Below are 188,300 nucleotides of genomic sequence, written 5' to 3'. Positions count from 1 at the left end.
CAAACTCGACCCCCCTCGGACGAAAGACTGCTTTAACAATATGATTTCAACTTATCAACAGTTGACCTCGTTGATGCAATGTGATTTATTTCTACTTCACTTAATTGGCATGTGCCGATTATATTTGCAAATATATTGTATGTGACGTATCTACGTCGTAGTTTAAACAGGGGTATTTTATGAGTAAACGTACTTATCAACCAAGCAATCGCCGTCGTAAAAAAACACACGGATTCCGTTCTAAAACCGCTACAGCTGCGGGTCGCAAACTATTAAATCGTCGTCGCGCTAAAGGCAGAAAAAAACTTACAGTTACTTCTGGTGGGAAGTAAGCCTTATCCACTTAAAAGATCTTCGATTTTCAAAGAAGTCGCCACAAAAGGGACCAGAAAGCGGCTATCTGCATGGTTAACATTGCAGATGTTGCCGTCTGTTGACGCCAAAAACTATTTTGGTGTCACGGTTTCTCGTAAAGTGGCGAACTCAGTTATTCGAAATAAACTCAAAAGATGGGTAAGAAACTGTGTTAGCACTGAAAAATGGCCTGAAAAATACGAATCATACACATTCGTGTTTGTGTTCAAACCACAAGCAGATGCTAAATTTTTTACACAGAAGAAATACTCTGACTTCAAAGACCTCTACAAAAATATCAAATAAGGTCGCTCGCTTTTTTATCCTATTTTACCAAGCTACTTTTTCATACTTTTTGGGTGGAAATTGCCGCTACTATCCTTCGTGCTCTCACTATGCGCACGAGGCCTATACAAAACACAGTGTTGGATATGCTTCTTGGCTTGTGTTTAAAAGGTTGATGAGTTGCCATCCGTTCAGTAAAAAAAGCTTTTATGATCCAGTTCCATTAACACCAGCAGAAATAGAAATGAGTCTGTATGAACAATCAAAACGAATCTCCGTTCGGTAATCCAAAATTCATCGCCTCGATCATTGTTGTTTTCCTGATGCTTTGGGGATGGCAATACTACATGAACAAAACCTATCCTCCTGCTCCGGCGAAACCCGCAGCGACAGAGGTAGCAGGCAGCACAGCAAATGGCTCTGCGAATGGAACAGTTTCTGCGGAAGTGGGAACGGGAGCTTCAGCAGCTACTATCGGTTCTAACGGGACAGCAAATTTAGCTCAGCAGGCAGCGGAAACGGCGACTGAAAAGACGTTCTCTTATGAAGACGAAAATGTAAAATGGAGTCTTTCATCTTTCGGGATGGGTCTAAACTCTTTAGAACTTAAAAAATACACGAACAAACAAAAGCAGCCGATAGTTTTTAACTCGAGTGAAAAGCTTTTTGCCAATACAGTAGAGAACCAAAATGTTTTCTATAAATTAGAGCAAACAAGTGCCACTGAGTTTGTGGGAACAGCGACAGTAAACGGGAAAAATATTCGCCGTACTGTAGTTTATCATCCAGAAACGATGAGCTTCACTTCAGAAGTTTCTTTCGATACGACTCCAAGCACAGTTACTTTTTCAACAGCTGAACCTAAATTGGTGATCTCGAGCGGTAACTTCTTCTTACCTTCTTTTGAAAGACAGGATTTCCTTTTCCAAGATGCTGAAAAAGTTAAGACAGAACATGTTTCTGGTTTAAAAGACGAAGAGACTCTTTCTAAATCTGCATCGAATATACGCCTAGCTTCGATTGGTTCGCAGTACTTCACTCAAAGTTACATCGATAAGTCTGATGTTTTGCCATCATTGAATATGAATGTGGCGAACAAAACGGCGAAAATGGATGTGGTTTATGACCTGAAAGACGCGAAAGTTTCACGTCTAAGCAACATTATCTTTATCGGCCCAAAAGTTCCAGAAAACCTTAATAAAATCGATCCTTTACTTCCTGAGGTAATGGACTATGGTATCTTCGGTTTTATCTCGAAACCGCTTCTTTCATTGATGAAATTCATGTTCGGTATCTTCGGAAACTGGGGTCTGGCGATTATCGCCCTGACTATCGTGGTTCGTTTTGTGATGTTGCCGTTTAACATCGTTTCTTTCAAATCAGCGCGTGCTATGCAGAAGATCCAACCGGAACTTCAAGCTGTCCGTGAAAAATACAAAAACGATCCAATGGCCGTGAACCGCGAAACAATGGCCTTGATGAAACAGCACAATGCGAATCCATTAAGTAGCTGTTTACCTATGTTGATCCAAATCCCGATCTTCTTCGCTTTATGGAGAACTATCGGATCTAGTATTGAAATCTATCAACAGCCGTTCTTTGGTTGGATTACAGATTTAAGCTCGCACGATAAGTTTTTTGTTTTGCCAGTTTTGATGGGTGTCACGATGTTCTTCCAACAGAAGTTGACTCCGACGACTATGGATCCGATGCAAGCTAAGATCTTAAACTTTATGCCGATTCTATTTTCGTTATTCATGTTGAGCTTACCAAGCGGTCTGACACTTTATAACTTTGTCAGTGCCCTGTTCGGTGTGGGTCAACAGTACTTCCTTATGAAGGACAGAAAAACGGATAAAAAAGCAGATGACGCCGTTGGCGCTCTGGCAAAAAAAGTAAGTTTAAAAGCTAAGAAATAATAATCGTAAAAGCTATAGAAGTAGAAGTTAAAGAAGGAGTAAAAAATGGCTGGATTTTTCAGTAAATTATTCGGTGGTGGAGCTAAAAAAGATAATAATCTGGAATCAGTTGTAGAAGCGACTCTGAACGGTATTCTTGAAAAAGGTAACTTTGACCTTTCTTATGAATTGAATCTATCTAAGAAAGACGATGTTACAGAAATCAAAATTGATTTTTCTGGAAACGATGAAGCTCTTTTAAAAGACTATAAAGGTCAGTTATTAGATGCGATTCAGTTGATCATCAAACGTGTGACTCAGCACCATTTCGCAGACATTCAAACAAATGTGTTAGTGGACTGCGGTGGTTACCGTGAAGAATCAGAAGCGGCGTTGATCGAGCGCGCTGAGCACTTAAAAACAATCGCTATTGAGCAAGGTAAATCTGTTTATTACCGCGCGTTGCCTCCGAAAGAGCGCAAAGTGGTTCATCAGTACTTGGCGCAAGACGGCCGTGTTAAAAGCCGCTCTTTAGGTGATGGTCTTTACAAAAAAATCAAAATCTACCCAGCAACAAAAAGCGGTAACGGACAAGGTGGCCAAGCAAATGGTGCCGACACTGTTGCAGGCGAAAACTAGTCTTTAAGTTATGATGTGGAATCGAAATGAACAGACTATTTGTGCCATTTCGACTCCTCACGGAGTCGGCGGAATCGCCGTTATCCGTGTCAGTGGGCCGCAGGCGTTAAGCATCAGCGGCCGTATTTGCAAGCGATTATCAAAATCTCTTTCAAACGAGGAAACTCTTCAGTCTCATTTTCAATCCCATCGTGCCTATTTTTCTGAAATTCATGATTTAAAAGGGCAAAAGATCGACGAAGCCGTGGTGACTTACTTTGCCCATGGCAAATCGTTTACCGGTGAAGAGGTGATCGAGATCTCGTGTCATGGAAGTCCTTATATTACAGGACAGATTTTAGATCAGTTGGTTCAAGCCGGCGCTAAAATCGCCGAACCTGGTGAGTTCACTTACCGCGCCTTTATGAATAACAAACTGGATCTGGTGCAAGCTGAATCTGTTTTGTCGTTGATCGAAAGTCGTAACAAATCCGCAGCCAAGGTGGCACTTCGTCAACTGGAAGGCCATGTCTCGAAAGAAGTGGAAGAGCTGATTTCGGACCTAACGTGGTGTTTGGCCCATATCGAAGCGTCGATTGATTTTATCGAGCAAGGCATTGAAGTGGTTGACACCAGCGAGTTGATTCACAAGCTTGAAAAAATCAACGGCACCTTAGAAAAACTTCTTCAGTCCTATGAATCTGGTCGTCTGATCAAAGATGGTATTAAAGTTGCCCTGTTAGGCGAGCCGAACGTGGGTAAATCCAGCTTACTGAATTTATTACTTCAAAATGACAAAGCGATTGTCACACCGATTGCGGGAACAACTCGCGATGTGATTGATGGCGAAATTATCTTTGATGGCATGAAGTACATCATCAGTGATACGGCAGGCCTGCGCGAAACTCAGGACGAAGTGGAAATTATCGGTATCGATCGCTCGCGCCAAGAAGCTGAAAAGGCGGACCTGCTTTGTTTTGTTTTCGATGCTACTGAAAAAGAGTGGCAGCGCTCGCTGCAAATGGCGACTGAAATTCAAAACAGCAAAAAGATATTCTTATTAAACAAATCCGATACTGTTTCAGCCGATGAGCTGTACCGCATACAGGACGAGATCTCGATGAGCCTTGGTCTTTCCGGCGCTCAAGAGATTTTAGCCACATCGGCCCGTGAAGCCACCAGCCGCAGCCATATCTTTGCGGCGATCAAGTCAGCGGTGGGGCAGTTCGACTATCTAGATGAGGCGGTGATTTCGTCGTCTCGTCAATTCGAGCAGGCTCAGTACTCTTTTGAAATGATTTCAAAGTCCGTGGATGAACTCAAAAATAAGACCGGAGCAGAGTTCGTGGCCCTCTATCTGAAAGAGGCCTTGCTGTCCCTTCAAAAAATTCTTGGACAAGTCTATGACGATCAGATTATGGATAGGGTCTTTAAAGAGTTTTGCTTAGGAAAATAACGTGAGTCAGAAGACAGTTGATTATGACATTATCGTCGTCGGTGCCGGCCATGCTGGTATTGAAGCCTGTTTGGCGTCAGCTCGTCTTGGCGTTAAGACCTTGTTAGTGACCACCAATTTAGATCGTATCGGCTACATGTCCTGCAATCCGTCCATCGGGGGGCTGGCAAAAGGCCATATGGTGCGCGAGCTGGACATCCTAGGCGGTCAAATGGGTATAGCTGCTGATCAGTCCTGCATTCAGTTTAAACGCCTGAATTCCAGCCGTGGACCTGCCGTCAGGGGTTCCCGTGCCCAATGTGATAAACATGTCTATTCGGACCTGCAAAAAGCGGTTTTAAGCTCGCAGCCGAATCTAAGCCTGCTTGAAGGCGAAGTGAAACGATTGATCTTAGATCAAAATCAATGTCAGGGAGTTGTCCTGCAGGATGGCTCGGAAATCCGCGCGCAGGCGGTGATCATCACAACCGGTACGTTTATGAACGGAGTCATGCACTTCGGTCTTAAACAAATTGCCGGAGGTCGTATCGGCGATCAGGCCTCTGTGGGCTTATCAGACCAGTTGGCTGCTTTCGGTTTTGAAGTGAAGCGCTTGAAAACAGGAACTCCGGCGCGGTTACATAAAGACAGCATCGACTGGTCAAAAACTGAAGAACAATACGGAGACGAAAAATTCTATCCGTTTTCACACACCTCAGAAAAGAAATTCTATCTGCCGCAAGTGGCGTGTTATCTGTCGAATACCACCGAGCAGACTCACGAGATTATTCGCAACAACTTAGACAAGTCGCCGATGTACTGCGGAGTCATTGAAGGCACAGGTCCGCGCTACTGTCCGAGTATTGAAGACAAGATCATGCGCTTTGCAGATCGCAACTCGCATCAGACATTCCTAGAGCCAGAAGGTCTGAATACGGATCTGATTTATTTGCAGGGCATTTCGACTTCGTTACCAGAAGAAATACAAGATCAATTCTTAAGAACTATCGCGGGCCTAGAGAACGTCAAAGTCGTGCGCTATGGCTATGCCGTAGAATACGATTATATCGAACCGACTCAGATTTATCATCGTCTTGAAACTCGCCCTGTCGAGAATTTATTTTTAGCAGGGCAGATCAATGGTACCAGTGGTTACGAAGAGGCGGCTTCACAGGGCTTTATTGCCGGAGTGAATGCGGCCCACAAGATTTTAGGACGCGAAGAGTTTATCTTGGGCCGTGATGTGGCGTATTCAGGAGTGTTGGTCGATGATCTTGTGACGAAGGGCACGCGTGAGCCATATCGTATGTTCACGTCCCGTGCGGAACATCGCTTAGTTCTGCGCGAAGACAATACGGCTGATCGCCTTTCAGAAGTTTCTCGTAAATTGGGAATCGTTCCACAGGCAAATCTTGATCGCTTAGAAGAGCTGAAGCTGCGCCGTCGTGCGATGCTACAGACTCTGGAAGAGACATTCGTTTATCCAAAACCAGAAGTGAATTTACTTGTGGAAAGTTTGGGAACAAAAGCCTTAGGAAAACCTCTGCGCCTAGCGGAATTATTGCGTCGTCCAGAAGTGGGATTTGATGCTTTAGAAAAATTAGGCGAAAAATTGGGATATCAATTTGATAATGATTCCGAAGTGACGGATGCTGTTGAAATCGAAATTAAATACTCTGGATATATCAAAAAGCAGAATGAAGTTATTGCGCAAGCTAAGCGATTTGAAGAGGCATTAATCCCCGCTCAAACGGATTTCTCTTTAATCAAAGGCCTATCTGCAGAGGAAGTCAGTAAACTCAAGTCCGTTAAACCTCGCACTTTGGGACAGGCTCAGCGTATTAGCGGAGTGAATCCTTCGGGGTTACAGGCAATTATGATATACTTAAAGGCTCGTAAAGAATTAGAGCTATAGTCGATAAAAAATTAATCCGATAAATGTCTGTAGCGGCACACATGGAATGTGAAAAGGAGTGTTGAATTGAGCGCACCTGAAATCAAGCACGACAACTCAGACAAAGCAGCACCTAATTGGCGTTTGAAGAATTGGTTTCCTGAACTGGATGAAACAGTTTATAGGAACCTCGAGCTTTATTTTACAGAGCTTCAAAAGTTCAATAAGGTCATCAATTTAGTTTCAGCGAAGACGTTGATTAACGCTGATGCCACCCATTTCGCAGATTCTGTCTACGCCTCAAGAATTGTTCGAGAAAAACTGAATGTTAACAAAGTGTTATATGACTTTGGTAGCGGCAATGGTTTTCCGGGTTTGGTCTATGGAATCCTTTATCCAGATCAAAGAGTAGCTCTGACAGACTCTGATGAGCGCAAATGTGAATTTTTAAAACATGTTATTCAGCGAGCTGGATTAACGAATGTTCAAGTAATCAATAAGCAGATTGAGCTTCTTGCCAAGGACCCGATCGAGCAGGTGATCAGTCGCGGATTTTCTCAGATTCCGAAAATGCTTTTAACTCTTAGAAAGATGATGCCGAAAGGCTCGCTTGTTTTTCACATGAAAGGTGAAGAATGGGCTATCGAAATTTCCCAAATCCCCATACAGCTCTGCTCGGCATGGCAACCCACTTTAGCAGGAGAATACGTTCTACCTGTCACGAACGCGAAGATGTTTGTGGTGGAAACCCTGAAGTTGGACTAGCTTTCGCCTTTTACTCGGTCACGGAATGAAGATAATCTTTTTAGCCTTTAAAGCCTCGGACAGCTGTTAGAAAACTTGCGACCCTTTCTTCGTAATCGGCGTTGATCGTTGTTTTCTAACAGAACTCGTTTTAAAGGCTAAAAAGATTATCTTCACGCGAGAGTAAAAGACTATAGCTGTAGTGGGTGGGGTGTCTTTGTTGATAGCTTCTTTATCCAGACGAGGCTCCAGTCCTGCTCAGGACTAGATCTAAGTGTGAACAGGACCAATGCAACCAATCTTTCGCCAGAATTTCCCCTTCTAATGTCCTAGTCATCGTTATTTCAATAGTACTTATGCGCTTTAAAACGAGTTCCGCCCTTCGGCGGCTGTCCGAGGCTTTAAAGCGCATAAGTACTATTGAAAAAGGACTCCCGACTAGGACGCTAGTGTTTAGAAGGGGAAGGCGCCGAAGCAGGCTCGGTTGTTCCACGTGGAACATATTTTCTCATGCCTTGGACCTTGTCGTAGGCGATTTTTTCCCGTTGGATCTTGATAATAGCGCGATAGTCCGCAATTTCGGCTTCGTCGGGCCATGGGCGACCGCCTTCAGTGAGGCTTTCTTCGTAGCGCTCGGCTACTAGATGTTTTCGCGTTTCAAGGCTAATTTCAAAGAATTGTTTCTGCTGTTTCAGGCGATCGATTTTCGCTAGGGAATCTTCCACCTTTTTGAGGGCGTATTTAACTTGTCCAGTCTGAGGAACAACAGCGTCTTTTTCCTTCTGTAGACTAGCCAAATTCTTGGTTTCTTCCTCAAGGGCCTTGTCAGCAATAGATAATTCCTCTTGAAGATCCATATAAATAGCGTCGGAAAGCTCCGGATTCGGATTTTTCTTCGTACACGAGGCTAAAATAAGCGCAAAAGCTATAAAAAGTAGAGGTTTCATGTAATGTTCCACGTAGAACATCGGCTAAAAGGTCCTAAAACTGAAATTTTTCTTGCTCAGGACTCGACAAAAAGCCAATATGACTGCGCAACTATAAGGAGACACCATGATTAAGACGATTTGCATATCCAATCAAAAGGGCGGAGTAGGAAAAACCACTACTACTGTCAATTTATCTGCGGCTTTGGCCCAGCAAGGATATCGTGTTTTGGTGGTTGATATGGACCCTCAGGGTAATGCTTCGAGTGGTTTGGGTATCAAAAAGCACGAAGTTCAGGACTCGAATATCTATCATGTGTTGATTGGCGAACAAAACCTTCAAGATGCTGTATTCAAAAGCCCTAAAGACGGCGTTTGGGTAGCCACGGCTAACCCAGACCTTGTGGGAGCTGAAATTGAGTTAGTGGATATGCCTCAACGTGAATACCGCTTGAAAAATGCTTTAGCTACAGTTGCAGATCAATATGACTATGTCTTGATTGATTGTCCCCCTTCATTGGGACTTTTAACTCTGAATTCATTGGCCGCAGCGAACAGTTTCTTAGTGCCACTTCAATGTGAGTACTATGCCCTAGAGGGATTAAGTCAGTTGCTGAATACAGCGGGCTTAGTGAAGAAAAGCATCAATCCAAATCTACATATCGAAGGCATCTTGCTGACGATGTTTGATAAGAGAAATAACTTGGGTCACCAAGTTGTAGAAGAGATTCGTTCACACTTTAAAGACAAAGTTTTCAATGCTGTGATTCCACGAAATGTTCGTCTGAGCGAGGCGCCGAGCCATGGTGTTTCGATCTTCGGATATGATCCAAAATCCATCGGTGCTTTGATGTACGCTGAGCTGGCAAAAGAGCTTTTGGCGCGCACAGCCAACACTCAAGTTTCTGAAAACAAAAGCTTTGACTTATAGGGTATAATATATGGAAATCAATAAAGATAATTTGAACAAAAAAAGACTTGGTAGAGGATTAGGATCGTTGTTAAGCGGACCTGCCACTGAGGCCACTGAAGATACATTTGTTGCGGCACCCATCGCCCCTCCCCAAAGCGCAAAGGCAGCAGCAAATGTAGAATCTCAAGTTCCACCTGAAAGCCGTGTTTGGACGATTGCCATCGACAAATTAGTTCCAGGTGTTTACCAACCTCGTAAAAATTTTGAAAAAGAAAGTCTTGCTGAATTAGCCAGTTCTATTAAAGAGAACGGCATCATCCAACCTATTACTGTTAGAAAACGTAAAGAGGGTGGCTTTGAAATTCTAGCCGGTGAACGTCGCTGGAGAGCGGCTCAGATGGCGGGTCTTCACGAAGTTCCTGCAATCATTAAAACTCTGACAGATCGTGAAGCTCTACAAGTGGCTTTGATCGAAAATATTCAACGTGAAGATTTAGATCCCATCGAAGAAGCTGAAAGTTATCAGCGCTTGATTCAAGAGTTTGCGTTGTCTCAGCAAGAGGCCGCAGAAAAAGTAGGTAAGGAAAGATCGTCAGTTGCCAATGCTCTACGTCTATTAAGTCTTCCTTCTGAAATTCGTGAAATGTTAACGGCGAAGCAAATCAGCGTCGGACATGCAAAAGCGATCCTTTCGTTGACGGATAAAGCGCGTCAGATAGGTCTAGCTAAAAAAGTTTCTGAAAATGGGATGTCTGTTCGTTCTTTAGAGAATGAAATCAAAGGCTTACAAAAACCGACAGCAGATAAAGTTGAGACTGATAACGCCACTGCATTGACGAAAGTGGATCTAGCTGGAAAACTAGCGGCTGAGCTAGCGGATCAATTGCAGAAAGCCTTGGGCACGAAAGTGGAAATTACCTATAAAAAAGGTAAAGGACAGGTTCAGGTTCACTTCTACAGCGATGACCAACTGACTCAGATTTACGAAAAATTAAAAGACTAATATATAGAGAGAGCCTAACAAGAACATGGCATCAGCTGAAAAAGAACTTTATGTTTCAACACTAATAGAAGAGGGCAGCGCTTTCGAGGGCCGCCTTTCTTTCAGTGGAACAGCTAAGATTGCCGGACAGTTCAAAGGCGAGATTTACACTAAAGATCATGTGGTGATTACAGAAACAGCACAGGTGCATGCCGAAATCGAAGCGGGCTACGTGACCATCATGGGCGCGCTCGAGGGCAACATCGTTGCTAGTAAAAAGGTCACCATGATGCCACCTGCAACCTTCCGAGGCACAGTAACAACTCCTAGTTTAAAAATTGAAGAGGGAGTTGTCTTCGAAGGTGCTTCTTACGTTCCCAAAGTCTAAGCATTTAATATCATTTCGTATTCGATTAAAAGTCCTACAGACCCGTGCTTTTTATAGTCTTGACGCTCAAAAGCAATGAGTGCTATCTGAAAAGGTTCAAAAAACAAGGGATCAGTATGGAAATCTTATTACAGCTTGGCGCGAACAAGAGTGCATTCATACAGTTTATACTGTTTGTGGTTTCAATAACGTTTTTAACTGTCTATGTATATGGTCCGTTCTACCGTGCCTATGATCAGCGTTTAAAACAAACTAAAGGTGCAGATCAAGTTGCAGCCGAAACACAAGATGAAGCAAAAAAATTGGAAGCTGTATTTCAAGTGCGCGCACGTGAAATCAATGGTCGCATCCAAAACATTTTTGAAAACGAAAAAAAGCAAGCTAGCGAATCTTCAGCGATTATTTTAAATAAAGCACGCGAAGAAGTTTCTGCTACTACAGAAAAAGCTCGCCAAGATATCGAAGCGCAAAAATCAAATGCAGCTCGTGATATCCAAAACGTTTCTCAAAGCGTAGCTGACGAAATTTCTAAAAAATTAACGGGAGCTGTTTAATGAGCCGCTCAATCAAAGCCGCTATCTTATTAGTATCACTTTCTTCAAGCGCAGCTTTCGCAGCTGGTGGTCACCATGATGATCACATTCCTTTTGATAAAATCGCGTTTCAAGCGATTAACCTAGGAATCCTTTTAATCGGTATTTTCTTTTTCATCCGCAAATCTATTGTTGAAGCGTTCAAAAATCGTCGTGAAGATTTCTTAGCTAAATCTGAACAGACAAAAAGCGCGTTGAAAGAAGCGGAAGCCGCTTTGTCTGGGATCAAAGACAAATTGTCGAACCTTGAAGCTGGCGAAAAGAAATCTTTAGAGAACGCACAACACGAAGCGAATGTGTTGAAAGCTAACATTATTAAAGATGCTGAACACAGCGCTGAGAAAATGAAAAAAGATGCTCAATTGATTATTGCTAACGAACTTTCAAAAGCTCGTGCAGAAATCAATGCGGCTATCTTGGATCAAGCTTTAGCGTCAGCAACACAAAAACTTTCATCAAACGCGCAGTCAGGCACAGCTCAAGAGGCGGCGTTTGTTAAACAATTAGATCAGGTGAAAGCATGAGTGCAGATGTATTAGTAACAAAATATGCGCAGTCATTGTTTGAGGCGACTGAAGCCAATAAAACAACGGCAACCGTGGCGGCAGAACTTCAACAAGTAGTTCAAATTTTTACTCAAGCCGATGCGGTGACTTTCTTTAGCAGCCCATTTAACAGCTTAGACACTCGTTTAATGGTGGCGAAATCAGCTTTAGAAGGAAAATGCTCTCCGGAAACATTTAACTTTATGATCACAGTTGTAGAGAAAGAGCGCGTGGCGTTCTTAGCTCAAATCAACGAAGCTTTCCAAACTTTGGTTCGCGCACAAGGTGGCGAAACAGAGGGAACTCTTGTTGTGGCTTCAGATATTTCTGAAGGTTTCAAGTCACAAGTAGAAGCGAAAGTTTCTGGCGTATTAAATAAAAAAGTAAAATTAAAAGTCGAAAAAGACAGTTCGTTATTGTCTGGCTATAAAGTTATGGTCGGCGGATGGACTTTGGATGATTCGGCACAATTTCATTTAAACAAGATTAAAGAAGACATTTCAAAGAGAGGTATATAGATGGAAGCTCAAATCAGAGCCGACGAAATCGGACGCGTTCTTAAAGAACAAATCGCTAAATACAACAAAAACGTTGAAGTGGCCGAAACTGGTAGCGTGTTATCAGTAGGTGACGGTGTTGCTCGCGTTTATGGTCTTGAAAACGTAATGGCCGGTGAAATGGTTGAGTTTTCGAATGGCGTTCAAGGTATGGCCCTGAATCTTGAGTCATCTCAAGTGGGTGTGGTTATCTTCGGTGAAGACCGCAACATCAAAGAAGGCGACGTTGTTAAAAGAACAAAAACAATCGTTTCTGTTCCTGTAGGTGAAGCTTTATTGGGTCGCGTAGTCGATGCTTTAGGTCAACCTATCGATGGTATGGGCGCAATCAATACACCTCACTCTCGTCAAGTTGAGTTAAAAGCTCCGGGTATCGTTTATCGTAAATCGGTACATGAGCCATTACAAACTGGTTTGAAAGCAATCGATGCTTTGATTCCAATCGGACGCGGACAACGTGAGTTGATCATCGGTGACCGTCAAACTGGTAAAACTGCGATTGCGATCGATACGATCATCAATCAAAAAGGTCAAAACGTTCACTGCTTTTACGTAGCTATCGGACAAAAACAATCTACAGTATCTGTGGTTGTTCAAAAATTACGTGAAGCTGGCGCTTTAGAATATACAACTATCATTTCAACTGGTGCCTCTGATCCAGCCCCAATGCAATACTTGGCAGCGTACACAGGTACAGCTATGGCGGAATACTTCCGTGATACAGGCAAACATGCTTTGATCATCTATGATGATTTAACAAAGCAAGCTCAAGCTTACCGTCAAATGTCTTTATTATTGCGTCGTCCTCCAGGACGTGAAGCGTATCCAGGAGACGTTTTCTATTTACACAGCCGTCTATTAGAGCGTGCTGCTAAGTTGTCTGATGATAAAGGTGCTGGTTCATTAACAGCTCTTCCAATCATCGAAACTCAAGCGGGCGATATCTCGGCATATATCCCAACGAACGTGATTTCGATCACTGACGGACAGATCTTCCTTGAGTCTGACTTATTCTATAAAGGTATTCGCCCAGCGGTATCAGTAGGTAAATCAGTATCGCGCGTGGGTGGTTCGGCTCAGATTAAGGCGATGAAACAAGTTGCCGGTTCAATCAAACTTGAACTAGCTCAGTTCCGTGCTTTAGAGGCTTTCGCAGCTTTCGCATCTGATCTAGATAAAGCGTCTCAACAACAATTAGCGCGTGGTCGTAAATTAGTTGAGTTGTTGAAACAAGGTCAGTACCAACCTTTCCGCGTTGAAGATCAAATCGTTGCTATTTATGCAGCTACTAACGGCTACATGGACAGCTTGCAAGATGCAGACGTAAATCGTTTCGAAAAAGAATTGTTACAGTTCTTGAAACAAAAATACTCGAACATCTTGAAAACAATCGAAGAGAAAAAACAAATCTCTGATGACGTTAAAGCAGAATTAGTAGCGGCTTTGAAAGAATTCGCTGCGGTTTTTCAACCAACTAAATAGTTGAAGAAAGCTGAAAGATGGCAAGCTTAAAAGACATACGCCTACGAATTGAGTCGACAAAGAATACTCAGCAAATCACGAAAGCGATGAAGCTGGTTTCTGCGGCGAAACTTCGTAAAGCGCAACACAACATCACCAATATGCGCCCGTACGCAATCACGCTTAAAGGCGTTATTGCGAACATCGCGGCGACACAAAAGGTGAGCCATCCGCTAATGACTAAAAAAGAAAGCGTGCGTAACGTTTTACTTGTGGTCCTAACTTCGGATCGCGGTCTTTGCGGTGGTTTCAACAGTAATATCAATAAATTTGCTGATCGTTACTTGGCTGACAATAAACACAAGTACGAAAAAATCGACTTTATTTTTATCGGTAAACGCGGCGCTGACTTCTTTGCTCGTAAAAAAGTTACGGGTATCGAAAACATCACGAAGTTAGATAAAGATATTTCTTACGATATGGCAAAAGGCATCGCTGAAAACCTAATTGCTCACTACCAAGATGGCAATTATGACGAAATTCGTTTGATTTATAATGAATTCAAATCAGCGATCTCGCAAAAGGTGGTTTGTGAAACATTGTTACCTGTGGAATTAGAGAAATCTTCTTTCGAAGGTACAAACTTCGCACCGGACATGATCTTTGATCCGTCTCCGGAAGCGATCATTGAAGAACTACTTAAAAAGAATTTTAACTTACAAGTTTACAGAGCTATGTCTGAATCGGTTGCGTCTGAGCATGGAGCTCGTATGACGGCGATGGAAAATGCATCTAACAACGCGCGCGACATGATCAACAAGCTGACGTTAACTTACAATAAGTTAAGACAAGAAAAAATTACGACAGAGCTTACTGAGATCGTCAGTGGTGCTGAGTCCTTAAAAGGTTAAGGTCCTGCCGAAGGCGGGCTGAGTTTTAAAATTAAAGTTTTTTAAAGATATAGAGGTAAAAAATGGCTAACGGAAAAATCAAACAGGTATTGGGTCCCGTAGTTGACGTTGAGTTCGCAGGAGAACTTCCTCCGATCAACACAGCATTAAGAGTTACTAACAAAGTTATTTCTGACAAAGAATTCAACTTAGTTTTAGAAGTTGCACAGCACTTAGGTGATGGCGTTGTAAGAACTATCTCAATGGACTCTACTGAAGGTTTAGTTCGTGGTACTGAAGTGAAAAACACTGGTAACATGATCACAACTCCAGTTGGTCGTGAAGTTTTAGGTCGTATCGTGAACGTGGTTGGTGAGCCCATCGACGAAATGGGCGATGTTAAAACTAAAGAACAATGGCCTATCCACAGAACAGCTCCAAAGTTTGAAGAGTTAGCAACGTCTCAAGAGATGTTAATGACTGGTATCAAAGTTGTGGATCTTTTAGCTCCTTACTCTAAAGGTGGTAAAATCGGTCTTTTCGGTGGTGCCGGCGTTGGTAAAACAGTTTTGATTCAAGAATTAATCCGTAACATCGCAACTGAGCACGGTGGTTTCTCTGTGTTCGCGGGTGTGGGTGAAAGAACTCGTGAAGGTAATGACTTATGGCACGAGATGAAAGATTCAGGCGTTATCGCGAAGACAGCTCTTGTTTTCGGTCAGATGAATGAACCTCCTGGAGCACGTGCGCGTGTTGCCTTAACAGGTTTAACTATCGCTGAATACTTCCGTGATATCGAAAAACAAGACGTTCTTTTCTTCGTTGATAATATCTTCCGTTTCACTCAAGCGGGTGCGGAAGTGTCGGCGTTATTGGGTCGTATCCCATCTGCCGTTGGTTACCAACCGACATTGGCAACTGAAATGGGCGCGATGCAAGAGCGTATTACATCAACTAAGCAAGGTTCTATTACTTCAGTTCAAGCGGTATACGTACCTGCCGATGACTATACGGATCCAGCTCCTGCAACTACATTTACTCACTTAGATGCGACGACGAACTTAGATCGTGATATCGCAGCTATGGGTATCTTCCCAGCGGTTCATCCGTTGACGTCAACGTCTCGTATCTTGGATCCACAAGTTGTGGGTGACGAGCACTATAAAACGGCTCGTGATGTTCAAGCGTTGTTACAACGTTACAAAGAGTTACAAGATATCATCGCGATCTTGGGTATGGACGAGTTATCTGAAGACGATAAATTGGTTGTTGCGCGTTCTCGTAAAATCCAACGTTTCTTGTCTCAGCCGTTCTTCGTTGCTGAGCAGTTCACTGGTTTATCTGGTAAGTATGTTGACATCAAAGACACTGTTAAAGGTTTCCGTGAAATCTTGAATGGTAAACATGATGATTTACCAGAACAAGCGTTCTACTTAGTTGGAACAATTGAAGACGCTCAAGAAAAAGCTAAAAAATTACAGCAGGCTTAATAATGTTTAAACTGAATGTTTTAACTCCTGAAAGAAAAGCGGTGTTTGATCAAGAGATCACAGAAGTGAGCGTACCAGCTCACTCTGGCGAAATGACGATCTTGCCAGGCCACGCTCCGATGATCACAACTTTGGGCACAGGTATCCTGCGCTACAAAGCTAAAAATCAAGAAAAGGCGTTTAAAGCGGTTATCAGCTGGGGGTACTGTGAAGTGTCTCCGGAAGGCGTGAATGTTCTAGCTGAGTTCTTGCAAACTCCAGAAGAAACAAGTGCGGAAGCAGCTCAGGCAGCATTACAAACTGTCGAGAAAAAGCTAACCACAGAAGTTCTTTCTGATTCAGAGTATGAAACGGCTATGAATGAGGCAGAAAAAGCCCGTGCCGCAATTGCGCTAGTAAAAATCTAAGAAATCATCCTACACTCATAATGTGAGTGATCCAAAAGAGCCGTCAATAAAACCATCAGCTTTGCCCCCAAACTCAAACTTGTACCAAGTTGGGGCAGAGCAAATGCGTGACCGCCTGAATGCCATCAGCCCCAGTCTTTGTGTGGCTAAATGGAAGATGCTGACGTTGCATTTAACAACCGGAAACACTCACAGTTGCCATCACCCTGTGGCCCATCCGATACCGCTAGAAAGTCTTTCTGAATATCCCAGCCGACTTCACAACACCGATCATAAAATTCAAGAGCGCAAACAGATGCGCGATGGTGAGCGCCCCTCCGGCTGTCAGTACTGCTGGAATGTGGAAGACGCTGCGCCCTTATCGGGGTCCTCATCTGTGCCCTCATCAGATAGCAAGCCTCATTTGTCCGATCGGCATTTTCGCAGCAGCGAGTGGTGGGCAAAGGGCGAACTAGAAAAAATTTCATCTGGCGATGCTGTTGAAAAACAAATTTACGATCAAAAAGTCATTCCTTCGCACGTCGAAGTGAATTTCAATCAGGCCTGCAACCTGAAGTGTATCTACTGCAGTCCGCACCTCAGCACCGAGTGGCAGCGTGAAGTGGAAAAGTTCGGCCCGTTCAATCTTGAAGGCCACTTACATCATGATTTTGAAACCCTAAAACAAATGTCACTATTTCCATTGCAGGTTCCGACCAGTGAAAATCCCTACGTGCAGACATTCTGGAAGTGGTGGCCCGAGCTTTATCCCGAATTAAAAATCTTCCGCATGACCGGAGGCGAACCTCTTCTGGATGCGAACACATGGAAAGTGATGGATTACATATTGGCCCATCCCAATCCGTCTTTAGAGCTTTCTATCACCAGTAATTTATGTCCGCCCAAACCCGAAATTCTTCAACGCTTTATTCAATATCTACAGCGTCTAGAAAATGAAAAGGCGATCAAAAGTTTTTCTTTGTATGTCAGTTGTGACAGTGTAGGCGAACAGGCCGAGTACATTCGTAGTGGAATGAACTTTAATCTGTTAAAGAAAAATATCCACGAAGTGATGCGAAATACGAAAACAGTTTCTATTGGACTTATCAATACAGTCACGGCGTTAAGCCTACCGAAGCTGACGGAATATTTAAAGTGGGTCTTAGAGCTGCGCCAAACCTATAGCTCAGGTGCTGTGGAAAATGTGCGAAATATCTGGTTAGATTTTCCGTTATTGGTGTATCCAACATGGCTGAATGCACGCCTGCTTTCAAATTCAAAATGGGAAAACACAATCGCCGAGGCAATTGATTTTATGCAGTTACACCCTCAAAAAACAGAGGGCGACAGGATGGTCGCTGGGTTTCGAGCGCATGAAGTGACGAAACTAAAGCGGGATTTGGGCGTTATCCAAAAACCTTTTGATCCTGAAACACAAATGCTGAATCAGAAAAAATTCCGACAATACGTGGACGAGTTAGATCGCCGTCGCGGAACTGATTTCAGAACCACATTCCCTGAGCTAGAAGATTTTTACAGCAAACCAGACTAAAGGGCGGGGACAGACGTAGGGAATCTCAGTAAGATGGGTCATGGTCGGCAGCATGTCCTCAAAGATTTTCATCCAAATTCAACGACAGTTTGTATTAAGCACTCTTTTTGCCGCGACACTTTTTACGTCCACAGCACAAGCTCTGGTTATGGGCGCACTTGATACCACGACCGCTTATCCTGAAGGAAATGTCATTCTAGAAAGACCGCGTGACCTCAGCAAAAACTACCGCGAACGCCGAGGCCCCCATGGATTTATCTTTGGACTGGGAGCCGAAAGATTTTATCCCACCAGTTACCGCTCGATTTTGGAAGACGCCTACTTTGATGATATTGTGGGTTCTACGCGCGTGAATCTTTACAATGTGACGATTGGTTATAAATACAATTTCAGCGCGGGAAGTATTGGCCTTATGGGAAATTATGCCTACGGCAGTATTGAAGGAGCCGTAGCGAATGTGGACCGCAAAGTGACCATTTCACGCGTGGGTATCGGTGTGAATTATGCTATGGATGCCTTATTTGATGAGCCGTGGATTGTGCCCTTTATTCAGGGTGGAGTTCATCAGTTTTCGGTCAGCGAAGCCGACGCGGCTCAAAGTGCCTCGGCAACAGCCTCGATGGCGATGAACTATCGCGCAGGTTTGATGTTTCAATTGGATTGGCTAGAGAACATGTTTGATGATTCGGCTCGCGCACAAAGACTGACATCATCAGGCTTACAGAATACCTTTATTGAAATTTATTTTTCTGAGCACTTAGCATCAAGTCGCGCCATCGACCCCGCAGACCCCAGCAATGAAGGCGATCCGAATATGTACTCAACAGGTGAAATCGGATTGGGACTGAAAGTCGAATTCTAGACACACGCACCAGAACGGATACTGAGAATTAATACCTAAAACACTTAAATCAACGTCAGTAAGTAATTCAGCTCTTCGTACACATTCGACCAAGTGATGTTATTCATGCGGATATTCAGGCGCTGATCCGGAGTGATCGAATACTTTTTGTTTTCACGCATAGCAAGCTGAATGGCTGTTTCTGGTTTTAACTTTGTTTTTTCAGTGAAGATAAGCGAGATATTTTTAGCTCCGGCGCTGATATCGCGCACACCTAAATCTTTACACTGTTTACGAATCAGCATCAAACCCATCAGGTTCACAACCGGCTCAGGAATTGGTCCGAACTGATCTTTTAGCTCTTCTTCAATGCGATCTAATTCTTCATGGGATGAAATTTCAGACAAAGCTTTGTAATAACTTAAGCGAATGCGGATATCTGAAATATAGGCGTCTGGAATCAGAGCTGGTACACGCAAGTTAATTTCCGGATCTAAATCGCGATCTGCCAAAGGCTCACCTTTAGCTTCAGCTAAGGCTTCATTAAGTAAATCCATATAAAGTTCATAGCCGACTGAGTTCACATGTCCGGACTGATCGTCACCTAAAATATTTCCGGCTCCGCGCAGTTCTAAGTCGTATTGGGCAATGCGGATACCTGACCCCAAAGCTGAGTTTTCCTGAATCACTTTCAGGCGCTCTTGCGCATCTTTTTCGATACGTTTGTCTTTTGGTAAAAGCAGATAACAGAAGGCGCGAGCTTTACTGCGTCCCACGCGACCACGCAGTTGATAAAGCTGTGACAGGCCGTACATGTGGGCCTGATCAATAAACATGGTATTCGCACGTGGAACATCCATGCCGGATTCCACAATGGTCGTACAAATTAATACATCTATTTCATGATTGAAGAAAGCGAGCATTGCGGACTCTAACTCTTCTTCACCCATTTGTCCGTGAGCCACACGCATGCGAGCATCAGGTACGATTTTGCGAAGCTCGTCTGCTAGGCCGTAAATGCTTTGTACGCGGTTGTGGATAAAATAAACCTGCCCACCACGTGCGATTTCTGACTGAATGCCTTTGCGGATTAATTCCGTATCGAACTTGGAAATAAAAGTACGCGTAGGAACGCGATCGACGGGAGCCGTGTTAATGATCGAAAGATCGCGCATACCCGTGAAGCTCATATTCAATGTTCGCGGAATCGGAGTCGCGGATAAAGTTAACGTGTCGACTTCGGTCTTCATCTTTTTAATTTTTTCTTTATGAATTACTCCGAACTTTTGCTCTTCGTCGATAATCAAAAGGCCAAGGTTACGGAAAGCGACATCTTTGCTTAACAGACGATGGGTGCCGATCAGAATATCAACTTTTCCCTCTTTTAAATCAGCAAGGGTTTTCTTTTGGTCAGCAGTGCTAACGAAGCGATTGAGTGAGCGGATTTCAAAGTTCCATCCGGCAAAACGTTTGCGGAACGTTTCTAAGTGCTGAAAGGTTAAAACTGTCGTCGGAGCCAGCACCGCCACTTGCTTGCGGTTGTGAACAGCCTGAAAGGCCGCGCGCATAGAAACTTCGGTTTTACCAAAGCCCACATCACCGCACACCAAGCGATCCATAGGTTTACCCGAGGTGAAGTCTTTTTGAATATCGGTAATAGCGCGCAGTTGATCGTCGGTTTCTTCGTAGGGGAAACCTTTTTCAAACTGGTTGTAAGCGATTTCATCTACGGGCAGCGGCGGTCGAGTCAGCTCGCTACGTTTAGCATAAAGCTGTAACAACTCAGCGGCGATATCACGCAAATGAGCTTTAACTTTGATTTTAGTTTTTTCCCAAGCGGTGCCGCCCAGCTTATCAAGTAAACCGGTCTGTGCTGCTGAGCCTGAAAATTTTTGGAGCTGGCCCACGCGGTAGACTGGCAGATACAACTTGTCTTTATCTTTGTAGGCGATCTGAATAAATTCGGATTCGACTCCGCCGATATTCATGATTTTTAAGCCTTCGTATAGGCCGATGCCGTGCTTGACGTGCACGACCATGTCGTTCGGTTTTAAATCACCGAAAGCCAGACTTTTCGCTTTAGAAGAAAACTGCTCGTAGGCATTGGCAGATGTAGTGGCGCGCTGTTTTTTTCCGAAGAAATCATCACTGCGTAAAACAACTAACTTTTCTTCTGACAGTAGGCATGTTTCTGAAAACAGGCGGGGAACAACCGTGATAGTAGTTTTGTTTTCAATCCATGTGTCCCAAAGATATTCATCTTCGGTGGCCAGATCGAAGTTAAGCTCCATTTTTTGCAATAGAGTTTTCAGGCGATCAATCTGCGTGTGATTTTTGGCGGCAATAAAAATTTTAAAACCAGAATTCAACCATGTGGTGATTTTTGGTTTAGCTGCATTAATCCATGCGTCTGAAGCCGGAGTCAAATTCTGCGCTAGCAAGGAAAACTCAGTTAAAGGTAAAGACGAATAGGTGATGCGCTCTTCGTCGGCCCGCTCGTCTTCAACAAAAGCTAAGTTTGAAAAATTAAAAAAGCGTGAGTCAGAAGACCACGGAATTTTTTCGTAACTTTGAACAATGCGTTCTGGCTCTGGGCAAAATAGAACGGAGGGATTGTTTAAGTTGTTACGATAATCGCTTTCGATTTCCTGTTGGAACTCATCCGCCGCGCGGGAAACTTCAGAGGGATCTAAAATAAAAACATTTAAGTCCGAACTGAAATGATCCAGCACAGAAGACAAGGACTTATAGCAATAAGGCAAAAGAAGTTCACAGCCAGCGAAATAGTTTTTCAAAGAAATAGAACGAACAGCCTCTTCGGCTTCGGTCGGTGTGACTTCACGGCGCTTAAAGTCGGCGCGTAAGTTTTTAATGATATCTTCGATGTTTTCGTCAGAAAGCTCGAACTCGTAAGTGGGAACTAGATGCAGCTCTTTGGTTTCATTTAAACTGCGCTGATCCACCACCGAGAAATAGCGCAGTGATTCGATCTGATCTCCGAAAAGCTCTAAGCGAACGGGCTGCTTTTCTGCTGGTGAGTAAATATCCACGATGCCACCGCGAATACTGTACTGCCCGACATCTTCTACAATTGGAGCCGACTGATAACCTAAGGAGTTGAGGTATTGTGCTAGATCTGTAGGCAGCTCGTCACCTGCAATCAGTTTACGGCAGCGCTGATTGAAATTATAAAACGGAGCCGTTAGCTGCATTAAGGCGGCAATAGGGACAATAAAAATGTCGTTTTTTTGAGCTTTGGCGCTCCAATACAGAAAGCTCGCGCGTGAACGCCGAACTTCCGGAGATGGAAAAAGCCCAGAAAAAGGCGAAATATCCCAAGGATACAGGATGTGTGTACGCAGTTGATCCGAAAAGAACATCAATTCCTGCTGAAAAGCTAAGGCCTGTGATAAACCAGAAACAACAACAACTTGCGGCAAGCCCTTAATTTCTTTAGATAAAGATTGAGACAAAAAATAAGAAGCAGCAACGCCTGAAGAAGCGCCCAAAATGTTGAACAGTCTTTTGTTTTTTTCAAGTCCACGTTGAATGAAGTCTTCAAGTCGCGTGGAACTTACTTGCCACTTATTTGCCATTTTTTCAGAGTAATTCCGCATCCTTCTGAGTAACGATTTTTCATTGGTTTTTACAGTTTAGCTTTGTATAACTATATAGTTGAAAATTAAATGAAAAAAACGAAAAGATCTGGCGCAAATGTCTGCGTTACGATCTTGAACAACAGGAGGGCTCATGCCACTTGGTGGAGTCATATTCATCACGATCTTTATCGCCGTTTTCGGATTTATTCTGATTCGCTTAGCGCGTTTGACCGGTGGTCGCGCGAAAAAAACAAGTCAGGCTAAATTTGATATCTACGAATGTGGTATCCCAGGCGAAGAAAAGAAAGACACAAAAATCTCGGTAAAGTTCTACCTAACTGCGATTCTTTTTATTCTTTTCGATATCGAAATTATCTTCATGTACCCATGGGCAGTTAATTTCAAAAACTTCATCGCCTCTGGTGCTGGTCCTTTCGTGTTTATTTCTATGTTTGTGTTTCTTGCCATTTTCATTTTCGGTCTTTGGTGGGAGATCAAATCAAAAGCTTTGGAGTGGGACTAGTTTATGATGTCAATGGGTAGCACAACTTTTGAAATTACAATCAATGTAATCAAAACACTTTTAGTGTTCTTGATGATGGTACAAGCGGTACCTATATTGGTTTGGCTTGAGCGCCGAGGTTCAGGCTTTATTCAAAATCGTTTCGGTCCAAATCGTGTTGGTCCTTTGGGATTGATGCAGTTGTTGGCCGATGCGGTGAAATTCTTAACAAAAGAAGATTTCTTTCCTGAAAAAGGCAATCGCTTCATGTTCTATGCAGCTCCGGTTTTTGCATTAATTCCGGGTGCTATTGCGTACATGGCGATTCCAATGTCAGTGCCGCTAAAACTGGAAAACTACACGTTCCTGATTCAAGGCTTTGAAATCAACGTGGGTATCGTTTTCATTTTGGGTATCTCGTCTTTGGCGGCATACACGATTTTAATGGCGGGCTGGGGCTCTGGCAGTAAGTTCTCGTTAATGGGTGCGATGCGTGCGTCGGCTCAGATCATTTCTTACGAATTAGCTTTGGGTCTTTCTGTTGTGGGCGTGATCTTGATGTATGGTACTTTCAACCTAGGCGATATGATTGCGGCTCAGCACGGGCCTTTAACATTCGCAGCGTTTGGTTACACCATTACCGCTTCTGCACTGATTCCCAACTGGGGCGTTTTCTTCCAACCCGTAGGGATGATTTTGTTTTTTGCAGCAACATTTGCTGAATCAAATCGTCTTCCATTCGACTTAGCAGAGGGTGAAGCCGAGCTAGTTGCGGGTTTCCACACGGAGTACGGCGGATTCAAAATGTTGATGTTCTTCATCGGTGAGTACGCTCACATGATGATCGCAGCAGGTTTGATGACGACATTCTTCTTCGGTGGATACAGCATTTGGAGTTTAACTCCGGATCAAGTGTACCAATGGTTCTATGGCCTAACAGGCTCTGAACAGACGGCGAACATCTTGAACACAGTGGCTCACTTTCTATCGTACAATGTTAAATTTGCAATTTTCTTGTGGATCTTCATCCATGTTCGTTGGACGTTGCCTCGTTTCCGCTATGACCAACTGATGGATCTAGGCTGGAAGACAATGCTTCCATGGGCGTTAGCGAACACGATGATCACAGCGATTGTGATTTTTGTTACAGCGTATTTTGTATTTTAATTTGAGCGGTAAATTAATTGGAGAAATAAAATGACGGCAGATGTTTTTATATTTTGGTTTCTAGCCTTTATCACCGTGGTCAGCGCGCTTTCAGTCGTGATTATGACCAATCCGGTTTATTGCGCTCTTAGCCTTGTGATGACGATGGTCAGTATCGCAGGACTTTTTGTAACACTACAGGCGTACTTCTTGGCAGGCGTTCAGTTGATTGTTTACGCCGGAGCCGTGATGGTTCTGTTTGTGATGGTTCTGATGCTTTTCGACTTAAAACACGAACTACAGGCCTTTTCTAGAGGTCGTTTAACTGGTGGGATTAAATTGGCTGCGGTCGGCATCCTTTCTGGCTTGATCGTGGGAGCTGTTGGAACAGCGGCGGTTTACCTAGAAAACAACGCAACACCGATCAAACAAACTGTGACTTCAACTGAGGCGACAAAACCTCTAGCTGAACATTTATTCTTAACTCACGTCTTCAGCTTTGAAGCCTTGGGTGTGTTGTTGCTAGTTATCGCGGTCGGAGCGGTAGCTCTTTCAAGAAGTAAAGGTGGAACACATGTTGGAAACTAATATCTTCACCACTATCACAGCCAATCACTATTTGATTCTATCCGCGATTCTTTTCAGCATCGGTATGGCCGGGGTCTTGTTAAGAAGAAATCTAATCGTTCTTTTTATGTCGATTGAGCTAATGCTAAACGCAGTTAATATCAGCTTCGTAACCTTTTCCTATCAATCAGGCCAAGTGGACGGGCAAGTGATGGTTTTCTTTGTGATGACGATTGCTGCTGCTGAAGCGGCGGTTGGTTTGGCGCTAGCAGTTGCGGTCTTCAAGCGCTTTAAAGAAGTTAACATCCGTTTCTTTGAACATCTTAAGGGGTAATCCATGAGTCACGAAATACTAATAGCTGTTTTACTTCTAAGCCCACTTGTGGGTTTTATTCTGAATGGTGTTCGCTTTCGTAGTACGAACTATTTACTAGCTGGAAGCATTGCGACCGGAGCCGTAGTTATTTCTTTTGCTTGTGCCATTGCGCTTTTCACTCAGTTGTTGGGTTTACAACCTGATCAAAGAAAATTAGCGGTGACATTCTTTGAATGGATGGCCGTAGATAAGTTTAAGATCAATATGGGCTTTGTTGTCGATCAGATCAGCTCGATCATGATTTTGATCATCACAGGTGTCGGTTCTTTGATTCACTTGTTTTCGATTGGTTACATGCACCACGATAAAGGTGTTACCAAATACTTCGCTTACCTGAATCTTTTCTTGTTCAACATGTTGATCCTTGTTTTAGGGGATTCATTGTTGACGATGTTCGTAGGTTGGGAAGGCGTGGGTCTTTGCAGTTACTTGTTAATCGGTTTCTGGTTCAATGACTCAGCTAAAGCAGCCGCGGGCATGAAAGCCTTCATCACGAATCGTGTCGGGGATGCGGCATTCATTATCGGTATGTTCATCCTTTTCACCACATTCGGCACATTGAATTTGTACGAATTAAACGCGCTGGCTCCGACAACAATGGAAGCTAGCTGGTTGGGAATGGTAACGCTGGGAACGTTGATGTTGTTTATCGGAGCGACTGGTAAATCGGCACAGATTCCACTTTATGTTTGGTTACCAGATGCGATGGCAGGTCCGACTCCGGTTTCAGCGTTGATCCATGCGGCGACGATGGTAACAGCTGGTGTTTACATGATCGTGCGTTTGAATCCGCTTTTTGTTGCGGCTCCGAACACGATGATGGTGATTGCGATTGTCGGTGCGGCAACTGCGGTTATGGCGGCAACAATAGGTTTAACTCAAACCGATATCAAAAAAGTTTTGGCTTATTCAACAGTATCTCAACTGGGCTACATGTTCTTAGCTGTGGGCGTAGGAGCTTTCGGTGCGGGGATGTTCCACTTGATGACTCACGCTTTCTTTAAAGCGTTGATGTTCTTGGGTTCTGGCTCTGTTATCCATGCTATGCACGAAGAGCAAGACATCCGTAAAATGGGTGGTTTGCGTAAGTACATGCCGATCACACACTTCACATTCTTCTTAGGATGGTTGGCGATTATCGGGATGCCGCCATTTGCAGGGTTTTTCTCGAAAGATGAAATTTTATATTATGCCTTTTCGTCTCCGCGCGGACACATTCTATTGTGGTTAGCTGGAGCCATTGGTGCGACGTTAACAGCGTTCTATATGACTCGTTTGATGGCGTTGACGTTCTGGGGAAAATCTCGTGTGGACAAAAGCGTTCATCCTCATGAAAGCCCATTGGTGATGACAATTCCACTGATGGTTTTAGGTCTATTATCCGTGATTGGTGGATGGATCGGTATTCCTCACGTTATTGGACACTACTTAGGACACCTTCCGAACTTCTGGGCTGAGTGGTTGTCTCCGTTAATCAAAACTCTTCCTGAAGCAGAGGGCATCGTGCACTCAGCAACTGAAGAGTGGATCTTGATGGGCGTGTCAGTGACCTTGGCTTCTGTTTCCGCTTTAGTGGCCTTTATCATGTACACACGTAAAACAGGTGCAGCAGATAAAGTCGCAACAGCGATTGCTCCGGTTTACAATGTTGTGAATAACAAATACTACGTAGATGAAGCTTACTTCGGTGGGATCATCAATCCGCTAGTAAATGCGAGCCGCAACTTGTGGCAATACGTGGATGTAAACGTAATTGATAAAGCAACGTACAAAGCTACGGATTTAGTTCGTGGTGGCGGCGCGATTGTGAAGTCATTACAAAACGGCAATATGCAGACATACGCGATGTATGTCGTTATCGGTGTTGTCATCGCTTTATCTTATATGTTGATGGGTTAATGAGGTTGTTATGATATTGTCGCTTTTAATATTTTTACCAGTACTGTTCGCGGCCCTAGTAATGATTTGGCCGCAAAAAAGCACGGTTCGCCACTTGGCTCTAGGTTTAGCCTTAGTTGAGTTCGCGCTGTCTCTTGTGTTGTTACAAAAATTCGACACAGGCACTGCGGCTCTGCAAATGGTTGAAAAAACCGCGTGGATCGAACGCTTCGGAATTTCTTACTTCCTTGGCGTCGATGGTATTTCGCTAATGCTCGTGGTTCTAACAACGTTCTTGATTCCGGTGATTGTACTGGCGTCTTGGAACTCGATTGATAATCGTGTTCGTGGCTTTCATGCGGCGCTATTTGTATTGCAAACCGCAATGCTCGGTTCGTTCTTAGCTTTAGATGCGATTCTGTTCTATGTGTTCTGGGAGCTTTCACTGGTTCCAATGTACTTCATGGTCGGTATCTGGGGTGGCGCGCGCCGTATCTACGCCACCGTTAAGTTCTTCATCTACACGATGGCGGGTTCGGTTTTGATGTTGTTAGCGATCATCTACATGATGCGCTTAACACCAGAAGTAACAGGCGGCACGATGAGCGCCAGCCTTTTAGACTTCTATAAATTACACATTCCATTCGTGGGCGGTGATTTCTTTACAGCTCAGACGTTGTTGTTCTTCGCTTTTGCTTTGGCCTTCGCGATTAAAGTTCCAATGTTCCCACTTCACACATGGTTACCAGATGCCCACGTGGAAGCACCGACGCCAGGTTCTGTGGTTCTTGCGGGTGTGATGTTAAAGATGGGTACATACTGTTTCATCCGTTGGGTGATTCCGATGTTCCCTGAAGCAACTGAGCACTACGGCTGGATTTTCGTGGCTGCAGGTGTGATTGGTATTATCTATGGTGCTTTGGTGGCGATGGTACAGCCAGATGTGAAAAAACTTGTAGCGTACTCTTCAGTGTCGCACATGGGTTACATCGTGGTGGGATTGTTCGCGATGAATACATACGGCTTAAACGGCGCTTTATACCAAATGTTGAATCATGGTATTTCAACAGGAGCTCTGTTCATCTTGATCGGTATGATCTACGAAAGAACACACTCGCGTGATATTGCAAAATACGGCGGATTGGCCGGAGTTCTTCCGATCTACACGATAGCTTTTATTATCGTGACGATGTCGTCTATCGCGGTTCCGTTAACGAACGGCTTCGTCGGCGAATTCTTAATTTTGTTGGGCTCGTACTATTATTCTCCGGCAGTGGCTGTTTTTGCGGTCAGCGGTGTGATCTTGGGTGCGGCTTATATGTTGTGGATGGTGAAACGAGTTTTCTTCGGTCCTAAAGGTGAGTTGGTATTAGCTGGTGAAAAAGATGCTGAGCATCCGCTACATGACTTAAGTGCGCGTGAAATCGCTGTGCTAGTTCCTTTGGTTGTGTTGATCTTCTGGATGGGTATCTTCCCGAATCACTTCATGCAGTATTCAAAAGTCAGCGTGGATCACTTGATTGCAAACAAAAGTAATTATTCGTTTCCAGTAAGTGGTTCGCAACACGCACAGGTTGAGGAGAAGTAAAAAATGTCTTCTATTAATAATATCGTAACCGTCGGTCTTTCTGATGTATTACTGATCTCTCCGATGATCGTGTTGTTTTTGTTCAGCTTGTTGCCAATCGCCATCAAAGTGTTGCGCGGCAATCGCGAACAAAACCCTGTAGCCACAATCATTGAGGCTCTTATCGGTTTAACTTTGACGGCGGGACTTTTAATGGTCTTCGGCGGCGAAGGAGCTTCGGGCGCCCCAACGGCATTTAATGGCCAGTTGATCTTTGACGGATTAACACAGTGGTTAGGTGTTGTGGCTGTTGTGATCGCGGGTGGCGCAATGGTGATGATGTACGAAAACCCATCGACTCGTGGTAAACAGTTTTCAGAATTGTTGTTTTTAGCAATGAACTCGCTATTAGGTGCGCTGATCTTGATTTCAGCGGTGAACCTGATCACGGTTTTCATTGGATTAGAGTTGATGTCATTATCACTTTACTTAATGATCGCGATGTCACATGAACAGCGCATTTCAAAAGAAGCGGCGATCAAATACTTCGTATTGGGATCATTTGCTTCTGCGATTTTCTTGTATGGCGTTTCGTTTATCTACGGAACAACAGGAACAGTCAGCACATTGGCTTTAATTCAAAACGCTGACATGCTTTTGAAAAGCAGTAACTACCTATTTATTTTTGGTTTTGCGTTCATCGTTCTGGGCTTCTGCTTTAAAGTTTCGATTGCTCCCTTCCATGCATGGACACCGGATGTTTATCAGGGATCACCGACTCCGATCACTTCTTTTATGGCGACAGCGATTAAGGCCGCTTCATTTGCAGCGTTCTTAAGAATTGTGGCCTCTAAAGGCCTAGTGGGTTCCGAGAACTTACTGATGATCTTGCAATGGTTTGCCGTTATCACGATGACAGCAGGTAACGTGGCTGCATTAATTCAAAACAACTTGAAGCGTACACTGGCGTATTCGTCAGTAGCTCACTCGGGTTATGTTTTGGTGGGTGTGATCACCGCGGGTATCAGTGAAAACTCAGCTTATGGTGCTTCTAGCGTCGTGTTTTACATTATGACGTACGCTCTTATGACAATGGGTGCGTTTGCGGTGTTAAGCATGATTGAAAAAGATGAAAATCACTTTGTTCAAACAGAAGACCTTGCTGGATTCGCAAAGCAAAAACCAGTTTTAGCTTTATGCTTTACGATCTTCTTGTTGTCTTTAGCGGGTATTCCACCAGCTTTAGGTTTCTTCGGTAAGCTGTACTTATTCAGTGCGGCGGTTAACGAAGGACTTCTGTGGTTAGCTTTCTGGGGTGTTGTGAACTCGGTTCTAGGTGCGTACTACTATTTACGTCCAATCGTGGTCATGTACATGAAAGAAGGAAATTGTACGACAAAAGAAGAAGGTCACTACGGAACAACAGTTGTTGTGGTGATTTCAGCATTGTTGATTTTAGCTTTAGGTTTGATCTCGGGTCCGATCTTCAGCATGATCGAAAAAAGCTTAGGCTAATCTGAATTTTTCTAACAACAGAGCTAACTTTTCGTTAGCTCTGTCATCAATTTAAAAAACCACTCTTCTTGATGTCCTTGAATCGCCAGTAAAGCTTCGGGGCTTAGACTCTGAATTTCCTCAAGAATTTTTTGCACATCTTCTTTTTTTCCTAAAGTCACTTCGGCGTGTCCACCATTTTCTAGATATAATTTTTTTAAAGACTCACCATGTGGCCCAACATAGTAAATTTTCTTCAAAGGTAATTCAGCCCACCGCTGGGCTGCAGTCTTGATAAAGGCCAGCTCGTGTACAGGATCGAAATCGACAAAGCCAGAGATCAAAGCAAAAGATGTTGGCGGTTTCTGCTGAGCTAACAAGGTAGAAAAAATCTTACGGAAGTTTTCTAAACTTTCCGGTGTTGTCACGCGCCCATCCAACAAAGCCAGTTGGCCATTTCGTGTGTGCATTTGCGACAAGCTAAAAGGAAGCTTTGGCCAAAATGAAAACTCTGGCATCGGGGTCGCACCAAGAAAGTCTGTTATTGCATCGACAGCGGCATAAGCTTGCGCTTCATGGGGGCCAGACAAGCCTAACTCAGACGAAACTTTTTCAGGATGATAAAATATAAAAGTCTTATCTGGAAACTGATCGGGAAGTGGACTTTGTAGGGGATCAAGAGCATTTAAAAAAACAGTTTCTACAGAAGAAACCTGTAACAGCTCTGTTTTTAGGGCGAAGACATTCTGTAAATTCTTAAGATATTTTAAATGCGAGTGCTGAATGTTGGTCAGCACGACGTTTTGTGGCTGAAGAATTTCACCTAAGGCAGAAAGCTCTCCGAGTTGACGGGCACCTAATTCGACGACAAGCTTTTGTGTGCTTCGACGAATATGCAGAAGCAACTCACACAGTCCGAAAAAACTATTGCGATTGCCATCGTTAAACTGAGTTTTAAAATGAAAATCTAAAGCGTATTGCAGCCACGTGCCGAGTTGGCTTTTTCCGGTGCTTCCCGTGATGGCAATGACGTCTCCATCAAACTCTTGACGGGATTCATGGGCCATAGAGGCTAAAAAGGCGCGGTGACTTTCGACAAGATAGACGTCGACATTGTTGGGAATTAAGGCCGCTAAGTGTTCGTGGGAGGTTTCTAGAACGACTCCGGCCACACCAGCTTCAAGCGCTGTCTTTAGATAATCGTATCCGGACCAATCGTAGTGAGTGATAGCGACAAACAAACTGCCGCGCATTTCGTGGCGGGGAAAAAAAGCAACGCGCTCATAGCGAGGCCTTTGACTACGAATCTTAATTTGAGCCAACTTGAGAACAGCGGATTTGAAATCTAGAATATAAGTCGGGTTCACTCTATATAACTCTAGTCTTTTTTTACTGAGTCAGCCAAGATATTAAAGAAACCCGTGATAAAGCGAACTTTAAATTCTCTATTTGATATAGATCTACGCTCTTTGGTGGCTTTTCGTATTGCCGCGGGACTGCTAGCACTTTACGACGCCCTAATTAAGTTTCCCCATATTCGTTGGCTGTACAGCACAGATGGCTATCGTGATTTTTCAGCCGAGTTCTTCAGTCGCTCATTGTGGATTCATCAACTGATTGCTAATTTGAGTTTACAGCAATGGCAGATGTTAATCGGCCTTCAGGCGATTGCGGGAATTTTTCTTATAATCGGTTGGCGCCCGAAAGTTTGGCTGGTTGTTTGGTTGATTATTTTACGCCTAACGATGCGAAGGAATGATCTAGCCGCACACATCGGTGATTTAGTTTTTACGTTTTTTTGTTATTGGATTCTATTCCTACCATTAAAGTTTTCTTCTACAGGAAGCTTTTTAAAGCAAACCGAAGTGGTGAAGTCGTCATGGTCATGGCCTGTGACTTTGCCGTATTTCGTACAGCTTTTCAGTCTTTACTTTTTTGCCGGTTTCACGAAGTTAGCGCACGACAGTTGGCAGCAGGGATTATTTTTTGTTAGAAATATTCAGTCTGAAGGTGTGTTTGAAAGCTATGGGTTTGTGGCGCAGTTTCCGTGGCTCTTGCAAGGAATCAGTTATGCACTTCCTCTGTTACAGATTTTATTGAGTCTGTTGCTATTGGCTCCGTGGAAAAAAGCGTGGATTCATGGAGGAATTTTTGCTTTTTGGGCCTTTTTTCATTTCATTGGTTATTTATTAGTTTCAGATGCCACGATGTACTGGTTTTTAATGGTGCCACTGATGGTGTTGATTCCAAAAGAGTTTTGGAATGCCCTTGGTCGTTGGCGCTACGCCAGCTTTTCCGAAGAGGAAAAGACAGTGGAAGATCCGTCAAAAAACCCAAAAGCCTCTGCTGTCAAAAAAACCTACGGAAAGGTGAAAGCCACTTTAGCTATCTTGGCTTGTCTTGTGATCGTGTCTAGTAACTATCTTTCGCTTTACCATGATGAAAACCCAAAGATGCAAAAATATTTTGAAATCCTCAGTCGGACTTTTTTGTATCAGTTTTGGTTTGTCTTTTCAGATTTTTCCCCACAGCACAACAACTACTTCTTTTATGTAAAAGAGCACAAGGACGACACCGAACTATTTCTGTTGCCACGGGTGGATCGAGCCGATTCCTTAATTGCGGGCCGCTTTCACGTGATGAAACGGGCCATACACAACACCTATGAAAAAGAAAGATGGGTGGCCGCACTTTGTCTGGATCATAGTGAAAAAAGAAAAGTTGAAATTTACAGCATCGTGGTTAAGCGATACATCCGAAAGTTTTCAGATGAACCACCACTAAAGCCAACCATTACCTACGCCGACGAACAAGAATATATCTGTCACGACTTGATCGCACGACATATGGGCCGTTACAATTAAATCACGATGACACTATTCTATCCCGCATCTCATCTTTCGCATTACTCGATTTCAGAACCTAAAGAAGGTCATCAGCTCACACACTTTAAACTCTTTAATTCGCGTCCGCAGTTGCCATTTGTGGAAGCGCAGCGCGCGTGCCAGTTGATATACGAAAAATATAAGACTCCGTTGATGATTTGCTTTAGCGGCGGAATTGATAGCGAATGCGTAGCGCAGGCAGCGTTGGCCGCCAAAGTCCCTTTTGAGCTGGTGATCATGCGACTTCAACCTGAGTTTAATGATCATGATACAATCTATGCTTTGGAGTTCTGTGAAAAGATTGGTAAAAAACCAATCTTTATCGATTTAAGTATTGTCCGTTTTTATGAGTCCGGTGAATACCTTGAATACGCATTAAAATACCGAACAAATTCGCCACAATTTGCAACGCATCTTTGGCTGGCACAGCAGATTCAAGGTCTTCCTGTCTTTGCAGGAAGCTTTCCCTATATCAACTACTTCGACCGCGAGGGCAACGAGTTAGAGGAAAGCTATTTATATACATCAGAAGACAAAGAATACGGCGTGGATCGCTTTTTCCAACAGACAGGAAAAAGTGGAGTCGGCCATTTTTTTCAATATACACCCGAACTCTACTTCTCTTTTTTAACTCATACCATTGCTGGCTCTTCGAAAAAGAAGCGTATGGAATTAAAACTCGCTACTCACTATGACATGAAAGAATATGCCTTTGACCAAGGCGGCTTCGACACGAAAATCGTAACAGGACGATCTCAAAAGTACACAGGCTTTGAAAAAGTAAAAGAGTACTATGCCAACAGATATGGAATTGGTGATGCTTACGAAAAACTATTCCGCGAGCCACTACAACGAATCTTTCCATTAAAAACATCTGTTAGAACACTATTACCAAAAACAGCGGAAGAAAATTTTTTCTATCATTCAGAGGCAGAAAGTTAATCCATGCGGCAACTGCGTGTTCTCGTTCTATCTAAACCCTCAAGTGCCATTGCGGAAAAGCAACTGACAGAGTTTTGGTCCACATGGAAGCAAGACAAACTGTCGTTATATCGCACCTCAGATAGCCGTTTAAGCGAAGTGGTTCTTGGACCCTATGAACAGCTTGTTTGCGAACGACTTTTTAAAAAAGCAGATGGTGCTGAGTGGTCAGAGGCTCAAAAAATATGGAAGGACGAATTTGCTGTGGTGATTTGCGAAGGAACCTCAACAGCACTTTTTGAAAACTTTAAGTATCAAGATACAGTTTTGGTGGACTCTTTCGATAAGGCGGAAGCCTATCTTAAGAAATTGAGTTTACAGCCTTAAAATACTCTAAATAAAAAGCCGAAGGTTGACGCGGAAAAAGAGCTGCAAAATAGCGGGCTTTTCGCGGGTTATCTTTGTCCGTTTGAAATAAAACTTGCAGGCGAGGATGCGGCGATAAAAGCCAGCTATTCCATCCAAGGCGTAGCTCGTCTTGATTTTCGGGAACGACGCTGCCATAGCTCAGAAGTATGCCATGGCCATCCCGTAATGTTTGATAAAAGCGATCCAAAGCATTTTCCCCTGAGGCTCCGGCTAAAGAGCTAGTGGCTTCAGACAGAGACAGCTTCTTAAGTAAAGAAAAACAAATCAATTCTCGCAAAGCGGTTAGGCGCGCATAAAAATCCGCGGTAGAATCGATAACAATATCATGCTCACGGAAGGTAGACAGATCAAAATCGATCTGATGTTGTTGAGTGAATTTTTTAAGTTCCTCTGCAATGCCCTCAGAAAAAATATCATTAAAGCTCAGAGTGGGAATTGAATCGCCGTCCTGAGAGTTGCCCTTGCAGAAAGATAAAAAGCCATCGCGAACGCACTTTTCATGTTGTCCGAAGTCGCGCAAGAAAAGACGATACCAGCTACCAATGGCTAAAAGACTTTTTGGCCCCTGTTCGTCGCTAGCAAAACCCATTTCATTACAGAGCCCTAGCGGAGCACGCTGGCGGGTGACGATCGCTTCTGCATCAAAGGGTTTTAACAACGCCTGTGCGACCGGATCTTCCAAGACATCATAGAAGTCTTGAACAAATAACGATTCCGTTTGCGCTTGCCGCAAAAGCACAGTGAGGTTTTGCTGATGTAATTCAAAGTGAATTCCGTATTTAAAAAAGGAATCAAAAATCACACGCATTAACGGCCGCGCCACATTCTGTTTGAACCAAGCTAGATAATCAGTCGAAGACTGAGCGCTAGAAACAGTAGCACCAAAGATCAACTTTTCTAAAGCCGTCTGGCGCAGTTGCTGCGAGTAGATAGCAAAGATCGGCAAATACAGATCTTGTCCGTCTAACTGCATTTGTTCAAAGGGAAGTTGACGTTGCAGCTGATAGAAAAAAGTATTCTCGTCTGGCAAATCAAAAGTGGTGCCGCTATGTTCGTTTAAAAAAACAGGATTATCTTTTAACAGATGCGACATTTCGATATTCGCTAAAAAAATTCCTTTTCTAACGGCGGGACTCAAATCGCGCGCTTCATCTTTTTGATAATGGGAAAACTTCAGTAAGGTCGGGTCACAGAAAACTCCTTTGTTGGAGCCTCTCGGTGCATCTTCAGCAAAAGCACAGATGGTCCGAAGGTTCACAAGGACTTCTTGTGTTAAAAACCCATCCGCGGGCCCGAAGGTTTTTTCTAGCAAACGTAAAGCGCTGCGATCCCAAAGATGGGCGCTCAAATAGGGAAAGGGATTGTCGACAACACTTGATACCGCTGGATGTTTTAATCTTTGCGGAGTCAGTTGCCAATAGGGAGTCTTTCCGTGCAGCCCTTTTTGGGCGGCTAAGGTTTTCTTTAAAGGCAGGAATCCATTTTCAACAAAAGAGTTTTTCTGTACACGGGCACCCGTCACATCATTTTGAAAATCATTTAAGGCCACAGAGCGCGAAGACATTGAATTGAGCTCTTGCTGAGCCATCACAAAGGTCTTCGCGATTTGTTTTTTGAGTTCAGCCTGTTGGCGGACGTTCTTCATGTGTCAACGTCCTTAGTTTGGAATAAAAAGTGTTTGTGGTTCGTAGGTATTCAAAGCTAAACGCGTTTTTCCATCCACAACTTCTAAAAGGCGCTCTTGGCTTTTAATTAAAAGACCAAGGCGAATTTTATCTAGTTCTAGTTTGGTAAACTGTGAAAACTCAAACGTCGAAATATACTGTGTCCAAAACCAATACTTGTCTTCGTTCCATTCCATGTGGCTCAGTTCGGCTTGAAGCTGTTCTTCCGTGAGGGAGTTGACATTGGTGTACATGTAGTGATTTTTATGGCTTTGCCAGCGCGTTTCTTCTTGAAGTGGATCAGTATGAGAGTCTAACTGAAAATCTAATTGTGGCTCTAAATCCAAAATATAATTCCACAATAAATTAGCTAGGCGCAAGGTCAGATCTTTTTTCCAGTCTTCACGAAAAGAAACGGGTGCTTTTAAAGATTCAGCCATTTCGGACAGATGAAAGTTATCCGGCATCTTAGAAAAAGAAGAAATAATCCGACGTGAATAAAGTCGTTGGGAATGAGAATAGCTGACTTCGTGAAAAATCGTATGGGAGACCATGGGGCTTTCTTTGATCTTAAGTAAATCAAAGCCTGCAAAATCACCACGGCAGTAGTTGCTCGTCAAATAAGACAGGAAGTCTTTATGAAAGGGATTGAAGTCAGGATTAAATTTGCGGAACTCGCCAAGTTCACTGGATTGATAAGAAACAGCAAAAGAATTTGTTCTGGTGCCAATCGGGCAAAGATCGTTAATTTTGTTTTGACTCCAATACCAGTAGTCGGCTCCGGCAACGGCGGCGGCCTCTGTTAACAAATGGCAGAACACCATGTCTTCAAAATTTTCAGAGGTGATTTCTGCGCAGCCAAAGTTGAGGTCTGGACGCAGTTGGCGTACCGCCAGAATAGACCAGCAGTGAATGTAGTCATGCACCACCAGCAAAAGTTTTTTAATCAGAGCATCGTCTTCGTTAAAAGGGCGAGCCGATTGCGCTGGATTTTTTAGCCAATCAAAAACAACGCTGTTGAAGGGCAAGTAGATCTTCATGCTGTAGGGATTAAATCCCGTAGCTGCAGGCAAGCTAGCCTCGCTTTGCCAGCGATGATCGATCGCGCGCGGACTTAATTGAATCAAAGGATCAGTTAAAGCTTTGCGTATCAAAGGAATACGCATCGGACTTTCTAAGCTGATGTCTTGATTGATCAATTTCGTTTGCATAAAATTACCTGCTTTACGTAGTATATAGCCATGACAAAGAACGATACCAGTTTTTTAGAGCTGACGCCCCCCGCAAGACAAGAGAGCTCTTTGTATCCTGACTCCTCTGCGTGGCCAGCATGGAGAAAAAATTGGGCCCGATTTCGTGTCTCATCCCGAGAAAAATTTCCTCACAATTTTGTTGATAGAAAAATAACAGAATCCACAAGCAAACCTCAGACGTCGGCAACTATGGCAGCTGTTGCAAAACCACCGACAGCGATCGTGTTGTTTGATGGTGTGGTAGAAACTCAGCATTCTGAATTACAAGGCTGCACACAATTGCTTTTCAATCCTGAAACAGAAGAGCGCATGGCCACTGTGGATCATGCAACGGCGATGGCTTCGATTGCGGTGGGAAAAACCACCGGCTTTTGCTCGGCAGAGCTGTTTTCTGCTCCGGTCATTTCTTCGAATAAAAATCAATTTGAGAAAAATCTACAGCACGCTTTTGAATTCCTACCGGATCTTGTTAAAAAATATCAAGGACGTGTCGTCTTTGTCGGTACATTTCTGGCCGAGGCTTCAACCTTTGTAGATAAAAAGATAGAAGAGCTTTTGGGTTATGGCGCTCCGGTTATTTGGGCTGCTGGAAACCAAGGTCGCCCTATTAGCGAGTTTTCGCCGACACGCAATTCAGACGTGATCACCGTGGGCGGCACCTCTTTTTCGGATTCATTTCTGTGGGAAGAAAAACTGAGAAGCAATTATGGGGAAGGTCTGACTCTATTAGCGCCAGCGAAATACATTCACGCGGCATGGAATACAGAAAAGGACTACAACCTCTGCAGTGGAACCAGCACCGCAGCCATGATTGTGGCGTCCGCGTGCGCCAACAAAATTCAAAAGGGCAGCGCAAACCAACAAACGCACAGTCAGACGCATAGTCAAACACATAGCGAGCTGAAGAAAATGTTGATTGCAGAATCGACAAAAGACATTTTGTTATTTCCTCAAGAGGTATTGGCCCCCAATCGCTTACTTTTTTATGAAGAGGCGACTCTTGATCAAAACATGATAAACTCTGTGGAGATTTATGTTGATAAGTCAGAAGTGTAAAATACTAGTAACGACGACGCTTGTTTTCTTGCTGTTTCTGGCGGTGCTAGATCCTGTCGTTTTAGCGTTGACCGAGGAGCCACTCCTCACACCCGCACAAATCAAAGCCGAATCGTTAGAGTACGAGCCTAGCGCCTTTTCAAGACAGCGAATCAAGCGTGAAAAACGACTGATACATAAAGATGAAGGGTTATGGGTTCAAATCAATAGCTATGGCTATCGCGGGGCTGAAATTGAGGAACCCAAAAAGAAATTTCGTCTGGTGATCTACGGCGGGTCCACCGTTTTTGATCCCTTAGTCGCGGTCAGCTGGCCCGAGCAACTGCAAAAAGAGTTAGAAGCAAAAGGTCTTCCTATCGAAGTGATCAATGCAGGAATCCCTGGGGCCTCAAGTGCAGAAATCACCGCCAGATTCCTTTCAGAGGTAGAGTTTTTAAAGCCAGATGCGGTTCTGCTTTATGAAGCGTGGAATGACATTCGGTTTTTCAATAAAAGCGCGCCACAACTTCCGTTTATTCCCTCTTTTCAGGAACAAAGAAATGTCTACATTTATCCCGCAAACAAAGTGGACGAGTTTCTTTCAGAGCACTCTTATTTATACTTACTGGCACGCTATAAGTTCCTCGATATTTATTTTTCAGAAGACAACAAAAACGCCATAGAAAATCGCCGTGCGAACTATGGCAACGACGAAATGTACGGCGCAGAAATAAAAGAAGATTTCAAAAATCAAATTAAAATCAACTATGAAGCTTTTGTCCAGATAGCTAAAAGCGCAGGGGTAACGCCCATTTTAGCAACGCAGGCGATGTTGCCCGTAAAACATCTAAAAGACGAAGATAGAAAAAAAGTGAACTATCGTTTTGTCGAGCTGAATTTTGACGGAATATTAAAAGCCTCGCAATTAATTCAAAATGAAATCCGACAGGTCGCTAAGTCACGACAATTGATTCTGGTTGATGCGGACAAAGATCTTTCGGGAAGAACAGAGATTTTTTATGATCATGTGCACTTCAACGGAAAAGGCTCAGAAGATTTTGCTCACTATATGGGAACACAATTAGAAAAGCCGCTTAGGAATCTTTCAAAAAGCGTTCGTTTAAAGTGATGATCTGGTCGACTATAGGATTAGACAAATGGTTTTCTAGCTGCCAACTGGAAATAGTCTTTTCATAGTTTTCGGCTAAACCTAACGAGGTAAAGTAACGCGTATTTGAGCCAATGCGGAAGCCATTTCCTAAATCCTGACTGCGCTTACAAACTCTCCATGCCAGCGGAGAGTCGGCTAAATCTTCGCAAATCAAATTCACTTCACCTTGTTCAAGGAGGTTCTTTCCTGGAAGAAGATTTGCGCTTAGAAAACCCCGCGCTAAAAGTCGATAAAGACGAGTCATACCGAAGGCACTTGCTGCTTCAAGAAGAACTTGATAATCACTCGGATGTTGGGCCACCTGATGACAAGAAAAATGGGTGATGTAGGTGTTTTCATAGGTTGGCGGAACGATGGTCGACATCAGCTCTAAAGCCAACACAGTTCCTTCGGTCGCTAAGTGACGTAAAAGCCAGTCGTGTTTTTCTTTTAAAGAAAAGTCTGAATTATAAAAGTAGGTCTCTTTTTTAAAAATTTGATCAAAAGTCAGCAAGTGAATCGACTCGTGAAGCAATTTGTTTTCTGTCTGACCAGACTGTAAAGGAAGAACAAGGCGCACATCGAGATCTTTTAATGTCGGGAATTTTTCACATAAAAAAGAAAAACTATCGACATTGTTTTTATAAAAAAGCTCACGCTGTTCATATTGCAACGGCAATACAAACAAGTGGCTTTGATACAAAATATCTTTTTCAAGGCCATCTCGTAACTCAACTAAAGAAAACGTAGAATCTAAAAATTCACGGCGCACTCTGCGGGCAATTGGTGACAGGTGTAAAAATGCTCCATCTAGTAAAGACTTAGACAGAGCCATTTCTTCATTTGCAAACTGAGTATGAAGATCAAAAATTTTTTGAAACGAAATAGAATCTGTTTTCACCAGTAGAGCTCCCAGCCATTAACTTCATGGTAAAGCCCATGTCCTTGCAAGGTGATTCGTGTTTCGCCATCCCGCAAGATATTGGTAGGACCCGCTTGATGTAAAAGACCGCCAATCGTCAGATAAAGGTGTCCGGATTGATAGGGTAAAAAGTGGCGCTCTTGTGTTTTTAAAAAATTATAGAACTGTAAGTCCGACATCTTCTTTGAATCAAAACCCCATTCGCGCGCGCCGTCGAGGTCTGTACTGGGCTCAGTTTTTTCTAAAGAAGAAATTAAATCTTTAAAAGGAGTGGACCAGTAGTAAAGACCACTGCCAGCAGAAGGAACATCAATAGCCAAAGTAAATGTGATAATGCGATTTAGATCGGAACCTTCACGCCATGACTTTGGAACCCGCCGTGCCTGAAAATCAAAGTGAGGTTTTGATAAGGGAGCATTGCTTTTATAAAGCAAAAAGCCAGGCGGAGCTAACTTTGAATGGTAATGGACATTTGAGTACGATAAAAATTGCTGCAGTGAATTTTGTACTCTGGAATATAGCCAATCCAGTGCGGCAAAATGAGTTTGTCGAAACATCTGTGCTTCTTGTAAATAAAATTGCAGTGCATTTTCATCAGCAGAATTTTTATAAAGGGGCTGGCCGATGGTGTACACGTCTGACTTTTCTACAGAGACGTTTTGAGAAAGATACTTTTTAACAGCAGAAAGCTCGTCGGCCGAAAGAAATGGCGTTTCCCAAATTTGTCCCGCAACTCCACGGAAGACAGAGGAGAAACCTTGTTTGTTTAGTCCAGAGGCAGAAAAAGACGCGGAAGAGTGTGACACGTAATTTAGGGTAACAGACCCCCCAGTTTGTGTAAACTGACCATTCTGAGACACAGTGATCTTCCCCAACTTACCCCAATAAAACTCTTTGCGAAATGTGTAGGGTTCTTCTAAAATATACAGAAAGATACAAAAAATCGTGAGTGGCCTAAAGGGGGTTGTATGCAGTGGTCAAAACCGCAAAATCGCAGATCAGCAGTACGAAATGTCTTCAGTATTTTCGCCGGCGTCGCGGGATTGAGTTTTTCATCTTCTGCGAAAGCATTTGACCTTGAAACAGCTTTTGATCTTTCGAAAGCCGATATTGAGCGTTTTGGTGAACACGCAGAGCTTTTTCGCGCGTTCCGTAAAGACTTCGGCCATCAGCTAACAGAGGGAATGGCTCACCACGCACAAAAATCAACTCAACCAGAAGTTTGCTTGCAGGCACTTCAAGCTAAATATGTTCCTGCCGCACAAGAAATTTTAAAATCTATCGAAACCGAGTTTGCAGAAAACACAATTGCGAGTCTGACAGATTCAGAAAAAAAGCTTTTAACAAAAATCCTTAAAGATCACGGTCCTGAAGTGGGCTCTTTAATGGGTAAAGTCTTCAAAGCACGCAGTACGGCCATGACGCAAATGTTCCACCGCTTAGATAGCGAGATGTCGACATTTGCAATTAACTTTTCAGGTGCGGGTGAAAATGAAAAAAAACCAAGTTAACAAAAACGTCGATCCAAAATCGGAACAGACGGAAGCAGATCTTTACAAACAGGCTCAGCGATCTATGATCGAAAAAGAGTGGGACGAGATTTTTAAAAACCTTAAGGTTGATGAAGAGGAATATAAAGTCTTCTTAAGTTTCGGTGACAAAATGGATGATTCGCGCCCACGCGGTCCCGGCAGCATTCGTTACAACAAAAAATAATTCTTTAAAAAACTGATGAGGCGATTATCTGTGGAAACCTTCATGCTGGCATAGCAGTTGGGACCATAGCGAAAACCCTCGTGAGTAAATTCTGAATCTTGTGTAAATCCAAAACTAGCGTAGGTCGCCCAACTGCTTTGGCGCGGAGTCGTCCACAACAGCGTGGCCTTTTGCTTTTTGGCTTCAGCTAAAATTAAATTGAACAGCTGTCTTGAAATTCCCTGTCCGCGATAATCGGGATCGACGTAAAGACCGCGCGCGCGAAAGTGCTCTGGCGAAGTCAAATGACCACTGTAAACACCAACGATTTTGCCTTCATCTTCTGCCACGAAAAAAACAGCAGAATATTTTTTAGGAATATCAATGTCATAACCAGACGGATAGATCATGCAACTGGTGGATTGAAAATCATATTCTGCACTCCAGAGCTTTTCCCTCCAGACAGGAGCTACTTCGGAAAAGTCTGAGGGGCGATATTTAATCATAACCGTTTTATCCTTCACCCCGCGATGGCAAGGTCGTCTATATATATTCGCGAAGAACGTGTAAGCCCGACTTGAAGCCAACGCGCAGAATTTTTTCTAAAATCTGTGGGTTCAGCGAAAAGTGATCTGCAAAAAACATTTCGTAATTTTGCGGACGGGGAGAAATATATATATAATCAACATCTGGTTGATGCGAGAGTTTTTCACGTGCGACACCGAGAATCTGTTCTGTCATGCTCGCATTTAGATTAAGTTCGGCACATGTTTTTTTCAGTGCAAGATAAGTGTCTTTTTTCTCTTTTTGATTTTGTATATGGCGTGCGACTTTTTGCTCCAGAACTTGATACAAAGCCTGATTCACAATCGCGGGCATACCAAATGTATGAAGCGAGCCCACTTCCGAGTTAAAATGATAGGGCTGCATGGAATAAGAGGCGATGATTAAATCTGCACCATGATCGGAAGCCACATGGGAACTTAGCGTGTCGCGGATTTCGCCATCATAGTGATAGATGATCTTGCCGTTTGGCTTTTTTACCGGATAAGGTGCATAAACCGGAGGCAAAGATGTTGATGCGGCAACCGCTTCGGAAATCTTAGAATAACCGATATATTTCGTCGTCGAATTCTTTGAGCTTTCTAAATAGGGTCCAAAGATGCTTTTTCGTGAGTGATTTAACTGAGTGGCAATGACATAAAGCTCGACACCTAAGCGTGAAAACTCATTTTCATCCAAAATATATTTGCGTAAATAACGTTCAACTCCGTTGGTGTTGAATAAACCATTTAATTTAAAACCGCGCTTTAAAAACACTTCAAGTCCGCCAGTAATCAGCGACTTTTGCATCAAGCTTTCAGGCATCCAACTGAGGATTCGTTTTGAGTTGAGATTAAACAGATGGCGATAACCGATGGGTTTAATACGCTCATCGTGGGGAACACTGTAAAACGGAGAGTTACCAAACCCCACTTGAAAGGCTGTCACTAAAGATTCCAACGATTTTCCAGAGGCCAAAACAGAAGCAACAAAAGCTCCTGCACTGGAGCCCACATAAAGGCGAATTGTGGGTTTGTTTGAGTTCTGAGCATCACCATTTGGATAGCGTTGAAGAACAAGTTCCTTAGAGCCTCCGGCAAAGACGAAGCCTTTTTCTTGGAGCGCCATGCAGACGCCAATATGATAGGCAGCGGCTTTGATCCCGCCTCCACTCAATACTAAAGCTATCTTCTTTTTACCTTGGATATTCATCTGAAGGGCTAGTTAACCACGAAAAAACAGCGAAATAAACCCATTTATTAAGACTAAAGTCTGACTACTCACGACCTTGGTCGGCCTAGTCAGCACTTTGAATATCTATATAAAAATCAATCTCATAAGGCGATTGACACGACTTTCATGTATGTTAGGCTTTTGATTAGTCGAGGTGAAACAGATGACCACTGCCGGTTGGTTACCATTAGCTGAATACTCAATTAAACATCAAGTGAGTATATCTACGTTAAGACGTAGAATTAAAGCCGATGACATTAAGTTTCGCTTTCAGGATGGCAAATACTTCCTGTACGACCAAACCATGAGACAGGCGTCTCAACATGATTTGAAACAAGAGGCTATTAAATCAGCCCCTCCCGCAATGGCCCATCGCCCCTCCCTAAGAAGCGAAATCCAAAGTGTAGTTTCAAATACAGTTGCGTCGTCACCGATGATGACGGGATCTCTCCTGGCGACTTCTTCTGCGCCAGCTCCAGTAAAAATGGAAGCAACAGCAAGAACCGAAGCTCCTGCCGGAGCCACTTCGGGTTTAGAACCAGGTGAATCTGTGATCTCGGCAGCGAACAAGCTGTTAACCGATCTGAAAAAAGCCTACACACAAGTTCTTCAAGAAAAAGAAGAGCAAATCCTGCAACTTCGCGAAGAAGTCGTGGACCTGAAAACACTCATCAAAGTTCTAGAATCAGAAAACTCAAGACTGCGCGATTTAAGGTAGGCCGTACCTTATCCGGAAATATACGCGATCTGAGATATTAACGGAGCGGACGTCTTTTCCACAGACCTGACACTCTATAAGATAAAAATACTTTTATTGATCTTCTGTCTTAAAAATAAGCGACGACTATTTTTTTGAGGACAAAGAGTTCCGTTTTACACTTGGTTCAAGGCGAGTATAAAAACACTCAAGTGCTTTATATTTCCGGATAAGGTACGGCCTACCTCAAAAAAAAAGCACCGGCCATGACTCGACCGGTGCTTAGGAAACATAGGAAACAGGTTTGTTGTTAGTAATTAAGCTGCAGCTGTTGAGGCTTTAGCTTTCTTTTCTTGTCTTTTAGTACCTAATTTTTTCATAAACTTTTCTGACTTTTCGAAGGCTACCGCGAACACTTCGTCTAAGTTTTCAGCCAAGATAAAGTTCATTTTTTCTTTGAACTGCGTCGGAATGTCTTCTAAATCCTTCGCGTTCGCCATTGGGATGATCACGTTTGTAATACCTAAGTTCAAAGCCGCTAAGCATTTTTCGCGGATTCCACCTACAGGTAACACACGTCCTTGCAGAGTCACTTCACCAGTCATTGCGATATCGTTACGAACCGCGGTTCCTGTCAACAAGCTCACTAAAGCTGTTGTTAGAGTGATACCAGCAGAAGGACCATCTTTAGGGATCGCACCTGCAGGCAAGTGAACGTGAACATCAAATTTTTCAAACATTTCTTGGTCGATACCAAGTTCGTCCATGTGGGCGCGGGCGTAAGACATCGCTGCATGAGCCGACTCTTTCATCACATCGCCTAGTTGACCAGTCAACATCAAGTGACCTTTACCTTTCATTTTCAAGGCTTCGATCAACAGAACTTCTCCACCAGCTTGTGTCCAAGCTAAACCTTGAACCACACCGACATTTGATTCCAACATTTTGTCATCACGAGTGAAGCGAGGAGGACCTAATAACTCAGGAACTGTTTTCGCATTTACTTCGATGAAGTTAGTTTCATTCATTACCACTTGTTTTGCTACTTTACGGCAAACAGAACCCACTTCGCGCTCTAAGTTACGAAGACCAGCTTCGCGAGTGTAACCAGCGATCAAGAACTTCAAACCTTCATCAGTGAAACGGATGTTTTCTGATGTGATGCCATTCGCTTCCATTTGTCTTTCGATCAAATGTTTTTTCGTGATCAAAAGCTTATCGTTTTCTGTGTAACCTGGGATGTAGATCATTTCCATACGATCACGAAGTGCCGCAGGGATATTTTCTACTACGTTTGCTGTCGCGATGAATAATACATTCGACAAGTCAAAGTCCACGTTCAAGTAGTTATCACGGAAAGAAGCATTTTGTTCTGGATCCAACACCTCTAACATTGCTGATGACGGATCACCTTTAAAGTCAGAAGCCATTTTATCGATTTCATCTAACACGATAACTGGGTTGCGTGTTTTAGCTTGGCGTAATGCTTGGATGATTTTACCCGGCATTGCTCCAACATAAGTTCTTCTGTGACCGCGGATTTCAGCTTCGTCTTTTACGCCGCCTAATGCGATACGGAAGTACTCACGGCCCATTGATTTAGCGATTGAACGACCAAGAGAAGTTTTACCTACACCTGGAGGACCGCTGAAGCAAAGGATTGGACCTTTGATAGTTGATTTCAATTTACGAACAGCTAAGAACTCTAATACGCGATCTTTAGCTTTTTGTAAGTCGTAGTGATCTTCATCCAAGATAGCTTTCGCACGTTGGATATCTAAGATATCTTCAGATTGTTTGCCCCAAGGAAGATCAACCATCCAGTCTAAGTATGTGCGAACCATAGTCGCTTCACTTGCGTCTGGGTGCATTCTTTCTAAACGAGACAATTGTTTTAAAGATTCAGTTTGAACAGCTTCTGGCATACCAGCAGTAAGGATTTTGTTTTTCAACTCGTCCATTTCTTCTGATTTAGAGTCGCCTTGTTCTCCCAACTCATTTTTGATGGCCTTCATTTGTTCACGTAAGAAGTTTTCACGTTGACCGCGTTGAGCATCGTTCGGGTTGTGACCACGAGTTTTTGCTTGCGCTGTAAGCGTTTCCACTTCTTCTTGTAATAATTGGCAAACTAAAGACAATCTTTCTTTAGTATCAGTTGTTTCTAATACTCTTTGAGCATCAGCTACTTTTAAGCCCATGTTGCTAGCGATTAAGTCAGCGATACGACCTGGCTCAGTAACATCATCTAATACTAATAAGATGTCCGGAGATAACGCTTTACCTAAAGCGATTGTTTTTTCGATATGAGATTTAGCTGTTTTAACTAAACCTTGTACTTCTTCAGCATGTTCTGCTTTTACAGTGTCTTCAATTTTTTCAACTGAAACTTCAAATGAACCTGAAGTTTTAGTGAAAGATTTGATACGACCTTTAGCTTCACCTTGGATTAAAATTTTAACACGGCCATCAGATAATTTGCGCATGCGCATGATCTTAGCCACTGTACCAGTCTCATAGATGCCGGCTGGATTTGGGTTTTCTTCTGTGATGTCTTTTTGCGACGCCAAGAAGATAAGGCGGTTTTTCGAAAGCGCATCTTCCACTGAACGGATAGAGGCTTCGCGACCAACAAATAAAGGAATGATCATGTATGGAAATACAACGATGTCCCTTACTGGTAACATTGGTAGTGTTTGAGGAATTTCTACTGCTTGATTATCAAATGTCATTTTCTGCTCCTGTTTCCTGCAGAATTATTCGGTGCATTCTGAGATTCTCTAAATCCACTCTTAGTCCTGTTTTGAACTATTTTGGGACCAGTTCTTCATTTCTTTTTGGGGTTTTCCAAAGCCTCAGACAGCTGCGGGATAGAAAGACTCTACGTCGGTCTGGGGATTTGATGTAATAAGGAATATAGAGTCTTTCTATCCGCAGAACTCGTTTTGGAAAACCCCAAAAAGAAATGAAGAAACTAGATTTAAATAGTTAAACAGCAGAGTAATTTAGATTTGAACTAGAAAAGCTAGACTTAGGTTCGAAGTCTTTTTTCTTTTGAGAGTTGTCGTAGATTTATTTTTATAGCCTTTAAAACGAGTTCCGCCCTTCGGCGGCTGTTTGAGGCTTTAAAGGCTATAAAAATAAATCCTAACGTGAGTCTAAAAAGAAGACTCACATCCATGTAAGTAACACTCATCCACTGAGCCTTAACAGAGCCTTAAAGGAGTCGTATAAAGGATAAACTGCTATTGAAGAATATTGCGGCCGGCGGAAGAGTTGGCGCTTTCGTTTTCTTCCATGCAGGCGATACATAAAGTGGCTAGTGGGCGAGCTTGTAAGCGGCGTAAAGAGATCATCTCTTCACAGGCTTCACATTTGCCATAGCTACCTTCAGAAAATTTAGAAAGAGCTTTGTCGATCAAAATCAAAGAATGACGATCGCGCTCGTGCAATTGGATGTTTAAATTGTCTTGTAAATTTTGAACAACAGCATCGGCTTCGTCAGCTGCTTTCGCCGAAGCGGTTTGCAAGCTTTTGAACTCTTTGTGTTTGTTAAGAATATCGCTCTTTTGCATGAGCAAAGACTTTTTAATCAAATCAAAATCAGATGTTAAAACAGAGTCGTTTTCGGCGCTCTTCATATCTAATTCCCCCCTAGATAAAAGTTTCCGAAATTTCTAAGGGATAATTACCTATAAGGGTAAAACGATGTCACCAAGAAAGTTTAGATTGTGGGGTGACGAATCATCGCGCAATTGATGAAGTTATTTTAAGGGCTTAGTAAGCATATCTTTTTTGAGCAGATTCGCGGATTTCTGCACCTTCAATGCTCAGTCTAGTCCAAGGTATGGCTAATAGTCGATCAGCCTCGATTTTTTCTTCGGTTTCTTCGCAGATTCCGTAAGTTCCATTTTCGATTCGGGCTAAGGCAAATTCAACCTCAACCAGCTGAGTTTTGATGCGATTTTGATTTACCAAGAACGAATGCTCTTCTTGGTGTGCAGAGGATTGGTCAATTTCGTCTCCGGCAGCTTTGTCGATTTGATTGAAATCAGAAGCGGCCTGTTTTGAACGATTTAGTAAATCAGATTTTAGTTTTAAAAGTTTTTTGCGACATTCTGAAACTAAACTATCAGTTGAACTTTCAGCTGAATTTTCAGTGGAATTGCTAGAACGATTTGAACCATTTACTAAATCCATAAGACCTCCTGTCCTTAAATTAACGAGGTCCTTACAGTGTCTTCACTGTTGAGGACCGCCGTTTTGTTGGTTATTAAGACAGGGGGGAATAGAGGGAAGGTTAAAAATTACTCAACTTTTTTAATAATACCGGCATCTAGGCTTAAAATATGTAAAGGGCGCTGTAATTCCCGCTGGTTAGACATGCGCAGTTCACCTGTAACCCCATTAGAACGCCCTAAATAACGCAATCTAGAGGCCAAGTTTTCACGGCTGCTCACCCCAGAATCCAGTTGGGACTTCAATATACTAGCGGCTTCATAGGCCTGAATTTCCACGATCGTCGGAGACTCACTGAACTGAGCGCTGTAGTCCTTAATAAAAGGGCTTTCGTGCTGAGTAGATCCCTGCGAAACATCCAACGCTTCAACAAAATAAAGATCGGCATTTTCATCAGCCACACGCTTCGGAAGATCCGGAGAATTCCAAATATTCGTGCCGATGTAATTCATTTGGCGAACATCGTAGTATTTCATGAACGCTAAAATTTGTCCTAAAGCACGGCTGCTATCGGGTACGAAAACCACATCGAAATCCACAATCGGCGGCAAGATATTGTCATCGGCCCAGTGATCACGTGTGCTCTTTTGTTTTTTCTTTCGCGCTTTTTGTTGAGCCAGTCTTTGCTTGTATTCTTCGGCGCGGGCTTCAATGTGATAAGTTCCCAAAAGTTTTTGCGCCACTTCAGAAAAGTCTGTTTCTTTTGGATCGTAGGTCTGAGCTGCAGTGACTTCTCCGCCGCGAGCTAAGACGTGATCCCAAAAGATATTACTGAATTCAACTCCGTAAGAGTCATTAGGGAAAACGATAGCAAACTTGCGCGCACCTAGTTTTTCAAAAGCAAACTGAGTGAGTTTATCGACTTGCATTTCCGGAGTCAGAGCATTGCGGAAGACATAGTCGCCGATATTCGTTAAACCAGTTTTTTGTGAAAAGGCGATAAAAGGAACATTGAACAGTTCCGCTTGATGACCTATAGCTGTCGCCTCTGTCGCTGTGAAGCCACCTAAAATCGCAATGGCTTTATCTTCTTTGATCAGCTTATCAACGCCTTTTGCGGCCATCTCGGCATTGCTTTGCGAATCAAACAGAGCCAAGCGGTATTTCGCTTCAGGCTTGTTGAGTTCAAGTCCCATACGAATTGCATTCAAAGCATGTTGACCAATGCTCGACATGCGGCCTGTCAGCGGCAATACGGCGCCAATCACGCGCGCATCCACCGAATAAGACGCTTGGATACTTCCCAGTAAAGCCGTGGCTTGCGTGCCCTGTGGCGTGTTGGGATATAAAGAGCTTACCGCGCGGTAGTACTCGGCGGCTTTCGTTGAGTTGCGATTTTTATGATTGAGTTTACCCAGCTTCAAAAGAACCTGTGGCTTAACAGAGTCAAAAGACGGGGTGGCCGCTGCGATAGCAAGCTCATCTTCAGAAAGTTTATTTTCAATGAGGTCTTCTGCAATTTTTTTGTTGGGAAGATTTTTTCTAAGCTCAGTTAGATTGTTCGTCGTTTCTGTAGGACGGGTGGTATTTAGTGGCGGCAACATCGGCGCTGGATTTTGGGTGACAGGTAAAGATGTTGAACCGGAAGCTCCCGCTGTATTTCCTGAAACAGCTCCTGAAACATTTCCTTGCGCACTTCCTGACGGAGAGGCTTGACCACTTTGTACTGCGCCCTGTGAGCCTGTGGTGCCTGTTTGGTTTTGGGCTGGTCGTTGTTGTTGTCTAGAAGGGTGGTAAACCACTCGTTTGCTCGCGCAGCCAAAAATAAAAAATCCCGCCAGCAATAAAAGCGCGGGTTTTACAGAGGATCTTTTAACAGACTGAAATGTCATTCACGGCTCCTTGTATCAGTTTCAATGTGTCATAAGCAGACAGCATGTGCTGCTGCTTATTTGCGGCCTTTAAGAACCGTTTGTAGTTTGTCATTGTAGTTTTTCACCAGAGGGGTGTCTTCGTTGTAACGAGACAACTCTTCTAAGAGCTCTTTTTGTCGGGGGTTGGCTTTTGCCGGAGTATCCACAATCACACGCACGAGCATATCACCAGAGCCTGTGGCGCCAATGCGCGGAAAGCCTTTGCCTTTAAGGCGGAAGTTTTGACCCGAATGCGTTCCCGCAGGAATTTTAATTTCGGCTTTGCCAAACAAAGTAGGAATTTCTACGGTTTTTCCTAAGATCGCGTCGGTGTAAGCCACAGGAAGATCTAGGATCACATCGTTTTCTTCACGGCGGAACAAAAGGTGCTCTTGTAAATCAATAATGACGTAAAGGTCGCCAGCGGCCCCTGTAGAGGGCTTGTCGCCTTCTTTGGCTAACTTCAAGCGCTGCCCCTGTTTTACGCCAGCAGGGACGGTTACAGAGAGTTTCGCGCGCTCTTCCTTCGAGCCCACTTGGCGCATAAAACTCAAAAGCTTTTCGCAGCCGACGGCGGCCTCTTCAAGAGTAATAGAAAGAGTGTATTTTAAATCAGAACCTTTATTCGGTTGCTGCGAGCGCTGTCCACCGAATCCACCAAAGGGATTTCCGCCGAAGCCTCCACCGGCACCGCCAGCACCACCTGCGCGGCCACCTTTGCCTGTTTGGTTGAAAATATCGCCGAACATATCCCCGAAGATATCACTGAAAGGGTCCGGTCCGCCCGAGCCCGCTCCACCAAATCCGCCACCAGCGCCTCCGCGTGGACGTTGTCCGCCGAAGCCTCCACCACCGAAGGGGTTGCCACCGCCAAAAGGGTTTCCGTTAATTCCGGCCGCGCCGAACTGATCGTAGTTCTTACGTTTCGTCGTATCGCTAAGGACGTCGTAGGCTTCCGAGATCTCTTTGAACTTATCTTCTGCCTTTTTGTCACCGGGATTTTTATCGGGATGGTATTGCATCGCCAATTTCCGATAGGCTTTTTTAATTTCGTCCGCAGAGGCTGATCTTGAAACGCCTAAAAGTTGATAAAAATCTTTAGCGGCCACACAGATCCTTTACTTTTGCGGAGTCGTGGCTACGACCACTTGACCCATGCGGATGATTTTGTCGTGCAATTTGTAAGGTTTTTTAAAAACGCGCGCCACGTGTCCATCAGGAAACTCAGTTGTGGGTTCAGAACTGATCGCCTCGTGATGTTGAGGGTTAAACATTTGACCTGCACTTGGAATCTCTTGAATTCCATGACGATTTAACATGTCTTTCAGTTCTTTCGCTGTCATCTCCATGCCGACTTTAAATGTCTGCGCGGTTTCAGGAGTCACGCCCAATTCAAGGGCGCGATCAAAATTATCCACAACTTCTAATAGATCACGAGCAATACGCTCAGAGCCAAACTTCAACAAATCAGAACGCTCTTTCAAAGCGTTGCGTTTGTAGTTTTCGAATTCGGCTTTTAAATACAGAAAATCATTTTTCCATTTAGCGGCTTCTTCAATAGCAATTTCTAATTCCGTTTTTTGAGTTCCGTCTGTAGCTCCGTTTTCTTGAGCCTCTTCAGACGCGACCTTTTTTTCATTATTTTCTGACATAGCATTACCCTCTAAATTATCTTCTCTGGATATCTTTAAAACATTGAGTCTACTACAGAAAATGTCAATGCGCCTCAGGCAATAAACCAAGCCGTAAAGCGAGTAAAATAGGCTTATAAGTCGTCTTCTGAAAAACTGAATTTTTCAAAGATTTGATTGCTGATTAAAACCCCATTTTCTGTCAGGCGATAATGGCCTTCCGAGTTCTGTAAAAGGGATCTGTTTACTAGATCTTCAGCCAGTGTGATAACCGCGTCTTTCGTCTTGCTTCCGTACTTTTCCCCGAGCTTATCCACAGACAGACCTCGGTCTAGACGTAGGGAGGTGTAGCAGTAATCAGAAAGGGATTCATGCTTCTGTAAGTGTTCGATTTGACGGGGAATATAGTGATCAAGCCCCGCCAATTCCGACTCACTTTCCATTTGCTGTAAATAAAGCTCGAACGAATTGATATTCCAAAAACGCGAACCCCACTGTTGTGGCTTCATATCGTGCTGCGCTGATCGCGCATACGAGTGGGCGCTGAGTCCTAGACCCCAAAAGTCCTTATCTGTCCAGTACAATAAATTGTGCTGCGATTCAAATCCAGACAAAGCGTAATTGGAAATCTCGTAGCGATGAAATTTTTTAGCCGTCAGTTCACGATGGATGATTTGAAACATTTCAATCTGTTCATCATCTAGCGGGCGATTTTTAGACAGAGGATGACCCTCAGGAACGGTTAGACAATAGGGCGAAATGTGACGGGAACCCATCTCGGTGGCGACTTTGATGTCGTAGGTGAGTTCTTTAACAGTCTGTGTTGGCAGAGCAAACAGAACATCGAAAGAGAAATTAAGATCATACTTTTTCAGCAGCTCTAGTGTCTGTATGGTCTGGGCCGAGTTGTGCTCGCGATTCACCATTTTAAGCAGACGATCTGAAAAACTCTGAGCGCCCACACTGAAGCGGTTTACTCCGGCAGCTAAATAGGTTTCTAATTTTTTTTCATCTACAGTGGCTGGATTGATTTCAATCGTGATCTCGGTGTTTGGTCCAGTTCTGTATCCGAACTTGGCGAGTTCTGAAATCAGTTCTACAATCAAATGAGCCGGAATCAGACTTGGAGTTCCGCCGCCAAAATAAAGTGTGTCGATGGGTTTGTCCTGTTGATGCCTAAATAGATTTTTCTTATTGGAAATTTCTTTTTTAACAGCGGCCACGTAAACTTCAGGAGGACGAATTTCGGAATGCACGTAGGTCGCAAAGTCGCAATAGGTGCACCTTTGCAGACAGTACGGAATGTGAATATAAATCCCAAATTGCTTAGACAGCTCAGACATAAGGAACTTATAAATGAAGCAGACAAAATATCAACTTAAAAACAAAATGAAAGTCCTCTTAATCGAAAGCAAGAAGTCCCCTGTGGTCAGCGTGCAGATGTGGGTTAAAACTGGCAGTGCCGACGAAAAAAAATCAGAAGAGGGCATCAGTCACTTTATCGAACATTTGGTCTTTAAAGGCACAGATAAGTTCAAAGTCGGCGAAATCGCCAACACAGTAGAGGCGTCGGGGGGCGAACTAAACGCCTATACCTCTTTCGATCAAACAGTTTTCTATGTCACGATTTCTAAAACATTCAGCGATGTGGCCCTAGATGTGGTCAGTCAAATGATGGGTTATCCAACATTCGATCCGGCCGAGATCGACAGCGAACGTGAAGTGGTTTGTGAAGAGATCAAGATGGGTCAGGATTCTCCGGGCCGCAGATCCTCGCAGTTGTTGTTCTCTTCTGCGTTTAAAAAACACGCCTATGGTATTCCCGTAATTGGTTACGAAAAAAATGTGCGTGGCTGGTCTGCGAAAAAAATTAAACAGTTCTATCAGTCCCGTTATGTACCATCGAACATGTTCCTAGTGGTTAGCGGAGACTTTGAAACGCCAGAAATGAAAAAGAAAGTTCTTGAGTATTTCGGCGGATTCAAACCCTACAAACTTCGTAAAGTGACCCGCGCCAAAGAACCTGTACAGAAAAAATTTCAGTACAAAGTACAGCAGTACAAAATTCAGGATCGCCATTTGCATTTGGCGTTTAAGGCACCGAACGTGCGCCACAAAGATATTCCGGCGCTTGATGTGCTGGCGATGGTTTTGGGTCAAGGGGACAGCTCGGTGTTAGTCAAAAAACTTCGCCTAGAAAAACCAGTGGTCAGTTCGATTTCAGCTTTCAGCTACAATCCGCAGGATCAAGGTCTTTTTGCTGTTTCGGCTCACTATCAAGGAAACAAGATGGACGAAGTGGTGAAAGAGGTCTTCCAACAAATTCATCACTTGCAAGAAAACGAACCGGATTGGAATGAAATCAAAAGGGCCCGTGTCGCCATTTCTTCCGAGCAATTTTACTCGGTTGAAACAGTTGATGGCTTAGCCAATAAGGCAGGATCGCAAGAGTTCTATTTCGGCGATCAGAATGCTCAAAAGAAATATTTAAAAGCTTTAAGTAAAGTCACGCCGAAAGACGTTCAAGCGGTGGCTAAAAAATATTTGAAAATTGAAACGCTAAGCGCGGCCTTTTTAGGTGATATCGACGAAAAACAGTCAGGCCCACATCTGGCAAAAATTCCAGCCATGTGGAAGGCCGAATTAGAAGCCAGAAAAGCGGCTAAAGCCGCTGCAAAAAAAGAAGCAGCCCTAGCCGCTAAAGGTGCGAAAAAATCAAAGGCTCAGAAGTCAGCGAAAAAAGCGAAAAAGCCGCAGATTCCAAACTTGGTGTTAAAAAACACGACAACATCAGCTCAGAAAAAAGTGGAAACAGTAACTTTAGATTCAGGAATAAAAGTTTTATTTAAAGAATCAAAAGACACACCGACTGTTTCGGCAAAATTAGTTTATCGCGGTGGCGCTCGTTTAGAAGAGCCAAACACAATGGGTTTATCTGAACTGACGTCACGCGTATGGGTTAGCGGCACAGAAACACGTAGCGAACAGCAAGTTCTACAAGAGCTAGAAGAGTCTGCCATTGGTTTTTCGGCCTTTTCTGGAAAAAACACCAATGGATTTTCTTTAGATTATTTGTCTGCTTTTGAAGACAAGGCTTTAGAGATCGCGGTGGATTCCATTTTAAATTCAACATTTGATGAGCAGATCATTCAGCGTGAAAAAGAAGTGATCGAGCAAATCATTCGCTCGCGTGAAGATCATCCTTCGAGCTTGTGTGTGCGCCAGTTCTTAAAAGAAATTTTCGGGGATCATCCACTCTCTTACGAGGCTGTAGGAACAGCGCTGACTTTGCCGAATCTGACACGCGAACGCATTCTGCAATTAAAAGATAATACTTTAAATAATCGGGATCTAACGGTTGTGGTTGTGGGTGATTACAATAAAAAACAATGGCTGTCGGCGTTGAAGAAAATCGAAAAAAACATTCAAGGTCACGGCTCTGGTAAGCGCGAACACAAAATGGCCGCGCTTACAGAAAATAAAAAGCGCTTCCTTGAAAAAGACAAAGAGCAATCCCATGTGATCGTCGGCTGGCGCGGATTAACTTTAACGGATCCAGATCGCTACACACTACAGGCGATTGAAGCGGTATTGGCAGGGCAGGGTGGACGATTGTTCTTTGAACTTCGCGATAAAAACTCTTTGGCTTACTCGGTGTCTCCGCTAAAAATGGAATCACTAGAGACTGGTTACTTCGGCGGTTACATTGCGTGCTCGCCTGAAAAAGTCGACAAGTCGATTGAAATGTTCCATGCGGAATTCAACAAGCTCAGAAAAGAAAAAGTCAGTGAAGACGAAATCAGTCGCGCTAAAAAATACTTAATTGGTCAGCACGACATCGGTCTTCAGAAAAAATCGGCGTTATGTAATTTAATCGCCTTTGACGAAGTTTATGGCAATGACTACGAACAAAGCCTGAACATCGCCGAAGAGTACAACAAAATCACCGCCGACAAAATCCTAGAACTATCCGAGCGCCTCTTCAGCCAACCCCACGTGGTGAGCATTGTGGGGAAAGAGAAAATGTAGGCCGTACCTTATCCGGAAATATACGCGCTTACAGATAGAGCGTGTTCGTTTTAAGCTCTGTTTTTATTGTTAAAAGCAGAGCTGAGTCTTCAAAAAATCCTTATAAAGAAGAAATAAAAAATTGTTTCCATTCATAAATAGCTAAGATCACTTAATATTTTATGTATTCTCAAATAAAGACGCTTTAGATCCCGTAGGGGCACTCCGAAAATATATCGCTGTTTGAAGGAGTACGTAAGATTGAGATTTTCCCAAATTTCGAGTTCATTGAAAGTCGACTTCAAAAGAGTGGGAATTGTTATATTACTTACAATCGTCGTATTTTTAGCAGTCTTTGTTTCTCTGAAATACAAATCCTTCGCTTTCAGTGTTTACGAACGAAGTTCGGCGAAACATATTATGGAAATGTTTAAAGTCTCTCAGGACTCTTTCAAAAAAGAATTTGAAAAATATAATTTTAACACGGAAGAAAACAATAGATATTTGAATATGGGTAGTGAGGTAAAGGGCTACAGTTACTTTCGAGACATACCCTCGGATTACTCAGATAAGATCGAAGAACGCTACAGACCATTTTTAAATGAGTCCAATTATCGGATAATTGTGATTGTGGAAAGCTTTAGATACAAAAAATATTCTATATGGACATTTGATCATCAGGGAAATCTTGAAAAAATATATGAGGAGTCTCTTTAAAGAAGGTTCATATGAACAAAAAGAAATTCATTCAAATGCTCTATATCGCCGGATACGGTACGGCCTACCTTTTTCGTCAACTGTCTCACTTTAAGACAGTTGTAATGCATTATAACAGTTATAAGGGTGGTTTTGAGTTTGCTTTTGGAAAACACGGTTGGAATTAATTTTTTAAAGGAGTTCACGTGTTTTCTATTCAAAAAGGCCGTAAGGCGCTGATTTTGTCTGTTATTATCGCGGCTCAATCCCAAGCTGCTTTCGCTGGAGAGCTGGTTTTTGCTGTGGCCTCTCCGGCAGGGGTGACGGCGAGTGGAACTGTTGAAGCGTCTGGAACGTCAGATGTATCCAGCCAATTGGCGTCAACTCAAATGGAAATCGAAGCTCTACGCGAAATGCTGATCGAGCGCACTGTCGGTAATAATGAACTCTATAATCGTGTGATTTCTCCGGCGAAGTCCTTAGATAAAAATCAAAGTGAGTCCGAGCGCACGATGCAAGCCAACGAAAATATTTTAAATGATGTTGAGCGCGTGTTGACGGCGTTTAATTCAAGCTCAGAGGCTGACAAGTTGAATGCTGTTTTGGCCGCGATCAACCAAATTGACTCCAACATTATAAAGAATAAAGGAGTGAACATTCAGTTCACTAACGGCGAACCGAGTGCGGCTGTTAACCGCAATTTTTTGATGATCTATAAAAGTGCCGACAAGGCCAATCTGACGGCGGAAAGTTTATTGAACACACTCAGTTCCTATCGTCGTTCGGCCCGTCCAAGCGATCACGCCTATGAGTACTCGATGGTTGATAACTTACAACAATCGGACATTCGTTACACGCGTGGTAATGACGATACGTGGAAGCCACCACAGGCACCTGCGTCTATTGAAATCGGCACCGACATGGCGATTAAGAAATGCCGTCAAATCTTGGGTTGGAGATGCGCTACAGCTCTTTACAGTGCCGGCGAAGTTCTTAGCGGGGAACAAAATGTGAAGTACTTCTACACGGGCAGTTACAACATCAAAGCGACTGGTGACCACGCCGAGTTTGCAAAAGATGGCCGTTCAAAAAATCAAGTGGCGGGAAGCACGGGCTTGGTTGTGATTAAAGAAAGTGCTGAGTGGATTTTACTTTTCGGAACAGACAGCCAATGGAGCCACGATAAAATCTCATTTGGATCGATGATTCAAGACTCGGCCGAAAAAGATTTCAAGCGCTTCAAAGAAAGAATCATGATGGATCTAACTATCGGGGCATCGAATATCCGCTAGTTCGATTTTAGATTAATTCGCTAATTTAATTTACTGATTTAATTTGTTAAGGGCCTTTAAAGATATTTTAAGAGGCCTTCTTCGTTACAGTAGGATTTGTAGAGGTCGGAGGCTTCGTAAAATGCGAAGCGGGCAGTAGGGTCTTTTCGCGGTTGATTTTATCAAGACTGCGCGGGACATAACCTACAGACGCCAGTTCTCCGTTTCTATTTCTTTCATAAATAGGCGATCTGGAAATCACTTCGCCTTCCATTCCTGTTAGCTCGATAATTTCACTGACTTCGCGTTTTCCATCTGCACGTCGTCGGATTTGAATGACCAGATCAATTCCTTTCGACATTTGCATTCGCAGATGACGAATCGGCAAATCAATTCCAGAAAATTGTACCAGACTTTCCAAGCGCAGCAGAGCCTCAGACGGAGTATTGCCATGAACTGTGGTCATAGAGCCATCATGCCCAGTGTTCATCGCTTGCAACATATCGAAAGTTTCATCTTTACGGCACTCGCCCACAATAATGCGATCAGGTCGCATGCGCAGAGCATTCACCAAACAATCGCGCGGAGTCACCGAGCGCGTTTCGCCCAGTACATCTTGCCGCACAGCTTGTAGGGGTAACCAGTTAGGATGGTTCAGGCGCAGCTCGGCCACGTCTTCAATGCTGACGATGCGTTCGCTCTGCGGAATCATCGAGCCTAAAGTGTTGAGGAACGATGTTTTTCCGCTACCAGTTCCACCTGAAATAATAATGCTTAAACGACTTTGTACGGCAAAGTGTAGAAACTGCGCCGCCGAGCCACTGATAAAATCAGACTTTATTAAATCCTGTAACGTAAAGTTTTTTACGTTGAATTTACGAATAGTTAAACTCGGTCCACGAGGCGACATCGGAGGAAACGTAATGTTGTAGCGATAACCATAGGGATGAATCACGCCATCAAAGAAGAGCCCCTGTTGCGGATCTTTTTTGTCTGCGGCTAAGATGGAATGAAGTAATTCTTCAAACTGACGGGCATCAATAAATTTGGCGCTTGTTGCAATCAAAAGCCCTTTGTGTTCCGCGTAAATTTTGCTCCATGCATTGATCATCACTTCTGAAATATCGCTGGAATCCATTAAGCTTTTGATAGGACCGAAATCTATAGCCATAGGGTCCTATCGGATTCTGTTTGACTGGCCTTAAGTCGAAAACTCGGGTGTTGTGTCTTAAACTTTAAGCGGTCTAAAGAAAATGCCGATAAAATAGTAACAGGTACAAAGGAGTTGTCTCAGAATGAAATCTTTTGTGTTTTTAACGCCGGAAGCCCACTTTTCAGAAGCTGTAAAAGAGGCCTGCGAAAACAGAAAAGTAAAAACCCCGCCCCATGTTGAAGTTTATCTGGTGCAGTTACTTCAATATTACCTCGACTCGCGCAATTTTCATCGCCCTGTGAACGAAGGCAATGGTGAAAAACCACTGGAAACCTTCGCCGAAATCTATCTTCAGGCCATGAACTCAGAAGCGAATAAGAAAAAAGAATTGATGAAGATCGTCGGTGATCGAGCGTTGTATCTGACAGGTTTTTTTTCGGACTCTTTACAACGTAAGCTAGTCGATGTGGATTACTATGTGGAAATTGGCTCTGCGGCCTATTCGAATCTTTCGGTTTGGACAAAAGAAGACTCTCTGTCTTTAGTGTTTCAGACCTTTTCTAAACGCTTTTTGGATTTTGTTGAAGTTCTGAATTATATCAGTGAAAAATCTCAGGTGCAGGCCGATCAAAACGTGCTTCGCCTCTATGATCGCTATTTGCGCACTGGCTCAGATTTGGCCCGTGAAAAGCTAACAGAGCTGGGAGTGGCTCTACCTGCGACATCGTCAAAAGAACGATTGAAACTGTCTAAAGCCTAATAGATACTGAGATCATCAAAGTGAACAGGGATACTTATGAGTTTTTCTCACATGCTAATACTGATCATCATTGCTGTGATCGTGATACCACCGGATAAGCTTCCAGAAGTGGCTCGTCAGTTTGCACGTTTCGTGAATGATCTGAAACGCCATACGGGTGGAATCTGGGACGACATCAAGCGCGACGCGATGTTAAAACCAGAAGATCTTTTTAAATATAATCCGAATAAGTCTCCGGACTCCTATCAACAGCAGAATGCCCAAATGAGCCAACCGCAACCACCTTCAACTCAGCCATCGAATGGACATGAGCCATTTATTGAAGAGTCAACGACTACAGCACAAGCAGATAAAGCGGACAAAAAAGATGAACCATCTTGATAATCAAAATGAATCTCAAGACAGAAATATGTCGCTGATCGATCATCTTTCAGAACTGCGCGTTCGCATGACACGCTCTGCGTATGCAATTTTTATTGGGATGTTGATCTGCTGGGGATTCAGCGAACAGGTTTTTGATTTTATTAGAACTCCGATCCAACAGTACTTGCCTACGGGTGGATTGGTTTTCACCGCACCGATGGATAAGTTCATGGCTCACATCAAAATTTCTTTTGTCGTGGGTTTGCTATTGTCGGCGCCATTTTGGTTATATCAAATTTGGAGCTTCGTCGCGCCAGCTTTATACCGCCGCGAAAAGCGTTTAGCGACAGGATTTATTTTCTTCGGGACGCTTCAGTTTGTGATGGGTCTTGCTTTCAGTTACTACATCGTATTTCCAATGGCCTTCAAGTTCTTGATGGGTTTTGGTGGAAGCATCGATAAACCGATGATCACCATCGAGCACTATTTAGGATTTGTGACTCGTACCGCGATTGTTTTTGGTCTTTGCTTTCAACTTCCGGTTTTAATTTCATTCTTGGGAATGTTGGGTTTAGTCAGTCAGCGCTTCCTAAAAGAAAAGCGCCGTTTTGCTGTCGTGGGGATTGCCGCCGTTTCGGCAATAGCGGCACCGCCGGATGCTCTGAGTATGATTTTACTTCTTGTGCCGATGTGGGCACTTTATGAGGTTTCGATTGTTGTGGTTGGAATCTTCGAAAGAAAGAAAGCCGCAGAAGAAGCTGAAAACGCTGAAAAATCTTTGGTCCCAAAAGCCTAAACGCGAATCTACAGTAGAACTCAGCTTTAAAAATAAAAACGCCCCTTAAAAAAGAGGCGCTTTTCGTTTGTTAACGATTTAGGAAGTTATCCCAATTATTTTTTTCTGATGATTCTGTCTAAAGAGTATTTGCCGGCACCAGCGAAGAACAATAACACGCATGATGCTAAGTAAAGGAAGGCAAGTTCTTTCACGCGGAATGGATCTGCACTGTGAGCTACAAAACCCGCAGTCGCCATAGTGAAACCTAAGAATAAGGCTGAATGACGAGTGAAAAGACCTACAGCGATTAAAAGACCGCCGGCGAATTCACTTAAACCTGCCAACCATGCAAAAACACCAGCTGCAGGGAAGCCCATAGAAGCTACGCCTTGAACTAATTGTTCTGGTGGAGGTAATTTACCCAAACCATGAGCGAAAGCCATGCTTAAGCCGACGAATAGGCGGAAGATAAGTTTACCCAAATCTGGGTTGTTGATTAATTTCTTGATGCTGTCCATGATGTCTCCTTGTTAAAATTTCTGTGTTGTTAAGCTTTCTTTTCAAATTTAATTAGAACCGCACCTGATTCAACCGAGTCGCCCTGTTTCACACAGATTTCTTTAATGACGACATCGTTCGCGGCGCGCATTTCATTTTCCATTTTCATGGCTTCCATAATTAATAATGGCTTGCCGGCTTTTACTTCGTCACCCTCTTTTACAAAGATTTCGATAATTTTTCCTGGCATGCCGGACTTCAATTGGTCGTCTCCGCCGAAGCCTCCGCCTTTTTTCAAAGATTCATGTAATAACATTTCATCGTTGAAAATTTTAATCATACGGAATGAGTTACGAGTAAATACAGTATATTCAGTATCTTGTCCCAAGACATCAATCAGATAAGATTTGCCTTCAAACAAAAAGCTGATGTATTCCTCGGCGTTACGGAAGTCTTTTTTAGGAATATCATAGTGTTTCCACTCTTGACCTTCCTGCTGTAAAGACACCTTCCAATTGTGACGGCCTTCGATCACATCGACTTTATATTTTCTACCTCTAAGTTCGGCTTCAAAGTACATGGTGAATTCCTATTCTTTCATGAGCACTATATTAGGTGCGCAATTGCATCTTGCGACCAATACGGCGCCAGTTCGAGGCTACATTTAAACGTCTTACATCTTTTGACTGACGATCTTGATAAGCGGTGATCGCCGCCGAAATTAAGAATAACGGATCTTCGATCTCTTTAAAGATTTCTGGTTCTAACACTTCAAAGTTTTTTTCAATAAACTGAGTCGTGTAGCTGCCATCTAAAAATTTCGGATGTTGCAAGATAGTTTTATGTAAAACGATATTGGTTTTAATTCCTGTTAACACAAACTCAGATAAAGCGCGCTCCATACGATCAATGGCTTCTTCGCGGGTGTCTCCCCATGTGATCACTTTCGCAATCATTGGATCGTAATAAATAGGAACTTCATAGCCAGGGTAGGCATAAGAGTCCATACGCAAGAACGGCCCTTGAGGATGGCGGCAGGCGCGGATGACGCCGGGGTGTGGCTGATAGGTCTCTGGATCTTCGGCGCAAATACGCGCTTCGATGGCATGACCTGTCTGTTTCACTTCATCCTGAGTGAAACTTAAAGGATTGCCTTTTGCCACCCAGATTTGTTCTTTCACCAGATCGTGTCCCGTGACCTGTTCCGTGATTGGATGTTCCACTTGCAGGCGAGTGTTCATCTCCATGAAGAAAAATTCTTTGGTTTTGTTATCGAAAATAAATTCAATAGTTCCTGCGCCGATGTAGTTGATCGACTTCGCCGCTTTGACAGAAGCATCACCCATTTTTAAACGAACATCGTTCGGCACACTTGGTGACGGAGACTCTTCAATAATCTTTTGATGACGACGCTGCACAGAACATTCGCGCTCAAAAAGATGAACCACGTTTCCATGAGTATCGCCGAAAACTTGAATTTCAATGTGTTTCGGATCGTTGATAAAGCGTTCAATGTAAACGGCAGGATTAGCAAAATAATTCAGACCTTCCGAGCGGCAGGCGCGGAACGCACTTTCCAATTCGTGATCAGCACGGACCACACGCATCCCTTTACCGCCACCGCCAGCTGACGCTTTGATGATAATCGGATAGCCGATTTTTTTGACGACTTCCTGAGCCTCTTCGATAGTTTCAATCGCGCCATCGCTCCCTGGAACTAGAGGAACTCCGGCCTTTTTCATCTGCGCTTTGGCTGAAAGTTTATCGCCCATGGCCTCCATATTTTCTGGAGTCGGCCCAATAAACACAATACCAGCTTCTTTGCAGGCACGTGCAAATGTTGGATTTTCCGAAAGAAATCCGTAACCCGGATGAATTGCATCGGCTCCGGACTGCTTCGCCACGTCTAAGATCTTACGATAGTTCAGATAGCTCTCTTTCGACGGAGACGGCCCGATATGGTAGGCCTCATCGGCCAAAAACACATGCAGGCTGTCGCGGTCAGCGTCACTGAAAACAGCAACGGAACCGATGCCCAGCTCGCGGCAAGCGCGTGTGATGCGGATCGCGATTTCACCGCGATTGGCAATCAGAATTTTTTTAAATGGAGGAGTAATCATAATATCACGTCCTTCGCTTATAGCGGAATGTTGCCGTGTTTTTTCGGCGGAATGATGTCGCGTTTGTTTTTTAACATCTCAAGCGAATCAATAATGCGCTTACGAGTTAACGCCGGCTCGATCACTTCATCGGTATAACCCAATTCTGCGGATACATACGGATTGCTGAACATCTCTTCGTACTCAGCCGTTAGGCGAGCGCGTTCAGTCGCTGGATCTTTGGCTTTGGCAATCGCTTCACGTTGAATGATGTTCACGGCGCCTTCGGCTCCCATCACGGCGATTTCCGCTGACGGGTAAGCTAAGTTCACATCACTTCTAAGAAGCTTCGAACCCATGACGATGTAAGCTCCGCCGTAGGCTTTGCGTGTGATCAGCGTTACTTTTGGAACAGAAGCTTCGGCGTAAGCGTACAACAACTTAGCCCCGTGAGTGATAATACCATTCCACTCTTGATCTTTACCCGGAAGGAATCCCGGAACATCTACGAAGCTGACAATTGGAATATTGAAAGCATCACAGAAACGGATAAAGCGCGCCGCTTTACGTGAGGCTTCGATATTTAAACACCCTGCCAGCACCTGTGGTTGGTTCGCCACGATGCCCACAGGACGTCCGTTGAAGCGCGCGTAACCGACAATGATGTTCTGTGCGAAGTGTTTGTGAATTTCTAAGAAATAACCTTCGTCGACCACTTCAGAAATCAACTGAAGCATGTCGTAAGGCTTTTTTGGATTATCCGGAATTAAGGCATTCAACGAATCTACAATGCGGTCTGGACGATCTTTTGTCGCCAGTGCTGCTGAGTCATCTAAATTATTTGACGGAAGAAAGCCCATCAATTCGCGAATTAATAACAGGCAGTGCTTGTCGTCTTTCGCGGTGAAGTGAGCCACACCTGATTTTTGCGAGTGGGTGGCGGCTCCGCCCAGTTGTTCTTTTGTCACTTCTTCGTGAGTCACGGCTTTGATCACATCTGGTCCGGTCACAAACATGTAACTGGTATTTTCGACCATGAAAACAAAATCAGTAATGGACGGAGAATAAACCGCTCCACCAGCACATGGCCCCATGATCGCGGTGATCTGTGGAATCACGCCAGAACCCATCACGTTGCGAGTGAAGATGTCAGCGTAACCACCCAAAGATTCGATACCCTCTTGGATGCGAGCTCCGCCGGAGTCATTGATAGAAATAAAAGGCGCACCGTTTTTGATCGCCAAGTCCATGACCTTGCAGATCTTGTTCGCCTGTGTACGCGACATCGAACCACCAGTGACAGTGAAATCTTGCGACGACACGTAAACCAACTTGCCGTTGATGCGTCCGTATCCCGTGATGATGCCATCGCCGTAAGGTTTGTTTTTTTCCATGCCGAAGTTCGTGCAGCGATGGGTGACGAAACGATCCATCTCGACAAAACTTCCCGGATCAAGAAGAACATCCAGACGTTCGCGGGCCGTTAAGCGTCCGCCTTGTTTGTGTTTGGCTTTTTTCTCTGGACCGCCGCCAGCCATAGCCAGCTCGTTGCGTTTTTCCAGCTCAGCGATCTTTTTTTGCATCATTTCCGTCATGGGAATTCCTTTTTGAGGTAGGCCGTACCTTATCCGGCGTTATATTACCGGATAAGGTACGGCCTACATTTTTATGGGTAAGCGCGACCGTACAATCTTGGGAACGATCCTGTTTCACGCACGTGCGGAAGACCGCAGATCCATGTGACAGCACGCTCAAGACCTAATCCGAATCCAGAACTCGGAACACTTCCGTAGCGACGGATGTCCAAGTACCATTCGAAATCTTTTTGATCTAAACCATGTTCTTTGATTCTTTGGATCAGAACTTCAACGCTCTCTTCACGTTGTCCGCCGCCGATCACTTCGCCGTAACCTTCAGTTGCAAGCATGTCGCAACCCATAGCATATCCCGGCTCTTTTGGATCTTCTTTCATGTAGAAAGCTTTGATCGCCTGAGGATAGTGATGCACGAACACCGGTTTGTCGAACTGTGACGAGATAATCGTTTCATCCGGCGCACCGAAATCGTCGCCGATGATAAACTCAGGATTTTCTTTTTTGATAATTTCACAGGCCTCTTTGTAGTGAAGGCGAGGGAAAGGTCCTTTGATCGGTTCTAGTTTTGTTATGTCACGCTCAAGAACACGCAATTCTTCGGCGCGGTTTTTCAAAACACGTTGAACGATGTACTCAGTGAATTGTTCAGCCAAGTCCATGTTGTCGTACATGTCGTTGAACGCCACTTCAGGTTCGACCATCCAGAACTCAATCAAGTGACGACGAGTTTTAGATTTCTCTGCGCGGAATGTTGGGCCGAAGCAGTACACTTTACCGAACGCGCGGGCTGTGGCTTCCATGTAAAGCTGACCAGATTGCGACAAGTACATTTTGTCGTCGAAGTATTTTGTTTCAAATAAATTTGAAGTCCCTTCGCAGGCCGCAGGAGTGAAGATCGGCGCATCGGTCAACGTGAAGCCGCGTCCATCAAAGAAATCGCGGATGGCCATCACGATTTCGTGACGTACACGTAAAACCGCGTGTTGGCGTTTTGAGCGAATCCAAAGGTGGCGGTTTTCCATCAAGAAGTCTGTGCCGTGTTCTTTCGGAGTGATCGGGTAGTTTTCTGATTTGCCGATGATTTCAAAATGCTTCACGGCGATTTCGTAAACATTGGCGTGCTTCGGATGCTGGCGAACTTCGCCTGTTACTTTTAATGAAGACTCTTGAGTGATTTGTTCGAAGTTGTTGAAATTTTCTTCTCCGCAATCTGCTGGGAAGAAAACGCAAGAAACGATTCCGGTTCCATCACGTAGTTCTAGGAATTTTACTTTTTTTGATGCGCGAGTTTGGTAAGCCCATCCTTTAAGTTCAATGGTCTGACCGACATGATCTTTCAAGTCGCTGATATAGATTCTCATAAGCTCCTGCTGTCTGTATTTGTTCCGCCTGAGCGCGGTTACAATTTATTAGACTTTTTATTCTACTCTGGCAGGGCTATTCAACAAGAACAGAGGAAGAAATTGACTCGTTTTGTTAAGGTGTCGCTTAAAGAATCTACTGCTTACGAAGTGATGAGCGCGGCGATGCTGGCTGTGACTATTGCGAGGTCAACGATTTCAGCTCAGACAGCGCGCGGTAAACATTGATGATGCCACCGCTGTAAACTTTTAGCGGAGATGGAGGCAGCTCCACCGAGCTAATTAAAGCCTGTTTGATCTGAGCCGCGGTAGCTGAGGGGATGGCGCTCCATAACAAAGCAGCAGCGCCGGAAACCATCGGGGCGGCCATGCTGGTACCACTCATGGTTTCAATTTGGTTATTCGGAGTTGTCGAGTAGATTCCTCCACCCGGAGCCGCCACATGCACGTTTTTAACGCCATAGTTAGAAAAGCTCAGTAAGGCACTTTGGCGACTAGACGCGGCCACATTGATCTGATTGGTGAAGTTGTAAGCCGATGGATACGCCGGAGACACATCCATATTCACACCGAAACCATTAGAGTCGCCGTTACCAGAAGCGGTTACCAGTAAAATCCCACGATCATTCAGTTGTTTTAAGGTCGCCTGTAAGTTTGGCACTTGTACACAAGAGCCCAAGCCCCAGCTCATGTTGATGATTTTAGCACCGCGACTGGCCACATAATTTAAGGCGATGATGGCGTCACCGATCGAGCCACTGCCGTCGTTACCAATAAATTGAGCAGGGACTACTTTTGCACGGGGAGCCACTCCAGAAACTGGACCAAAGTCAGGGTCGGCAGAGACGATCCCCGCCACGTGAGTTCCGTGTCGGTTTAATGCGGGGCTGTTTACTCCGGCATTCACTTTAATGCCTTTGTAGTCATCGACAAAACCATTGCCGTCATCGTCGATGCCATTATCAGGGATTTCGTTTGTGTTGATATAGATATTATCAGCTAATTGATTGTGTCCGACATCGACCATGCCATCGACAACGCCAACTAAGACACCATCGCCAAGGACGCCGTCATTCCACACGCTATCCGCTTGGATGCTATAAGGTCCCCAGTTTAAAGAGGACAACATATCCACGTTACCACTATCAGCTTCAGAAGCTGTATCATTACCGCTTTCAGAAGCGTCTTCAGAGGCAACAGTGCGGATTTGCACGCGGTAGTCGTGATCCACGTGTTTGATGTAAGCCAGATTTTTTCTGACGAAGCCGCTGCGGAACTCATCTGCTGATGAGGCATTTTCTATAGTGAAGGAACCATCTTCCCATTGAACGATGAAGCGATCTTCAAGGCGATTTTCGCTGGCGCCTTGTCCACACATTCCAGCGGCCTGAGTCGGAAATACTGTTTCGGTCGTTTTCGCACCACAAGCTGCTAGCAGCATACTGATTGTGATGATTGAAAATATCCGAAACTCCGATTTCAAATTAACTCCTTTAAAGATAATTCGCTGTTACGGGATAGCCGTATAACTGTGACATCTATCATCTCACAGGATGGTTAACTCTTCGGTGCAGAAATAAGTGCGAACTAGTCGAGAAAAGGTCCAGCTATTTGAATTGAGCTAGGTATAAAAACAAATGCTAATGGAAGGAATAAAACTATCTATTTTACCGAGACATTTACGAGACAAAACACCTCGAAATGTGGAAAGAAAATGAAAATTTTTTAATATGAATTTAAGAGCGTATTCGAGCGCAGCAGAGAGTGTGTAGTAGTAGAGCGCGTGCGCGACGTGAATTAAATTACGAAAAGTAATTCGATTTCAAGTCGCATATATTTCCGGATAAGGTACGGCCTACCTTAAATCTTCGTCACGAACTCAGTCAAAAACGCGCAGAACTTTTGTTCTACTTTTTTTGCTGTCTCGGTTACTTCGTCGTGAGTTAATTTCTTTTCAGAAACACCTGCAGCTAAGTTCGTAATACATGAAATCGCTGCGACACGAAGTCCGAAGTGGTTCGCCGCGATCACTTCAGGAACAGTCGACATACCGACGGCTTTTCCTCCGATAGCTTTGAACATTTTGATTTCAGAAGGAGTTTCGTAAGTTGGCCCTGTGACGCCAACGTAGATGCCTTTGTGGAAGAATGTTTTTTGTGAGCGGAAAATACGCTCGGCTGTTTCAATCAACTCAGGATCATAAGCTTGAGTCATATCTGGGAAACGAGGACCTAACTCTTTAATGTTCGGACCCATCAATGGATTGTTGCCCATCAAGTTGATGTGATCTTCGATGATCATAAAGTCACCGGCCTTCATGCCGTCACCATAACCACCGGCAGAGTTGGTCACCACTAGAATTTCAATTCCTAAAAGAGCCATCACACGCGCCGGAAAGACCACTGTTTCCATCGAATGACCTTCGTAGTAGTGCAGACGTCCTTGTAAAACAACAAGGTCAATTCCTTCGATTTTACCAAAGATCAAATTGCCCGAGTGGCCTTCAACTGTCGGAGGGATAAAGTTGGGAATGTCACCAAAAGGCAAGGCCACTTCGATTTGCATGTGCTGTACAAAATGTCCTAAGCCCGAGCCTAAGATCACACCGATGCGAGGTTTGTTTTTAATACGAGACTTTAGAAAACCAACGGTTTCAGTGAGTTTTTCGATAACCATAAAAGCTCCCTCGTGATGCAAATAAACTAAGTAATGATATTTTCAATCAAAACGTGATCAGCCGGTTTTTGCAAGTGGATTTCAAAGGATTCTGTTAAGGTTTTGTGAGCATTATCAAACAGTTCCGGCTCATCACCCAGAATTGTGTAAATCACATCGCCCTCTTTGACTTGGTCTCCGATTTTGACGTGAAACTCAATCCCAGAAGTGGGATTGACGGTGTCTTCCGCTTTACGGCGACCTGCGTGTAATAAAATTCCTGCAATGCCGACTTTTTCCACATTGAAAGACGAGATGTATCCACTTTTGGGCGCAAGAACATCACGTTTTTGTTTTGGTAAGACAAGCCCGTTAAGGTCTCCGCCTTGTTCGCGGCACATTTTTTTGAACACTTCCAAGGCTTTGCCAGACACCAGCATTTCTTTTGCTAAAGTGTAGGCTTCTTCTAAAGAGTTTGTTTTTCCAGAAAGATGAATCATGTGGGCAGAAAGTTGTAACGACAATTCACGCGTGTCTTCGTACAGGTCGCGACCAAAGCGATCCAGCGAGGTTTTGTTTTGCATGATCTCAACACATTCCACGACTTCTAAAACATTTCCGGCGTAACGACCGAGCGGTTGATTCATCGACGTGATCAAGGCGGTAATTTTTTTACCATAACTTTTTGCAATGTGAATTAGATCTTTTGCCAAGAGTTCTGCATCATGTGCACTTTTCATAAATGCGCCAGTGCCGTATTTGACATCCAAAACTAAACCATCAATGCCTTCGGCGATTTTTTTCGACATGATGCTGGCGCAGATTAAAGGAAAGCTTTCAACGGTGGCCGTCACATCACGAAGAGCATAGATTTTTTTATCAGCGGGACAGATGTCTTTTGTTTGTCCGATGAAGCACGTACCGATTTTTTTTGTGATCTCGATAAATTTTTCAAGGCTTTGTTGAGTGTTAAAACCGGGAATACTTTCTAACTTATCCAGCGTTCCGCCGGTGTGTCCTAAGCCACGACCTGAAATCATAGGAACATAAACACCAGCTGCTGCGACCACAGGGCCCAGAATCAAACTGGTTTTGTCACCGACGCCACCCGTGGAATGTTTGTCGACCTTAAAGCCAGGGATCGAACTGGTATCTACAGTAATTCCTGAGTGCAACATGGTGCTGGTTAAAGCCACGCTTTCTTCGGGACTCATTCCGTTAAAGTATATCGCCATCAGCAATGCTGACATTTGATAGTCAGGAATTTTGCCTTGGGTGTAAGAGTTGATAAAGAATTCAATCTCTTCTGAAGTCAGAACAAGATTGTTGCGTTTTTTTTTGATAATTTCTGCAGGAAGTAGCATCTCTCAGAGATAGCACCGTTAAGACTAAAACTCAATCAATGTAAGTCTGGGCGCTATCAAGGACTAGCTTCTGGGACTAGTTTAAAAAGTAGTTAGATTTAATAGGCGGCTTTGTTTGCGGCTTCTTGGCCTTTAACTAAAAGCACTCCAGAGCTTGTTCCTAAACGAGTGGCACCAGCTTCAATCATTTTTGCGGCAGTGGCCAAATCACGGATACCACCACTGGCCTTTACTTGTGCTTTGCCATTAACAGTCGCTTTCATTAAAAGCACATCCTCAACAGTGGCTCCACCTGTACTAAAACCCGTTGAGGTTTTAACGAAATGGGCTCCGGCGGTCACACTGATTTCGCAGGCTTTTTTCTTTTCTTCTTCCGTTAACAAGCACGTTTCTAGAATCACTTTAACGATTTTTCCCTCTGCTGCGCGCACAACAGACTGAATTTCTTTTTCAACGTAAGAGTACTCTTGTGCTTTCAAGGCACCGATATTTAAAACCATATCGACTTCATGTGCACCAAGGTTCAAGGCGCGCCCTGTTTCGAAAGCCTTTACAGAGGACTCTGCTGTTCCTAAAGGAAAGCCAACAACGCTACAGATATTTACTTTTGAATTTTTTAAAACTTCACGGCAAGTGGTGATCATCCACGAATTTACACAGACCGAAAAGAAGTGATGGGTAAGAGCCTCTTCGCAAAGAACACGAACCTGATGTTTAGTGGCTTCGGGTTTAAGAAGAGTGTGGTCAATATAAGTCGCGATCGACTGAGGCTTGCTAAAATCAAAAGTTACCATAGTGTTAAAAAATAACACTATGGCTTTTAAAACTCAACAGAAGTCAAAGGGCCGGATGGGCGATTTTTAAGCCGCGTCTTTTCCTAAGAAAGTTTTGGCATCGGCTAATGTGATAAGACCCTTTTTAACAAGGTCGTCCACGTATTTTTCATAAAGCACCATGCCATGGGCAGCGCTGGTTTGAATAATAGATGGGATTTGGTGAATCTTACCTTCACGGATTAAGTTCCCAATGGCTTTGGTTCCCTTCATGATTTCAAAAGCAGCAACACGGCCCTGTCCGTCAGCACGAGTAAACAAAGATTGAGCTACTATCCCGCGGATAGACTCCGATAACATCGTACGGATCTGACCTTGTTGGCCCTGTGGGAAAACGTCGATAATACGATCCACGGTTTTCGCCGCCGAGCTGGTATGAAGTGTTCCGAAAACTAAGTGTCCCGTTTCGGCTGCGGTCAACGCCAGTGAAATTGTTTCTAAGTCACGAAGCTCACCCACCAGAATGATATCTGGATCTTCACGAAGTGCGGCTTTTAAAGCGTTGGCAAAAGTTTTTGTATGCGAGCCAACTTCACGTTGATTCACTAATGATTTTAAATTTGGATGCACGAACTCGATAGGATCTTCTACCGTCAGAATATGTGCTTCGCGAGTGGCGTTGATATGTTGAATCATCGCAGCCAGCGTTGTCGACTTACCTGAACCTGTTGGACCTGTAACCAAAATCAAACCGCGATCCGCATCGACTAAATCGATAATAGCCGGAGGCAAATTTAACTCTTGTGCGGTTTTAATTTTTTCAGGAATCGTTCTGAAAACGGCTCCTAAACCTTTACGTTGCATGAAGACGTTACAGCGGAATCGCCCGAGCCCTTCGACAACGTAGGCGAAATCGAGCTCCCATTTTTCAACGAAGGCTTTCTTTTGCTTTTCAGTTAGGATTTCGAAAATAAGACCTTGAACATCTTGATTGCTTAATTGGCGGTAATTCAGCGGTGACATGTTGCCGTGTAAACGCAGAAACGGAGGAGCGCCACTTGTTAAGTGTAAATCTGATGCTTTTTGTTCGACCATTAATCTAAAAAGATCATCGATAGTAGCCATTTGCTATTCTCCAGTTTGCTTATCACTCTTTTATTCGGTACAAATGGAGATATTTTTAACAGGCCCTAGGTCTAAAACGCCCAGAGTGGCAAAAGCTAGGTCCTCAGCTCAAAAAATACGCATCCATGGCCAAACTCATGGGCGTTATGAGCGAAAGCAGAACCAAGACAGAAAAGAGGTCCAAATGTCTGCTGAGATTTTGATTAACGTCCGCCCCCTAGAAACTCGGGTTGCCTATGTTGAAGCGGGCACCTTGATGGATTTAAAGATCGAACGTAAAACTTCACCGACTTTGGTCGGGACCATTCACCGCGGAATCATCACTCGCGTATTACCTGGCATGCAGGCGGCCTTTGTCGACATCGGTTTAGATAAAGCGGCGTTTTTGTATGTGGGGGATATTCTTACGGATGGAAAAGATTTTTTTGAAGATGAAGATCACCATCACGAAGGCGCGGCGGATGAAACAGAAGACAGCCGTCCTTCGCGTGAAATTAAAACTCCGATTCAAGATCTGATCAAAGAAGGTCAGCATTTGATGGTGCAAGTGGCGAAAGATCCATTGGGCACGAAAGGGGCGCGCATCACGACTCATATCTCTTTGCCGGGTCGGGGTGTGGTTTACATGCCTTACGTGAAGCACACAGGTATTTCGCGCAAGATTGAAGATGAAGAAGAAAAAGAGCGCCTTAAAAAATTAGTACAAAAAATTAATCCTTCTGGTGGAGTGATTGTCAGAACTGCCGCCGAAGGCGCTAGCGAAGAGTCTCTGCGCACGGACATCGAGTATCTTGATCGTCTTAGTAAAGAGATTCAAAAGAACTATGAAAAAAGAAAAACCGCAGGACAAGTACACGCCGAGCTTGATGTCGAGCTACGCGCCCTTCGCGACATGATGAACGAAAACGTCACAACGGTTTGGGTAGATAATGTTGAGGTTTACAAAAAAGTTACGAAGTTCGTAACTCAGTTGATGCCGAAGTATCGCCAGAACATTATCTTATATGAAGAAAAGAAACCGCTTTTCGATTTGTATGACATTGATCTTGAAATTTCACGGGCGATGGAGCGAAAAGTTTGGTTGAAGTCCGGCGGCTACATTGTTTTAGATGAAGCGGAAGCGCTGGTGGTGATTGACATCAATACAGGTCGCTACGTCGGTAAAAAAGATCTAGAAGACACGATTTTAAAAACTAACTTAGAAGCAGTAAAAGAAATCGCTCACCAGCTGCGTGTGCGCAATGTCGGTGGAATTATCATCATCGACTTTATTGATATGGAAAAACAAGTGCACCGTGAACAGGTGATGCAGGCTCTGGAAGAAGAGTTACGCAAAGACCGCAGTCGCACCAATATCATATCTATGTCTGAGCTGGGCTTAGTCGAGATGACGCGTAAACGCACGCGTCCAAGTTTAATCAAACGCCTATGTCAGCCCTGTTCTTACTGTGATGGCAAAGGCTACATCAAACGCACGAACACCATCGCGGGCGAAATCTTCCGTGAATTGGAAAGACAAATCAGCTTGGTCGATCCGAACCGCAAATTAGGTGTGATCGTTCACTGCCATGCCGAGATCGTGGATTGGGTTTACGAAAGTGAATCAGAAACATTGGACTCTTTAGAAAAAAGATTGGGCCGCTCGATCGCTTTCAAAATCGAACCGAGCTACCACACAGAGCAGTACGAAATTTTTACGGAGTAGAAAAAGGTGCCAGGCCCTGTTTACGGACGCAGCGCAAAAGCGGCATGAAAGGATAAGATATGAAGCTTATTTTGAATATTTTAATAGTGATGGCATTCCCACTCTGTGCGAATGCTTTGCCGAGCTACAATGAGCCCGAAATATTGGCGCGTGCTAATGGCTACGATACGTATAATTTGCCACAGCCCAGTTACCTGAACAGCACGTCTGTGGCGATCAGTGATCGTGGGGATGTGGCTTTTAAGCTGATGAGTTTTTCTGAGCGTGGCAATCAGGGCTATTGGTTTAAGACCGCCGCAGAAAAAGCGGGACGCGTGGTGTATGAAGCGCCAGAGAACGAATACCTAAGTGATCCACGTTTGAACAGTAACGGACAACTTTCATTTTCTGTTTTCAATGAAGTGAAAAGCTTGGGTGTTTTTGTCTACGATGCCAATACGCAGACGACAGAACATGTTTTAAAGCCATCGGCTACTTTGAAACTGAATTACTTTGGTGATCCACAACTGACAACTCAAGGAGAACTGTTCTTCCGTGGTGTCGATGCAGATAATAATCGTCAGTTCTATAAACTTGCAAATGGACAAGTGACTCGTCTGATTGCAGAGGGTGAAAAGCCATCGTTATCAGATGCATTGCCGTTTTCTTTCCTATTTCGTGCGACGCCGAATACCGCGGGAAAGATCGCATTCAAAACACGTCTTGGCCCTGCGGGCGAGTGGTCAGAGTCGGCTCCGGACGCCGTTGTGGTATTAGATACCAACAATCCGTTGGCTCAACCTGAAATCATTGCGGCTGATCGCGATCTGGATGCGAACTCTGCTTATGAATGGTTTGGCAACGTGGTGTCTTTGTCTGAAAACGGAAAACACATCTTGTTCGTAACACGCATTCAAAATAAGAAAGCGATTGTTAAAGTGACAGATGGTGTACACACGATATTGGCAAAAGAGGGCGAAGCGGGCATCAGTGTTATCGAGCCATTCAATCCGAAGATCAACAACAACGGAGTTGCCGTCTTCAGAGCCTTCGATCAGAAAAAATTACGCGGAATTTATGTTGCCGATGAGTCAGGGTTAAATCGTCTGACAGGTGAAGGCGATATGTTGATTTCTGACCTAGGAAAATCATTTGTATTAGCAGAGCCAAGTTTCCCAGGTTTGGCTGGAGATGTGGATATCAACAATAGCAATGAAGTGGTTTTCGCCTGTGTGCTAAAGTCTGCGTATACAGAACGTGAAATATGGGGCTCTGCCGTTTACCGAATTGCACCTGTAAAATAGTAAGTAAAACAAAACAGCAAAACACGAGTCGATAAAATAAAATCACAAGGAGGCCAAATGCAAACAACGAATTTAGATCACATCCCAGGAAAAAAAATCACAGCACATCATGGTTTAGTTATGGGTAACACAGTTCGCACGAAACACATTGGTCGCGATTTTTTTGCAGGACTTAAAAACATCGTTGGTGGTGAGCTTAAAGGCTACACCGAGCTGATGGTAGAAAGCCGTGAAGAAGCTTTATCCCGTTTGATCGAAAGCGCCCGCAAACTTGGTGCGAACGCCGTTGTGAACATTCGTTTTAGCACCAGTGATGTGGCTCCGACAGCAGCAGAAGTGTTGGCCTACGGCACAGCTGTTACGATCGAATAATATTTAATCGAGTCATATTTAAAACGTAATTGTTTCTATAGAAGAACTCTGCAAATCGCGCAGGGTTCTAACACACTGAAATTGGATTTGAGCATCGGGATTCTGTTTAAGATAAAGAATCTTTTGAAATGACAGCGGATCAACAACCGAAGGCACAACCTGCACAAAAACATCAGAAACTTGAAATTCATTTTTAAAGGCGGCGCGCTTGTTGATCTGCTTTAAAGAGTTGGCAGCAAAGGGACCTTGTCGTGAAACAAAAATAAAATCTAGAGGTTTGTTACACACTTTCAGTTGATGGGGCAATATGTAGTCAGAGCCTAAAAACTGAAACCGCTGTGGGGTGCGAATTTGCGGATTGTAATAGGTACGGTTTAACAGGCGATAGCTATTTTGCGGCCAGGCTGTTCGGCGATAGATGCCCGCACAGGAAATAAAAGTATCATTTTGATCATACAGGGCGTGAAACATCAGATGATGATCGATGTCTAAGCTTTGCGGTGAGTAGTTGTTCGAAAGTCTATCTTGCGAGGTTAAGACATTTTGGAAGTCCACTGTAAACTTCTGGTAGGCTTCTGGATTTAATAAATCGTTTTCCACGATATTCAGAAGGCGATAGTTCTTATCAATTTCGGACCACATAAAAAAATTATCGGATTCTTTTTAAGCTAAAACAAGTGTATATTAAAGTTTCAAGCTTTGTTGTTAAGGGAGCAAAATGTTCACAGAATCATTCGAAGACTTCTTTTCATTGCAGTTGCCAACGATTGACATTAATACCGAGCAGCTCACATGGCACCGCTACAACCCTAGAAAAGAGATCGCTCGCTGGGGCTCAAGTATTACCTCTTTAGATGGTAAAAACACAGGTGTTCCTGATTTAGATAGCATTTACGAGTATAATAAAGAGTACAAGACATCTTATAAAGAGACAGACTTTCGCACCTTGACTGAAGCTGGTAAGGCCTTTGAATTCCTTTTGCCAGATTTCGATTTAGGTCGCTCGCACTTTATCAAGTTAGGCTCTGGTGGCCACTTTCCCTTCCATCGCGATTTGGGTATGGACTCTTTTCGCCTTATTTACTGTATACAAGGCTGTCATCCGACTAATTTCGTTTGGATTCAAAATGGGCGCACGCTGCCTTTACAAGATCGCCGTTGGTATTACGTGAACACGAAGATGCCACATGCAACTTTTGCTTTTAATCCCTGCGTTTTTGCCGTCTTCAATGTGGTGAACAACGAAAAATCATTTAATAGTTTAAAACGCCATCTAGAAATAAAATAGATGAAATAAAACCTAAGTTGTCTGTGTCTGCACGGCGGGTGCGGGCTTTGCTGGAGCGCCCGATTTTTTGCGCAGTTTGATTGGCCAAATCATCAGACGAGTTAAATCTAGCTCCCACCATTTTTCTGAGTAGTAGTGCGTGTAAGGCCTATTGTGATGGTTGTTGTGCCAGCCTTGTCCAAAGCCGAAGTAGCCGAGCCACCAAATATTAGTGGAGTTGTCGTTGATATCATAATTGCGATAGCCCAGATTTCTTTTATGACAGAAAAGATCCACACAGTTTTCCGTGTGCATCGAAATAAAAGAAGGCAGTACAAAGCCGAAGAGGCCTAAGCGCCAGTCGATAAGAGTTGCCAGAACAATCACAGTCCAGAAAATCTTGTTGTAGTGCTTGTGTAAGAAGACCTGATAGGGATCTTGTAAAAGATCACGGCACTGTTTGAATGTGACCTTAGATGGATTTAAGTACATCTGCCAACCGACATAGGCCATGAAGTTTCCATGAATAGGACTGTGCAGATCTTTTTCGGTATCGGCATAGGGGTGATGTAATCCGCGATGGACAGCAACCCAAAATAAACTAGAGCCCTGTCCTGCAAAAAGACCAAAGAAAGTCAGCACTCTTTCAACCCACTTCGGAGTTAAAAAAGCTTTGTGTGATAAAAGCCGATGGTAACCAACGGCAATACCATATCCACCGATGCAGAGCCACCCGATGATCAAGATCAAAAGGTTCATCCAACTGAAATTCGCAATAAAAAGATAAAGAGCAAATGGTGCTAGCAAATTAATTGGCAGAAAGATTTTTAGAAAGTGAGGAGCTAGTGGGGGTGTTCGTGGCTGATGGTTTTGTTCACTCATGTCAGGCCGCCGATAGAGCCACGTGCTTGAATTTGTGAATAGCTATTTCCAGCGCGGTCGACTCCTGAAATCAAGTAGCTCTCGCGTCCGTCCAAAGGAGTATCTGTTATTTTCACGCTGGATTGAAGATAGCGCAAGGTGATGCCAATGCGGGGTTTGGTGCTGCGATTTGGTCCCGAGCGATGGGGAACATGGCTAGCAAAACCGCAGAGTTCATTTTCTTTCATCTGAATCAAATGAGGTTTGCGGCCGCCGAACTCTTTTTCAGAAATTTCATGTTCGAAGAAAAAGTGATCTTTATCGCGTTTAACATGTTCGTAGTATTTCGGATCATTTAAGTGCGGAATGATTTCTAATCCACCATTTTCTTCAGTCATCTCGGTCAGTGAAAAAAATAAAATCAAAGCATCAGGAGGGAAAAGAACTTCGTTGCGCATCCAAAAGTGGGAATCAATATGCCAACCCACTTGATAGTCGGACATCGGGGGTTTGTAACAGACGCCAATAGACCAAAAAACTAAATCTTCACCTAGAATGGGTTGCACCACATCCATGAGTTCACGGCGATCTACCCAATCTGCGATGGCAGGGCGAAAACGAATATCATTGGCAAAATTTAAATAGCGTTGAGGTTCTGGAACGCTTTCAGCTAGATTTAAAAAGTAAGACTGAATTTTTTTGAAGTTGGATTCAGAAAACAAAGGACCATCTTTTTTAAAGAAAAAGTCCTTTTGGAATTGCGAAGATAGGTTTTGATTCAGCATATTTTAGATAAAACTTTATAAAATCGCTTATAAAACCAAAGAGGCACGAACAAATCTCTTAAACAGATTTCTTGTTGTTGAGCACATCCTCAATTTTATTTGAAACGAATGTTTTCGCTTCTTCTAAAGCGAGTTGATTAAATTTCTTCCATTTTCTTTCTGCTGGCTGAGACAGATGGCGGGCCATCTCTTCAATGTCTGCAGGAGAAAAGTGGTTGGCTGCCAGATCGCGGAAGACCTGCTGAATTTGCTCAGCACCTTCAGTGGTTAAAGCATTCCACTGTTCTTCTGTCAGGTTAGCATGTTTTGGATTTCTTCTAATAACCGAATCCAAAAGGCGATCTGCTTGCGTGGACAGATCAGACTTTAACAACACTGTATCAATGTCTGAAGTATTGCTAGAAGTGAGTTTTGTACGCGTTAGCAAAGAAACCAAAAAGGCTCCGCCAGCCGCAAAAAATAAGCTACGACGATTTGTATTCTGTCCCATATAATAAAATGATACAGGTAAGCCATTTCAAATAACAAGCAAAACATCTAAATTCCCCTGAATTCTGAGTGAAATTCTCAGATTGTGTCGAAATTGTATCCAGTCTTGAAAAGGGCTGATACAATTCAGAAAAGCCCCTACACTGAAAAGATAAAATTATTCGGGAGCACCTTTGTACTCTAAAAAGGACGCAGCACAATCCATGAATAGCTCTGCTGAGATAGCCCTAGATGAGGTCCAGTCCTCGTCTCCTATGCTATCGACGTCTTTGCCGGCATCTTTATCGACGGCTCATCGAAAAATATCTTTGCCGACGATGGCTCTTTTCTTTTTTGCAGTCTTAGGGTTATGCGATATCTTCTTTCCGTTTGCTATGACTCCGGCGCAGCGGCTCTTTTTAGATTTTGCAGCCCTTTATGGCTTTGCCTCTGCGGTCCATGTGATTTTTCCAATTTGGCTGATGGAGCGCAGTGGGGACTTTCGTGAACTGGTCGAAACGAATGTGGGACCGATCCAAACTGTACGTTTCAAATTGCTTTTAATCTTCTTGGCTTTTTGCGGAAGTATTTTTGCCGTTTGTTATTATGGCTCGCCTTTTTGGGTGAAGACGGTCTTATTGGCGCAGGCCATTTGGGGTGTTTGGCATTACCTGACTCAAACTCGGGGTTTGTATCACGCCACAGTTCTGCGCCAGCCGCGTTCCGTGTATCAACACACGTTGAATGTTTTAAAGGTTTTCGTTCTGGTTATTTTTGGCTGTCGAATGCTGCGTATGGGAGTTTTGGCTTACGAACTTCAAAATGAGAAAGTCTTGTACTACATCGGGATATCTTTGTATTGGGTGGCGGCTCTACTTTTAGGGTATATCTTGATTCGTACAGCATTGATTCGCACCAGTGAGGGGCGGCAATTTTGGGTGTTATCGCGATTTTTTATGTGGTTGATGACAGCTTTCACTCCGATTTCTGCCTATGGGGTGAATGCCATTCACGGAGCTGAATATTACGAGCTGACCCGAAAGATAGAAGACCGCAGTTTACAGAAAAGAACGAATCATATCTTTGCTGTTGGTTTTTTAAGTTTTCTTTTTCTGTTTGGTCTTTTAGGGATTTTTGAAATCACCCGTTTTTTTGAAGAGTATCGCCTTTTAAGTGCGGCTATTCTGGCTTTTTCACTCTCCGTTTCGAATACTCATTTCGTTTTGGATGGTTGGATTTATAAAATGAAAAACGAGCAATCACGAGTTCTGATGAAAAGGTTTTTGCAATGACAAATCCCTATCGCAGACCCGAAGTGGGGAGAAGCTGGCTTCAGCACATGCAGGAAAAACCAGACAGTTATCATATCCGCTTTAACCAAAATCTGATCGGAAAGTGGTTGCAACAAAGCGGACCCTTTCAAACTGTTCTTGAGGTTGGTTGCGGGGATGGTTTCCTAAGCCAGTTGCCACAATTGCAAAAATCCATCTACACCGGAATTGATGATTCCGCGGTGTTTATTGAGCATGCTCAGCAAAATCTAAAGCGCCCCAACATCCACTTTCAACAGGCCGACTTGCTGTCGATGGATCTGCAACACAAGTACGACCGCATTTTTTCGGTGATGGTGTGGTCAGAACTGGAAAACATACAGGTCGCATTTACACAATTAAAGAAGCATTTGTCAGATAAGGGCCAAGCTCTGGTGGTGGTGCCTAGTCTTAAAAACCCCGAAATTTGGTATTCACGAGGGCAATTATCAGCGCCAAAAACTTTAGAAATTCCCTACGGACATGAGAAGTTCGGATTTAGCTCTGTAAGGATTTTCCTGCACAGTGAACGCGAACTCAAAGAAGCGAGCCTTGCTGCGGGATTGAAGTTTCGCTTGTACGATGACATTGAGCCGCTATTGGCTCCGGATGGATCAAGTCCTTATTCGGCCATTGAACTCTTAAAAATCTGACGGGCGATAGAGTCATTTTCATCAATCAAAAAAAACTGGTTCAGATCATAAACTGGCAGTGGGCCATAGATATGGCGATACTGTTGGTTGTAAGATTCGGTCGAGCCACCTTGGTTGTCGAAAGAAATTTTCAACTGCTCATAGCCATGCCATTTTTGCTGTCGAGCGGGACGGTCCACAATAGAAAAACCAGCCTCGCGATAAATTTGTAATTTATTCTGATAGAACTCAGAGTGTTTTGCTGTCCAATTCGTTTGATAAAACTCTTTTTTAGAAACAGATGTGTGAGCCATAAAAGAAAATGTCAGCTCAGGAGTATAATAGTGAAAGTAGGGAATGCCTTTTCTTTGTGTAGCCAAAAAGTAGCGCCAATAACTAAAATCGCGATCTTTTGGACACGCTAGTTCGACGTGATCCTGTGGGGATTCAAAGCGCAGAATTTCACCGCCCAGCACGGGTTCACCCTTCACCTGACTTAGAAAGTGAATGTACAGCGCGCGTTCCGCAGACAGAGTCCGATACTTTGAAGACAAAGAAAGATGCTGTTCTTGTTTTAGAAACTCTACGGGATCGATTTCAATTTTCTGCAAAGGGACATTGTGTTCGCTACAAAAATCAAGGGCGTGTTGAATGTCGTAAAGATTCAGATCATTTGAAAAAACCATGATCGCAGCTCGAAAGGGCACCTTCGCTGCCAAAAAAGCTAAAGCCATGGCTTCACTGTCTAAGCCACCGCTTAGACACAAAACGGGATCGCGAAGTCTTTCACCAATGAGCTGAGCTGCACGGACAGCTTCATCAAAAGGCTTTTCTGGAAAGCGTTCTAGCTTGCCGATTTGGATTTTATGATGATGAGGGTGAAGCTCATCAGGCTCAAGAACCGATTTTAAGTGGTTTTTATAAAAGTATTCAAAATCGATCACAGGATGAATTTACGGGATGAACTTAACCGCGCTCACTTTGTAAGCCACAAAGCCTTCGCAGTTTAAAGCAACTAAATGAGAAGCTTTTTGTTTGTCTTCCAGTTTTGCTTTTCTAGATTTCTTTTGCGGAGTTGAGTCAGGAGGTGCCCACGCCGTTGTTGTTGTCGCTACCGCTGACGATTTTATGTCAACAAGGTCTTGAGCAAAGGCCGCATGGTTTTTAGATAATGTTCTCATGGTGAACTCCCTAACTAAGAAAGATTATCTCATAACATTTTCGTCTGTGCAAACTGGACCAAATTGAGATGGCTAATGGAATTGGCAATAGGAGCTTTTGATTAATGGTAAGAGTACGTGCAAGAGTACAGAAGCTGAAAATAAAAAAGGCCCCCATTTGGGAGCCCGAGTAAAGGGAGGCTGCGGTGGGAACGCTTAAGGTCTGATACAGTCCTGCACGCTGGGAGGGCAAACAATCCGGCCAGCAGAACCATTCGAGCCTTGAGCAGGGGTTTTGTCGACAAGGACTAAACCTCCGCAGTCTTTAATCTTAATTGTACGATCGGAAATCAAGCGACCTTCGTCTTTTTCACTGTAGTGAACATTACGAGTCGACTTCACGACTAAAAGCACTTCGCGTTCTACACACTGGGATGTATCCACCTGCACCGTTGTTTCGGTAGACTCTGTCGTGGTTGTTTGAGCCTTGGCAACAACAGCTCCCAGCAGCACAGCAAAGACGCCAGCCATTAAAACGGAATTTTTCATACGCATAAAATCCTCTTTCTATCTTTAAGTTCTGAACGAGTTGTTTCGTTGCCTCTGTGACCCAAACGGCTGCACAGAAGACTATGGGATTCAGTCAAAGCAAAGACCGCTCCACTGTTAGAACGAACCAGAATCAATTAAAAAGGATTTAAAGTGTCTTAAAATAAGACAGTGGCCGCAAAAGGGCTGAGGGAAGCTCTTTCGAGATCGTTTATGTATCTAAAAAAAAAGAAGCCTCTGATGTTTAGACAACAATGATGTTTTTACAACAATACAATGGAAAACAAAAAATACTCGAGAGACTCATAAAAATACTTTATGTTGGGCTTCTGCAAAAGGAGTCCACATGCGCCAAGCATTTATTCTGACACTTATGGGCCTTATTTTTTCTCAAACACTTCTGGCTCAAGCGGGCTACTCTACCTTGGGTGTTGCCAACGGTCTTTACGAAGGACAGGGTAAACTCATTTCTAAAACCGCGTTTGTACCTAATTTGAATTTTAAATCTGTACGTCGTCTTGAGGCGGGCATTATCCAAGCTCATACAAAAGCATATCTGTTAGGACATGTTATTGCCGAGGCAAAAGCCTCATTAAAAGTTCGTCCGTTGGATGATACGCGGTTCGAACTTTTAGACTTGAACAATCAGCAGAGGGTGTGCGGCCAAGGCGTCTGTACTAACGGGAACTGCACCTTTACAGCGACAGTTATGAACGGTGAACTCACTTTAACCGAAACATGGGTTTCCTCTGCAACTGGCTTTGCTGTCATCAACGCCTCACAAATTTTTAAAGGCACAAAAGCCCAATACGAAGGTAAATTTTCAGTTCAAAGATAAATTAACGCTGCTAAAACAACGCAAAAAGAATTAATGGTTAAAGTAGACAAAACGGTTGAGTGGAATTTTTCTGTACCAGAATATAAGAAATAAAAATTTTAAAAAATGTGTGTTGTTGAGATAAGTATATCTTCGTGGAAAAGTTGAATTTGATCTATATTTGAAGAGGCGGGGAAAATAACCGTAAACGAGGCGTTGAGATCATTAGTATTTAAATTATATGCCGACTGCGACGATAAAGGTGCGGGCGTAGCAGATGTCTTAATATTTCTTGCGGCAACAACTTTCTGGTTTTTATCGACAGCAATTACTTTGTAGGTAATGTAATTAAATTTTTCGCATAAGGATGGTGTAGAGTCACAATGACCTTCTTTAAGGCTCTGAAGAAACTTTTTGGTGGCTGAAAACTTTAAGTGTGTATATCGAGGAGACAAAATCTCTGAGCCTTGTAAAAAAGATGGCGTCATTTCTATATAAATGTCTGCGGTGACAAGAATACTAGAGATATTAGATGCCGGCGATAGAGGTAGAGTTTTTATAAAAAAGAAAAGAAAAGCTACAAACGCAATAAAGGGCAGCGAAAACCAAAGTTTATTTTTTAAAACTCGTTTTGCGAAAAAACTCTTCATTATCTAAAGATAGCATGAGCAGGACGACTCAATAAATCGCAAATGTGTTTTATAGAAATAATTAAAAAAATTCGTTAAATTTTTTTAACAAAACTAACATCAATCCGTGGATATAGAATATTTCAGGCAGCGTATATTAAGGCGCATGATTCTGAGACTGATCCAGAAAAAAAGCTGATCTATGGTACAATGTAGAAAGATCCGAGGAAAAAATAAATAAACTTAAGATAATGTTAGATAATATGTTAAAAGCAGTGGGAAATGTCGTAGAGGTAAAAGTTCAAAAATGATGCCTTTTTTTATAGTTGTAGTGTTGTTGTATGCATTAAGCCCATATAGATCTGGAGATAGTTCGAGATCATATGGCACAATGCCCTGTGCTGTTGCAGAAAGTATTAATTCTGAAATAAGCATATTTTTTTCAATTTTATTCGCTGAAAAAATATGTCATGTCACTTATAAGATTCAAGGCAGAAGCGAAGAGAAGAAAAAGTTATCTACCGCGTGCCCTGTGGCACATAAGCCAAAACAAATATTCATAAAAAACATAGAAGCTGCAGAACCACCTTTTAGACAACGGCTGGTAGATATAGATGCTATCAATGATTTGCGTTGTGTTTTGCCGGGACCGTACCAGATTCATGGCGGGGTTAGTTTTATCCCATATGAATATACAGATATGAATGTTGGATTCTTTTTTGATATGTTAAAAGAAGATGAAAAAACCGTTGAACATCTTGAACAACAAAGCTTTCGACTAATAAAAACAGAAGGTAATGTGTGGTCATTTCATCTTTATCCGGCCATAGAAGTTAACGTTGAAGTGGATGAACGTACAAAAAGAATAATTCGACTGATAAATACTGAGAGATTATTTCTTGTTGAGAATGATGCTGGAGAGATTATCTCTTTAAAAAAACCAACAAGTATAAAAGATATTAAGATATTTGGAATTTTTTAGACTAATTTATCTGTAGCTGTCAGGATTTACCTCACCTCAAACAACAAACTCTCCCCATTAAACACCACACCCGCCTTCAGCGCGCGAGCCCGCAGCTCCGCCGCTTTGCCAGCATCTCCATACAAACCTTCGCCCGCAAGAGGAGGGCTTAAGAAAACCATTTGTGCGCGACTAACTCTATAGGTGCCGCCCAGCACGTAATCCCCTGGGATTTTCGAGTTCGCCCGTGGGTACATGGTGCGACCCAGTGAAAATAACGTTCCCATGTTTTCATTTTTCTTTAAGAACAAAAACTTCCAATAGCCACGATACATATTGCCGCAGCGATCGCGATAGATATCCGACATAATCACGAAATAAGCCACGTCGGGACGTAGACAGGCGAACTGTCCGTTGCTGCCTTTATATTTCGACGACATCGCGCAGGCTTCGTCGTCGCCTTTTAGTTTTGTATTATCGTATCCGCCCCAGTCGAAGCGGTGATAGATCTTGCTGTCCTGTTGCGGATGTGTCGGGTATAAACTATCTGGATCTACAGGGCAGTTGATTTCAACGCGGTCCAGAGTGGCTAAATTCACAGACGAGTCGGCGTAGCCTTCAACAGGCTGCCACCCACGAAAGGCGTTAGCATTCGGAGGCGTTGACGGCATTAAGTCTGTCGGTGTGCGTATTTGCGCGCGCACCACTAAAGCCGTTAGAACAAGACACCAGATAAAAAAAACTCTTAATGCCAACGTCGCCATAGGATAGTCCTTCTTATTATCGAGGTTTAGGGATCACAGCTGGTGGAGGTGTCGGTTGTGGTTTTACTGGTGTGGGCTGTGCGCCGACTCCACATTGAGGATTACCAATTTGTAAACATGGGTTTTCATGCCCCGCATCTGGCGGTAAGTTCACCTGTACTGTGGCGCGCCCAAAGGTCGTTTCGATAGAGTCCGCATACAATCCACCTGTGATTTTCATATCGACAGCGGTCACTAAAGCCACAGGAGCCACAACATAACCTTGTAATCCCGCGCTGCCATCTTGCTTGTCTAAGTAATTAGAGTTAGCTCCGCCCACATTTCCTAAGCGCAACTCGAAAGTATTGGGAAAGTTCCAAATGATATTGCGGATTTTTAAACCGATCACATTGATCTTCGCATATTGAATAGCAACAGACTGGCTGGTGAAGTTCAAAACTAAAATCTGATCGGCGCGTCCTGAAAGAATGATCTCGCGATTAGAAAGATCCGCGTCTGAAATAAAAATGCTATTTAAAGTTTGGTTGCCAGTGACTGTCAGATATAAATTTCCGAAAGAGTCCTGACGAGTCACCGTGCGAGTTTCGGCCTGAGCCAAGTTCTGTGACAAATTCAAAAGACCATTTGAAACATAATTTAAATCCAAGTTCGGCTGTACTTTTAGATTTGGTAAAGAAAAACTGGGATAGGGATTGCGCTCGACATTCAAGCGAACTTGGCGAGTCGGCGATGTGATAAACTGATAAGCTTTGCCACTCGCTCCATAAAATGAGTTTCCAATCACCAATGATGGACAGGTATTTCCACGCAATTTTTCGCCGAACGCAAAGTTGCGGGCATGAAGTTGATTCACAACTGCGGTCATGCCTTCAAAGTCCGAAGACTGCACCTGAGCATTATTGCGCACAAAAACAGAATAATCAGTCAAGCGATAAAGATCACAATTTGTTTGTACAGTTGTATTGCCCGCAAAAGAGCTAACAGCAAATACGTTCAACGCACAGAACACCACTAACAAAGATAAGCAGAATAGTTTTTTCATGGGGTCTGTATAGACCTAACGCGAAGACTTGGGTATCTGAAACAGCCTGCTAAAAAGAACCTATGAATATATTACTAGAGTTTAAGCTCTGCGCCTTAAAAATTCTTCATTCTTAGCTGAAGAGCTGTGATTGTTTCTTGAATCTGTTGCCTATTTAAAACAGCTCCAGATAAGGCATCTAAAAATGCAGAAGTGTTTAAAAGTCGCTTAAATTCGTTTCTGAGGTATTCAATCAATTCCTCAGAGCAATCTGTGCGTTTGTCTTCCAGCATGCGGCTGGGTGAAACCTCTAAAACTGTAATGATATCTTCCATATCCGAACTGCCAAGATAGTCCGAATTTCCACGGCCTTTAAAGGCTTCGATTTTCGAGGCGATAAAGTAAGGTAAGCTAAAAATCTTAACTTGTACGGGATCATCGATGACGACAATCGCTTTTTCAATGCCCTCTTTATACCATCGATTTGTAAAGCCAAAGGTTGCAATATTTGAACTCATTATATCAACGATAAACCCATTGTAAATCCATCGACAAACAGGGGCGCCTTGGCTGGTGTCATTGCGAAAGCCTTTTTGGCGTAAAATATCTTCATTAATCGAATTTGCATGACGGCCCAAAATCTCCATAACAACATCAATATCTTCAGTGGGACGAACTTGATGTTGATAAGCTTCAGGAACATAAAATGGGACAGTGGCCCCACCCACAAAGACTGCGTTCTCATTAAGTTCACCCAATGCTTTTGCAATAACCTTAATCATTTCCGCAGTAACTAAGTTTAAACTCATAATTTTTTGATCTTGCTTTCCAAATACCTTTCGGCCAACTTTCTTTCCCGTGCTCTTCCGACCCGCAGAATTTCGATGGCTGACATAAGACCGTAAAATTCAGAATCATCTAGTGCGGCCAAAGGAAGTTCAGGATAGAAAGGCTTAATCATCTGTCCGCGTATTTTTCCATGTAGTGAGGGCCAAACATAACGATCTTCATCACTATGGATCACCATATTGTTATGTATTGTGGATGATAGCGCTGTAGGGACTCCTACGGCTAAAGCGCCGACTTCTGCCGGAAAAGAATATTTCACACCATGAAGAATAAACTCAAGGGCTGCCGAACAGTTTACTCGTTTATTTTGTACTAACTGAGCTTTTGAAAGACGTACTAAAGATTTTGCAACTTCGCTTTGGCTAAGTCCCATAGCTTTGGCTAAGTCCACTTGCTTCCACTGGTCAGTTTGCAAGGCTAAAAGCTTTACTAGTACGGCCACATCTTGAGGTTTTAAACTGAGCTGCTGTCGCATACGATAAGTATATGCCAGATTTTCAAAATATTCAATATTCAATATTCCAATATGGAATATAATAGTAATATCAATAAGATAAAAACTATGCTTTGATCAAATTTGCTAAGCTGTAACTGACCGAGCGGCCCTTTTTGTTGCCTATTTGTAACAGTCCGAGTTTCACGAGTTCAGCCAAATCCCGTTTAGCCGATTCGCGACTGGTTTCACACAGTTCTACGTAGCGACGATTTGTCATTTCGCTTTCACCTAGAAGCATCGAGTTTAAGATCTGACGTTGGCGTGCATTCAAATTCAATTCGGAATGGCGGGCCCAGAAGCGTTCCACGGAAAAATCTTTGTCGGCAATTGCAAAGGAAGCCTGTACGGCTTCCAGATAAAGCTGTAAATAAAACTGCATCCATGTGGTGATGTCGCCGTTTTCTTGATGGGAAGCTTGCATTAAGCGTTCGATCTCGTCGCGATTTTCTTCTAACTGAATGGCGATATCGTAATATCGAAGCGAAGTCTTTTCATTTTCTTGTAAACTCAGCTCTGCCAGCGCGGCGGCGATTTCTAAATTGCCCGCTTCAAACGGGGACAACAGATAGAACCAAAAGAAAGCAAGGCCCGAACGCAAGACGGGGTCAAGGGCCGCAGGTGCTTCTTTCCACCATGTCAGATATTTAGGGATTTCCTCTTTTAAAAGCTCGGGCGGTAAAAATTCGGTTTTTAAGTTCAAAAGATTCTGATCGCGAAACTCGCCCACACGCACTTTGCGAACTCCAGCATAGCCCGTAGGATAAAGCGAGGCTTGCCAGCCGCGCAGCCGCTCGTCGGTTAAGGCCGTGGCATCTGCGCTCGATGCAGTCAGCAGGTCTTCATAAAGGTGTTTTTTCGTGTCGGACATTTCATAAGAGTGAACAAACGAGGAGGGAAGAGCCAACAGTTGCCCCTGTATAAAGCGGGTCTGAACCAGCAGCTCGGTCAGGGCCGAGTTGCTCCAGTAAAATGAGGGCCATTCGGGCCTTTTCCATAAAAAATCAGTTAAATGGGTCATAATGTGACCCATTTATAAGAAATAATCGGGTCAAAAACAAGACTTTTTACTCTGAATCTGAGTAAAAAAAGAAATGGTATTGACAGTCGGCCTAGCAAAATGGCACAAACGTCTTTCTCGCATATAAGTTAAAACGAAAGAGGATGACTATGTACGCAATCATTAAAACCGGCGGCAAACAATACAAAGTTCAAGCTGGTGATGTATTACAAATCGAAAAAGTAGAACAAGAATTGGGTTCTGAGTTCAAAATCAGCGACATCTTGATGATCGGTGGTGAAAAAGCTCATGTTGGAACTCCACTTGTTAAGAACGCTACAGTGACGGCTGTTGTAACAAAACAAGCACGCACTAAAAAAGTGATCGTTTTCAAAAAGAAACGTCGTCAAGGTTACAGAAAATTCGCAACTCACAAACAAGATTTCACAGAGATCTTCGTTAAGGCGATCACGTCTCCAGACGGACAAACTTCTAAATCTGACGAAACTCCAGTTGTAAAAGACATGGCTAAGTTACGTGAAGAAAGAATCCAACAGAAAGTCGCTGATCACAAAGCTCGCGTTTCTGTAAGATCTGCAGATGTTGAAGCGGCTCCAGCTTCTAAAAAGCCAGCTAAAAAAGCGGCTACTAAGAAGAAAGCTACAAAAAAAGCAGCAGCTAAAAAAGCTCCTTCTAAGCGTTCAGTGAAAACTGCAGCTAAGAAAGCTACAAAAAAGACTGCTAAGAAAACTAAATAATAACTTTTAACGAATTTAAATTTTTGAAACGGAGTAAATAATGGCAAGTAAAAAAGCTGGTGGTAGTACCAAGAACGGCCGGGATTCACAGTCGAAGAGATTAGGCGTAAAAAGATTCGGTGGCCAATTAGTAAAATCAGGAACTATTATCGTTCGTCAACGTGGAACTAAATTCCACACTGGGAACAATGTGAAAATCGGACGTGATCACACGATCTATGCAGTGATCGAAGGTCATGTTAAATTTGAAAGATTTTCTAAAGATAGATTCAAAGTTAGCGTTTACCCTAAAGCGGCGTAAAACAGCTTTGCAACTGAGCTAAAATCATCTAAAAAGGGGCCTTAACGGGCTCCTTTTTTTTGGTGCCAGGCCTTATTTCCGGACACGATGCGTCCGTAAACACGGCCTGGCACCCTAGGAAAACTATGAAATTTGTTGATGAAGTTAAAATTACAATTGCCTCTGGTCATGGTGGTCCCGGTGCGGTGAGCTTTCGCCGTGAATCTTTTGCTCCTCGTGGTGGCCCTGATGGTGGTGATGGTGGTAAAGGCGGCGATGTTATCTTCAGAACGTCTCGTCACATCAACTCATTAGTCGATTATAGAAATTTAAAGACATATGCAGCACAGAATGGACAGCCAGGGGGCAAAGCGAATTGCTCGGGGCCAAATGGGGAAGACATGATTATGATCGTTCCCGAGGGCTCTGTGATTCGTAGCCAAGATGGTGAAGTTCTTTATGACTTAACAGGTATTGAAGAAGTGACGGTTCTAAAAGGCGGCCGTGGTGGTAAAGGAAATACATTCTTTAAAACCAGCGTGAACCAAGCGCCTGAACATGCTCAACCGGGCGAAGAGGGCGAAAGCCTTGATATCATACTTGAATTAAAACTGATCGCTGACGTGGGTATTATCGGTTTTCCGAATGCGGGTAAATCGACATTGATTTCGCGTATCTCGGCAGCGAAACCGAAAATTGCAGACTATCCGTTTACGACATTAACTCCGCAATTAGGTGTGGTTAAAGTTGGGGATTACAGTAACTTCGTTGTTGCCGATATTCCGGGCTTGATCAAAGGGGCGCATCAAGGTGTGGGTTTGGGAATTATGTTCTTAAAACATATCGAGCGCACCAGTTTGTTTTTACACTTAGTCGATGTTTCGGGCATGAGTGGCCGCGATCCATTGCAGGATTACGAAGATATCCAATTTGAATTACAAAAGTATGATGAAATGAACCAAGATAAAGACGGGTTCTTTCCATTAAGTTCGCGCGAGCAGATCTTAGTTTTAAATAAAACAGATCTGTTACCAAAAGATCAGATAGAAAAAATAAAACAGCAATTTAAGAAAAAATTCGGTGTGGATGGCTACGCGATTTCAGCTGTTACCGGAAAACAGACTCAGGATTTATTAGTGGCAGTGGCAGATAAAGTTCTGAAGTCGAAAGAAGAAATGTAAAGGCAATAAAGGTAAAGATATGAAAGTTGGAATATTCGGCGGCAGTTTTAATCCTCCACATAACGGACACGTCAACAGTCTGACAACTGTACAAAAGAAAATGGGTTTCGACTTAGTTCACATCATTCCGAACAGTCAGAATCCACTTAAGATTCCAATGGATGGCCCATCGGGTGATCATCGTCTGGAAATGGCCCGTTTAGCCTTTAGCACCTACGGGGATGCTTTCCGTGTTAATGATATCGAATTAAAACGTGGTGGCAAAAGCTACACTATCGACACCGTGAAAGAGCTTTTGAAAGAGTACAAATCAAAAGAGCTGTTCCTGATTATCGGCGCTGATAACTTCGAAACTTTTTCTGATTGGAAGGACTACAAAGAACTTCTAGAGCTAGTGAATATCGTGGTAACGACTCGCCCTGGGTATCAAATTCCTGAAGGTGAAGACGAGTGGCCAGATTATTTAACTCCGCTAGTGGCTGAAAGTGATTTCGGTACGTTAGAGCTAACAACAGGCCGTTCAGTTGAATTTATCACTTTAGATGATTTAGACATTTCGTCTTCTGAGCTTCGTAAAAAATTACGCGTAGGTCGCCCTGCTGAAAAGTTTTTACCATTAGCAGTTGAAAGCTACATCAAGCAAAATGGTCTGTATAAAAGTGGCAGCCAGAAGATTTCTAATTTTAAAAACTTTACGGAATTCTGTGCTCAGACTTTATTCGACAAAAAAGCGATTGCAGTAAAAGCATTTGATATTCAGTCGGTTTCGTCTAGCAGTGACTACACGCTGATTGCCTCTGGTACAAGTACTCGTCATGCCAGCTCTATGGCTGAAAACCTAGTGCGTGCGGTTAAAGATGAATTCAACGTCTACCCACTGAGTGTCGAGGGTGTCGATGAAGGTCGTTGGGTTGTTGTGGATTACGGAGCTTTGATTGTTCACCTTTTCTACGATTTTGTTCGTCAAGAATATCGCCTAGAAGATCTTTGGAAAAACGGGACCGAGTTAAAGCTGCAAGACAAAACGGCCGCGGCAGCAGCCAGCGCAGCTCCGAAAGCCTAAGAACTACAAAAGGAATCTTGCATGAAATGGACTCTGTACGACTTCAAAACAGCCAAGGAGCCTTGGTTTGATGAAGCCGAACAGGTCTATCTTAAAAAGATCAAACCATTTGCGACCTTTGATGTTCAGCATTTAAAAACTCTGAAAACAGATCGTGACGAAGCCACTTTAAAAAAGAATTACGAAGCCAAAGTGCTGTTAGAAAAACTTTCTAGCGATGATTTTGTTATTTTACTGGATGAAAAAGGCAAAAAACTGGATTCGATAGAATTTTCTAAGTTGGTTAATGCCGCTCGTGAGTCAGGGAAAAAGCGTGGCGTGTTCATTATCGGTGGTGCTTTTGGTGTCAGCGAGGAAATCAAAAAACGCGCCGAACGCTCTGTGTGTTTAAGTGATATGGTGATGAATCACTTGGTTGCGGAAGTGGTGCTGTTAGAGCAATTCTATCGTGCCCAGACAATTCTAAACCGAATTCCGTACCACAATATCTAAAAAACTAAGTTAAAATCCTTTGGGATAGCCGTCATGTGGGCAGAGCTTTTGCTTAATCCTTGGTGATGAGTCACTTTATGAGTCAGTCACTTCCTTCGAAAGTTTTATTCCAATCTTTTTTGCAATACCTGTTTTCTCCGAACTGTGTTCACTGCGGATCATTTTTTGTGGAAGACACCCTTCTGTGTGATGAGTGTTTTCGTTCGCGTCTTTATCCTCGACTTCAGCAGCAATTGCAGCATCCGTTGGTGTCAGTGATACCTCGACATTACTATCTTTTTGCATGGAACCCGCAAGAAAGTGATTTGCTCAGTGAAATGATTTATCGCTTAAAGGGTAATCGTGCATGGCCAGCGTGGGAATACTATGGAAAGTTGCTCTATTACTATGTCAGTGATTATCTTGACTGGGGGGAGTTTCAAGCGCTCGTGCCACTAGCGGGCTCTAAGCCGTCCTCTGTGCATGCGCAGATTTTAGCGACAGTTTTGTCAAAACACTCGGGCCTTCCGGTCTGGGATGTGTTGCAAAAAAGGACCTTGCAGCAGCAGAAAAAACTTTCGGCTGTAGACAGAAAACACCAGTCACAGATCGGTTTGAAAGGGCAGCTCCCTGAACATTTTACAAAACTGATATTTGTGGATGACGTTTTAACAACAGGACAAAGCTACGAACAGTCGCGAAAAGCACTTAATGCAAACTCAGAAGACGTAATTTTGACCCTATTCTACAGATCAAGGCGCAGGTAGAGTTTCGTCTGAGCGAAAGGGCTTCAACATAGCTTCCTGCTTGTTGTTTGTGCTATGATTTGCTATATACCTCGAATGAATTTTTTAATTGGAATTTCTTTATTTTTTATGGCGACGATGGGTGCGGTGACGGGCACGTCAGTGGGCGTGCAGGCTGCACAAGCACAGACGTTGCAAAAGACTCTCGAAAAGTATTCGCAGATGCCGTCGATTCAATTCGAAATCAAAAAAACAGATGAAAAAGTCATTTTGGGAACAACGACAGAATCCACAGGGATTTTGAAGTATCAAAAAAGTCGCCTTTACATTTCACAAAATGGATCTAAAAAAACAGAATTGTTTTATGCCGATAAAGTATTAACTTTGGTTGAGCATCCAGATACAGATTTTGGCGATGACGGAAAACGCAAAGTGACGGTGATCAAAAAAAATATCCCACCACTGGTCACCAGCTTATTAAATCTATTTTCTAACCCAAAGAATTTCACTAAAGAATTTTCTGTGGTGAGCCAATCCGAGTCTGAAGGCGTCTATGTGGCGACACTAAAACCCAAATCAGCGACGATCAAAAACCTAAGTCTAAAAGTAAATACATCGGATCTTTCTTTAACCGAGATGTCTTTCGTCGACGACGTAGATACAAAAACGACATTGAGCTTTAGCAACTTGAAAACCAATAAAAAAATGAATCGCTCTGAATTTCAATACAAGCCTTCAAAAACAGATGAGGTCCTAAACCAATGAAAACTTCCACTTCTAACACTCCAAAAAAAGTTCATTTCATTAGCTTAGGTTGCCCTAAGAATCTTGTAGACAGTGAAATCATGGCGGGAACGCTGATGAAAGACGGCTACAACGTTGTAGCTGACGCCGAAGAGGCCGATACCGTTGTGGTCAATACCTGCGGTTTTATCGAAGACTCTAAAAAAGAATCGATTCAAAGAATTCTAGACATGGCCGCTTTGAAAGAAGAAGGCAAAATCAAAAAAATCGTAGTGGCGGGGTGCTTAACTCAGCGCTATAAAACGGATTTAGTGGAAGGACTTCCTGAGGCCGATCTATTTGTGGGCTCGGGCGAATTCCAGAACATCGCTAAAATTTTAAAAAACCACGATGAAGGCGAAAAGAAAAAAACATTCTTTAATCTTCCGACGTATTTACAAGAAGACAGCACTCCACGTGTGAACTCACAGCCGGGTCATCGTGCCTATTTAAAAATTTCTGAAGGTTGCATGAAGCGTTGTGCGTTCTGTGCTATCCCGTTAATTCGTGGAAACTTACAGTCGCGTAAAATGGACAACATCGTGAATGAAGCCAAGCTATTAGCGGCGAGCGGTGTGAAAGAATTGATTATCATCAGCCATGACTTTACAGATTACGGCTGGGATGTCCGTCGCAAAGATCCAACGGCAAAAGAAAGCCCTGTTGAATTATTGCGTCGCCTTGCTGAGGTTGAAGGAATTAAGTGGATTCGTTTGTTATATCTTTATCCAGATGGAATCACGCCAGAGATGATCGATCTGATCAAAAATAACGATAAGTTCGTGAAATACTTCGATATGCCATTGCAACACATCAACAATGAAGTGTTGAAACGCATGAATCGCAAAATGACCCGCGAAGAAATCACCACGGCTTTAGACTTAATTCGTAAAGAGATCCCAGAGGCCGTGATCCGCACTCAGTTCATCGTGGGTTACCCAGGTGAAACGCAAGAACACTTTGAAGAGCTATTACAATTCGTTGCTGAACAAAAATTTGATCGCGTTGGGTGCTTCCAATACTCGCCTGAAGAAAACACTCCGGGTGGAAAAATGGATCAGCAAGTGGAAGCCGAAATCAAACAGTTCCGTCACGATGCTTTGATGGAAGTGCAGCAAAACATTTCACGCGATAAACACCGTGCCTTTATTGGTAAAACAGTTGAAGTTGTGGTGGAAGGCCTTAGTGATGAAACAGATTTACTGTTGCAAGGGCGTACGTCTCAGCAAGCTCCTGAAATTGATGGAGTGGTCTTGATCAATGATGGCCAAGCTAAAATCGGACAGTTCGTAAAAGTACTGGTTACAGATAGCATGGAATACGATTTGATCGGTGAAATCGTCGAGTAGTCGAATAAATAAATTCAATTAAGAAGTTTAATTAAGAGAACTTAATTACGATCCAGAGCAGCTGTTGACCGCCTCGATAAAGCGAGGGGCTTCAGCTATTTTTTCGTCATTTAGGTATTTAAAGGCCTTGCGAATTTCAACTTCATTTTTACTGTTGAGCTTGCACGCTTTTTTAAAAGCCTCAATGGCTTCTGTGTAATTTTTCGATTGAATCTCGGTCCATGCTAAACCCAACAAAGCGCGATTTGATGTGGGGGTCACCTCAAGAGCTTTTTTATATTCGCTTGCGGCTTCGGTGAATTTTTTATTCATAAAATTGATTTCAGCAAGACAGCTATGGCCCATTTCTGTCGGCTTAATCGCAATAGATTTTTTGAAAAGGGACTCAGCCTGTTTTAAATCCAAACGCTCGCGATGAGTAATGCCTTGGAAGATCGGCGGGAATGGATTTTGTGGAAAGCGACTTGAGGCTTGCAGACAAATACGTTCGGCCTCGGCGTTCATTGTGTTCAAAGTCATCACTTCGCAAAGCTGTGGTAGATAGGCATTTTTCGTCAAAGCATTGAGGTCTTCATAAAGAGTACTCGCTTCGTAATAATTGGATTCGGCGATGTACACTTCGGCTAAACTGCGCAGCAGTTCGACGTTAGAGGCGTTCTCTTTTTCTAAGGACATTTTATTTAAAATTTGCCTTGCAACACTGATACGATTTTCAGATAGAGCCGCTAATGAATTTACATACTCATTGTCAAAACCGCTGAGTTTTTGTTGCTTCATCTCTTGAATTAAAGCTCCGGCGGCCAGGTTGTTTTTTTGATCCAAGTATTCTTTGATAAGGCGAATCTGAGTTTTCACTCGCTGCTCATTAGACTCGTTTTTCAATTTTGTTTTAATCAGTTCGACACGACGTTTTTTTAAGTCGTCAGAAAAATCTTTAACAAGATCGTATTCGTTCATACGACAGATGGATTGATGCTCTTCGTACTTGCCCCCTAAATTGCTAGAGGGAGTTGTCGGCGTCGGTCCTGCAGGAGCATTGGCTCCGGCACCACCACTTGCACCACCAGCTGGATTTCCTGAGTTATTTGCCGGAGGTGGTGTTGTCGCTGCTGGGGGAGGAATCGGTTGAACTGTGCTCAGAGCATTGGCCAAAGCCTCAACGGGTGACTGTGCAGTCTGAGCGTGTCCCAAATCGAGACAAAAAAGGGCACTTGCAATAAAGAATAATCCAGATAAACCGTGTTTAAGCATAATACGTTTCTTTTGATCTTCCGATAAGTACAGAGGTGGAACAAGACCAGAAATCTATTTTTCAGACGAAGTTCTGTATTCGCAACAACAGCGGTCAAGCTGTTGTTGAGTATATTCTTATGATGGTTATCACCGTAGCTCTTATTTTAGGGGCTAAGCGCGCTTTTTCAAACGTAAATGAATTTATGAAAAGTTATATCGGAGACTACTACGAATGCCTGATGGAATTCGGAGAGTTACCGACCTTGGGAGTGTTCGACGAAACTCTAAGGCAACATGCCGGCGATGAAAATGGGGGACAAAAAGTTTGTAACGCTCGCTTTGAAGGATTTACGTTCGCCAACGGCAGACCACCTACAGGCGGCGGCAACAACGGCGGTGGCTCTGACGGCAATGGTGGTAATGGTTCAAATGGCGGAAACAATTCGTCTTCACCGGGTCGTGGGGGATCGGGTTCTGGTCGTACCGGAGACTCTCGTGATGGACGCTCTGGTTCCGGTTCTGATCGCAATGGAAATTCTTCACGAAATGCCGATGGCAGTAGCAGCCGTGATGGCTCGGGTTCTGTCTCTGGCTCTGATGGCTCCGGAGGCGGCAGTGCCAGTTCCTCATCACGCGGTCGTCGTTCATCCTATGCTGACGGAAAAGTTCGTCGCTTAAAAGGCGGCTATGGCGTCGGCGATGGACAAGTGGGGTCCGACAAGGTGTCTGTTGTGGATGAAAAAGGGTCCTCTGACGGAGAAGGCAGTGGAGGCCGCCGCGGGCGCGGTCGTGGGGGCCGTGGCGGCTCGGTCCGCTATGTCTACGAGCGCAGTAAGTATCGTGCCATCACAGGCCGAATGGAGCAGGAAATTGAAAGAACAGCTCCGAAAAAACAGCCTCCGAAAGTTAGCGCGAAAACTACAGCCAAGGTCAAAGGCGGAGAAGGTCTGCTTCCTTACAAGAAGACGTTTACTCCTCCGGAACCAAAGCGTGAAATTGCTTCGCAAAATGATGATTCTGGATTCAGTTTTGGTAATTTCTTCAAGTGGTTGATCATTGCCGCTATGGTGATCGCAATCGTGCTCTTCTTCGGTGGTCAGTTATTGAATTATACGAACTCGAAAGACTAAATCTGCAACGCCTTGCGCGATCTAAATTTTCTACAAAATGAAATTTGCTCGTTGAATCTTGTCAGAAAATAAAATTATAACTGGCTTCGAAAAAACAACTCTTAATAAAGGATCGAGCTTTGATCGAAATTATCAGCCGCAATACAGTACGCACTTTTACTCTAGCACAAGCTCAAGATCTTTTACCTTTGATCTATCGTTTAACAGACGAGTCCGCTAAACGTGCAAAATACTTAATGGCTTGTATTGAAGCCTTACCAGACAAGAAATCAACGCGTGCGGCAGAGCTGCAAGATCAAATCAATGACGTGATTGACCGCTGGCAAAGTAAGATCGAGCGCCTTGGCGCCAAACCAAAAGGCCTTTGGTTAGCGGACTTTGACAATGGTACGGGTTATTTTTGCTGGAAGTATCCAGAAACAAAAATTTTATTCAAACATGGCTACCAAGACGGCTTCACTGGGCGTATTCTAATTGCATCAGACGAGGAATTAGATGAAAGCTTCAACGAAGGTTGCACGCACCACCGCAACGACCAGCATGAGAATTGCCCTTTCCCAAATTAATGCCATACTTGGCGACTTTGAATCCAACATAGAAAAAATAAGCGCTGCAATTGATAGCGCTAAAGAAAAAAAAGCAGAGCTGGTGATCTTTCCTGAAGCCAGTCTGTTTGGTTATCACCCTTTCGACCTACTCGAGCGCGAAGAGTTAATTGATTCGCAAATGCGTGCTCTTAAATCCTTACTTAAAAAAATTCCCAAAGACATGTACGTGATTGTGGGGGGATTTGAAAAAAACACCAGTAAAAAAGGACGACCTTATTTCAATTCGGCTTTTCTTTGTACGCGTGGAAAAATCATCAAAACATTCCGTAAAGAACTCCTGCCAACCGGAGACGTCTTTGACGAAGCCAGATTCATTGAAAAAGGTCAGTTAAAAGACAACTATTTCAAACTGAAAGGCAAAACTTTTTTCCTGACTATTTGTGAAGACATTTGGGCGTGGGAAGACAAAAAAGGCCGCTCGGTTTATACAGAAAACCCACTTAAAAAAATCAAAAAGCAAAAAGTGGATTTAGTGATCAACCTCAGTGCGTCTCCGTTCTTTGAAGGCAAACTTGAACAGCGCGAATACGTTGTCCAAAAGACAGCACAGCACTTCAAGGCTCCGATGGTTTATGTCAACATGGTCGGAGCACAGGATGAAATCATCTATGACGGACAAAGCTTTCTTGTCGATAAAACAGGTAAAGTAAAATTCCGCTGCGAAGATTTTGCAGAGGATCTAAATGTCTTCGATCTTAAAACACTGGAAGACTGGACGGGCCACAAACCTGCACCGAAGCTGTCTTCTATCTGTAAAACAGAACAGCTGCGCAAAGCGCTTGTGTTGGGCCTTAAAGACTTTTCTGCAAAAACAGGTTTGCGCCATGTTCACTTAGGGCTTTCGGGCGGAATCGACTCGGCTGTGGTGGCTTGTCTGGCGGTGGATGCCTTGGGTTCAAACAATGTGAAGCTTTTTGCTTTGCCGACCGAATTCAATCGCCCCGAAAGTTTTGCTTTAGCCGACCAACTGGCAAAAAATCTTAAGGTCGAATTTCAAACGATTTCCATTCAGCCCATCTATGAAAAAATCAAAACTGAGATTGATCGCGAATACGACATTCAAGAATTTCAGTTAGTGCATGAAAATCTACAGTCACGCATTCGTGGGTTATTAATGATGGCTTACTCGAATAAATCCGGCAGTTTACTTTTAACTACAGGAAATAAATCAGAATATGCCACAGGCTACGCCACGCTTTACGGAGACATGTGCGGTGGCCTAGCTGTCATTGGCGATTTAACAAAAAAACAAGTCTATGACTTAGCCAAACACTTCAATCAAGAGTACGAATTGATTCCCGAGCAGATCATCACACGCCCACCATCAGCAGAGCTTCGTCCAAATCAAAAAGATCAAGACAGCTTACCAGAATACGATCTGTTAGACAGCGCCGTGATCAACATCGTGGAAGATCGCAAAAAAGCAAAAACAAAAACCGACAAGTGGCTTTTGCAACTGTTGATGAAAACAGAATTTAAGCGCTGGCAGGCTCCGCCGATTTTAAAAGTCTCTGAACACTCTTTCGGCCGCGGCCGCCGCTTCCCAGTAGCCCACAAAGCAAAAGAGTAAAGCAGAGAGTAAATTAAAGTAAAGCGAAGTAAAGTAAAGGCTCGATCTCAACCCCAATGATGTGGAGGGGGCTTCTGCCTAAACTTCGATGTCGGTTGGGCGCAGCATTCGCGCCTCGGATTCTTTAACGGATTATTCAGACGAAAAGCGGATTAACACACAGAACCAACACCCAACTTCCGGCGCGAAAGCAATGCAATAACTTCAACCCAAAAGCCGACAAGCCAAGCGGAGCCAAGCCGCGAACGAGCTAATTAGAGTCCGTTTACGCTATCCAAAAATCGCAGGGTGCGGCTGTACATATCGGTGGTGACGTCTTCCGTTTCATTGTCGATTTCGTGTAGGGCGCCATCATAAGACACCACTTGAAAGTGTCGTGCTTTGCGAGCCAGTGTTTTCAACGTTGCCGTGCGGTCCACATAGGTGTCTTCGTCTCCGGAAAGAAAAACCAATCCGTGCACACGCTCTGGAATGGACCAGTGTTGTGCTAGTTTAGAGGTCGCGACGAGGTTTGCCGCAAATAGAGGGACCTTCACTGGTGAGTCTGGCTTAACCGGATCAACATGGGGATTCGAGAGGCCGGAAAACGCATTACGGGTTAAAGTACGCTCGGTGATGATCGTCGACGCTATCGGGAGCAAATGCGGTTTCTCTGCAGCTTCGCCCACTAAAGTTTTAGTGTGAATGCCCGGAGCTATCAACACCACACCATCGGCGCGGTTGTGCCGAGCTTCACGATAAGAGGCAAGGCCTCCGGTGCTCCAGCCGATAAGAATCTTTTTTCCAGCAGAGCAGTCGTGTTCACTGTGGCCAAAATTCACACCAGCAAAACGAGCCCAGATTTCGTTCGCAATCGACGAGATTTCTAAACGACGAAAAGTCGCATCGGCTACGCGCGTGTGATTCATTGTTCCCTCAGATCCACCTTGTCCCATGTAATCAAAAAAGATCACGCGATATCCGTGATTTGTAATCGCACGAAAGAAAGGTTCGTGATTCATCACAGAGTCACCGAGTCCCTGTAGATACATCACACAGCCTTTGAATGCGGAATTACGGGCTTCCGCGTAGCCAATACGTAAATTCACATCTCCGACAAGTGGAACGCCACTGTGATAGGTGTAAGTTTCAAGATGGACACGATAAGGTGATTCATCAGACTGAGGCGTCCGTGATTGAAAAGAGGAACAGCCAACAAGGCTGTAAAAAAAACTAAACAACAGGCTTAAATAAAAAAAGGGCAGTAGGAATTTCTTCATACTGCCAGATTAATATAAAAATTGAATTTCGTTAACTGGACCTAGCCGAATTAGAACACTCGAACTCTAGAACATGAAGCCCATTTGTTTTGGCTGGCGCTCGATCTGCGGGAAGCGCAGTTCTGGTTTACCAGTCAAAGCCACAAGGTTTTCCACTTGTGGAGCTTTACCACCTACAGAAATACGGCGGATCATTTCTAAGAAAACATTTCCACAGTAAGTCGCATCTTCTTCCGCGCGATGGAATTCACCAGCAGGAATTTTTAAATGCTGAACTAAAGTTCCCAATTTGTAATTGGCTAAACCAGGAAAAACTTTACGACTGATAGGCAAAGTATCCACGATCACACCCAGCGGAGCCGGAGCTTCGTGTTTTTTAATATCGGAAATTAAAAACTGAGCATCAAACGGAGCATTATGAGCCACCAAAATCAAATCTTCGCAGAACTCAGCAAAGGCCGGTAATAGCGAGTCGATCTTAGGCTTACCTGCAACCATTGCATCTGTAATTCCATTCACCGCAGAAGCTCCTGGAGGAATACTTCTTTGTGGATCAACTAAAGTTGAAAACACGCTGTCCACGATTCCTTGTTCATTGAAGCGCACGGCTCCGATTTCAACGATCTGGTCAACGCCCGGTACAGTTCCTGTGGTTTCTAAGTCAAATGCTATGAATCTCATATATATTTTGATACAAACAATAGGGGATGGTTTCAAGTAAAAGACTACAAATAAAAGGCTTTTTTTCTGCTCTGGAAATAACGGCAGGGGACAATTTACTTGATACATTAAATGCCAACAATGTGGGCATTTATCAGTCCTGCGGGGCCAATGGCTCCTGCACCACCTGCCGTGTTTTTATACTAAAAGGCCTCGAAAACTGTAGCCCACGTACGGAAATCGAAGCCGAACGGGCCGACGAGCGCGGCTTTGAGGACAACGAACGCCTCGCCTGCCAAACACAGGTTTTCGGGGACATCGAAATAGAAATTGTAAATCTCGAAATCGAATAACTCTTCGCTCGATCCATTTGTTTTTTGGGCCTTTCCAAAGCCTCAGACAGCTGCAAGTTGAATCTGCGTGTTGATTTGATTTTGTCGCTCAGGTCTTCAACTTGCAGAACTCGTTTTGAAAAGACCCAAAAAACAAATGAAAGCGAACGTTAGTGCCTCATTCGCCCTCGAGATTTATGATTTCTCTTAAGAAATTGATACCAGTGATTATTTTTATGTGGTTTCTTTCACATGCTGAGATCTGAATATTTTGACCTTTAAAAACGAGTTCCGCCCTTCGGCGGCTGTTTGAGCTTTTTAAAGGTCAAAATATTTAGATCTCTACTTCGGAGAAACCACATAAAAGTTATTCGTATAAATCCATGTTAGCCACTTGATCGCGTCCGGCAGCGGGAAGCGGGGGCTGATGCGGACTTGGACGCGGTAGGTGCCGGGACCTTGCAATGGTAAAATACCTTCGAAGGTGTTGATCGTATCGACGCGTTGGCCGTTTTTGTAAAGGACGACTTCATAGAATGAAGTGGGCTCGGCGGGAAGTTTGAAATACAAGCGCAGGTTATCCGAGTACTCCACTTCGGAACCCATCGAGTAGCGCTGGCGATCATTTTCTTTAAATAAGTAAGCTTCAAAACCATTGGGGTTTCCTAAAGTATCAAAGCAAATGTAAAACTGTCCTCGCTTAAGTGCAGTTAGGATTTTTTGGCTATCTTCAGTCATGTTTCCTGTCAGCTCGGACGTCAGCAGTAAATGGTTCGAGGCCATACTCAGAACGCGTTCGTAGCTTGGGAATTTAATCAGCCAGTCCGCAAGTGGAATGGCGCGAGCTGAGGCTTCGGCTCCTTGGAACGCCACCAATCGGCGTGTCTGCGAAACCTGATCGAATAACATCAATTCTTCAGTAGGTTCTTGGAACAAGCGCATCAAGGCGTACTGTGGATTGAAAGGATAAAGCATCAAGCTCCAGATGGTAGAAAGGCGCGAGTAGTTCCACGAACGTTGAGCAAGACTTTTTAGATTGGCGATTTCGATACCATCAAGTCCCTCGGGCAAATCCCCTTTCCAATTGAAGTCCGATTTAAAGGGATGAGCCAAAACCAAAAGTGTGTCCGAGTTTTTCTGTGTAGATTCCGATAAGAGGTCTGACAACATCAATTGAGATTCGCCACTTTTAAGGCCGAGGTTTTTTTCTTTTGTCGAATAATAAATTAAGCGCGAGTCTTTGTAGCCGTACTTGGCCCCTTGCAAGACACCGATGTTCATCAGGTAGCTGTCATTGGGTGTTTTTACCTGAGGATTTAAATCTGTCATCATAATCAGTTTGTTTTCTGATTTGCGGGCTTCAGATAAAATCACACTTAATGGTTCTGAACCAATCGACAGATTGCTGTGAATGTTCATTCCCAATTTGTAATCGTAATAAAATCCTGTGGTTGTGGTTTTGCGTAAGTTAAAGCTGAGTTCAAATTGCGAGATATAAAAGCCGTAAGTAAAAAAACAAATCAGAAAAAAGGCGAATGTGGCCAATACCTTACTCATGGCTCAATTGATAAAGATCAATTCCGAGCTTGTCAAAGCTCTCGAGGTGAATTTTCTTATAAGACTCATATTGTGCGGGCCACCATGAATTATTGTACTTCAGAACGTAAAAACTGCGGGCTGTAGGCTTAGATTCAGGCAATGAGTCATAAAAATCATGACGGCTGAGCTCGTTCAGTTTCGGTACGAGCTTCTGCGTTTTCCACGTCAGCAAAGACGACATCTGATAGCTCGGTCCATACAGAGGTTGATATTTTTCAACGACGGGAAGTAAATCTGCAATTTGTGCCGAATTGACTAAGTTTCTGCGGACATGGGCACTTTGAGGCGACATGAAAAAGGCCGCTAGCAGAATATAAATTCCAATCCAATACACGATAGAGTAGCGCACCAGTTTCTGCGAACTTGTTTCGGCAAAGTGACGGGTTGCATGTAGGTGCGAACTGATCGGCCAATTGGCTTCCACCACAGATTTCAGCGAGCTACTGAAAAAGAAAGCCAGCTGTGACCATGTGAAAATGCGGTCTGCGAAAATAGGACCAGTGCCGTCTTGAGATTTTTTAAACAGCGTAAAAAAGACAAAGGGATTTAAAAGCAAAATCTGCGTGCCCACGTAAGCCAGCGGCCAATCCCACGTGAACGGATCTTGACCGAAACCGTGATTGATCTGAAATACAAACGAAGCCCATTCATTTTGTGCATTCCAAATAACAACAGGTAGGCTGCAAAGAGCCCCGATAACCAAAGTAAAAATTATGCCTAAAGGGCGTAGACGCAGGTAGCGTTTGCCAAAAGCCAAAGTGATTAAGCCGGAAATAACAAATAAAACGATATGATACTTAGAACAGAAACCCAGTCCAAGGAACAAACCTAAAAGCCCATACCACTTTAATTCTTTGGTGCGCAGAACATTTAAAAATGCCCAAAAGGATAAAGACCAAAAAAGAACTAGTGGTACATCCGGAGTTGCTAAGACAGAGCCAGCACCCAAAAGAGGATTTAAAAAGGCAAACAGTAAAAAAATCAGAATCGTGCGATAGGTAGCTTTTTCTTCTAATAGGATTTTAATCCAAACTAAAGAGGTTAGAAAGCCGCCCAAGATGAACATCACTCGCAGGGATAGGGGATGGCCCGCTGGAAAAAACAGATGCCCCAAATAAATCCACCAACCCACCATTGGCGGATGATCGAAGTAGCTCAGTTGGGGGTGAATCGACCAGATATAGTAATAGGCCTCATCGCCCACGACAGGTGTGATCCATGCGATCAGCACCTTGAGCAGTAATGTAATACCTAAAAAAAGATAAAGATGGCGTGAGTTCAAGCGATTAGAAACTTAACTTCACTTCTTTGTTGGGCGCACCAGCAAGTCCTTTATCAATGCCATTAACATTGATTTTAAAGGCTCCTCCATCGGCAGCTTTTAAATAAAGGCCCACCTTCGAGCGCAGCACCTGCACTTGATTGGCACTTAAACGAACTGTGTTGAATTGTTTAGAATTCCCTTTGGCATAGAATAAAACCACATCTTTTTTAGCTTCTAATAAAAGCTCGACAGGTTTTTCACTCGATTTTTCAAAACCGACCTCAGGAACATTCACTTCTGCCGGAGCCGGAGTTCCCACTTCAGCCGCTGCCGTTTGCACAGTGGCTTCTACTGTTGCAGCAGGTGGAGCTTCCGCGTGTGGAATCGGAGGAGCAATCGGAGACAATGTCGCTGAAGATGGTAAAGTTGATTGCGCGCTTGCAACTTCTTCGGCCTGACGTTGTTTTTCTTGAAAGTGATTAATGAGTTTGTTTGTGCCTAAGATAACTAAAATCAAACCGACAGCACCAGATAACATCACGATGATACTTTTGCGGTTATCTTGATTTAAAATCATAGGTTTAACTTTATCTTTCGCCGTATTGTCAGTGTAGTTCTGTGATGTCTGTTTAAGAGACGGACGAGCGGATTTAATCTGCTCTGTTTCCGTTTTCACTGGCGGAGTCTCGACAACAGGCTCTGGTTCTGGTGGAGTCACTGTTTTCGGATAAGGAATAGTGCTGCCCATTTCTTCTTGAAATTGACGAAGAACACTTTCAGAGTCCATTTTTAAGAGTTCAGCATAACTTTTTACAAAACCACGCACGAATGCCTTTGCAGGAAGTTTATCAAGGTCTCCCGCTTCAAGTGCGTTCACCACACGTTGAGTCAGCTTTAAAGAATGAGCGACTTCAGAAACAGAAAGTTTCTGGTTAACTCGTTCCGCCTTAAGTAATTCGCCAGTGATTTTCATAGGGTCTCCTTTTTCACGATAGTCAGCATTTTCTGCGCCTTTTCGTAATTGGCCCCATTGGGAAATAATTTAATAAGCTCTTCAAAGCGATAGCGGGCTTTGTCTTTTTGTCCGTCACGGTAAAGAGCGATAGCTGAATAGTAATGGGCCTCGTCCGATTCAGCCTGAGAGCAAAAAGGAATAGAGCGCTCTAACTGAGTTACAGCTAAAGAAATATTTTTCTGTTCTAAGTAGCTGCGCCCTAAATAAACCTGTGAAAAACAATTTTCACGGTCTTTTTCTAAAACTTTTCTGAAATGAAAAATAGCTTGTTGATAATTTTGGCGCTTGAACTCTAAAAGTCCATAGTTCGCGTGCGCTGAAAGATAGTTCACAAAAGTGAGATCTGACAGAACATCTTTCAAGATGGGTTCCGCTAAGTTAAGTTTTCCTAGTTCAATATAAGAGCGAGCTAAATTATTTTTAGCCTCTGTAAAGTTGGGCTGCAATTGAATCGCATTTTTATAATGTTTTTCTGAAAGCTCGTAGCGTTCACGCATGAAGTAGACTAAGCCCAAATTCGCTTGCACCACAGGATTTGTGGGATCATTTTCTTCAGCCTGTAAAAGTTCTTTTAAGGCCATAGGATAGTTTTGGCTTTTGATATGAGCCGTTGCGATCTGCAAGTGCAGAGCCGCCGTTTCTTTTTGATGTTCACGTGTTGTGGCGCACCCGCTGCCGATTAAAACCAACGCGAGCGACAATAGAAACAACAATCTCATGCTTTAATGCTAACATGCAAGGCAGCTCAGTCAATGAAGAACTGAATTATTTCGATAGCATAACCAAAGTTTCGAAATGATCTGTTTGTGGAAACATATCGAAAATTTGTGTGTGAGTTAAACGATAGTCCGGTTTTGCCGCGAAGATTTTATGTAAATCACGAGCCAAAAATACCGGATGGCAACTGATGTACAAAATCGTGCGCGCATCGGAGTGAATGATTTTTTGAATCACCTGTTCAGAGCAGCCGGCTCGGGGTGGATCCAGAAAAACCACTTCTGATGAAAGTTGGCGACGTTGAACAAAAGACTCACAATCGGTCGTGAAGGCGAAAAGTCGTTTCTGTAGCTTTAAATTTTTTAATTTCTCGGTCGCGAAGGCTGTCAACTTGGGGTTCATTTCAGCACTTTCAATGTGCAAATCGGGTAAGGCTTGAAGTAATGGAAAGGTGAAGTTTCCGGCTCCGGCATAAAGTTCAGAAAGAGATTTCGGATTCTTTTGAACAATCAACTGAAGAGCGGTCGCGACGAGCTTTTCATTCACTTTGTTATTCACTTGTGAAAACGAAAGACCTTCTCCGTCACCACCAATAGGATAATGTTCAAATTGATTGAGGTGATTGATACGCAATTCGAATTTTCGCAATTCTTTTGCGGGTTTCAGCTTTTGTTTGAGTTCAGGAATACGATCTGAAATTTCTTTTTCAGCGATGAGGCAATGATTGATATCCACGATCTCATGACTGCCACGACGGAAATATCCAAGCTCGGTCCCAAGCTGCTTTAGCTGAATACGATTGCGATAGTGAAAACTATTTTCAGACGATACAGACGGCAGAAGTTCATAGGCCACATCGGGAATAAATTTTTTAAAGAGGTCCTGTAGGATTAACTCTTTTTGCTTTAGCTGTTCAGTTTCGGTAATGTGTTGCCACGAGCAGCCACCACAATTGGTGAAGTAGTCACAAGGAGCTTCACGACGACTCGGTGATGGTCTTAAAACCTGCACCACTTCGGCCTGTAGATGATTTTTTTCAACATGGGTGATGCGAAAGCGGACTTGCTCTTGCGGAGCTGTACGCGGAATAAAAACCACCAAAAACTTATCTTGATATTGAATGCGGGCCAAACCTTGGCCGCCGACCACCAGCTTTTCGATTTCAGCGGTGTGCTCAGAATGCAAAAGGGACTCTAGTGCAGAGCCCCTTTTACTTTGTTTGTTAGAATGTTGAGGTTTTGTGCTCTTCACTCTGACTATTACAAATTAACAAGTTCGTGCTTGTCAAAGAAGATAGCCAATTCGCGTTCAGCAGATGCTAATGAGTCTGACCCGTGAACTGCGTTTTCGCCCATTGAATCACCGTGTTTAGCACGGATAGTTCCAGCGTCAGCTTTCTTAGGATCAGTTGCGCCCATGATTTCGCGGTTTTTCAATACAGCACCTTCACCAGTTAAGCACATCAACAAAACCGGACCAGAAGTCATGAAAGAAACTAACTCTCCGAAGAAAGGACGCTCTTTGTGTTCAGCATAGAACAACTCGCATTTTTCTTTAGACAAGATAGTCAATTTAGCTGCTGCTACTCTTAAACCTTTTGATTCAAAAGTGTGGATGATGTCGCCGATTGCATTTTTCTTAACTGCGTTTGGCTTGATGATTGAAAATGTTCTTTCGATTCCCATTGTTTTCTCCCTTTAGTTTTATTTAGCTAATTATTTCAACATTGATTTTAAAGTTACGCCCATATCAGCAGGTGATCTTGAGATCTTGCAGCCTGCAGCTTCTAACGCCGCGAACTTTGCTTCTGCTGTGCCTTTGCCGCCGCTGATGATAGCGCCCGCATGGCCCATACGTTTACCAGCCGGAGCCGAAGCCCCCGCGATGAATACGGCTACAGGTTTCTTGAATTCTTTTTTGATGTACTCAGCTGCTTCTTCTTCAGCCGTTCCACCGATTTCGCCGATCATGATAACGGCGTCTGTGTCTGGATCCTCATTGAACAATTTCAATACGTCGATGAAGTTAGTTCCATTAACAGGGTCACCACCGATACCAACACATGTCGATTGACCTAATCCCAAAGCTGACAGTTGACCGACAGCTTCGTAAGTCAAAGTACCAGAGCGTGACAACACGCCGATACGACCGGCTTTGTGGATGTGGCCAGGCATGATGCCGATTTTACATTGATCTGGAGTGATCACGCCGGGGCAGTTAGGGCCGATCAAGCGAGTGCGCTTACCTTCCATGTATTTTTTTACTTTAACCATATCCAAAACAGGAATGCCTTCTGTGATACAGATAACTAAATCTAAATCAGCATCTACAGCTTCCATGATCGAATCCGCCGCGAACGGAGGCGGAACGAAAACCATTGAAACATTACAGCCCGTAGCTGCCTTAGCTTCTTTTACTGTGTTGAAAACTGGAATACCTAAATGAGTGGTGCCACCTTTACCTGGTGTTACGCCGCCGACCATTTGTGTTCCGTAGGCTTTACATTGCTCAGAGTGGAAAGAACCTTGTGATCCTGTTAAACCCTGACAGATAACTTTTGTGTCTTTATTAATTAAAATAGCCATGATGTTCCTTATCCCTTAATAGCTGCTGTGATTTTTTTAGCGGCGTCTGTTAAGTCGTTAGCAGGAATGATGTTCAAACCGCTTTCGGCTAAAATCTTTTTACCCAATTCTACGTTTGTTCCTTCAAGGCGAACAACCAATGGAACTTTTAAGCCGACTTCTTTAGAAGCGGCGATAACGCCTTCTGCGATCACGTCACATTTCATGATGCCACCGAAGATGTTAACAAGAATTCCTTTTACGTTTGGATCTTTTAAGATGATTTTAAATGCGTTGGTTACTTTTTCTTTATTAGCTCCGCCGCCCACGTCTAAGAAGTTCGCAGGAGTCGCGCCATGAAGTTTGATGATATCTAAAGTCGCCATTGCAAGCCCAGCGCCATTTACCAAGCAGCCGATGTTACCATCTAATTTGATGAACGCTAGGTCGAACTTAGAAGCTTCGATTTCAGTCGGCTCTTCCTCATTGAGGTCGCGCATTTCTAAAATTTGCGGTTGGCGATACAATGAGTTTGAATCGAAATTCATTTTTGCATCTAAGCAAAGAACATCATTTTCTTTCGTTACAACCAACGGGTTGATTTCCGCGATTGAGCAGTCACATTTCACGAAGGCTTCGTATAAGCCCGTCATGAATTTAACAGCTTTGCCAACAACTTCTGGTTGCATGCCGATAGCGAACGCTAATTCGCGAGCCTGCCATGCGCCCAAACCAGTTACAGGATCGATGTCGACTTTTTTAATCGCATCCGGATTGTGCTCTGCAACTTCTTCGATGTCCATTCCGCCTTCAGAAGAAGCCATCATCGTTACGCGGCCTGTAGCGCGATCGATCAAGCAAGCAACATAGTATTCTTTAGCAATGTTGCAACCAGCTTCGATGAAAACTTTTTGCACCACTTTGCCTTCAGGGCCTGTTTGGTGAGTCACCAAAGTCATACCTAACATTTGTTTTGTTAAGTCGCGAACTTCGTCCAACGTTTTAGCTAACTTAACACCGCCGCCTTTACCGCGACCACCAGCGTGAATCTGAGCTTTAACAACCCAAAGATTTCCACCGATTTGTTTTGCTGCTGCTACAGCTTCTTCAGGAGAATTCGCAACCTGTCCTTTTAGCGTTGCTACTCCAAATTTTCTAAGAACTTCTTTTGCCTGATACTCGTGAATATTCATTTTAATCCAATCTCTTTAGGGCCGTACCAATTACTGTACAGTTTTCAGTGTTGATACCAATGCGCGAACAGCTTCAACTGATTTGTCGAATTCTGCTTTTTCATCTGCGTTCATTTTGAAATCAATGATTTGTTCCATACCAGCGCCACCAAGTTTTGCTAATACACCCACCATTAAACCATCATTCACACCAAATTCGCCGTTCAATTCAACAGCAACCGGAAGAATACGTTTTTGATCTTTCAAAATAGCTTCTGCCATCTCAACAGCACCACGAGACGGAGCATAGTAAGCAGAGCCTGTTTTCAAGTGTCCACCGATTTCAGCGCCGGCTTGTTTTGTACGAGCTACGATAGCTTTGATTTTATCTGCAGAAAGTAGATCCGTAATTGGAGTTGTACCAACAGAAGCTGTTCGTACTACTGGCATCATGGCGTCACCATGGTTACCAAGAACTACACCAGTGACATCTTTAACAGAAACATTTAATTCTTCAGCGATGAAAGCGCGGAAGCGAGCTGAATCTAAGCAGCCGCCCATACCGATTACGCGTTCACGTGGGAAGCCCAATTGTTGTTTAGCATAAACCGCCATAACATCCATCGGGTTACAAACAACGATAACAACTGAGTTCGGAGCATATTGTTTAATTCCAGCACAAACATCTTTTACGATTTTCGCATTGATACCAACGAGCTCGTCACGGCTCATGCCCGGTTTACGCGGCATACCTGCAGTTACGATCACGACGTCTGAATCTTGGATATCTGCGTAGTTCGCAGTGCCTTTTACTTTTGAGTCGAAGTTTTCGATCGGAGCAGATTGAAACAAGTCCAAAGATTTTCCGATAGCGGCGCCTTCATTAACGTCTAACAGAACCACATCGCCCAATTCTTTTTGAGCTGCCCAGTGAGCTGTTGTTGATCCAACAAAACCAGCACCAATCACGGCAATTTTTTTTCTTTTATGAGCCATAAAAATCTCCTTTTAGATTTTAATAAATACTTGATTTTTTTGATACTTATCAGGTTTAGTCGTTTTGCTTTGAAAGCTCAAGTCTAGAAGATTTTTGGCAAGGTGCAACTGGCGTTTTTTTTGAAACAGAGTTATCAAATAGCTATGACAAATCAAACGACAAATCCAAATGCAGAAATCATTAAATCGTATTTCGCAGCTTTCAATGCTGGTGATACAAAAACAATGCTCTCTTTACTTCACCCAGACGTGATTCATGAAATCAATCAAGGTGAAACTCAGATTGGACTAGAGTCATTTACCAAGTTTATGGCCCATATGGATGAGTGCTACAAAGAAGAACTCAAAGATATGAGCATTTTTTCATCAGATTCAGCGACTGATAATCGTGTATCGGCAGAATACGTAGTGCACGGAACTTATTTGAAAACAGATGGCCAGTTGCCAGAAGCTCGTCAGCAAAACTACGCGATTCGCGCGGGCTCTTTCTTTGAAATCAATGGCGGTAAAATCAAACGCGTCACAACTTACTACAACCTACCTCGTTGGATCGAAATGGTGAAAATTTGAGCGGTTCTAAAGGCGCTATCGTTCGTATTTTAACTGCGGATGAGGTGCGGTTGCGAATTTCTGAAATTGCAGCCCTTCGGATCAAAATTTTCCAAGACTTTCCCTATATTTACGATGGGTCGATTGATTATGAAGTTAAGTATTTGGGACGCTATTTACAGGCGCCAAATGCACGATTTATTGGCGCTTTTTCTGAGGCTGAAGACCGAGATGAAAACTTAATTGGAATCGCGACCTGTCTGCCACTAAGTGAAGAAGAAAACTTCGTGAAAGAGCCGTTTCTAAACGCGGGATTTAAACCGGAAGACGTTTTTTATTTTGGTGAAAGCGTGCTGCTTCCGCAATATCGCGGACAGAAAGTCGGTCATCGTTTTTTTGATGAGCGCGAGAAAGTTGCCCGTGAATTCGGATCTACTTACACAAGTTTTTGTGCTGTTCATCGTCCTGAAAATCATCCTTTGCGTCCACAGAACTATCGTCCGTTGGATGAGTTTTGGCGTGCACGAGGTTATGAAAAAAAACCAGAACTGACGAGCACGTTCGAATGGAAAGATGTGGATCAAGATGTGGAAACAGGGAAAACTATGGTGTACTGGCTTCGGAGGTTGAAGTGAGTTCGTTATTAGTAAAAGTAGCAGCCGCTCTTTACCCAATTGATTTTTTCCAGTCATTTTCTGAATGGCAAAGTAAAACTGAAAAATGGGTTAGCGAAGCTGCAGAACAAAAAGCAAAATATTTATTATTCCCAGAATATGGTTCGATGGAGCTGACCTCACTTTTGGATGAAGAGGTGCGCCAGAATTTGGCTTCGCAGTCTGAAGCTTTGCAAAAATATTGGCCCGAATTCAACAAGACATTTCAAAGCCTAGCACAAAGATATCAGGTCTATATTATCGCGCCTAGTTTTCCTGTGTATCACTCGGAAACTCATACGACTAATCGGGTGGGTGTCTTTTCTCCGAGTGGTCAATACGACTTTCAAGACAAACTATTTATGACTCGTTTTGAAGATGAAGAGTGGAATGTGCAAGCCTCTGAGCCCGAAGTAAAAGTTTTTAAAACTGAGGATCTAAGTTTTTCTATTTCAACTTGCTTTGATGTGGAATTTGCCTTTCCCGCTTTGGCGGCGGCTCACGCGGGTGCTGAAATTATTTTTGTCCCTAGTTGTACCGAGACGGCAAAAGGAGTACATCGTGTGCATATCGGAGCGCGTGCGCGCGCTTTGGAAAATCAAATCTATACAGTTGTTTCGCAAACAATTGGCGAGGCGACGTGGTCTCCGGCTGTGGATTTAAATAATGGCTTTGCCGCGATTTATTCAACGCCGGATGTGGGTTTTACAGATGATGGAGTTGTGGCGACAAGTGCATGGAACCAAAGTGCATGGCTGTATGCAGATTTAAGATTGTCTCATTTATCACGCGTAAGAAGTTCGGGCGCTGTTTTAAACTTCAAAAGACATCAGGAGTTTTTGAAAGATAAAGCAGAACTTTATCGAATAATAGAAGTTAAGCTCTAAAGACTCTTGTTTGTGTTAGGAAAACATGCTTTGATTTCTATATTACCAATCTGGACGTATAGATAGGGGTAGGGTTTAATTTGCGCAAGCTCAATCAATTTTTTAGTTTTTTCATCTTGATCGCGTTGACTCAACTGTCGTTGCCATCACAGGCCCAACAGGCACCACCTCCAAGTCCCGCGCCGAACACAGGTATCCCTTTAGATGAACTCAGTTTAGAAGAGCAATTGAATAACGAATTGGGTACAGAGTTAGGCACAGGTGAAAACCCAGATGGTATCTCTACGGATGAATTGATGATGTTAGACGAAACGGGATTGATTTCTCCGGTCGCGCCGTATCCCACAACTGGCTCGGGGTTAGAAACTTATACAAATGATGATGATGAAGATCATGATGACGATGGTTCGGGTCGCGTGCGCTACATTGAACCTCGCTATGCTAAAAATGGATATTCTTTTGGTTTACAGGTATGGACACAGCGTTTCGACATTAAAGCCTCACTTTTAACAACAGTTGTAATTGGTGGAACGACAACTACGAACACAGTAGATCTTTCTAGCAGCAGTAATGACTTTCAAAATATTGGCTTTGTGGGACGTTATGCTATTTTCCCCTTTGATCATATAGGTGCGGATATTAATGTGACAGCGGGAACATCGCTCAATCATGGCGAGAGTGGCCTGTCCTCTATTCACACTATTCGTGCTGAATTCAATTTGTCTTATACAGTCGAAGTCGGTGGAACATCAGCTCTGTATGGACTGGGTGGTGTTGGTTACGAGACATTCATCGGCGATGAAATTCAAAAAATTGTATCCGCTAGCGGTGGCGGAACTGTTCAACTAGGTGCGGGCTTTAATTTCAGTGAACAGGTCAGCGCAGAGGTTATGTACATGCGCGCTTTTCATAAAGTCAGCGATGAATTCTTCCGCCGAGCAGGTGACGCGGCCATTGCACAGGGAGCTACAAGCTATGCTCCACAACAATCATCCGTAACGGCCGAGATTATTCAAGGCCGTTTGATGTTTACATTTTAGCTAAAGAAAAAAGACTTATTGGTAAAGATCGTAAGGGAAGTACAGACGACGTTTTGTCTGTAGAGTTTCACTACCACCTAAAGTTGTATCATATCCCGCGGGAAGCTCGGTCATGACAAAACTATCGGGATCAGTAAAGTCGTTGCAACTATCTAACATCGTCCCATCAGGCATTCCATTACAATTTCCAACCGAGTTTGGATTGCCACTTGTACCATTACTTGTAATGTAGCTGACATAGTTACTACGAGTATCCCACTCACGAACATAAACACGAATACGATGTTTCATCTCATAACCAGCATCATAACAACTGAAGGTGTAGGCTTCGTTTGCTGTTGCCCCACGAGCCGACATTAATGTTCCTGAATAATCATCAACTGGATCAATAAAGAAAGGTCGATTACTGACCTCAGGCCGTAAAAAACCTGTGTGCGTATGTAATGCCGGTGTGTAGTAGTTAGCGAGCATTCTGTTGTTCAGATGCTTTAGTTCTATTGGAGCCGACATTCCATAGGTATCATTTAGACCATTAATGCTAGAGGTAACCAATGATATAGGAACTCCCGTTGCAGAAAAAGCGCCCCAACTAGTTATGGCAGCACCACCAAAGCAAGATTTATGATCGCTACTCCAAACTCCACGAACTGGCTGTTGTGTGGTTGTGACCCCAGTCCCTTGATCTTCAATAGTTTGAGAAATTTTAAACTCACCAAAGCAACAGCCATCATAGGCATAGCAACTGGTATCGGCGAAAGCATGTGTTGCAGGGTCGAAGGTTAATGTTATTTCAGGATGTGAAGCACAGTTGAAGGGGCCTTCATATAAATCTGAGCATAGATGAGATACAGTTCCACCTGGGTCAATAGTTGTCTGAATAGTAATATCGCTTGGGGCAACACCGACTTCTTTATTAAAGTACCAATATGTTGTACGCGAAAGATACGAGCAAAAATTATTTCCTGGAACATTGAAGTTTAAATCTAAACCGCGCACATAAAGTTCGCCCTCAGGAATTTCAACAATACATTCAATATCCTGTGACGAGGTTGCATCTGTAGGAATAGCACAGCTCTCACTGAACCCAGAAGCCTTGTGCATATAGGCAATCCTTGTGTCACCGGATGGAAGGCTGACATGGAAGTTTGTATCATTAAAACTCGGAGTTGAAGGATCTGTCGGAGTTGGCGTTGGCCCTGAACCTGGAGGTGTATCCGGAGCTTTATACGAAGGCATCGTAAACGAACCGAAATCACCGGAATTTTTTCCGCTGCAACCTGAGTTAAATAAAACTAGCGACAGAGCCGCAAACATAAAGACACCGAAAGTTGTCTTAATTGGCATAAACGTCCTCATAAAATAATTAACGTACCAAATTCAATTCTAAGTAAAGTTAAGTAAAAATTCGACAGACCAAAGACGCGATTATCACAGCAACACAGATTTTTATTGAGAGGGCCCATCGATACTAGAATCGCTACTAGACAAGAGTGCAGGCGCCGCTTGCCCTGCCTCTTTCCTCAGTACACTATATATTATAGTAGAAATGCGTTCTTCTGAGGAGACAGCAACATGAGACTTCAACATATCAGTTTAGCATTGATCGGACTTTTGATCGCGGTAGGAGCTCAGGCTCAATATAATCAATATGGAAACTCAAATAGATCCTTTTTTTCTAAAAACCAGAAGTTTGACCACGAAGGTGTCGAGTTATACGAATCAAACTTAGACATGAAAAGACATAAACGTTTCGGCTTGGGACTTTCTTTGGGCGGGGCGAACGGGGTTTTGGGGTTAAATACCGAATTCAATTTAGATCCGGAAAATGCGCTGGTTGTGGGTTTGGGAACCGGACCAAGCTACGGCTCGATCAGCGTTTTATGGAAAAATAACTTCGAAGGCCAGTATTTATCCCCTTTTACAAAGTTAGGTTACTCGAAATGGTTCAGTTCTTCAGGGGTATCTGGTGGAGCTATGGATTCGGATATTTTACGCCGAATTTATTCAGAACAGGACTTGCGTGCGGGACGCTTCGATCCGGACTTTTTGATCGCCGGATTAGGGGCTGAATACAACCAGTTGGAAGGCGAAATGGCCGGAGTTAATTTCTATGGTGAAGTGATCCTCATGACGGAATTAAAAACAGCCACCTTCATTCCATCCGGCGCCGTGGGGATGATTTATTTTTACTAAAAAAATTTAAATAGATTAACAGACTTAAATTCATGAAACCCGCTACAGATGCGGGTTTTGTCGTTTTTAAGGGTCAGAATTTTTTGAAATAAATGAGTAGAAAAAAAGAATCACAAAGGACTGAAAATAAAAAACCCTTGGTGTTTCCACCAAGGGTTACAAAGCAACTGCTTGCTTTACAAAACTAATTACTTCTTTTTCTTTTTAGTAACTTTTTTTGTTGCTTTTTTAGCAGTTTTTTTAGCAGCTTTTTTTACTACTTTTTTCGCTTTTTTCTTAGCCATTTGTTGCTCCTATCAGTAGTGATGCCATTGCTGACACCACAGTTGTTGTTGCGACTTTTCAGTCTTCCTTAATAAAATTGTTATTAATTCGACAAGCTTCGTCAACACTTTTTTTTCTTGCATGGTCTTTGCTGACTTTTTTGGGTTGCAGGAGGTGTTGATGTTCGTTGAACTTATTGTTTCGTTGTTCGGAACTGTGATCATACATCGAAACTTGTCTCTCGTTGAGAAATTGGAAGTGCTTTCTGTTGTTAAACTTCGTGTGCTCTTCTGTTTTCTTCAACTTCCGTTGTGTGCTTTTCTATTTTTCAAAGAACAAATACATTTGGTCATCATTTACATCGGCATATTTCTTATAACATTAATACTTCATGACAAAATAATTGCGTATTTCGATCAAAAAACATTTGAAAAGTTGCATTTCAACATCATTGAAAGACTAATTTTGTTATTCAACAGCGGAAAATCATCATCAACATGCGTGAAAATAGTTTGGAATGAATTCAATGCGCGTGAAAAGCGTATTTTTTTTCAATTGCAGCACCTTTTTGAAGTTAAAAATGAAAAAAATGGCGCGAGTGAAGGTTTCAAACAACACTTTTTCACAGAATTGAAGACGATTTTGTCTTCTTCAACCGCCATAACAGAGCAATTGCACGCCTTTCGTGAGGTTTTACGTGTGCAAAACCAATTGCAACGTCGATCACGGCAAATTTTGCAGCATGTTCGTGCGCAAGCGGTGGTTGCAAGCCTGATTTATTTGTTTTTTTGCATGTTGAGCATAAGTTTTTTGAACTTAAAACCACTTTCGTCGACTTTTATAAGCTCTTTGGCACTCTTTTTGACGGGACAGCTATGGATTTTTAATTTAGGTAAGGCAAAAAAATGGAAAACATAAGTCCTTCCTTATTATTATTGTGGGATGTGAAGCGATCTTTAGCCAAAGGACATTCAGTGGCTCAAGGTGTACGGCAATTTCTTTTGCGTGATGATGTTGGGTCAAAAGATTCTGACTTTATTGTTTGCGTTGAGCAGTGGTGGGTTTCTCAAAACAATCCGTCTTTTCTTTTTAATAAGACATCGTTGAGTTTACACAGACAGTATCTTTTAGAGTTACTGGAAGCTGGGTTGCGGGGACAAAGTATCAGCGCCGCTTTAAATAATCTGGAATCCGAGCTGATCTTAAGCTGTGAAGGGGAAATGCAAGAGCGTTTGATGCGATTACCGCTTTTATCACTTCTTCCACTCCTCTTTTTGATTTTTCCCTCGTTGATGATAGTGCTAATTTCCCCTCTTTTAGAGGCGTTCACCATTTGAAAAAAGGGTTGTGCAAAAGTCTAGTAAAAGCTAATTTTAATGGGGGCCTAAGCCCTTAAAGTAAAGCAACTACACGGAAAACATAAACACGGAGGATTCATGTCAATCAGTGCAACAGGCATTCATACGATGAACGATGACCTTAAAGTTTTGGTACAAGAGCTTTCTAAAACCAATCCAAATGCAGATGTGATTAAAACAAAGACGGATATGTTAGGGATTCCCTACAGTTCTGACTTGATTATTATGATGTCCGAAGTGTTAGTGTACCTTTCTAAAGTTAATAACCCTAAAAATGCCTGAAAGAAGTGTCCCTCATGAATAAAAGCCCTGGTATATACGACAATATTCTACAAACTATTGGTAACACACCATTGATTCGCCTTAATAAAGTCACCCAAAAGGCGGATCAGGGTTTAAAACATGAGTTTTTAGCAAAAATTGAATACTTCAATCCGGCAGGATCGGTGAAAGATCGTATTGGTTTGGCTATGATCGAAGCCGCTGAAAAACGCGGTGAATTGAAGCCCGGTGGAACTATCGTTGAAGCTACAGCCGGTAATACGGGCTTGGGCTTAGCATTAGCAGCAGCCGTTAAAGGATATAAATGTATTTTTGTTCTTCCGGAAAAAATGTCGGAAGAAAAGCGTGCGATGTTGCGCGCCTATGGCGCACGTGTGGTGATGACTCCTATGGGTGTTGAACCTGATGATCCTCGTAGTCACTACTCGGTCGCTAAAAAGATCGCACAGAGCTTAGATAACTGCTTCTATGCGAATCAATTCCACAACCCAGATAATTTCGATGTGCATTACCATGTTACAGGCCCAGAAATTTGGGAGCAAACAGGTGGGAATATCGATGTTTTTGTTGCGGGTGTTGGTACGGGTGGAACTTTGTCTGGCGTAGCGAAGTTTTTAAAAGAGAAAAACCCAAACATCAAAGTTATCTGCGCGGATCCTTATGGAAGTATCTTGGCGGACTTGTTCTATCACGGAAAAATTGTCGAGCCACCGGGATCATGGAAGGTAGAGGGCGTTGGCGAAGACATGTTACCAGAAAACTGCCATTTAAAACTTTACGATGACTTTGTAAAAGTGAACGATCAGGACTCGTTTGACCTGACTCGTCGTCTTATTACTGAAGAAGGTCTCTGTGTAGGTCCTTCAAGCGCCCTGATTTTAAAAGCAGCGATGACTTACGCTGAAAAATCACTGCAAAAACCATCTAGAATCGTGGTTTTAATGCCGGATTCTGGTCGTGCGTATATGTCGAAAGCTTTTAACGATAAATGGTTGGTGGATAATGGTTTACTCAGCGAAGAGGCTTTGCAAAAAGCTTTCAACGTAGAAGTTAAAGCTGCTGACGAAATGAAAAGATTAAACTTACTGTAAGGAATAAGACCCATGTCATCTGTAAAAGAAAAAATGAAGTTTTCAACACGCGCTATCCATGCGGGACAACAACCGGACCCATCGACAGGTGCGATCATGACTCCTGTTTATTTAACATCTACGTATGTGCAAGAATCTCCGGGTGTGCATAAGGGCTGGGAATATTCGCGTACGCATAACCCGACTCGCAAGGCTTATGAAAACTGTATTGCTAATCTGGAAAGCGGTAAGTTTGGCTTCGCTTTCGCTTCCGGTTGTGCCGCGACAACAACAGTATTGCATCTGTTAAAGCAGGGTGATCATGTTGTGGCTTTTGATGATATGTACGGCGGGACTTTCCGATTATTCGATAAAGTTTTGCGCCACGATGGTTATGAGTTCACATTTACCGACTTAACTAAAGTGGAAAACTTTGAAAAAGCGATTCAGCCGAATACAAAAATGGTTTGGTTAGAAACGCCAACAAATCCGACGTTAAAGCTGACGGATATCGCGGCTATTTGCAAAATCGCCAAACAGAAAAATATTCTAGTGGCTGTAGACAACACATTTATGTCGCCTTACTTTCAGCGTCCTTTAGAATTAGGTGCAGATATCGTTGTCCACTCAGCGACGAAATACATCGGCGGCCATAGTGATGTGGTTGGTGGTGTGGCGATCACGAATGATCCTAAAATCGCCGAGCGCTTAGGATTTCTTAGTAACTCTATTGGAGCCGTTCAAGGCGCCTTTGATTCTTTCTTGGCTTTACGCAGTTTGAAAACACTTCCTATTCGCATGAAAGCTCACGCTGAAAATGCGATGAAAGTGGCGGAATACCTAGAGGCTCATCCATCAGTTGAAAAAGTCATTTACCCAGGTTTGAAATCCCATCCACAACATGAACTGGCAAAGCAACAGATGCATGGCTTTGGCGGTATGATCACGTTCTTCGTGAAGGGTGGACTTGAGGCTTCTAAGAAGTTCTTGGAATCCGTTCAGGTGTTTGCATTAGCTGAATCTTTAGGCGGAGTTGAGTCTTTGATTGAGCATCCGGCGATTATGACCCATGCCTCGGTCCCTGCAGAACAGCGCAAGGCCCTTGGAATTGATGATTCTTTAATCAGATTGTCGGTCGGAATTGAGGATGTGGGTGATTTGCTAGCGGATCTCGAGCAAGCTTTCGCTCAGCTTAAACGTTAAAATACCGTTTTTAGTCAGGTTCTGCGGATTCTTAGTGGATTCGCCGTTGACTAATTTGCGCGTAGTCGATAGTTTTCAAGTTCGCAATTATTCGCGATCCGTGGCTTGGTAGCTCAGTTGGTAGAGCAGAGGACTGAAAATCCTTGTGTCGGCGGTTCAATTCCGTCTCAAGCCACCATTTTTTCCCTTTGCAAATCCTCAGACATGCGTTTTAAGACTGCTGCCGTTTTATGGTGGTGGGTTGTATTTTTGTATTGGCAGTCTTAAAGCCGAACTCGGATTTGCAAAGGGAAAAAATGGATGGATTAAGGCTTTCTAAAGATTTAAAACTTCAGCGAGCGGAAGCGTTTAAAGTGCGAAAACGTATCACGCAATGATTTTGAAATCCAAACAGAGATAACAATACACAATAAACCCGATACAAAAAACAACTTGGCTGCCGTCAAGTAAGGTCCCTGTAAGTCGGCATCCGAAATCATCCACAGACTGTTCATGAAAATCCAACAGTTGATAGCTAAGTTGATAAATAGAACAGGTTTGCGTTTTTCAACGTACAGCAAACATAACCCTGTAATTACTGTTGGAATCATTAAAGCAAACCCTACAGGCAAAAGATCAATCATCCAAAACGCATCAGCTAAAAACCAGCAGACGGAATTGATGGTGTCTAACATCTCTTTCGAGATCGGAAATGGGCGAAAGGGGTTTTCTGTTTCCATAGGAAAACATGTATAAAGGTATTTGCTTTTAAAGCGTATGATTTTTTAGGCCAGATAAAGTATTTTTAGAATTGTAAAAAAGTTCGACAAACAACGATTCAGACTTATTTGCGATAGATGCCCTCGACGTCATCAGCAAATAAGCTAATCCAATTCAAATTGATCTTTATAATCAACCCGTTCCCCTGCGGGTTGATTTTCTTTTAGAAGAATATAATTTCCTAAGACCAGCACATCCATATCGGTTCCCATAAAACAGCGATAGGCATCTTCAGGTGTGCAGACAATAGGTTCACCGCGCACATTAAAGCTGGTGTTGATCAAAACACTGACTCCAGTTTTTTTCTTAAAAGTGTTGATCAGATCATGAAATCTAGGATTTGTGTCCTGATGTACCGTTTGCAATCGCGCCGAATTGTCTACATGAGTAATGGCCGGAATCTCGGAACGCACCTGATTTAGTAAATCAATTCCAAATAGGCCGTCGGATTGTGTCGGGAGCAATTTATCTTTACGAACCTGTGCCACCATCAACATATAAGGCGACACTTCTGTATAGTCGAACCAATCGGCGACATCTTCGGCTAAGACCGCCGGAGCAAAAGGACGGAAGGACTCACGGAATTTAATTTTTAAATTCAATTTCTTTTGCATATCGCGGCTGCGCGAATCGGCGATGATCGAGCGATTGCCTAAAGCGCGCGGCCCGAACTCCATACGGCCTTGGAACCAGCCGATGACTTTTTCTGAAGTCAAATGCTGAACGACATTTTCAGATAAAACAGAATCCGCAGAAAAAGTGTAAGGAATTTTTTTCGACTCTAGAAATTTCAAAATTTCATCATTAGAAAAGGAAGGACCTAAATAGGCTCCCTGCATTTGATCATCAGCAGATGTCCATGACGCTGTCGGTATTTTTGGTGCTGCCGACAAAGGGGTATGGCGTATATTTTTTAAATGTCCGTACCAAACGGCTTGTGCGGCTCCTAAGGCTCCACCGGCGTCACCAGCTGCGGGTTGAACCCAGATATTTTTAAAAATCTTTTCGTCGTGGATTTTTCCATTGGCGACACAGTTTAAAGCGACCCCTCCGGCAAGGCAGAGGTTTTCGATTTTATGTTCTGTAGCCAAAGCGCGAGTCATTTTTAAAATGACATCTTCTAGCACGGCTTGAATGGAAGCGGCTAAATCCATATGCACAGGCTTGAGTTCCTGTTCAGATTGGCGTTGAACTCCGCCGAATAATTGATCGAAGGCTTTGTTCGTCATCGTCAAACCAGTACAGTAATCGAAATATTTTAAATTCAGACGAAAACTGCCATCGGCTTTAACATCAATCAAATGCTGGCGAATGATGTCTGCAAAAATCGGCTTTCCGTAAGGAGCAAGTCCCATCAGTTTATATTCGCCAGAGTTCACTTTAAAACCGCAGTAATAAGTGAAGGCTGAATAAAGTAATCCAAGACTATGGGGGAAGTGCAGCTCTTTGATTTTAGTGAGTTCTGAACCACGCCCCAAATAGACAGTGGTGGTGTCCCATTCGCCAACTCCGTCCATAGTTAAAACTAAGGCTTCCGTAAACGGAGACGGATAAAACGCACTGGCGGCATGGCTCAGGTGGTGGGAAGAAAATAAAATATCTTGGGTTTGTAATTTAGAAAACCCCAAGTCCTGTAATTCATCGGCGAGCAACTTTTTTTGAAAAAGCTTTTCATTCAGCCATAGCGGCATGGCTTTACAGAATGATTTGAATCCTCGGGGTGCGAAAGCCAAGTAAGTTTCGAGTAGGCGTTCGAACTTTAAAAAAGGCTTTTCGTAAAAAACAATGTGATCAATATCCTGTGGTCCGCAGCCAGCTTGTTGCAGACAGTATTGCAAGCTGCGCGCAGGAAAGTTGGAATCATGCTTGATGCGGGTCAGTCGTTCTTCTTGGCAAGCGGCCACAATACGCCCGTCTTCGATAAGGCAGGCACTGCTGTCATGATAAAAAGCAGAAAGACCCAGTATACGCATTAGAAAACCGTATAGATAAAGGGTGCCACAGCGGACCCTTTAGAAAAAACAATTAAAGCGCCAACTAAAAGCATGGCGAGTAAAATGGGAAACAACCAATACTTTTTTCTGACCATTAAGAAACGTCCGAATTCACGCAAAAAGCCCATAGTGCTCCTACCAAAAGATAAAAATACTTATTCAAGTGATGTCATTATTAATTCATAAAAGTCACAAACTGTAAACAGAGGAATGTTCAGATTAAATGCTGAGATTAACTGTTCAGACAAGCGGCTCAGCGACTTCTTGGAGACTTCTTAGCGACGGAACCAGCGATCCCAAAATGAAGGGCGCGACGAGGGCGCTGCAGAGGAGGATTCCTTTGCAGAATTTCCAGAAGAAGGGCGCGAAGCTGAGTCCACGGGTAAGCGCTGCAGTCCGTAATCAGCTAAAGAGCGAGACGAAAGATCATTCATCATGTCGACAAAATAATGCTGATACCAATCATTTTCACGATTCAAATCTAGACCCATCTGAATACGATCATACTTGCCTAGCTCTAAACCAAACTTATTCGGCTCGGTGACATACAGACGCAGCTTGCGATCCATTTGGCGGTTCTGCTCTTGCATTTTTCCGAACCATGTTTCAAGTTTCATCGGGGCATCGTAATTAGTATCTAAAACTAACCAGCCTTTACCATTCACATAAGCAGCGCTGGCAACATGAAAATCCCACGTAACACCCGGAGTCCGCATTGGGCCGACAGCCCAAACCTTTACTATTGAATCACGAGATAATCCCATTTTTAAAAGAAGCAGATGAGTGAAAGCGGCGCGTCCGAAGCAGAACCCGACATTTTCGTCGGGACGATTGTAGCGATCGTAAGCCATATGGCCTGTGACTGGATGATCCGAGATCACTTTCAAAACACGTTGAGCATCGGCAAGGTTAATACCAGAGGCTTTTCCGGCCATGCGCGCGGGAACAAATCTTTTTAAGTGCTGAATCATCTGCGAATTCAAACGATTCACATCGCCTGCGGAAAGACGATTGACCTCGCTTTCGCGATGGGTGCGTAAATTCTGCGGTAAATTAACCTGATAGGCGACTGTTTCCTGCATCAAGTTCTGACAGCGCAATCCGGCGGCTTCTGCTTTTGTGGATTGCAAAACACCCAACATCATCACAGCTGTGAATACGGCCCACAGCTTGGAAGATAGAAATGTTGTTGATGCTTGTAACCTCATGCCATCAGATCCTTTGTCTAAGACGTCGTTAGTAATAGACTAGTGATAACAGAGGGCTAAGTGAAATCCCCAGAGCTTTTCACCTAGTATGAAAACAATCACAAACTGTAAAGATTTTTGACGGTGCCAGGCCTTGTTTACGGACACCCTGCGTCCGTAAACAAGGCCTGGCACCTAAAACTGATCTTTCATGGTGCTCAGGCCCTCTTCGCTTTTAATCCAGTAGGAAGAAGCTGTGGCCTGTAGCTTTAAATTCAAAACATCTTTGCCGAAGATTTTTAGTAGCAGTCCGATAGGCCAAAAGATGAGGAAAAACAAAAGGCCTAAAACAACAGGGGAAACGATTTTTCCCAGCAGCATACCGAACTTCAGCCAGTAGCGATTAGAGTATTTGAAGAGCTGGGGGAAAGTGAAAGAAATCAGTGCTAAAACAGCGGATGTAATTAAAGCCCAAAGGCGCAGCGGATGTTGAAACAGTAAAGGCGCGATAGCTAAGATCAAAAACAAAACAGCGAAGGTCAGTCCGAAATTTTTTTCAGAACCCAAACGCACTTTTTCAGTGCGTTCATAGTTTTCATGGGAGTGGTTTTTTTGGTTCACTGAAAATTATTAGTCTGGTTAGGGTCAGTTGTTCAAGCAGCTTCCGGTTCGAATTCCGATTGTATCAGATGAGGCCCGCTATTCTTTTTCTACATAATATCTGCAACTGGTTTCAAGGCTATTTGGATGGACTGGCTTTGTTGTTACTCGCATCTTGCCAGATTTGTAATCTGTATTACAAAGAAAATGAATGGTTTTATTTTCTTTCGAGCTTACTTCGCAGTTGGCCCTAACGACAACATCATCTCCATCAACGAATAGGATCTTACTACCATATACAGGTTCAGATGCCGTGCTGCCATATGAGAATACAGCAAGCAAGCGATTATCTGTCATCCCTGGAATATTTAACTCAATAGATTCATCTTTAGTGAATGATTCGTAGTCGCAAACATATTGATAGACTCGCCCTAAACCTGCAGTGGAAGTTTGTGAAAAAATAGTGAATAGTCCAAATACAAAAATTAATGACATGAAGTTTTTCATGGCGTCCTTTCCTTACTTTATTAGAGTTCTATATTTCTATCGGTTTAACAAACAGTTTTCTAAAGTACAAAAATGGAATTTTTTTCAAGCCCATGACACGCGTAAGACCACGATATAAATATAAATGTTCAAACCCGCGAGCGTTCAAATACAGTTTCTAAAACAAAGACAGAAACCGAGCGAATGATCAGGCCATCTAACTTTAATTTATCCAGAAGATGTTGTAGAGCTAGCGGAGTCGCCGTACGTACTTTTAACATCAGATCATCTTCTCCGGCGACAGAGTGACACTCTTCCACTTCTTCAAACGGGCGCACTTTTTTTCCGATTTCGGCGCAGCTATGATGGCCTGTCTGTACGCGGACAAAGGCGGTGACGGGCAAGCCTATTTTATCGTAATCCAGCACAAGGCTATAACCTTTAATGATGCCGTTATTTTCCAATTTTTTAACACGGCCATGGACAGCAGGGGCCGTTAGACCGACTTTTTCGCCTAACTCAGCAAAAGAAAGTTTAGAGTTTTCCGACAATAACTTAAGAATATTAAGATCGATCTCATCTATTGATTTATGGGGCAGTTCATTTAATGCCATTAAAATCTCCTCATTAGGTCTGGCAGGACTATTCCTTAATATTCTTAATAGAATATCATATATATATGAATAAAGTTAAGCTATTTCACATTTCACTTAACAAGGGCGAAAAGGCAAAACTGCCAGCAGCACTGGCGGATAAGCTATTCATTGAATGTCAACAAGGGGCTGCATGGCTGACAGTTGCACGTGATCCTCAGGATTACATCGTGGAACAAAATCAGGAAATTCAGCTGTCTCCGAAACGTCAGGAAGTGCTGGTTGAAAGCATGACCGACCGCTTGGAAGTGGACATCTACGCGTGCGCTTAAGTTTCAACTCAGCTTCTAGTAAAACACTGATTCTGTGTTTTGCCGCAGTCTATATTATCTGGGGCTCGACTTATTTTGCTATCGTGTATGCGATACAGAGCATTCCTCCGTGGAGTATGAGCAGCGGAAGATTTTTTATTGCGGGACTGTTGATGTTGGGTCTGTCGCTGCTGAAAAAAGAAAAACCACTTTCTCGTCATGAAAATATTTACGCCAGTATCAGCGGATTATTTTTAATTTTCGCTAATGGTATTGTCTGTGTGGCCGAGCAAACAGTGTCTTCAGGAATAGTGGCCGTCATTGTCGGAGCCATGCCCATTTGGATTATGCTTTTAGGTTGGGTCGCCTTTTCACAGGCGCGTCCGACTCTGCAAAAAATGGTGGGCTCACTTATCGGTCTGAGTGGTGTGGTGTTGATTGCCACAGATAGTGTTTCGACAAGCACGAGTTCCGTAGGCAGCAGCTCTATGGGCATGCTATTGCTGATGGGCTCTAGCTTTGCTTGGGCTACGGGAACGCTTTTACAACGAAAAGTCACCGCCATTCAAAGTCCTGTGCGTTTTGCAGGTCTACAAATGTTCGTTGGAGCCGTCGGTGCCTTTGTCATGGCCGTGATTTTTGAAAAACCATGGCAGATATCTTGGGCTTCCGTTACGGTGACATCATGGTTAGCCACATTGTATTTAGTGGTTTTTGGTTCGATGGTGGCGTTCACGGCTTACTCATGGCTAGCACGAAATGTAGAGCCTCACTTAGTCAGTACGTATGCTTTAGTTAATCCTGTGATCGCCGTATGGTTAGGTTGGTTCTTCTTAAAAGAGCCATTGTCGTCACGTTTCTTTTTAGCGACGATATTAGTGCTCGTTGGTCTGAGCTTGCTGTTATTTCATAACCATCTTCGCAAAGTCTTTTCTGATTTATTTCGTAATGTGTTTCAAAGTGTGATGAAAAACCCAGTTAAAAAATAAAATGATTTGAACGATCTTGTGAATATTCGGTAAAATAGAGTCATGAGAAGTTTAGAGTCTTATCTAAGTGAATACTCCGAATCGCATCGCAATCCACGCAATATTCAGATTCACAATATCTGCGTTCCTGCGATTATGTGGAGCTTATTGGCATTGTTGTCACTGGTGGCATTTACTCCGCAACTACATTTAGGGCATGTGGTTGTCGTCGCGGCGTTGATCTACTACGGCTCTTTTAAAAATGCTCGGGTGTTATTAGCGATGGCTGTTGTGGCGGTGCTGATGCTTTTGAGCTTTCGTCTTCTTGAGTTTAATACACGACTATGGTCTGCCATTATTATTTTTGTCGTAGCATGGATCGGACAATTTTATGGACACAAAGTTGAAGGAAAAAAACCATCTTTCTTTAAAGATTTACAGTTCTTGCTGATAGGTCCAGTGTGGGTTTTACATAAGATTGCCCCACGTTGGATTAAGATGAACTAAAGTGAATTTGGTATCATGCGGAATCTTGGAACGTAGAATCAATTGTCGAGGTTGTTCCAGAGACACTTCCAACAGTTTTTCAGAAATTTGCTAAAAATTTACTAGAAATTTATTGTCCCTGCCTGAGCCTGTGCGTAAAATTTTTTTATGAAAAAAACGCAGATCACGGCTCTTGTCGCTATCATCTTCGCTGGTGTTTCTTTTTTTTCAAATTCTTGGGCCCATGCTCTTAAGCAGGATGTCAGTCTTAAAGGACAATATTCGGTGCAGCAAGATCTTGAAGAGCAATGGAAGAAAGTCTTTGATTCAGACTCATTAGAAGTAAATTGGAATATTAAGCCTCGTTATATTTATCCTAAATGGGGACGTGCGACAGATTCTCCATCAAAAGGAAAAGTCAGATTTCAATGCCTTGCTGGAAATAAAAAATTTCGTCTTCACATTGAAAGCGACGATTTAGAAGCGACATCTACGGCATATTACTTTTTAAGACAGGTGGGTTTTTTATATCCACATCCTCGCATTGAGATCTTACCTAAAAAAGCAGACGTATTAAAGAATTGCAATAAGACATGGTCTTGGGAGCCGCGGTTAGCTCAGCGCGGATTCCATTTGCACACGATGCATCCGAGTGAATGGGTGGACGCTTTTTTCTTAGGAAACTTTAAAGCGGGCCGGGATTTAATTTGGTGGTTAGTACGTAACCAACAAAACCTTTTACAGATTCAATTGATTCAAAGAACAGATGCCGAGCTGATGCGGAACCTGTCACCGCTAACAGCATACGCCCAACGCCTTGGTTTAAAAGTAGGAGTGTCCGGAAGCTTTGCTATGTTTCAGCAGCGCTCGTATAATTTGATTCCCTTTTGGCGTGCCTTCTTAAATATCGACAGCATTGAAACATTAGACAAAAGCATTCGTAATTTAACGTCCATTGTGCCATTTGACTTTTTAAGTATCGAGATGGGTTCTTCCGAGTTCACGGCCACCCGTGCAGAAAAAACAATTTCGTGGATGAATCAAGCGGGTGAAACAACACGTGACTTGAATAAAAAGCTTTTTATGAAAGTGCATGTGTCGACAAATCAGATTATTCCTGACTTTGGAAACTTTAACTTTTTACCATCACGTGCTATTTCCGAAGTGGGGATTTTGCCTCATACCGTTTTCTTTTATGGACTAAATGATATGAATGCTCCGATGTATGGACGTAAAGATTACGTCGATATGAAAGAGTTTTACTACACGGAATCTTTTAAACGCGAAGCTTTATACTATCCTGAAACCAGTTATTGGGTCTTTATGGATGTGGATGTGCCTGTGTTCTTGACGGACTACTTGAAAATCCGCACAGAAGATGTGGATTGGATGGAGACTCAAGGTCTAAATGGACATTTGAATTTTTCAACAGGACAAGAATTAGGTTATTGGTTGATCGATTGGCAAACAGCTCTTTTAGCTGACCCCGCTTCTAGAAATAATCCTTATTTTGCACTGGAGCTTCTAGGTGAAAAAAAAGAAGTGTGGAAGCCTATTTTAGATTGGCAACATGAGTACATTAAAACCCGTCAATTAGCACAGGCCATCACGACGGCGAATTTGTTGGATGAGTTGCCTTTCGCCGAACCTGTCCATGATCGTGTTTTGATGCGTGACTTTTACAAAAGAACGGATGTTATTCAGTCCGAGATTCGTGATTTAAAAGAAGCATTACAAAATAAGCCTTCTTTAGAGGGTGTTAAGAACGAAGAGATCCGGAACTTGTTGAAAATAACAGAGCTGCGATTGCAACACGCATTGGCTTTACGTGAAGCGGTCGCATATGCGCGGAAGACATCTGAGTTTAATAATAAAATTAAAGAAGCAGAAGGGTATCGCCTTCTGGCCCACGCGCTGGTGCAGCCGCTAGTGAAAAATACACGTTATCCTGAAATTCCGATTTTTGAACCATGGAAGAACCCAACGAGCTATGACTATGGGTATCTGTGGTCGGCGTCCCAATTGCATTTCTGGCAGCGGGAAGAGCAAATTTTGATGACCGGAAGTTGGAATCCATTTTTCATGAATATTGTAAATCCATTTAAAATTCTTTTTTCACGGGAACTGTATGAGTGATCTTATATGAAAGCCAAGGCTGTAGTTTTTGGCGTCATCGTTCTTTCTTTTTTAACCTTTAGTTTGGTGGGCATTGGTTGTGGAAAGTACAGAGGCTCACCTTTTTCAAGTGATATCCTTCGCGGCGAACGTGACCTCAACCTCAGCGCCGTGGCCTCGTTAGGTGATCCTGAAGCCGATGGTATTATTCGCATCGCCATCATTGCAGACCCTCATCAGAACTACAAAGACCTTGAAGATGCTATTTCCACTTTAAAACGAGTTACAGATGTGGATTTCCTAGTGAATTTAGGCGATATCACGAACAGTAGTTACAACATGGAATATGATCAGTACCTACGTTCACACTCTCTGATCGGTGTTCCGTCTTTCGTGGTCGCTGGAAATCACGATATGCTAGGGGCGGGACCTGCCATTTTTAATAAAGTCTTTGGCACAAGTAATTTGTTTTTCGAAACGAACTCTTATAGATTTATTTTATTTAACTCTGCAAATTTAGAAACTCCTGAAAATTTTCATCCAGATTGGTTGCTGAGTATAGTACAGGCTTCAACAAAGCCAGTGATGATTTTTAGTCATATTCCTTTAGATGATAAAGAAAGATTTCACGGAGACGTTAAAGCCAAGTTCACACAAATCGTACAGGATAGCCGCGTAAAAGCAGTGATGAATGGGCATAATCATGCCTATTTACTGCGTTATGATTCTGGCACTGTGTTATTGCAAGTTCCACGCGTAGAGGGAAATCAGTGGGTGGTATTAGAGGTGCAAGCCGGACAATACCAGATTATCAATCAGGCAGGAGTCGTCGTACCATGGCAAAACTTCAAGCCGTAACAGCGATACTGTTGATAAGTTTGTGGGTAACTGCATTTGGTTCTGTAGCCGAAGCTCGCGATAAGTGGGGCGCTGAATTGAGCTATGGCGGATACTTAGGTGATTGTTCTATCGGAGCTTTACGGGAATGGAATGAAAGACACAGTCTACATCTTTCATTTGGCTACTACTCTATTGAAAGCACACGCTACACCCAATTGAATTTTGGATATAACTATCAAACGCCGTGGTATCATCGCTTTGAATCTAATAATGATCTGAGTTGGCACTTCTTTACTGTGGGGGGTTACTTATTAAGATCGTTGGATAACACGCATTACTTTCGTGCTTCACCGGGTAAATACCCTACAGCTGGTTACTATGATGAAACTGCGTTGAGGTTTGGTCTAAGAATGGCGACCAGTGTGCGTTTCTGGGATGACAAAGCTCAAATCAGTTATTTCATGATGGTTTTAGATAATGGCCTTATTGCATCTTACAACAACCAGCACGAGCGCTCGCTTATAGCCTATTTTATTTCGCATGGGCTGGCTGTTTCTTATCGTTTCTAAACAGGGCCTGCATCAAGGCTTTGCAGTGGTGGTGACATTAAGTGGGCTTCCATGGTGACGTCCGCATTGAGTAACTGAGAAACGGGACAGTTCATTTTAGCGTTCATCGTCGCTTTGTCGAATTGTGCTTTATTACAACCGGGAACTATTCCCGAAACTTCAAGAAAAATTTCTGGAATAAACCAAGCGCCTGTACTGCTGCGATCAAGATAAGTTGTCGCCTCGACTTCTAAAGCATCGGCGACTAAATGCTGCTTCTGCAGCTCTGCTGAAACGGCCATAGTAAAACAAGAAGCTAAAGCTGCCGAAATCAATTCTTCAGGATTTGTACCTGTTTCGTTATCAAATCGAGTGTTAAAAGCGTAACTCAGATTTCGTAGGGCTCCGCTTTCTGTTGACACTTTTCCTCCGCCATCTTTTAAACTTCCCTTCCAACTGACGCTGGCTGATCTGCTTTTCATCGTATTCATAGCTACCTCGTGTTTTTGTTACTGGTTTTGTTGTTGGGCCTGAGTTTCAAGGCATTTGTACTCTGAAGAGGGGGAAAATAGGCCCTTTTCTGGGGCTAAATTTCCGTGGCTGGTCTGGTGTGCCTTTATATTTCAGGCCGTATTTCTAATCGACTCCTGAATCTGTAAGTTGCAAGAATTGTTCTCTATTTTTCAAACTCACCTCGGGGCATAGACCAAGGTCGCAATATCAGAAAAGCCGGTTTAGAGTACAAAATCGGATAAAGTTGCAAATAAATATTCAAGTGTTTACAATTGAGAAATGAAACAAACCAGAAGACGATTTCTGCAATTTTCGTTGGCTGCGGGCGCGTTGAGCACTTTATCTGGAGCCGCACTCATTCCTCAAAACAATCAAAACAGCTCTGAACGCCCAGTCGGTTTTATGTTGAACACGCTTGGATTTTCAGTTTTTCAAGATGAAGTAAAAAAGAACTTCCGTGTTTATCATGATCAGCAGCAGGCTTTTGCCGACCTAAAGGCAGGAAAATTAGGCTGTCTGATTTCATCTTCTGAATATCTAGCTTTATCTCAACCGGTGTTTTCGCTTTTTGACTCTATTCCGAACGATATGGATTTGGCAAAAAAATGGGATTGGGTACAGCAAAACTACGGCTTGATTCAACGCCACTATTCGCGCTTGGGGTTATCTTCTGAAGTCTTAGGTTTAACGAATCCTATTGGTGTACGTCTTTCTAAAGTGAATGCGACTGAATTGGCAACGTGGCAAGACTCAACAACACCACTTCGTATCGGTGCTCAACAAGCACGCTCGCTTTGGTTTTCTAGTATGGGCTTTGATGTACAAGGTGGAAGATATAAAGATAACTTGGGCAGCCAATTAGAGTTATTGCGTAGTGACCGATTGGATATTACAGAGGCTTTTTCTCCGTCGACTTTTATGAAGCTTATTGAAAAGAAAAAAGCTTCTGGTCGAATTCAAGATGATTTTTATCAGAACCAGAATGTTTTCATAGATCGTCACAGTCGTAGTGCGAATATGGTGGAAGTGATCTATGCGGCTCAACCTGCAGCGGATAATGCATTGCTGTTGAATCAGGTGGCGGTACTGAAACAGCAGATGCAGGCTATTTTGTTGCAAAATCAAGAAATGCAAAATGAAATCCTGAAAGATCTGTCTGCGAAGTACAACTGGAAGGTGCACGAAATACCTGTGGCTATTCAGGATAAATTACAAAAGTACAAAGGGCACTATCTGCGAGCATTGACTCAGCAGTATCCCGATTTTAATGCGCTGATCAGCAGCTACAGACAGTACGGGGCCTAGATGAAAAAGTCAGAAAATAAAAATTCAAAATCTACAGTTAAGAAGCCCACGAAGAATGCACCAAACTTGGTTGAGTTAAATCAACAGGTAGCGACTACATCTCATGGGGCTAATGGGGAAATCGGTATTATCTCTTCTATGACAGAGGATGAAAAATTTTTCGTAGATAAAATCAAGTCGATGTTCCAGCCTCAGACAGAGGAACAACTGCACTACGCACTTTTCGAAAATGTAGTGGCCAAGTAAGGTTGTCGTCAACCAGATGAAGCTGGGGTATGGTCAGAGCTTTGCCGATTACAATCCTGAAGAGGATTTCTGCTGTCAGTTGGAGCCTCTGACACGAGTTCCAGATAATGCCTTTGCTGAAGCTCGTCTGTGCGCACGCGAGCTCTATCAGAAATATCAACGCCCTTTAAATCTTTGTCTGAGTGGTGGTTTGGATAGTGAAGCCATGGCCCTCGCTTTTTTGGCTGAAGACATTCCTATCCATGTCTGGACATTGCGCTTTAACAATAACCTCAACGAAGAGGATATCTGTCATGCCACAGCTTTCTGCCAACATCATCAAATAGAGCAGAAGTTTGTGGACCTAGATGTTATTAATTTTTATGAACAGCGACGATTTGAAGATTATTTACATCGATACAAATCGATGTCGGTTGAAGTGGCCGTACAGCTTTGGTTTTTAGATCAAACACCAGAGCCAGTCATCTGGGGAGGCCAAGGGTTTCGAGCTTTACGTCGACCTGATGATGAAATTCGCTTACAGCCGATCACGCAAATGGAAGCCGTGTTTTTTAGATATTTCCAATATACCGGAAAACAGGGAACACCCAACTTTCACTTTCACAGCACACCTCTGATTTGGTCATTTTTTAAGACGAGCTTGAAATTGACCCATCGCCTGTATCCTGATGATCACGTTCCGGAATTTTACGCAGATAAATTTCAGTTTTATAAGATGGCAGGATTTCCGCTAAAAGAAATATCGGCACGATCTCAAAAACTACATGGGTTTGAAAAAGTAAAAATATATTTTGATGAGAGGCTGAAAAAACAGCAGACAGACTATCAACGCTACTATCGGCAGTGGGCCGAGTCTTTATATCCCTATAGCAAAAATGCCAGATTTGTACTGCCCTCGATTGATCCTATTCGACAGCAGCTCGTGCATTTTTGAGTGCCAGGCCTTATTTACGGACACACTGCGTCCGTAAATAAGGCCTGGCACCTAAAAAGGCTGAAACAAACTCACTCCGACGGCAACGACGATTAAAGCGAAGGCAAGGCCATCGTTAATGGTCAATGCAGATTTAAGATACAAAACCGAGAAAAAACCAAAGACAACGAACGTGATCACTTCCTGCAAAACTTTCAGCTGTGCTGGAGTCATGACTTCGGAACCAATGCGGTTTGCGGGAACCTGTAAGCAGTATTCGAAAAATGCGATTCCCCAAGAAACGAAGATCACTAACCACAGAGCCTTGTGTTTGAACTTCAGATGTCCGTACCATGCAAAAGTCATAAAGATATTACTGGCAACCAGTAAAGCAATCGAGATCAAAACCTCAGGTCTTTTGAACAACAGCATATAAGCTCCTGCTATTTTTAGCGGGTTATTTGTAGTGAGTAATTTGGGGTGGCAACCAATCTAAGATGGGCGGCAGAATAAGTCCATGGGATTGCGCCTTTGACGTGTTCATCCACCAGTCGGTCGGAATGCCATAGGGCGAATGATCGCCAGTCTCAAGGCTCTTGGCTAGCAGAGCTTTTTCCCCTTTGATGTCCTCAATCAGTCCGATGAAATCCAGCAGTGAAATGGGTTGGCTGGAAGCACAGTTAATCGGGCCAAGGATCTTTTTGTCCGCAATGTGGTGTAAACTGCGGGCGGCATCCTGCGAACTGACAAGCGAGATATGACTGTTAATGTTTGGAAAATACATAGCTTTTTTCTGAACTACATGGTCAATGTGAAATTTAAGTCGTCCTGTATAGTCATCGGTTCCTAAAACCAAAGGAAAGCGAACGGCAGTTACAGGGAAGGCCCTCTGTTGAAAAAAAACCGCTTCAGCTTGGCGTTTCGCTTCGCCATAATTTTGATGTCCCGTGGGCTCGCTGGCGTGACTGCTGGTGAACTGGTAAGCCTCGGGGACAAAATCGGTTTCATGTAAGTCTCCACGCATTTGATTGTCATAAATGGACATGGTCGAAGTGAAGATATAATGGCCGACACGTCCTTGAAAAACAGAACAGGCTCGTCGTGCTTCACAGGCATCGAAACAGACCTGATCAAAAATCACATCCCAATCTTGTCCTTTTAAATCGGGCTGCTCAGCACTTAACTGTTTGCGATCTAAGGTGATGCGTTGAACACGTGAACCTAAATCATCGTCGATGCGTCCACGATTGAGCAAGGTGACGCGATGGCCTTGCTCTAAAAGCCGTAAAGCCAGTGTTCTGCCAAAGAAGCGATTCCCACCAATAATCAAAATGTTTCGTGCGGTTGACATAGAAAATTATGATGCCTGAGGTTTCGATAGGTGGCACTCTAAAACAGAGGTGTTTTATGATGTTTCTTAAAAACTTTTTAGTTTCTGCAATAGCGTTCGCCATTTTAGATTTTATCTGGCTAGGATTCGTAATGAAGAAATTCAATCTTCGTCATTTGTCTGAAATCGGACGAATCGTGGATGGGGATTTTCAAGTTCATTACGGTGCTGCGTTTATTGTGTACATCTTAATGTCTTTGGGTGTGGTGATCTTTGTGGCTCCGCTGGCGGGAAGTTCTGTTGTTAAAGCTATTGGCCTTGGGGCATTTATGGGTCTGTTAGTTTACGGAGTTTTCGACATGACCAATATGGCGATTCTAAAAAATTACTCTTGGGCTTTTGCTCTAGCGGATATGGCGTGGGGTGTTTTTGTTTTCGCCGCGGTCAGCGCGATTACGGTTTGGAGCGCTGTTAAATTTAACAACATCTAGTTGTTATTTATTTTTAACAATTTGGCGAAATAAATTACGACACAGGACCCTACATAAATCAACTTGATCTCTTCTGCTATAAGATCTCGAATGAATACACGAGGTTTTTATGGCAGAAAATTTTTGGGAAGAGTTAGGGACTAAATTTAAAACCGCCTATGAAGAGGCCGAAAAAAAACGCAAAGCTGATTTTGCGATGATCAAAAATCTTCCGGGCATTTTGTCCTACCTGAAGGATCTACAAGGTGAAGAGTTATTGCTGTTGCTGGATCAGGCCCGTAAAATCAAAAAAAGAAAAAATCCTAAATTTCCCGAAATCAACGGGGATTTCTATAACACCTTCGATCTTTTGAACGCTGAAGAAAAAGCGATTGTGTTGCGTGTGCGTGAATTTATGAATACCGAAGTGGCTCCGATTGTGGATGACTACTGGATGCGCGGTGAATTCCCTTTTCATATCGTTGAAAAATTCAAAGCGCTCAATATCTGTGGTCTGACCTACAGCAAAGATCTCGGCGGGCAAGAGCGCAGCAATCTGTTGGAAGGCATGATTGGGCAAGAGATCGCGCGCGTGGATGTTTCAACTTGTACGTTCTTCGGTGTGCACAGTGGACTGGCGATGAACTCGATCTACCTGTGTGGTTCTGAAGAACAGAAAAAGACATTTATACCTGAAATGATCAAGATGAACAAAATCGGCGCCTTTGCTTTAACAGAGCCCGAGGTCGGCTCGGCTGCATCGATGGGTTTGAAGACCACGTGTAAACGCCAAGGTGACACATGGGTGATCAATGGCGAAAAGAAATGGATCGGTAACGCCACATTCGCAGATTACATTATCGTGTGGGCGAAAGATGTGGAGGACCATCAAGTCAAAGGCTTCATCGTCGATCGCGTAACAGCGGGATTAGAAACAGAAAAAATCGAAGATAAGATGGCGCTGCGAATCGTGCAGAATGCGTTGATTCGTTTGAAGGATGTGAAAGTTCCGGAAGAGCGTCGCTTGCAAAATGCCAATACCTTTAAAGACACAGCTCGCGTGTTGAAAACGACCCGTGCCGGAGTCGCATGGCAGGCCGTAGGTTGCGCCCGCGGTGCCTACGAGCACACACTAAAATACACCATGGATCGCCGTCAGTTCGGCAGACCGATTTCAGGCTTTCAGATGACTCAGGATTTACTGTCACAGATGCTGTCGCAACTGACGGCCATGCAAACACTGGTTTCACGTTTAAGCCAAATGCAGGATGAGGGTTTGATGAGTGACGAGCAAGCCTCGCTGGCAAAAGTATTTTGTACTGTGGGTTGCCGTGCGATCACCAGCATGTCGCGTGAGTTGATGGGAGCCAACGGTATCCTGATCTCGAATAAGGTGGCTCGCTTTTTAGGTGATGCCGAAGCACTTTATTCCTATGAGGGAACAAAGCAGATCAACAGCTTGGTGGTCGGTCGCGCGATCACCGGGCAAAGTGCGTTCACTTAGGTGCCAGGCCCTGTTTCCGGACGCGCCGCAAATAAGCGAGTTGATAATTCAAAGATTAAATTAAGTCATTCAATGTAAGGGTAACTTTGCCATCTTCACGATTTTTTCGGGGCTGGAAGTAAGATCTTTTTAAGGCATAGCGCACAGACTCCCAATGTTCGCTATTAGGTGTTGTATTTAACCATTGTAAAGTTCCCTCGACATCTGAAAATAGAGTCGTATCTTCAAGGACAGGAATTATGAGATAAGCTTGTCCAAGTAACCCATAAAGCGTGCTGTAGGGATATTCTTCTGCGCGCTGACATAGCCCTGCTGCGATGGGGTTGCGATAGACATATTTGTAAGTATTAAGAAAATAATTCGGATGCTGTAAAATAGTTTTAAAGTGTCGTCCGGCAAATGTTCCATTGATTCGATTTCCGCACTCATTCAAGCGTCTACTAACAACTCCAATAAGACGATGCAAACATTGACTGATATTCGCATCAGGAGTGCTCGCAATCAGGTGAAAGTGATTGCTCATCAAAACAAAGGAATGAATCTGTAAATTATAAATTTTCGATGTCACATAGAGTTCTTCTGAAAAAATGCTCCAGACTAATTCGAGATGTAGATGAAACCATTCGCGGTTAATACAGCGACCGGTGATGTGATACGGAAATTGAGATTGAAGAATTGCTTGTGCTCTCGCCATAAGCTAGTTACGGAGTGCAAAGACATGCAAGGTCTGAAAAGAAAGCCTGATTGAGTTAAAATTCGTTAGTTGGGCGTTGCGTCCGGAAACAGGGCCTGGCACCTGTCTCAATCTTAAACGCTTTTTGATGACCTAATCTTATATAACGAATTTGAGCGGGCATAGATCTTGATTATCCTACGCTGAATCCCTGTGTCTTGATGCTGAATAAAAGCTTCAATGAAAGCGGCACGGGATCCAGAACGATTTGGCGAGGATGCTATGAAAGTGCGACAACCTTTAACGATATTAATGATGCTGGCTCTGGCCACACCTCCTTCTTTTGCCGGCGAAGATATTCGCATGACCTCAGAAGATGTGCGCAATGGAAATATCCGCAAAGGCGAGGTTTGGAGTGCTCCATCTTGGATCAAAGATGAAGGTCAATTTTTCAGATTCAGCAATGAGCTGAATATTCTGCGCGGCTCGGAAGTGACTAATGCCAATGACTTGTTGTTATTACCAAATGCTGACACAGGCCGCTCGGAAGTGAGCTGTCTGATGACTGAAGACACCACGGATAAATTCAGCACGGGAAAAACGCCTAAGTTTCGCTGCAACCTTTTGCAGACCAACAGTGCCGGACAGCTTGAAGAAGCGAGCGGTAAAGGTAAAAAAATCAAAGTTAAGTACGGCGCTGATAATGGTGAAATCTACGGAGAACTCATGGGAACCCGCCTGCTATGGGCCTTGGGCTTCAGTGCGGATCGTATGATGTTCATTGATCGCCTGTTGTGTTACGGCTGTACTAGTAATCCATTCAAAGATCGACGTGTCGATACATCATCATTACAGACACCACGTGAATTTATTCCGGCAGCTATCGAGCGCAAACATGATGGCGAAGCGATGTATGTGAATCGGCAAGTTAAAATAACAGAAGCGGGCCCTAACAGACACAATACACCACCTCGCTACCGCACAGTAGTGCATGAGGGCTGGGGCTTTGACGAGTTGATGACACTGACTTCTGAAAATCCAGCAGAGGCTCGTCGCCAAAAGATTGAACGGGATGCCTTAAGAATTCTATCCAGCTTTATTCAGCACGTAGATAATAAAGAACAAAATCAACGACTCACTTGCGTTGGTGACTTTGATGCCGAAGGCAACTGCTTAGGTGAAGTGAAATTGATTGTGCAAGATGTGGGAGCTACATTCGGTCGTGGCCTAACGACGGATAATGAAAGTTCATTCTTAGGAATTAATATCGCTAAAGCCCGCCTAGAGCACTGGGTGCGTAAACCCTTCTGGAAAGAGGCAAGCGCTTGTCGTATGGATGTCGGCTGGTGGGCGAACCGCACTTTAAAAGATGAAAAGGCAACAGAAGAAGGCCGTCAGTTTTTAGTGAAACTTTTGGAAGGCTTTTCTGCCGGAGCCGAAGGACAAAAACGTGTTGAAGACCTCTTCTTAGCAGCGCAGATCGAGCGCCGCTCGGGCACAATTCCTGAATGGGTAGCGGCCTTCAACAAAAAAGTGCACGAGTTAAAATATCCAATGGGTGCTAACAACCCTGACTTTAAGTGCCCGAAGCAACTTAATTAATTCGTTGAGTGTTGTCACTTTTGGATGGGTTTGCGGAAGACTTCATGCCCGTATGTCGACCTTCAGCAAACTCTTCAATCATCTTGCGGTTGAAAGCGGGAATGTCTTCCGGTTTACGACTGGTGACTAGTCCTTCATCGGTGACAACTTCACGATCAGTCCAGCGAGCACCGGCATTGATCAAATCCATTTTAATAGAAGGCCACGACGTCAGCTCTTTTCCTTTGACGATTTCTGCGTTGATCAGAATCCACGGAGCATGGCAGATAGCTGCAATGGGTTTGCCCGCATCAGCAAAGGCACGCACAAAGTCTATCGCTTTTTGTTCGCGGCGTAGGCTGTCAGGGTTCATCACTCCACCGGGTAACATCAAGGCATCAAAGGTTTCAACATCTGCATTATCTACAGTTAAATCCACATCAATTTCTTTACCCCAGTCTTTTTTGTGCCACGCTTTGATGCTCCCACTTTTCAGTGATACAATTTGGACCTCTGCTCCGGCCTCTTCTAAAGCTTTTTTAGGTTCAAAAAGTTCACTTTGTTCAAATCCGTCCGTGGCTAAAATAGCCACCTTTTTATTTTTTAAAGTTGTCTGTGCCATAAATCCCTCCTTGGCGGTTAAGTATATGTCTTTAGCTGACATGAAAAGAGGAACTGCATCTTATGGGCCAGCCTGAATAAATGAATAATTTACAAAATTATTCATTTATTTATAATGACCCTATGCCTCGAGTTAAAGCTGAAGGACGTGCAGATCAGATTCTAGATGCGGCGTTGTTACACTTCGCCCGCCATGGTTATGCGAAGACCTCGATCGCCGAAATAGCGAAATCATCTCAAATTGCGGCCGGTACGATTTATTTGTACTACTCGAGTAAAGAGGAAATCTTGCGGGCCTGTGCTGTGCGGTTTCATCAGGCCCATCAAACGGCCGTCTTTGAACTTTTGCAAAAAAACCAACTCAGTCCCGATCAAAAACTAAAAGAGTATATTTTAAATCGTTTCGAGCTTTGGCAAAAAGAAACTATAAGCTCGAAAGTGAGTTCGCAATTGGGTTCGAAAGTGGACTCGCAAGGCGGTTCAGATTTGGCACAGGCGATGATCACGATTGCGCCCGAGATCAACCAGCAAGAGCAAGATCTGTGGAACGACACTCTTCGTAAAATTTTGGAAGAAGGACAGAAAAAGAAACTCTATCACTTTGATTCCTTAACAAAAGAACTGCGCATTTTTTTACACTGTCTGGTGGGTTTCTTTCCGTTGCCTGGAATAAATCATCCCTTTGCGCCGACTGAAAAAGATCTGCGTGAGATGCTCCAATGGTTCTGCGAAAAATGGAGGACTAAATGAAAGATCGCCAACAGCACCAACAGCCACAGCACCGAAACACAGGGCAATTTTCCCACAGCACATGGGTGCCGCAGGTTCTGCGCCGACTGATGCCCGAGTTTCTGGATTTTATCGTGATGATGGTCAATGCCAATAGGCCATTCTTGCCACTCCTGAAAACGCCGAAGGGTATAGCTAGCGAAGTCTATCTGTTGGCACCGGAAGTCGGAGGCTCTTCTGCGTTGCTGGTTCCTGACTTGCAAACGATGCCGGAAATCAAAAAAACCATTTTGCTGACAGATAATTTTTCAGAAGACCGCCATCAGCACTTGCTTTCATTAAAGGGAGCCTTGAAGCCGCCGTACGAGCAGATCAAACTTTCGGAAATTTCCGCAATCAACTCCAGTTCGAGTGATGGGCGGGTACGCAAAGCGGTTTTTTCAATTAATCAGTCCCATCTGATGACGGATGCGGAACTGGTGCAGCTTTTACAGGAACTAACGAAGAAATTTGATCAGGTGATGATCGGCGAGGGAAACAACAAAAGCATTCGTCAGATCATCGGCATGACGATCTTGGCTCCGCTTGTGGCAGTCGTGGCTTCTTTTTTTATAAAACCATTTCGTTGGTCGCGATTGTTTTTTACATTTATTATTCCTTTACTGCCGTTGATGATCACATGGGATGGCTTGGTGGCTTTGATTCGCATTCGTAATCCAAAGCGCCTGAAAGAAATCGCCGAGGCCAGCACTGCAGCTGCAGGAAAAGACTGGCATTGGGACTCAGGTAAATTGCAAAACAATCGGGGTGGGTTTATCATCTACCTGAATGGCTGGTCGAAATAAAATATCATTTCATAAAAATGCAATTGTACAGGCTTTGTTTGTCACCTTCCTGTGGTCCTCGTCATGGGTTTTCATCAAGGTCGGTCTACAGGGTCAAGGATTACCCCCTTTAACTTTTGCAGGACTTCGTTACTTCTTAGGGTTTCTGTTTTTACTTCCGTTTGTTCTGAAACAGGACAGCTCTAAAATCAAAGAGCTGTCTGGCAGGCAGTGGTGGGAGCTTTTAGGTTTAGGGTTTATCATGTACGCCGCCACACAAGGGGCGCAGTTCCTGAGTTTGGCTCACTTTCCTGCGGTGCTGATCACTTTGATTTTAAATTTTACTCCGATTGTGGTGGCGCTGCTTTCGTTGATACTTCTGCGTGAATCCGCTTCCTTAAAACAGGTGATAGGTATCGGTGTGTGTCTGTTAGGGTCAGCACTTTATTTCATTCCGCATTTGCAACAGGATGTGGGGTGGACATGGCTTTTATTGATCCCTGTTATCGGAATGCTGGCCAATGCGGGGGCTGCGATTTCAGGGCGCGCCATCAACCGCAAAGAGCACCTGAGCCCGCGCGTGGTGACGATCATCAGCATGGGATTTGGCAGTGTGATCTTATTGGTAGCGGGTCTTCTGACTGAGCAAATGCCCATATTAGGCGTGAAGCAAATCTTAATCGTGTTGTGGCTTGCAGGGATCAATACCGCATTCGCTTTTACGCTCTGGAATCATACCCTGCGAACACTTTCGTCCGTGGAATCCAGTGTGATCAACAACACCATGATGATTCAAATCGCCGTATTGGCGGTGATCTTCTTAGGTGAAAGATTAAGTGTTTTGGATGTGGTGGCGTTGGTGATTGCTTCTGCGGGCGCCCTGTTGGTACAACTCGGACGCCGAGTAGAGACTAAATAATAATCTAAGCGGTGTGGGCAAACTATCGGCGAAGACATCGCACAAGCAGTTCCGAGGTTGGAAGTTGATCTCGACGACGAACTTAGAACTGATTCGTACGATGACTCGTCAATGGCTTGGAGTCGACATTTTACCCGAGCGCGTAGCCAGTGTGGATGGCACAGATTTGGTGATGTACGACAGCAGCTTACCCCATCGCAGTGACGAGATTTTTTTGGCTTACAGGCCAGAGCTTATAAAATCCAAAGCGGGGCAAGAGCTGGTGCGATTGGCGAATTTTCAATTGTAGCCAACAGATAACATCATGATTTAAAATAATCAGATGAACTACCAACAGGAATTAGAACAAAGTTTGAACTATTTAAAATCACCGCAGGCGATAAAAAGTCTGCAAGCCGATGCGTACTGGCCTAAGTGGGATTCATCGTGGTGGCACATGCTGCTGTTGCACGAAATGGGACTGACTCACGAAATTCCTGAGACTGTTGTTGAATCTTATATCGCGGCTATCAATAGAATACCCGTTAAAATTTTTCCGATCTACCCAGAAGACATGCCGGCGGGTGTGGACCTAGCCCGGGGGAGCCCTTGTCACTGTCAGTTGGGCCACGTGTATCAGGTATTGGCCGCTCGAGGTGTAGATGTGGACAGCGAGGTCAATTGGTTGCGCCCATGGTTTTTAAAATATCAAATGGCCGATGGTGGATTAAATTGTGACGAAGGGGCTTATCGAGAAAAAGAAGAAGTGCCCAGTTCAATGGTAGGAACGATTCCGATTTTTGAGGCGGTGTTATTTCACACGAATCGCCAGTGGACATCTGAAGAAGAAGTGTTCTTAAAAAAAGGGGCGGATTTTCTGATAAAACGCCAATTGATGTTGGGTTCAGAAACAAAATACAATGCCAGTGAAAGAGAAAGTGCGAAAGAGTGGATGCAACTGTGCTTTCCACGTTTTTATTTTTACGATGTCTTGCGGGGACTACATGCCTTGCTTCACTGGTCTAAAAAAACGGGCTCTGCAATTCCGTATGAAAGTATTAAGACTGTAGTCCGTCACTTGCAGACACAGTTTAAAGATGCAGAAATGCAGATCGGAAGACAGGCCTATCTTGGATCGGGCTCTCGCAACCAATTACCAAACGGAGACTGGAAGTGGCATCCTGAAGCTGTTAGCTTTCCGCTGATGTCAAAAGTCAGCGCGGTCGGTCAAGCGTCGCCGTTTTTAACAAAGCAGTGGAAAGAATCGCAGCAGATTCTTTCCGAACTGAAGTTAATTTAAAAATAGAGCGCGACACGATCTGACTGTGGATCGAGGGTTGTAAATTTTGGGGAACGAGTTGATCGCGACGATGCGCCGAATGCCTGGCATTGGATCGGCGATCGGGGCCGTTACAGACGACTTGGTAATTCCATGGCGTGACATCAGATCCTGCAACCGAAACCCATTAAAACCACGATAGTAGGAATCGACAACCCAATCCACCCCTTGATGACGGACCACCAGAAAAGCATGGTCTTCATTCACACTCCAACCTTCGCTGCGACTGGCGCGGTAGATCGAAGCGTAGGCGTGTTTGTTCGGGATCCCTGCTGACTTCAGGGCAAAGTGAAGAAGTAAGGCGTGTTCACGGCAAACACCAGCGCCACAGGCTACATATTCATTTAATGGAATATCACGTTGGCTGTCGCGGTACTGTTTGAGTAGCCGCCGATAGTAAGGATTGTAATAATCATGGTACACCAAGGTCGATCGTAGTAAATCCACCACCATTCCCACCTTGTCCCAATAGCCGACAGGTAGTTTTCCGATTTCAGCGGATTCAGCGAGCAAAGATTTTAATGGTTCTGCTTGTAGGTCGATATGATAATCCGGTTGAATTCCCCCGTGTCGTGCCGAGCCTTCTACATAGGCGCCATCATGGATGTCCGTGAGGCCACCATTGAGGACGACATAATTTTGCGTGTTTTGCGGTTCTGCAATAGCCGAGGGTTGATAACCGCCCACAGTTATCAACATCGCCAACAACAGGAATGTCAGGCGAGTGTCAAAAAAATTGACACTAAAAATCTTTAAGTTCCATTTGAAAGACATCAGTTAGAGGTATCTCAAAAGACATACCAAACACCGCTGCCAAAGCGGCGCATTGCGTCCGTAAACAGGGCCTGGCACTATTGCGCTGAAGGCGAAGTGAAAATTTCTTTATCTTTAGAGGGCGCAAATGTTGTAATTGAGATCCGCGATTTCGGTATTGGCATGCCGAAAAACATTTTAAATAATCTCTTTCGCATGGACAGTCCAACAACTCGTCAAGGTACTAGTGGTGAAAAGGGAACTGGCTACGGAATGCCTCTTGTTCGTGAATACTTGCAGATGATGAATGGTTCAATCGAAGTTTTTTCGCAAGAAGTGGATACCTCGGATTTTGTAAGAGGAACGCAGGTGATTCTAAGGTTGCCGCATTAGTGGGAAGAAAGTAATAACTAGACTAATGAGTTCTAATATAACTCTAAATCAACTATATTCGTTTTAAAGACAAATATAATAGTTATAACTATTATATTTGATAGTTATAACATAATATGTAATAGTTATAACCATATTTTTACATAGTTATAGTGTGTAAAAAGGAGGAGTTATAACTTCAAGTTCAAAGCCTAACAGAGGCGAAGAAATAAAGCAGTACCTCTTGGCTCATGTCGAAGCTCATCCGCATGATATTGTGAATTTAACAATGGCCGAATTTGGTGTCACAAGGACTACTGTGCACCGGCATCTGAATACTTTGATCAAAGCTGATAAAATTGAAAAAATTGGTGTTACAAATACCAGCCAGTATTTTTTAAAAGAATCCTTTAATAAAGTCATATCTTTTAAAATAACAGAAGACTTGTCTGAGTCCGATATCTGGCAGAAAGAGTTCAGCTCTATTGCGACTAAATTGAAGCCGAATATTGAGGAGATCTGCTATTACAGCTTTACCGAGATGGTGAATAACGCAAAAGATCACTCAGAGGGCTCGCGAGTTATTATCGCGTCAGAAAAAAAAGGGAATAAACTTATCTTTTCAATTTCAGATAACGGAGTGGGAATTTTTAAAAAAATTAAAGATGCATTTGGTTTAGATGACGAACGAGAAAGTGTGTTGCAACTTTCAAAAGGGAAACTAACAACTGACAAGAGCCGACACTCAGGCGAAGGAATTTTTTTCACATCAAGGGCAGTAGATTGCTTTGAAATTTTAGCCAATGGGATATTTTATTTGCGAGATAACACCCAAGAAGATTGGTTTGTTCAAGAGAAAAAAAACACATCAAACTATTCCACTGTAGTACAGTTTGAAATTGATACGACCTCGGATAGAAGATTAAGAAATGTTTTCGAAAAATATCAAAACCCAGAAACTATGGCTTTTGATCGGACACATATTTTGGTTTCTTTAAGTCTGTCGAATGAAGATCATTTTGTTTCAAGATCGCAGGCCAAACGAATCATGCTAGGTTTGGAAAAATTTAATCATATTATCCTAGATTTCAAAGGCATTAAAACTGTTGGTCAGGCATTCGTGGATGAGGTTTTCAGGGTTTTTAAAGAAAGATTTCCTCATATTGAAATTGACGTAACAAATACAAATGAAGATATCGATTTTATGATTAAAAGGGGCATTGAAACGGCAAAGCTGAATAACGAATCAAGAAACGATAATAAATAAAATAGTAATAGAAAAGAAAGTCTAGATGTTAAAGCTTGGCCACTTGGCGGAGATGATTTTAATAATATTAAAAAACAATTTTCCGTAGTTATGTCAGACAGTTAAGTCATTACAAAAATATCTGGGTGACAAAAGTAGCACATCCCATTATTAAATTCCGTTACAAAAATTTATTCAGCCCCATAAAACGGCGGACGACTAAGGTCATTACTATCCTCGCAGGGCAACTCATCCACTGATTTTTCTACGGGCTTGCCATCACTCCCAATGACTTTCACTCTAAAGGGAATGCTCGGCGGCAACCAAGCCCCATGTTTTTTCATATCATCGGGGGTAATTTTAAATAAATTGTTATGAATACTAAAATGTAAATGCCTATGTCCAGCCGCTCCCGTTTTTCCCTCCTCGCCAATCACTTGCCCAACTTTTACGACCTCTCCACTTTTAACATTATGGCTACGGAGATGGGCATAAAAAGCAATCAGGTTAGAACTATCATCAAATAAGGCAATCCAGTTTCCAAAACCTTGTCCACAAGTATCGTTGTTAAAATTTTCGCCGTCTTTGTTGTCACACCCAACATGGGTCATAATCTTGCCATTAAATACGGCTCTAATTTCGGCATTTTTATGAGTGGGTGGAGTAGATAAATCCACAGCATAACCCGTATTCAAATAACTATGGGTTCTATTTTCTCCGGTTAGATTTCCCTGAGAACATACCGTTGGAGTATTCAAGTCACGGGGAAAAATAATTTCAGGAGATAAATTGGACTTAGGAAAACACTTACCTTGTTTTGGGTTAAACTGAATACAATACTCATTTTTATCGCAAGGTGATGAAGAATACTGACAATCCTTTAACAGATATTGAATGCGGAAATTCCAAAAAGCAGATGGATAAATGAAATAAGAAATAAAACCAGAAGTGCTTAGAAGAAGTAAAATAAAACTGCTAATAATCAACCATCGTTTTTTCACTGAAAGCCTCAATCTTATATAGTAAGATAATACTATATAGTATGATTTTATTATATTCAAAGAGTTTTCCTAATAAGTATTCTTTCTCCCGTTATTTTCCCATTCTATCCGTTCCTGTTCCTTGATTAGCGGATAAGCCTTTATCCACACACTCAAAAAATCCACGGCCAGAATAAGAACAAATACACCGCACAGGGTTATGAATTGTTCCCCCATTATTGAACGGCCTAAAAGACCCAAAGCAGGGATTAAAAAAATCAGGGACAAAAATAAAAACCACGACCGCATAATAAAGCGGTAGAAAAAATAAAAGCGGTCATCATTATCAGGACGGAAATTATTTAAAAGCACTGGCAACCTCGCCAATTCCCCACAAAAGCCCCACGACCGTTAAGGTCAATGGGGTAGGGAATAAGATAAGGACGAGAACGGAAATCAAGAAACAACAAAAAACCAAATCAATAAAATGAGTAATTTTCTTTTTAGGACGGCCAACCTTTCCCATATTTTCTAAATAGAACACACTACGGGCTAATAATTCATTCATAATAACTTGTTTTTAACCTGTATTATTATTTTACTATTTATCTAAATCTATTTTTTTAGAATGGGTCTAAAAAAGCTTTCCAGAGGCTTAGGCTCCCGTAAGGGCTGGGACATGGCTTAATAGTATATATATTATAGATATATAGTAAATAATTACTATATTACTTTTCTCTCGCAAGCCTGCGGATTACTGCCCGTCTTATGGCTCGGTCTCATTCAGGATTAGCCCTTTTCCGCCTTATTTAGCCTGCCCAGTGTTGGGTGTTGCGGTTTTCCTGCGGTCAGTATTTTTACCCCTGACTGGGACGGTTCCAACTGTTTTCCGTCGGCCCCGCTATGGCTTAATTCCACTCGCTTGAATAGGCTTTTGCTTGCGAAATCGGGCTTAACCATCTGCCCCCATCCTACTCATCTATCTAAATGGAAAACTCCAAAAATAGATTTAAAATGATGTTTTCCATTTATCCCCTATACAACAACCAAGGGGGTAAGTTTATGAAGTTTTATGGGTGGTTTTTAGACAGTGGAGTAGTGCCAGATACGGCTTTAAGGGTTTTTCTGCTTTTCCGTTATAGAGTGGAGAATAATCCGCATTTACAGGCGAAAAAGATTATAGAGTTTTCCCGTGGTCATCTCTGCTTTTCTACTCGGCTCTCCTACAACTCTATTCAAAAAGCTCTCAAGGAATTAAATAGGATGGCCCTTATAAAAATTGACCCCCTTGATAAGGGTTCAAAACACACGGTAAGGCTTACTGAACCGACAGAGTATAATTGGGAGTTGATACAAGAACGGCTCGGCTCTCGTTTCAAAAACACGGACACGGTAGAGAAAAAATAATCACTCTCAAAAAATGCTCATCATCAAAAATTGATGTTTTTCTCTTAAAAATAATTATTAGGAAATTATAAATCTAATTTCCTAATAATTAGGCCATCAAGATTTAATGATAGGTAAAAATCCATTTAGTCTTTTATGAATAGACTTGAATACATTTGGCCAGAAGAACAATTTAGAGAAGATGATTTTATAGTATTTAGGGTTAGGTCTTTATCTTATCCCTATTCAATTGCTTTTATAAAAATTAGTCCTAATGATTACACCGCTTATAACGGGGACTACTCTTTAAAGGACGGGGAAATTATCGCCATTCATAAACTCGCTAATAGCCTCATGGACAATTATTTTCCCTATTCCTCGTAAAGGTCACGGATACGGCAATTAAGAACAAGGGCAAGGGCCGCAAGGGTTTTAAAGTTGATATTATCGGCGGTTTTCCACTTGGTTATGTTGTTGTAGTAGTTCATCCCTAATTGCTCGGCTATTTCCATATAGGTTAGGCCGCTTTTCTCAATGGCCTCGGCCACTTTAAGCCGTGGGAGTTTTTTCCGTTTCTTTTTATACAAGCCTTTAAGGTCTATCGTTTCATTCCGTGCCATAATCCTACCTTATTCCAATATAGTAAAAGGATACTATATATTTTAATTGACTTGATGAGTTATTTTGTAGTATTATTTTACTATGTCAAGTGTCGATATAGGTTTAAATATAATTTTCTTAATCCCTTTTATCATCGCCTTTGGTGGCCCTATCGTCATGTTTTTGGCCATTGTTATTTGGCCCGCTATGATGATTTTTAAGGCCATAACGAAACTATTTAAGAAAAAACCAATCCCATATAAACCACACGAAGACAGCCCAGAGTTTTTAAAGGCTACACGGACGGGATACAACCCAGACTTACCCCTTAATGAGGTTTTCCCCCACAACCTTGACCGTGAATACATTGATAGAATTGTGAGAGTTAGAGGGGTATTTTTTCCCGTTGAGTTTCATAAGGCATTTTACGACCCCGACAATGCCACTGACTTAAATCCAGACGACCTTAAAAAGTTGGCCCTACGGCTTTTTGTAGAGATGGCTTTTGTCCGTTCCTTTCTATTGGAGAACTCGCCCACTCGTTGGAGTGAGAAAACGGAAAAGTTTTGGATTTATCACACCCCCAGACCATTGAGAAAATTAGACCCCGACTTTTACAGGCAACTACTCGCAAAATTAAGGAAGCAAGACCAAACCGCAAGAGCGGCTTAATTCAATCTTTTCATAATTTTACCGACAAGAGAGAGGGAGATTTTTATGAGTGAGGAAAAAGAAAAATCCATCAGCCATCACGACATGGTTAAAGAAAAATTAGAGGAAAACATTTTTAGAATGGCCAATGGCCGTTTCATGGTGGTGGTTCAAAAACGAATTAACGGAAAAATTAAGACGAAGAAAAAACGAAACATTAAACTCATTCAAGAAGCCCGACAAATTAGAAAAGGGTTTATCTATCAACTCAGTCAAGACGACTTAAAACATCGGGACGGTCAATTTAAGTGGGATGTGGCTTACAAAAAATATGTATCCCACATTAGGCAAAAAATAGACGACAGCCAGACAAGCCATAAGCCAATGGGTGAGGGTTCATTTGAGACAGCCATCGCCGCTTACAAATACACAAAACAGTGGGAAAAATTATTTATCGGGCAAATATCCCCCAGCCATGTTCATAGCATGATGAACAGGCCAGAGTTTAAGTGTCTTACTTATGGAGTAAAAAAACACTACATGAGACACATAAGATTGGCCTTTAAGTTTATTATGGGGCCAATGGCAAGCCTTTACCTAAACCCAGCCCATAATGTTTATATTCCAAGAAATAAGGACGAAGAACCGCACCAAGTCCAATGGATACGGCCAGAGGTCATGGAGAAAATTATAGACCTTTACCATGATAAAGACATGAACCCACTCAACAAGTGGGCCAGCCTATTTTATTTTGCTTACTATACGGGAATGAGAAGCGGAGAGATTTTTTCTCTTACCGCAGATGATGTTCATTTAGAAAATCCAGAGAATAGTTATGTGGTGGTAAAGACCACTTACAACTGGAAAACCGAAAAAATCACACCGACTAAATCAGGACAGCAGAGAGTGGTGGATGTAACCGCCATTAGAAAATACCTACTCGCCCACAGACTACGAACCAAGGCAGTAGAAAAAGAGTTTTTCTTTCCCCGTGATAGAGAATGGAAATCAGGCAAGGCCGCCCAAGCAGTGAGAGCGGCCCTTAAAGAAGTGGGATACACACCAGAGAAAAATGCCAAGGGCAAAGAACTATGGCCGAACTTTCATAGTTTAAGGGCCTCTTACATTATGAACTTACTCACGGCAGGGGTTCCACATTTAACAGTCCAGCAACTCGTAGGCCATGCGGATTATGCGACACTAAAACACTACACAGCGAAGTTAAAACCAGAAGACATCAAGGGAGTTTCTCACAAGTTGAGGCCCCACACGAAAAACAGAAAAAGCGGATAAAATCTAATCTACTCATAAAATCACAGACGAAAAAAACCGCCGACAATCTCGGTGGTTTTTTTATTTTCTCACACTCAAAAACTCATAGGATTTTTTAGGGCCGTCACCCACTGGATTACTTTTGGGTGGTCAAACTTTATTAAACTTTCCGCCGTCTAAAATTGAGACGGGCCTGATTTTTTAATAAATAGGCGAAATTATTAAATTAATAATGGCCCACAAAAAAAGAAACGGGTTTAGGAAAAATCCCCAAACCCGTTTTAATAATCAAAAATAATGGCGGAGAGAGAGGGATTCGAACCCTCGTTAGGTTTGACCCTAAACACGCTTTCCAAGCGTGCGCCTTCAGCCACTCGGCCACCTCTCCGTTATCTATTCGGTTCCAAGAATCTAGCCTAAATCTTGGAAAACATCCAGAGTTGGCCTGATATATAACGCATATATATCAGGGCTGGATCATAGCCCAACTGGTTTTTGGCAGGAAAGCTGTTTAAGATTAAAAGATGCAAAATCACAAGCCACAAAATGATGCGTCTTACTTTCCTTTTCATTATATAGATTCACGTCAGCGATTTTTAGATCTTGTCCATCAAACTCAGAAAGAGGGCGCGTCTGTACAAATTGAAAAGTGGATGATCCCCAGTAAAATCGATCAAGATTTGTCTGTGGATTTGGCCTATTGGGCGCCGACACAACAAACGCAACAACTGCTGGTGGTGACATCGGGTATTCATGGTTCTGAAACCTATGCTGGCTCTGCAATTTTACAAATGTTTTTGACTGAGGTTTTTCCAAAGTTGCATCGCGAAGGATTGGGTGTGTTATTGGTGCATGCGATGAATCCCTACGGATTCAAATATCATCGTCGCACAACTGAAAATGGCGTGAATCTGAACAGGAACTTTTCCATTTCTGGCGAACGCTACAAAAGAAGAAATGAAGACTCGGAAAAAATGCATGCGCAGTTTTTTAAACGCGAAAAAGTCGGTTCTATAAAAAGCCATCTGTTTCAACATCTAGAAATCAAAAATGGAAAAGCTTTTTTTGGTGATATTTCGATGGACCAATTTATCAAGGCCGTGTCGCCAGGACAGTGTGAAAGCGCACAAGACCTCGAATTTGGAGGAAAGGCGCTAGAGCCTCAGTCGGCCAAGTTAGTGGAAAAATTAAAAGAGTTGATCCCGCAATATCAAGATGTTGTGGCTTTGGATCTGCACACAGGCTTGGGACATCGTAACCGCTTGCATCTTTTGACTTCAGGTTCTGGTGAAGATCTACATCCGGATTTGTTCGCGCAGCTTTTTGATATAGAAGCTGATAAAGATTATTATGAATATACACCTGCAGCAGCAGAGGGTTTTTACGAAGTACACGGAGCGCTGAACACAGCCTTTTCAGATCTGGCCCAACCTCATCAACGTGTCTGCGCGATTACTATGGAGTTCGGAACATTAGGACATGACCTTGAAGCGAAATTAAGATCGTTGGATAATTTACTGGTCGAGCATCAAGGTTTTTATAATGGGTATAATACTCCCGAGTTAGCAGAAGAGGTTCAAAAAGAGAGTTTCGAGCGCTCTTATCCTCAGGATGACAAGTGGAGGCAGGCGGTCGTCGCAGCCTCGCGTGGGCTATTTCAAAATATTTTAAGTCGAGCTGGAGCTTTCACTTTGTAATAGAGGTAAGATCAGTTCAACGGGGCGAGCTACAACAGCTATTCGAGCTATATGTTGAGGGCTCACTTCTGATTTTATCACAATCGGTCTTTCCAGTAGTTGTGGGTATTGCGATAAGTTTGTAACTATCTGTTCTTCTGAACCTAAATCAAACTGGAGCTCTTGATAAAGGTCTTCCTTTGTTCGCACTAAGGCAGATGCTGGTCCTTGCAAGTGGCGAATTAAATCTTTTAACTCGTCAACAGTCGGAGCGTCTTTAAGATATTCGATCACGTGTACATCACTTGAGTGACTTTGTAGTAAAGCCAGTGCTTCACGGGATTTAGAACACTTAGGGTTGTGATAGATCGTCCACATAAAAATTCCTTTCAGATCAGGAGGATAAAGCTTACAGGGGTTTACAGGCCGAAATAAAAAAGGGGCCTTATCAGCCCCTTTTTTTAGAAAAGACGAATCTTTTCTTTTATAGATAAAACACCGATTACGGAGTTTGAGTCACAGGAAAATTACGCTCACGATTTTCGTTTAAAGAATCGCAGTAAGGTTGCAACTGTGCTGGAATTTCTTTGTGATCTGGGCAAAGACGAGCGTTCATTTCTTTCCATGTATCAGATGTGTAGCAATTCAAGTTAGCGTAAGAGCTTTCTGCGTGACCATTTTGGAAGCCCAACATTACGTGGCCCATGCCCGCAGCCCATTGAGTGCGAACGCCAGATTTCCAAAGCTCAAGAACAACGTCAGCTGTCGCATTCACAGAACGCTTAACAGTTACTTTGTAGTTAGCATTAGAAATAACTACTGGGTGACCCATGTAGTTTTCTTCTGATTGAGTTGGAGCGCGATCGATTTCGATCGGAGTGTGATCCTTAGCAACTCCTGCAACCGTGTTGTTCACGATCAAGGCGCCTGTGCAGACAACTGTTTCTGCTAAAGCGCTTTGAGATACTAAAGCTGATAATACGATAAGACCTTTTATTTTTGAAAAACGAGACATTGGATTCCCCCTCTAAATGTAATGTCTCATTTTTAGTAAAATAAATTAGCGTTTGCAAGTATAAGTCGAAGAATAAGTGTAACCTAATTCTTTCACAGATACGGAAAGGCGCGCGCCAATGCTTCCAGCTTTCGCTGCGGGTCCCACTAAAGAGCCATGGGAAAGCATGAAGTCGACCTCATTGGTTTTGATTTTGTAGGAGCTGCCTCCGACTCGGCGAATCACTTCCGCTTCACCACTGTCCAAAACTTTCTTGCCTTTCTCTAAAACCAATAGAACGCGTTCACCTGTGCTGCAAACAAGGATCGCGTCCAAAAAGTTTCCGATCATATCTTCAGTACCATCCGCAAGGGGAGTTGAAAGACATTTAAGGGTTTGTTGAGTTCCTGCGGGGCAGGCAACTTTAGCTTTGGCTGCTAAAGCTGAAGACGAGAGACCTAAAACTAAAGTGGCTAATGATAACGAAATGACTTTTTTCATAACTTGATCCTTTGGGTTAAGATAGAGCGATTACTCGATGCTCCATAAATATAGGAAAATAAGAATTATGAAAGTGTTCCGTAATACTTTTGCAATCTTTCTAAGACTGTCAAAATTCTTAACACCGTGCTTGGGTTGTGATCTACTTAATAAATATGAATTCAGGTCATTCAGCCTCTGCTCATGAGGTTTCGTATAACTTTGTACAAGCACAGGGGGAGAGTCATCTTTGTCCTCCGGCTTTTCGTATTCCTATTTTGCGCCGAAAGATTTTGAGTGCAGAAGAGTGTCAGTTGATTCGCGATCAGATTTTAGAAAAAGAAAGCGAGATCACTTCGCAACATACATCAACTCCGATTGCGGGCCTGACTTCTGGTCTAACTACATTGTGGAGTCATTACAATGTTTTAACATGGTCCGTGCCTGAACAAGTGGGTTTGAAACAGAGACTCTTCGACGTCTACCGCGAGTATCTTCAACTTTCGGAAGTGCAACCCTTCAAGAATCAAATTCAATGCTGGGCCAATGCCCTTCGTAAAGGGGCAGGGCTTGAGCGTCACTTGCACAGCAATCGTCCGATCACCGCGATCAGTGGCCACCTAGCTTTAAATACGACCTCTGCTGCAACGTTATATCACTTTCCATTCGTTATGAAATGCTCGCAGACACAGACCGAAACTTACTGTCTGAAGTTAGAAAGTGAAGAGGGCTGGGTTACATTTTTTCCATCGTGGGTGCAACACTCGACGATGCCGTATCAAGAAGATGGAATACGTGTGACGATGGCATTTGATATTTTGGCTGAAATTGCTAAGGGGTCTCCGATTCCATTTGATACAGGAAATTAAAATGAGCATTGAGCAGTTTAAAAAACACTTTGATTTCACTTCAGGATTTATTCATTTCAATAATTCGGGACAGGCACCGATCCCCGATGTGAATCGCGATAAAGTCAAATACTGGCTGGATCGCTTTTACAGTGAAGGGGCGCACTGTTCTATGGACGGGTGGGGACAAACCGAAGTGGTCCGTCAAAAACTGGCGAACTTTATCGGTGCAGAGGTTGCGGAAGTGGCGTTCTTTGGTACAGCAGCTTCGGCTATTTCACAGGCGGCTCTAGCGATTCCTTTGCAAAAAGATGACGAGATTCTGACATGGGATCAAGAGTATCCTTCTAACTTCTATCCTTGGAGGATCGCCGCCGAAAGATCACAGGCGAAAGTGATTCAGCTCGCTTCAGAAAACTGGCAAACTCCGGCGCAGAAAATTTTGGATCACGTGACGCCGAAGACGCGAGTGATCGCCGTGTCGTGGGTGCAATTCCAAACCGGAGCCGTAACAGATTTAGAGTTGATCTCGAAAACTTTACGGGCTCAAGGCCGTGACGACATTTGGTTAGTGGCCGATGTGATTCAGGGAATTGGTGTTCGTCCTTTTCATTTCCACCAATCTGGCTTTGATATTATTTGTGGTGGGAGTCACAAATGGTTGTGCTCATCGTATGGAGCGTCCTTTATGGCAATTCGTCATCAGCGTATGCCGCAACTAGCTCCGCTGGAATTTGGCGCCATGACGTACGGATATCCTGATACAGAAAAGAGTTTCTCGATTCAGCCTAAGCTGACAGCCCAGCGCTATGAGCCGGGCTCTAAAGCGATGTTTGAAGTCATCGGCTTAGGTGAAACATTAGACTTGATGTCACAAGTGGGCGTTGCTGCGATTTTTCAAGAGGCCAGTCGTTTAGCGGATTTGCTGCGCGCGGGTTTAAGATCTCAGGGGTACAAAATGTTTTGTGCCGACGGCCCCATCGTCAATTTCGCGGCGGACACTACAGAAAAAACAGAGGAGCTTTTGCAGCGCCTTCAAAAAAACAAAGTCAGTTGTATTAAGCGCGGTCCCGGAATTCGTATCTCGATTCACGGATTTAATCGTGACGAAGAAGTGGCTCGAGTATTAGAAATTTTGAAATATTAAGAAAAAGTTAAGAGATAATTTTTGGACATATATCGTAACAGCGATAGTCATTTGTTAAAAGACAGACAAAGAATAGAAAAAATAATTTGTGAACTCCAGACCTTTCTCATGAAAAATAACAAGTAGTTTTTCTTGTAGAAAAATCACCATATTGTTTCCTCGATCGCAAAGATCAATAACTAAAAAAGGAAGCAATATGCAAAAAATAAAAGACCTAACAGACGCCCAACTCGAAGAACTGGCGAAAAAGTTCTCTCCAGCAATTTATTTCCACAGCTTGGAATCATTTTTTCCATGCTCGATTGAACATCTTTTGAAAGATGGAACATTAAGACGTTATAAAGATGATGGAAAAACAATAGACCCGAGCTTTGAAAGAAAAAATCTGAAGCAAGAAGACTTGGCTGAGTATAGTCATCCAAATTTTTTTGTAGATATTAATTCGTCGCAATTTCCTGGGATGTACGATAAAGCGACAAAAACAGTTAAAGCACCGATGTATTATGTCATTCGTCGTTTTGAAAACGCGATTGAAATCGTTTATCCGCTTCTTTATGCAAATCAAGGAGGGCAGACGGTCATTGCAGATCGTGTTCTGAGCTCATTTCATTGCATACTTCATTCTTATGGTGAGCACCAAGGTGACTTAGAATGTGTAACCGTTAGATTAGCTCCAAAAAATAATGATGAGTTCTATATTTCTGAAGTTATGTACGAAGCGCATGGCAACACCGAAAAATATTCTTCAGGAGAATTTTACTGTGAAGGAACGCATCCTGTAGCGTATGCTTCACTTAATGGTCATGGGACTTATAATGGGTTGGCATACAATCACTATAAAGACTTAGGGGGCATGGCTGGATTTGTGATTGTAACGGATCTTTTAGATAATAAAGGACCTAAATGGCGTCCGTGGCAATCTAGCGAATTTAAACAATTGCGTTTAACAGATGATATGGGACCAACAACAGAGCACTGGGTTAAGTTTAAAGGCAGATTAGGTGCACAACAGAAAAATACTTTGTTATCCGCAACTTACTTAGACGGAACAAAACTAAATGAGCCTGATTGGTATTTCGTAGATAAAGTAGATTTTCTTGCATTACTGATCAATAAACTTCCCAAAAATATCAGAGATGGAAATGGTCCATCTGGTTTGGGAAATCGTGACTACATGCAACCTGTGCCTGCTGGGGCGACGTTGCCTATTTGTCCAGAGAATTCAACAGTTAAAACATTTCTTTTTGGTATCAAAGGAAACGATGAGGGCTGGATTTCTGTAATTAACAATGATGCTACGGGATGGAGAGATATTTACAAAAGTAAGTGGAGCAGTCGTTACGTTGGCAACGCGGTCACGTCATTTAAGTTAAACGGTCATCCATACATTTTTGCTCTAAGATTAAGTGACGAAGCTTTTATCAGCAGAATTAATGATGATGGCAAAGGGTGGACAGATATTTATAAAGGCAAATGGAGTAGCAATTATGTAGCAATTAGATCATTTGAGTTAAAGGATCATCCCTATTTATTTGCCCTAAAAGGTAATAATGAAGCATACATTTCGCGTATTAATGATGATGGTAAGGGGTGGACAGATATTTATAAAGGTAAATGGGATAGTAACTATGTTGGCTCCGCGATTACGACATTTATGCTAAATGGGCATCCTCATATCTTTGCATTGAAGAACAATGATGTGGCGTACATTTCGCGTATTAATGATGACGGCAAAGGGTGGACAGATATTTATAAAGGCAAATGGAGTAGTAGATATGTTGCTATAAAATCTTTTGAATTAAATGGTCATCCCTATCTTTTTGCCTTAAGAGGCAGTGATGAGGCTTTTATTACTCGTATTAATGATGATGGTAAAGGTTGGGTAGATGTCTATAAGGGAAAATGGAGTAGCAATTATGTTGGAACTGCTATAGCGCCATTTAAACACGATGGACAGCCGCATATTTTCGCATTGAAAAGAAATAGTGAAGGCTGGATTTCGCGTATTAATGAAGATGGAAGAGGTTGGGTAGATCTTTGTAAAGGCGCAAAGTGGAGTAGTGACTATGTCGCCGTTGTGTCTTACGAGTTAGATGTGAACTTAGCACCATAAAATTCTGGGCCCAGTAGAATTACTTCTGCTGGGCTGTTTCTGGATTTACGTTAGCTGGCAAAGTCATCGGGATAAAATCGCCGCTCCAACCTAAAGTGGACACATACATTTTGTCTTTTTCTTTGAGTTTTAATTTAAACTTGGCGCCGCCGCTCATACTCCAACGGATCAGGCGGGGAGCTTTGTCGCCCAACTTAATATCCTGACCAGAAATTTTGACAACGACGCCATCTTTTTCTGAGCAGACCTCAATTAGTCCTTCAGCCCAAATGCCTTCGCGTGTTTTGTCGAAGATAAAATAAAGACGATCATCGCGATCCGACATTTTAAGCATTAAGGGTTTGCCATCGTCTGCGGTTGTTTCAATCCATTCGGCAGGGAAATTTTGATCGCCAAGTAATTCGCGCAGGCCTTTTTGATCGCGCACGCAGGTTTTTATTGGCTCGGCCGCATTAGAAAAAATAGCCAACGAAAAAATACCTAAGAAAACAGAAAGCAGAAACCGATTTGAAAATTTCATAGCATCACCTTTCTAAGGTTGAAGGCTAGATTTAAAGACTCTGCGACTACTGCACAGTCGAATGCGGAGTATTTTGCAACGCCACTTTTAACAGACCATGTTCGCGCATTAAATCCGGAATCACAGGTAAATGCTTGTGGTAGCGTTTAATAAACTCAGTCTCTTTTGCATTAACTAAAAGATCTTCTACTCGCGTTTTAACTGTTTGCCATTGATCGTCTGTGATTGGCTCTTTTTGAAAATAGATTTCATCCACGTAAGCCATCAGTTGACTCATTTCACGTAGCCATGCGACTTCAACGGCATTCAGTAAAACATTTAAACGATCATTTGCATTTAGCGTGATGCCATTTTTGATTTCAATGAACTCGATTTCATTTTCTAATAACAATTTGTGAATTCGCGCCATCGCAGCCGAAATATCACCGATGTATTGCTTTTTTGTATGCTCAGACATGGGGCTATCCTAGTCCATATCACAGATGAAGAAAAGACGAGAAAAGGTCCTTGCCATTTTTTTAATCGGTCCCATATTCCTTAGATGGACGACCTACAGCAACCTGAGCGGCGGATAAAAGAACATTGGCTTACGCGAAAGCCCACTCCGCAGGCATGGTTTGCGCCGTTGGTCTTGTTTTTCCTGCTTTACGGCATTCAGGCTCTTTTCGAAGCGAATATTGGCGGTTTGCAAAATTTGCTGATGGCCAATTCAGAGCAAGTATTTCAACAGCGTCAGTATTGGCGACTGTGGACTGCACTTTTCGTACACGCAGATTTCGGTCATATAGCCAGTAACTCCTTATTGTTTTTTCCTTTGGCGTATTACTTGTACGGCTATTATGGTTTTTGGCTTTTTCCTTTTTTAGGAATAGCGCTGGGCGGAGTGCTTAATGTTTTTGTATTACAAGGCTTAGCACCTCAGACAAATCTTCTGGGCATTTCTGGGGTGGTCTATTGGATGGCCGCGGTGTGGTCAATGCTTTATCTGATGATTGAACGTCGTGATAGTTGGCGGCGTCGAATTGCCAAAGTGGCGTTAGTCACAGTGGTGCTATTGGTGCCTGAAACCTATCGTCCCGAAGTGAGCTATATCAGTCACTTTTGGGGATATGTGGGGGGAGTTATTGTGGGATGGATTTGGTTTAGAATTCATCGTCGTCAGTTTCAAGAGGCCGAAGTTTATGAAGATATTGTGACTGAGCCCGAAGTAAAAGCAGAAGTCATCATAGGTGATTCACTTTAACAGGTAAGGCAGCAGCATTCGCGCGGCGGCACTGACGCCGATCAAAATAATTAAAAACTGCCCCCTTAAATTGTTGTTCGATTTTGTTTATCTCACGCCTCAAGAGATGATAGATTTTTAAAATATTCTAAGTGGTTCGTTGTGGACTTCCGCAAGGTTCACTTTTCGGAAGTATTGTCCGAACTTCGAAAGTAAGTTGCAAACCCAAGACGATAAGAGGACGCAATCTACAGAGCCTATTTAAATTTTTCATATCCTTTAGAAAAAACAGCAGCTTAGCTATTAACTCACAACAATTTAAAGGGGCAGTTTTTTAGTGAGTTGATTTCATAATTCAGTATGCGTTGCGTCCGTAAACAGGGCCTGGCACCTATTCATTCAACAAAGTCTTTCACAAAATCTGAAACGGGCTTGGTGCGAATATCGTCGACACTGCCCACTTGTTCGATAAGGCCGCGATTCATTACCACCACTTTGTCACTCATCTGAAAAGCTTCTTTTTGGTCGTGGGTCACATAGACCATTGTGAGTTTTAAATCTTGTTGGATCTTGCGAATATCACGGCGCATTTTTTCACGTAACTTGGCATCTAAGTTCGATAGAGGTTCATCTAATAATAAAATTCGAGGTTTCATCACAAGACCGCGAGCTAAAGCTACGCGCTGTTGTTGACCACCAGAAAGTTCATTGGACTTTCTTTTTTCTAAACCACCCAGTTCTACCAAATCTAAGATCGCTAAAACTTCCTGCTGGATTTGTTCTTTGGAAACTTTCTTTAACTTTAAAGGATAAGCCACATTGTCAAAGACATTCATGTGAGGCCAAACGGCATAGGATTGAAAAACCATACCTACATTGCGTTTTTCTGGAGGCAAAAATAATTTCTTTTGTGGATCTGAAACCACATCGTTATCGAAATAGATTTTTCCGTGAGTATTTTCTTCCAGTCCTGCGATCATACGCAGAGTGGTGGTCTTACCACATCCTGAAGGGCCTAAAAAACTGACGAATTCACCATTGGCAATTTGTAAATTGAAATCCTTTACGGCGTTGTGGGTTTTACCACCTGAAGAAAATTCTTTAGCCACGTGTTCAAACTTAACTGAGCTCATAATCCGTAACGCCCTTTCGAAAGAGTTTTTAAACTAAAATTCAAAACTAAAATAAATAAAACGACTAAGCTGGATAAGACCGCAGCACCGCCGCCACCCATATCCGAGTATTCCTGTAACTGAAAGATCAAAGTTCCGATGGTTTCAAGGCCTGGGCCTGTAAGTAATATCGTCATGGTCAGCTCGCTGATCACAGGCATAAAAACTAAAAAGACTGAGGCCATCATGGCCGTCTTTAAAAGTGGCCCGTAGATGGTGAAGAGCGTGCGAAACCAGCTAGCTCCCGAAATACGCGCGGCCTCTTCTAAAGAGGGATGAATTTGTTGGTAGCCATCCCCTAAGGTTTTTAAGCTGAGGCTCATGTATTTCACGATGTAAGCCAAAAGAATTAAAGCCAAGGTGTTGTACAACGAGGGGCCAAAGCCGAAGTAGCCTTGACTGAATGTCAGAATGAAGGCCAAAGCTAAAACTGTTCCCGGTGTTGAAAAGGGAATACTGACCGCTACAGTGGAAATATTGCGGCCTTTCCAGTTCGTGCGATGTAGGAAGTAGTTAAAGAAAAAGGAAAACGCAGTACAGATCACTGCGGCAGCTAAACCTAACATCAAGGACTGTGTGATCGCACGAATAGTTTCTTCTGTTTCAAAAAGCACGCGCGTGTAGTTCTGTAAGCTGAGCTGTGACAGACTCCACGAACCTTGAACGGAACTGAAGGCCGACAGAAGAACGCCGAGAATCGGCAATACGAAAATAACAAATAACAAAGCACTCAGAGCCGTTACAATGGGCCATTTCCACTTTTTCAGTGGGACCAGCGAGGCCCGTGAAGATTTCCCACCCACAGTATAGTTCTTTCCGCGACCAAAAAACATTTGTGCAGAATACAAAAGAACTAAAGTGCTTAATCCTAATAACACAGACACGGCAATACTCATCTGCATTCCTTGAGCTGTGCCCATGCGCTGATAAGTGTAGATCTGTGTGGTCATCAAATAGATGCGGGCTGGTCCACCGATCAAGGCGGGAACGCCAAAGCTCGCAGCAGTGGCTAAGAAGGAAAGTAAGAAGCCACTGATCATGGCGGGTTTTAAAATAGGCAAAGCGATATCTAAAAAGACGCGCAATCCAGAAGCTCCAGAAAGACGAGCGGCTTCTTCCAGTGAAGAGTCCATGCGGTCCAAAATATTTAAAGCGCTTAAAAGAACAAAGGTGAATAAAAAACTCACTTCAACCCAAACTAATCCCCAGAACGAGTAGATATTTAAGTTCAAGCCAAACCATTGATTCAAAACGCCACTGACGGGATTAGCTAATATGATCCAGCCAATCGCACCGACAAACGGAGGAATGGCATAGGGCAGACAAAACCACGAGCGAAAGTTGGATTTTAAAGGTAAATCCGTGCGTGTCAGTAACCATGAAAGTGGCAGTCCCAGAATCAGACAAAGAAGACCAACACAACCTGAAACTAATAGAGTATTCTTTGCGGCTTTAAGAGTGTTTTCACTTTTTAAAACGGCTGCATAGTCAGCCCAATTTGGAATCCAAAATAGATGAAGTAAGGGAACAACAAAAAGGGCTGCGATGATCAGCAGCCCGACGATATAAAAACTTTTTTTCATTAGAACACGATTTTTGAAAATTTGTTTTTGATCTCTTCGCGATCTTTCATCGTTGTCGAGATAAACTCACGTGACCACGGTTTCGCGGCTTTTAGAATTTCAGCAAATTCAGGAGCCCCTTCTGGTGCTTTTTCACCAGCAACAGAGGGATACATAAACGAACGTGCCATGGCTTGCTGACCTTCCGAGCTAAAAAGCCAATCTGTTACTTTTTTGACAACCTCCGTGCGGGCCTCATCTTGCGGCTTTTTCACGATAGCCAAAACATTCGATTGAATAACGGCTCCGTCTGAGGGGATCAGGAACTTAATGCGAGGGTCTGACGTCTTCAAGCGTAGGATGTTTTCTAGAAGAACAACTCCGACAGGACGTTCCTTACTTTGTAAGCGACGAACGACACCTGAATTGCCACCTTCAGAAATAAAATTGTTTTTTCTTAAAGCACTGAAGTAATCCCAGCCGTACTTGTCTGCCAGAAAAGCCACCGTGGTGAAGTTGGTTCCTGATGCTAAAGGACTGCCAGAAGAAACCTTATCTTTCCATTTTGTATCCGCCAATTCTTTGAAGCTTTTTGGCGCCTCGGCCTCAGAAACAGCTTCAGAATTGTAGGCAATCACCATAACGGGAAAGCTCAGCGTGGTGTATAAGTGCTCAGGATGTTTAAAGAAATCGGCAACTTTTTCGCTATTTTGCGGTTGATAGGCCAAGAGCTTACCCTGCTGAGCCATATCCTCATACCAGAAGCGATCTGACGAAACCAGGATGTCCGCTTGAATAGATCCAGCTAAGGCTTCGGCTTGAACTTTCGCCGCAACTTCTTCAGAGCCGGCTTGATAAAATTGAAAGTTGATCTCGGGGAACTGGGCTTCTAACTTGGGTTGGATATCGCTGATCGTATCTTTGTATAAAGAAGTGTAAATCCAGACTTTTTGTTTACTGTCTTTCTTTGTGCAGCCAGTAAAGACCACACCTGTAAAAGCCATCAGTAAAGCAAAGCGTAAACCTGCGGACAAGGTGTTCTTTACGAGTTTCATTTCGACTCCTTATTTAAATTTTTATGTGATTTCGTATTCGATTTTACCGATGACTTTATTTTCAAAAAATCTTTCTTAGCTTGAATGGCTTGATCGGTGAAATCTGAAAAAACTCCATCAACCCCTTGTTGAAAGAATTCGATATATTCAGCTATGGCATCACCTTTGTACGTGGCAGGAAGAAAAATTTCTTCTTTTCTAAAAGTGTAAGGGTGCACCACAAGACCTGCTGCATGGGCATCGGCGACCAGAGTTGTTGGCTTTAAGCGTTCTCCGAAGCTATTTGTAGGAATGATATAGCTTTTATGGGGACCGATACCATGGACAGTTTTAGCGAGCTCTTTTAAAGCGGCTGGTTTCGTCAGATCAGCGAAGGTACGTTTATCTTTTGCTAGGATAAAATCGTAAGGAGACTCTTTCGGTGAGCCATATAGAAATACTAAGCTTACTGGAGTCAGATCTTTTAGTTTTTTCAAAATGTCTAACTCGAAGGCTTGAAGGTAAACAGCAGATTTTTCATGATTGAGATCATGTTTCTTTAAAGCGTCCACGACAGCATTTTCCATAGGTAAACCAATAGAGGCAAAGTAGCTAGGGTGTTTGGTCTCAGGGTAGACGCCGATCACGCGTTTATGTTTTTTACTTTCGGCTTTAAGAAAAACTAAGATTTCATCAAACGTGGGAACTTCAAATTTCCCATTGAAAGATTGATCACGAAATTCAAGACGTTCTTTAGCTCGTAAAGTTTTCAGTTCCTTTAAAGTAAAGTCCTCTGTGAACCAACCTGTGATTTCTTGGCCATCAATAGTTTTTGTTTTTTTTCTAGAAGGAAATTTTTCGGCGACATTAGTAGTTTCAGAAATTTCATTTTCGTGGCGAGCCACTAGAACTTTATCTTTTGTCATCACTAAGTCGGGTTCGATAAAGTCTGCGCCCATTTCGATAGCGAGCTTATAGGATTCCAGAGTATGCTCCGGTCGATAGCCAGAAGCTCCGCGATGGGCGATGATCAAGGGCGCTTGAAATGCAGCCGCTGAAAAAGTTGAAAATAAAAGCGCAAACAGGATCAAATGTCGCATGCTCACCTCGAATAATATTCAGGTGTTCAGCATGCAATAATTCTTAATGAAATTCCAGATTGAAATTCAAAAAAACGATAGTTTCGATCTTGACGTTATCTTGACGTGGACTCTCGCTAAGAGACCACGTTGTGTTTACGATGAGAGCTTAAGCGGGCTCCCTTTCTAAGACGATTTGAGCCGAGCGCAGAAGGGACTGACAGTCCAAAGGTTTGATAAAATAATCACGCACATCTTCTTGAGACCATATTCCACGATAGGTTTGGGGTGATGTATCACGCGTCATGACAATAATAGGAACTTTTATTTTGTGCTGTCGTAAGCTTTCAAGACCGCTGACACCATTGGCACTTTTAAGCTGGTAATCTAATAAGATAAGATCTGGCTTTTGGATGCGGATATGCTCTAAGGCGCGCTCTAGGCTGGGGACCTGATAAATTTGTATCCCCAATCCGATCATAAAGTCAGCGAGTGGCTCGTTTAAAGTCGGCTCGTTGTCGACAATTAAGATTTTCTTCTTTTCAATTCTTGCAATACTCATAAATACCCCTCTTATAACGTGCTGTTTTTAAGGTAAATGTCGCATAACTAAAGCTTCAAATTCGACTCGGCCTGCGGTAATGATTTTTCCATCAGACTGAATTTTTACGTTGTAAATGTAAGCATCTTTTCCCGAAAAAGGTTGTAAGAAGACACCATTATTGCCGAACGAAATATCGCGGGCTCCGTTGCTATTCAGACGAATCACAGCCGGAGCTAAATTGCCATTATGCTGAGTGTTTCCAGCAATTAAAATTTTTCCATTTGCATCGATAGCAACAGAAGTGGCGCTGTCCACATTGCTACCCAAATCGAGTCGTACAATGCCTCCACTTCCAAAGTTGCTGTCAAAGCTACCATTGCTGTTCAGGCGAATAGCGACCACATCTTGATTGTTCGAGGCATTGTTCGTTATACCCACAGCGACGATTTTTCCATCACTTTGAAAAGCGAAGTCGAAAAGTTCATTGTTATGACCAGTCCCACTCAGATCCGCAGTGGCAACTCCATTACTTCCGAAAGAGGAGTCTAAATTTCCTGCTAGATGTGTGCGGGCGATAAGGGCACGCTTTGTACCTGAAGCCATACGATAGCCGCTGACAACAATACGATCGGCACTGTCAGAGCGAGAGGTTTTCAAACCATCATCGCCACCCGAACCAAAATCGTAAGTGCGATATCCTAGTAATCCGAAGGTCAGAAGTCGTGCGGCTCCGCCAGAGGTAAATTGGGCTGCGAAGCTGTTGTTATTACCACTAGCGAGTTCGCCCACTAAGGTAATATGTCCAGCGGAACTCACAGCAGCACAGTATCCAGCTTCAGAGCTATTGGTTAAACTGATTAAAAGTCCGTTGACTCCGCTGATTAAACCATTGCTATTAAAACTCGTATCCAATGTGCCGTTGGCATTATAGCGAGCTAAAGCAATCCCATTGTTCGATTGACCACTGAGCAGAATTTTTCCATCACTTTGTTGTGTAGAGGAATTTAATTTGTCATCAGATGCCGAACCTAAATCCGAACGAGTCAGTCCTGAGCTTCCAAAAGTCGTGTCTAGACTGCCATTTGTATTTAAACGAATTAAAGCAAAGTCGCTGTGAGTTCCATTGGAAATCTCACTGGCCAAGACGATCTTTTGATCGCTCTGAATTTCAAGGCTTTTAACTGATTGCAAAACATCTATCTGCAACTGTGTTAATCCATTAGTTCCAAAGCTGGTATCTAAGATTCCTTTAGGAATAGCCGTTCCGGTGAAGACGATAGAAGTGGTTGCCGCCTGAGTTCCATTGAAATACTGCATAGACAGAGTTTTAGAAACCAAGCCTCCGATCAGCGGAGCAAAGGAAACCAGAACAATACAACTTTGGCCAGCAGCGAGGGTAGATCCACAGGTTCCACCAGTGCCAGGGAAGCTATTTCCCAAAAAGGAAAGTGAACCTGATAATGGCGACGGAGTAATAAAAGAGGCTTCGATATCACCAGTATTAGTTACAGTTAAAGTGGTATTTTGTATCGTGTTGACATCGACAGAGCCAAAGTTAAATAAAGACCCCAGTGAAAAATCAAGTTGAGCTTCCAAAAGAGAAGAACCTGTTCCATCCAGACCTAACTGAAGTGATCTAAATCCAAAAGTGTGCGTGTAATTTAAAGTTAAGGAGTCTGACACAAATCCAGATACTGTCGGAGAAAAAACTAATCTTAAAACACAACTGTCACCGGCAGCAAGAGTGGCGCTACAGGTGCCTCCAGTTCCAGGATAATTACCACCTACAAATTGAAAAGCTCCTGAAAGGGAACTAGCACTAATCGATGTGGCATCAGTTCCACCGGAGTTATTCAACGTAACGCTGAGGACGCGAGTTTGTCCCACATCTAAATAACCAAAGTGAAGTAAAGATCCCTCTGTAATACCTAAGGTGGCTTCTAAAGTGTTTTGCCCTTGTCCGAGGATATCAAAAGAGCTGATTTGGAGTTGGCGTGAATCATGATATTGCACCAAAAATTGTGAAGCGAAGTTTCCTGTAATGCTGGGATTGAACACCACTGCAAAAGTACAAGATTGACCTGCCGTCAAAGTGTTCGAGCAGGTTCCGCCAGTACCAGGGAAGTTTCCACCTAGATAGGAAAAAGGATTATTCAAAAATGAGGTCGTTAAAATTTGTGCCGAGGCTGTTCCCGTATTGTGGATTGAAATAACTTTCGACTGACTAGAGCCGACGAACTGATTACCGAAGTCCCAAAGGTCTCCTGAGTCAAATGTAAGAACTGCAGCCGGTGCCGGAATACCTTGGCCTTTAACATTTAGACTTAATGCCGTTTCCGTCGCTAAACTACTTTTGAACTTTGCAGAAAATTCTTGTGTAAAACTCCCGATACTCTCGGGGCGGAACTCGACAACAACATGGCACGAAGAGTGGGCGGCTAAGTCTCCTCCGCACAGAGGAACACCTGAAGCGACTTCGGTTGGCTTTAAAATTTTAAAGGGATTTTCTAACTGAGCCCAATTTTTTAAAGAAGCGGTCGTGTCGCCTTTATTTGTAATTTGAAAGGTTCGTCTTTCAACCTCACCAGCCTGCAAAGATGAAAATTCTAATTTGTTTGTACTCACTTCTAGTTGTGCGGGAGTTCCGTTAAAGGAAGCGCGTTTACTACAGGCTGAGTTGAAAGCAAGGAGGGCTAAAAATAAAATCGCCATGAAAGAGGTAGAAGTAGGAGGTATTGAAACCAAACAAACTACGTGAAAATAGGATTTTGTTTTCATATTTAAATTTACGCATGAAAAAAAATTTAAAAAAAGTTGGTAAAAAACTACCACCTCAGTGTTTTATTTTGAAGCCATCAAAATGGGACTGTAGTGGAAAAGGTGTTGGATGAATGGGATTAAAAGTTGTTGAATTTTCGGGTTGGATCTAATTGGTACAGCGAAAGACAGACTACCTAGATATTCACCATTGATTTTAAAACAAGGTATGGGATGGATCTGTAGAGGAAAGCTGTGGTCTTTTTCTTTGAAGTAAGAGAAATAAAAATTAGTCAGACCCTTTGATTCACAGTCCGCTAGAATATTGGAAAGATCGCGATTTTCTGCAGAAAGGAATTGAAAAAGTTTTTGTCCTACAATTTTTTCAGACGTTACACCAATCAAATCGCTAAAAGAGTTATTTACTTTTAAAATTTCAAATTGCTGGTTGCGATACCAAATGGCGGTATTCTCTGTATCGACGTGGTTCCAATCAAAAAGAAGTAAAGAAGCTTCATCATCTAAGACTAACTTATTCACTGACATCAAATCATGGACGGGAACAGAAAGAATATCGGCAATACGATTTAAAGTGGCGACTGTCGTGCGTGCTTTTCCCACTTCAATTCTTTGATAGAATCGACGATCACATTTCATCCGACTGCAGACTTCTTTCTGTGTCAGACCGAAACGATTTCGATAAAATCGAATGTTGCGACCGATCTGCCAAGCGAGTAATTCTGCGTTCATCTTTCTCCTCAATTTGAGATCGTCACGACTAAACAAACAAAAAACTATTAACGATGTGAATTTGATTGTATAGTGATTCCTGAGAAGTTCAACAGCATGAGGTGTTCTTATCAAAAAGTATGGCCTTGGTTTTATGATGTTAATTTTTCTTAATGGTTTTTTAACCAAAGCGGTGGCGCAAGTGAACATCCAGTCCATCAAGCCAAGTTATAATTTCAGTTATACTCTGTTAGAAGATTCGTTAAGTGGTCATGTTCTGAATGAAAAATTAACTCCTAGAAATACCTTCTTTTATGTGCTGCAAGTGAACTCTGTCAGTTCGCCGCTGGTGGAATTCGATGCGAATGGACAGAATCGCAATACGATTGTGGCGAGCATCACCACCCTAGACATGGGGGTGCAGTACTCGTTTGCACAAAAATGGAATGTGTCGTTGGGATTACCGCTGCATTCGGTTCAAAGACAAGATTTGCGCACAGATAAGTTTTTGATGGGTGATGTGACCTTAGGGGTCGAGTATGAATTCCTAAACCGCTTTCAAAGTTTTATGGGTCTATCGTTGGGGGGCCAAGTTATTTTACCGACGGGTGGCAAAAATAATTTCGTTTCGAATGAGTCTTTAGGACTCGCTTTACGTTTGGCTTTGGAAAAAAATTTCAATTACTTCACATGGGTCATCAACTTAGGCACTCAACACTTTGGCAAAGCCCAACATCAGAGTTTAGATTATTCAACACAGTATCTTTTTGGAACAGGGGTGCGTGTTCCTGTGGGACAGAGCTTCGCTGTCAATCTAGAAACACAGTTGAATTATTTGAAAAAGTTTAAAGATGGTCCTGGTGATGTGTATTTAGGATTTCAATATGCCTTACGTGATAATGCTCGCTTTGATCTTGGTTTTTCCGTGGCAGGTGTTGATGGTGGCGCCGGAAAAGTCGGAGACAGCTTTCGCGGACTTTTAGTTTTTAAATATTTACCGGCTTATCAAATTGAAAAACCAGTCCTCGTCAAAAGAGTGGAAGTACCTGTACCAGTACGAGTCGAGGTTCCAGTTCGAGTGGAAGTTCCCGTCCCTGTGGAAGTACCTGTCAGGGTGGAAGTCCCAGTTCCTGTTAGAGTTCCTTCGCCTCCGGTAACAGTGGTTAAAAAAGTTCATGAAGTGGAAGTGGTGAACACAACGGAAAGGTGTGAGCCTAAACGCCGTCGCTGGAGTGTGCTGGCACGGAAGATTACACCTGCCGAGTATCAAAATCTATCTGGTCTGCCCTATGTGTCTTCGGCCAGTCGCCGTTTTGTCGTTCGCAGTATTGGTGAAGGCAATCAAGGAGCTACAAGTGCGGTTCCCTCTGTTAAAGACACAATGGTTATTTTCACAATAGATCTGTCTGCATTACCTCCGATGGAGCAGGTGATTAAAGTGGAAGGGGCTCAATTACGGATGAAAGTGCACAAACTAGCGCGCGGTGTAGATGCCGGTGGTACAGCTAGCAGTAAAGACAGCGAGATTCTTTGTATTTTAAATGCAAAGGTTTGCTCCGGCGAGCTTCACGAAACAGCTGATTGGAAAGATAATATCAATACGAATTTTTTCAGAGGAAAAGAAACACCCAATGACTACTTCCTGCGTGAACTGCTGACAAAGGGATCTGCCGGACGATTAGGACAGTTAAATTTAGATGTGGCTAAGCTGGTCGAAAACTCATTGGTTTCTGAATTACAGGGTGTTTTATATTCGCCAGAGAAAAAAGGCCGCATTTTACACTTCGCGGTGGCGAGTGATACCTATGTGGCTCCAGACGCTACAATGGACGTGGATTTATTGGTTGAAACGTGCAGCCAAGGAGAACAGCCCACTAAAGGGGGCACACCATGATTTTTAAATCCTCATCAAAGAATAAAATTTTACTTCTGTATGTGGCGGGAAGCTTTTTACTGTTTATTATTTTCTGTTTTGCTTTGATCGCTTTAAATAATTATCGTGTGGATACGGCAGCCCTGATTGATCGCTATGAGTTTGCAAAGTCTTTAACGGACATTGATCGCATGCAAAAAGATGCCGAGATCAGCCAGCTTGGTTTTTTATTGACGAATAAGCGCCGTTATCTGGCACCTTACACTGAAGTCGATTCGCAGATCTGGAGCAATATCGAAGGCCTTAAAAAAAATGGTGGTACGCCAGCTCGCGAGCAAATTTCATTGTATGAGGACTCGCTTAAGAAAAAATTTAATTACATGAAAGAGTCTGTCAGTCTGCGGGATGAAGGTTTGACGGACCCTTTGCAAGTCATCTTTACAGGTGTTGGTCGACGGACATCGGCTGACCTTGAAGTGAGCTATTCCAACTTATTAGATGATATTAAGAGCGATCTTGATCGAGCTCAGCAAAATGCAAAAAAAGCGGCGGGCTCTGCCGAAAAACTTTTTTATCAAGTGGGAATTTTGGCTTTTGTTATTTTCACTTTAGCTATGTGGGGTGTTTTTCGTGATGCCCGCCTGCGTGAACGGCACGAAGAAGAGTTGCTGCGTGCGCGTGAAATGGCTGTACAAGCTTCAGAATTTAAAACTCAATTCTTATCAATGATGAGCCACGAAGTGCGCACGCCGTTGAATGCGATTATCGGAATGTCTGAACTCTTAGAAGAGACGCCGTTAAATGATAAACAGAAAAATTATGTGGGTGTCTTTAGAAAATCAGGAGACATGCTTCTGCGTATTGTGAATGACATTCTGGATCTATCGAAAATCGAGGCTGGCGAAATGCAGTTAGAGCCTTCGTGGGTTGAGCTTTCTGTATGGTTAGATGAAATCCAGCAGATGATGTTACCTCGGGCGGAACAGAAAAAAATTGAGTTGGTTTTTGAAAATCAACTACCAGTAGGACTTATTTGTCAGATGGATGGCAATCGTCTAAGACAGGTTGTGATCAATTTAATTGGTAATGCGATTAAATTTACAGATAAAGGTGAAGTGCGCTTGCAAATTATGCGTCCTAAGTCTGATCAACTTTGTCTGGTGGTGGCAGATACGGGTTTAGGAATGACGACCGCTCAAATGAAAAGGATATTTAAGCCATTCCAGCAGGCCGATGTTTCTACGGCTCGCCAATATGGTGGGACAGGATTAGGGCTATTTATTAGTAAAAAGATATTAAATCTAGCAAATGCCACGATTCATGTGGAAAGTGAGTTAGGCAAAAGAAGTCGTTTTACTGTGGTGATGCCGACAGTATTTAAGGCACAAGACGTGACGGCGAAGCCCGCACCGGCGGCAGCCGCTGTGGATATTGAACACTTCAGACAAAAAAGTATCTTGATTGTAGATGATGTTGAAGACAACAGGCAGTTGATACAACACTATTTGGCTCCGGCTGGAATGCAGATCACTTCTGGTAGTGATGGGCAGCAAGCTTTAAATCTTTTTGAGCAACAGAGCTTTGACGTGATTTTAATGGATATGCAGATGCCTGTGATGAATGGTTCAGAGGCGGTACAAAAAATTCGTCAACTTGAAAAAGAAAAGAAGCTACGGCCCACAGTGATCGTGGCTCTGACGGCACAGGCCTATGAATCAGAGCGCGAGATGTGTCTGAAAATTGGCTGTAACTTGTATTTATCAAAACCATTTAAGAAAAAAGATCTATTTTCAATTTTAGACCAAGCGATTCGCGCAAAGGATAATTATGAAAAGCAACATATCTCTTCCCAAAACAGTTAATGTCGAATCCGAGCTGATGCACATGTTGCCACGATTTCTAGAAGCTCGTCGTGAAAACATTCACGACCTTAAAGTGGCATTAAGTCAAAGTAACTGGCAAAAAATTTCAGATGTGGGTCATATCTTGGCGGGTATCTGTGGAAGTTTTGGATTTGATGAACTCGGCGAGCTTGGTCGCGAGATTGAACAGCTGGCTTTGCAGCAAAATGAACCCGCGATTCAAGAGCGGGTTCAGCAGATGGAACAGCACATGGCAGAAGTGAAAATCATCGAAGTTTAATCGGGCTTGTTTAATCTCTGCCCTGTAATAACAACAAATATTGAGCATTCAGCGCCAAATCTTCGGCCGGAATCCAAAGCTGGCCCGCTTCACAGCGAGTTTTCCACTTATCCCCATACTTATCACAACTGGTTCCACGGGTATTACGCAAAAGAACTTCTTCTACTTGATTGTTGTTTCCACGCCATCCCACTAAAACCGAGGCATGATACTCTTTGCACTCAAGGCGTTGGAATAAACCGTTTTGATCGACAACGCGATCACCATTCCCACGTAAAAAGTCTTCGCAGTAGACCATTCCAATCGCTGCCGCGTGCTTGTTTTGTAGGGTTGTTTGCACAGAAGATTTTAATTTATCTAGGCGAGTGGCTCCATCTAAATCCACCTTGGTCATTTGAGGTGCAGCACTTAATGTGATTCGCTCTTGGCAGCGCTCGGTGACACGCTCTTGTGCTTTTTCCATAAGACGTTGTCTTTGGTAAGCGCGATGAATGGCGATATTTCTAAGTGCTTCAGCACGGGGATCATCATGACGAGTAAAAGGACTATTGCTATCAAAGCCCGCGCCCGGTCCGTTGGGATTAAGCCCGTTCAACTCGCTTTCTAGGCTTTGCATGAACTGATCAATAGAGTTTCCATTTAAGTCGCCATTAAAATCTTGGTAAGAGCAGGTCCCGTTTACAATGGCATAAGTGAGTGTGGGGTCGGGGTAGCCGCCGTTCCAATCTAAATCTTCGGCTCCATTTAGCGTGTACTCAATAGCTAGAGCCTGAGGTGATGAAAGAACTTGAGTACGCGAGTCGTGTTCGCGTCCAAAGCGATAGCTGTCATACATCTGTGTGGCGGTATAAGCATAACATGTCGCTGACTTTTGTTGATCCATGACAGGCATGAACTGCATAGAGCCGCCAGCGGCATCTAAACGAACTGTTGTCATCGCCCATGCGCTCGAAAAGGCGAACGTTGAAAACAAAATAGACACTAGCGATTTACTGAGCTTCATTTTACGTGCTCCCTACGTCAAAAAAGAATAAAACATCATCAATTCTATTGAGTTTGCAGAAGCAGTGCCACGTGATGAGGATAGAATTAAAAATTATTCATTGGTCACAGACCTATTTGTCAGATAGACCTAAAAATATGACATATTCAAAAATTCTTTTGCTGGCATCATTGGTTTTAGGAGTTTGCTTCGCCACTTCGTGTTCACATACAGATTGGCGCACGGCGGATCGCACGAGCATGGGATTAGCTCCACTTCCTGAAGAAGAAAAAGAGGCGATTGTCCATGTCTATGGTGCGCGGGCAATTAATTGGCGTGGGAATTTTTCACTTCACTGTTGGATTGCAACAAAGGCAAAAGATGCAGATCACTATGTCACCTATCATGTGATGGGATTCCGCTTAGATCGCACGGGAACTTCCGTAGTCATTGAACAGGATATTCCTGATCGTCGCTGGTTTGGTGCTGAAGTGCAGTTGATTGAAGAATTACGCGGAGCTAAAGCCGAAGCGGCGATTCCTAAAATCCAAGAGTTAGCGGAAAACTATCCGAACGCAGGTGTTTATCGTGCATGGCCCGGCCCTAACAGTAACACATTTGTTTCACACATCATTCGTCATACTCCTGAATTAGGAGTCGAGCTGCCATCGAATGCCATAGGGAAGGACTGGATTGATAACGGAGATCTGGTGGGCTTTTCTGAAAGTGGCACCGGAGTGCAATTATCTGCACTCGGCGCCTTGGGGGTCACATTAGGTTTAGCAGAAGGTATCGAAGTTAACTTGTTGGGTATGAGCTTCGGTGTGGATTTCTGGAGGCCTGCTCTGAAGTTGCCATTCGTCGGTCGCTTAGGATTTAAAGATGCTCCCGTTTATTGACTTTTAAAGGTGATAGCGTTATCAAGATAAAGCCGATTTGAGACAGCTTGCGGGCAAAACAGCTAAAGCGTTAGTAAAAACAGTCCTTCCACTTTCGCCCTTTCGTCTGCCATCTGATTCAAAAAAGCACGAACACTGAATTTAACTGAAGGTGATGCGTTCTATGTTTGAATTGAAAAATATCAATAAATCTTTTCAGCTTCCTACAGGTGAAACTTTTCAAGTCTTAAAGGATTTTTCTTTATCAGTTAATAAAGGTGAAGTCTTTGGACTTATCGGTCTTTCTGGCGCAGGTAAATCGACCGCTTTACGCACATTTAATTTGCTAGAGGCTCCTGATCAGGGACAGGTCATCTTCAAAGGTAAAGACATTTCAACAATACAGGATAAAGAGCTGCGATTGGTGCGCCAAAAGATCGGAATGATCTTTCAACACTTTAATTTATTATCAAATAAAACAGTGTCCGAAAATGTGGCCCTATCGTTGAAAATTGCAGGTTGGAAATCAGCGCAGATTAAACCGCGTGTGATGGAATGTCTTGAGCTAGTCCGCTTGCAAGACAAACATGATGTCTACCCGAATCAGCTTTCGGGTGGTCAAAAGCAGCGAGTGGCTATCGCCCGCAGTATTGCAAATAATCCTGATCTTCTATTGGCTGACGAGCCGACCAGCGCTTTAGATCCGTTGACGAAAAATGAAATTTTAGAATGTCTTCTGCGTCTGAATAAGGCATTGGGTTTAACAGTGGTGATTTCAACTCATGAAATGGGTTTGGTTAAGAAGCTTTGTCAGCGGGTAGCTATTATTAATGGCGGACAAAATTTAGAGACCTTGGATGTGCGCGAAGGGCAAATTCAGCCCACATCAAGTTTTGGTAAAGCCTTATTGGAAACGATTTAACAGGGACTAATTATGAACGAAGACAATGCAGCCATTATAGATGAGGCGTCGACTGAAACTTTGATGAGTTACTTGCCCGAGTTTGCGCAGGCCAGTTGGGAAACACTCCAGATGCTGTTGTTTGGATTACCTGTAGCGGTGATCTTTGGTGGCATTATCGGAACTTTATTGTTTTTATGGCGCCCAAGTGGATTGCGTGAAAATCGAATTTTATTTTTTATCACGGGCAGCGTGGTGAACATCGTGCGCTCGTTTCCATTTGTGATTTTGTTAATTTCAGTAGGACCATTAACGCGCGTTCTGACAGGAACAACGATTGGTCCAATTGCGGCGGCGGTTCCTCTGTCGATAGCAGCGATTGCTTATTTTGCTCGTATTGTCGAATTAGCTTTGAACGATGTGCCTAAAGGAGTCATCGAAGCCAGTTTGTCCATGGGTGCGTCCATCCCAAGAATTGTCTTTGATGTTCTTTACACGGAAGCCCGTGCCTCTTTGATTTTGGGGTTTACGGCTTTAACCGTCAGTTATATTTCGTACTCGGCGGCGGCAGGCATTGTGGGTGGCGGTGGTATTGGTGATTTGGCTATTCGCTATGGCTATTATCGTTTTCAGACAGATATCATGTTGGTGACAGTGGTGACCTTGATTGTTTTGGTGCAATTGATTCAGTTTGCCGGAGGCCGTTTGGCGGCTCGTTACAATCGTAAATAGCGGAGTCGTCGGGATATAGTCGCAAGGATATAATTTTTAACTCGAAAGGGATTCAAAATGAAAAAGAACTTTATGAAATGGTTTAGTTTTACATTCGGAGTAACAGCTTTGTTTCTAACCTCAACAACCGTGCAGGCACAGACTCCATCGCCAGCAGCTAAAAAGCAGAACATCACTATCGGAGCCACTGTTGGCGACTTTGCTGATCTGGTGAAGCATGGGTTACGTCCTCAGCTTGAAAAAAAAGGCTACAAAGTTAAATTGGTGGAGTTTACTGATTACGTGACACCGAACTTAGCTTTGGCTGAAGGCAGATTGGACGCGAATATCTTTCAACACAAACCTTACCTAGATCAGTTTGCGAAAGAGAAAGGTTTGAAACTGTCTGCGGTTGCACAAGTGCCAACAGCGCCGTTGGGTTTATACGCAGGTAAATTAAAATCATTAGATGAAGTGAAAGAAGAAAGTAAAATTGCGATTCCTAACGATGCCACTAATCTATCGCGTGCACTGACGATTTTGTCGGATTTAGGTTGGGTTGAAATTTCTAAAAATGCGAATCCTCTATTGGTGGGAACTAAAGACATCACCAAGAATCCAAAAAAGTTAAAAATCGTTTTACTTGAAGCCGCTCAATTACCTCGAGCGTTAGCTGATGTCGACTATGCCGTTATTAACGGAAACTATGCGACCAGTGCAGGGATGGCATTGACTTCGGCACTAACTCAGGAAAAAAGCGACCTGTACGTGAATTGGGCTGTGGTGACAGAAAAGAACAAAGACAGCGTGTTTACAAAAGATCTCGTTGAAGTTCTGAACTCAGAAGAGCTAAAAAAGTACGCGAATACGAAATTTAAAGGCTACAAATTCCCCACATCTTGGAAGAAATAAACTCAGTCAGATCGAAAATAAAGTAGATGCAAGGGGCTTCTAAAGCCCCTTTTGTATATTATATGTATTTTTTAGCCGCTTGAGATCAAGATATATTAGGTTTTCGTCAAGAAGGCTTTCGCCCCTTTCTTTTTATTTTAGATAGCAGTACGTTCCTGAAAAACGAGTTCCAAAAACAGATCAATTACCGTTTAACGGCAATTCAAACGCAAGGAGACTGCAATGAAAACAATGATCGCTCTATTCGTAATTTTATCCGCTCAGGCTGCTATGGCTCAAACATGTTTCGTGTTAGATAAAAGCCAACTGCCATCACATTCAAAGCCTTTATACAACAAGATGATTGATCAAGTGCCTCAACAAGTTTGTGTAAAAACAGAAGATATCAATCTGATTGAACGAGTAGTGACTTACAAAATCAGCACAGATAAATTGTCAGCACAAAACATTCGTTTATCATTTCAACCAACACAGTTAGAAGATCAAAAAACATATAGCTTGAAAAGCTCAACTTTTTTCCCGTTTTATGAAGGATCAACTTGTAGCGAAAGCGCAAGCTCATTCTTGCGTGCGACTTCGACATACAATTCAAAAACTGGCCGTACCCAAGTTCAAAGCATTGAATTGCGTTTAGACTACAATGCTTTTGATAACTGCCACTCTCAGTCTGATGTGGATGTTATTGTTCCTTACAAAAAGATCTAATTGAGCTAGAGATAGTTTAAATAGATTTTAATAATAAGATATCTAAAGGGCTGCTTCGGCCTCTCTCGGAAGTGGCCCTTTCTTTTTTGTTTTCGTTACTGGATTGTCTCAATTCAAGAATCCAACGATCTTCTGTTTTTAAATTCTCGACTTCGTATAAACTAGAAGTATGAAACCAATGCCAATGTTCACGTGTTCTGTCGTGTTGCTGGGGTGCTTTACTTTTTCTTCTGTCTCGTTTGCCACATCCTCTTCCTCTGGCGAATCACAATATGTAAAAGCGAGTGATCCAGATGAAGGATATGAAATTCCTCCGTATTATGGTGATGATATGGAAGGATTCTTACATCAAGAATGCCATGATAAAAAAGCTGTTATTGTCTGTGAAATGGTGCAGGCGCGTTTATGGAGCGATCAACGTTTAAGTGAAGCTTTGGCAATCGCAGAAATCATATGTCCAAAGAAGCCAGAAAGATGTCAGGATATCTATTATATAGCAGAAGGGATTGGAAACAAAGAGGCCAAACGGGCTTTAGCAAAAATAGAGGCTATGTGCACAGCGGATGTTAAATTCTGTGACAGTCTTGCGGGTATTTATGAAAATCAAGGCAAGACCACCGAGGCAGTTAAGGCTGCGAAAAAATACTATGACAAATTTAAAGAGGGCAATTACACATGGTTTGCCTACAAATATAATGTTGATAAAAAACTAGCATTTGAAGAGACTTTAAAAAAGTGTCGCACGAGGGACTTTTCCTGCTCTTTTACCTTACGCTATATGCCGGATCATCCTCAGCGAAATGAGGTGGTCAAGATATTAACAGAAAATTGTCTTAATAAAAAAACCGAAAGCTATGGCGCTACAGAATGTGCCATAATAGGAGCGTATTACTTTAGTAAGGAACAGCATGCGCAAGCGTATCAGATGTGGGATAAAGACTGTCAGCTCAATACAGTTTCTTGCCTGATGATATTAGGCGGGAAAGACTATAGCCCTGAGCAATACACGCAAGCGATGCATCGTTTTTGCTTTGTATCACCACAGGCACAAAGTGTGTCTCACGGGACAACGCGGATGAACTATTGTCCTAAGTCCCGTGCGCAGGGAATACCAGCAGCGAATATGCTTCAATTACAACAAGAGGGTCGAAGGCTTATTGCAAATTATCTTAAAGAGCAAAAATAGAAATTATCTGTAAGAGTCAAAGTATATAGACAGCAACGTGGCTACGGATTTGGTGTGGACGCAGGCCCGCTGGCTTCACTCATAGCTCCACCTTGATTTCTAATAAAGCGAATCAAATTCGTGTAGCGCGATGCTGAAATTTCCATAACGTAGTATTGCAAACCTAAATTACGATTTTGAGCTGTGTTCTGTGAAACATCCTGTGAAAATACAAGGTAGGTATGAGTTGAGCCTGTGTTTTCATTGACGCGAGTGAAGACAAATAGGTTGTGCTCGCGCGAGAACATATTGTTGGGATCAATACGCACATCATAGGCATTGACCTCTGCAAAAGAGCGAGCCGCCACACGTTGAGCCACTTCGGTGCGAAGTTGTTGAAACTCCGCCTTTACATTCGGTTGGTTCGCAGGGATAGGGATGTTGTTGAGCGTATTATTCATGTAGCTCAAATTGATCTCTGCCGCCGGAGGAGTCGATACAGGAGCCTCTTTCGCCGGATGGATGAACATCTGGCTATTCATCACAGTCAATGCAATCGCACCACCAATTATAAACTTAAAAGGCTCTTTAATCAGAACTTGGTGGAATACATGCTTAGCCTTGCGCAGTTTAAACTGAGACTCGATACGCATCATACTGTTAGATTGAAAGATACGGGCGACCTCTTCTTTTTTGAAGTAGCGGAAGTAGTCAGCAAGATGAGCAAATTTATTTAAAAGGGCCCCTTCAACAACTAGGGGAACTTGCACATTCAGATCAAGCCCACGCACACCATATTCGCTCAGTTCAAATTGAGTCTGATTCAAACGCAGTTGATCGTTGCTCATCAGCTCGTTGGTGACTTTGATCTCGCGTCCAGCCGGAGTGATTAAAACTAACTTGTCTTGTAGAATAAAGCGAGGCGAGCCATTCGAGCGCGACTCATAAGTGAGCTGTAAAACATAGCCATCTTTCACAGGAATACCCAAAGTGAACTTATTTTTTAAAAGAACATTTTTGTCTTCTAGTTTGAAATCACTGTTATGAACGAGCATGCGAACGAGTTCGATGGCAGATTGGTTGACGTCACGACCGAAATTACCTTCTTGGATGTTCAAGCGTGTGGCCACATGGTCAGCCGCGACTTTTGTGATACGAACACGGGAAGAGTCAGATGTGATTGTATAAGGGTCAAAAGGTTGTACAAAAAGACTTTCACAAGTTAACGCCTGCGCCGAAAATGAGGAAAGCAACAAAAGCGCTGGAAAAACATAGTTCAGAGCCGACTTGAAGAAGGACTTCGTAATGAATGATGTGTTCATAAGGGACCCCTTCATTATGTACCGTCCACAATAACGGTGGCGTTATTTAAAAAATATTCAATTTGTGAGCGAATTTCCTGAGGAAACCGAACGATGGTTTCATCTGTAATTTCATTTCTAAGAATACGGGCTGCATGTTCATCGCAAATGCGCCCCAAGTCGTCGTTGATTTTTTTTAAGTAAGCTATCTGAGGGCTATCTTCAATTCGACCTCTATTGCCTAAAGACTCTTGACGGACTTGGTTTTGAATTTGTAAGTAGCGTAAAACATCGCGAAGATTTTTGCGGACGTCATGCATTTCATCCACAGTGACGTCTCGTTTATGCATTAAAACGCGCGTGTCATTTAACACTTCTAAAAAGTAACGACTGACAGAACGTCTTGAGGCAGGTTTAGCGTCTTTTAAAAGAGCTTCGAAATCTAGCTCTGAATATTTTCTTAATATTTGTTTCGCCATATCGCGCGCACCAACTGAGTCATTCATTAAGACGAGATCTTTTAGGACTCCAAAGTCACGGACGAATTTGGCAAATTCGCGTGGGCTACCATGATCTTTTTCAGAAGTTTGAAAAATAGATCTCATAAACGAGGCCTGTTGGCGGAATTTAACGATACGTTTACGTTGCTTAGGTGTCAGAGCTTCTAAGCCGGTATCACGAATGATTTTTAAGACTTTTGTGAGCTGAGGCATTTCAAACTCAGCGATCAGTTTGTCGTGGGCTGCGGTCAAATACGCACGGGAACTGTTGCGTCCGCCAATTTCGATAGGAAAATCCAGACCTTCTAATTGCGCAAATAAAGCAGAACAGCGCGGAGCTGCAATAGCAGCCGCAGGTGAAAAGGCCATCCCAGCCCAAACCAGCGTTAAAAATAAGAAACGATATAATCCCATAACCTGAAACTTAAAATGCAATAAACATGAAACCTCAGTTAAAATTTAAGAGGTTATGACAGGGAGAATGGTGTCTAGACTTTAGACAAGGGCCGAAGTAGGCTCAACAGAGTTTTTTGTTTTTACTATACCTCCTAGGCTATATAGAGCCTATCCAAGTTAAATTATTATAAAATCGTATAAAAATAAAATATAACAAAATCGTATAAATATTTTTTATTATAAAATCATATAAAAATATAATATAATAAAATCGTATAATGGAGGGGTTGTGAAAAGCGCAAAAAATCATCAAGAAATTGGAAAACTTCTTAAATATCATCGGCAATTGCAGGGGCTATCACAACAAGAGTTAGCAGATCTCGCTGGACTGTCACAGCCAGCCATTTCAAATATTGAAAAAGGACTGGGGGGAACCTTGGGCACTGTTGAAGCGATCATGTTTGCATTGAAGTTAGAAGTATTATTCGAACCTATTAGCAAAATTGATAAAAAGGATTTGGTTTCCCTTGTCGATTGATTAAGAAATTCAGTTGTGTAAAAGCTCGTTGAGGAAATGGCATGGGGCGAAAAAGAATAGTTCAAAATTTAATGGTTTATTTAGGCCGAAATAAAATCGGAATGCTGAAGCGTCGAGCTGATGGTTCGATGGAGTTTCGCTATGAGGACAATTGGGTCGATACGGGTTATGCTATTTCCTTATCCTTGCCCTTAGCAGATCGGGTGTTTTTAGGAGAGCGAGCCTCTTTTTTCTTTGATAACTTATTGCCGGACAACAAGAGAACTTTAGAGGCGATTGCTGAAAAGTTTGATGCCTCTAGTACCAAGTCATTTGATATCTTGGCTGTGATTGGACGGGAGTGTGTCGGGGCGTTGAGCTTTTTCGACGAAGACGATGAACCTGTATTTTTGGAAAAGATGAGTGTGCGTCCTATCAATGAGGAGAATATCGCCAGACGTCTTAGAGGATTAGCTAGTGAAAATCCTCTGGGAATGGATGAGGATGGAGATTTCCGTATATCGATTGCTGGAGCACAAGAAAAAATGGCCTTGCTCTATCGCAAAAACAAGTGGTGGGAGCCGCGTGGTATAAGCCCAACCAGTCATATTCTTAAAAAATCAATAGGCACTCTTCTTAAAGGAACGACAGAGGCTCCTATTGATTTCGAAGCTAGTGTTGATAATGAGTGGATAAGTTTAAAGTTAGCGAAGCAATTCAAAATTGAGGTGGCATCGGCCGAGATTAAACAATTTGAAGACCAGCGTGTCCTTAGTGTCGAACGTTTTGATCGGCAGTGGCAGAACGATATTCTAGTTCGCATCCCGCAGGAAGATTTTTGTCAGGCGACAGGAACTTCTCCGGTTAAGAAATATGAAAAAAATGGTGGTCCTTCTTTACAAGCGATGATGAATATTTTGTCCAGTTCAGCCAATGCAGAAGAGGATCGTAAGATGTTGTTCAAGACGGCAATGTTTAACGATCTTATTCACAATACTGACAGCCACGCTAAAAACTTTAGCCTTTTCCATGTGCGCAAAGGATATCTTTTAACTCCTATGTATGATCTTTTAAGCGCGCACTTTTTGAAAGAAAATCACAAAGTGCGATATGAAAATTTAAAATCTAGTCTGCGTATCAATGAAAAAGAAAAGTATGTCGATATAACGCTGAATGATTGGCAACAAGAAGCACAGAAATGTGGACTTAGTGAAGATACATTTGAAGAGATCACTCAAGAGCTAAAATCCTCAGTCGCCGCCATGGAAGCACCACAAAAGAAAAGCACTGAGGATCTTGATCTTAAACAGCAAGAGTTGATTTTAGAGGGTGTTCACGAGCGTTCAAAAAAACTATGGACGAAGGAAGTTTAATTTACAGAAGCTTCGTAAGTTGACGTTCAAGCTTTACAGAAGCTGCAGCCTCGCTCTAAAATAGCGGCATGAGATCTAGCGTATTGTTTTTTGTATTAGCTATGAGCCTGTCTTGTCAGGCTCATTCTTACAAATCACAGAGTTCAACTTTAAAAATAGTGACCTATAATACATGGTTACTGGATTTGCCATTTAATATGGGCTCGCGGGATATAGCCGCTCGTCTTAATATAATTCCACAAGAATTAGCCAAGTTAGATGCAGATATTATCGCACTACAAGAGGTGTGGTCCCCTCGGGCTCGCCAGAAACTAGCTTCTGAGTTTTACAAAAAAGGTTATCTTTATTCACAGGAAGAGTCTTTGCCTGCAAATTGGCTACTGCGGGGCTGGTTGGGCAATGGTTTGTTAGTCGTATCCAAATATCCACTGGCGCACATATCGAATCAAAATGAACGCGTATTGTCTTTCAGTACTTTCACGCGTCCAGATGAGTATTTTGCAGGGAAAGGGGCTGTGCATATGCGCGTCCAGATTCCTGACTTTGGCGAGATCAGTTTTTATAATACTCATTTAGGGGCGGTGAGCTTTAATCCGAAAGCCCAAGCATTCGATTCCTCACATGAACAAAGTCGTCGGCAGCAATCCCGTGAACTGATTGAGTTCATTCGTAAAACCCATGAAGAGCGTCCGATAATTTTAGCCGGTGATTTCAATGCACATTTTAAAACCTATCATCAAGGTGGCTACACAGAAGAATATGGGGAAGATTACAAGTCCATAACCTGTACGACAGGCGCTGCCGATAATTGCTTAAATCTTTTGGACTCTTATAAAAGTCTAAATACGGATGCTAAAGTCAAAGCCACGGCTTCCCCTCTAACAAATCAATATATTGGAGCCTCTTATTTTTATAAGAATCCAGCTCCCGAGCAAGTGATTGATTATATTTTCGTATCTTCGTCTTCTGCAATGAAAGTACAAGAATCTAAAATTGTATTAACTGAAAAATTAAAAATCCCCAATCGCTCAGGGGAATTGCCCCTATCGGACCACTATGGAGTACTGACCGAGTTACAGTTGATTCTATTGTCCGTGGATTGACTGTGTGATAGATATAAGCCATGTCGATCGAAAACAAAATTAAAAATGCCGTTCTTGTGGGGATTCAGCTTCCTAAAGTCAGTTCTGCGGAATTAGAGGCCTCATTACAAGAACTCACTCGTTTGGTGACAACACTGGGCTACAATGTCGTCGGTCAAGTGACACAAAAACGAAATTCCGATCGCTCCGCCGCTGTTCTGGGGGATGGAAAATTAAAAGAATTAGCTGAATGGACCGGAGGCACGGGTAAGATCGCCGCCATGGTCGAACATAAGTTGTCCAAGGCAGCGCAAAAGTGGCAAGACGAAAAAAATGCATTGGCAGAAGAAAATGAAAACCCAGAAAATGACAGTGAAAACGAAGAGTCGGGCATCCTCAGCGAAGAGCAAAAAAACTCGGCCCAAATCGTCATTGTCGATACGGAACTTTCTCCGTCACAGTTGCGAAATTTAGAAAGCGCCACAGGTGTCACAGTTTTAGATCGTACCGGCGTGATCATTGAAATCTTCAGCCGCCACGCCCGTACTCGCGCAGCCCGTTTACAGGTAGAGATCGCACGACTGACCTACGTGGCACCGCGCTTACGTGAAACTGGAGGCGGAGAAGATCGTGGTGGAGGCGGCGTCGGCGGTAAAGGAGCCGGAGAAAGCAGCCTCGAATTAGACAAACGCAAAATCCGTGATCGCATCAAAGAACTTAAAACCGAATTGGCCTCTATTGGTAACGAACATCAAGTGCGCCGTGCTCGCCGCGAGCAGGAAATTTCCGTGGCGTTAGTTGGTTATACGAATGCGGGAAAATCATCGTTGATGCGAGCTATGACGGGAAGTGAAGTTTTAGTGGCGGACAAACTTTTTGCCACATTGGACACAACCATTCGTCAACTTTATCCAGAAACTCGTCCAAAAGTTTTAATGTCAGACACCGTGGGATTTATTAAAAAACTTCCCCATGACTTAGTGGCCTCGTTCAAATCCACTTTGGACGAAGCCTTACATGCTTCGTTATTATTGTTTGTGGTGGATTCTTCAGATCCGTCATTTCGTTCTCAATTGGAAGTGACTCAAAGTGTTTTGGCGGAAGTCGGTGCAACAGAAGTTCCAAGCTTGTTGGTCTTGAATAAAAAAGACCGCCTGACAGCAGAGCAAATGAAGTCGCTGCGCGCTGAATATCCGGAAGCGGTGATGATTTCCACCCGTGATAAAGACGACTTAAAAATGATGCGTGATAAAATCATGGGTTATTTTGAAAGTCACATGATAGATGAAACACTTTTTATTCCATACACAGTGCAAGGTGTGATCGGTGAAATCCGCGCGAAGATGCGTGTACTCAGCGAATCCTATGATGAAAAAGGTGTCTCGCTTACTGTGCGCGCCACGGAAGAATCGTTATCTCAATTGAAGAAGAAATTTAAGATTAAATAGGAGAACCCACCCATGAAATACAATTTTAAACCCGGCCCTCGTAATCGCATTACTGATGTTGACTCTATCCGTGTAGGACAGGCTGAAGATCATGAGGTTTGGACGGGCACTACAGTTTTGCTTTTTGACAAGTCTGCCGTCGCCGCTGTGGACGTGCGTGGCGGAGCACCGGGAACGCGTGACACCGATGCACTCAATCCAAGTTGTCTGGTGGATCGCATTGACGCTATCGTGCTGAGTGGTGGATCTGTTTTTGGTTTGGGGGCTTCTTCTGCCGTGACTGACACACTGGCCTCTCGTGGGATCGGATTCCCGATTGGACCTGCTCGTGCGCCGATTGTTCCTAGTGCTGTCTTATTTGATTTATTAAACGGTGGTAACAAAGAGTGGGGCGATAAATCTCCGTATTGGAATTTAGGCCGCGCGGCTTTGGATGCCGCTGACTTGGATTTTAAATTGGGAAATGCGGGAGCCGGTTTCGGTGCGAAAGCTGGCCCGTTAAAAGGTGGATTAGGTAGTGCTTCTTCTCTATCTGGTGATGGCCTACAAGTGGGCGCGATTGTGGCCGTAAACTGTGTGGGCAGTCCGGTGATGCCCGGTCAGTCTTCGCTTTGGGCATGGCCATTTGAACAAGCCAATGAACTGGGCGGCCAACCGATCCCGACATCGTCGATAGATTTTTCTTCAGCAGGCGAAGCGTGGACAGGATCTCCATTGGACACCTTGCAACCGGCGAATAAAG

The 188,300-nt window shown here is 43.1% G+C and carries 195 protein-coding genes and 2 tRNA genes (1 of these 197 only partly in view); 113 read left to right on the top strand and 84 right to left on the bottom strand.

Annotated features, from left to right (window positions below; all coding sequences use genetic code 11):
- Positions 1-179: 179 nt before the first annotated feature.
- The 8 genes from rpmH (at position 180) to rsmG (ending at position 7,249) form a co-directional block, all read left to right on the top strand.
- Positions 180-332: a 50S ribosomal protein L34 gene (gene rpmH / locus A11Q_RS13195; protein ID WP_015471328.1), complete on the top strand. Its 153-nt coding sequence runs from the start codon at positions 180-182 to the stop codon at positions 330-332.
- A complete protein-coding gene (gene rnpA, locus A11Q_RS13190; protein ID WP_041575332.1) occupies positions 322-660 on the top strand; it encodes a ribonuclease P protein component in 339 nt (112 codons plus the stop codon). The genes rpmH and rnpA overlap by 11 nt, the downstream gene beginning before the upstream one ends.
- Positions 596-925, top strand: coding sequence for a membrane protein insertion efficiency factor YidD (yidD, locus tag A11Q_RS14075; protein WP_083860533.1), 330 nt, complete (start codon positions 596-598; stop codon positions 923-925). The genes rnpA and yidD overlap by 65 nt, the downstream gene beginning before the upstream one ends.
- Positions 894-2,558: a membrane protein insertase YidC gene (gene yidC, locus A11Q_RS13185; RefSeq protein ID WP_015471326.1), complete on the top strand. Its 1,665-nt coding sequence runs from the start codon at positions 894-896 to the stop codon at positions 2,556-2,558. The genes yidD and yidC overlap by 32 nt, the downstream gene beginning before the upstream one ends.
- Positions 2,559-2,603: 45 nt before the next feature.
- The gene (locus tag A11Q_RS13180; protein WP_015471325.1) at positions 2,604-3,176 is read left to right on the top strand and encodes a Jag family protein; all 573 of its coding nucleotides are present in this window, start codon (positions 2,604-2,606) and stop codon (positions 3,174-3,176) included.
- A 10-nt stretch (positions 3,177-3,186) separates the two neighbouring features.
- A complete protein-coding gene (mnmE, locus tag A11Q_RS13175; RefSeq protein WP_015471324.1) occupies positions 3,187-4,611 on the top strand; it encodes a tRNA uridine-5-carboxymethylaminomethyl(34) synthesis GTPase MnmE in 1,425 nt (474 codons plus the stop codon).
- Between the two features lies 1 nt (position 4,612).
- A complete protein-coding gene (gene mnmG / locus A11Q_RS13170) occupies positions 4,613-6,505 on the top strand; it encodes a tRNA uridine-5-carboxymethylaminomethyl(34) synthesis enzyme MnmG (protein ID WP_015471323.1) in 1,893 nt (630 codons plus the stop codon).
- Positions 6,506-6,571: 66 nt separating this feature from the next.
- Positions 6,572-7,249, top strand: a complete 678-nt coding sequence (gene rsmG / locus A11Q_RS13165) for a 16S rRNA (guanine(527)-N(7))-methyltransferase RsmG (protein WP_015471322.1) — start codon at positions 6,572-6,574, stop codon at positions 7,247-7,249.
- A 425-nt stretch (positions 7,250-7,674) separates the two neighbouring features.
- Here rsmG and A11Q_RS13160 read toward each other — a convergent pair whose 3' ends face one another.
- A complete protein-coding gene (locus tag A11Q_RS13160) occupies positions 7,675-8,175 on the bottom strand; it encodes a hypothetical protein (RefSeq protein WP_148285005.1) in 501 nt (166 codons plus the stop codon).
- Between the two features lie 106 nt (positions 8,176-8,281).
- Here A11Q_RS13160 and A11Q_RS13155 point away from each other — a divergent pair, with 106 nt between their 5' ends.
- The 12 genes from A11Q_RS13155 to A11Q_RS13100 all read left to right on the top strand — a co-directional run bounded on the left by A11Q_RS13155 (position 8,282) and on the right by A11Q_RS13100 (position 18,773).
- Positions 8,282-9,085: a ParA family protein gene (locus A11Q_RS13155; RefSeq protein WP_015471320.1), complete on the top strand. Its 804-nt coding sequence runs from the start codon at positions 8,282-8,284 to the stop codon at positions 9,083-9,085.
- 10 nt (positions 9,086-9,095) lie between these two features.
- Positions 9,096-10,070 carry a ParB/RepB/Spo0J family partition protein gene (locus tag A11Q_RS13150; RefSeq protein WP_015471319.1) on the top strand — a complete coding sequence of 325 codons (975 nt, stop codon included), beginning with the start codon at positions 9,096-9,098 and terminating at the stop codon, positions 10,068-10,070.
- 25 nt (positions 10,071-10,095) lie between these two features.
- Positions 10,096-10,437 carry a bactofilin family protein gene (locus A11Q_RS13145; protein WP_015471318.1) on the top strand — a complete coding sequence of 114 codons (342 nt, stop codon included), beginning with the start codon at positions 10,096-10,098 and terminating at the stop codon, positions 10,435-10,437.
- Positions 10,438-10,553: 116 nt separating this feature from the next.
- Positions 10,554-10,991, top strand: coding sequence for a F0F1 ATP synthase subunit B family protein (locus A11Q_RS13140; RefSeq protein WP_015471317.1), 438 nt, complete (start codon positions 10,554-10,556; stop codon positions 10,989-10,991).
- Positions 10,991-11,554, top strand: coding sequence for an ATP synthase F0 subunit B (locus tag A11Q_RS13135; protein WP_015471316.1), 564 nt, complete (start codon positions 10,991-10,993; stop codon positions 11,552-11,554). The genes A11Q_RS13140 and A11Q_RS13135 overlap by 1 nt, the downstream gene beginning before the upstream one ends.
- Complete coding sequence (gene atpH, locus A11Q_RS13130) at positions 11,551-12,093, top strand: ATP synthase F1 subunit delta (protein WP_015471315.1); 543 nt, start codon at positions 11,551-11,553, stop codon at positions 12,091-12,093. The genes A11Q_RS13135 and atpH overlap by 4 nt, the downstream gene beginning before the upstream one ends.
- The gene (atpA, locus tag A11Q_RS13125) at positions 12,094-13,614 is read left to right on the top strand and encodes a F0F1 ATP synthase subunit alpha (protein ID WP_015471314.1); all 1,521 of its coding nucleotides are present in this window, start codon (positions 12,094-12,096) and stop codon (positions 13,612-13,614) included. It begins immediately after the preceding gene.
- Between the two features lie 17 nt (positions 13,615-13,631).
- Positions 13,632-14,504, top strand: a complete 873-nt coding sequence (gene atpG, locus A11Q_RS13120; RefSeq protein WP_015471313.1) for an ATP synthase F1 subunit gamma — start codon at positions 13,632-13,634, stop codon at positions 14,502-14,504.
- 62 nt (positions 14,505-14,566) lie between these two features.
- On the top strand, positions 14,567-15,973 hold the full coding sequence (atpD, locus tag A11Q_RS13115) for a F0F1 ATP synthase subunit beta (protein WP_015471312.1): 1,407 nt from the start codon (positions 14,567-14,569) through the stop codon (positions 15,971-15,973).
- A gap of 2 nt (positions 15,974-15,975) precedes the next feature.
- Positions 15,976-16,380: an ATP synthase F1 subunit epsilon gene (gene atpC / locus A11Q_RS13110; RefSeq protein WP_015471311.1), complete on the top strand. Its 405-nt coding sequence runs from the start codon at positions 15,976-15,978 to the stop codon at positions 16,378-16,380.
- Positions 16,381-16,483: 103 nt separating this feature from the next.
- Positions 16,484-17,911, top strand: coding sequence for a twitch domain-containing radical SAM protein (locus tag A11Q_RS13105; protein WP_041575330.1), 1,428 nt, complete (start codon positions 16,484-16,486; stop codon positions 17,909-17,911).
- A gap of 52 nt (positions 17,912-17,963) precedes the next feature.
- On the top strand, positions 17,964-18,773 hold the full coding sequence (locus tag A11Q_RS13100; protein ID WP_148285004.1) for a hypothetical protein: 810 nt from the start codon (positions 17,964-17,966) through the stop codon (positions 18,771-18,773).
- A gap of 44 nt (positions 18,774-18,817) precedes the next feature.
- Here A11Q_RS13100 and mfd read toward each other — a convergent pair whose 3' ends face one another.
- Entirely contained in the window at positions 18,818-22,369 is a 3,552-nt protein-coding gene (gene mfd / locus A11Q_RS13095) for a transcription-repair coupling factor (protein WP_015471308.1), read from the bottom strand.
- Between the two features lie 133 nt (positions 22,370-22,502).
- Between mfd and A11Q_RS13090 the strand changes: the two genes are divergently transcribed.
- Genes A11Q_RS13090 through A11Q_RS13060 form a run of 7 tightly spaced genes read left to right on the top strand, consistent with a single transcriptional unit; the run spans position 22,503 to position 29,902 of the window.
- The gene (locus tag A11Q_RS13090) at positions 22,503-22,874 is read left to right on the top strand and encodes an NADH-quinone oxidoreductase subunit A (RefSeq protein WP_015471307.1); all 372 of its coding nucleotides are present in this window, start codon (positions 22,503-22,505) and stop codon (positions 22,872-22,874) included.
- Between the two features lie 3 nt (positions 22,875-22,877).
- Positions 22,878-24,020: a complex I subunit 1/NuoH family protein gene (locus tag A11Q_RS13085; protein WP_015471306.1), complete on the top strand. Its 1,143-nt coding sequence runs from the start codon at positions 22,878-22,880 to the stop codon at positions 24,018-24,020.
- 30 nt (positions 24,021-24,050) lie between these two features.
- Positions 24,051-24,587, top strand: a complete 537-nt coding sequence (locus A11Q_RS13080) for an NADH-quinone oxidoreductase subunit J (protein WP_015471305.1) — start codon at positions 24,051-24,053, stop codon at positions 24,585-24,587.
- Complete coding sequence (gene nuoK, locus A11Q_RS13075; protein ID WP_015471304.1) at positions 24,574-24,900, top strand: NADH-quinone oxidoreductase subunit NuoK; 327 nt, start codon at positions 24,574-24,576, stop codon at positions 24,898-24,900. The genes A11Q_RS13080 and nuoK overlap by 14 nt, the downstream gene beginning before the upstream one ends.
- Before the next feature lie 3 nt (positions 24,901-24,903).
- Entirely contained in the window at positions 24,904-26,841 is a 1,938-nt protein-coding gene (gene nuoL, locus A11Q_RS13070; protein WP_015471303.1) for an NADH-quinone oxidoreductase subunit L, read from the top strand.
- A 10-nt stretch (positions 26,842-26,851) separates the two neighbouring features.
- On the top strand, positions 26,852-28,408 hold the full coding sequence (locus tag A11Q_RS13065) for a complex I subunit 4 family protein (protein WP_015471302.1): 1,557 nt from the start codon (positions 26,852-26,854) through the stop codon (positions 28,406-28,408).
- A gap of 3 nt (positions 28,409-28,411) precedes the next feature.
- Positions 28,412-29,902 (top strand): NADH-quinone oxidoreductase subunit N, encoded by a 1,491-nt coding sequence (locus A11Q_RS13060; RefSeq protein ID WP_015471301.1) that lies wholly within the window; start codon positions 28,412-28,414, stop codon positions 29,900-29,902.
- 23 nt (positions 29,903-29,925) lie between these two features.
- On the opposite strand, the gene A11Q_RS13055 is transcribed toward A11Q_RS13060, so the two are convergent.
- Positions 29,926-31,248: a Mur ligase family protein gene (locus A11Q_RS13055; RefSeq protein ID WP_015471300.1), complete on the bottom strand. Its 1,323-nt coding sequence runs from the start codon at positions 31,246-31,248 to the stop codon at positions 29,926-29,928.
- 54 nt (positions 31,249-31,302) lie between these two features.
- On the opposite strand from A11Q_RS13055, the gene A11Q_RS13050 reads away from it, so the two are divergent.
- From A11Q_RS13050 to A11Q_RS13040, 3 genes are read left to right on the top strand one after another with little or no spacing between them, the layout of a single operon-like run.
- A complete protein-coding gene (locus tag A11Q_RS13050) occupies positions 31,303-32,745 on the top strand; it encodes a hypothetical protein (protein WP_015471299.1) in 1,443 nt (480 codons plus the stop codon).
- A gap of 6 nt (positions 32,746-32,751) precedes the next feature.
- A complete protein-coding gene (locus tag A11Q_RS13045) occupies positions 32,752-33,708 on the top strand; it encodes a tRNA lysidine(34) synthetase (protein ID WP_015471298.1) in 957 nt (318 codons plus the stop codon).
- A gap of 3 nt (positions 33,709-33,711) precedes the next feature.
- On the top strand, positions 33,712-34,074 hold the full coding sequence (locus A11Q_RS13040) for a hypothetical protein (RefSeq protein ID WP_015471297.1): 363 nt from the start codon (positions 33,712-33,714) through the stop codon (positions 34,072-34,074).
- Here A11Q_RS13040 and A11Q_RS13035 read toward each other — a convergent pair.
- Positions 34,049-35,761, bottom strand: coding sequence for a ferric iron reductase (locus A11Q_RS13035; protein WP_015471296.1), 1,713 nt, complete (start codon positions 35,759-35,761; stop codon positions 34,049-34,051). The genes A11Q_RS13040 and A11Q_RS13035 overlap by 26 nt on opposite strands.
- Positions 35,762-35,773: 12 nt before the next feature.
- Positions 35,774-36,991 (bottom strand): hypothetical protein, encoded by a 1,218-nt coding sequence (locus tag A11Q_RS13030; protein WP_015471295.1) that lies wholly within the window; start codon positions 36,989-36,991, stop codon positions 35,774-35,776.
- Between the two features lie 231 nt (positions 36,992-37,222).
- On the opposite strand from A11Q_RS13030, the gene A11Q_RS13025 reads away from it, so the two are divergent.
- Both A11Q_RS13025 and A11Q_RS13020 read left to right on the top strand, forming a co-directional pair.
- Positions 37,223-38,089 (top strand): S8 family serine peptidase, encoded by an 867-nt coding sequence (locus A11Q_RS13025; RefSeq protein ID WP_158320380.1) that lies wholly within the window; start codon positions 37,223-37,225, stop codon positions 38,087-38,089.
- Positions 38,067-39,197, top strand: coding sequence for an SGNH/GDSL hydrolase family protein (locus A11Q_RS13020; protein WP_015471293.1), 1,131 nt, complete (start codon positions 38,067-38,069; stop codon positions 39,195-39,197). Before A11Q_RS13025 ends, A11Q_RS13020 begins: the two co-directional genes overlap by 23 nt.
- Here the strand turns inward: A11Q_RS13020 and A11Q_RS13015 are convergent.
- Together A11Q_RS13015 and A11Q_RS13010 are read right to left on the bottom strand one after the other, a co-directional pair.
- A complete protein-coding gene (locus tag A11Q_RS13015; protein ID WP_015471292.1) occupies positions 39,163-40,119 on the bottom strand; it encodes a hypothetical protein in 957 nt (318 codons plus the stop codon). The genes A11Q_RS13020 and A11Q_RS13015 overlap by 35 nt on opposite strands.
- A complete protein-coding gene (locus A11Q_RS13010) occupies positions 40,116-41,000 on the bottom strand; it encodes a hypothetical protein (RefSeq protein WP_015471291.1) in 885 nt (294 codons plus the stop codon). The genes A11Q_RS13015 and A11Q_RS13010 overlap by 4 nt, the downstream gene beginning before the upstream one ends.
- 108 nt (positions 41,001-41,108) lie before the next feature.
- Between A11Q_RS13010 and A11Q_RS13005 the strand changes: the two genes are divergently transcribed.
- A complete protein-coding gene (locus tag A11Q_RS13005; protein WP_015471290.1) occupies positions 41,109-41,651 on the top strand; it encodes a hypothetical protein in 543 nt (180 codons plus the stop codon).
- On the top strand, positions 41,632-41,856 hold the full coding sequence (locus A11Q_RS13000; RefSeq protein ID WP_041575324.1) for a hypothetical protein: 225 nt from the start codon (positions 41,632-41,634) through the stop codon (positions 41,854-41,856). The genes A11Q_RS13005 and A11Q_RS13000 overlap by 20 nt, the downstream gene beginning before the upstream one ends.
- Here the strand turns inward: A11Q_RS13000 and A11Q_RS12995 are convergent.
- Together A11Q_RS12995 and A11Q_RS12990 are read right to left on the bottom strand one after the other, a co-directional pair.
- Entirely contained in the window at positions 41,841-42,341 is a 501-nt protein-coding gene (locus A11Q_RS12995; RefSeq protein ID WP_015471288.1) for a GNAT family N-acetyltransferase, read from the bottom strand. The two genes, A11Q_RS13000 and A11Q_RS12995, sit on opposite strands and share 16 nt — an antisense overlap.
- Before the next feature lie 37 nt (positions 42,342-42,378).
- Positions 42,379-43,590, bottom strand: a complete 1,212-nt coding sequence (locus tag A11Q_RS12990; protein ID WP_015471287.1) for a patatin-like phospholipase family protein — start codon at positions 43,588-43,590, stop codon at positions 42,379-42,381.
- Positions 43,591-43,774: 184 nt separating this feature from the next.
- Between A11Q_RS12990 and A11Q_RS12985 the strand changes: the two genes are divergently transcribed.
- Positions 43,775-44,329, top strand: a complete 555-nt coding sequence (locus A11Q_RS12985) for a hypothetical protein (RefSeq protein WP_015471286.1) — start codon at positions 43,775-43,777, stop codon at positions 44,327-44,329.
- Between the two features lie 296 nt (positions 44,330-44,625).
- Here the strand turns inward: A11Q_RS12985 and lon are convergent, their stop codons facing one another.
- The 7 genes from lon to hemW all read right to left on the bottom strand — a co-directional run bounded on the left by lon (position 44,626) and on the right by hemW (position 53,371).
- Entirely contained in the window at positions 44,626-47,037 is a 2,412-nt protein-coding gene (lon, locus tag A11Q_RS12980) for an endopeptidase La (protein WP_015471285.1), read from the bottom strand.
- A gap of 513 nt (positions 47,038-47,550) precedes the next feature.
- On the bottom strand, positions 47,551-47,946 hold the full coding sequence (locus A11Q_RS12975) for a TraR/DksA family transcriptional regulator (protein WP_015471284.1): 396 nt from the start codon (positions 47,944-47,946) through the stop codon (positions 47,551-47,553).
- 136 nt (positions 47,947-48,082) lie between these two features.
- Positions 48,083-48,505: a TraR/DksA family transcriptional regulator gene (locus A11Q_RS12970; RefSeq protein ID WP_015471283.1), complete on the bottom strand. Its 423-nt coding sequence runs from the start codon at positions 48,503-48,505 to the stop codon at positions 48,083-48,085.
- A 107-nt stretch (positions 48,506-48,612) separates the two neighbouring features.
- Positions 48,613-50,376, bottom strand: coding sequence for a penicillin-binding protein activator (locus tag A11Q_RS12965; RefSeq protein ID WP_015471282.1), 1,764 nt, complete (start codon positions 50,374-50,376; stop codon positions 48,613-48,615).
- Between the two features lie 56 nt (positions 50,377-50,432).
- Positions 50,433-51,512: a DnaJ C-terminal domain-containing protein gene (locus tag A11Q_RS12960; RefSeq protein ID WP_041575320.1), complete on the bottom strand. Its 1,080-nt coding sequence runs from the start codon at positions 51,510-51,512 to the stop codon at positions 50,433-50,435.
- Positions 51,513-51,515: 3 nt separating this feature from the next.
- On the bottom strand, positions 51,516-52,049 hold the full coding sequence (locus A11Q_RS12955) for a nucleotide exchange factor GrpE (protein WP_015471280.1): 534 nt from the start codon (positions 52,047-52,049) through the stop codon (positions 51,516-51,518).
- 113 nt (positions 52,050-52,162) lie between these two features.
- Positions 52,163-53,371: a radical SAM family heme chaperone HemW gene (gene hemW, locus A11Q_RS12950; RefSeq protein ID WP_015471279.1), complete on the bottom strand. Its 1,209-nt coding sequence runs from the start codon at positions 53,369-53,371 to the stop codon at positions 52,163-52,165.
- Between the two features lie 13 nt (positions 53,372-53,384).
- On the opposite strand from hemW, the gene A11Q_RS12945 reads away from it, so the two are divergent.
- The 3 genes from A11Q_RS12945 to A11Q_RS12935 all read left to right on the top strand — a co-directional run bounded on the left by A11Q_RS12945 (position 53,385) and on the right by A11Q_RS12935 (position 58,024).
- Positions 53,385-56,057 carry a M16 family metallopeptidase gene (locus tag A11Q_RS12945; protein WP_015471278.1) on the top strand — a complete coding sequence of 891 codons (2,673 nt, stop codon included), beginning with the start codon at positions 53,385-53,387 and terminating at the stop codon, positions 56,055-56,057.
- A gap of 707 nt (positions 56,058-56,764) precedes the next feature.
- Entirely contained in the window at positions 56,765-56,920 is a 156-nt protein-coding gene (locus tag A11Q_RS13915; protein ID WP_015471276.1) for a hypothetical protein, read from the top strand.
- 18 nt (positions 56,921-56,938) lie between these two features.
- Complete coding sequence (locus A11Q_RS12935; RefSeq protein WP_015471275.1) at positions 56,939-58,024, top strand: hypothetical protein; 1,086 nt, start codon at positions 56,939-56,941, stop codon at positions 58,022-58,024.
- A gap of 67 nt (positions 58,025-58,091) precedes the next feature.
- Here the strand turns inward: A11Q_RS12935 and A11Q_RS12930 are convergent, their stop codons facing one another.
- Complete coding sequence (locus A11Q_RS12930; RefSeq protein WP_015471274.1) at positions 58,092-59,174, bottom strand: TadA family conjugal transfer-associated ATPase; 1,083 nt, start codon at positions 59,172-59,174, stop codon at positions 58,092-58,094.
- A 124-nt stretch (positions 59,175-59,298) separates the two neighbouring features.
- Between A11Q_RS12930 and A11Q_RS12925 the strand changes: the two genes are divergently transcribed.
- The 3 genes from A11Q_RS12925 to tatC are packed head-to-tail and all read left to right on the top strand — an operon-like array spanning position 59,299 to position 61,075.
- Positions 59,299-59,916, top strand: coding sequence for a hypothetical protein (locus A11Q_RS12925; protein WP_015471273.1), 618 nt, complete (start codon positions 59,299-59,301; stop codon positions 59,914-59,916).
- A 36-nt stretch (positions 59,917-59,952) separates the two neighbouring features.
- Entirely contained in the window at positions 59,953-60,297 is a 345-nt protein-coding gene (locus A11Q_RS12920) for a twin-arginine translocase TatA/TatE family subunit (RefSeq protein WP_015471272.1), read from the top strand.
- The gene (gene tatC, locus A11Q_RS12915; protein ID WP_015471271.1) at positions 60,284-61,075 is read left to right on the top strand and encodes a twin-arginine translocase subunit TatC; all 792 of its coding nucleotides are present in this window, start codon (positions 60,284-60,286) and stop codon (positions 61,073-61,075) included. Before A11Q_RS12920 ends, tatC begins: the two co-directional genes overlap by 14 nt.
- 95 nt (positions 61,076-61,170) lie before the next feature.
- On the opposite strand, the gene A11Q_RS12910 is transcribed toward tatC, so the two are convergent.
- The 10 genes from A11Q_RS12910 to A11Q_RS12865 all read right to left on the bottom strand — a co-directional run bounded on the left by A11Q_RS12910 (position 61,171) and on the right by A11Q_RS12865 (position 72,527).
- Complete coding sequence (locus A11Q_RS12910) at positions 61,171-61,575, bottom strand: DoxX family protein (protein WP_015471270.1); 405 nt, start codon at positions 61,573-61,575, stop codon at positions 61,171-61,173.
- 29 nt (positions 61,576-61,604) lie between these two features.
- On the bottom strand, positions 61,605-62,135 hold the full coding sequence (locus A11Q_RS12905; protein WP_015471269.1) for an acyl-CoA carboxylase biotin carboxyl carrier protein subunit: 531 nt from the start codon (positions 62,133-62,135) through the stop codon (positions 61,605-61,607).
- 31 nt (positions 62,136-62,166) lie between these two features.
- Entirely contained in the window at positions 62,167-63,675 is a 1,509-nt protein-coding gene (gene accC, locus A11Q_RS12900) for an acetyl-CoA carboxylase biotin carboxylase subunit (protein WP_015471268.1), read from the bottom strand.
- A 17-nt stretch (positions 63,676-63,692) separates the two neighbouring features.
- Positions 63,693-65,249, bottom strand: coding sequence for an acyl-CoA carboxylase subunit beta (locus A11Q_RS12895; RefSeq protein WP_015471267.1), 1,557 nt, complete (start codon positions 65,247-65,249; stop codon positions 63,693-63,695).
- 71 nt (positions 65,250-65,320) lie between these two features.
- Positions 65,321-66,610: an asparagine--tRNA ligase gene (asnS, locus tag A11Q_RS12890; RefSeq protein WP_015471266.1), complete on the bottom strand. Its 1,290-nt coding sequence runs from the start codon at positions 66,608-66,610 to the stop codon at positions 65,321-65,323.
- A gap of 178 nt (positions 66,611-66,788) precedes the next feature.
- Positions 66,789-68,093, bottom strand: a complete 1,305-nt coding sequence (locus tag A11Q_RS12885; protein ID WP_015471265.1) for a S8 family peptidase — start codon at positions 68,091-68,093, stop codon at positions 66,789-66,791.
- A gap of 377 nt (positions 68,094-68,470) precedes the next feature.
- A complete protein-coding gene (locus A11Q_RS12880) occupies positions 68,471-69,286 on the bottom strand; it encodes a purine-nucleoside phosphorylase (protein ID WP_015471264.1) in 816 nt (271 codons plus the stop codon).
- Positions 69,287-69,312: 26 nt separating this feature from the next.
- Entirely contained in the window at positions 69,313-70,629 is a 1,317-nt protein-coding gene (locus tag A11Q_RS12875; protein ID WP_015471263.1) for a thymidine phosphorylase, read from the bottom strand.
- A gap of 98 nt (positions 70,630-70,727) precedes the next feature.
- Positions 70,728-71,423: a deoxyribose-phosphate aldolase gene (gene deoC, locus A11Q_RS12870; RefSeq protein WP_015471262.1), complete on the bottom strand. Its 696-nt coding sequence runs from the start codon at positions 71,421-71,423 to the stop codon at positions 70,728-70,730.
- A gap of 66 nt (positions 71,424-71,489) precedes the next feature.
- A complete protein-coding gene (locus A11Q_RS12865) occupies positions 71,490-72,527 on the bottom strand; it encodes a type IV pilus twitching motility protein PilT (RefSeq protein WP_015471261.1) in 1,038 nt (345 codons plus the stop codon).
- Positions 72,528-72,711: 184 nt separating this feature from the next.
- On the opposite strand from A11Q_RS12865, the gene A11Q_RS12860 reads away from it, so the two are divergent.
- From A11Q_RS12860 to A11Q_RS12850, 3 genes are read left to right on the top strand one after another with little or no spacing between them, the layout of a single operon-like run.
- Positions 72,712-74,232 (top strand): Rne/Rng family ribonuclease, encoded by a 1,521-nt coding sequence (locus tag A11Q_RS12860; protein WP_015471260.1) that lies wholly within the window; start codon positions 72,712-72,714, stop codon positions 74,230-74,232.
- A gap of 59 nt (positions 74,233-74,291) precedes the next feature.
- Positions 74,292-75,515, top strand: a complete 1,224-nt coding sequence (locus A11Q_RS12855) for a hypothetical protein (protein WP_015471259.1) — start codon at positions 74,292-74,294, stop codon at positions 75,513-75,515.
- 57 nt (positions 75,516-75,572) lie between these two features.
- Positions 75,573-75,887 carry a YbjQ family protein gene (locus tag A11Q_RS12850; RefSeq protein ID WP_015471258.1) on the top strand — a complete coding sequence of 105 codons (315 nt, stop codon included), beginning with the start codon at positions 75,573-75,575 and terminating at the stop codon, positions 75,885-75,887.
- Between the two features lie 18 nt (positions 75,888-75,905).
- Here A11Q_RS12850 and A11Q_RS12845 read toward each other — a convergent pair whose 3' ends face one another.
- Entirely contained in the window at positions 75,906-76,529 is a 624-nt protein-coding gene (locus A11Q_RS12845) for a hypothetical protein (RefSeq protein WP_015471257.1), read from the bottom strand.
- Positions 76,530-76,605: 76 nt separating this feature from the next.
- Here A11Q_RS12845 and A11Q_RS12840 point away from each other — a divergent pair, with 76 nt between their 5' ends.
- Positions 76,606-77,175, top strand: a complete 570-nt coding sequence (locus A11Q_RS12840; RefSeq protein WP_015471256.1) for a hypothetical protein — start codon at positions 76,606-76,608, stop codon at positions 77,173-77,175.
- A 12-nt stretch (positions 77,176-77,187) separates the two neighbouring features.
- Here the strand turns inward: A11Q_RS12840 and A11Q_RS12835 are convergent, their stop codons facing one another.
- The 3 genes from A11Q_RS12835 to A11Q_RS12825 are packed head-to-tail and all read right to left on the bottom strand — an operon-like array spanning position 77,188 to position 79,290.
- Positions 77,188-78,036 (bottom strand): acyl-CoA desaturase, encoded by an 849-nt coding sequence (locus tag A11Q_RS12835; protein WP_015471255.1) that lies wholly within the window; start codon positions 78,034-78,036, stop codon positions 77,188-77,190.
- Entirely contained in the window at positions 78,033-78,800 is a 768-nt protein-coding gene (locus A11Q_RS12830; protein WP_015471254.1) for a phytanoyl-CoA dioxygenase family protein, read from the bottom strand. Before A11Q_RS12830 ends, A11Q_RS12835 begins: the two co-directional genes overlap by 4 nt.
- Before the next feature lie 58 nt (positions 78,801-78,858).
- Complete coding sequence (locus A11Q_RS12825) at positions 78,859-79,290, bottom strand: hypothetical protein (protein ID WP_015471253.1); 432 nt, start codon at positions 79,288-79,290, stop codon at positions 78,859-78,861.
- Between the two features lie 172 nt (positions 79,291-79,462).
- On the opposite strand from A11Q_RS12825, the gene A11Q_RS12820 reads away from it, so the two are divergent.
- Positions 79,463-80,560, top strand: coding sequence for a hypothetical protein (locus A11Q_RS12820; protein WP_015471252.1), 1,098 nt, complete (start codon positions 79,463-79,465; stop codon positions 80,558-80,560).
- A complete protein-coding gene (locus tag A11Q_RS12815; RefSeq protein ID WP_015471251.1) occupies positions 80,557-81,231 on the top strand; it encodes a class I SAM-dependent methyltransferase in 675 nt (224 codons plus the stop codon). Before A11Q_RS12820 ends, A11Q_RS12815 begins: the two co-directional genes overlap by 4 nt.
- On the opposite strand, the gene A11Q_RS12810 is transcribed toward A11Q_RS12815, so the two are convergent.
- The 3 genes from A11Q_RS12810 to A11Q_RS12800 all read right to left on the bottom strand — a co-directional run bounded on the left by A11Q_RS12810 (position 81,201) and on the right by A11Q_RS12800 (position 82,925).
- Complete coding sequence (locus A11Q_RS12810) at positions 81,201-82,154, bottom strand: tRNA lysidine(34) synthetase (RefSeq protein ID WP_015471250.1); 954 nt, start codon at positions 82,152-82,154, stop codon at positions 81,201-81,203. The two genes, A11Q_RS12815 and A11Q_RS12810, sit on opposite strands and share 31 nt — an antisense overlap.
- A gap of 9 nt (positions 82,155-82,163) precedes the next feature.
- The gene (locus tag A11Q_RS12805) at positions 82,164-82,391 is read right to left on the bottom strand and encodes a hypothetical protein (RefSeq protein WP_015471249.1); all 228 of its coding nucleotides are present in this window, start codon (positions 82,389-82,391) and stop codon (positions 82,164-82,166) included.
- 195 nt (positions 82,392-82,586) lie between these two features.
- Positions 82,587-82,925, bottom strand: a complete 339-nt coding sequence (locus A11Q_RS12800) for a hypothetical protein (RefSeq protein WP_015471248.1) — start codon at positions 82,923-82,925, stop codon at positions 82,587-82,589.
- 340 nt (positions 82,926-83,265) lie between these two features.
- Between A11Q_RS12800 and A11Q_RS12795 the strand changes: the two genes are divergently transcribed.
- Positions 83,266-83,757 carry a hypothetical protein gene (locus A11Q_RS12795; protein WP_015471247.1) on the top strand — a complete coding sequence of 164 codons (492 nt, stop codon included), beginning with the start codon at positions 83,266-83,268 and terminating at the stop codon, positions 83,755-83,757.
- Between the two features lie 915 nt (positions 83,758-84,672).
- Positions 84,673-85,347 carry a hypothetical protein gene (locus A11Q_RS12785; RefSeq protein WP_015471245.1) on the top strand — a complete coding sequence of 225 codons (675 nt, stop codon included), beginning with the start codon at positions 84,673-84,675 and terminating at the stop codon, positions 85,345-85,347.
- A gap of 26 nt (positions 85,348-85,373) precedes the next feature.
- On the opposite strand, the gene A11Q_RS12780 is transcribed toward A11Q_RS12785, so the two are convergent.
- From A11Q_RS12780 to A11Q_RS12760, 5 genes are all read right to left on the bottom strand, one after another.
- Positions 85,374-86,090 (bottom strand): hypothetical protein, encoded by a 717-nt coding sequence (locus A11Q_RS12780; protein ID WP_015471244.1) that lies wholly within the window; start codon positions 86,088-86,090, stop codon positions 85,374-85,376.
- 16 nt (positions 86,091-86,106) lie between these two features.
- Positions 86,107-87,132, bottom strand: a complete 1,026-nt coding sequence (locus A11Q_RS12775; protein WP_015471243.1) for a collagen-binding domain-containing protein — start codon at positions 87,130-87,132, stop codon at positions 86,107-86,109.
- A 95-nt stretch (positions 87,133-87,227) separates the two neighbouring features.
- Complete coding sequence (locus A11Q_RS12770) at positions 87,228-87,920, bottom strand: hypothetical protein (protein WP_015471242.1); 693 nt, start codon at positions 87,918-87,920, stop codon at positions 87,228-87,230.
- Positions 87,917-88,435 (bottom strand): hypothetical protein, encoded by a 519-nt coding sequence (locus A11Q_RS12765; RefSeq protein ID WP_015471241.1) that lies wholly within the window; start codon positions 88,433-88,435, stop codon positions 87,917-87,919. The genes A11Q_RS12770 and A11Q_RS12765 overlap by 4 nt, the downstream gene beginning before the upstream one ends.
- Positions 88,436-88,520: 85 nt before the next feature.
- The gene (locus A11Q_RS12760; protein ID WP_041575313.1) at positions 88,521-89,474 is read right to left on the bottom strand and encodes a DUF4172 domain-containing protein; all 954 of its coding nucleotides are present in this window, start codon (positions 89,472-89,474) and stop codon (positions 88,521-88,523) included.
- 149 nt (positions 89,475-89,623) lie between these two features.
- On the opposite strand from A11Q_RS12760, the gene rplU reads away from it, so the two are divergent.
- The 8 genes from rplU (at position 89,624) to rimO (ending at position 96,084) form a co-directional block, all read left to right on the top strand.
- The gene (rplU, locus tag A11Q_RS12755; protein WP_015471239.1) at positions 89,624-90,211 is read left to right on the top strand and encodes a 50S ribosomal protein L21; all 588 of its coding nucleotides are present in this window, start codon (positions 89,624-89,626) and stop codon (positions 90,209-90,211) included.
- Between the two features lie 40 nt (positions 90,212-90,251).
- Positions 90,252-90,512, top strand: coding sequence for a 50S ribosomal protein L27 (gene rpmA / locus A11Q_RS12750; protein ID WP_015471238.1), 261 nt, complete (start codon positions 90,252-90,254; stop codon positions 90,510-90,512).
- Between the two features lie 125 nt (positions 90,513-90,637).
- Entirely contained in the window at positions 90,638-91,672 is a 1,035-nt protein-coding gene (obgE, locus tag A11Q_RS12745; protein WP_015471237.1) for a GTPase ObgE, read from the top strand.
- Positions 91,673-91,691: 19 nt separating this feature from the next.
- The gene (gene nadD / locus A11Q_RS12740; RefSeq protein ID WP_015471236.1) at positions 91,692-92,735 is read left to right on the top strand and encodes a nicotinate (nicotinamide) nucleotide adenylyltransferase; all 1,044 of its coding nucleotides are present in this window, start codon (positions 91,692-91,694) and stop codon (positions 92,733-92,735) included.
- A 21-nt stretch (positions 92,736-92,756) separates the two neighbouring features.
- On the top strand, positions 92,757-93,227 hold the full coding sequence (locus A11Q_RS12735) for a 23S rRNA (pseudouridine(1915)-N(3))-methyltransferase RlmH (RefSeq protein ID WP_015471235.1): 471 nt from the start codon (positions 92,757-92,759) through the stop codon (positions 93,225-93,227).
- Positions 93,228-93,304: 77 nt separating this feature from the next.
- Entirely contained in the window at positions 93,305-93,973 is a 669-nt protein-coding gene (locus A11Q_RS13670; protein ID WP_015471234.1) for a ComF family protein, read from the top strand.
- A gap of 75 nt (positions 93,974-94,048) precedes the next feature.
- Positions 94,049-94,717, top strand: a complete 669-nt coding sequence (locus tag A11Q_RS12725) for a LolA family protein (protein ID WP_015471233.1) — start codon at positions 94,049-94,051, stop codon at positions 94,715-94,717.
- Positions 94,714-96,084, top strand: coding sequence for a 30S ribosomal protein S12 methylthiotransferase RimO (gene rimO, locus A11Q_RS12720; RefSeq protein ID WP_015471232.1), 1,371 nt, complete (start codon positions 94,714-94,716; stop codon positions 96,082-96,084). The genes A11Q_RS12725 and rimO overlap by 4 nt, the downstream gene beginning before the upstream one ends.
- 45 nt (positions 96,085-96,129) lie before the next feature.
- Here rimO and A11Q_RS12715 read toward each other — a convergent pair whose 3' ends face one another.
- A complete protein-coding gene (locus tag A11Q_RS12715; protein WP_015471231.1) occupies positions 96,130-97,335 on the bottom strand; it encodes a tetratricopeptide repeat protein in 1,206 nt (401 codons plus the stop codon).
- A 35-nt stretch (positions 97,336-97,370) separates the two neighbouring features.
- On the opposite strand from A11Q_RS12715, the gene A11Q_RS13665 reads away from it, so the two are divergent.
- The 3 genes from A11Q_RS13665 (at position 97,371) to A11Q_RS12700 (ending at position 100,625) form a co-directional block, all read left to right on the top strand.
- On the top strand, positions 97,371-98,447 hold the full coding sequence (locus A11Q_RS13665) for a hypothetical protein (RefSeq protein WP_051056773.1): 1,077 nt from the start codon (positions 97,371-97,373) through the stop codon (positions 98,445-98,447).
- A gap of 119 nt (positions 98,448-98,566) precedes the next feature.
- Positions 98,567-99,013, top strand: coding sequence for a DUF2203 domain-containing protein (locus A11Q_RS12705; RefSeq protein WP_015471229.1), 447 nt, complete (start codon positions 98,567-98,569; stop codon positions 99,011-99,013).
- Positions 98,943-100,625 carry an NAD+ synthase gene (locus A11Q_RS12700; protein ID WP_235044621.1) on the top strand — a complete coding sequence of 561 codons (1,683 nt, stop codon included), beginning with the start codon at positions 98,943-98,945 and terminating at the stop codon, positions 100,623-100,625. The genes A11Q_RS12705 and A11Q_RS12700 overlap by 71 nt, the downstream gene beginning before the upstream one ends.
- Before the next feature lie 254 nt (positions 100,626-100,879).
- On the opposite strand, the gene A11Q_RS12695 is transcribed toward A11Q_RS12700, so the two are convergent.
- Positions 100,880-101,884, bottom strand: coding sequence for an alpha/beta hydrolase (locus tag A11Q_RS12695; protein WP_015471227.1), 1,005 nt, complete (start codon positions 101,882-101,884; stop codon positions 100,880-100,882).
- Positions 101,885-101,950: 66 nt separating this feature from the next.
- Complete coding sequence (locus A11Q_RS12690) at positions 101,951-102,565, bottom strand: 3'-5' exonuclease (protein ID WP_015471226.1); 615 nt, start codon at positions 102,563-102,565, stop codon at positions 101,951-101,953.
- A 26-nt stretch (positions 102,566-102,591) separates the two neighbouring features.
- On the opposite strand from A11Q_RS12690, the gene A11Q_RS12685 reads away from it, so the two are divergent.
- On the top strand, positions 102,592-102,897 hold the full coding sequence (locus tag A11Q_RS12685) for a 2Fe-2S iron-sulfur cluster-binding protein (RefSeq protein WP_015471225.1): 306 nt from the start codon (positions 102,592-102,594) through the stop codon (positions 102,895-102,897).
- Positions 102,898-103,218: 321 nt separating this feature from the next.
- Here the strand turns inward: A11Q_RS12685 and A11Q_RS12680 are convergent, their stop codons facing one another.
- The 9 genes from A11Q_RS12680 to mdh all read right to left on the bottom strand — a co-directional run bounded on the left by A11Q_RS12680 (position 103,219) and on the right by mdh (position 112,203).
- Positions 103,219-104,433 carry a hypothetical protein gene (locus tag A11Q_RS12680; RefSeq protein ID WP_015471224.1) on the bottom strand — a complete coding sequence of 405 codons (1,215 nt, stop codon included), beginning with the start codon at positions 104,431-104,433 and terminating at the stop codon, positions 103,219-103,221.
- Positions 104,426-105,757, bottom strand: coding sequence for an ArnT family glycosyltransferase (locus A11Q_RS12675; RefSeq protein WP_041575310.1), 1,332 nt, complete (start codon positions 105,755-105,757; stop codon positions 104,426-104,428). The genes A11Q_RS12680 and A11Q_RS12675 overlap by 8 nt, the downstream gene beginning before the upstream one ends.
- Positions 105,758-105,761: 4 nt before the next feature.
- Positions 105,762-106,712, bottom strand: a complete 951-nt coding sequence (locus A11Q_RS12670; protein ID WP_015471222.1) for a helix-turn-helix domain-containing protein — start codon at positions 106,710-106,712, stop codon at positions 105,762-105,764.
- Complete coding sequence (locus tag A11Q_RS12665; protein WP_015471221.1) at positions 106,709-107,473, bottom strand: tetratricopeptide repeat protein; 765 nt, start codon at positions 107,471-107,473, stop codon at positions 106,709-106,711. Before A11Q_RS12665 ends, A11Q_RS12670 begins: the two co-directional genes overlap by 4 nt.
- Positions 107,474-107,519: 46 nt before the next feature.
- Positions 107,520-108,656: a class I SAM-dependent RNA methyltransferase gene (locus A11Q_RS12660; RefSeq protein ID WP_051056772.1), complete on the bottom strand. Its 1,137-nt coding sequence runs from the start codon at positions 108,654-108,656 to the stop codon at positions 107,520-107,522.
- 74 nt (positions 108,657-108,730) lie between these two features.
- Positions 108,731-109,156: a nucleoside-diphosphate kinase gene (gene ndk / locus A11Q_RS12655; RefSeq protein WP_015471219.1), complete on the bottom strand. Its 426-nt coding sequence runs from the start codon at positions 109,154-109,156 to the stop codon at positions 108,731-108,733.
- A gap of 30 nt (positions 109,157-109,186) precedes the next feature.
- Positions 109,187-110,056 carry a succinate--CoA ligase subunit alpha gene (gene sucD / locus A11Q_RS12650; RefSeq protein ID WP_015471218.1) on the bottom strand — a complete coding sequence of 290 codons (870 nt, stop codon included), beginning with the start codon at positions 110,054-110,056 and terminating at the stop codon, positions 109,187-109,189.
- Positions 110,057-110,064: 8 nt separating this feature from the next.
- Entirely contained in the window at positions 110,065-111,228 is a 1,164-nt protein-coding gene (gene sucC, locus A11Q_RS12645) for an ADP-forming succinate--CoA ligase subunit beta (protein ID WP_015471217.1), read from the bottom strand.
- 30 nt (positions 111,229-111,258) lie between these two features.
- A complete protein-coding gene (gene mdh / locus A11Q_RS12640; RefSeq protein ID WP_015471216.1) occupies positions 111,259-112,203 on the bottom strand; it encodes a malate dehydrogenase in 945 nt (314 codons plus the stop codon).
- A gap of 144 nt (positions 112,204-112,347) precedes the next feature.
- Between mdh and A11Q_RS12635 the strand changes: the two genes are divergently transcribed.
- The 4 genes from A11Q_RS12635 to A11Q_RS12620 all read left to right on the top strand — a co-directional run bounded on the left by A11Q_RS12635 (position 112,348) and on the right by A11Q_RS12620 (position 115,332).
- Entirely contained in the window at positions 112,348-112,773 is a 426-nt protein-coding gene (locus A11Q_RS12635) for a nuclear transport factor 2 family protein (RefSeq protein WP_015471215.1), read from the top strand.
- Positions 112,770-113,387, top strand: coding sequence for a GNAT family N-acetyltransferase (locus A11Q_RS12630; protein WP_015471214.1), 618 nt, complete (start codon positions 112,770-112,772; stop codon positions 113,385-113,387). Before A11Q_RS12635 ends, A11Q_RS12630 begins: the two co-directional genes overlap by 4 nt.
- Positions 113,384-114,292, top strand: a complete 909-nt coding sequence (locus A11Q_RS12625; protein WP_015471213.1) for a carbon-nitrogen hydrolase family protein — start codon at positions 113,384-113,386, stop codon at positions 114,290-114,292. The genes A11Q_RS12630 and A11Q_RS12625 overlap by 4 nt, the downstream gene beginning before the upstream one ends.
- 80 nt (positions 114,293-114,372) lie before the next feature.
- The gene (locus A11Q_RS12620) at positions 114,373-115,332 is read left to right on the top strand and encodes a hypothetical protein (protein WP_015471212.1); all 960 of its coding nucleotides are present in this window, start codon (positions 114,373-114,375) and stop codon (positions 115,330-115,332) included.
- Between the two features lie 15 nt (positions 115,333-115,347).
- Here the strand turns inward: A11Q_RS12620 and A11Q_RS12615 are convergent, their stop codons facing one another.
- Complete coding sequence (locus A11Q_RS12615) at positions 115,348-116,676, bottom strand: hypothetical protein (RefSeq protein ID WP_015471211.1); 1,329 nt, start codon at positions 116,674-116,676, stop codon at positions 115,348-115,350.
- Between the two features lie 228 nt (positions 116,677-116,904).
- Here A11Q_RS12615 and A11Q_RS12610 point away from each other — a divergent pair, with 228 nt between their 5' ends.
- The 7 genes from A11Q_RS12610 (at position 116,905) to A11Q_RS12580 (ending at position 121,880) form a co-directional block, all read left to right on the top strand.
- Positions 116,905-117,525, top strand: coding sequence for a hypothetical protein (locus A11Q_RS12610; protein ID WP_015471210.1), 621 nt, complete (start codon positions 116,905-116,907; stop codon positions 117,523-117,525).
- 444 nt (positions 117,526-117,969) lie between these two features.
- Positions 117,970-118,707 (top strand): hypothetical protein, encoded by a 738-nt coding sequence (locus A11Q_RS12605; RefSeq protein ID WP_015471208.1) that lies wholly within the window; start codon positions 117,970-117,972, stop codon positions 118,705-118,707.
- Positions 118,695-119,126, top strand: coding sequence for a hypothetical protein (locus A11Q_RS12600; protein ID WP_015471207.1), 432 nt, complete (start codon positions 118,695-118,697; stop codon positions 119,124-119,126). The genes A11Q_RS12605 and A11Q_RS12600 overlap by 13 nt, the downstream gene beginning before the upstream one ends.
- Before the next feature lie 99 nt (positions 119,127-119,225).
- On the top strand, positions 119,226-119,429 hold the full coding sequence (locus tag A11Q_RS12595) for a hypothetical protein (protein WP_015471206.1): 204 nt from the start codon (positions 119,226-119,228) through the stop codon (positions 119,427-119,429).
- A gap of 14 nt (positions 119,430-119,443) precedes the next feature.
- Complete coding sequence (locus tag A11Q_RS12590) at positions 119,444-120,520, top strand: PLP-dependent cysteine synthase family protein (protein ID WP_015471205.1); 1,077 nt, start codon at positions 119,444-119,446, stop codon at positions 120,518-120,520.
- A gap of 12 nt (positions 120,521-120,532) precedes the next feature.
- The gene (locus A11Q_RS12585; RefSeq protein ID WP_015471204.1) at positions 120,533-121,702 is read left to right on the top strand and encodes a cystathionine gamma-synthase; all 1,170 of its coding nucleotides are present in this window, start codon (positions 120,533-120,535) and stop codon (positions 121,700-121,702) included.
- A gap of 102 nt (positions 121,703-121,804) precedes the next feature.
- Positions 121,805-121,880, top strand: a tRNA-Phe gene (locus A11Q_RS12580).
- Positions 121,881-122,025: 145 nt separating this feature from the next.
- On the opposite strand, the gene A11Q_RS12575 is transcribed toward A11Q_RS12580, so the two are convergent.
- The 7 genes from A11Q_RS12575 to A11Q_RS12550 all read right to left on the bottom strand — a co-directional run bounded on the left by A11Q_RS12575 (position 122,026) and on the right by A11Q_RS12550 (position 127,342).
- A complete protein-coding gene (locus A11Q_RS12575) occupies positions 122,026-122,421 on the bottom strand; it encodes a hypothetical protein (RefSeq protein WP_015471203.1) in 396 nt (131 codons plus the stop codon).
- A 144-nt stretch (positions 122,422-122,565) separates the two neighbouring features.
- On the bottom strand, positions 122,566-124,434 hold the full coding sequence (locus A11Q_RS12570; RefSeq protein ID WP_015471202.1) for a carbamoyltransferase family protein: 1,869 nt from the start codon (positions 124,432-124,434) through the stop codon (positions 122,566-122,568).
- The gene (locus A11Q_RS14070) at positions 124,434-124,583 is read right to left on the bottom strand and encodes a DUF5989 family protein (protein ID WP_015471201.1); all 150 of its coding nucleotides are present in this window, start codon (positions 124,581-124,583) and stop codon (positions 124,434-124,436) included. Before A11Q_RS14070 ends, A11Q_RS12570 begins: the two co-directional genes overlap by 1 nt.
- A 147-nt stretch (positions 124,584-124,730) precedes the next feature.
- The gene (locus A11Q_RS12565) at positions 124,731-125,663 is read right to left on the bottom strand and encodes a hypothetical protein (protein ID WP_015471200.1); all 933 of its coding nucleotides are present in this window, start codon (positions 125,661-125,663) and stop codon (positions 124,731-124,733) included.
- Positions 125,664-125,837: 174 nt separating this feature from the next.
- Positions 125,838-126,263, bottom strand: coding sequence for an SxtJ family membrane protein (locus tag A11Q_RS12560; RefSeq protein ID WP_015471199.1), 426 nt, complete (start codon positions 126,261-126,263; stop codon positions 125,838-125,840).
- Between the two features lie 78 nt (positions 126,264-126,341).
- Positions 126,342-126,749, bottom strand: coding sequence for a hypothetical protein (locus tag A11Q_RS12555; RefSeq protein WP_015471198.1), 408 nt, complete (start codon positions 126,747-126,749; stop codon positions 126,342-126,344).
- A gap of 128 nt (positions 126,750-126,877) precedes the next feature.
- The gene (locus A11Q_RS12550; protein ID WP_015471197.1) at positions 126,878-127,342 is read right to left on the bottom strand and encodes an Lrp/AsnC family transcriptional regulator; all 465 of its coding nucleotides are present in this window, start codon (positions 127,340-127,342) and stop codon (positions 126,878-126,880) included.
- 65 nt (positions 127,343-127,407) lie between these two features.
- Here A11Q_RS12550 and A11Q_RS12545 point away from each other — a divergent pair, with 65 nt between their 5' ends.
- The 6 genes from A11Q_RS12545 to A11Q_RS12520 all read left to right on the top strand — a co-directional run bounded on the left by A11Q_RS12545 (position 127,408) and on the right by A11Q_RS12520 (position 132,610).
- A complete protein-coding gene (locus A11Q_RS12545; protein WP_015471196.1) occupies positions 127,408-127,653 on the top strand; it encodes a DUF2917 domain-containing protein in 246 nt (81 codons plus the stop codon).
- Entirely contained in the window at positions 127,644-128,621 is a 978-nt protein-coding gene (locus A11Q_RS12540) for an EamA family transporter (RefSeq protein WP_015471195.1), read from the top strand. Before A11Q_RS12545 ends, A11Q_RS12540 begins: the two co-directional genes overlap by 10 nt.
- Before the next feature lie 42 nt (positions 128,622-128,663).
- The gene (locus A11Q_RS12535) at positions 128,664-129,107 is read left to right on the top strand and encodes an Mpo1 family 2-hydroxy fatty acid dioxygenase (RefSeq protein ID WP_015471194.1); all 444 of its coding nucleotides are present in this window, start codon (positions 128,664-128,666) and stop codon (positions 129,105-129,107) included.
- Between the two features lie 147 nt (positions 129,108-129,254).
- Positions 129,255-131,222: a hypothetical protein gene (locus tag A11Q_RS12530; RefSeq protein WP_015471193.1), complete on the top strand. Its 1,968-nt coding sequence runs from the start codon at positions 129,255-129,257 to the stop codon at positions 131,220-131,222.
- Positions 131,223-131,228: 6 nt separating this feature from the next.
- Entirely contained in the window at positions 131,229-132,059 is an 831-nt protein-coding gene (locus A11Q_RS12525; protein ID WP_015471192.1) for a metallophosphoesterase family protein, read from the top strand.
- On the top strand, positions 132,038-132,610 hold the full coding sequence (locus A11Q_RS12520) for a hypothetical protein (protein WP_015471191.1): 573 nt from the start codon (positions 132,038-132,040) through the stop codon (positions 132,608-132,610). The genes A11Q_RS12525 and A11Q_RS12520 overlap by 22 nt, the downstream gene beginning before the upstream one ends.
- Here A11Q_RS12520 and A11Q_RS12515 read toward each other — a convergent pair.
- The gene (locus A11Q_RS12515; protein WP_015471190.1) at positions 132,607-133,080 is read right to left on the bottom strand and encodes an OsmC family peroxiredoxin; all 474 of its coding nucleotides are present in this window, start codon (positions 133,078-133,080) and stop codon (positions 132,607-132,609) included. The genes A11Q_RS12520 and A11Q_RS12515 overlap by 4 nt on opposite strands.
- Positions 133,081-133,381: 301 nt before the next feature.
- Here A11Q_RS12515 and A11Q_RS12510 point away from each other — a divergent pair, with 301 nt between their 5' ends.
- From A11Q_RS12510 to A11Q_RS12500, 3 genes are read left to right on the top strand one after another with little or no spacing between them, the layout of a single operon-like run.
- On the top strand, positions 133,382-134,407 hold the full coding sequence (locus A11Q_RS12510) for a twin-arginine translocation signal domain-containing protein (protein WP_015471189.1): 1,026 nt from the start codon (positions 133,382-133,384) through the stop codon (positions 134,405-134,407).
- Positions 134,408-134,653 (top strand): hypothetical protein, encoded by a 246-nt coding sequence (locus A11Q_RS12505; protein WP_015471188.1) that lies wholly within the window; start codon positions 134,408-134,410, stop codon positions 134,651-134,653.
- A gap of 16 nt (positions 134,654-134,669) precedes the next feature.
- Positions 134,670-135,587 (top strand): adenine nucleotide alpha hydrolase family protein, encoded by a 918-nt coding sequence (locus A11Q_RS12500; protein WP_015471187.1) that lies wholly within the window; start codon positions 134,670-134,672, stop codon positions 135,585-135,587.
- Between the two features lie 51 nt (positions 135,588-135,638).
- Here A11Q_RS12500 and A11Q_RS12495 read toward each other — a convergent pair whose 3' ends face one another.
- On the bottom strand, positions 135,639-135,998 hold the full coding sequence (locus A11Q_RS12495) for a DMT family protein (protein WP_015471186.1): 360 nt from the start codon (positions 135,996-135,998) through the stop codon (positions 135,639-135,641).
- 25 nt (positions 135,999-136,023) lie between these two features.
- Positions 136,024-136,917 carry a Rossmann-fold NAD(P)-binding domain-containing protein gene (locus A11Q_RS12490; protein WP_015471185.1) on the bottom strand — a complete coding sequence of 298 codons (894 nt, stop codon included), beginning with the start codon at positions 136,915-136,917 and terminating at the stop codon, positions 136,024-136,026.
- A gap of 56 nt (positions 136,918-136,973) precedes the next feature.
- Here A11Q_RS12490 and A11Q_RS12485 point away from each other — a divergent pair, with 56 nt between their 5' ends.
- Positions 136,974-137,387: a DUF2177 family protein gene (locus A11Q_RS12485; RefSeq protein WP_015471184.1), complete on the top strand. Its 414-nt coding sequence runs from the start codon at positions 136,974-136,976 to the stop codon at positions 137,385-137,387.
- 109 nt (positions 137,388-137,496) lie between these two features.
- A complete protein-coding gene (locus A11Q_RS12480) occupies positions 137,497-138,870 on the top strand; it encodes an acyl-CoA dehydrogenase family protein (protein WP_015471183.1) in 1,374 nt (457 codons plus the stop codon).
- 55 nt (positions 138,871-138,925) lie between these two features.
- Here A11Q_RS12480 and A11Q_RS12475 read toward each other — a convergent pair whose 3' ends face one another.
- A complete protein-coding gene (locus tag A11Q_RS12475; RefSeq protein WP_015471182.1) occupies positions 138,926-139,564 on the bottom strand; it encodes a transposase in 639 nt (212 codons plus the stop codon).
- Positions 139,565-139,783: 219 nt separating this feature from the next.
- Between A11Q_RS12475 and A11Q_RS12470 the strand changes: the two genes are divergently transcribed.
- Positions 139,784-141,145, top strand: a complete 1,362-nt coding sequence (locus tag A11Q_RS12470) for a hypothetical protein (protein ID WP_041575305.1) — start codon at positions 139,784-139,786, stop codon at positions 141,143-141,145.
- Here the strand turns inward: A11Q_RS12470 and A11Q_RS12465 are convergent.
- Positions 141,138-141,746: a type 1 glutamine amidotransferase domain-containing protein gene (locus A11Q_RS12465; RefSeq protein ID WP_015471180.1), complete on the bottom strand. Its 609-nt coding sequence runs from the start codon at positions 141,744-141,746 to the stop codon at positions 141,138-141,140. The two genes, A11Q_RS12470 and A11Q_RS12465, sit on opposite strands and share 8 nt — an antisense overlap.
- Positions 141,747-141,826: 80 nt before the next feature.
- On the opposite strand from A11Q_RS12465, the gene A11Q_RS13660 reads away from it, so the two are divergent.
- Genes A11Q_RS13660 through A11Q_RS12440 form a run of 5 tightly spaced genes read left to right on the top strand, consistent with a single transcriptional unit; the run spans position 141,827 to position 145,496 of the window.
- Positions 141,827-142,495: a TetR/AcrR family transcriptional regulator gene (locus A11Q_RS13660; RefSeq protein WP_015471179.1), complete on the top strand. Its 669-nt coding sequence runs from the start codon at positions 141,827-141,829 to the stop codon at positions 142,493-142,495.
- Complete coding sequence (locus A11Q_RS12455; RefSeq protein ID WP_015471178.1) at positions 142,492-143,319, top strand: hypothetical protein; 828 nt, start codon at positions 142,492-142,494, stop codon at positions 143,317-143,319. Before A11Q_RS13660 ends, A11Q_RS12455 begins: the two co-directional genes overlap by 4 nt.
- Positions 143,303-144,217 carry a DMT family transporter gene (locus A11Q_RS12450; RefSeq protein WP_015471177.1) on the top strand — a complete coding sequence of 305 codons (915 nt, stop codon included), beginning with the start codon at positions 143,303-143,305 and terminating at the stop codon, positions 144,215-144,217. The genes A11Q_RS12455 and A11Q_RS12450 overlap by 17 nt, the downstream gene beginning before the upstream one ends.
- Before the next feature lie 13 nt (positions 144,218-144,230).
- Positions 144,231-144,506: a hypothetical protein gene (locus tag A11Q_RS12445; RefSeq protein ID WP_041575302.1), complete on the top strand. Its 276-nt coding sequence runs from the start codon at positions 144,231-144,233 to the stop codon at positions 144,504-144,506.
- A 33-nt stretch (positions 144,507-144,539) separates the two neighbouring features.
- The gene (locus A11Q_RS12440; protein WP_015471175.1) at positions 144,540-145,496 is read left to right on the top strand and encodes a hypothetical protein; all 957 of its coding nucleotides are present in this window, start codon (positions 144,540-144,542) and stop codon (positions 145,494-145,496) included.
- Here A11Q_RS12440 and A11Q_RS12435 read toward each other — a convergent pair.
- Positions 145,488-146,309, bottom strand: coding sequence for an arylamine N-acetyltransferase (locus A11Q_RS12435; protein WP_015471174.1), 822 nt, complete (start codon positions 146,307-146,309; stop codon positions 145,488-145,490). The two genes, A11Q_RS12440 and A11Q_RS12435, sit on opposite strands and share 9 nt — an antisense overlap.
- A 96-nt stretch (positions 146,310-146,405) precedes the next feature.
- Here A11Q_RS12435 and A11Q_RS12430 point away from each other — a divergent pair, with 96 nt between their 5' ends.
- Positions 146,406-146,681 carry an ATP-binding protein gene (locus A11Q_RS12430; RefSeq protein ID WP_015471173.1) on the top strand — a complete coding sequence of 92 codons (276 nt, stop codon included), beginning with the start codon at positions 146,406-146,408 and terminating at the stop codon, positions 146,679-146,681.
- Positions 146,682-146,949: 268 nt separating this feature from the next.
- Positions 146,950-147,927: an STAS-like domain-containing protein gene (locus tag A11Q_RS12425; protein ID WP_235044619.1), complete on the top strand. Its 978-nt coding sequence runs from the start codon at positions 146,950-146,952 to the stop codon at positions 147,925-147,927.
- A 170-nt stretch (positions 147,928-148,097) separates the two neighbouring features.
- Here the strand turns inward: A11Q_RS12425 and A11Q_RS12420 are convergent, their stop codons facing one another.
- Together A11Q_RS12420 and A11Q_RS12410 are read right to left on the bottom strand one after the other, a co-directional pair.
- Positions 148,098-148,907: a M23 family metallopeptidase gene (locus A11Q_RS12420; RefSeq protein WP_015471171.1), complete on the bottom strand. Its 810-nt coding sequence runs from the start codon at positions 148,905-148,907 to the stop codon at positions 148,098-148,100.
- Between the two features lie 337 nt (positions 148,908-149,244).
- The gene (locus A11Q_RS12410) at positions 149,245-149,454 is read right to left on the bottom strand and encodes a hypothetical protein (RefSeq protein WP_015471170.1); all 210 of its coding nucleotides are present in this window, start codon (positions 149,452-149,454) and stop codon (positions 149,245-149,247) included.
- 494 nt (positions 149,455-149,948) lie between these two features.
- Between A11Q_RS12410 and A11Q_RS12405 the strand changes: the two genes are divergently transcribed.
- Entirely contained in the window at positions 149,949-150,293 is a 345-nt protein-coding gene (locus A11Q_RS12405) for a hypothetical protein (protein WP_015471168.1), read from the top strand.
- Positions 150,294-150,643: 350 nt separating this feature from the next.
- On the opposite strand, the gene A11Q_RS12400 is transcribed toward A11Q_RS12405, so the two are convergent.
- Entirely contained in the window at positions 150,644-150,892 is a 249-nt protein-coding gene (locus tag A11Q_RS12400; protein ID WP_015471166.1) for a helix-turn-helix domain-containing protein, read from the bottom strand.
- Positions 150,893-150,974: 82 nt separating this feature from the next.
- Between A11Q_RS12400 and A11Q_RS12395 the strand changes: the two genes are divergently transcribed.
- Both A11Q_RS12395 and A11Q_RS12390 read left to right on the top strand, forming a co-directional pair.
- Positions 150,975-151,544 carry a hypothetical protein gene (locus A11Q_RS12395; protein WP_015471165.1) on the top strand — a complete coding sequence of 190 codons (570 nt, stop codon included), beginning with the start codon at positions 150,975-150,977 and terminating at the stop codon, positions 151,542-151,544.
- 45 nt (positions 151,545-151,589) lie between these two features.
- On the top strand, positions 151,590-152,816 hold the full coding sequence (locus tag A11Q_RS12390) for a tyrosine-type recombinase/integrase (RefSeq protein WP_015471164.1): 1,227 nt from the start codon (positions 151,590-151,592) through the stop codon (positions 152,814-152,816).
- A 277-nt stretch (positions 152,817-153,093) separates the two neighbouring features.
- On the opposite strand, the gene A11Q_RS12385 is transcribed toward A11Q_RS12390, so the two are convergent.
- Positions 153,094-153,183: transfer RNA gene (locus A11Q_RS12385), tRNA-Ser, on the bottom strand.
- A 136-nt stretch (positions 153,184-153,319) separates the two neighbouring features.
- On the opposite strand from A11Q_RS12385, the gene A11Q_RS12380 reads away from it, so the two are divergent.
- On the top strand, positions 153,320-154,492 hold the full coding sequence (locus A11Q_RS12380) for a M14 family metallopeptidase (protein ID WP_015471163.1): 1,173 nt from the start codon (positions 153,320-153,322) through the stop codon (positions 154,490-154,492).
- On the opposite strand, the gene A11Q_RS12375 is transcribed toward A11Q_RS12380, so the two are convergent.
- The 3 genes from A11Q_RS12375 to A11Q_RS12365 all read right to left on the bottom strand — a co-directional run bounded on the left by A11Q_RS12375 (position 154,463) and on the right by A11Q_RS12365 (position 155,966).
- Positions 154,463-154,849, bottom strand: coding sequence for an ArsC/Spx/MgsR family protein (locus tag A11Q_RS12375; RefSeq protein WP_015471162.1), 387 nt, complete (start codon positions 154,847-154,849; stop codon positions 154,463-154,465). The genes A11Q_RS12380 and A11Q_RS12375 overlap by 30 nt on opposite strands.
- Positions 154,850-154,973: 124 nt before the next feature.
- The gene (locus A11Q_RS12370) at positions 154,974-155,486 is read right to left on the bottom strand and encodes a hypothetical protein (RefSeq protein WP_015471161.1); all 513 of its coding nucleotides are present in this window, start codon (positions 155,484-155,486) and stop codon (positions 154,974-154,976) included.
- Positions 155,487-155,531: 45 nt separating this feature from the next.
- Entirely contained in the window at positions 155,532-155,966 is a 435-nt protein-coding gene (locus tag A11Q_RS12365) for a hypothetical protein (RefSeq protein WP_015471160.1), read from the bottom strand.
- Between the two features lie 137 nt (positions 155,967-156,103).
- On the opposite strand from A11Q_RS12365, the gene A11Q_RS13655 reads away from it, so the two are divergent.
- From A11Q_RS13655 to A11Q_RS12350, 3 genes are all read left to right on the top strand, one after another.
- Positions 156,104-156,814, top strand: a complete 711-nt coding sequence (locus tag A11Q_RS13655; protein ID WP_148285002.1) for a putative 2OG-Fe(II) oxygenase — start codon at positions 156,104-156,106, stop codon at positions 156,812-156,814.
- 1 nt (position 156,815) lies between these two features.
- A complete protein-coding gene (locus tag A11Q_RS12355) occupies positions 156,816-157,940 on the top strand; it encodes an aminotransferase class V-fold PLP-dependent enzyme (RefSeq protein WP_015471158.1) in 1,125 nt (374 codons plus the stop codon).
- A 196-nt stretch (positions 157,941-158,136) separates the two neighbouring features.
- A complete protein-coding gene (locus A11Q_RS12350) occupies positions 158,137-160,053 on the top strand; it encodes a Vps62-related protein (RefSeq protein WP_015471157.1) in 1,917 nt (638 codons plus the stop codon).
- A gap of 19 nt (positions 160,054-160,072) precedes the next feature.
- Here A11Q_RS12350 and A11Q_RS12345 read toward each other — a convergent pair whose 3' ends face one another.
- Positions 160,073-160,573 (bottom strand): hypothetical protein, encoded by a 501-nt coding sequence (locus A11Q_RS12345; RefSeq protein WP_015471156.1) that lies wholly within the window; start codon positions 160,571-160,573, stop codon positions 160,073-160,075.
- Between the two features lie 46 nt (positions 160,574-160,619).
- Positions 160,620-161,030 (bottom strand): hypothetical protein, encoded by a 411-nt coding sequence (locus A11Q_RS12340; protein ID WP_015471155.1) that lies wholly within the window; start codon positions 161,028-161,030, stop codon positions 160,620-160,622.
- Between the two features lie 84 nt (positions 161,031-161,114).
- Between A11Q_RS12340 and A11Q_RS12335 the strand changes: the two genes are divergently transcribed.
- A complete protein-coding gene (locus A11Q_RS12335) occupies positions 161,115-161,816 on the top strand; it encodes a rhomboid family intramembrane serine protease (protein WP_015471154.1) in 702 nt (233 codons plus the stop codon).
- 374 nt (positions 161,817-162,190) lie between these two features.
- Here the strand turns inward: A11Q_RS12335 and A11Q_RS12330 are convergent, their stop codons facing one another.
- The 7 genes from A11Q_RS12330 to A11Q_RS12300 form a co-directional block, all read right to left on the bottom strand.
- Entirely contained in the window at positions 162,191-162,928 is a 738-nt protein-coding gene (locus tag A11Q_RS12330) for an ABC transporter ATP-binding protein (protein WP_015471153.1), read from the bottom strand.
- Complete coding sequence (locus A11Q_RS12325) at positions 162,925-164,550, bottom strand: ABC transporter permease (protein ID WP_015471152.1); 1,626 nt, start codon at positions 164,548-164,550, stop codon at positions 162,925-162,927. The genes A11Q_RS12330 and A11Q_RS12325 overlap by 4 nt, the downstream gene beginning before the upstream one ends.
- The gene (locus A11Q_RS12320) at positions 164,550-165,584 is read right to left on the bottom strand and encodes an extracellular solute-binding protein (protein ID WP_015471151.1); all 1,035 of its coding nucleotides are present in this window, start codon (positions 165,582-165,584) and stop codon (positions 164,550-164,552) included. Before A11Q_RS12320 ends, A11Q_RS12325 begins: the two co-directional genes overlap by 1 nt.
- A complete protein-coding gene (locus A11Q_RS12315; RefSeq protein ID WP_015471150.1) occupies positions 165,581-166,663 on the bottom strand; it encodes a glycerophosphodiester phosphodiesterase in 1,083 nt (360 codons plus the stop codon). Before A11Q_RS12315 ends, A11Q_RS12320 begins: the two co-directional genes overlap by 4 nt.
- Before the next feature lie 148 nt (positions 166,664-166,811).
- Positions 166,812-167,204, bottom strand: coding sequence for a response regulator (locus A11Q_RS12310; protein ID WP_015471149.1), 393 nt, complete (start codon positions 167,202-167,204; stop codon positions 166,812-166,814).
- A 27-nt stretch (positions 167,205-167,231) separates the two neighbouring features.
- Positions 167,232-169,964, bottom strand: a complete 2,733-nt coding sequence (locus A11Q_RS12305) for a choice-of-anchor D domain-containing protein (protein WP_015471148.1) — start codon at positions 169,962-169,964, stop codon at positions 167,232-167,234.
- Between the two features lie 63 nt (positions 169,965-170,027).
- Complete coding sequence (locus A11Q_RS12300) at positions 170,028-170,693, bottom strand: PAS domain S-box protein (protein WP_015471147.1); 666 nt, start codon at positions 170,691-170,693, stop codon at positions 170,028-170,030.
- 133 nt (positions 170,694-170,826) lie between these two features.
- Here A11Q_RS12300 and A11Q_RS12295 point away from each other — a divergent pair, with 133 nt between their 5' ends.
- From A11Q_RS12295 to A11Q_RS12285, 3 genes are read left to right on the top strand one after another with little or no spacing between them, the layout of a single operon-like run.
- Entirely contained in the window at positions 170,827-172,566 is a 1,740-nt protein-coding gene (locus A11Q_RS12295) for a hypothetical protein (RefSeq protein WP_015471146.1), read from the top strand.
- On the top strand, positions 172,563-174,407 hold the full coding sequence (locus A11Q_RS13650) for a response regulator (protein ID WP_015471145.1): 1,845 nt from the start codon (positions 172,563-172,565) through the stop codon (positions 174,405-174,407). The genes A11Q_RS12295 and A11Q_RS13650 overlap by 4 nt, the downstream gene beginning before the upstream one ends.
- Positions 174,373-174,687, top strand: a complete 315-nt coding sequence (locus A11Q_RS12285; protein ID WP_015471144.1) for an Hpt domain-containing protein — start codon at positions 174,373-174,375, stop codon at positions 174,685-174,687. Before A11Q_RS13650 ends, A11Q_RS12285 begins: the two co-directional genes overlap by 35 nt.
- A 10-nt stretch (positions 174,688-174,697) precedes the next feature.
- On the opposite strand, the gene A11Q_RS12280 is transcribed toward A11Q_RS12285, so the two are convergent.
- Positions 174,698-175,690: a C1 family peptidase gene (locus tag A11Q_RS12280; protein ID WP_015471143.1), complete on the bottom strand. Its 993-nt coding sequence runs from the start codon at positions 175,688-175,690 to the stop codon at positions 174,698-174,700.
- Positions 175,691-175,764: 74 nt separating this feature from the next.
- Here A11Q_RS12280 and A11Q_RS12275 point away from each other — a divergent pair, with 74 nt between their 5' ends.
- From A11Q_RS12275 to A11Q_RS12250, 6 genes are all read left to right on the top strand, one after another.
- Complete coding sequence (locus A11Q_RS12275) at positions 175,765-176,568, top strand: DUF3750 domain-containing protein (RefSeq protein WP_015471142.1); 804 nt, start codon at positions 175,765-175,767, stop codon at positions 176,566-176,568.
- A 163-nt stretch (positions 176,569-176,731) separates the two neighbouring features.
- Complete coding sequence (locus A11Q_RS12270) at positions 176,732-177,469, top strand: methionine ABC transporter ATP-binding protein (protein ID WP_015471141.1); 738 nt, start codon at positions 176,732-176,734, stop codon at positions 177,467-177,469.
- Between the two features lie 12 nt (positions 177,470-177,481).
- Positions 177,482-178,180, top strand: coding sequence for a methionine ABC transporter permease (locus tag A11Q_RS12265; RefSeq protein WP_015471140.1), 699 nt, complete (start codon positions 177,482-177,484; stop codon positions 178,178-178,180).
- A 72-nt stretch (positions 178,181-178,252) separates the two neighbouring features.
- Positions 178,253-179,071 (top strand): MetQ/NlpA family ABC transporter substrate-binding protein, encoded by an 819-nt coding sequence (locus A11Q_RS12260; RefSeq protein WP_200860198.1) that lies wholly within the window; start codon positions 178,253-178,255, stop codon positions 179,069-179,071.
- Between the two features lie 222 nt (positions 179,072-179,293).
- Entirely contained in the window at positions 179,294-179,776 is a 483-nt protein-coding gene (locus tag A11Q_RS12255; RefSeq protein ID WP_015471138.1) for a hypothetical protein, read from the top strand.
- 169 nt (positions 179,777-179,945) lie between these two features.
- Complete coding sequence (locus A11Q_RS12250) at positions 179,946-180,962, top strand: hypothetical protein (RefSeq protein WP_041575293.1); 1,017 nt, start codon at positions 179,946-179,948, stop codon at positions 180,960-180,962.
- Between the two features lie 41 nt (positions 180,963-181,003).
- Here A11Q_RS12250 and A11Q_RS12245 read toward each other — a convergent pair whose 3' ends face one another.
- Both A11Q_RS12245 and A11Q_RS12240 read right to left on the bottom strand, forming a co-directional pair.
- Positions 181,004-182,263, bottom strand: a complete 1,260-nt coding sequence (locus A11Q_RS12245) for a hypothetical protein (RefSeq protein ID WP_041575291.1) — start codon at positions 182,261-182,263, stop codon at positions 181,004-181,006.
- A 14-nt stretch (positions 182,264-182,277) separates the two neighbouring features.
- On the bottom strand, positions 182,278-183,156 hold the full coding sequence (locus tag A11Q_RS12240) for a hypothetical protein (RefSeq protein ID WP_015471135.1): 879 nt from the start codon (positions 183,154-183,156) through the stop codon (positions 182,278-182,280).
- A gap of 271 nt (positions 183,157-183,427) precedes the next feature.
- On the opposite strand from A11Q_RS12240, the gene A11Q_RS12235 reads away from it, so the two are divergent.
- The 5 genes from A11Q_RS12235 to A11Q_RS12215 form a co-directional block, all read left to right on the top strand.
- Positions 183,428-183,676: a helix-turn-helix domain-containing protein gene (locus A11Q_RS12235; RefSeq protein WP_015471134.1), complete on the top strand. Its 249-nt coding sequence runs from the start codon at positions 183,428-183,430 to the stop codon at positions 183,674-183,676.
- Positions 183,677-183,717: 41 nt separating this feature from the next.
- Entirely contained in the window at positions 183,718-185,028 is a 1,311-nt protein-coding gene (locus A11Q_RS12230; protein WP_015471133.1) for a type II toxin-antitoxin system HipA family toxin, read from the top strand.
- Positions 185,029-185,096: 68 nt separating this feature from the next.
- Positions 185,097-186,131 carry an endonuclease/exonuclease/phosphatase family protein gene (locus A11Q_RS12225; RefSeq protein ID WP_015471132.1) on the top strand — a complete coding sequence of 345 codons (1,035 nt, stop codon included), beginning with the start codon at positions 185,097-185,099 and terminating at the stop codon, positions 186,129-186,131.
- Positions 186,132-186,151: 20 nt separating this feature from the next.
- Positions 186,152-187,558 (top strand): GTPase HflX, encoded by a 1,407-nt coding sequence (gene hflX, locus A11Q_RS12220; protein WP_015471131.1) that lies wholly within the window; start codon positions 186,152-186,154, stop codon positions 187,556-187,558.
- A gap of 12 nt (positions 187,559-187,570) precedes the next feature.
- Positions 187,571-188,300 carry the 5' portion of a P1 family peptidase gene (locus A11Q_RS12215; protein WP_015471130.1) on the top strand. Its footprint extends 329 nt past the window's final position, so the window shows 730 of its 1,059 coding nt (coding positions 1-730); its start codon is at positions 187,571-187,573; its stop codon lies beyond the right edge, outside the window.

The sequence above is a fragment of the Pseudobdellovibrio exovorus JSS genome (assembly GCF_000348725.1).
GTDB classification, from domain to species: Bacteria; Bdellovibrionota; Bdellovibrionia; order Bdellovibrionales; family Bdellovibrionaceae; genus Pseudobdellovibrio; species Pseudobdellovibrio exovorus.
The sequence above is the reverse complement of the archived record's forward strand: the minus strand, read 5'-3'. Positions and strand labels throughout refer to the sequence as shown.

What these genes read in the sequence shown, in the direction of transcription:
- A11Q_RS12280 (WP_015471143.1), bottom strand. Translation starts at nt 175,690, where the DNA reads ATGAAGCTCAGTAAATCGCTAGTGTCTATTTTGTTTTCAACGTTCGCC.
- A11Q_RS13650 (WP_015471145.1), top strand. Translation starts at nt 172,563, where the DNA reads ATGATTTTTAAATCCTCATCAAAGAATAAAATTTTACTTCTGTATGTG.
- A11Q_RS12805 (WP_015471249.1), bottom strand. Translation starts at nt 82,391, where the DNA reads ATGAGAACATTATCTAAAAACCATGCGGCCTTTGCTCAAGACCTTGTT.
- rimO (WP_015471232.1), top strand. Translation starts at nt 94,714, where the DNA reads ATGAAAACTTCCACTTCTAACACTCCAAAAAAAGTTCATTTCATTAGC.
- mnmE (WP_015471324.1), top strand. Translation starts at nt 3,187, where the DNA reads ATGATGTGGAATCGAAATGAACAGACTATTTGTGCCATTTCGACTCCT.
- A11Q_RS13660 (WP_015471179.1), top strand. Translation starts at nt 141,827, where the DNA reads ATGAATAATTTACAAAATTATTCATTTATTTATAATGACCCTATGCCT.
- atpH (WP_015471315.1), top strand. Translation starts at nt 11,551, where the DNA reads ATGAGTGCAGATGTATTAGTAACAAAATATGCGCAGTCATTGTTTGAG.
- mfd (WP_015471308.1), bottom strand. Translation starts at nt 22,369, where the DNA reads ATGCGGAATTACTCTGAAAAAATGGCAAATAAGTGGCAAGTAAGTTCC.
- A11Q_RS13080 (WP_015471305.1), top strand. Translation starts at nt 24,051, where the DNA reads ATGACGGCAGATGTTTTTATATTTTGGTTTCTAGCCTTTATCACCGTG.
- A11Q_RS12465 (WP_015471180.1), bottom strand. Translation starts at nt 141,746, where the DNA reads ATGGCACAGACAACTTTAAAAAATAAAAAGGTGGCTATTTTAGCCACG.
- A11Q_RS12450 (WP_015471177.1), top strand. Translation starts at nt 143,303, where the DNA reads ATGGCTGGTCGAAATAAAATATCATTTCATAAAAATGCAATTGTACAG.
- A11Q_RS12770 (WP_015471242.1), bottom strand. Translation starts at nt 87,920, where the DNA reads ATGAGTTTAAACTTAGTTACTGCGGAAATGATTAAGGTTATTGCAAAA.
- A11Q_RS12295 (WP_015471146.1), top strand. Translation starts at nt 170,827, where the DNA reads ATGATGTTAATTTTTCTTAATGGTTTTTTAACCAAAGCGGTGGCGCAA.
- A11Q_RS13045 (WP_015471298.1), top strand. Translation starts at nt 32,752, where the DNA reads ATGACACTATTCTATCCCGCATCTCATCTTTCGCATTACTCGATTTCA.
- atpC (WP_015471311.1), top strand. Translation starts at nt 15,976, where the DNA reads ATGTTTAAACTGAATGTTTTAACTCCTGAAAGAAAAGCGGTGTTTGAT.
- A11Q_RS12905 (WP_015471269.1), bottom strand. Translation starts at nt 62,135, where the DNA reads ATGTACTTTGAAGCCGAACTTAGAGGTAGAAAATATAAAGTCGATGTG.
- A11Q_RS12765 (WP_015471241.1), bottom strand. Translation starts at nt 88,435, where the DNA reads ATGCGACAGCAGCTCAGTTTAAAACCTCAAGATGTGGCCGTACTAGTA.
- A11Q_RS12300 (WP_015471147.1), bottom strand. Translation starts at nt 170,693, where the DNA reads ATGAACGCAGAATTACTCGCTTGGCAGATCGGTCGCAACATTCGATTT.
- obgE (WP_015471237.1), top strand. Translation starts at nt 90,638, where the DNA reads ATGAAATTTGTTGATGAAGTTAAAATTACAATTGCCTCTGGTCATGGT.
- asnS (WP_015471266.1), bottom strand. Translation starts at nt 66,610, where the DNA reads ATGAGAATCTATATCAGCGACTTGAAAGATCATGTCGGTCAGACCATT.
- A11Q_RS12830 (WP_015471254.1), bottom strand. Translation starts at nt 78,800, where the DNA reads ATGCTGAATCAAAACCTATCTTCGCAATTCCAAAAGGACTTTTTCTTT.
- A11Q_RS12925 (WP_015471273.1), top strand. Translation starts at nt 59,299, where the DNA reads ATGAAATCTTTTGTGTTTTTAACGCCGGAAGCCCACTTTTCAGAAGCT.
- A11Q_RS12355 (WP_015471158.1), top strand. Translation starts at nt 156,816, where the DNA reads ATGAGCATTGAGCAGTTTAAAAAACACTTTGATTTCACTTCAGGATTT.
- A11Q_RS13915 (WP_015471276.1), top strand. Translation starts at nt 56,765, where the DNA reads ATGAACAAAAAGAAATTCATTCAAATGCTCTATATCGCCGGATACGGT.
- A11Q_RS12590 (WP_015471205.1), top strand. Translation starts at nt 119,444, where the DNA reads ATGAATAAAAGCCCTGGTATATACGACAATATTCTACAAACTATTGGT.
- rplU (WP_015471239.1), top strand. Translation starts at nt 89,624, where the DNA reads ATGTACGCAATCATTAAAACCGGCGGCAAACAATACAAAGTTCAAGCT.
- A11Q_RS12825 (WP_015471253.1), bottom strand. Translation starts at nt 79,290, where the DNA reads ATGGGACAGAATACAAATCGTCGTAGCTTATTTTTTGCGGCTGGCGGA.
- nadD (WP_015471236.1), top strand. Translation starts at nt 91,692, where the DNA reads ATGAAAGTTGGAATATTCGGCGGCAGTTTTAATCCTCCACATAACGGA.
- A11Q_RS12435 (WP_015471174.1), bottom strand. Translation starts at nt 146,309, where the DNA reads ATGTCTTTCAAATGGAACTTAAAGATTTTTAGTGTCAATTTTTTTGAC.
- A11Q_RS12800 (WP_015471248.1), bottom strand. Translation starts at nt 82,925, where the DNA reads ATGCGTATGAAAAATTCCGTTTTAATGGCTGGCGTCTTTGCTGTGCTG.
- A11Q_RS12845 (WP_015471257.1), bottom strand. Translation starts at nt 76,529, where the DNA reads ATGTGGTCCGAAATTGATAAGAACTATCGCCTTCTGAATATCGTGGAA.
- mdh (WP_015471216.1), bottom strand. Translation starts at nt 112,203, where the DNA reads ATGGCTCATAAAAGAAAAAAAATTGCCGTGATTGGTGCTGGTTTTGTT.
- A11Q_RS12785 (WP_015471245.1), top strand. Translation starts at nt 84,673, where the DNA reads ATGATGCCTTTTTTTATAGTTGTAGTGTTGTTGTATGCATTAAGCCCA.
- A11Q_RS13140 (WP_015471317.1), top strand. Translation starts at nt 10,554, where the DNA reads ATGGAAATCTTATTACAGCTTGGCGCGAACAAGAGTGCATTCATACAG.
- A11Q_RS12815 (WP_015471251.1), top strand. Translation starts at nt 80,557, where the DNA reads ATGACAAATCCCTATCGCAGACCCGAAGTGGGGAGAAGCTGGCTTCAG.
- atpA (WP_015471314.1), top strand. Translation starts at nt 12,094, where the DNA reads ATGGAAGCTCAAATCAGAGCCGACGAAATCGGACGCGTTCTTAAAGAA.
- A11Q_RS12350 (WP_015471157.1), top strand. Translation starts at nt 158,137, where the DNA reads ATGCAAAAAATAAAAGACCTAACAGACGCCCAACTCGAAGAACTGGCG.
- A11Q_RS12605 (WP_015471208.1), top strand. Translation starts at nt 117,970, where the DNA reads ATGTTCGTTGAACTTATTGTTTCGTTGTTCGGAACTGTGATCATACAT.
- lon (WP_015471285.1), bottom strand. Translation starts at nt 47,037, where the DNA reads ATGACATTTGATAATCAAGCAGTAGAAATTCCTCAAACACTACCAATG.
- A11Q_RS12425 (WP_235044619.1), top strand. Translation starts at nt 146,950, where the DNA reads ATGGCCGAATTTGGTGTCACAAGGACTACTGTGCACCGGCATCTGAAT.
- A11Q_RS12395 (WP_015471165.1), top strand. Translation starts at nt 150,975, where the DNA reads ATGTCAAGTGTCGATATAGGTTTAAATATAATTTTCTTAATCCCTTTT.
- A11Q_RS12600 (WP_015471207.1), top strand. Translation starts at nt 118,695, where the DNA reads ATGGAAAACATAAGTCCTTCCTTATTATTATTGTGGGATGTGAAGCGA.
- A11Q_RS12665 (WP_015471221.1), bottom strand. Translation starts at nt 107,473, where the DNA reads ATGAGATTGTTGTTTCTATTGTCGCTCGCGTTGGTTTTAATCGGCAGC.
- A11Q_RS12795 (WP_015471247.1), top strand. Translation starts at nt 83,266, where the DNA reads ATGCGCCAAGCATTTATTCTGACACTTATGGGCCTTATTTTTTCTCAA.
- A11Q_RS12320 (WP_015471151.1), bottom strand. Translation starts at nt 165,584, where the DNA reads ATGAAACTCGTAAAGAACACCTTGTCCGCAGGTTTACGCTTTGCTTTA.
- A11Q_RS12760 (WP_041575313.1), bottom strand. Translation starts at nt 89,474, where the DNA reads ATGACCCATTTAACTGATTTTTTATGGAAAAGGCCCGAATGGCCCTCA.
- A11Q_RS13000 (WP_041575324.1), top strand. Translation starts at nt 41,632, where the DNA reads ATGAAAAAAAACCAAGTTAACAAAAACGTCGATCCAAAATCGGAACAG.
- A11Q_RS12535 (WP_015471194.1), top strand. Translation starts at nt 128,664, where the DNA reads ATGAGAAGTTTAGAGTCTTATCTAAGTGAATACTCCGAATCGCATCGC.
- hflX (WP_015471131.1), top strand. Translation starts at nt 186,152, where the DNA reads ATGTCGATCGAAAACAAAATTAAAAATGCCGTTCTTGTGGGGATTCAG.
- A11Q_RS12780 (WP_015471244.1), bottom strand. Translation starts at nt 86,090, where the DNA reads ATGGCGACGTTGGCATTAAGAGTTTTTTTTATCTGGTGTCTTGTTCTA.
- A11Q_RS12995 (WP_015471288.1), bottom strand. Translation starts at nt 42,341, where the DNA reads ATGATTAAATATCGCCCCTCAGACTTTTCCGAAGTAGCTCCTGTCTGG.
- A11Q_RS12505 (WP_015471188.1), top strand. Translation starts at nt 134,408, where the DNA reads ATGAAAAAGTCAGAAAATAAAAATTCAAAATCTACAGTTAAGAAGCCC.
- A11Q_RS12315 (WP_015471150.1), bottom strand. Translation starts at nt 166,663, where the DNA reads ATGCGACATTTGATCCTGTTTGCGCTTTTATTTTCAACTTTTTCAGCG.
- A11Q_RS12735 (WP_015471235.1), top strand. Translation starts at nt 92,757, where the DNA reads ATGAAATGGACTCTGTACGACTTCAAAACAGCCAAGGAGCCTTGGTTT.
- A11Q_RS12520 (WP_015471191.1), top strand. Translation starts at nt 132,038, where the DNA reads ATGGCAAAACTTCAAGCCGTAACAGCGATACTGTTGATAAGTTTGTGG.
- A11Q_RS12975 (WP_015471284.1), bottom strand. Translation starts at nt 47,946, where the DNA reads ATGAAGAGCGCCGAAAACGACTCTGTTTTAACATCTGATTTTGATTTG.
- yidC (WP_015471326.1), top strand. Translation starts at nt 894, where the DNA reads ATGAACAATCAAAACGAATCTCCGTTCGGTAATCCAAAATTCATCGCC.
- nuoK (WP_015471304.1), top strand. Translation starts at nt 24,574, where the DNA reads ATGTTGGAAACTAATATCTTCACCACTATCACAGCCAATCACTATTTG.
- A11Q_RS12680 (WP_015471224.1), bottom strand. Translation starts at nt 104,433, where the DNA reads ATGAGTAAGGTATTGGCCACATTCGCCTTTTTTCTGATTTGTTTTTTT.
- A11Q_RS12380 (WP_015471163.1), top strand. Translation starts at nt 153,320, where the DNA reads ATGCAAAATCACAAGCCACAAAATGATGCGTCTTACTTTCCTTTTCAT.
- A11Q_RS12990 (WP_015471287.1), bottom strand. Translation starts at nt 43,590, where the DNA reads ATGAATATCCAAGGTAAAAAGAAGATAGCTTTAGTATTGAGTGGAGGC.
- tatC (WP_015471271.1), top strand. Translation starts at nt 60,284, where the DNA reads ATGAACCATCTTGATAATCAAAATGAATCTCAAGACAGAAATATGTCG.
- A11Q_RS12685 (WP_015471225.1), top strand. Translation starts at nt 102,592, where the DNA reads ATGGTTTCAAGTAAAAGACTACAAATAAAAGGCTTTTTTTCTGCTCTG.
- yidD (WP_083860533.1), top strand. Translation starts at nt 596, where the DNA reads ATGCTAAATTTTTTACACAGAAGAAATACTCTGACTTCAAAGACCTCT.
- A11Q_RS13090 (WP_015471307.1), top strand. Translation starts at nt 22,503, where the DNA reads ATGCCACTTGGTGGAGTCATATTCATCACGATCTTTATCGCCGTTTTC.
- A11Q_RS13020 (WP_015471293.1), top strand. Translation starts at nt 38,067, where the DNA reads ATGTTGATAAGTCAGAAGTGTAAAATACTAGTAACGACGACGCTTGTT.
- A11Q_RS12230 (WP_015471133.1), top strand. Translation starts at nt 183,718, where the DNA reads ATGGGGCGAAAAAGAATAGTTCAAAATTTAATGGTTTATTTAGGCCGA.
- A11Q_RS12970 (WP_015471283.1), bottom strand. Translation starts at nt 48,505, where the DNA reads ATGGATTTAGTAAATGGTTCAAATCGTTCTAGCAATTCCACTGAAAAT.
- A11Q_RS13150 (WP_015471319.1), top strand. Translation starts at nt 9,096, where the DNA reads ATGGAAATCAATAAAGATAATTTGAACAAAAAAAGACTTGGTAGAGGA.
- A11Q_RS13035 (WP_015471296.1), bottom strand. Translation starts at nt 35,761, where the DNA reads ATGAAGAACGTCCGCCAACAGGCTGAACTCAAAAAACAAATCGCGAAG.
- A11Q_RS12365 (WP_015471160.1), bottom strand. Translation starts at nt 155,966, where the DNA reads ATGAAAAAAGTCATTTCGTTATCATTAGCCACTTTAGTTTTAGGTCTC.
- A11Q_RS12345 (WP_015471156.1), bottom strand. Translation starts at nt 160,573, where the DNA reads ATGAAATTTTCAAATCGGTTTCTGCTTTCTGTTTTCTTAGGTATTTTT.
- A11Q_RS13030 (WP_015471295.1), bottom strand. Translation starts at nt 36,991, where the DNA reads ATGCAAACGAAATTGATCAATCAAGACATCAGCTTAGAAAGTCCGATG.
- A11Q_RS12610 (WP_015471210.1), top strand. Translation starts at nt 116,905, where the DNA reads ATGAGACTTCAACATATCAGTTTAGCATTGATCGGACTTTTGATCGCG.
- A11Q_RS12850 (WP_015471258.1), top strand. Translation starts at nt 75,573, where the DNA reads ATGCAAACAACGAATTTAGATCACATCCCAGGAAAAAAAATCACAGCA.
- A11Q_RS12875 (WP_015471263.1), bottom strand. Translation starts at nt 70,629, where the DNA reads ATGCTACTTCCTGCAGAAATTATCAAAAAAAAACGCAACAATCTTGTT.
- accC (WP_015471268.1), bottom strand. Translation starts at nt 63,675, where the DNA reads ATGATTACTCCTCCATTTAAAAAAATTCTGATTGCCAATCGCGGTGAA.
- A11Q_RS12310 (WP_015471149.1), bottom strand. Translation starts at nt 167,204, where the DNA reads ATGAGTATTGCAAGAATTGAAAAGAAGAAAATCTTAATTGTCGACAAC.
- A11Q_RS12700 (WP_235044621.1), top strand. Translation starts at nt 98,943, where the DNA reads ATGAAAGCTTCAACGAAGGTTGCACGCACCACCGCAACGACCAGCATG.
- A11Q_RS12715 (WP_015471231.1), bottom strand. Translation starts at nt 97,335, where the DNA reads ATGCTTAAACACGGTTTATCTGGATTATTCTTTATTGCAAGTGCCCTT.
- atpG (WP_015471313.1), top strand. Translation starts at nt 13,632, where the DNA reads ATGGCAAGCTTAAAAGACATACGCCTACGAATTGAGTCGACAAAGAAT.
- A11Q_RS12330 (WP_015471153.1), bottom strand. Translation starts at nt 162,928, where the DNA reads ATGAGCTCAGTTAAGTTTGAACACGTGGCTAAAGAATTTTCTTCAGGT.
- A11Q_RS12525 (WP_015471192.1), top strand. Translation starts at nt 131,229, where the DNA reads ATGAAAGCCAAGGCTGTAGTTTTTGGCGTCATCGTTCTTTCTTTTTTA.
- A11Q_RS13025 (WP_158320380.1), top strand. Translation starts at nt 37,223, where the DNA reads ATGGCAGCTGTTGCAAAACCACCGACAGCGATCGTGTTGTTTGATGGT.
- hemW (WP_015471279.1), bottom strand. Translation starts at nt 53,371, where the DNA reads ATGTCTGAGCTGTCTAAGCAATTTGGGATTTATATTCACATTCCGTAC.
- A11Q_RS12340 (WP_015471155.1), bottom strand. Translation starts at nt 161,030, where the DNA reads ATGTCTGAGCATACAAAAAAGCAATACATCGGTGATATTTCGGCTGCG.
- A11Q_RS12495 (WP_015471186.1), bottom strand. Translation starts at nt 135,998, where the DNA reads ATGCTGTTGTTCAAAAGACCTGAGGTTTTGATCTCGATTGCTTTACTG.
- A11Q_RS12375 (WP_015471162.1), bottom strand. Translation starts at nt 154,849, where the DNA reads ATGTGGACGATCTATCACAACCCTAAGTGTTCTAAATCCCGTGAAGCA.
- A11Q_RS12955 (WP_015471280.1), bottom strand. Translation starts at nt 52,049, where the DNA reads ATGTCAGAAAATAATGAAAAAAAGGTCGCGTCTGAAGAGGCTCAAGAA.
- A11Q_RS12285 (WP_015471144.1), top strand. Translation starts at nt 174,373, where the DNA reads ATGAAAAGCAACATATCTCTTCCCAAAACAGTTAATGTCGAATCCGAG.
- A11Q_RS12400 (WP_015471166.1), bottom strand. Translation starts at nt 150,892, where the DNA reads ATGGCACGGAATGAAACGATAGACCTTAAAGGCTTGTATAAAAAGAAA.
- A11Q_RS12690 (WP_015471226.1), bottom strand. Translation starts at nt 102,565, where the DNA reads ATGAGATTCATAGCATTTGACTTAGAAACCACAGGAACTGTACCGGGC.
- deoC (WP_015471262.1), bottom strand. Translation starts at nt 71,423, where the DNA reads ATGGTAACTTTTGATTTTAGCAAGCCTCAGTCGATCGCGACTTATATT.
- A11Q_RS12260 (WP_200860198.1), top strand. Translation starts at nt 178,253, where the DNA reads ATGAAATGGTTTAGTTTTACATTCGGAGTAACAGCTTTGTTTCTAACC.
- A11Q_RS12490 (WP_015471185.1), bottom strand. Translation starts at nt 136,917, where the DNA reads ATGTCAACCGCACGAAACATTTTGATTATTGGTGGGAATCGCTTCTTT.
- A11Q_RS12615 (WP_015471211.1), bottom strand. Translation starts at nt 116,676, where the DNA reads ATGCCAATTAAGACAACTTTCGGTGTCTTTATGTTTGCGGCTCTGTCG.
- A11Q_RS12405 (WP_015471168.1), top strand. Translation starts at nt 149,949, where the DNA reads ATGAAGTTTTATGGGTGGTTTTTAGACAGTGGAGTAGTGCCAGATACG.
- A11Q_RS12255 (WP_015471138.1), top strand. Translation starts at nt 179,294, where the DNA reads ATGAAAACAATGATCGCTCTATTCGTAATTTTATCCGCTCAGGCTGCT.
- A11Q_RS12895 (WP_015471267.1), bottom strand. Translation starts at nt 65,249, where the DNA reads ATGACGGAAATGATGCAAAAAAAGATCGCTGAGCTGGAAAAACGCAAC.
- A11Q_RS12515 (WP_015471190.1), bottom strand. Translation starts at nt 133,080, where the DNA reads ATGAATACGATGAAAAGCAGATCAGCCAGCGTCAGTTGGAAGGGAAGT.
- A11Q_RS12635 (WP_015471215.1), top strand. Translation starts at nt 112,348, where the DNA reads ATGACAAATCAAACGACAAATCCAAATGCAGAAATCATTAAATCGTAT.
- A11Q_RS12725 (WP_015471233.1), top strand. Translation starts at nt 94,049, where the DNA reads ATGAATTTTTTAATTGGAATTTCTTTATTTTTTATGGCGACGATGGGT.
- A11Q_RS12985 (WP_015471286.1), top strand. Translation starts at nt 43,775, where the DNA reads ATGACCACTGCCGGTTGGTTACCATTAGCTGAATACTCAATTAAACAT.
- A11Q_RS12275 (WP_015471142.1), top strand. Translation starts at nt 175,765, where the DNA reads ATGAGGATAGAATTAAAAATTATTCATTGGTCACAGACCTATTTGTCA.
- A11Q_RS12695 (WP_015471227.1), bottom strand. Translation starts at nt 101,884, where the DNA reads ATGAAGAAATTCCTACTGCCCTTTTTTTATTTAAGCCTGTTGTTTAGT.
- A11Q_RS12545 (WP_015471196.1), top strand. Translation starts at nt 127,408, where the DNA reads ATGAATAAAGTTAAGCTATTTCACATTTCACTTAACAAGGGCGAAAAG.
- A11Q_RS12855 (WP_015471259.1), top strand. Translation starts at nt 74,292, where the DNA reads ATGAAGCTTATTTTGAATATTTTAATAGTGATGGCATTCCCACTCTGT.
- A11Q_RS12530 (WP_015471193.1), top strand. Translation starts at nt 129,255, where the DNA reads ATGAAAAAAACGCAGATCACGGCTCTTGTCGCTATCATCTTCGCTGGT.
- A11Q_RS12390 (WP_015471164.1), top strand. Translation starts at nt 151,590, where the DNA reads ATGAGTGAGGAAAAAGAAAAATCCATCAGCCATCACGACATGGTTAAA.
- A11Q_RS14070 (WP_015471201.1), bottom strand. Translation starts at nt 124,583, where the DNA reads ATGGGCTTTTTGCGTGAATTCGGACGTTTCTTAATGGTCAGAAAAAAG.
- A11Q_RS12245 (WP_041575291.1), bottom strand. Translation starts at nt 182,263, where the DNA reads ATGAACACATCATTCATTACGAAGTCCTTCTTCAAGTCGGCTCTGAAC.
- A11Q_RS12480 (WP_015471183.1), top strand. Translation starts at nt 137,497, where the DNA reads ATGGCAGAAAATTTTTGGGAAGAGTTAGGGACTAAATTTAAAACCGCC.
- A11Q_RS12225 (WP_015471132.1), top strand. Translation starts at nt 185,097, where the DNA reads ATGAGATCTAGCGTATTGTTTTTTGTATTAGCTATGAGCCTGTCTTGT.
- A11Q_RS12500 (WP_015471187.1), top strand. Translation starts at nt 134,670, where the DNA reads ATGAAGCTGGGGTATGGTCAGAGCTTTGCCGATTACAATCCTGAAGAG.
- A11Q_RS12325 (WP_015471152.1), bottom strand. Translation starts at nt 164,550, where the DNA reads ATGAAAAAAAGTTTTTATATCGTCGGGCTGCTGATCATCGCAGCCCTT.
- sucD (WP_015471218.1), bottom strand. Translation starts at nt 110,056, where the DNA reads ATGGCTATTTTAATTAATAAAGACACAAAAGTTATCTGTCAGGGTTTA.
- A11Q_RS12555 (WP_015471198.1), bottom strand. Translation starts at nt 126,749, where the DNA reads ATGAAAAACTTCATGTCATTAATTTTTGTATTTGGACTATTCACTATT.
- A11Q_RS13160 (WP_148285005.1), bottom strand. Translation starts at nt 8,175, where the DNA reads ATGAAACCTCTACTTTTTATAGCTTTTGCGCTTATTTTAGCCTCGTGT.
- A11Q_RS13065 (WP_015471302.1), top strand. Translation starts at nt 26,852, where the DNA reads ATGATATTGTCGCTTTTAATATTTTTACCAGTACTGTTCGCGGCCCTA.
- A11Q_RS12440 (WP_015471175.1), top strand. Translation starts at nt 144,540, where the DNA reads ATGAACTACCAACAGGAATTAGAACAAAGTTTGAACTATTTAAAATCA.
- A11Q_RS12270 (WP_015471141.1), top strand. Translation starts at nt 176,732, where the DNA reads ATGTTTGAATTGAAAAATATCAATAAATCTTTTCAGCTTCCTACAGGT.
- A11Q_RS12475 (WP_015471182.1), bottom strand. Translation starts at nt 139,564, where the DNA reads ATGGCGAGAGCACAAGCAATTCTTCAATCTCAATTTCCGTATCACATC.
- A11Q_RS12485 (WP_015471184.1), top strand. Translation starts at nt 136,974, where the DNA reads ATGATGTTTCTTAAAAACTTTTTAGTTTCTGCAATAGCGTTCGCCATT.
- A11Q_RS12410 (WP_015471170.1), bottom strand. Translation starts at nt 149,454, where the DNA reads ATGAATGAATTATTAGCCCGTAGTGTGTTCTATTTAGAAAATATGGGA.
- A11Q_RS12595 (WP_015471206.1), top strand. Translation starts at nt 119,226, where the DNA reads ATGTCAATCAGTGCAACAGGCATTCATACGATGAACGATGACCTTAAA.
- A11Q_RS13100 (WP_148285004.1), top strand. Translation starts at nt 17,964, where the DNA reads ATGTCCTCAAAGATTTTCATCCAAATTCAACGACAGTTTGTATTAAGC.
- A11Q_RS12550 (WP_015471197.1), bottom strand. Translation starts at nt 127,342, where the DNA reads ATGGCATTAAATGAACTGCCCCATAAATCAATAGATGAGATCGATCTT.
- atpD (WP_015471312.1), top strand. Translation starts at nt 14,567, where the DNA reads ATGGCTAACGGAAAAATCAAACAGGTATTGGGTCCCGTAGTTGACGTT.
- A11Q_RS12670 (WP_015471222.1), bottom strand. Translation starts at nt 106,712, where the DNA reads ATGAAAATCACTGGCGAATTACTTAAGGCGGAACGAGTTAACCAGAAA.
- A11Q_RS12920 (WP_015471272.1), top strand. Translation starts at nt 59,953, where the DNA reads ATGAGTTTTTCTCACATGCTAATACTGATCATCATTGCTGTGATCGTG.
- A11Q_RS13145 (WP_015471318.1), top strand. Translation starts at nt 10,096, where the DNA reads ATGGCATCAGCTGAAAAAGAACTTTATGTTTCAACACTAATAGAAGAG.
- A11Q_RS13005 (WP_015471290.1), top strand. Translation starts at nt 41,109, where the DNA reads ATGCAGTGGTCAAAACCGCAAAATCGCAGATCAGCAGTACGAAATGTC.
- A11Q_RS12250 (WP_041575293.1), top strand. Translation starts at nt 179,946, where the DNA reads ATGAAACCAATGCCAATGTTCACGTGTTCTGTCGTGTTGCTGGGGTGC.
- A11Q_RS12880 (WP_015471264.1), bottom strand. Translation starts at nt 69,286, where the DNA reads ATGGTTATCGAAAAACTCACTGAAACCGTTGGTTTTCTAAAGTCTCGT.
- A11Q_RS12910 (WP_015471270.1), bottom strand. Translation starts at nt 61,575, where the DNA reads ATGGACAGCATCAAGAAATTAATCAACAACCCAGATTTGGGTAAACTT.
- A11Q_RS12860 (WP_015471260.1), top strand. Translation starts at nt 72,712, where the DNA reads ATGTCTGCTGAGATTTTGATTAACGTCCGCCCCCTAGAAACTCGGGTT.
- A11Q_RS13155 (WP_015471320.1), top strand. Translation starts at nt 8,282, where the DNA reads ATGATTAAGACGATTTGCATATCCAATCAAAAGGGCGGAGTAGGAAAA.
- A11Q_RS12835 (WP_015471255.1), bottom strand. Translation starts at nt 78,036, where the DNA reads ATGAGTGAACAAAACCATCAGCCACGAACACCCCCACTAGCTCCTCAC.
- ndk (WP_015471219.1), bottom strand. Translation starts at nt 109,156, where the DNA reads ATGGGAATCGAAAGAACATTTTCAATCATCAAGCCAAACGCAGTTAAG.
- A11Q_RS12455 (WP_015471178.1), top strand. Translation starts at nt 142,492, where the DNA reads ATGAAAGATCGCCAACAGCACCAACAGCCACAGCACCGAAACACAGGG.
- A11Q_RS12565 (WP_015471200.1), bottom strand. Translation starts at nt 125,663, where the DNA reads ATGAGGTTACAAGCATCAACAACATTTCTATCTTCCAAGCTGTGGGCC.
- A11Q_RS13040 (WP_015471297.1), top strand. Translation starts at nt 33,712, where the DNA reads ATGCGGCAACTGCGTGTTCTCGTTCTATCTAAACCCTCAAGTGCCATT.
- A11Q_RS12510 (WP_015471189.1), top strand. Translation starts at nt 133,382, where the DNA reads ATGAAACAAACCAGAAGACGATTTCTGCAATTTTCGTTGGCTGCGGGC.
- A11Q_RS13085 (WP_015471306.1), top strand. Translation starts at nt 22,878, where the DNA reads ATGATGTCAATGGGTAGCACAACTTTTGAAATTACAATCAATGTAATC.
- A11Q_RS13180 (WP_015471325.1), top strand. Translation starts at nt 2,604, where the DNA reads ATGGCTGGATTTTTCAGTAAATTATTCGGTGGTGGAGCTAAAAAAGAT.
- A11Q_RS12470 (WP_041575305.1), top strand. Translation starts at nt 139,784, where the DNA reads ATGAAAGCGGCACGGGATCCAGAACGATTTGGCGAGGATGCTATGAAA.
- A11Q_RS12370 (WP_015471161.1), bottom strand. Translation starts at nt 155,486, where the DNA reads ATGTCTCGTTTTTCAAAAATAAAAGGTCTTATCGTATTATCAGCTTTA.
- A11Q_RS12585 (WP_015471204.1), top strand. Translation starts at nt 120,533, where the DNA reads ATGTCATCTGTAAAAGAAAAAATGAAGTTTTCAACACGCGCTATCCAT.
- A11Q_RS12265 (WP_015471140.1), top strand. Translation starts at nt 177,482, where the DNA reads ATGAACGAAGACAATGCAGCCATTATAGATGAGGCGTCGACTGAAACT.
- A11Q_RS12335 (WP_015471154.1), top strand. Translation starts at nt 161,115, where the DNA reads ATGGACGACCTACAGCAACCTGAGCGGCGGATAAAAGAACATTGGCTT.
- A11Q_RS12865 (WP_015471261.1), bottom strand. Translation starts at nt 72,527, where the DNA reads ATGGCTACTATCGATGATCTTTTTAGATTAATGGTCGAACAAAAAGCA.
- A11Q_RS12945 (WP_015471278.1), top strand. Translation starts at nt 53,385, where the DNA reads ATGAAGCAGACAAAATATCAACTTAAAAACAAAATGAAAGTCCTCTTA.
- sucC (WP_015471217.1), bottom strand. Translation starts at nt 111,228, where the DNA reads ATGAATATTCACGAGTATCAGGCAAAAGAAGTTCTTAGAAAATTTGGA.
- A11Q_RS12305 (WP_015471148.1), bottom strand. Translation starts at nt 169,964, where the DNA reads ATGAAAACAAAATCCTATTTTCACGTAGTTTGTTTGGTTTCAATACCT.
- A11Q_RS13670 (WP_015471234.1), top strand. Translation starts at nt 93,305, where the DNA reads ATGAGTCAGTCACTTCCTTCGAAAGTTTTATTCCAATCTTTTTTGCAA.
- A11Q_RS12575 (WP_015471203.1), bottom strand. Translation starts at nt 122,421, where the DNA reads ATGGAAACAGAAAACCCCTTTCGCCCATTTCCGATCTCGAAAGAGATG.
- nuoL (WP_015471303.1), top strand. Translation starts at nt 24,904, where the DNA reads ATGAGTCACGAAATACTAATAGCTGTTTTACTTCTAAGCCCACTTGTG.
- A11Q_RS12965 (WP_015471282.1), bottom strand. Translation starts at nt 50,376, where the DNA reads ATGACATTTCAGTCTGTTAAAAGATCCTCTGTAAAACCCGCGCTTTTA.
- rpmH (WP_015471328.1), top strand. Translation starts at nt 180, where the DNA reads ATGAGTAAACGTACTTATCAACCAAGCAATCGCCGTCGTAAAAAAACA.
- A11Q_RS12840 (WP_015471256.1), top strand. Translation starts at nt 76,606, where the DNA reads ATGTTCACAGAATCATTCGAAGACTTCTTTTCATTGCAGTTGCCAACG.
- A11Q_RS12775 (WP_015471243.1), bottom strand. Translation starts at nt 87,132, where the DNA reads ATGAAAAAACTATTCTGCTTATCTTTGTTAGTGGTGTTCTGTGCGTTG.
- A11Q_RS12570 (WP_015471202.1), bottom strand. Translation starts at nt 124,434, where the DNA reads ATGCGTATACTGGGTCTTTCTGCTTTTTATCATGACAGCAGTGCCTGC.
- rpmA (WP_015471238.1), top strand. Translation starts at nt 90,252, where the DNA reads ATGGCAAGTAAAAAAGCTGGTGGTAGTACCAAGAACGGCCGGGATTCA.
- A11Q_RS13105 (WP_041575330.1), top strand. Translation starts at nt 16,484, where the DNA reads ATGCGTGACCGCCTGAATGCCATCAGCCCCAGTCTTTGTGTGGCTAAA.
- A11Q_RS13060 (WP_015471301.1), top strand. Translation starts at nt 28,412, where the DNA reads ATGTCTTCTATTAATAATATCGTAACCGTCGGTCTTTCTGATGTATTA.
- A11Q_RS13135 (WP_015471316.1), top strand. Translation starts at nt 10,991, where the DNA reads ATGAGCCGCTCAATCAAAGCCGCTATCTTATTAGTATCACTTTCTTCA.
- A11Q_RS12930 (WP_015471274.1), bottom strand. Translation starts at nt 59,174, where the DNA reads ATGGCTATAGATTTCGGTCCTATCAAAAGCTTAATGGATTCCAGCGAT.
- A11Q_RS12240 (WP_015471135.1), bottom strand. Translation starts at nt 183,156, where the DNA reads ATGGGATTATATCGTTTCTTATTTTTAACGCTGGTTTGGGCTGGGATG.